Raw genomic sequence first — 212,984 nt, forward strand, 5'->3', positions numbered from 1 at the left:
TGTTGCTGGGCCTTGGTGCGGCAGCCGAGGACGACCTTGATAGCCGTCCGTCGCATCATGACGATGGTCACGAACATGACCATGATGATTTTGAAAGCTTTGTCGTGTCGCTTGATAATGTTGAGGATGCCGCAGCGCTTGAGAAGCGTTTGATTGACGTTGTGCGTCAGTTTGATGTGCTGCGGATCAAGGGGTTCCTTGATATTCCCGGCAAACCGATGCGCCAGGTCGTTCAGGGGGTTGGTGAACGGTTCCAGCGTTATTTCGACCGCCCGTGGGCGGCAACCGAGAAACGCCGGTCGGAACTGGTGGTGATTGGCCTGCATGGTCTGGATCGCAATGCTATCGAAGCGGCAATCAAGGCGTCCTGATTAGCGGCGCAGTCATGTTTGATGCTGAGATCATCCGGCTGCGCATGTGCAGGCCGGGTGATATCAGGGTCTTGATATCCGAGAAAAGAAACGGAAGTTCCCGATGCATTTACTTGCCGCCCAGCCGGGACTGGTCACCGATGGAAGCGAGGCCGTCGATTTGGGGCAAAGCCCGGGCGATGTCGTTATCCTGTCGGCGGCAGAGTCCGAGCTTGCCTGTCTCGCGGGTGCGCAGGCACGGCTGGATGCGGCGTTTGGCAAGGATGTCCCTTCCCTGCGATTGGCGAGCCTTTTGCAGCTGGGGCACAATATGTCGGTCGATCTTTATGTCGACGACGTTCTGGCAGAGGCCAAATTCATCATCGTGCGTATTCTGGGCGGGCGAGGATATTGGGAATACGGAATCGAACAGCTGGTCGAACTGGCCCGTCGCAACGATGTGCCGCTGGTACTGTTGCCCGGTGACGATCAACCCGATGCGGAACTTCTGTCCTTATCGACGGTTAAGGGCAGCACATATCAGAAAATCTGGCGTTACCTGATCGAAGGTGGGCCGGAAAATGCCGAACATTTACTTCGTCTTATATATGAAAAGTTAAACCCATCTGTCAGCTGGAACTGGAAACCGGCGGCACCCTTGGTCAAGGCCGGGTTGTACTGGCCGGGAAAAGTAACGGCAAATCTTGAAGAAATCGAACAAATTTGGAAACAAAATCAACCTATTGTTCCAATAATCTTCTACCGTGCGTTAATTCAGGCCGGTAATCTGGACGTAATTGATGCACTGGTTGAAGAACTTCAGACTAATAAACTAAACCCGTTGCCAATTTTTGTTGCCAGCCTGAAAGATCCGGTTGCTGCTGCCTTGGTCGAAGAATGGCTGGGGGCAACCAAAGCAGACCTGATCCTTAATACCACCGGTTTTTCCCTTGCGGTGCCGGGTATCGAACGCCAGAGCGGACCATTTGACGGCGTAGACGCACCGGTTTTTCAGGTTGTGTTGTCAGGCGGCGGTGAGGCGTCCTGGCGTGATGGTGTCAACGGGCTTGCGGCGCGCGATATTGCGATGAATGTCGCATTGCCGGAAGTAGATGGGCGTATCCTGTCGCGTGCAGTGTCATTCAAGGGATCGGCGGGCAAGGATGCCCTGACACAGATTGATCTGGTCAAATATATCCCGGTACGCGATCGTGTCGCCTTTGTAGCCGAACTTTCGGTCAATTGGGTCAAATTGCGCAAGACGGACGCCCCGCTGCGCAAAGTCGCGATGATCATGGCCAATTACCCCAACAAGGATGCGCGGCTTGGTAATGGTGTGGGGCTTGATACACCGGCCGGGATGATTGAAACCCTGCGTGCGATGAAGGATGCCGGGTACAGGATTGATGACCTGCCGGAAAATGGTGATGCACTGATTGCGGCGGTCAAGGCCGGGCCGACCAATGATTTCAAGTCGCTGGCTAATCGGACTGTTCGGGTGGTGATCCCGGTTGCCGATTATAAGGCGGCATTTTCCGTCCTGCCAGCGCGCATTCGCCAGCAGGTGACAGATGCCTGGGGTGATCCGGAAGGCGATCCGTTTTATCTGCCGGATCGGGCGGCGATTGCCCTTTCGATCCTGCCGATGGGCAATGTGATGGTCGGGTTGCAACCGGCACGCGGATACAATATTGATCCGCTTGAAAGCTATCACTCGCCCGATCTGGTGCCGCCCCATAACTATTTCGCGTTTTACATTTGGCTGCGTCATCATTTTGGGGCGCATGCGATCATTCATTTTGGTAAACATGGCAATATGGAATGGCTTCCGGGCAAGTCGCTGGCGCTGTCAGAAGAATGCTTTCCCGAGGCCGTGTTTGGCCCGACGCCGCATTTCTATCCCTTTATTGTCAATGATCCGGGCGAAGGCACGCAGGCCAAGCGACGTGCGCAGGCGGTGATCCTTGATCATTTAACACCGCCTTTGACGCGGGCGGAGAGTTACGGGCCGCTCAAGGATCTGGAGGCGCTGGTGGATGAATATTATGACGCGGCTGCGGTTGACCCAAGGCGACTGCTGATCCTGAAGCGCGACATTCTTGAGCTTGCCATCCGTATCGGCCTTGACCGCGATTGCGGCATTGAGCCGGACGAAGAGGAGGAAAGCGCGCTTGCCAAACTTGACAACTATCTGTGCGAGTTGAAGGAACTTCAGATCCGCGATGGTTTGCATATCTTTGGCAAAGCGCCGGAAGGCGATCTTTTGACCGATCTTTTGGTCGCATTGGCAAGATTGCCAAGGGGGGCGAGCGAGGGGCCGAAGGCATCGCTTCATCGTGCCCTTGCTGCCGATATTCTTGGTGATCCCGGTTTTGATCCGCTTGATTGCGCTTTTGCCGAGTTTTGGCCGGGCCTGAAGCCCGAAATCCTTGCGCGATATGATGTTGGTCCGTGGCGAACGACCGGTGATACGATGGAACGTATCGAGCTTCTGGCGCGCGATCTGGTGCGTGGCTTGGTCGCCGCCGATAGTGCATGGCAGCGAACAACCGAAGTTCTTTCCGATATCGAAACGTCTATTCGTCCGGCGGTTACGGCCTGTGGCGATGCCGAGATTGCCGGATTGCTGCGCGGTCTTGCGGGCAGGTTTGTCGAACCGGGGCCATCGGGTGCACCAACGCGCGGCCGCCCGGACGTCTTGCCGACCGGGCGGAATTTCTATTCGGTTGATACGCGGACGGTTCCGACCCCGGCGGCATGGCAATTGGGCTGGAAATCAGCCGAACTGTTGTTGGAACGGCATGTTCAGGATCACGGTGAATGGCCCGCGGCCCTTGGTCTTTCGGTTTGGGGCACCAGCAATATGCGCACCGGGGGCGATGATATTGCCCAGGCGCTTGCCCTGATGGGGGTACGGCCAACCTGGGACAGTGCATCGCGCAGGGTTACCGGGTTCGAGATTATGCCCGCATCCCTGTTGGGGCGTCCGCGCGTTGATGTGACGTTGCGCATATCGGGTTTCTTCCGCGATGCATTCCCCGGCTTGATTGACCTGTTTGACAGCGCGGTGCGTGCGGTGGCCGAACAGACGGAGGAGACTGCGGACATGAACCCGATTGCGGTTCGGGTTGCGGCAGAAACCGCTAAGCTTTGTGACGCCGGGGCAAATCCCGAGCAGGCACGGAAACAGGCGGCATTTCGCGTATTCGGCGCAAAACCTGGTGCCTATGGCGCGGGGTTGCAGGCGATGATCGACGAAGAACTTTGGGAAGACGAGGCCGATCTGGCGGATGCCTATCTGGCGTGGGGCAGTTATGCCTATGGCAACGGGGCAGAAGGCGAAGCGGCGCGTGATCTGTTTGAAACGCGGCTGTCGCGGGTCGATGCGATTGTTCATAATCAGGACAACCGCGAACATGATTTGCTGGATTCCGATGACTATTATCAGTTCGAAGGCGGAATGACATCAGCGGTTCGGCATCTGTCCGGCAGGCAGCCGACGGTCTATCACAGTGATCATTCCCGCCCGGAAAGCCCGAAAATCCGAACTTTGGAAGAAGAAATTGCTCGTGTTGTCCGGGCCCGCGTGGTTAATCCGAAATGGATCAAAGGTGTGATGCGCCATGGGTATAAGGGCGCATTTGAGATGGCGGCGACGGTGGATTACCTGTTTGCCTTTGCCGCGACGGCGCGGTGTGTCGCAGATCATCATTTTGATCTGGTTTATGATGCGTATCTTGGCGATACGGATGTGCGTGAATTCATCAGGGATCACAATCCCGATGCGCTTTGCGATATTCGCAACCGCCTTCGCGAGGCGATTGATCGTGGTCTTTGGCAGCCGCGCCGGAACTCCGTATCAGTCGATCTGATGGGGAACGGCACGGCATAACCGGGCCTTGGCCGTCATCGTGAATCACGAGAATTTTACCGTTGAAATGAATAGTCGGAACAAACCGGGGAGTTGAAACGTTTCGTTTTCGCACCATATCTCTTTTAACCAAGTGTTAATCAATTGGTTGAGGGACGGGGCACACCTATCGAGCCGATAACCGCAAAAGACGGATCGGCAACAGAGTTAGGAGGCCACTATGGAAAGAACGAAACACGTTCGTTTGCCTGACTATCTGCAGACCCCTCTGCCGGTTCATGCCGGACATGCAGACATTGTCGATTTCCTGCTTGCTGACGCCGACCTTCCTGACTGGTTACGCGCCGATTTGCACGGTCAGGGTCATGACCGCCCGGCCCGCGGTGCGATCCGTTCGGTTCTTGACCTGCGTGAACGGTTTAACGGTGTTCATGCACCGGTCAGTATCGAAGAATTTCGTGATGGCTTGGACGAACTGGCGCGCCATCTGCCGGGACCAGATCAAACAGCCATCGAAATCGATGCCAAGGTGCGGATTTACTGGCGTTATCTTCAAGGTGTCGAGCGTCAGATCTGGCGGGCAACCATTTCAAGGGTTCACGTGGCGTTAAATCATTTTCCCGTGGTTCGCGAATTGAAGTTACTGATTGCGGATGTTGTTACGACGCGCAACTGGCTTGAGCGTCGGCTTGAAGTGATCGAAAAAAGTTTCCAGAAACCGGTTCATGCCCCAAATGATGCTGTGCGCAAGGCATTGCTTCGCCTGCGTCAGATGTCACCGGGTGACCGTTTACAATTGTTCAACAAGGCACGGATGCGCCGCCCCGAATTGCGCAATACCGACATGCGCGAGCCTGATAAATGGGCCGATCTGGTGACGGGCGATCTTGGGTTGTCATCAGGTTGAAGTCTTAACAGACATGTCAGTGAACCGAACCCGGTGGGGTTCCGGGGGACCGCACCCGTTACGGGTGCAAGAGCGCGGCTGGAAACGGCCGCGCTTTCTTTTTGGATGGTTGTCTATAGCCTGTCAGACGGGCAAACTCGCAAGATTGATTTTCCAGGGGTATATGGATGCGCGCGTTTTTTGCCGTTGCAGGTTTGGTTTTGCAATTTGGTGCGGGGAGCGGCAGTGCGGCGGCGGATGACTGGCCAAAGGTCCCGAACGGGCCGTTGCATTGGCAGTTGCAGGGCGACATTGATATCGGCGGCAGTATCCGCGTAACCGATAGCGATCTGTTTGAAACGACGACCGATCAGGTGCAGGAATGGCGCGAAGCCGGTATTTTCCCGATCTGCTACATCAATGTTGGCGCGATCGAGGACTGGAACGACGATTATGCCCAATTCCCCAAAGACGTGATTGGCAACCCCTATTGGGGTTGGGAAGGCGAAAACTGGCTTGATATCAGCCGGTTCGAGCAATTCGCCCATATCATGGAGGCACGGTTTGACCTGTGTCGGGAAAAGGGTTTTCTGGGTGTCGAGCCGGATAATATCGATGCTTACGAAGCGGATGGGTCGAATAAAAAAACCGGGTTTGAACTGACACGTTCTGATCAGCTTCGTTATGTCGGATGGCTGATTGAGCAGGTGCATGCCCGCGGGCTTGCCATCGGGCAGAAGAATGCCGGCGAACTGGTTCCGGAACTGGTCGGCCGGATGGATTTTGCCCTGCTTGAATCATCCTTTCGGTTTGGCTTCATGGATGCGTTTTTACCTTATTCAAAGATGAAAAAGCCGGTTTTTGCGGTCGAATATGTCGAAGAAGGGACCGATCCGGACCGGTTCTGCCCTGAAGCCCGAAAATACGGTTTCCAGGGTATCGTCGCGCATCTTGAACTGGATCAGAAACCCGAAAACTGTCCTTGATCAGGGGCGCGCTTCACCGCATTGTTCCGACAGAAATGCAAAGGGATGAAGCAATGACCGACAACAACACGCCAGATACCGACCTGAATGCCCGCCATGATGAAAAAATGAAGAAGATCAAGGCCGCGCGCGACAAGATGATGGCGCAGAAGATCGACAAAAAGGGCCTGATCATCGTTCATACAGGCAAGGGCAAAGGCAAGTCGTCATCGGCATTTGGCATGGCGATGCGGTGTGTCGGACATGACATGAAAGTCGGCGTTGTGCAGTTCATCAAGGGTGGTTGGGAAACCGGCGAGGCAAAGCTTTTGAAGAAGTTTCCCGATCTTTGCGAATTTCACGCCATGGGCGCGGGCTTTACCTGGGAAACACAGAACCGGGCGCAGGATGTTGCACTGGCGCGTGAAGCCTGGAACAAGGCGCTTGAGATGATGCGCGACCCAAGCTTTGCCATGGTGATCCTTGACGAGATCAACATCGTTCTGCGCTATGATTTCCTGCCGCTTGATGATGTTCTGGCAGCGTTGGCGGATAAACTGCCCGACCAGCACGTTGTACTGACCGGCCGAAATGCGCCCGATACCCTGATCGAGGCGGCGGACCTTGTGACCGAGATGACCATGATCAAACATCCGTTCCGCGAACAGGGAATCAAGGCACAGATCGGTGTCGAGTTCTAATCTGCCGTTTCGGTGGATAGCCAGATACAGGAAAGTTTTGAAACCGGAATGAGTGTGCGCCCTGTTCCTGCTTTGATGTTGCAAGGTACCGGTTCGGATGTCGGCAAGTCCCTGCTGGTAGCCGGATTATGCCGTGCTTTTGCGCGGCGCGGGCTTCGTGTGCGTCCGTTCAAGCCGCAAAACATGTCCAACAATGCGGCCGTGACCGATGATGGCGGTGAAATTGGTCGGGCACAGGCGTTACAGGCGCGTGCATGCGGCATTCCGACATCGGTTCATATGAACCCGGTTCTGCTGAAACCGCAAAGTGACATCGGCGCACAGGTCGTGGTGCAGGGCAAGGTCCTGACCAGTGCGAAGGCGCGGGATTATTACCGGCTGAAACGCGATTTGCTGCCGCGTGTGACTGAAAGCTTCGATCTGGTGGCACAGGACGCCGATCTTGTGCTTGTCGAAGGTGCAGGATCACCGGCTGAGGTTAATCTGCGCGCGGCTGATATTGCCAATATGGGCTTTGCCGAGGCGGCAAGAATCCCGGTGGTGCTGGTGGGGGATATTGATCGGGGCGGGGTGATCGCATCAATTGTCGGTACGCATGCCCTGCTGTCCGAAGGGGACCGTCACTGGCTGCGTGGCTATATCATCAACAAGTTTCGCGGTGATGTCTCGCTGTTCGAGCCTGCCTTGCAGATCATCCGCGATCATACGGGACTTGAAAGTTACGGTATCGCAACATATTGGCAAGGGGCCAATCGCCTGCCTGCCGAGGATGGTGTCGCGCTTGAAAAAGCCGGACGTTATGTGCGGGCCGGTAAGGACGGAAAACTGATTAGGGTTGCAGTGCCGCATATGCCGCGGATTGCGAATTTTGATGACCTTGATCCGCTGGCGGCCGAGCCGGATGTCGAACTTCGGATCATTAAACCGGGCGAGGTTATTCCGGCCGATATCGACCTTGTACTGTTGCCTGGAAGCAAATCGACTACATCCGATCTTCGTTTCCTGAAAGAACAGGATTGGGATATCGACATTCTGGCGCATTACCGCCGGGGCGGTCATGTGATTGGTATTTGCGGCGGGTATCAGATGCTGGGGCGCATGGTCCATGATCCCGACGGGATCGAAGGTGAGGCGGGATCAGAAGCCGGGCTTGGATTGCTTGACGTTGAAACCGTGATGGGCGGTGACAAGACGCTGCGTCAAACCGCCGGGCTGGCGGAACTTGGCGGGGGTGCGGCCAATATTCCGGTCAGTGGCTATGAAATCCATATGGGCGAGACAGCCGGGCCGGATCGCGACCGAAGCTGGCTTTGTCTTGAAGGCGGGATAATGGACGGTGCGCAAAGTGCGGACGGGCGCGTTGCAGGCTGCTATTTGCATGGTCTGTTTGGCAGTGATGCGTTCCGGTCGGCCTATCTGGCGGGGCTCGCCGGGCGGTTGCGTGATGGCAGTACCGATTTCGAGGCAGGGATTGAAGCAGCGCTTGATGAACTGGCCGATCATGTCGAAGCGTGTCTTGATCTTGACGGGCTTTTGGCGTTGGCGCGAAGCCGGTCGGATTGAACGGATGACAAAAAGCGCAAGATTGGTACCGTTTGGCGCGACAAAGCCTTTACATTGGCGCATTTGCGTGGTTTGAGAGAATTTGAAATTCCGGTCCTGTAATGAATGGCGCACAGACGCCATATGGTATCAAACCGCCATATGCGGCCCGGTTTGCAAAACGTTCATCCTTGGTTGGGTATCTTCAATTCCATGCGTCAATTACATCATTTCTGGCTATCACCGTTTTCGCGCAAAGTGCGTCTGGTTCTGGCCGAGAAGAAGCTTGAATTCGAGCTTAAGGCAGAACCTGTCTGGGAGCGACGCGACGCGTTTCTGTCGCTGAACCCGGCGGGCGAAGTGCCTGTTCTGGAAGAAGAAGACGGCACGGTCCTGTGCGATTCAACCGTGATCTGCGAATATCTGGATGAAGTTTATGCCGACATCCCGCTTTTGGGAGCTGATGCCAAGGAACGTGCGGAAATCCGCCGCCTTGTCGCGTGGTTTGACGGCAAGTTCAACCGCGAGGTTACCGATCATCTGCTGGGCGAGAAGCTTTTGAAACGCTTCTTCTCGACAGGCACGCCGGATACCAAAATCCTGCGCGCCGGGCGCACCAATGCAGCCTATCATCTCGATTATATCGGATGGTTGTTTGAACGTCGAAACTGGCTGGCGGGTGAACATCTGACCATGGCCGATATTGCCGCAGCTGCCCAGATTTCCGTGATTGATTATATGGGTGATATCAACTGGTCAAAACATCCGCGTGCTAGGGATTGGTATATGCGGATCAAAAGCCGCCCTGCGATGCGCGACATTCTGGCGGACCGGCAGGCAAGCTTCCCTCCATCCCCGCATTATGCCGATCTGGATTTTGAATGACGGGTTCCTCGAAGGTCGACAGCTTTTATCCACAAGGTGGCCTTAACGCCGCCAGCTATGACCTTCGTGCCGAGCTTGATCGCAAATTATTCGAAGATCCGATCCCGTTTTATCGTGATATTGCCGTCAACATCGGTGGCCCGGTTCTTGAACTGGGCTGCGGGACAGGCTGGATTGCCGCCGCCATTCGTGAGGCCGGTATTGCGGTTGAGGGGCTTGATCTTTCCGATGCGATGCTGACACAGGCGCGCGCGAAATATCCCGACATGATTTGGCACAAGGGCGATATGTGCAACTTTGATCTGGGGCGGCAATTTGCCCTGATCATTATTCCGTTTCGCGGATTTCAGGAAATCACTGATGGCAATGATCAGCAGCGATGCCTTGCCGCGGTCTTTGCTCATTTGCGACCGGGCGGAATGCTGGTTCTTGATCTGATTGATCCGGATTTACGTTATTGTCTGCCGGAAGGTGACCCGGAAAGTGTTGAACTGCCGCTGTTTCCGATGCCAGATGGCGTTGGTGCGCCAGACAGCCGGTTGCGGATCACTGCGATGGAACGAACCAGCGATCCCCTGACCCAGCGGTTTGAAGAACATTGGCGGTTCGAGGAAATTGATCTTACGGGCAATGTCCTACGATGCGAGGATTGCTGGCATCATATGCGATGGGTTCATCGCAGTGAAATGCGGTTGATGTTGCAGATTTCAGGATTTGTTTCGATATCGGAATTTTCTGACTTCAAAGGTAATCCGCCGCGTTATGCCGCCAATCAGGTCTGGATGGTAAAACGGCCGGACTGATGTCCGGCCGTTTTATTTAAATCCTGCGCAACCTAATTCCCGGAGAACTTTTGGGCACCTGCCAACGCTTCCTGACGTTCGTTTTCGGGCAGGGGAACAAGGCCGTTATCAGCCAGCAGGCCTTCTTCGCCGATCACGGCGTCCGAGGTATAGGTTGCGACAAATGCACCCAGCGTGCGGACCAGTTGCTGATGATCGTCCTTTACATAAAGGTAAAGTGCACGTGATCCCGGATAGCTGCCATCCAGAATGGTGTCATAATCAGGTGCAACACCATTGATCGGAATGCCCTGCATGGCTTCACGGTTGCGATCAAGGTTATTGAAACCCATCACACCATAGGATTTTGGATCTTTTTCAAGTTTGCTGATCACCAGTCGATCATTTTCACCTGCCTCGATATAGGCACCATCTTCGCGGATGGTGCGGCAAAGCAGGCGGAAGCTTTCAGGATCGGTCGATTCGAGGCTTGCGATATCGCTGAATTCGGCACAGCCCTTATCCATCAGAAGCTGTCCCATCAGGTCGCGCGTGCCCGAAGTCGGCGGCGGGCCGTAAACGCGGATCGGAATGTCTGGCAGGTTGGCGTCGATATCGGACCATTTGACATGCGGGTTCGGAACGCTTGCCCCCTGAACCGGAACGGTGCGTGCCAGTGCCAGATAAAGCTGGCGGGCCGACAGCGTCATTGTCGGAGCCTTACGTGATCCCAACAGGACGATGCCGTCATAGCCGATTTTGATTTCGCTGATATTGCGCACCGAATTGGCGGCACAGATGGCGGTTTCCGAACCGGTTATCTGGCGCGATGCATCGACGATGTCGGGATATTCCGAACCGATTCCGCCGCAGAACAGTTTGAAACCACCGCCCGAGCCGGTGCTCTCAACCACCGGGGCCGGTTCACCGGTGGTCTTGCCGAAATATTCGGCGACCTTGGTGGTCAGCGGAAAGATCGTCGAAGAACCGACAATCCTGATCTGGTCGCGGGCCTGTGCCGTGCTGGCGGCAATCATCATCGTTACGGATGCGGCAATGGCGGTCGTGGCAATCAAACGACGCATGGGGTCCCCCGGCTGAAAATCTGGCGATATGGTCCCGAAACCGGCGGGCACATATCAAATGCGGATCAGAACCTATTCCGATCCGGTCTGAACATCCATCTTTTCTATATTCGCTCTTGCCGCATCAGCGACAGGGGTTCCGTTTGAATTTTCTATGACAGTTAGATAATCCTGACGCGCAAGATCGTTATTTTCGGCAATCCGATGCAGGTTTGCACGTTCGAAAAGCGCCTGAATATTGTTGGGGGATAGTTCCAGAGCGCGTTGAATATCGGTCATGGCGAGGTCGTAGGTTTCCAGCATACGCCATGCCGTGCCACGATAGATCAGGGCTTCGACATTGTCTGGATCAAGATCAAGCGCATTGTTCAGATCGTCGATCGAGTCCCAATACTGCCCGGCCATGCCCAGAACCATTGCCCGATCAACCCAAAGGGTTGGATCGTTTTTGACCATGTCCAAGGCACGTGATTGATCGCGCCAGGCAAACTCAAGATTGCCAGCCATCATCCAGCTTTGCCCGGCTTGTGCCAGAAGCCCGGCAACGACCTGTTGGGGGGATGTGCTTTCATCGGCAAGTGCATCAAGGCGGGTTGCGGCTTCTTCGTATTTTTCAAGCGCAATCAGCGCGACCGCGACACAATGCTTTGCCGGTTCCCCGCCACCCATATCGCGCCATGCAATGGCACTTTCAAACCCGTCTTCTGGTTTGAGGCGAGCGAGTTTCAGGCAGTCCTGATATTGCCTGGCGTCATCGGCACTCATATTTGTGCCTTGTGCCAAGGCCTGTCTTTGCGTGCCAAACGAAACCAGCATCATGCCAAACAGGGTCATCGCAACGAGTGATGATGCGCGCAAGGTTTTGCGTGCAAACAGTTCAGACATGGTAGGCCTTTCAGTTTGGCGTCAGTTTTAAAAGCGACGAGGCGTTGGCCAGCATACGGGTGTATTGCTCGTACCGACCAGAACCTGTTTATCAGGTCCGCATTGCAAATCATGAAAGCGGCAAGAAAATGATTGTGATTTCAAACTTTCCGCAACATGGTCCGGAAAGCTTTTGTCACGGTCGACCGGGGCCGATAGTGTTCCACGCTTAGAGATAGTCTCCCCGGCATATGGATTTGATAATGACCGAAAAGCTGTTTTGCTTCGGATTGGGATTTTCAACACGCCTTGTCACCAATCATCTGCGCGAGGAAGGCTGGAAAATAGCCGGTACCACGCGCAGTGTGGAAAAGGCTGACTCGTTACGCGCGCAGGGGATCGAGCCGCACATTTTTTCCGATGACGTGCCGGTGGCCGACATTCGCGACGTCCTGAAAGGTGTCACCCATGTCCTGATTTCGGCACCACCGGGGGGGAATGGTGATCCTGTTCTGGCCCATCATGCCGGTGATCTTGCCGCCCTGCCCAGGGGAACATGGATCGGATATCTGTCGACAACAGGTGTTTATGGCGACCGCGATGGTGCGACCGTTACCGAAGAAGACGACCTGATACCAAGTGGCAAACGTGGTCGCAGACGGGTGGCCGCAGAAAAGGCATGGTTCGATCTGGGGCAGCGTCATGGTCTTTGTGTGCAAAGTTTCCGATTGGCCGGGATTTACGGACCGGGACGTAATGCCCTGGAAACGGTTCGATCCGGACGGGCGCGGCGGGTTGTAAAGCCCGGACAGGTTTTTTCACGTATCCATGTCGAAGATATTGCACAGACGGTTCTGGCATCCATCAAACGTCCGAATGCCGGTGCAGCTTATAATGTGTGTGACGATGATGCCGCCCCGCCGCAGGATGTAATTGCTTATGCCTGTGGTTTGCTTGGCATGGATCCGCCGCCGGAGGAGGATTTCGAGACAGCCAATCTGAGCCCGATGGCTGCAAGCTTTTATGAAGATAACAAGAGGGTGGCCAATGACCGGATCAAGTCCGAGCTTGGTGTGAAGCTGCGTTTTGCCGACTACAAGGCGGGTTTACTGGCGCTACATGACGAAATATTGGCTAAAATCAACGGGGCCGGGACAGATACGCTTTAAAAGGGCATTGTTGACGCACCCTGCGGGTCGTATATAACCGCTTAGGAATTTTGATCGGGCCGATATCCGCATTTGGCCCTGATGGTACCCAGCGCCGGGTCGTGATGGCGGGATCATCGCGACATCATCGGCCGGCAAGGAGAGAGCAAGCATGGATCGTCGTATCGTAACCGTTTTTGGCGGCACCGGATTTGTCGGGCGTCATATCGTCAAGCGTTTGCTTGAGCGTGACTTTATCGTCCGCGTTCCGACCCGCAGCTTTGAGCGCGTCAAGAAACTGAAGCCGATGGGCTATCTTGGGCAGGTGGTTCCGGTACATTGCGATGTTCGCAATGAAGAGTCGATCAAAGGCGCGATCGAAGGCTCCGAAGCGGTGATCAACCTGCTGGGCATTCTGTATCAGCGAGGCAGCAGCAGCTTCATGAATATCCATGTCAAAGCCGCAAAACGTATTGCCGAAGAAGCCAAGGCCTGTGGTGTTAAAACCTTCCTGCACATGTCCGCCCTTGGCGTTGATAAGAATCCGCATGCGCTTTATGCGACTTCGAAACTGGCTGGTGAGAAGGCTGTTCGCGCAGCTTTCCCGGATGCAGTGATTTTCCGCCCGTCGGTTATTTTTGGTCCGGAAGATAATTTCCTGAACCAGTTTGCCACCATGGCGCGTTATTCCCCGGTTCTGCCGGTTATTGGTGCGCCGGGCCTGCCGAAGGTCGAACTCGATAAAGGCAAGGTCGACATGCTTGGCGATGGTGGTCCGAAATTCCAGCCGGTCTATGTAGCCGACGTAGCCGAAGCGTTCGTAACTGCACTGGTCGAGGGCAAATCTGCTGGCAAGACCTATGAGTTGGGTGGGCCGGAAGTATACAGCTTTATGGGACTTCTGCGCGATATGCTGCAGATGACCCGTCAACGCGCCATTCTGATGCCCGTACCGTTCTGGTTGGCATCGATCAAGGCGTTCTTCCTGCAATTCCTGCCTAAGCCGCTTTTGACCCCGGATCAGGTTCGGTTGCTTAAAATCGACAATGTCGTTTCCGAAGGTGCTGAAGGTTTTGCCGAACTTGGTATTACGCCCAACAGCGTTGAAGCGATTGCGCCGACCTATCTGAAACGTTTCTGCCCGCCGCGCAAAAGTGGTGAATTCCGCCGCTTTGTCTGATCGGATGTTGTTGCAGAAGTGATAAAAAAGCCCCGCCGATGGATTTCGGCGGGGCTTTTTCTTTGGGTCTAGGCTAACTAACCGGCGCGAACGCGGGCGACAAAGTTGTTCGCCTCGTCCTGAAGGCGATGTGCCTTTTGCAGAAGTTCTTCGGCCGTGTTGCGGGTCGAACCCGAGAGGTCCTGAACCGCTTCGGCGGCACGTGAAACATTAAGCATGTTTTCTGATACGTGACGTACACCATTGGCTGCTTCTTCGGAACCGCTGGCAATTTCGGCGGTGGCGGCACCCTGTTGGCGCATGGCGGCTGCGATTGAGCTTGAGATCGTATCGATTTCGCCAATAGTCTGGGCGATGGTCGAAATCATTTCGACGGCTTCGGTGCTGACCGCACGCATTTCATTGATCTGCTTGCCGATATCCTCGGTCGCGCGCTGTGTCTGGGATGCCAGGTTCTTGACCTCGTTTGCCACAACGGCAAAGCCCTTGCCTGCATCCCCGGCACGCGCGGCTTCGATGGTCGCGTTAAGAGCCAGAAGGTTGGTTTGATCGGCAATGGTCGTAATCAGCTCGATAACTTCGCCGATACGATCCGCGGTTTCGGACATCTGGCGAACAGTTTCATCAGATTTGCGGGCTTCGGAAACGGCAGAGCGGGAAACCTCCTCCGCCTTGGAAACCTGTCGTTCAATTTCTGCAATCGATGCAGACAGTTCTTCGGTCGCGGAAGAAACCGAACTGACATTCTGGGAGGCATTCTGGGATGCTTCGCTGACTTCGATGGCACGATGAACGTTGTCACCGGCATTCTGCGCCATGTTATCGGCGGCATCGCGCATATCGCCAACCTGTGAAAGTAATTCGGTGACAAGGCCGTTGACCGAGCTTTCAAAGCCGTTCGCCATTTCAAGCAAAGCCTCGCGACGCTGTTCTTCGGCACGGCGTTCGGCGGCCTTGTTTTCCTCGCGCAGTTTTTCGGCGTCGCGGGCATTTTCGCGGAAGGTTTCAACAGCGGCGGCCATATCGGCAATCTCGTCACTACCACGATCGGAAACCGGTGTTTCAAGATCGCCATTGGTCAGCCTACCCATCGCAGAACTTAACCCGATAAGGCGGGCCAGCAGGTTACGTTGCACATACAGCCAGATGATCAGGCCAGAAATGACGATTGCGGCCACGGCGACACCGATCATTGCCTTTTCTGCGGCGCTGATCGTGGTTGAAACATCGTGGTTTGCATCGTCGATCTTTGCGCGCATATCGCTCAGAAGACGGTCGGCTGTCGAACCGATTGCTTGCGATGTTGCAGTTGTTTTTGCCAGCAGTTCATCAAGCGATTTTTCATCCTCGATTTCCTTCTGGCGCAGGCTGAACAGGTTATTGCCGTTATTGGGATTAAGGCCGTTTGAAATTGCCGTGAAAGCGGTCTGAGCCTTTTCGCGTGGCGTATCGAGCGGGATTTCAGCGATGCTGCTTTCCATCTGGGTCAGGACGGGGCCGGACCAGAACTTGATGCGATCAAGGTCCTCCTGATTGGCAGCTGTTGCCGTCATGCGGGCCAGATCGGGGATTTTCAATGCTACGGCACGCAGTTCCGCCATATTCTGCGACGTCAGTGCATCTTCGTCGAGAAGCTTGTCGAGCATTTCAAATGCTTTGTCGGATTTTTCCGGATCGCCGACCAGCCCGTAAAGTTCGCCTGCATTATTGGTTAACTGCATGTTGGCATTGGTTGACAGTTCACGGGCAATCAGTTCAACGGCATTCGTCGATGTGACGACGTCGCCCAGCATGGCGTTATGAGCGCTGCGCGTGTTGAACAGACTACGCATGGTGTCCTGTAACAACCGGATATTGACGATCATTTCACCGGTCTGGCTGGAAAATTCGTTCAGAATCGTACCGTCAACGCCATGCATCGCCAATGTTGCGATCTGGTCGTTCATGACATTTTCGGTTTCATCAAGATTTGCGGTGGCAGCCGCGACCTGATCTTCGTTGCGCGCGCTGGCGACGGCGCGCGCCATGCTGATGACCGCGTCGCTGCGGGAATAAAGTTCCTGGCCGGAAATCAGGGCCGGGATAGCATCATTCGCAACGATTTTCTGCTGTTGTTCGGTAATTCTAAAAGAAAACACCGCCATAGCGGCGGCACATACGGCGAGCAAGGCAATTGGCACAATCGCCAACATCAACCTTCCGCGCAAACCAATTTTGCCGGTCATTACAGTTCCCACTCATGGAATTCAGGGTGTCGGCGGCTATTTTTGCCGTTCTCGACTGATAATTCTGGACCGCCCTGAAAGGTCCATAATTGGGATTAGGAATATCGCCGAAAATCAGACACTGGCAAGAGTGTTTCTGACTTTTTCAATTATTTCATATATGGCCTCAGCCTGTTCAACCGGTGCCGCACCGGGACGTTCTACCATGATGATCGGGATGTTCAGTTCGCGTGCCGCAAGAATCTTGGCCTCTGTAGCCGACCCGCCGCTGTTTTTACTGACAATCACATCAATTTCGTAGCGCTGCAAAAGTTCGATTTCGCCTTCGACGGTAAAGGGACCACGCGCGATCAGCCATTCACCGAATGCAAGGTTGAATGGATCCTTGGGGGACTCGACAGTCCGGACCAGGAGCCATGTTTTTTCCAGTCCTTCGAAATGGGCAAGATCCTTGCGCCCGCTTGCGATCAAGGCGCGTCTTCCGTGGTCGGGCAGGATTTGGGCTGCTTCTTGAAGGCTTCTGACCATGATCCAGCGGTCTTTATCCGTTTTTTGCCATGCAGATCGCTGAAACTGAATGCAGGGCGTTGCCACCGCGTGACAGGCTTGGGCAATGTGACTGGATATCTGGGTGGCATATGGGTGTGTTGCATCAATCACGAGATCGATTTTTTCCGAACCCAGACAGGATATGATGCCTTCGGCCCCGCCAAATCCGCCAATACGGACAGGGATGCCGTCTGGTAATCTTGGTGCGCTGGTGCGACCGGCAAGAGAAAGCTGCAGACGCACATCCGATCCGAATTCCTGCAACAGATCAGCAGCAATACGATTGGCATCCCCCGTACCGCCAAAAATAAGAATGTTTAGCGGTGTAGCTGTGCTTCGTGGGGGGATCATGTGTTGCGGGCCTGTTTTTGTTAATTTTAAAGGTTCGGGTTTGTCGCTTTGGCAGGAAGAAAGGCGTCAAAATCGCCATGTCCGGCACGGGCAACAATCCTGCCAGCGCGATCAACGACGACAATTTCGATGGCGGAGGCACCGTCTATTGTTGCGCGGGCAGCTTCAGCGGCCTGAAGGGCAATGGTTCGTGCTATGTCAACGTTTCGGGATGTGCAAAGTTCCAGAACCTGCTTGGCAGTATTGGCGCTGGCAATTTCGGATACGAGACCGGTATCACCTCCAAGCGCGGCAACGGTTTCAGCAAGTTTTTCGAAATCGACTTCGGATCGGCTGCTATGCAGGTCCATATGTCCCTGTGCCAGTTTTACCAGTTTGGCAAAGCCGCCTGAAATTGTGACAAATTCGACCGGATGGCGACGCAGATATTTCAGCATGCCGCCAACGAAATCACCCATATCGAGGATCGCCTCGTCCGGCAAACTGTAAAATTGCCGAATGGCAGCTTCGGACGTTTTGCCGGTGGCCCCGGCCACATGTCTGCGACCGGTGGCGCGCGCGACATCAATGCCGCGATGAATGGAATGGATCCATGCCGAACAGCTGAACGGGATCACAACGCCGGTGGTGCCCAATACGGAAAGCCCGCCAACAATTCCAAGCCGCGGGTTCCAGGTTTTCAGGGCGATCTCCTGCCCGCCGGGAATGGAAATTTCAATTTCGACATCGGCAGTTGCGTTAAACCGGTTTGCCAGTTCGACGATCTGCTGTGTCATCATTTCGCGCGGTTTGGGGTTGATCGCGGCTTCGCCAACCGGGATTGGCAGGCCGGGTTTCGTAATCATCCCGACACCGTCGCCCGCACGGAAAGTGATGCCTGAACCCTGTTGTCCATGTCGGATTGTTGCGATGATTTCCGCGCCATGGGTGACATCGGGGTCATCGCCGGCATCCTTGATCACGCTTGCCCGCGCCCAGCCTTCGCCTGTTTCAGCCTTGATCAGGCTAAAGGAGGGTGTTTCGCCTCGGGGAAGGGTGATGGTGACCGGATCGGGAAACTCACCAGAAAGCAGGGCTTGCCACGCCGCACGGGTTGCGGCGGTCGCACAGGCCCCCGTTGTCCATCCCTTGCGTAGTGGTCCGTCCGGCTTTCGGGTCATGCGGCAGGTGATCCCGGTTTATGGCTATGAATATCTGGGTTAACCATTATTATGGCTGCATGCTTTTTTGTCAGAGTTTCTCTATTAAACATTAAAATTAATGTGATATCAGATAAATAACGAGAAAAATACGGACTAATGTGTTGGACCTGACGCCCAGATGCTGTTTAACATATTCAAACGATCCGGTCCTGCACAGATGGACCAATTGCCCGAGAGATAAAGAATTCCGTAATGACGACACTTGGTCTTGATTTTCCGGTATTTGAGCCGGGTTGGGTTTGGCTGGTCGGCGCCGGACCGGGGGACCCCGGTTTGCTCACGCTCCATGCCGTCAATGCGATGCAACAGGCAGATATCGTTGTCTACGATGCGTTGGTAGATGACCGGATCCTCAATCTTTTGCGTTCTGATGCCAAGCGTGTTTATGCCGGTAAACGTGGTGGGCGCCCGTCCTCAAAGCAAACGGATATATCTCTGCAGCTTGTTGATTATGCCAAGCAGGGGTTGCGGGTCTTGCGTCTTAAGGGTGGTGACCCGTTCGTGTTTGGCCGCGGCGGTGAAGAAGGTCTGACGCTGGTTCAACATAATGTACCGTTCCGGGTTGTACCGGGTATTACGGCCGGTATTGCCGGTGCTGCTTATGCCGGGATTCCGACAACGCACCGTGATTGCAATTCATCGGTAACCTTTGTCACGGGCCATGGTTCGAGTGGCGAAATGCCTGATAACATCAATTGGGCTGCCCTTGCCAAAGGTGCACCTGTATTGGTGATGTATATGGCGATGAAGCATTTGCGCCGTATTTCATCGGAACTGATGGCCAATGGACGATCCGGTGACGAGCCGCTTGCGGTTATCAACCAGGCGACCACGCCCAATCAGGGTATTCTGATCTCAACACTTGCCAATGCGGCTGACGATGTCGAAAAAGCCGGTGTTGAACCACCTGCGGTCTGCATTCTGGGCAAGGTGGTTGATCTGCGTGACCGGTTGAACTGGCTTTCACCGCAGGATGACGTCAAAGCAGTGCGTCATGTGCCGTTCGAACAGGTCCTTGATCTCATTACTGTGCCGAGTGATCCGACAGCTTCGAATTGATCTATATCGTTGTTCCTATCCGGTCTGGGCGTCACAATCAGAACAACTGATTAATCCGGATGGATCATGGACGAACAACAGATACTGATCCGCATCATCGAAAGCGGCTGGGCACAATGCGCCACTGTCCTTCAGCAGGACAGCGGTGTTTTGGCGACGGCACTGATTGCGGGCCTTGTCGGCAGTGCCACCCACTGTGTCGGGATGTGCGGACCATTTGTGATTAGTCAGGTCACGTCGCGTATGGAAAAGCTGCCGCTTGAAAAAATGAGCGAGTTTCGCCGGCTGACCGGGGCCGCGCTTTTGCCATATCAGTTTGGCCGATTGACGACTTATACGCTGCTTGGCGTGATGGCGGGCTTTTTTGCTGACAGCATCACGGTGCTGACCAAAGTCTGGTGGTTGGGTCCTGTATTGCTTTTGTTTGCAGCGATGTTCTTTCTGGTTTTCGGGGTGATCGGTTTGGTTCCTCATCTTGCCGGACTGTTTTCAGACATGGCAGGAGGAAACACTACGGGTGCATGGTGGAACCGGATGGTTGGTGACCGCATCAAACCGTTATTTGGTGCACCGTTCGGCTGGCGGGGTTACCTGTTAGGCATGATGCTTGGGTTTATCCCATGTGGCCTGATTTATGGTGCGCTGGTTCTCGCGGCCGCAGGTGGCAACGCATTGACGGGCGGGTTTGTCATGGCGGTATTCGGGCTTGGCACTGTGCCGATGCTGTTTGCAACCGGTGTGATCGGCCAATATGCCACCAGACGGTTTCGTGCTTTTATGGCCCCGGTTGGGCGGGGGCTTATGGTCGTTAACGCTGTCATCCTTGCCGTGCTGGCATTTCATCAGATCGGATAATTTTGAGAATTCGCAATGACGTCATTGTGAGCCGTGGCACAGTTACGGGTCTTGCATGATCGTTTTGCGGATTTATAGTGCCCGCAAGACAGTGGCTTATTTATCCGGTTGATTGGCGCAGGCTCGTAATCCCGGAACAGAAGGACAGGTAACGGCGTGAGCAAGAAAACACTTGTGATCATTCTGGCGATTGCGCTGGTTCTCGGTATTGGTCTGACCTATCGATTGATGATGATGGGATCGGAAACGACGTCTTCCGGTTCGGGGGCTGCGGCAATCGGCGGGCCGTTTGAACTGGTTGACCAGAATGGCCAGACCCGCACTGAACAGGATTTCCGCGGGAAATACATGCTGATTTATTTCGGCTATACCTATTGCCCGGATGTGTGCCCGACCGAATTGCAGGTGATGGGCAATGCGCTTGATGCACTTGATCCAGAAATTGCCAATGAGGTAACGCCGGTTTTCATTTCGGTCGATCCGGAACGGGATACGGTTGACGCGATTGCGGCCTATGTTCCGCATTTTCACGAACGTATGGTTGGCCTGACCGGAACGCTTGAACAGACTACGGCCGCCGCAAAGACTTTCCGTGTGTATTACGCCAAGGCATATGCCGATGGGGAATCAAAGGATTCGGATGCCTATCTGATGGATCATTCATCTTTTGTGTATCTGATGGGACGTGATGGATCATTTATCCGTCACTTTAATTACGGAACAGCCCCGGAAGATATGGCCAAGGGCATTGCTGAGGTCATCAAAAAGAACGGATGATCCACCGTTTGTGTCGGGATCAGTTTGTGCGGCATTCAGGGAAGCCGGAATATGGAACTATCTGCAGCGCAGCTTCCGGGCCTGATAATTGCGGCACCCTCGTCAAATAGCGGCAAGACGGTTCTGACACTTGGTCTTTTGCGGGCTCTTGCCAATCGGGGTGTTCGTGTGGCGGCGGCAAAAACCGGACCGGACTATATCGACCCGGCATTTCAGGCCGCGGCGTGCCGAGAAAAATGTATCAATCTTGATCCCTGGGCGATGTCACGCGATCAGCTTGCTGCGCTTGCCCGGCGGCAGGCCGGGGACAAGTCCCTTCTTCTGTGCGAAGGTGTGATGGGCCTGTTTGACGGGGCGGCGGACGGTAGTGGATCGACTGCCGATCTTGCGGCGTTGATGAACTGGCCGGTTGTGCTGGTTATTGATGTCAAGGGGCAGTCCGTATCGGCTGCCGCGGTGATCGCCGGGTTTGCCAGTTTTCGCAAGGATGTGAAGATTGCGGCTGTGATCCTTAATCGGGTTGGCAGTGATCGGCACCGTGTGATGATCGAAACGGCGTGCCGCGAACATCTTCCGGAAATCCCTGTGATCGGGGCGGTCCGGCGCAGTGATGCGTTATCGCTGCCCGAACGGCATCTGGGCCTTGTGCAGGCAGGAGAACATGACGCGCTTGATACGTTTCTTGATCAGGCGGCCGAGATTATTGCCAAGGACGTGGACCTTGATCAGTTGATCGGCTTGGTAAACGGTCGGCAACTTGGGGTGGGGGCCGGTGATGTTTCTGATGCAGTCGTTGGTATCCCGCCATTGGGGCAGCATATTGCCATCGCGCGGGACACGGCCTTTGCCTTTGCCTACCCGCATCTTCTTGAAGACTGGCGCCGTCAGGGCGCGGAATTATCGTTCTTTTCCCCGCTAATGGATGAAGCCCCCAACAAGGGGGCTGATGCCGTCTATCTGCCCGGTGGTTATCCGGAACTGCATGGTGAACGATTGGCGAGAGCAGGGAATTTCAAAGCGACCCTTGCGGCGATGGCAGCCAAAAACGCCCCGATCTATGGTGAATGCGGTGGCTACATGGTGCTGGGCGAGGCACTGATTGATGCGTCAGGCCAACATCACGAGATGCTTGGGCTTCTGCCACTTGTCACGAGTTTTGCGGATCGCAAACTGCATTTGGGATATCGGACACTGGTTTTGTCCGAGGCGACAGCTTTGGGGGCGATTGGAACGATCTTGCGCGGGCATGAGTTTCACTATGCCTCGACGCTCAAAGCCGAAGGTACGCCCCTTGGTAAAATGGCCACAGCAACTGGTGATGATCTTGGCTGTGCCGGTTTGATGAAGGGAAGTGTTTTCGGCTCGTTCTTTCATCTGATCTGCCAGTAGCTTCGATTGGCGATCTTTGCGGTTTGGAAGTCCGCCATATGCTACAATCAAAAAATAATAAAATGGTGCCGGACGAGAGAGACGATGAGAGAGCCAACGCATGAAGCGGAAAACGCCCGGTTTTGGGAGTCCAAAACGCTGGAGCAGATGACGCCGCAGGAATGGGAAGCCCTTTGTGACGGTTGTGGCAAGTGCTGCCTGCACAAACTTCAGGACGAAGATACCGACTTTGTCTATTACACGTCGGTTGCCTGTCGGTTGCTGGATTGCGAAACCTGCAGCTGCAAGGATTATCCCAATCGAACGCAGCATGTCCCTGATTGTGTGCAACTTTCGCAGGAAAATGTCTCGACATTGTCCTGGATGCCATCAACATGTGCTTATCGTTTGATGGCTGAAGGAAAAGGGTTACCTGACTGGCACCCACTTATTACAGGGCGTTCAGATTCAACGATCTCGGCCGGAATGTCTATTAAGGGAATGGTGATCTCGGAGGATGACGCCCACCCTGATCTGACCCGGTATATTGTAAAGTGGCCCGCTTGAAGTTATAACCTAGAGTAGATGCATATATGCCAAAATAGGTGGTTGATTACTTCTTAAGTATAGGTATCCTGCAAACCGAACAATTGTGCAGCACAAGCGCAATTGTTCGGTTTGTTTTTATGTATGCCTATAAATGACCGGGTTTGCAGTTAGAAATCCGGACAGCACAAGGAAGATATCCGGATGGGTTTTGCGTCACTTTTCAAGAATGGCAGTTCGAACGAGGGGCAGCAGATTGTAAATGCGCTCAGCTTGTCGATGGCTGTCATCGAGTTTTCAATCGATGGTAAAATTCTGACTGCCAATGAGAACTTCCTTAAAACGATGGGGTTCTCGCTTGAGGAAATCGTCGGGAAGCATCATTCGATATTTGTTCCGCGTGAAATCAGCAATGGCGAAGAATACCGGAAATTCTGGGAACAGCTTCGCAACGGCAAATTTTCGTCAGGTGCCGTGCCGCGTGTGCGCAAAAATGGCGAGATGATCTGGCTTGAAGCGACTTACAACCCGATTTTCGACAAAGACGGAAAACCGACAAAAGTTGTTAAGTTTGCAACCGACATTACAGCGCGACGCATTGAACGTGCGGTCCTGCAAAGTGTATTTGATGCGATGGAAAAATCGCAGGCTGTGATCGAGTTTGACCTGAACGGAATTATCCTTAAGGCAAACAAGAATTTTCTCGATGCCATGGGATACAGACTTGATGAAATTGTCGGCAAGCATCACAGCATGTTTGTTGCGCCAGCATATCGAGACTCTGCCGAATATCGCTCGTTCTGGGAAACCCTGAAAACCGGGAGTTTTCACACTGGCCAATTCAAACGTGTCGGCAAGGGTGGCAAGGAAATCTGGATTGAAGCGTCCTATAATCCGGTGCTTGATCCGGTTGGAAAGCCTTTCAAGGTGATCAAGTTCGCAACAGACATTACCGAGCAAACCCGCCTGTTGCTTGAGCTTAAAACCATGATTGATCAGAACTTTACCGAGATCGATAGCAACATTGCAGCCTTGGGCAATTCGGCCAGTCAAAGTGTCAGCACGTCCGAGGAAACATCGCAAACGGTGCAGACTGTTGCGGCCAGTGCGGAGCAGATGGCGGCATCAATTGCAGAAATTTCTCGCAGCATGGCGCAGTCACGTGATGAAACAGAGCGCGCGTTTGATCAGACGATCAGTGCCAACAATTCTACTCAGCGAATGGCGGAAGTTGTCGAATCGATGGGCAGCATTGTTGAAGTCATTCAGAACATCGCCGGGCAGATCAATCTGTTGGCACTGAATGCGACAATCGAAAGCGCACGTGCAGGTGACGCTGGCAAGGGATTTGCCGTTGTTGCCAACGAAGTCAAGAATCTTGCCAATCAGGCAGCTCGTGCGACCGAGCAGATTTCCGATGAAATTTCAGGCATTCAGTCGATCTCGTCCGAGGTTGTCGGTGCTCTTGAAACCATTCGTCATTCGGTGGAAACGGTACGGGATAGTGTTACAAACATATCTTCGGCGGTAGAGGAACAGAGTGCGGTGACCGAAGGTGTTTCGGAAAACATGCGTCTGATGGCTGGCGCGGTCGATGGTCTTTCCCGGAACCTTGATAACATCAAGTCTACAACGGGAATGGTAGCCGACTCGGTCAGCCGGACGCGCAAGGCCGCGGAAGTTCTGGCGCGTTAAACGCCTGATTTCCTATACAGATGTATCGAACTTCAAGGTGGTCGGCACGTTCGGCCACCCTGTTTCGTTTGTATGGTGACGGTTTTGAGACTTTATGGCGAAAACAAATCTGAACAGCTTGCCTAATGTTTGCTGTCTCAGCAAAAATAGACATTCATTGCAAATGATCCGCAAACAACGCGGTGACGGGGAATGTCGAGTGAATATATGCGCATAGATGTTCTGGGTGTTGGCGAGGCATTTGATCCTGCCTTTGAAAACTCATCCGTTGTGGTGAGTGCAAGTGGCTATCGGTTGATGATTGACTGTGGGGCAACGGTGCCCGGATTGTTGATGCGCAAGTTTCCCGATCCGGATGCCATTGATGCGATTTATTTTACCCACATGCACCCTGATCACGTTTTCGGGCTGGTGCCGGTTATGCTGAACTGGCGCGATGACGGCCGATCAAAACCGATTCATATCATCGCGACACCGGCGGTACGCAATCATCTGGAAAAGATCATGGAGCTTGGCTTTGCCGGGCTTGGCAGTGCATGGCCGTTTGAAATTGTCTGGCATGCGGTGCCGGAAACCACGCAAGTTGGCCCGTTCGAAACCAAATTTGCCCGGTCCGATCACAGCGTTCAAAACCATGCAATTTTGCTGCGTTTCGAGAACAAGGGATTTGCCTATTCCGGCGATGGCAACGTGACTGCCGATACCACGGCACTTTTTACCGCTGCGGATCTGGTGTTTCAGGAAACATATTTGCCCAAGCATGACCCACGACATGCCGCACATTGCGATCTGGAAACTGTTCTGCAATTGGCATCTGATATGCCCGGATCACGTTTCTGGCTTTATCACATCAAACGTGATGCAAGGCGTGAGATCGTCGAACTTCTGCGTGACAATCCACAGGTGCGGGTTGCCGTACCCGGCGAAGTGATCGAAATCCGTTAGGTTGTGCTTGATGAAACCCAGCAAAAAGGCAGCCCATCGGCTGCCTTTTGATTTCCTCGATATCCTGATTGGATCGCGTTAGTGAACCGAACGCGGGTCCATGTCATGCTGGCGGATTGCCGCATGGGCGACGGCCTGGCTTTCGAACGAAGCGATATGGGTGCCATCGGCGGTAAATACCCCAAAGACCGTTTCGTTGCTTTCATCTTCAGGATTTTCCATCGCCCGCACATAGGCAAAATCGTGAATGCCAAGCATGGCAAAATCACCAGACGACAGCAGATTCAAATCCTGTTCTGCACCGTGGGCTTCTTTGGTGTCATGGTCTGAGATGCGATTGCTCATAAAACCACTCTCCTTGTTACGCCTTGCGGCTTTTATCTTCGACTGCGTCTGCGCCATTTTCAGCATCGACGGTCATATCTATGGTGCGTGACGAGACGGCTTTCTTCTTGGCAGAGTTGATCGCAATTTCACGTACCACCGGTTCGGGAACAGGCCGGTTCAAATCTACATGCAAAAGTCCGTTATCAAGATGGGCGCCAACAACTTCAATACCCTCGGCCAGTACGAATGAACGCTGGAACTGCCGGGATGCGATCCCGCGATGGATATAAATCCGGTTGCTTTCGTCTTCCTGATGCTTGCCACGAATGATCAGCTGGTTGTCTTCGGTGGTGACCGAAAGGTCATCTTCGGCAAATCCTGCGACTGCGACTGTAATGCGCAGATGATTTTCGCCGATTTGCTCGATGTTATAAGGGGGATAGCCTTCTGCCTTGGTTTTGGAAACCTGATCAAGAACACGTTCGATCTGGTCAAACCCCAATAGCAGCGGGCTGTTAAACATAGAAATTCGTGACATTGGCAGCACCTCCTCAGCAGAGCGAGTGTGATATCGACCAGACCCCACGCTTTTGGCGTTTCGGGCGTCTGAACATCTGACCCGACCCGTTCGGCATCAGACATATCTATCTAATCGAATAAATGTGGTTTTCTATCGCATAGTCAAGACCCGGATTGATACTGTAGCCGCGGAAACCTTGGGAATATGCGATATCAGACCTGTGTAATACGCAGATCATGACTGATCAGGGAAGATCATACAACGCGTTCCGGCAGTTCCGGCATATTTTCCAGCGCATAATAGGCCACGGTCTGATCCTTTCCACGTAACGCCACTTCATGCATTACTGCGTTTTCAGGGAGCGCAATCGGCCCGTGGTCAAAAATTGCTTTTGATATCACCAGTGGTACACCATGCTTTTTGGTCTGGCTTTCCAACCTTGCGGCCGTATTGATCGTATCACCGATGGCGCTGATATTTTCGCGGCCCGGAGGCCCCATCTCGCCGACAATTGCCTCGCCCATATGGATGCCGATACCGATACGTAGTGTATGGGGTAGCTCTGATTTCAGGTGTTCGTTCAGGTTTTCGATCCGGCGCAACATTCCCGCCGCACCATGAAGGGCGTCCCGGATCATGGTTTCAGTGTCATCTGTATCAAGACCGTAAAGTGCCATCAGTCCATCACCGGTAAACTGGGCATAAAGCCCGCCACTTTCACGCAGGGCTTCGGTCATTTCGGCGAAAAACTGGTTCAATATGAACAGAACATCGTAGGGCATTTTCTTTTCACCCAGACGTGTCGAATCCCGCAGATCAGTAAAAATCGAGACAACTTGGCGTTCGCTACCGGACAGGCCGCCGGGGCGTCTTCCATCCTGTGCCGTGGCGTTGGCCGGCAAAAGTGGGGCAACGGCGAGATCGTTTAACGGACGGATTTGACATGCCAGTCGCATGCCACGCGGGGCGTGGATACTCGCGAGTGCCGCAGCTTCGATCTTGCCGGGTGCGGCGAGTTGATCAATGCCCGATCCGCAATGAATGCGGCAGGTTGTGCAGCGCCCATGCCCGCCGCAAACAGATGCCATCTGCACACCTGCATCGCGAAGGGCTTCAAGTGCTGTCGCTCCGGGGGCCACGCGGATCATTTTACCATTGGGCATCGATAACATTGGCCCGCGTTTGATCCGATCAATGGTCTGGCGAATTTGCCGCACAACAAATGGCGCAAAGGCCAGTGCGATGGCGATTATAGTGCCCGGGAGAACCGCATTTTCATAGAATTTGATAGCCGCATCATTGACGTTGGCAGCATCAAGAACCCCAAAAACATATTTGCGGCCGCCTTCTTCGCTGCGGCGAATGATTTCAGCTGATGCCGCACCAAAACCGGCAAGCGCCAGTGTGGGGACAAGAACAGCGGTTGCACCCAGCGCACCGCGCCATCTCGGATAGAACGGTTTTAACCGCAGCCAGAAATGGATGCCGATACAGCCGTGTGTCCAGACAACAATCACGGCGATGGCATGCAGAATGCCCTGACTGGGAAGGAAAACCGCAAGATCAAGCAGTACTCGTTCAAATGCTGGATCGACATCAAATCCCAGTTCGATGATACGGGTCGCAATAATATGGCGGAATAACAGGAATGGAATGCAAAGGCCCAAAATCATTTGTGCCCATTCCGATTTGCGCAGGCGTAGGGACCGGCGGCTGGTCAGGCGGGCCGTGGCCAGCAGGAAATGGGTAATTGCCGCGGCCAGAAGCAGGATTTCCAACGGGGGAAATTGCCAGATTCCGGTTGTCAGTAAGTCGGCGGCTTCCATCGCTTCGGGCGATATGATGCCAGCAGCCTGATTGATCAGATGCATGAAGACATACGCAAAAAGCGTCAGGCCGGAATAGAGCCGCAAATTCTGGATCATGGCGTTCCGTATTATGGGCGGTTGATGCGCGAGAAACTCAGTATCCGACGCAATCATAAATAAATGGTGTTTTGGAGAAGTTCAAAGCTTTCAGGTTTGAAAAAATGCTGTGCGATCCGGTGAAATGCAAAACGGACCGCCCCTCTCGGTGACGGCCCGTTTAAAAAAAGATCAAGTCCGAGCGCTGGTTCAGGCGGCCTTTACGGCCCGTTTGCCGCGCAGGAATGTCAGCATCCATTTGGCGAACAGGGCGCTATCCGTGGTTTCGTCAAGCGACGCCGTTGCGTTTGAATGTACGTCTTCGGGTAGCAATGCATATCGCGCCTTCAGTAGGGCTTCTTCGTAAGGGCGTTGGAATTCGGGGTGCGGCTGAATGGATGCAGCGGTTTCACCATACTGAAGGGCGGCATAAGGGCAGAATTCAGAACTGGCCCAGACAGTGGCTCCTTCGGGAAGTTCGACAACCTGGTCCTGATGGAAGGCATTCAGTTTGAATTTTTCCGGTGCATTGCCCAGCCATGCCGGTGCCTGCTTGCCGGTAGTGTATTCATGAACGCCAATGCCCCAGCCATTGTCGGATTTAACGACCTTGCCGCCAAGAGCCGCCGCCAGAATCTGATGACCAAAACACACGCCGAAAACCGGAACCTGTGCTGTGACAATATCGCGCAGCAAGCCCTGCAGGCGAATCATCCAGGGTTCGTTTTCATAAACACCGTGCTTTGATCCGGTCACGATCCACGCATCGGCAGCATTCAGATTTTCGGGGAATTCATCCAGAAGAACAGTCCATGTCTGGAATGTCAGTTCTGGATCAAGCGGGCCGAGCATCGTTTCAAACATGTTCGGATAGCTTTTGAATTCATCGCGAAGTTCTTCCGGAACAAGACCGGTTTCAAGAATGCCGATTTTCATGCGGGGCCTTTGAAATCATGGTGTGATGCTGTTTTGCACATATGCCAGTGTTGTTGCAAAGACAAGCATGTTGCAGCGAGATTTCAGGCTTTCCAAGCTGGTGCGTGCGAAATTTGAATGCTAACAGATTGATTTTTCACAACATGGAAAACTGGACCGTATGGCAGGTCTGCAAAAGGTGCCTGACAGACCTGTCAAAGTTCTTTGTTATTTCCGTGTGAATGCGGTTTTGTCCAGTGTGGTCATCATCAGTTTGTGAGCGACCATTCCAGTGATCATTGCGATGACAAAAACGATTGTTTCTGTGTGCCCGAATGCAAGCGCGCTAATGGCGGGCCCCGGGCAATAACCGACCATTCCCCATCCGATGCCGAACAGGAGCCCGCCAATGACAAGGTTGTGATCAATGTTGCGACGTGTCGGAAGCTCTATCTTTCCGCCGCAAACCGCACTTTTACGTGATTGGGTAAATCGGAAAAAGGGAAACGCAACAACAAGGCCGCCCACCATGACAAAGGCAAGGCTGGGGTCCCAGTGGTCGGTTTGTATTGCAGCAATATCCAGAAATCCAAGGACCTTTTGCGGATCCGTCATCCCCGAAATCAGCAAGCCGGCCCCAAATAGCGCGCCACAGAGAACAGAAGCAAGGATACGCATTGTTTTAGCTCCCGATGACATGGCGAATGATATAGGTGCTGGTAACGCCTGCGCCCATGAAGCATAGCGTCGCAACCATTGATCTTGCGGAAAGGCGCGACAGGCCACAGATTCCATGCCCGCTGGTGCAACCGCTGCCAAGTCGTGTGCCAAACCCGACAATCAATCCGGCAATAATGATAACGGGCCAGGATGCGGTTACGATGCTTTGGGCGTTGAGAGATGAAATGGCCAGTATGACAGTTGGCGCAATGATCATGCTGGCAATGAAGGCAAGTTTTTCAATCCGATCAGATGTCGGCGTTTTGCTTGCAAGCATGCTTCCAAGGATGCCGCTAACGCCTGCAATTCGGCCATTGAGCAAAAAATAAAGGCCCGACGCCAGCCCGATCAGCGCACCACCCAGCAGCGCAGAATAAGGCGTAAAATTTTCCATTTCGTCTCCTAGGATAAGGCGATAACGAAATAACATAATATTAATATATTATGTTTAAATCAATTTATTCGGTGTGTTCGAAGGAAAGCTTGGTGCCATTCAGTTGCAATGCAGTCTGCTGCCGATTCCGAAGGAAGGCACCCTCATAAGATGATTTTGCGCTCCTGAAAGCAGTGAGACTGGTTAAGTATCTGATTAAAAATGATATTATCCATCTTGCCAAAGTCCCGGATTCAGAAGATACAGCGATGATCTGGTTTTGATGTTTCCGGTCATCCTGCCCGGGACCTTTTCGGATTTCTTCGCACATATGAGCAAAGATCGTTTGTTGGCCAGTCGGCGGCTTGATGTCGCGCTGGCGCTTGTCGGGCAAAATGATACCGAGGCTGCAATCGATGTGGCCCGGGCTGCAATTTCGGCTGATCCCGATTGGGAAGAAGCGCATTTTGTGCTGGGCGATATTTTCGAGCGCATGGGACAGCATGAAAATGCGATTGAGGCGTTTCGTCAGTGCCTTGCCCTCGATCCGGTTGACCGTATGGGCGCGGAAGTTCGACTGACATTGTTGGGCGCGGTTGCCATGCGCGATCGTCTGCCACCCGACTATGTAAGGGCGCTGTTTGACGACTACGCGCCGCGTTTTGAAATCTCGCTACGCGACCGATTGGCCTATCGTGGTCCGGAACTCCTGTTTGAAGCCATTCGGCCCTATTTGCCGGAATTGCTGCGTCCGCTGCGCGTGCTTGATCTTGGGTGTGGCACCGGTCTGGTTGCGGATGTATTTGCCGGGCATGTTGATGTGATTGACGGTGTCGATCTGTCACCGCGCATGATCAACCGCGCACGTGCCAAGGGGCTTTATCGTAATTTGATTGCTGCGGACATCACGGATTTGCCTGATGGCCTTGATCGCGACTATGGCCTGGTTGTTGCGGCCGATGTTCTGAACTATCTGGGTGATCTTGTCCCGGCATTGCGGGCCGCCCATGAGCGGCTTGTACCCGGCGGATTGATGGTCTTCACGCTTGAACATGGCGATACATTCCCGTTCGATCTTGGCCCGGGGCAAAGGTTCCGCCATCATGAACATGCAATTCATGACTGGTTGAAAGATTGCCTGTTCGAAGTTGTTGCCGATGCCACGGGGATTCTGCGGCAGGAAAAGGGAAACCCCGTTTCAGGTCGTATCATGGTGGTACGTGCAGGGGATGGAATGTCAAAATTGATTGGCGAGTTGGGTCGTCTTCCTGATCCTGATCGATCAATCGACAGAATTGTTCATTGAGTTTCGTTGATTATTCTCAGGGTTTCAGCTTTTCTGTTGTGTGTGTTGCCGGTCATGCAAATCCGGAGGCGGCTAGGAGTCTTTTAAAGCGATGTTTGCGAATTGGAGAAACTCACTTCAGGAATTTCTTGATTGGTTCCTTCGTAAGCGTGCGCATATCAGGTTCTTTTTCCCCAAGCTTTTTCTGCTTTTTGTTCTGATCAATCTGGTGTGCTATTGGTGGGCCCTGCTAACCACATATCCGCAACATCTGGCATCCTGGAAGGGGGACGAATATGTCCTTTTGGGTTTTCCGGTTGCGGTACTGGGGGCAATATTTGATGCGATGTCATTTTATGTGACTTTGGCAATCGTCCGCCGCGCGTTGGCATCACAAAGCAATGTGCGCTTTGTCAGCTATCTCAGCGTAGATGTTTTTATTGCTGTTCTCGCTACTTTCTGGGTCCTGTTTGCATTTGTGGCCTCTGGCTGGGTTGTCAGTATTGTGCTTGATCGTCCGGAAACATTGACGTACCGCACTGAGCTGTACGAAGGACGTTTCTGGAAAGCGGTTCTTAATCCGCTCGCACCGGACAATATTCGCAACATTTATTTTGGGATGATGATGGGGGCGTCTGCGCTTTTACCCACTCTTTATCACTTTGGGGTCGCAATTTATTCGATGTTTCGATGGATGGCCGGACACATGTTGGCGATCAGAGCGCGCTAGGGAATGTGGTTTCGATATTTGGCAGCCGCAATTTTCTGGGTATTGGCAGTGTTAATTGGGTTTTTGTCGCTTCAATCGGCTGACAGTATGCCTGATATACAGGTATGGGACAAAATCCAGCATTTGATTGCCTACTGCATGTTAACTGCTGCCGGATTGATCGCTTATCCTGTTCGTGTCTGGCGGGTTGTTATTGGCTGTCTGATTTATGGCATTTTCATCGAGATTGCCCAAGGATGGATACCAGGCCGGTTTGCTAGCATTGAGGATGGGCTGGCCAATTCAATCGGTATTGGGCTGGCTTTTGGAATTTTTTGTCTCCGGTCTGTTCGAGATCGATAAATTTCTTTCCGGAAACGACAAAACCCGTCGCTTTAGGCGACGGGTTTTGATGGTGGAGCCGATCAGGATCGAACTGACGACCTCTACAATGCCATTGTAGCGCTCTCCCAACTGAGCTACGGCCCCATTTTAGTCCGCGTCGCAACGAAATCCAGTGTTTCCGTCGCGGCGCGGGGGATATTTAGAAGGTTCGCCAAATCTTGGCAAGACCTATTTTCAAAAAATCCTAGCGGTCGTCTTCGTCGCTTTCGACATGTTCAAGGACTTCGCCAAGATCATCGTCATCTTCACCAAGATCAGACGCATCTTCAAGGATATCGTCATCGATATCGGTGTCGACATCATCGTCAAGATCGACGTCATCATCCAGGTCTTCGTCTTCTTCCGGCTTCGGCTTTGCAACCGCGGCTTTCTTGATTTTGGTCACCCCGTCGGGGGTTGCGCATTTGGGGCACACGACCGGCGTACGATTCAAATCATAGTATTTGGTACCGCAGGCTTGGCAGTGACGTTTCTTACCGCGTGCTGACATTACGGCAAACCCTCTTAAATACCGTTATCATCAAAGAATGGGTTGAAGGCCGAATTCACCTTCTTCTAGTTGGCCCAATTGCCATCTTGGGACGGGCTTGTCAAAAGGAAATTGTCCGATTTTATCACAAGCCTCCAAAAGGCGGGATTCTGCGCCACGCACCGCTATAAACTTCAAGCAAAATTTGGCTTCGATACTGGTGCGTCAAAAGCGCATATGATACGAGTTTGCCCCCGGTAATCGAACGTACGATTTGCGCCCGGAATTGCGGCAGCATCGAAGTGCGGTTCAATGACCGAAAAACCGATGATTTGATGGTCACAACAAGAATAGACAGGCAGGCCCGATGAGCTCTTCGCAGACCAAACGTCCGCTTCAATCACTGAAGTCCCGTGCGCTTAACGGCGATATCCGGGTTCCCGGTGACAAATCAATTTCCCATCGTTCCCTGATGTTTGGCAGCCTTGCCATTGGCGAGACGAAAATTACCGGCCTTCTCGAAGGTGAAGATGTTCTGGCGACTGCAGAAGCCATGCGCAAACTTGGTGCGACGGTGACCCGTGACGAAGACGGGACCTGGCATGTGACCGGTGTCGGCGTTGGCGCCTTGCGGGAGCCCGATAGCGTCATTGATATGGGTAATGCCGGAACCGGTATTCGTCTGATGGCCGGTATTGTTGCGACCCATCCGATCACCACCTTCTTTACCGGCGATGCATCGCTTTGCAAGCGTCCGATGGGCCGGGTTGCCGATCCGCTGGCGGAATTCGGCGCGCAATTCATCACGCGCGAACGCGGTCGTCCGCCTATGGCCGTCATCGGAACCGATGAGGCAAAACCGGTGACCTATACGCTTCCTATGGCATCCGCACAGGTCAAGTCCGCTGTGTTGCTGGCTGGACTGAATACTGCCGGAACGACCACCGTGATCGAGCCGAAACCATCGCGTGATCACACCGAACGCATGTTGCGCCATTTTGGTGTCGATGTTGATGTCAGCATCAATGATGACGGTGGGCGCACGGTCAGTCTGACCGGCCCGGTCGAAATGAAAGCAGCCGATATTGTGGTTCCTACAGATCCGAGCTCGGCAGCATTCCCGCTGGTAGCGGCTTTGATCAATCCGGAATCAAAAGTGACCATTCGCGACGTTTGTCTGAATCCGTTGCGGACCGGCCTGATTACGACCCTTATCGAAATGGGGGGTGACATTACGATCGCTAACGAACGTGAGGAAGCCGGTGAAACCATCGGTGATCTTGTCGTTAGCGGTAAAAATCGCCTGACCGGTATTGTCGTGCCAGCGGAACGTGCTCCGTCGATGATTGATGAATATCCGGTGCTGGCCGTTGCTGCCGCTTATGCACAGGGTGAAACCCGGATGTGCGGACTTGAAGAATTGCGGGTCAAGGAATCGGATCGTCTTGCCGCTGTGGCCGCGGGGCTCGCAGCAAACAAGGTCATTCACCGCATCGAAGGTGACGACCTGATTGTCACGGGTGGCGAGGTACCCGGAGGTGGTATGGTTGAAACCCATCTTGATCATCGTATCGCCATGTCCTTCCTTGTCCTCGGACTTGGGGCAAATGATCCGGTTGCGGTTGATGATGCCAACCCGATTGCGACCAGCTTCCCGAGTTTCGAGGCATTGATGCGCGAATTGGGGGCAAACCTTGCCCCGGCGGGTTCATGATCTGTTTCGTGACTGGTTTCCTTTATTCGTATTCCGGGGCTCGTAAAGCCTTTCTTGGCACACAAATATAAGTGACATCAAAACAGATAGGGGCGCCCGCGCATGATCATCGCGATTGACGGACCGGCAGCATCGGGAAAAGGCACTTTGGCACGTCGAGTCGCCGGGGCAATGGACTATGCCTATCTTGATACAGGGCTTTTGTACCGGGCGACGGGGGCAAAGGTTTTGGCGCTTGGGCTTGATCCCTCGGACGAGGATGTGGCGGTCGGGGTGGCCGAAAAACTCGGCGCCAACGATCTTGACGGCCAAGAACTTCGCAGTGAAGAAGTCGGAAATGCAGCATCAAAAGTTGCCGCGATTCCAAGGGTTCGTGCGGTGTTGCTCGATTTTCAGCGCAATCTTGCCAGCTGCCCGCCCGGTGGTAAACGGGGTGCCGTTCTTGATGGTCGCGACATCGGGACGGTTGTGTGTCCGGATGCTCCGATCAAGTTCTATCTGACGGCCAGTGTTGAAGAACGTGCAAACCGTCGGTTCAAACAGTTGCAGGAAAAAAATCCCGCTGCTATATACGAGCGCGTTCTCAAAGAGCTTGAAGAACGGGATGCTCGAGACAGTGCGCGGGATGTTGCGCCGCTCAAGATGGCATCGGACGCAATCCACATTGATACGGATCGTCTGAATGCTGATGCGGTGTTTAATGCAGTCATGGCGCATATTCGGACCCATATGGGTGAGAATGACTGACACACGGGCGTTTTAACCGTCAAGCGGCAGAACGATCTCAGGGGTAGCTACCCTAAGGTGAACGACATGTGCGTTCACCTTTTCGTCTATGGAAAACCGTTTGGTTTTCCGCGAACGGGATCGGGACATCGATTGGCAAAAACCCGCCACGATTTTGTGGCAAGACCATCGGATACAACCGATTGGCCGGAATAGTGACGATACACTCGAAAGGAAGTCTCTTTAATGACAACCGCTGAAGAAGCACAATTCTCCACCGGCGAAGATTTCGCCGCCCTGCTGGCCGAAAGCCTCGGTTCTGAAGACGAAGGCTTTATTGGCCGCGTGATGACCGGTACGGTCGTCAAAACCACCGACGACGATGCAATCGTCGATGTGGGTCTGAAGTCCGAAGGCCGCGTGCCGCTCAAAGAATTTGGCGCAGGCGACGTTAATATCGGCGATACCGTTGATGTTTATGTCGATCGCTATGAAAACAAAGATGGCCTAATCGTTCTGTCGCGTGAAAAAGCGCGTCGCGAAGAAGCCTGGGTCGAGCTTGAAAAACAGTTCAACGAAGGCAAACGCGTTGACGGTACCATCTTTGGTCGTGTTAAAGGCGGCTTCACTGTTGACCTGTCGGGCGCCGTGGCATTCCTGCCGGGCAGCCAGGTTGACATCCGTCCGGTTCGCGACGTTACCCCGCTGATGAACAATCCGCAGCCGTTCCAGATCCTGAAAATGGATCGTTCGCGCGGTAACATCGTGGTTTCGCGTCGTGCCGTTCTCGAAGAGACCCGTGCTGAACAGCGCGCCGAACTGATCCAGAACCTTCAGGAAGGTCAGGTTCTTGACGGCGTTGTCAAAAACATCACCGATTACGGCGCATTCGTCGATCTCGGCGGTGTTGACGGCCTGCTGCACGTCACCGACATCGCATGGAAGCGTATCAACCATCCGTCTGAAGCACTTCAGATCGGTCAGACCGTCAAGGTTCAGGTTATCCGCTTCAACAGCGAAACCCAGCGTATCTCGCTTGGCATGAAACAGCTTGAAGCTGATCCGTGGGAAGGTGTCGAAGCTAAATATCCGGTCGGTTCGAAATTCGAAGGCCGTGTCACCAACATCACCGATTACGGCGCATTCGTCGAACTCGAAGCTGGTGTCGAAGGTCTGGTCCACGTTTCCGAAATGTCCTGGACCAAGAAAAACATTCACCCGGGTAAAATCGTTTCGACCTCGCAGGAAGTCGAAGTCATGGTGCTCGACGTCGATGCACAGAAACGCCGTATCTCGCTTGGTCTCAAGCAGTGCACCTCGAATCCGTGGGATGCCTTCCTGGCTGCTCATCCGGTCGAGTCCGAGATCGAAGGCGAAGTCAAGAACATCACCGAATTCGGTCTGTTCATTGGCCTTCTGGGTGGTATCGACGGTATGGCTCACCTCTCGGACCTGTCATGGGACCGCGCTGGTGAAGAAGTCATCAAAGAATACAAAAAAGGTGACATCGTCAAAGCCAAGGTTCTTGACGTTGACGTCGAGAAAGAGCGTATCTCGCTTGGCATCAAACAGCTTTCAGGTGACCCGTTCAAAGAAGCCGTTACCGGCATCAAACGCGGTGAAACCGTAACCTGTGAAATCACCGAAGTTAACGACGGTGGTATCGAGGTTGCTGTTGGTGGCACCGATCTTAAAGGCTTCATCCGTAAGGCTGAACTCGCACGTGACCGTTCGGACCAGCGTCCGGAACGTTTCGCGGTTGGCGAGAAAGTCGATGCGCGTGTTACTACGATCGACGCCAAAACCCGTAAGGTTACCCTCTCGGTCAAAGCTCTCGAAGTTGCTGACGAGAAGAAAGCCATGGCGGATTACGGTTCGGCTGACAGCGGTGCATCGCTTGGCGATATCCTTGGCGAAGCACTTCGCAAGAAACAGGAAGGTGCCGAATAAGGCATTTGTTCCTGATCGGACAGGATCTGCTCTGGCAGATCACAAAGACGGGTCATGCGTTGCACGGCCCGTTTTTTTGTCGCTTTTGTCCAAAATTCCCGGTTTGGACGCGACTTTGCCGCTGCGATGTCATTTTTTAGCGAGAATTTTGATTTCAAACAGTTTTTGTCCTTGCCAAGCGAATGAAGAAAAACCATTTGAAAAGGCAGGTTTTTGAAGCTGTTAGTTCATTACTGAATACCGGGGCGCATTAAATGGCACTTGATGCCGATATCCTTCTTGATCGTCGACGTTTGAAAAAATCGATTTTCCGCTGGCGGGTGCTGGCGGTGGTCGCAATCATCATTGCCATCGTGGTGGCCTTTGCGCGCAGCGGTGCGGACGACGTGGTGTGGGGCAATATTGGCCCGCGCATTGTCGAGGTGAATATCGAAGGGGTGATTACCGAGGATCCCTACCTTCTTGATGCGCTGGAGCAGATTGAGGGAGACAGCGATGTCGCGGGTCTGATCGTCCATATCAACAGCCCTGGCGGTACGATGGTCGGTGGCGAGGCGCTTTTTGAGAGTCTGCGCAGGATTGGCGAAACCCGTCCGATCGTTGCCGAAATGGGAACTGTTGCCGCGTCTGGTGGTTACATGACGGCAATTGCCGCTGACCACATCATCGCACATCGCGGAACGGTGACCGGATCGATTGGTGTGATTTTCCAGTCGATGAACTTTACCGGCACATTGGAAAAACTGGGTGTAGAGCCGCTGACGGTTAAAAGTGGCCCGCTTAAAGCCGTTCCGAACCCGTTCGAACCGACGGATGATGCCGCGCGAACGGCTATGGAAAGCCTGATTTCAGACATGTTTGGCGTGTTTGTCGACATGGTTGCCGAACGACGCGGTATGGATACCGAAACCGTGCGTCAACTGGCCGATGGCCGGGTTTATACCGGCCAGCAGGCTGTTGCCAATGGCCTGATCGACGAGATTGGTGGTCGTCGCGAAGCTTTGCGCTGGCTGCAGGACGAAATGGGAGTATCGCCGGATGCGGCAGTCGTGCCGCTCGAAATTGATTATCCGGAAGACTCCATTATGACGGCATTGTTCGAAGGAAACATCGGAAAAATGCTGTCATCTGAGGGGCTTAAACTTGACGGTTTGCTGACTGTCTGGCAACCTGAGTGAAAGCGCCGACGTGACGTAATCTAACCTTTGGTTGATTGGATATCTGTCAGAACGAACAGGATGGGGCCTGAATATGACAAAATCAGAACTGATCGCCCGGCTGGCTGAGATGAACCCTCATCTGTATCAGCGCGATGTTGAGCGGATCGTGGCGACGATCTTTGACGAAATTACCGAAGCGCTGGCACGCGGGGATCGTGTCGAGCTGCGTGGTTTTGGCGCATTTTCCGTAAAGCAGCGTGATTCCCGGGTCGGACGCAATCCGCGTACCGGTGAAGCCGTACCTGTGGGCGAGAAAAAGGTTCCCTATTTCAAAACTGGCAAGCAGTTGCGCGAACGTCTTAACTGATCGCAGCCTGTTTGATCGGCTTGCTGTTGGCGTGTGAACTGCGCTAAACCGTTCTTGTGGAAATTCTGCAGGATGGTTGCAAATTCATTTGCACATGTTTCCGTTTGACCATATCGGGTCCATTCTCTGGTTTCAGCCGGTGCGTGGGCTATGACCCCTGCCTTTTTGCATGCCGGCACGAGGAGTTGAAATGCGCATTCTTTACTGGATCATCTCCATCCCGCTTGCGATCCTGATTGCGATTTTTGCCGTGTCGAACCGGGCGCTGGTGACGTTGTCATTGTGGCCCTTGCCTTATGAAATTGACATGCCGCTTTTCCTGCCGATCATGGCGGCATTGTTGATCGGGCTTGGTATCGGGTTGACGTATGAATGGTTCGTACATGGCAAACATCGCCGTGCCGTCAAGCGGATGGATAGCGAGCTGCGCCGACTGCGTCCGGATGAAACCGGCAGCGACATATCGAATGATCACAAGGTGATCAGCCAGCAAAAGGCATCCTGAGAGGAATCCTGCCAAAGGTTATGGCCAATTCGGGATTGGTATTTCAGGCGAAATCGGCTAAGTCATGCCCGGTCCGTCGCATCTTCGTGGGCCGACGATGAAATTCCAGCCCGCCGGAGGACACCATGACCGATAAGCTTGCCCCGCACGATCGCATTTTTTGCGCCATTGATACCACTGATCTTGCTCATGCAATTGATCTGGCTTCAAATCTGTCCGGGGTGATTGGCGGCGCGAAGCTTGGCAAGGAATTCTTTGCAGCCCACGGCCCGCAGGGTGTCCGTGAAGTCGCCAAGGCCGGATTGCCGATTTTTCTGGACGTCAAGTATCACGATATTCCCAACACGGTTGCCGGTGCCATCCGCGCGGTAACGCCCCTTGGTCTCAAGATCGTGAATGTTCATGCGACGGGAGGCTTTGAAATGATGAAGCGTGCCGGGGAAGCGGCACGTGAAACTGCTGACAAGGCGGGTGTCGATGCTCCGTGGGTGATTGCCGTAACGGTCCTGACCAGCCTTGATCAGGGTGATCTTGATGATGTCGGTCTGGCTGGACCGATCAGCGAGCGTGTCGTCAAACTTGCGGAACTGACCCAAAAGGCAGGTCTGGACGGAGTTGTGTGCTCCGCACAGGAAATTACCGCAGTACGTGCTGCCTGTGGACCGGATTTCAAATTGATCACCCCGGGTATTCGTCCGGCCTGGTCAAGTTCTGATGATCAAAAACGTATCGTCACACCGCGGGACGCCGTTGCGATGGGCACAGATGTGATGGTAATCGGGCGCCCGATTACCAAGGCCGACGATCCGGTTAAAGCTGCAAAACGTATCGTTGACGAACTTTTCTGATCCGGATTTATCCGTTTTGTTTTTCCGACAGGCCCGGTGTTCAACCGGGCCTGTTTCAGTTGTGACGGGATTGCATAGTTTTTATGCCAATTTTGCGATGGTGAAATTTGTGCGCTGCACGCAAAATTGAATCGTTTCAATTTTCGGTCGATTCAAACGTTTCGAAAATCTCCCGAAATCCTGTCGCCCGCCATTATCCCGCATTGGTGCCTGGCACCCTTGGACGTATCGATCATGACAACTGCTGTTGCCCGCACAGGTTTCTTTGAAAACCTTCCGATCCTTGCCCTCGCCCTTGCATCCTTCGGGATCGGGACGACCGAGTTTGTCATTATGGGCTTGTTGCCGGATGTGGCGGCCGATCTTGGTGTCAGCATTCCCGATGCCGGGTTGTTGGTAACCGGTTATGCGCTGGGTGTTACGTTTGGTGCGCCGTTCCTTGCGATTGCAACGTCCAAAATGGATCGTCGGCATGCTTTGATGATGCTCATCGCGATTTTCATCATTGGCAATTTCCTGTGCGCGATTGCACCGGATTACTGGCTTCTGATGGCGGCCCGCGTGGTTACTGCTTTCTGCCATGGGGCGTTTTTTGGTCTGGGTGCGGTGGTTGCAGCTAACCTGGTTGCACCGCATAAACGGGTTCAGGCCATTGCCCTGATGTTTTCGGGGCTTACTCTTGCCAATGTGCTTGGGGTTCCGTTTGGTACGGCTCTCGGTCAGGAACTGGGTTGGCGTTCGACTTTCTGGGCGGTTGTTGGGATCGGTATGGTTGCGGCTGTCGCGCTTTATTTCTGTTTGCCACGCAAGATCGCGGCGACGGGTGGCAGTTTGATGGCGGAAGCCCGTGCGCTGCTTAAAACCCAGGTTATATTTGCCATGCTGATCAGTGTTCTGGCCGCGGCCAGCATGTTCAGCGTGTTTACCTATATCACTCCGATGCTGCAGAATATCACCGGCATTTCAGCGCGACAGGTAACCTATGTGCTGTTGCTGTTCGGCGCAGGTTTGACGATTGGCAACTATATCGGTGGCCGTCTGGGTGATTGGCGCCTGATGCCCGCGATCATTGCGACGTTTGTTCTGCTGATTGCGATACTGGTCGTATTTGCTGAAACGATCACCAATGTGATCCCGGCTGTGGCAACGGTTTTTGTCTGGGGTGTGGTTTCCTTTGCACTGGTGTCCCCCCTTCAGATGCGGGTGGTCAACGAAGCGACCGATGCACCGAACCTTGCGTCGACCCTTAATCAGGGGGCATTCAATCTGGGTAATGCTGCGGGTGCCTGGTTTGGTGGTATCGCAATTACGCAGGGCGTTTCCTATCAGGATATCCCTTGGCTTGGCGCGGGAATTGCCGTGATCGCGTTGCTGTTTTCGATCTGGAGCCACCTGATTGACCGTCCTGACGAAGTCTTTATCGAGACGACTGCCAATGCCTGAATGAATTGAATGTCAAAAAACAAAGCCCGTCGGACAATGTCGCGGCGGGCTTTTTGCTGTTTGCTTGGGAATGGGGAAACCCGGTTTCTATCCGATCCAGACCCGCATTTGATCCCAATACTGGCTGATGGTGCTGCCATACTGATCGATGATCAGCTTTATCGAAATGGCAACCGAGGTAACAACCAGAAGCGGCCGCACCAGCCTTGCACCGACTTTCATCACCAGATGAGATCCGATCTGGGCCCCGATCAATGAGCCGACAGCCATGACAAGGCCGATCATCCAGACAACTTCGCCCCCTGCAATGAACATCACAAGCGATGCGAAATTTGATGTAAAGTTCAAAACCTTGGTGTGGGCTGTTGCCTTTGTCATGTTGAAACCAAGCAAAGCGACAAAAGCGATGGAAAAGAACGATCCGGTACCCGGTCCGAAAAAGCCATCGTAAAAGCCGATGCCAAAGCCTGCGGTAAAGGCAAAGACCGACTTGCTGATAACCTGATGCGCGTCAATATCGCCAACGCGTGGCGAGAAAAGAAAATAAAGCGCAATCAGGATCAACAGAGCCGGAAGGATTTTAAGCAGGATGCTGGCATCAAGCATCTGCACCAGCACGGTACCAAGTGCCGACCCTGCAAATGTCAGGACGATTGCCAATACCATATCGCGGGGATCGACATAGCCTTTGCGGATAAAGTTGATTGAAGATGTCAGGCTGCCAAAGCTGCCCTGCAGCTTGTTGGTCGCCAAGGCCTGTGCCGGTGTAATACCCGCCCAAAGCAGGGCCGGGATGGTAATCAATCCGCCGCCGCCGGCAATTGAATCAACCATGCCGGCGAACGCGGCGACCGCAAAAAGTATCAGTAAAAGATCAACGCCAAATTCCATTGACTGAAATCCTGTGGATGGCCCGTAAGGTGGGGCAGACGCGCCCGGTGGCAATAAGCGGCGCAATCATATGTACTTGGCGGTCATCGTCCATTGTTACTTTGTAATGGCGACAATGTTGTTTGGTGTGCCGGCTTGCCAATCAGCGGGCCGGGTTCTAGATATGTTTCTCCTTTCATTTTGCGAGTTTCCAGATGCCCGAATTACCTGAAGTCGAAACGGTGACACGCGGTTTGACGCCGGTGATGGAAGGGTTTGTCGTTGATCACGTTGTTCAGCGCCGCCCGAACCTGCGTTTTCCGTTTCCGGAAAACTTTGTGGGGCGGATGGCGGGACGTCGGATCAATCAGCTGACCCGTCGGGCGAAATATATTCTGGGCTATCTGGATGACGGGCAGGTTTTGCTGGTTCATTTGGGAATGTCCGGCCGCATGACGATCTTCGATGATCCTGCTGTGGGTGTTCCAGCTCCGGCAAAGCATGATCATGTCGATTTTGTCATGCAGGGGGGCGCTGTGGTTCGGTTTACTGATCCCCGCCGGTTTGGTGTTATCACCCTGATTGCGGCTGATGAGGTTGCAACCCACAAGATGCTGGCTGGCATCGGGCCGGAGCCATTGGGTAACAGTTTCAACGCCGCCGTCCTGGCCACAGGAATCGCCAGACGGGCAAGCCCGATCAAGACTGTGTTGCTTGATCAGCGACTGGTCGCAGGGCTTGGCAATATATATGTGTGCGAAGCATTGTTCCGGTCGGGCATCGCACCGGACCGTCTGGCCAAGGATTTGAAACAGGACGAGATCGAACGTCTTTATCGTGAAATCCGTTTGGTTCTTGAGGACGCGATTGCCGCCGGTGGGTCCAGCCTTAAAGATCATCGTCAGGCCAATGGCGAGCTGGGTTATTTCCAGCACAGCTTCCGGGTTTATGGTCGGGAAGGCGAAAGCTGCACCGCGGATGGCTGCGAAAGCGTCGTGGGCAGGATTGTTCAGGCTGGTCGATCAACCTTCTTCTGCCCTACTTGCCAGAAATAGGCGTTTTGCATTTCCTGTTGCCGGAAACGCGTGTGACAGAATTCGGATAATCCGGTGATTCTGTCGGGTCCGGTTGCGGCTTGGAAATAAAATCGGTAAAACAGTATCAAAATATGTCTTCGACCGAATCGGATCGCAAATGTAAGCGGATTGATTCCCGACAAAGGATTGCAGCATGTCTTACGAGAACATCATTGCCGAGGTTAAGGGCAATGTCGGCCTGATCACTCTTAATCGTCCCCAGGCTTTGAACGCGCTTTGTGCGGCATTGATCACCGACATCGGTGGGGCGCTTGATCAGTTCGAAAATGACGAAAACATTCGCGCCATCGTCATTACCGGATCGGAACGGGCCTTTGCGGCCGGGGCCGATATCAAGGAAATGGCCGATTATGATTATATGGATGTCTATAAGAGCGACTTCATCACCAAGGGCTGGACACGGGTGGCGAGCTGCCGCAAGCCGGTTATTGCCGCGGTAGCGGGCTTTGCGCTTGGCGGCGGTTGCGAGCTTGCGATGATGTGCGACATCATTCTTGCTGCGGATACGGCAAAGTTCGGTCAGCCGGAAATCACCATCGGAACCATTCCGGGTGCTGGTGGGACGCAGCGCCTTACGCGTGCCATTGGCAAATCCAAAGCAATGGAAATGTGCCTTACCGGTCGGATGATGGATGCTGAAGAAGCAGAACGCTCGGGACTCGTCGCACGAGTCGTCCCGGCCGACTCGCTTATGGAAGAAGCGATGAAACTGGCTGATAAAATTGCTTCTTTCTCTGGCCCGGTTCTGATGAAGGTGAAGGAGAGTGTCAGCAAGTCTTATGAAATGTCTCTGACCGAAGGTCTGATGTTTGAACGTCGCGAGTTCCATTCGACATTTGCGCTCGATGACCGGGCCGAGGGCATGAAAGCCTTTGCTGAAAAGAGAAAACCGGATTTCAAGCATCGCTGATTCGGGCTGGATCGTACCCCGATACCTGCGATGCATTGCTGCCTTGCAGTAGTAAAGAGTCGCAAACCGCGGAAATTCAGCGGGATTGAAGGTATCGGGGGTTGACGAGGGTTTCCGACGGAGCTATAAGCCGCGCTCCGAATTACGTAACATTTGTTTTAAGAGACAGGTTCGCAATGGCTCACCATAAATCGGCCAAGAAGCGCATTCGCCGCAACGCCGCACGTGCAGAAGTTAATGGTGCACGCATCGGTCGCATTCGTACCTTCGTTAAGAAGGTCGAGGCTGCGCTGAACGTTGGCGACAAAGATGCCGCTCTGGCTGCGCTGAAAGTTGCAGAGCCGGAAATGGCACGTGGCGCGCAGCTCGGCGTTCTGCACAAGAACACCGTCGCTCGCAAGGTCTCGCGTCTGACCGCTCGCGTCAAAGCGCTTTAATTTATCCCTTACGGGATGGCGAGTCGAAGGCCGTGCTTGTAGCACGGCCTTTTCGCTGCCCGGATTTCGTCGAATCACCTTTTGTTCCTTGGTTGCGGCATCGCAAAAAACCGCACAAACAAAGGACTGTTTTGGTGCCGAAATCCTTTTAACGTTCTGTTAAAGATCGCCTTGCCTGATGCGGATCGCATCAGTACAGTGTTTTGACTTCGCTGGCCGCGCAACGCGGCGAAAGACGAAGAACCAAAAAACAAAAGGCGCGAGTACGCTTCCAAGACTTGGTGGAAGACAGGCGTGTTGATCATGTTTGTGATCAACGCGGGCGAGTACTTTTTTGTCTTTCGCGTTTTGTTTGGTAGTGAAGATTGATTAAGCGGGGAAAGGTTCTAACAGTGCAGCACGCCGTTAGGGGAACGCAATCGGCACTCGGGGAGTCCAACGGGGGGATTCCGGGTGACCAGCAGGCGGCACTAGACGATCACGCGAAAGCGACATGGCAGATTGTTCGCGAAAAGCTTCGTTCGGAGTTTGGCGCGACAGCTTATCGCTATTGGCTTGATCCCGTCGCATTGATCGCGGTCGAAGCCGGTGTTGCGCGTCTTGGTGCGCCAACGCGTGCAATGCGTGACTGGGTAACTCAGCACTATCTGGATCGTATTCAGTCCTTCTGGCATTCCGAGGATGAGAACATCCATTTTGTCGAGATCGTTGTTGTTCAACCGGCGAATGGTAACGGTCAGAAAAGCCTGCCTTCTTCCTCCGCTTCGAATTCAGGTGCCCAGTCCGGGAATGGCAGTGCGCGTGGTCGCATCAGTGACGATGTCACACGACTGGATAAAGTCGCGAACGAGGTGACTGATGTCGAAGGTTCCAGTCCATCCTATGCGGGCAATGCAAAAGGTCTGGTTTCCGGCGGTCGCAAGGCAATTGGCACAATGTCCGATGACGGCATATCGGCCGCACTTGATCCGCGTTACACATTCGACAATTTCGTGATCGGCAAGCCGAACGAATTTGCCTATGCGGCAGCACGCCGCCTGGCCGAAGCCGAATCGGTGCCTTTCAACCCGCTGTTCCTTTATGGCGGTGTTGGCCTTGGTAAAACCCACCTTATGCATGCAATTGCGTGGCACATTCGCCGCACGCAGCCGCACCGCACGGTGATTTACCTGTCTGCCGAAAAATTTATGTACCGGTTCATCCGGGCTCTGCGTGACAAGAACACCGTTGATTTCAAAGATCAGTTCCGGTCTGTTGATGTGCTGATGGTCGATGATGTTCAGTTCATTTCCGGCAAGGACTCGACTCAGGAAGAATTCTTCCACACCTTCAATGCGCTGGTGGATCAGGGGCGTCAGATCATTGTATCCGCCGACAAATCACCTTCGGACCTTGAAGATATCGAGGAACGTTTGCGTTCGCGTCTTGGCTCAGGCCTTGTTGCTGATATTCATGCCACGACCTACGAGCTGCGTCTGGGCATCCTCGAATCGAAGGCGGAACGCCAGAATATCGAGCTGCCGCAGCGCGTGATGGAATTTCTGGCTCACAAGATCACCGCGAACGTGCGTGAACTCGAAGGTGCGCTGAACCGCGTCATTGCCCACGCACAGCTTGTCGGACGTGAAATCAGTCTCGAGATGGTTCAGGACGTGCTGCACGATGTTCTGCGTGCATCCGAACGCCGGGTTTCGATTGAGGAAATCCAGAAAAAAGTTGCCGAGCATTTCAATATCAAGGTGTCGGACATGCATTCCGCCCGTCGGGCCCGGGCCGTTGCCCGCCCGCGTCAGGTCGCGATGTATCTGTCCAAGCAATTGACGACGCATTCCCTGCCGGAAATCGGTCGCAAATTCGGTGGTCGTGACCACACGACCGTCATGCATGCCGTTCGCAAAATCGAAGAACTGCATGTGAGCGATCCTTCGCTGTCCGAGGATATCGACCTGCTGCGTCGCATGCTTGAAGGCTGATTGCGATTTCGAAAATAATTGGGCGGGTCACGGTTTGAAAACGGTGACCCGTTCTGATTCCGATCGGATTTTTACGGTGACCAACGGGCTGAAAATCAGGCACCGCGCGGGGTTCCGCCTTTTGCGTGCATTGGGTGGGAAAATATACAACGACTCGTTTTGTTTGCTTGGGTTTAAGCCGTAAAAATCCTTCGATTTCCCGACATGCATGTTATAATGCGCCTGCCTTGCCCGAAAGGGTGAAGCAAAAGCGACAAAATCGATTATAAATCAATTTGTTAAACCAATACTGACAGACGGATAGGACGGGCATGAAGCTGACCATTGAACGCGCGGCTCTGTTGAAATCTTTGACCCATGTTCAAAGTGTGGTCGAACGGCGCAATACCATTCCGATTCTGTCCAATATTTTGCTGCGGGCAGAGAATGATCAGCTGTCTTTGACTGCAACGGACATGGATCTTGAGGTGATTGAAACCACCACTGCAGAAGTCAGTGAAGCCGGTGCAACCACCACCCCCGCCCATACCCTTTACGAGATTGTCCGCAAGTTGCCGGAAGGCTCGCAGGTGCAAATCGCGCTTGAGCCGGGAGCAGGGCGTCTTACCCTGTCTGCTGGTCGTTCGAAATTCAATCTGGCGGTTCTTCCGGTTGATGACTTCCCGGTCATGTCCGGTGGTGAGCTTCCGGTCAGCTTTGGCCTTGCCGCGGCGGAACTTCGCGGTCTGATTGATCGTGCGGAATTTGCGATTTCGACCGAAGAGACCCGTTACTATCTGAATGGTATCTATTTCCATGCGACCGACGCAGAAGGAACCAAAATCCTGCGTGCTGTTGCAACTGATGGCCATCGTCTGGCTCGGGTCGAGGCACCGCTTCCCGATGGGGCGGAAAACATGCCCGGCGTTATTGTGCCGCGGAAAACCGTTGGCGAATTGCGCAAGCTGATCGAGGAAACCGGCGAAGCGGTAGACATCGCCATGTCCGACACCAAAATTCGCTTTGGTTTTGGCAAGGCAGTGCTGACCTCCAAGCTGATTGATGGCACCTTCCCGGATTACGAGCGTGTCATTCCGTCTGGCAATGACAAGACGCTTGATATCGAGTGCAAAGCCTTTGCCGATGCTGTTGATCGCGTTTCCGCTATTTCGATCGAAAAGTCGCGTGCGGTCAAAGTCGTCATGTCGGGGAATACCCTGACCCTTTCCGCGTCGAGCCCGGAACACGGAACCGCATCCGAGGAACTCGAAATCAACTATGATGCCGATGACATCGAAATCGGTTTCAATTCGCGTTATTTGCTCGATATCGCCAAGCAGGTAAAGGGCGACACCCTGAACCTTCTGATGTCGGACGGTTCATCACCAACCATTCTGCGTGATACCGATGATCTTTCGGCATTGTACGTTCTGATGCCGATGCGCGTCTGACGGTTAGCGCACTTTTGCTGTGGCTGTTCTTGCCCATAATCTTCCACCCCAAGACGGTACGTCCATGACGAACCGTCTTGCCGTTTCCCGTATACAACTGGGTGATTTTCGGTGTTACGAAAGTCTGCGCCTGTCGCTTGACGGGGCACCGGTGGTTTTGACCGGCCCGAACGGTGCAGGAAAGACCAATCTGCTTGAAGCGGTATCGCTTTTATCGCCGGGAAGCGGCTTAAGACGGGCCAAGCTGGGCGAGATATCGCGCAGGGTTCCCGGTGAAGACGAGGGGAACGTAAGAGCATGGGCCGTGTCGGCACAGCTGACCACGCCGGATGGGGACTATCAGGTCGGATCGGGCCTTGATCCTGCAGCTCTTGCGCAGGGGCGTGAAAAACGGGCTGTGCGTATTGATGGTGAAAACCAGCGCGGTCAGGCGTCGCTGGGGCGGGTTTGTGCCGCGGTTTGGCTGACGCCGCAAATGGATCGTCTGTTTCTGGATGGTCCGTCGGCGCGCCGACGTTTTCTGGATCGGCTGGTTTACGGCCTTGATCCCGAACATAGCAGCCGGGTAGCGGCCTATGAGCACAGCCTGCGCAGCCGGGCCAAGCTTTTGAAAGAAGGCAAAGGGGACGACAAATGGCTGGCCTCGATCGAAGACTCGATGGTTCGCCACGGGATTGCCGTTGCGGTTGCACGTGCTGAGTTGCTGGCAAAGCTTGGCCGCGCCGGAACAATGGTTGTTGGACCGTTTCCGGCGGCAAGACTTGCGCTTGCAGGGGATCTTGAAAACTGGCTGGAACAGCTACCGGCGATCGAGGTTGAAGACAGGATGCGGGCGGCATTGCGCGACGGACGGTCACGCGATGCCACTTATGGCGGGGCTTCCGTCGGGCCGCAGCGCAGTGATTTGCTGGTATGGCATGATGCCAAGAACCAGTCCGCAGATCAGTGTTCTACGGGCGAACAGAAGGCCCTGCTGCTATCGATGATTATGGCCAACACCCGCTTGCAAAGCAAAGCGCGCGGAGCTGGCCCATTGCTGTTGCTTGACGAGGTTGTGGCGCATCTGGATGCAGAACGCCGCAGCTACCTGTTTGATGAAATCGTGGCGCTTGGCGTCCAGGCCTGGATGACAGGTACGGACCGGGCGCTGTTTGAAGGTTTGGACGGACGTGCGCAATTCTTCCGCGTGGAAGATGCCACACTGACCGCTGAAACCACTCCGTGAATGCCGAGGTTGTGACGCTATGACCAACGAAACAGAAGCTCCGAAAACCGCCGAACAACAGGCGCAGGATTACGGTGCAGAATCGATCAAGGTTCTCAAGGGTCTTGAAGCGGTGCGTAAACGCCCGGGCATGTATATCGGTGATACCGATGACGGCAGCGGTTTGCATCACATGATCTATGAAGTCGTCGATAACGCGATTGACGAGGCGCTGGGCGGATATTGCGATACCGTCTGGGTACAGCTGAATGGCGATGGCTCGGCAACGATCCGCGATAACGGCCGTGGTATTCCGACTGACCTGCACAAGGAAGAAGGCGTTTCGGCGGCCGAAGTCATTATGACCCAGCTGCATGCCGGCGGTAAGTTTGACCAGAACTCCTACAAGGTTTCCGGTGGCCTGCACGGTGTGGGTGTGTCGGTTGTGAACGCGCTTTCAACCTTGTTGAAGCTGCGCATCTGGCGCAACGGCAAAGAGCATTACATGGAATTTTCCAGTGGCGATGCGATCAAGCCGCTGGAAATTGTCGGTGATGCGCCAATGACGGCAGAGGGCAAGCCGCTGACCGGGACTGAGGTTACCTTCTATCCCGATGCCGAAATCTTCACGATGACCGAGTTCAACCTGCCGACGCTTGAACATCGTCTGCGCGAACTGGCCTTCCTGAACTCTGGCGTGATCCTGACGTTGCGTGATGAACGCCATGGCGAACCGGTTGAAACCAAACTGCATTACGAAGGCGGTATTCGCGCCTTTGTGGAATATCTCGACCGTAACAAGGCTCCGCAGATCGAAGAACCTATTACGATCGTCGGCGAAAAAGACGGCATTACCGTCGAAGTTTCCCTGCAGTGGAATGATAGCTATCACGAAACCACGCTGTGCTTTACCAACAACATTCCGCAGCGTGACGGCGGAACGCACATGGCCGGTTTCCGTGCGGCACTGACCCGTCAGATCAATTCCTATGCGCAGGAAAGCGGGATCGTGAAGAAGGAAAAGGTCAGCCTTTCTGGGGATGATGCCCGCGAAGGTTTGACCTGTGTGATTTCGGTCAAGGTGCCGGATCCGAAATTCTCGTCCCAGACGAAGGACAAACTGGTTTCGTCCGAAGTCCGTCCGGTTGTCGAAAACATCGTGAACGACAGGCTTCAGCAGTGGCTGGAAGAGCATCCGCAGGATGCACGCAAAATCGTCACCAAAGTGGTCGAAGCCGCATCGGCACGCGAAGCTGCCCGCAAGGCACGTGAACTGACCCGCCGCAAAGGCGCGCTTGATATCTCGTCCCTGCCGGGCAAACTTGCCGATTGTCAGGAACGCGATGCGTCCAAAGCCGAACTGTTCATCGTGGAGGGTGATTCCGCAGGTGGATCAGCCAAACAGGGCCGCGAACGTGGTTTCCAGGCAATTCTGCCATTGCGTGGTAAAATCCTGAACGTTGAGCGTGCCCGTTTCGATAAAATGCTCTCAAGTCAGGAAATCGGCACACTGATTACCGCCCTTGGCACCGGTATCGGCCGTGACGATTTCAATATTGAAAAAACGCGCTACCACAAAATCATCATCATGACTGACGCCGACGTCGATGGTGCGCATATCCGGACCCTGCTTCTGACCTTCTTCTACCGTCAGATGCCGGAACTGGTTGAACGCGGATATCTCTATATCGCGCAACCGCCGCTTTATCGTGCCAAACGCGGTAACTCGGTCCAGTACCTCAAAGATGACCGCGAGATGGAACAATACCTGACCGCGCAGGGGACCGAAGATGCATTGCTGACGCTTAGTGGTGGTGTTCAGGTTGCCGGTCCGGATTTGGTCCGGATTGTCGAACTGGCGCGCAAGGCCAAGGGGCTGCTTGAGCCACTTTCGCTGAAACTGCCGATCTCGGTTCTTGAGCAGGCTGTTCTGGCGGGTGCCCTGAACCCGGCATTGCTTGACGATGATGCCAAACGTCAGGAAGCGGCAAATACGCTTGCCGGTCGTCTTGATCTTCTGTCGGAAGATTTTGATCGCGGCTGGAAGGGCGAAGCATCGCAGGATGAAATCGTCATGTGGCGTATGCTGCGCGGGGTTGAGGAACGCTATGTTATCGACGGCAATATTTTGCGTTCAGCCGAAAGTCGCGCGATTGCAGGTCTGCTTGGCGAGTTGCGCGAACTGTTTGAAACTGGTGCCGAATTCGGTGCCAAGGACAAGGTCTGGAAAATCAGTGGCCCGGTCGATCTGGTCAATGCGGTGATGGAATATGGCCGTCGCGGTATTTCGATCCAGCGTTATAAAGGTTTGGGTGAAATGAACCCGGATCAGCTCTGGGAAACCACCCTTGACCCGAATGTCCGCTCGCTCCTTCAGGTGCGTGTTGATCACGCGGACGAGGCAGAAGAAGTCTTCTCGACCCTGATGGGTGATGTCGTTGAGCCGCGTCGCGATTTTATTCAATCCAATGCGCTTAAAGTTGCCAATCTCGACGTATAAGTGGCATCAGGTGTGTGAATTGACTCATAAAATTAGAAACGCGACGCATAAATCTAGAATCTGTGACACATAAAATTAGAACGGGCAGAGCAAGTTCAAATGAATGCTATGAATTAGCTCTGCTCGTCTTTAATCGTTGAGATTTGTTGCATCTGGGCGTCTGGTTAAGTTAAAATCTCTCCAACAACACCCCCCCCACGCTTAGCCTGAAGTTCTTAGGAACTCAGTGATGCGCCTCTTGGGGGGTTATTTTTTGCCAAAATCGCGAGTTGTTGTAGGTTTTGCCTCTTTCGTGAAATTTATTCACGTCATTATGTGAGCCGAATATGGTGATTAATCGGCTCACGAGGGAGCATTGTGATGGGCAAATGGAACTGGCAGCACAGCGACTGGCCCAATTTCACGTGGGATAAGCAGCAGCTCCAGGCCCGCTTGCCTTCTGTTTATCATAAACAGGGATACGTGGCCGGATTGGTCAACTCGCAGAACGGCAGACGAGCCTTAATCACCAAAGCACTTACTGAGAACATTGTTGCTTCTTTTGCAATTGAGGGCGAGTACCTAAACGCAACTGAAGTATCCTATGAAATCGAGCGAGGGTTTGGCCGACCTTCCTCTTGCGATGAGGCCAAGAGTGTCGGGCTACTGGAGGGAAACGCCGCTGCTTTGATATCAACCGTTTTTGACGAGTCCTCTAAAGACCTTACTCTGCATCGATTGGGGATGTGGCAGCGCTGCATGTTCGAGAGGACCTACTCGCCAGCTCAAATCGGACAGCCTGCAACATGGCGAACTGAAGATATCAAGGTGGTTTCCGGTGGAACTGGTGACCGGAAGATTCATTTCGAAGCCCCTGATGCATCACGCATCGCAATCGAGATGGAAGCATTCCTTCATTGGTTTGCTTACAGTCGGGAAAGCAAAGAAATAGACCCGGTCTCGCGAGCTGCTTTGGCGCACCTGTGGTTCGTGACCGTGCATCCGTTCGATGACGGCAATGGTAGGAGCGCCCGCGCGGTTGCTGATTTGGCACTGTTTCAGTCAGACAAAAATGCTGTCTTGTACCCAATGGCGGCTTACATTTTAGCCGACCGAGAGAACTATTACCGAGTGTTGGAGCGAACTCAGTCTTCCGGTTTGGACATAACGGAATGGATGATCTGGTTTTTCAAAACTTTGGAAAATGCACTCGACGGGGCGTCAACGAGATTAAGCTGGAATATTGAAGCAAATAACCTCGTGGCAATGCAGCCAGAAAGCCGACTTTTGACGCAACAAGTCAGAATTCTTGTGATGCTACATGATGATGCGGATCAAAATGTCATAAGCGCATCACAATATGCTGCGATTAATAGCGTTAGTAAGGCGACAGCGACGCGCCACCTTACTGACCTGGTCGAGAAGGGCTATCTATGCGTTTGCGAAGGACGCGGTCGTTCGACGAAATACCGTTTGTCAGGCAAATAATTGATCAGGCATTAGACCATTCCAAAATCTGGTATGCCCTGACGCATGATTTCGCGAAGAGTTAGAGAATAACGAGAGGGCCGGGCGTCTCCTTTTGGGCGACGAACAATCTTCATTTCGCTGCCCGTTTCATCAAATTCGATGATCCCGACTTGATGAATGTCCAGAGCGTCAATCGCCGAATTAATTTCTTCTGATGGCCATCGGAACGAGCTGTTTCTGCAAAGCCATACGTGCCGGAAAAAGCTCGAGCGATAATCGATATCCGATAGCAGGTTCTGGAAAGCGAGTTTGTTGTTTCCGGGAGAGCCGGTCATGAACATGAAGCCGTCAACCAGCTGTAAGGCGCCATCCTCGCCACAGCGAATGCCAACAGCGTCAATGCTGACGAATTCGAAATCGTATCTTTTAAAATAGATACTGACATCGTCACCTCCATAAAGGAGCGATTTGTGCTCGTCGATCAGAGCAAGCGCGTCTTTTCTGTGAAGGGCGTCTTTGGGCATCAGGAACGTTGGAGCGGCTGATGAAGAGTATTTGCGGTTTGTTACTTCACTGAGGATTTCCTTGATGCGAACAACCGGGACCTTTTTGTCTCGCATCTCAGCCAAGAGATCGAGTGCAGCGTCTGGGTCTGCGCTGTGAATACGCGCGAACAATTCTGCAGTGTGAAAGTGACCCAGTACGTCAAACAGGGCATTTGGTTCGATTGCGCGCTGTCCGAGAATTTCTTGCAGTTTCATTTTTTCGCGATCTGCGATGGCATTTCCGCGGATGAGTGTTGAGCGCATCCGTTGCAATGCGTTGCGTGTGTATCGCGTTTTCTGAGCAAGCATTTCCCAGAAATGTTCTTTATTTGCAGAGTATTGTTTACCTGCTGGCGTTTTCTCGATCGCGTTAATGAGCATTGCAATATCCGTCCATGGAAGTCTGCGATCCCTGGCATTATCGAGTTTTGCAAGAAGTTCATCGAACGATTGTGTGCTCATTTTGATTCTTTTCCACGGTGTTGGAAGTTTCTTTCAATTACCCATAGCAGAATTTTTCGATTGTGCAAAGTTGATTTGAATCATAATATGCCACGAATCATAACGTGGATTGTGAATGATGTTTGATCCCCATGCACAAAGAAGCAGGAAGGTTGTCCGTCGGACAACGCATCGCGTTGTAGGTCGTTTTCCAAGCTTGAAATCCAGTCGGGTCGTCCACTGGGAGTCCCAGCTCGAGCGCGACATGATACGTTTGTTGGAGTTTGATCCGGCGGTGTTGTCATATCGGGAGCAACCAGAGCCTCTTACTTATTTCGATAGCGGAAAAAGGCGTAAATACACACCCGATTTTATCGCGCAGATGACGACTGGCGTAACTGTCTTTGAGGTGAAGCCTTACGAACAGTCCATAACAAGCCCCTTGAAAGAGAGACTTGTGGCATTCCGGGAGTACTACAGCGTGCAAGGCATAGATTTCCTGGTGATGACCGAGCGCGAAATCCGAAAAGAACCGCGACTTTCAAACATCACCAAACTCTTGCGGTATCAGCGCGAAATCGTGAATCCCGCCAGAAAGCAGGTTGTTATCAATCTCATTAATAGCGGTGTTCAGACCCTTGCGGGGTTGTTCGAACATTTGAAAGAGCATGGTGTTCCGTTCTCGCAGGTCTATGCACTCATTGCTCAAGGCATTCTTGGCGTCGATATTAATCAACCGATCGACAACGACAATACACCTGTCTGTTTGCGGAGGGCTTCATAATGGTTGCTGTTCGTATCGGTATGGGCACTGAGATTTCTGTTGGGGAAACGATCTACGCTGTTCGTCGCTGTCTAGAAGGGGATATTCTTCAGCTTGAGTCAGAAGACGATGGTCAATTGGTGAAAATCCCAAGACCTGAATTGGCGTCCTCCGTGGCTAACGGTGAAGCTTCCATCATCGTAGGTGATCGCAAGCGGCAGATACCTGAACGACAGGACCTCAGTGCCCTTCCTGAAAAAGATCGGGATGAACTTCGTCGCAGGCTTGTCTACGTAAAATTAGTTGAGAAGCCGAGGGTTGCAGAAAGTGGCGCTGCCTTGATGAAAACCAGCATAGAAATTGGTGCAGCGCAGCTCAACGACCTTAAACCGCCGTCAGTTGCAACTCTCTATAACTGGTGGAAACTTTACCGACAGGCTGGCGGCGACCCTGTCGCTTTGGTGCCGCAAACAAAGCGTCGCGGGAATCGACAACGGCGATTTTCTCCTGAGGTGCTTGAGATTCTTCAGAGCGTTATTAATGAGCGATTTCTGGTTACTTCTAGGCCTAGGCCGACAGATGTTTATTCCGCTGTTGTCGTCGAGATCGAAAGACTGAATGCATATCGACCATCGTTTGATCAACTCGCGGTTCCGACACTTAGAACTCTCTATCGCGAAATCGAGAAACTCGAGCCCTACACATACTTAAAGGGCCGATACGGGAAATACATTGCCGACAAGGAAACACGACACGTGGGAAAAGGTGCGTTCTCCTGTCGGCCGCTTGAGCGGGTTGAGATTGACCACACGTTGCTCGACATCATCGTCTATGATCCAGAACTAGGCATTCCTTTGGGGCGGCCAACACTCACATTGATCATTGACCATTTTTCACGGATGCCTTTGGGCTTTTATCTCGGCTTCGAAGCGCCAGGTTCAGCGAGTGTAATGATGGCGCTGCGCAATGCGATTGGAACCAAGGAATGGGTCAACGAGCGTTACCCTGACATTGAAGGCACATGGCCTTGTTATGGCGTGCCTGAGGTTCTTGTTACGGACAACGGGCCTGAATTCCATTCCAAAGACCTGGAAATCGCGTGTGCCCAACTGGGTATCACCATTCAGCATAACAAAGTGAAGTCGCCATGGACCAAAGGCGTTGTGGAGAGGATTTTTGGTGAGATCAACCGATCTCTGCTGTGTGATGCACCGGGCAAAACCTTTCACAACAAGGATGCACGCTCAGAGAATGATGCGGTTGGAGAGGCTAGCGTTCCTGTCGCGCTTCTTGAGCATGTCTTGTGTAAATGGATTGTGGAAATTCATGCCAAGAAGATGCACGAGGGTATACGAGCAATACCGCTTGAGAGATGGACTGAAGGTGTAGACGAGTTTCCTCCTCGGCTTATTTCCGATCAGGAGGACCTCAATGTTCTTCTTTCCTGCTTCAAGGAAGTTCGGAAAATTCACCCCAAAGGAATCGTCATAGAGGGCATTTGGTACAGCTCAAGAACGCTGACCGAGCTCCGCAACAGTTCTACCAAGGATTTTCAGGTAGATATGAAGTTTGACCCGACCAATATGGGCCGCATTCATGTCCGTGATCCCAGAACCAATACCTATTTCAATGTCCCGGCATTGGATCCCGAATACGCAGAAGGACTCGGGTTATGGCCGCACAAGATCTTTCGTAAATGCCTTCGAAAACTGGGATCGCGTCAGATCGACACCACTGAACTTGCGAAAGTTAAAGAATACATTCACGAGCTTATTCATGAAACGGCCAAGACCAAGAAGCGAAAACGCACAACGAATGCACGGATTGGACGTTTTCGTGAGTCTTCAAAACAAGCATCCACGAATGAAGATCGTATGGTCGAGCCGAACACCTCTTATGATATCTCATTTGACGCTGTGCCAACGGTCGAGGAGGAAGATTATCGCGACAACCTGGTCGAAGATGACGATTTTCTTGCTGACGGCATGCGACGTATTCAGGCGGTCGGAAAGGATGACGCATGAGTATTTCTGTAAACCCAGACAAGCTTGCTGGCATCAATCAGGTGATGGGTGATGTTCTGATCCGCCATCGTTCCTTCAAAACCGGTTTGGCACGGCTTGAGGAATGCATGCAGTCCTACACAGGCTATGGCGAGCCGGTTTGCATGCTTTTACACGGCCCCTCAGGGGGTGGGAAGTCAACGCTTGCAAAAGCTTTTCTCGTCGATAACCAGCCTGTCGAAACGCAGGATCGTAAACTGGTTCCGGTTCTGAGCGCCGTAATTCCCGTGCCGGCAACGATGAAGAACATGGCGTCCGAACTTCTCGATAAGCTTGGCGACCCTCTGTCAGATCGGGGCACACTTGAGCAAAGAACCAAGAGGCTTCGCAAGTTGCTCCGGGAGTGCGGTACGAAACTCATCATTCTTGATGAGTTTCAGCACTTTATCGATCGCAAGAGCGAGCGGGTTATCCTCGATGTTTCAGACTGGCTGAAGAACCTCATTTCCAACACATCGATCCCGGTGGCTTTGGTTGGGCTTCCGTATTCGAGAAATGTGCTGTCGGCAAATGAGCAACTGATGCGGCGTTTTAGTTATCAAACTGAACTCTCGCCATTTGATTGGAATGACAAGGCGGAGTGCGCAGAGTTTAACAGGATTCTTGACGCGGTTGATGGAAAGCTTGCAGAGACCCTGGGACGCAGAAGCGATTTGAAGGGCCAAGGTGTTCGCTGCCATGCTGCGACGAAAGGCCTGATTTCTCTTCTGATCAAGTTAATCCATGGCGCCGCATATGAAGCAGCCAAATGCAATGCTTCGTTGATAACCCGGCAGCATCTCGCCAAATCGTTCAGGGAGCGCCTTGTACCAGACAAAGCAGTTCTCAATCCGTTTCTCGATAGTTGGGACGGCCAAGCAATCGACCCACTTCCCGAGAGCAGGCATATGTCTGTGGCGGGATGCATCCCGTCGATTAGCGCGAGATCACGTTCTCAAAACGTCAACGAAGTCCTCTCAGCAAGGTGAGACACATGTCAGGTGATCAGTCACTATTGGTGCGTCCTAAGCCGGAAAAGGCTGAGAGCTTCCGAGGATATCTGCTCAGGGTTTCGACGGAAAATGGTTATCACAATGCAAACTGGATGCTGAGGCAGCTTGGTATTCATCCACGCACATATTTGCCGCGTGATGACATTACAAAGTTGGCAAGCGCGCTAAATCTCCAGGACCGCGAACTTTCAAATATGCAGAACCGAGTTGTGGCGCCTCGGTGGGTTCGTGTGGGGGCGCATGAAGTTCATATCTGTGCACAAGAAAGGCGTTCTTTTCGCTATTGTCCTGAATGCTTGAGCGAAGCTCCGTACCATCGTGCCGTGTGGGATCTCAAGCCTATGAGTGCCTGTCCAAAACACGGGACCTATCTGCTGGAGAGTTGCAGGAAATGTAATCGACGCGTTGGCTGGGCACGTGAAAACCTTCTGGAGTGCGCCTGTGGTGCGGATTTGAGGCCGTTTCGGCCGCGTTTCGCACCCGATAAGACAGTAGATTTCTGCAGGTTGCTAGAGAAGCGTTTCAACGGTCAGCCGGCAGACGAAAACTGTGCCTTGCACCCAGCATTTCAGAAGTTGAGTTTCACGGACCTTCTGAATCACACGATGTTCTTGGCGGCTTATATTTCCGGTCGCGGGCGTGGAACCGGCCGACAACTGTTTTACAATCTTACCGCAGATGCATTGCGCGAGGTATTTGATCGGGTTTCTGTGATTCTTGCTGATTGGCCGAACGGATTCCACCTGCTGCTCGATGAGGTGCGGCAATTCACTGAACAGGATGTTGGAAAGCATGTCGGGCTCGAGGCGGAATTTCGATCGCTCTACACCAATCTGTTTCGCAAGCAGCAGGAGGTTGAGCATCTGCATCTCATCCGGGCCGAATTTGCCAAATATATTGAAAGCAAATGGTTTGCTGGGTTTGTCGTGCCAACCAGTAAACGATTGTCTGATGAATGGTCCCAATATCAGTCGTTTGTCACGGTTGCGGAAGCGGCACGACGCCTTGGTATTCATCCAAGTATCCTGAGACGTGATATCGCCGAGGGGAGTTTGGCTGCAACCACAAGACAGATGCAAAGCAGATGCCTTCGCGTCGTAGAAGTCTCGGAGGTTGAGCGGTACCGAAACGCGCGCGAGAACCTGCTTGGAACCAATGACGCTCAGGAACTGTTGGGCATTTCAAAGCACCCACTCATGAAACTGGTGAATGCTGGCCTGATCAAATCCGTCAAGGGGCCGAAGGTTGATGGTTCACAGCACTGGGCATTCAAGAAACAGGACATCGATGAATTCATTGCATCTTTGGCAAAGCAAGCGACCTATCGTCAGTTCGCCGATGAGCCTGTGACTTTTGCTAAAGCAGTGCGTCGTTGTACCGCCAAAGGGCTTTGTATTGTTGACTTGGTTCAGGGTTTGCTCGGTGGCGAGTTGAAAGCGCTGAAGCGCTCGACAAAAGTGATCAATCTCAAAAATCTGTTCTTCAATGACGCAGACTTCCGAGCGTTTCTTTACAACGAAAAGCGGACGATCAAATGGGCCGTTACCATTCGTGAAGCTGCAAGGATGCTTGGGCTAAATGAAGAAGCAACACGTCATCTCGTGCATAAGGGGTTTCTTGAAACAACCTCTGTCCCGTTAGATGGGCGTCTTCGCAGACAGGTTTCATTGGATGCGATTGAGCGATTCAAGGCGACTTATGTCTCCGCTTCAAGCTTGGCAGCCCACAAGAATACTTCCGCAAGATCCGTCGTTGCCCAGCTACAAGAATTGGGAACCAGCCCTGTTACCGGGCCAGCTATTGATGGAAGCCGTCAATACTTCTTCAGACGATCCGCGACAGCATAGGATGCTAGCTTTAACGGATCGGTTGTGGACGGAGCCGGCGCGAATTGATTGACTCTTCTTCAGTATGCCCACAATCTGATGACTGTGACGCAACGACAGCAGTGGTTGCCTACTTTCCGAAGCCCGCGCATGTCGCGGGCTTTCGTGTTTTAGGGCCAATCTCCTTGCGCCATTTTTTTCATTGCCTATCGACGCAGCTTGTGTATCGCGAGACCTCCCTAGGTTAAAAAAGCTGTCAAAATTACACGCATTGATGCTTCCGCAATTTTCCGTCATTCTCTCGCAGAAAGAGTTGGTTCGGAGCGACCGAAATGGAAGCCGACATAATGACCGTTAAAGAAGTGGCTGAGTATCTCAAGATTAATGAGAAAACGGCCTACAGACTGGCGGCAGAAGGAAAGTTGCCTGGATTCAAAGTTGGCGGCTCGTGGAGATTCAGGCAAAGCGATCTCGTTGAGTGGATAGAAAGGAACAAAGGCGTGGAGAAGTATTGATGGGGATCGCTCGTCAGGATCTTACGAATTTCATATTTGAAATCGCGAACAAGCTTCGTGGACCATATCGGCCGCCGCAATACCGCAAGGTAATGTTGCCGATGACGGTTCTTCGTCGCCTCGACCTTGTTCTTCAACCCTCCAAAGACAATGTAATTGCGGAGTACGAGAGACTTCAGGCATCTGGCCTAGAGGGTGAAGCGCTGCACAAGGTTTTAGCTCGAAAAGCGAGTGGTGGAAGGCAACAGCCAATATACAATATCAGTCCGTTCACTTTCGAGAAGATGCTTGGTGACCCGCCCAATGTTGCGACCAACTTGGTATCATTCATCAATGGCTTCTCTCAGAATGTGCGGGATATTTTTGAGCGTTTTGAGTTCGAGGCTGAAATTGAAAAGCTCGACAAATCCAATCGCCTATTTCTCATTATCAAGGAATTTACAGACCCCAAGGTCAGGCTGCATCCGAACGACTTGGACAATGCAGATATGGGCGACGTTTTTGAGGAACTCGTAAGGCGCTTTAACGAGCAGGCCAACGAAGAGGCCGGGGACCACTTTACGCCTCGTGAAGTCATTCGACTGATGGCGGAGCTTGTCTACACAGAAGAAGAGGACGTTTATAAACCAGGGATCGTTCGGACCATTTATGACCCTACCTGCGGAACCGGTGGGATGCTTTCCGTCTCAGAAGACGTAATCAAAAAGAAAAATACCCAAGCTTACCTAGAACTTTTCGGTCAAGAATATAACGCTGAAAGTTGGGCCATATGCTGCTCTGATATGCTGATCAAAGATGAGGCGGTAGACAACATCGTCTATGATGACACTTTGACAGACGACGGACACAGCGAACGTAAATTCCACTATATGCTGGCCAATCCTCCGTTTGGAGTTGAGTGGAGGCCGCAAGAAGATTTTGTCAAAAAGGAACATGAAGCGCTTGGTTTTGCCGGACGATTCGGGCCGGGCCTCCCTACCATTCGGGATGGGGCCACACTGTTCCTGATGCACATGATGTCAAAGATGCATCCTGCACCAAGAGATGGTGGTGAAGGTTCAAAAATCGCGATCGTTTTCAACGGCTCCCCTTTATTCAATGGCGACCCGGGGCCAAGCGAGAGCAACATCCGGCGATGGATTATCGAGAACGACTGGCTTGATGCCATTGTGGCCTTGCCGGACCAGCTTTTCTACAACACAGGCATCCTTACCTATATCTGGCTGGTTTCAAACCGGAAGCCTGAGCACAGGCGCGGCAAGGTTCAGCTCGTCGATGCATCTCGTCATTTCGTCAAAATGACCAAGAGCAAAGGTGACAAGAGAAACCGAATTGCAGGCACCGAAGACGGGGACACGGAAAACCAGATCGCGGAGATCGTCCGTCTCTATGGAGATTACACGGACGGAGATTCATCACGCGTACTGGTCGATGGTAAGCATGAAGATCGGGTATGCAGCCGAATATTCGACAACAGGGACTTCGGCTATTTAAAGGTTACTGTTGAACGCCCACTAAGGCTTAACTTTCAGCTTTCCAAAGAACGCATCGAAAAAATCAAAGAAGAGACTGCATTTGCAAATCTGGCAAAATCAAAAAAGAAATTTGGCAGCGATGCTTACAAGGAAGAAGTGGCGGCCGGCGAAGAACGCCAGAAAGCAATTTTTGACGCGCTCAGTGCTTCGATATCAAATCAGCTGTTCAAGGATCGCGACGAATTCACCGAACACCTAGACGGTGTCCTTGGCGATCTAAAACCGAAAATTCCAGCAGCTCTGACTAAGGCGCTTGTCAGCGCGTTAAGCGAAAAAGATCCAACAGCCAATGAATGCTATATCGCTAAGCGAGGTGGTGAGCGGGTAAAAGAGCCTGATCCCGATTTGCGAGATATTGAGCTCGTCCCGTTACCCGATGATGTCAGCCTCCCCTTGCCGGTAGATTATGATCGGGATGCCGACAATTCGCGCCTGCTCACCCTCGTGCAGGATCACTGTGAAGACTATTTGGCACGTGAAGTGACGCCCTATGTTCCAGATGCCTGGATGGACCACTCCAAAACCAAAGTCGGCTATGAAATTCCCATCAATCGACATTTCTACGTCTATAAACCACCCCGCGAACTATCCGAAATCGAAGAGGATATCAAAAACCTCGAAAAGGATATTCTCGCGCAGTTGAACAAGGTCGTGTCATGACCGCGGGTAGCAGAGGCCAATCACTGGAGCTCTATTTTATCAACGGCAAGCCAGACGGGATGCTGACAGCTGAGGTGTTCAATTGGACAGGCCATGTCCTAATGACGCCGCGCACCCAAATATCTGAAGCCCTGAAACGCCCAGAGGCACAATTTACCGGCGTTTACCTCCTGTTTGGCGAGAACGATGGGAAACCTTGCGCCTACATTGGCGAAGGCGAAGATATGTCCTATCGCATTCGTTCTCATGAAGCGCGCAAGGATTGGTGGACCCAGGCGATCCTGGTCACGACCCAGGCCAACAGCCTTAACAAGGCACATATCCGTTATCTGGAAGCGCGCCTGATTGAAGAAGCCAGAAACATCGCGCGTGTTGGTCTGGATAATGGAACAGCCCCTACGCTTCCTTCCCTAAAAGAAGCCGAGCGCGCCAACATGGAGGGCTTCCTCGACTATCTCCTTATGGTCTTACCTGCCATTGGGATTGACGCATTTAAGCAGAACAAACGCCCTAAGCTTGCAGAAGCATCGAAGGAAGATATCACGTCGCCGATATTTGAACTTCACACCCGTAAACACGACCTCCGTGCCCGAGCGCTGATTGAAGATGGTGACTTTGTTGTTCTTGAAGGTTCCGAAGCAAGGCCAGAATGGGGTGGCAAGGGGTCCGAGCTTACATCTTACGCCAAGCTTCACGGCGAGCTGTTGGGCAGTGGTGTGCTGACGATTGCGGGCCCTAAAGCCAAGTTCACCCAGAATTTTGCTTTTGCCAGCCCCAGTGCGGCCGGCGCTGTCGTAAATGGTCGACCGACTAATGGCACCATCGAATGGAAGATCGAAGGCAGCAGCAAAACCTACAAGGATTGGGAAGCTGAAAGATTGGAGGCCTCGGAATGAGTTTAAGCGCCTCTAACAAAAGCACTTGGGAAACGAAGCGGCTAAGGTTCCTTGCTCGTATTAATAAATCCAGAATCCCAAAAGAACTAGAAGAGACTGACGAAGTTTCCTTTATTCCCATGCCTGCTGTTGGAGAGTATGGCGGCTTAGAGCTTTCGGAAACAAAGCCAATTGGAGATATTGGCGCCGGATACACGCCTTTTGTGGAAGACGATGTCTTAGTCGCCAAAATCACACCATGCTTTGAAAATGGCAAAGGGGCAGTAGCACGCGGCCTAATAAACCAAGCAGCATACGGCACCACTGAACTCCATGTTGTGAGCTGTGGCCCAGAACTTTTACCTGATTTTGCTTTCTATCTTTCTATAAGCGATCCGTTTAGGGGGTTTGGTGAAGGCAGTATGTATGGTGCTGGTGGTCAAAAGAGAGTGCCTGAGAGCTTTATCAAAGACTTCCTAGTATCCATCCCAACTTTGGAGCATCAAAAACGCATATTGAGTTTCTTAGAAACCAAACTCGGCGAGATCGACGACCTAATCGCGAAAAAGCAAGAAATGCTGAAGCTTCTTGCCGAGAAGCGGTCAGCCTTAATTACTCGCGCGGTTACCAAGGGTTTGAACCCTGATGCCCTCATGAAGTCAAGCGGATACGATTGGCTTGGCGACATACCCGGACATTGGGAGATAAAGCGCCTTCGGTTCATTGGACGACCTCAGAATGGCATAAACATTGGAGGTGAGTTCTTTGGAAAGGGGCATCCATTTGTGAGTTACAGCGATGTCTTCAATAATTTTGAGCTACCTAGCAACATTTCCGGTTTAGTTGAAAGTTCAGATGATGACCGCAAAAGATATTCAGTCCAAAGAGGGGATATTTTTTTCACCAGAACCTCGGAAACTATAGAAGAAATTGGAATGTCAGCGGTTAGTATGCGAACGATTCCAGACGCCACTTTTGCAGGGTTCTTGATCCGCGTTAGACCCTCTAGAAAAGTTCTACTCCCAAGCTTCGCAAAGTACTATTTCAGAAATACCAGTTTGAGGTTCTTTCTCGTCAAAGAAATGAACCTAGTTACACGCGCGTCTTTGGGACAGAACCTGTTAGGTAACTTGCCAGTAGTCATTCCCTCGTTGGCTGAGCAGGAACAAATCGTAGGATTTATTGAAACTGAAGCCACAACACTCGATGCTGTCACCTCAACCATTGAGTCGGCCATCCTGCATTTAATTGAATATCGATCATCTGTAATCAGTAAAGCTGTCACTGGTGAATTGGAGGTTGCCTAGATGCCCTTGAGCGCTGAAGGATATTTTGGGCATATCAAGGCCTGTTTGAACCAAGCATTTATTCAGGACCACGGGACAGGGGAATCTATAACCCTAAAGGAAAAAATAGACGGCCAATCTAAGCCATTGACCGTTTCTTTCCCTTTTCAAGGTGAAGCGTTTTCGATCAATCTTGATCTGAAGTCGACAAAGAAGGGTGAGGACCCAAGGCTCTTTAGGTTTCTTGATGACGAGGCTAAGCCGTGGGCAAAAAAATGCGACTTCGTTGTTTTTCATCGAATGCCTGTGGGTATATACGCGTACCTTATCGAATTCAAATCCAATGGAATTGATGGCGCGGGGATCAAAGCCCAATTGGATGCGAGCATCAATTGGCTGAAGTCTCTCAAACAAGTTGTCGCGCATTATTACGGCCACGAACGCGAACTTACTGTCCAAAAATTTGTATTTAGTTCGAATACAAATCCAAGGGCATATCTGGACTCGCATGGAAAATACCTGAAGGCCGATCCAACAATCAGGTTTTATCACTATGAGGCTTTGAAGGGTCTCTCGCTCGGCGAACTTGAAAACAATATGGCCGACGAGATTTAGGGGGCAAAATGTCAAAGCATAAAGAAATCAGATTTGAAGAAGCCATTGAAGAGTCCCTCCTTGCGGATGGCGGTTATTTCAAGGGCGATTCCGACAGCTTCGATCCTTTATTTGCGCTATACCCCCGCGACGTGATCAGTTTTGTTGAAGCAACCCAGGACAAGAAGTGGCAGGCGATCAAGGCCTTGCATGGGCCAAAGGCAGAGGATGCCTTGCTATCCGCACTCTCACGCGAGCTGGGCAGCAAAGGCGCTCTGACTGTTCTACGCAAAGGATTCAAGTGTTATGGAAAGACTTTCGATCTTGCCTATTTTGCACCCAACACAGGCATGAACCCGGAAGCCAAAGCGCTTTATGACAAGAACGAATTGAAGGTCACACGCCAGGTTCACTTCAGCGAAAAGACCCCCAACCAGACCCTGGACATGGTGTTGTCGTTGAATGGCCTCCCTGTTGTTACGCTAGAAATTAAAAACGCAATGACAGGTCAGACGGTCGATCATGCCATCAAGCAGTACAAGTTTGACCGCGACCCCAATGAACAAATCTTCAAATTCAAGGAGAGGGCATTAGTTCACTTTGCCGTGGACACGGATCAAGCCTTCATGACGACGCGGCTCTCTGGGGGCAAGACCTTCTTTCTTCCCTTCAACAAGGGGTATGAAAATCGGGCGGGTAATCCACCTCAGGATGGGGACTATAGGACATCGTATCTGTGGAAGGATATTTTGGCGCGCGATAGCCTAATGGATATCTTGGCACGCTTCCTTCATCTGCAGGTTCAGGAACGCCGGGTCGTCACCAAGAAAGGCATCAAGGTTGAAAAGCGGGAGACGATGATCTTCCCCCGCTTCCACCAGCTTGACGTTGTGCGAGAGCTTGTTTCTCATTCGAAGGCAAAGGGCTCCGGCCACAACTACCTCGTTCAACATTCTGCCGGATCGGGTAAGTCCAACTCGATTGCCTGGCTCGCTCATCGCCTCTCCAGCCTGCATGACGGTGCAGGGCAAGCAAAAGTCTTTAACTCGGTCATTGTGGTTACGGACAGACGCGTATTGGACCAGCAACTACAAGACACGATCTACCAGTTCGAGCATAAGCAGGGTGTGGTTCAGAAGATCGATAAAGATACGCGCCAGCTGACCAAAGCCTTATCGAGTGGTGTGCCCATCATTATCACCACCATACAGAAGTTTCCATTTATCGCTCAAGCTTTGGACACGATGTCGCAGAAGGGCGAGACGATTGATATTGATACCTCTAACAAACGATTTGCCGTGATTGTCGATGAGGCGCACTCCTCACAATCAGGCGAAACAGCCATGGAGTTGAGGAAAGTCCTTAATCGCTCAGGCATCGAAAACGCAATTGCATCCGAGTTTCTGGATGAGGAAGAAAACCTATCAGAAGAAGCCAAGAAAGAGTTGATTGCCGAGATGATGAAGCGTCCTCGGCAACCGAACCTGAGCTTTTTTGCCTTTACGGCAACACCGAAATTCAAGACTCAGGTAATCTTCAACGAACCCAATCCAAGGACGAACACAGCACCATTTCATACGTACTCAATGCGGCAAGCGATTGAGGAAAAATTCATCCTGGATGTCTTGGCGAATTATACGACATACAAAAGGTTCTTCGGCCTAGTTCAGCAAATGGAAGATGATCCAGAAGTGCCCAAGAGCAAAGCGGCCAAGGCCTTAAGTCGCTTTGTCTCCATGCACAGCTACGACATCTCCCAAAAAGTTGAGATCATCGTGGAGCATTTCCGGTCTTCTACGAAACATAAGATTGGCGGTAAGGCCAAAGCCATGGTGGTGACAGGCTCCCGAATTCATGCAGTTCGCTACAAACTGGCATTTGACAAATACATTCAGGAGAAGGGCTATGATGATGTGCGGTCCTTGGTGGCTTTCTCCGGCGATGTGAGCGACCCAGAATTGCCGGGCCACACCTTTACAGAGGTTGGCATGAACTCAGGCATCAAGGAGCGGGAGCTGCCGGAGAAGTTTGCTACTGATGAATTCAAGGTCTTGCTGGTGGCTGAAAAGTACCAGACGGGTTTTGATGAACCTCTTTTGCATACGATGTATGTGGACAAGCGCTTAGCTGGTGTTCAGACCGTTCAAACGCTCTCCAGACTAAACCGCATGACGTCCGGTAAAGAAGACACTTTTGTCCTCGATTTCGTTAATGAACCAGAAGAAATCTACAAAGCCTTCAAGCCTTACTACGAGGTTACGCCTCCAGGTGAGGCCACTGATCCGCACCAGCTTTACGACTTGCAGCACAAGATTGAAGAGTGGCGTCTCTTTGATCAGTCGGAGCTAAACGCCTTCTGCAATGTCTGGTTCCAAAAGCATGTGGAGACGGCTTCCGCAGATCATATGAAGCTGAATGCGATTATTGATCCGTGTGTTGAGCGCTTCAAAAAGCTCGATGACGAGCAACAGGAAAATTGCAAGTCACAGCTGGAGAGTTTCAGGCGGCTATATGCCTTTCTTGCCCAAGTCATTCCTTATCAGGATACCAGTTTGGAGAAGCTCTATGTCTTCGCACGTTTCCTGCTGAAAAAGCTGCCTCGGCGGGATGATGGCGGGGTCTTTGAGTTGGACGAGGAAGTTACTCTCCAATACTACCGCCTGCAAAAGATGAGCGAAGGCGCAATTGATCTTTCTGAAGGCGAAGCAGAGCCTCTTAAGGGGCCAACTGAAGTCGGAAGCCGTAAAGCCGAGGAAGAGCTAGTTCCCCTGTCCACCCTAATCGAACGCCTGAATGATCGATTTGGGACTGATTTCACTGAAGCCGACCGACTGTTCTTCGAACAGGTTGCCGAGGCCGCCACCCAGGATGCGACCCTGAAGGCCGCAGCTGAGGTTAACACGATTGAGAATTTTGCTCTCGTGTTCGACAAGATGCTTGAGGGCCTTTTCATCGAACGGATGGATGGGAACGAAGCAATTTTCGCGAAGCTGATCGCAGATAAAGACTTCCGGCGAATCGCCAATGAGCACCTTTTGAAGGATGTTTATGAGCGTCTATCGAAGGCTAGAGTCTGAGCCCAATTGTACCGGTTGAAATTGAGCTATGGATTCCCGATTTTATTCTTCAAACCACAATTGATGCGACTTCATGTTAATTTACCCACTCCAAAATAAATAATTGCATGAAAGATTACTTGGTCAGGCAGTCGTAATTGGCGTCAGGAACTAAGAATTTTAACATAAAAAGTTGGAATTTCTTTGTAGTTCTGTCCTCTCAAGGTGTTGATTTAAAGCATATTTTTAAGGTGTGAGAAATTTCCAATTAACTCTGTCAAGTTCATCGAATTTTATGTGTCAAAGGCGTTGCGGTTTCTAGGGGTTTAGCAAAAGTTGATTCCAGATTTGTGCGTCAATTCACAAGGTGCGCAATTCGTACAGGGCAGTCCATCGGGCTGCCCTGTTTGCGTTTGGATGAAGTACTTTCTTAATAGCTTGGCGCTTTACTGTACGTTGGCATAGTCAATCTGTTGATAAAAGCGGAACCGGGCGTGGCAGAAGAAGAGCAGGACGAACCGCAACGCGGCGGTGCAAACGCCGCCCATGCGGCGATGCAGGAAATTGCAGAACGTGAACTGCGCATCATCAGGCGCCGCCGTCGTCGGCGGCGTATGCTGATGATCGGTCTTTTCGCGTTGACCGGTTTTGCTGCGGTGATGGCGATTGTCCTGACAATCCAGTCCAATCTTGATTTCAGCCGCAACATGATCAGAAGCCCCGAAGTCCGGATCATGGGTTTTGACGGTGCGACGCTTGAAATTGTTCAGGGGCGCTATAGCCAGGACGTCTCGCTGACGACCATTCCCGAACGGATACAGAATGTGTTCGTCGCAGGTACTGATCCCGGTTTTTATGGGCATTTTGGTGTATCGGCCAGCGATTTCGTGCGTGTTTTCACAAGCAACGATATCCCCGGATCGACCATAACGATGCGGGTTGCGCGAAGCTTCTTTAAAACCCCTGAAGTCAGTGCAGGCCGTCATCTGCAGGAGCTTCTGGTCGCGCTCTGGCTTGAATTCAAGTTCAACAAGAAAACCATCCTGCGCAGTTATCTTGAGCGCAGTTATATGGGCCGCGGCATATTCGGGATCACGGCGGCATCACGCATCTGGTACGGAAGCCCTGCCGAGCGGATAACATTGCATCAGGCCGCCGTTCTGGCGGCTGCAATCAATGATCCGAAAAAGTTTGATCCCTTATACCACCCCAAGGATGCGGCCAATGCGGCCAACGAGATCCTTCTGAATATGGGGCGCTATAAATATATCGAACTTGATCGCGTATCCGCCCTTACCCTGGTGGAGCCTAAGCTGGATGTTCAGTACAAGGATGGCGTGGTTTCAAGCTATGTTGTCGACATGGTCATGGACGAAGTCGCTGCGCGCATCGGCTATACCAGTCGCGATATCGAAGTTATCACCAGCATAGATCTGACCATTCAGAGTCTGGCACAGGATGTTGTGCGTGAAGTTTCCAATCTGCGTCTAAGGCCCAAGGGGGTCGAACAGGCTGCACTGCTTTCCATGAGCCCGGACGGGCGTATTCGTGCGATTGTTGGTGGGGCGAATTACAGCCCGTTCCGTCCGAACCGCGCCTGGGATGTGCGCCATTTCCCCGGCCGAATGATCAAGATCGTGCCATATTATTACGCGCTGAACGAAAACAGCGATCCGGCCCAATGGGTGCGTGACAACCGTATGGCGGTGGGAGGCTGGCGTCCGGTTAATCCGGATCACGAATATCGTGGCCAGATTTCATTGCGCGAGGCATTCGTTCGCGACGTCAATACTGTTCCCGTCAATCTGGCCGATCAGTTCGGCTTGCTAAACGTCAAGGATTATGCCCGTGCCATAGGGGTTCAAAGTCCGCTATCAAACGATATCCGAACCGTTGTCGGGCTTGATCCGGTGTCCTTGGCAGACATTGCTTCAATTCATGCCTTGCCACAAAACTCGGGTAAACCGGTGCAACTCAGTCTGGTCAACCGTGTTGCCTTCGCTGGAACTGGCGAACTGGTCTATCAGCGGGTCGAACAAACCGTTGAAAAACGTCTGACTGACGAAGCCATTCAGGGGGCCTATACACTGTTTTCCAGTGTGACAGATCCGCAACTTCGTCTGGATCGACCGTTTGCGGGCTATGGTACGCAGGATACCGGGGCATCTGATGCATGGTTTACCGGTTTTACATCCGATCTGATAACGGTTGTCTGGGCCGGAAATGATGATAATAGCCGAATTCCTCAGATCCGCGGCGATGTAGAGCTTGCGTCTCTTTGGCGGTTATTTATGCTGGATGCACATGACGGTTTGCCTATTCGTTCGATGATTCGTGCCGCCTCGCAACGCCGACGTGAAAATGATGGCGTGACGGATATGTGGAAACACGACTTGTTGAATGAACAGCAGTAAAATTGCCGAAGAACCGGGGGATCGGGGTCTCCCGCAGACGTTGGGGCATAACCATATAAATTTCAGCCGAAATGGCTGAGTGGCGCGGTTTGAGGCCTTGTTCGCCTGTCTTCTGCCTGTCTGGCAGATACGTTGACAGATCAGGCGTTCACGGGCACAAACCGGCGTCCCTATATGATATCAAAGGTGCTTAGTGGCCCAAAGACCATTCAAAAGACAACAGACCGTACGCAAGGGTGCAACGACGCCGCGAAAACGCAAGAAACGCGTTAGCAGTTCGGGCAGTAGCGGCAGCAAGAAAAGCGGGTCGGGTATTTTAAGTAAAATCGGCGGGATGATACCCGGACCCGAGGCGATTGCGCGTTTTATTGTCATTATGGGTATTTGGGGACTTGTTATTGGTGGCGGGATCGTTGCCTATTACGGTTATGGACTACCGGAAAAGATAAGCTTCGAAGTTGCCAGCGAACGTAAACCATCCATCCGTGTGATCAGTGTGGATGGCGCCGTACTTGGGTCTTATGGTGATCGTTACGGCAGTCCGGTGGAGGTTTCCGATCTGCCCGATCATGTCGGGCAGGCTTTTGTATCCATTGAAGATCGTCGTTTTTATGATCACTTTGGTATCGATATTCTGGGGATTCTGCGTGCCAGCTGGGTTAATCTGACATCGGGGCGTATCGCCGAGGGCGGCAGCACGATTACCCAGCAGCTTGCAAAAAACCTGTTCCTGTCACCCGAACGCAATTTCGGGCGCAAGATCGAAGAAGTGCTTCTTGCATTGTGGCTGGAATTCAAATTTACCAAGCAACAGATCCTGTCGCTTTATCTGAACCGCATCTATTTCGGATCGGGGATGTACGGGATTGATGCCGCATCCCGACATTATTTCGGAACAGACCCGCGACGGCTTAATCTTTACGAAGCTGCGGTTCTGGCCGGTTTGCCAAAGGCACCAAGCCGTTACAACCCGCTGGTTGATCCCGAAGATTCCGCAAAACGTGCCAACGTCGTTCTTGACGCGATGGCATCAAACGGTGTCATCACTGCCGCACGTGCGGAACGTGCCAAGCAGCGCACCGTGCGCACCACGCGACAGGGCAAAAGTGGGCCGGGTGTCCGATATTTCACAGATTGGGTTCTTGATCGCGTTCGTGATTACATCGGCTATGTCGATCAGGACCTGACGATCCATACAACGCTTGATTCCCGTCTTCAGGAAATCGCGGAGCTCAACCTTGAACGTGCTTTGGCAAGTCCGGTTGCCCAGCAAAAACATGTCGGGCAGGCTGCACTTCTGGCGATGACGCCGGATGGCGCGGTGCGTGCGATGGTTGGCGGGCGTGACTATTTCGAAAGCCAGTATAACCGTGTGACCCAGGCCCGGCGGCAGCCCGGGTCGGTGTTCAAACTGTTTGTGTATCTGGCGGCACTGGACAAAGGCATCGGGTCGAATGACTGGATGCGTGATATGGCGATTTCGATCAATGGCTGGGAGCCGCGCAACTTTGATCGCAAGCATCATGGCACGATGTCAATCCGTGACGCGGTGGCAACCTCGAACAACTCGATTGCTGTTCAGGTCGCGATGGAAGTCGGATTGGATAATGTGATCAAAAAGGCCCACGATATGGGCGTTTCGTCCGAGCTTGGACGGGAACCCAGTCTGGCACTTGGTACCAGCGAGGTATCGATGCTTGATCTGACAGGTGCCTATGCAATCGTTGCCAATGGCGGTTTTTCCGTCTTCCCGCACGCAATTCGCAAAATTGTCGGTCAGGGTGGTGTGGTTCTGTTTGAACGCAGCGATGAGTTCCCTGTGCGTTTGATGAACCCGCTGCATGCCGGTGAGATGAACAATATGCTGTCTTCGGTGGTTGCCAAGGGCACAGGACGAAATGCGATCATTGATCGCCCTGCTGCGGGCAAGACCGGCACGACGTCGGATTCACGTGATGCATGGTTCATCGGTTATACCGCCGAACTGGTTGCAGGGGTCTGGATGGGGAACGACAACGGCAGCCCGATGGATGATGTTTCCGGCGGTGATCTGCCAGCCAAGCTTTGGCATGATTTCATGCTTCATGCACATCAGAACCTGCCAGTTCGTTCTCTTGGCAAGGCGGCACTTGCACGGTCGCAGAAAGTCGGCGAGGACGGCAGCTGGCGTGAATTTACATCCGGCTTCACAACCGGGAATACAAAGCAGTAACTGGCTTTGATGTCTTGATTGCAAATGTAATTTAGGCCGGTGCTGATGCATCGATCCGTTTGCGTTTCGCCCAAGAAAAAATGGCCGGTATCCTGGGGGATGAACCGGCCATCAAGTTTGCAGTTTGCATGGCTTCATCGGGGGAGACCGATGAAGCCGAGGGAGATCTCACCTGTCGAATATCGCGATGTGATCAAGGGTCAGGGGTGCAATCTTTCCCTTGCATCGGGTGAATATCCGCATGCACCGTTCAGGGCGGTACATCGGCGAGAGCATCAGGCCGCTACAGCCTGATCACTGAGCTTCTCGAGGAATTCGAGACATTCCTCGATCTGCGAAATTTCGATGAATTCGTTGGCCTTGTGGGCTTGTTTGATGCTGCCCGGGCCGCAGATGATGGACGGGATATTGCCCTGTTTTTCGAAAATCCCGCCTTCGGACCCATAGGAAACCTTGCCCGATACTTCGGGGATGATGTTGCGAACCAGCGCGAATGCCTCGGCATCCGTGCAATCGCCCATACCGGGATAGGAAAAGATTTCTTCCCACTCGAACCCGGTTTCTGCTTCCTTGGCTTTCATTTCGGCATCAAGGGTCGAAATGATCTTTTCTTTGATACCATCAAGAACGGCCTTGGCGTCATGTTCCGGCAGATGGCGAATTTCAAACGTGAATTCGCAGAAATCCGGGGTCACGTTGGTTGCCGTACCACCGCCGATGGTGGTGGTCAGCATGGTGCTGTGCGGGACCGTGAAGTCGTTATCAAACGGGCCGTTTTCCTCGAACTCGCGCGCAAGGTCGGAAATCATTGCAATGGCGCGTGCCGCATATTCGATGGCATTGACGTGACGTGGTGCGAAGGACGAATGCCCGGCTGTACCGGTAACCGATACCCGCATCGAAAACTTGCCTTTCTGCCCGTTGATGACCTTCATCTCGGTCGGTTCACCAATAACGGCAAGGCGTGGCGGGGTTTTAAGGGCGGCGAGATGATCAACCATCGAACCAACGCCAAGGCAACCGACTTCCTCGTCATAAGACAGGCAAAGATGGAATGGGATTGCCAGGTCGCGTTTGACCAGTTCGGGCACCATCGCCAGCGCGCAGGCAGAAAAGCCTTTCATATCGGCAGAACCGCGACCAAACAGTTTGCCGTCACGCTCGGTCAGTTCGAAGGCCGGGCTGATCCAGCTTTTTTCAAGGGCGGGTACAACATCTGTGTGTCCCGAAAGTGCAATACCGGGAACGTCTTTCGGGCCAATGGTCGCCAGAAGGTTTGCTTTTTCACCTGTCTCGTCATGAAACAGCGTGCTTTCAATGCCATATTGCGCCAGATAGTCGCGAACAAAATGGATCAGACCGAGATTCGAGTTCTTGCTGGTGGTGTCAAACGCCACAAGCTTGCCAAGCAGATCGATGGCATTATGCAGACGGGACATGTTGGGTTTGCTCATTTTTATCGCTTCTCGTTTCTCGGAATATTAGGCTGACTGTGCCGTATTTCGGGATTTCTCACGCCATTTCTGCCATTCGCGGCGAATGGTCAGGGCGATGAACAGAACGGTAAGGGCAAAGAACCCCCACGAAATCCATGACTGGAAAAAGACACCAAGATCACCGCGCGAAATCGCGAGCGAGCGGCGCATATTGTCTTCAAACATCGGCCCCAGAATGAAGGCGATCAGGAATGGTGCTGCCGGGATGTTGAGGATCATCATTGCAAAGCCCACAACGCCCATGACCAGAAGCACGGTGACGTCAAACGGGCTGGCACCGATGGAATAGATGCCAAACACGCAGAGAACCAGAATGCAGGGTAAAAGTAGCGTCTGTGGAATACGCGAAATTTTGGCAAAGGCTCCGGCGGTCAGTTTTCCGGCAACAAACAGGAAGACGGAACTGAACAGGATACCGATAAACAGCGAATAGACTTCGCCGATATTGTTCTGGAACAACAGCGGGCCTGGTGTCAGGCCGTGAATCATGAACGCGCCAAGCATGACACCCGTGATCACATCCCCCGGCACGCCAAGTGCCAGAAGCGGGATCATGGTCGCACCACAACAGCCGTTATTGGCGGACTCGGATGCAGCAACACCTTCGAGCTCACCTTCGCCGAACTTGTCACCGTTTTTCGATGTGCGGCGTGCTTCGCTATAGGAAAAGAAGGCGGCGGTCGACGGACCGATCCCCGGAATGGCACCAAGGACCACGCCGATAACACTGCCGCGCAGGATCGATTTCAGGCTGCCGCGGAATTCTGACATGGTCAGGCGGTTATCACCAAGCTTCATCGCCGCATTGTTGTCCTCGGGCCGGAAGACGATCATTTTTATCAGTTCGGGCAAGGCAAACAGGCCGATCAGGACCGGGACGACACCAAGACCCGATTTCATATCTTCGGTAACGGCAAAGCGGAACGAGCCATAGATATCTTCGCCGACGGTTGCCAAAAGCAAACCGATGCAGGCTGAAATGATACCCAGCAATAGCGAACGACCGGAAATGCTGGCAACAATCGTCAGCGAGAACGCCATCAGCATGAAATATTCTGGCGGACCGACCCGAAGCGCAAATAACGCAAGCGGCATCGCCAGGAAGAACAGCGAGATGTTCGAAACGAAGTCGCCGATGCAGCTTGAAACCAGCGCCATATTCAGCGCCTTGCCACCTTTTCCCTGCTGGGCCAGTGGATAACCGTCAAGAACGGTGCAGGCTGCGGATGCGGTACCTGGTGTCTTGATGAGGATCGCTGAAATTGATCCGCCATAGGTCGATCCCTTGTATAGGGCAACCAGCAGCAAAATGCTGGTGACAGGGGGCAGATAGAAGGTGAATGGCAGGGCAAGGGTCACGGCCATTGTACCGGTCATGCCCGGAATGGCACCGATGATCACACCACCCCAGATTCCCGCTGCCATGGCAATAAAGTTGGGCAGCGTTGCGACGGCTTCAAAGGCGTAAAGCAATTCGTTCCACATGAAGGGGCGCTTTCAAATCAGATCAGGGTCACGGAATCGGCGATATAGGTCGAAAACAGATGGCCTTCGGGGAAAGGCGTATGGGTGACTTCGGTGAAAACAAGATAAAGCAGGATCGGAAAGATAATGGACAATCCGATCATCCAGATTTTCCGACTGTAATTGCCGGTCATCAGGAACAGGTAGGCCAGAAGCAAAATGGTTGCAGGAACAAAACCGATTACCGGCATGCCATAGGTAAAGGCGGCAAATCCGATCAGGACGGCAACAAAGCGGGCAATCAGTTTACGGTTGCGGTTCAAGGTCTGACCAATGGTCGTGACACGCTTACCGCTGGCCAGCCGCATTTTGGGAATGGCAAAAATAATGGCAAGGATGCCCATGGCAAGCCCGACACCGGTAATCACGCGTGGCCACATATCAGGCGGCGGCGCAAAACCGGGGATGAAAGACGGAACCTTCACATAGATCGGGATCAGGACGAACAGGACAAAAGCAAAGAAGGCCGTTGCAACCAGTCCGGTATAAAAATCGCGATTTGGGGTCATGGTTCCGTCTCGCATTCAGATGTTTAGGGGATGGGGATTACTGAATGTAACCGAACTTCTTGGCCATGCCGTTATAGAGCTCGTACTGGCTCTTGACGAAGGCAGCCGGGTCTTGGTCACCAACGACCGAAACCGAACCGCGTTTTTTGGCAAGGTCAAGCCACTGTTCGTTGGTTGCAACGTTCGACAGAATGTCTTTCCACTTTGCAACAACGTCTTCCGGCAGATTTTTCGGGGCGAACAAGGCGCTCCAGCCGTCAACCTGACCGGCCAGGTTATAACCAAGTTCCTTGGCGGTCGGGACGTCCGGAAGCGCGTCCATGCGCTTGGGCGAATAAACCATCAGCGCCCGCATTTTACCGGCTTCGATATGGGGCATCAAAGAACCGGCTGCGATGGCGAGGAAGTCGACATGTCCACCGAGAAGGGCTGCGGCAAGGGCACTGCCGCCTTTGTATGGCACGAGGGTGGAGGCAGACAGCGGATCCAGATCAGCATCGGCAAGAAGAGCCTGAACCGTAAAGCCGTCAATCGCGGTGGGGCCGGATGCGGCATAGGTGGTTGCGCCATTGCTTGATTTGATTTTGGCAAGCAGGTCGTCGACGGTTTTGATGTCCGAGTTTGCGTTAACCGCAAGGATCATCGGGGTCGATTCCAGAATACCAAGGAAGGTGTAATCGTCCCAGCCAACCGGGCTATCGATATAAACGGCCGGGTAAAGTGCCATGCCGACGCGCGACAGCAGCAGAGTATAGCCATCCGGCTTCTGTTCGGTGACGTAACGCGCACCGTTCATTCCGCCATTGCCGGTTTTGTTCACAACAACGACCGGCTGTTCGTCGGTGTAGTTGCGCGCGGTTTCAGCCAGTGCGCGACCGGCCAGATCCGATGCACCGCCCGCGCCATAAGGCACGACAAGGGTGATGGCTTTTTCCGGGTAGTCAGCGGCCTGTGCGGTTGAAACCAGTGTTGTGGTTGCAAGAACTGCAGCCGCAAATGTCGCGGCCTTTTTGAGCTGTCGAAACATTTTCATGTCTCCCTGGATGGTTGGTGGCAGGATTGCCCGAGCACGTCGGTTTTTTATTTTGTATACATTTCATCGCAAACTATAACTCGTGACGCAAAAAATTAATTTCAGTATAACTAATTTACATACTGAAATTAATTTTGAGCCAGACAATGAATTTGCGCGAACTTGAAAGCTTCAATGCCTTTATGACCTATGGCTCCGTCACCAAGGCAGCACAGGCCATGAATATCAGTCAGCCCATGGTCAGCCGTTTGCTAAACAGTTTTGAAAAATCTGTCGGGTTCGCGTTGTTCAACCGCAAACGAAACCAGTTGTTGCCAACGACCGAGGCATTGCAGTTTCATACAACCGTCTTGCGGTCGCTTAATTCTCTGCGTGAAATCGAAACACAGGCGCGTGCCATTGCCAACGAGCAGCTTGGCAGTATCCGGATTGCGGCACAACCGATCTATGTTGACACCTATCTTCTTGATGTGGTGGCCAAGTTTAAGCGTGCTCACCCCAACGTTTCGGTCAGTATTGCCGATACCGGTCTTGAAGGTATGCTGGATATGGTCACAACCCGGCAATGTGATCTGGGTATCGGCATCACGCTTGATCTTCAGGATCCGAATATGGAAGTTATGCCGTTGGCGCAATGCCGGGCGGTGTGCCTGATGCCGCGCAATCATCGGCTGGCCGGTTTTGAAACCATCGATATCGATTTACTGCGTGGTGAAAGTTTTGTCGAACTCTCGATAGGATCGCCGCTCCGCACCAAGATCGACTACATTTTTCAGATTGCAGGCTGGCCGCGCAAAATTGCGGTCGAAGCCCGCACCATCCGAACCATTTCCCGGCTGGTTGAACGCAATGTCGGCATTGCGGTTATTGATCCGTTTGCGACTTTGCTGGTGGACGAGGAAAAGGTCGTTGCCCGTCCCCTGACCCCTGCAATCGAATGGGACGTTGCCGTGTTCCGGTCTTCAGGCGAACTCAGCGCGGTCGAACGCAGTTTTCTAAGCTTCCTGCGTGCGGAATTGCCCGACCTGCGCAAGGCGGGTTGTGTTTTGTGATGCGATTATGCCCGCTTGTCAAAAGCCAGCCGTGCGGCAAGTGCCAGAAATACGCAACCAGTAAAAATCTGAAACGCGCGTGCCAGACGGGCCGAACGCGACAGGAACTGGCCAAGCTTTCCGGCAAAACCACCAACCAGGCAATTGATAATCGTGCCGCCGATATTCAGGATCACACCAAGGATCAGAAACTGTGCCAGAACCGATCCACGTGCCGGATCGACGAACTGCGGAATAAAGGCCAACACGAAAACGATGATCTTTGGATTAAGCAGGTTAACCACGATGCCGTCGCGCCAGGCTTTCATGGCGGTTGCCGGTGCAGTTTTCGCCGGTTTTAAAACGCCGCTATCGTTGCGGAACGACTGAAACGCCAGCCACACCAGATAACCAATTCCCGCCCATCGCAGAATCTCGAGCGCCACCGGGTGGGCAGCGACCACTGCTGCCAGTCCGAGACCGGCAAGAAGAGTATGGATCATGGCACCTGTTGCGATCCCGAAACTGGCGGCCAGACCGGCCCGTGGTCCTGACTTGATACCCTGACCAAGGCAAAACAGCATGTCGTTGCCCGGTGTCATGTTCAGCGCCAGTGCGGTCGGAATGAAAATCAGCAGGGTTTCAACAGGGATCAGCATATCGGGACTCCGTTAGGATCAAGTACCTGCGCCATATCGATGCAGGGCTGAACCGTTCTTTTTTAGCCAGTGCTGCTGTTTTTTTGACGGACCATAAAGGTTTTCGACGACAGCCCAGAAACGCGCACTGTGGTTCAGTTCCTGAAGATGAGCAACTTCGTGGGCAACCACGTAATCCAGCACATCTTCAGGGGCCAGAACGAGTCGCCAGCTAAAAGACAGATTACCGTTGGATGAGCAACTGCCCCAGCGTGTGCGCGTATCTTTTAACGAAATACGGTTTACCTTTTTGCCGATCCGTTCGGCATAGGCATGGGCACGGGGGGAGATCTCAAGTTTGGCCTGTTTCTTCAGCCAATCAGAAACCCGACGATTGGTATGCTCGGGCAATCCCGAAACCCAGATCACACCTGCTTCGGCCCAGACGCCGCGCTTGGCGTCGGGAACGGTGCGTATGGCATGTTCGTTGCCCATGAACGGCACCCATGCGCCCGGAACGAACTGTACGCGTTCGGGCAGGCGGCTCATATGGGCAGTGACCCAGTCGCCATGCTGATACAGCATCGAGATCGCCGTTTTGCGCGATATGCCGTTCGGAACGACAATTTCAACACCGTCAAATGCCGGATCGATCCGCAATTTGAGTCGCGTCGCACGCGCACTCGGGCGCAAACGAACCGGCAGGGGGCCGATTTGCGGCAGATCGATTTCGGTTTCTTCGATATTTCGCAGCATTCAGGGTGAATTTTTCCAAAAGCGGGGTGGAATTTTCGTACTTTTTGCGCCTTTTTGGCCGGAAGGGCATCTTGCCCCTTGCCCGGCACTAGTGTTTTCCTATACTCCGCGCTCAAGGTCTAGGGGACTTTTGCAATGTATTTGTTGCAGCCCCGCAAGGGACGCTGGCCTGCATGTGCCGCGCCCCGGTTTACATCGGAAGAAGAAAGGCGTCACTCCAATGAGCGATCAGGTCAAAAAGGTGGTGCTTGCCTATTCAGGCGGGCTTGATACCTCCATCATCCTGAAATGGCTGCGCGAAGAATATAACTGCGAAGTCGTGACTTTCACCGCCGATCTCGGCCAGGGCGAGGAACTTGAACCCGCCCGCAAGAAAGCCGAGATGTTTGGCGTCAAACAGATTTTCATCGAAGATCTGCGCGAAGAATTCGTTCGCGACTATGTCTTCCCGATGTTCCGTGCGAACGCCCTTTATGAAGGTGTGTATCTGCTCGGCACTTCGATTGCGCGTCCTCTGATTGCCAAGCGCCAGATCGAAATCGCCGAAGAAGTCGGTGCCGACGCCGTTTCCCATGGCGCGACCGGCAAGGGCAACGATCAGGTCCGTTTTGAACTCGGCTATTATGCGCTTAAGCCGAACGTAAAGGTCATTGCACCGTGGCGTGAATGGAAACTGAATTCGCGTACCGCACTCCTGAACTTTGCGCGCGAACACCAGATTCCGATTTCGGCTGATAAACTCGGCGGGGACGAGCCCCCCTATTCAACCGATGCCAACCTTCTGCACATTTCCTATGAAGGCAAGGCGCTGGAAGATCCGTGGGTCAAGCCGAACGAACAGATGTTTGAACGCACCGTATCGCCGCAGAATGCACCCGATGCGATCACCACGATCGAAATCGAGTTCGAACAGGGTAACCCGGTTGCCGTGAATGGCGAACGTATGAGCCCGGCCACCCTTCTGACCAAGCTGAACGATGTTGCTGGCAAAAACGGCATCGGACGTCTTGATCTGGTCGAAAACCGTTATGTCGGTATGAAATCGCGCGGCGTTTATGAAACCCCGGGCGGTACCATCCTGTCGGTCGCGCATCGTGCGATGGAAAGCATCACGCTTGACCGTAACGCAGGTCACCTCAAGGACGAGTTGATGCCGCGTTATGCCGAGATGATCTATAACGGTTACTGGTGGTCGCCGGAACGTCAGGCCCTGCAGCGCCTGATCGACGAAACCCAGAAAACCGTCAACGGTATTGTCCGTCTTGACCTTTACAAGGGTAACGTCACGGTTACCGGCCGCAAGTCGCCGAACTCGATCTACTCCGAAGAGCATGTCACGTTCGAAGCCGACACCGTTTACAACCAGCGCGACGCAGAAGGCTTCATCAAGCTGAATGCTCTTCGCCTGCGTCTTGGTTTTGACCGCGACGGCGTGAAGTAAGTTTCACTGTCGTGATCCGTTACGAAACGAGGGGTGTTCATCACCCCTCGTTTTTGTTTTGAAGCTTGGTTATAAGCACCCGATGCAGCGTTATAAATGTACCGTCGAATATAATGGACGTCCCTATCACGGGTGGCAGTTCCAGGAAGAGGTGATCTCGGTCCAGCAGGTTTTTGAAACCGCACTGGAAAAGTTCATCGGCGAATTTGTGCGCGTATATGTATCTGGCCGTACCGATGCCGGGGTACATGCCTTTGGGCAGGTGGTGCATTTTGATCTGCCGCGCACTTATCCGGCGGATGCCGTGATGAATGCAATCAATCATCACCTCAAACCCGATCCGGTGGCTGTGATTGACTGTATTGAGGTCGATGAAAACTTCCATGCCCGGTTTTCATCCAAGAAACGGTACTACATGTATCGCATCATCAATCGTCGTGCGCCGCTGACCGTTGATGCCGGTCTTGCATGGGGCATTTTCAAACCGCTTGATATTGATGCGATGAACGAAGCCGCCGCCCACCTTATCGGCACGCATGATTTCACTACGTTTCGCGCCAGTGAATGTCAGGCCAAGAGTCCGGTGAAGACTCTGGAAAAGCTTGTCGTGACCCGGGGTGAACACGATCCGCTGGATATTCGTGTTTACACCGAAAGCCGGTCCTTCCTGCATCATCAGGTTCGCAATATGGTCGGTACTCTTGTTCTGGTCGGCAAGGGCAACTGGAAGCCGATTGACGTCAAAACAGCACTGGAAGCTTGCGATCGTAAGGCAGGCGGGCCAACGGCACCAGCCGATGGGCTTTATTTCGTCAAAGTCGATTACTGAGCATTCTGTTTTGAGTGAGTCCCGGATTTCTGGCAGTTTTGATCATTTTTTGCACAAATGTTCAGCTGTTTTGATTTTACATTCTTGAACTGCCAAATAAAGATCACCAGATTCCAAAGACATAAGTGCGATTATTAAATCGCTGTAGTGTTGAAGTCTGATCCAGCCTGACTATCGGTCAGGTTTTTGGGTTGTGGGCAGTTATTTGCATTGGTCCCATTGGGCTCGATGCATTGGGGTCAGGGGACGAATAATTATGTCCAGAAGTATTGTTTTCAAGGTTGCGCTGGCAGCCTTGATCATCCTCGTCAGCGGTATCTTTCTGCTTGGCGTGGTTATCATGCAGCGTATTGATCAGCAGGTAAGTGATACCAGCCTGGAATCGCAAAAGCTCAACCTGCGTGTTGCGGCCCTGTTGCTGCAGGATGCTTATCCGGATTTGAAGGTAACGATCGGTGCCGACGGCGAAACCACCAAGCTGGTCATGCCCGAAATTCCCGATCTGTCATCGCACAGTCTGATTGATCGTATCGGAACGGCAACCGGTCAGACGGCAACCGTGTTTTCCTGGGTGCCCGCGGAAAAGGACTTTATCCGCGTTTCCACCAACATCATCAAACCGGATGGCCAGCGCGCGGTCGGGACGATGCTTGGCAATGGCAGTGCGGCCTATGCGCCGACAACATCGGGGAAAACCTTCCGCGGTGAGGCTGTCATTCTTGGTACCGCCTATGTCACGCAATATACGCCGATCTTCAATCCGGCCGGCGATGTGATCGGCATTCTGTATGTCGGGATCAAAAAGGCCGAAGTTGCCGAGGTCGCATCGGCTATTGAGCTTCGCATTGCGATTGCCGGTATTATCGTTGCCCTGATTGCCGGTGTCCTGTTGGTGGTTCTGCTGCGCTGGCAGCTCGGTCCGCTTCATGTTTTGGGCAATACCATTGCCCGGTTTGTGGATCGCGATTTTTCTGGCGATGTTGCCTACACGGCGCGCAAGGATGAAATCGGTGTGATTGCTGATGGTCTTGTTCGCTGGAAAGAAACAGCAGGCCAGATCAAGGAAGCCGAGGAAGCCAGAATTTCGGCTGAAAAACGCAACGAGGATGAACGCGTTCAGCAGCGTAACCGCCTTGCGAAGGAGCTTGAGGAATCTGTCGGGCAGATCGTTTCCTCGGTCCGTCAGGCAACCGAGGGCATGATGCGCTCGACCCGTCAGATGCGGGATTCTGCCGATCATTCGGTTCGCCAAAGCAGCCATGTCAGCGAAGCGGCCAACGAGTCAGCCCGAAGCGTGCAGACTGTTGCCGCCGCAACCGAAGAACTTTCCGCATCGATTACCGGCATCGGAAACCAGGTCGACGAATCGACATCAATCGCTGATACCGCGGTGGGTGAAGCATCGCGGGCCAACGAAATGGTTAGCGGTCTTGCCGATGCAGCGGAACGGATCGGCGAAGTCGTTAGTCTGATTAACGACATTGCGGCCCAGACCAACCTGCTGGCACTAAACGCCACGATTGAGGCCGCCCGTGCCGGCGAAGCAGGCAAAGGCTTTGCCGTCGTTGCGCAGGAAGTCAAAAACCTTGCCAATCAGACAGCCAAGGCGACAGATGAAATCGCCCAGCAGATCGGGGCGATTCAAAGCGAAACCAAACTGACGGTCGAGGCCATCGAAAAAGTGACCCAGACCATCGCGACCATCAACGATATCACCAACGGTATTTCAGCATCTGTTTCCGAACAGAATGCTGCCGTCAGTGAGATCGCCAACAGTGCCGCGACCGCGTCGAGCGGTTCAAGCGAGGTTGTCAGCAATATCGAGGAAATCCATCAGGCTGCAAGCAGCAGCGGTGCTGCCGCAAGCGAGCTTGATACAAATGTCGGTGCCCTGTCAGGGCAGATCGAAACCCTTCACAGAACGGTCTCCGACTTCCTCAAACAGCTACGTGCCGGATAAGGCTTTGGGCTTCGGGTGAGTTTCGGCTCACCCGAAGAACCAATGCCACAGGAATGGCAGGGTCAGGGCGGTGGCCAGCGTATTTAACCCCATCGCCAATCCTGAAAACGCCCCGGCTGTTTCATTGACCTGAAACGCCCGTGCCGTTCCGATTCCGTGTGCGGCAACCCCCATGGCAAATCCGCGCGCCCGCCAGTCTTTCAATCGGGCCAAATTCATCACCATCGGGCCCAGTGTTGCCCCGACAATGCCGGTTGCGATCACGCAAACCGCAGTCAGGGCCGGGACACCACCAATTTCATCGGCAATACCCATAGCAACCGGTGTCGTGACCGATTTCGGTGCCAGGGAAGCCAGTGTTTCCGGGCTCGCGCCAAGGATCCAGGCCAGAACAACTGTGCTGACACTCGCAACCAGCGATCCGAACAGCACACCGAAAATAATCACCGGCAATGCCCGTTTCAATGTTTCCATCTGGCGAAACAGCGGTACGGCAAGTGCCACCGTCGCCGGACCCAAAAGGAAGTGCACGAACTGTGCCCCTTCGAAATAGGTCGCATAGGGGGTGCCGGTGCTTTCCAGCAGCAACGCAATCAACGCAATGGCGATGACCACCGGATTGCAAACCGGATTGCGGTCGGTTTTCTGATACAGCCAGAACCCGATGGAATAGGCGACAAGCGTAATGGTAAGGCCGGTTAATGGCTTGGTCGAAAGATAAACCCAAAGTTGCGTGATATCTGTCTCGCCCATTATTTTGCGTCCCCGTCGCCGATGGATGCCTTCGGTTTGGGAAGAAGTTTCGACATCAGAAGGGCGGTCAGAACCATCGCAAGCAGGGTGGAAAAGATCAGGGCGGCCGTAATCGGCAACCAGTCCCCACGCAGCCGGTCAAGCTGTGTCACCACACCGACACCGGCCGGAACGAACAGCAGCGAAAAATGGATAAGAAGGTTATCGGCGGCATCGGTCAGAACCTTGGGCGGGTGGCGTTTGACAATCAGCCCGATAAACAAAAGCCCAAGTCCGATCACAGGGCCGGGTACCGGCAGGTCAAACAGTTCCGATATCACCTCGCCAAACAGCTGGCAGACAAGGATCAGGGCAAACGCAGCAATCATGAGCAACCTCCTGACATTTATGTCTTTGGATTAGACATAATGACTTTGCGCCCGTTCGACTTTTATTAATAACGAAAAACGCCCGTGCGGAAATGGCACAGGCGTTTGAAGTCATTCGATATTTCAGGTGACGCTAAAGAATTTCCAGAACACTTTCCGGCGGTCGCCCAAGGGCGGCCTTGTGGCCGTTGACCACAATCGGGCGTTCAATCGCGCGCGGATGGGCACAAAGGGCCTCGATCAATGTGTCACCACGAAGATCGGCGATGCCTTCTTCTTTGGCTTCTTTCTTGCGCAGGATATCTTCCGGGGCCATGCCCAGCATGCCAAGAATTTCTTTTAATTCCTGTGGAGTGGGTGGTGTATCCAGATACTGGATCACATCGGGGGTAATTCCCTGTTCCTCGATCAATGCAAGGGTCTGGCGCGACTTGGAACAACGCGGATTGTGATAGATGCGGACCATCATATTCATGGTTCTCCTTCACGCAAAAGGCAGTCTGTATCGGTTCTTTTTAGGGGCTCAATCCCGATTGCACCAGCCCGTTGTTGTCTATCTCACCGTCATCCAGATCGCCATCGCGACCATCATGATGTTTTCTGTCAGTGAAATGAAACCAAGCGGAACATTGCTGTCCCCACCGACGCAGGCGCATTTGAGGTTGCGCTTATCTCGATATAAACCGCCTTGAACACCGATACAGCCCCGATTGTCCCGATGAAAAGGGCAACAGGAACGGCAAGCCACATAAGGGCGCCAAAAATCATAAGCACACCTGCCAGTGCCTCACCAAACGGGTAAATATAGGCATATCGTACCCACCGTTGCGCGAGCAGGTCATAACCCAGAAACATGTTCGAAAAGCTTTCCAGATCCCGAAGCTTCAGGATGGCAAGAATGCACATCGACGTCGCTATGAACCACTCAACCGCCCGAACCGTCAGGAAATCGCCAAATGCGGCCCAACTAAGGCCCAGCGCCATAAGTGCCGCCATGCCGAAAACGGCAATGACCGGCTGATAGGTAACCGAATTGCCATCATTTACCGGCTTGCCGAAATATTCCCGCAATTCGTCATGGCCGCCGATCCGATCTCCATCAATGAATGTCTGAGGGGTGGTTTCGACATTGTATTCTGCCTGAAAGTCGTCAGTTTCTTTCCGGGTGGTCAGCCAGTGATCATCGACGGCGTATCCTTCCCTTTTTAGAAGGTCGCGCGATTTCAGGCCGAACGGACAGATATGGTCGTCCATCACCATCCGGTAAAGCGTTGCCTTGTGTGTATGTGCGGTCATGACTTGATCTCTCTCGTCTTGCCCTTGGGTCTACGCTTTTATGGAACTTGTCGGGGTGACATTTGTTCCACGCAATGCGGAAACGCAGTCTTTCGGTGCCCGAAAAAACGCCCGCCCAGCAATCAGATGCCGTCAATCATGGATAACAGATCGTTCAGGTGATCCAGATCGCCATCAATGATCCGGGTGGCGGTGTCATAGCCAAATCCCTGCCGGGCAAGTGCGGCCAGATCCTTGTCGCGTTTTTCATCGCGCTGGTCAGGCCGACGAAATGGTCCAAGCCGACGGCGTCGGGCATAAGCCGCGGCGGCGGCAAGGTTGGGATCGGTACCCCGGATATCTTCATAGGCCGCCTGATCGGCTTCCTGTCTGAGGTCGGTGATGGTGTCATCAATCATGTGCGATGCAATGCCGCGTGCGTTCAGATCTGCGGCGATAACCCGCATGGCCTTGCCCTTGCGCAAAAGCGATCTGGCACGTCCCTTGGCATAGGTGGTGTCATTGATAAATCCGGCATTCTCGCAGGTGTTCAGAACGCTTTTCATCCATTCTTCGGCTTCCTGCGGATCGGTGCCGTATTCCGCGATCGAAAGCCTGATCTTACCGCGCATCAGTTTTTCAAGCCGGGCGCGTGACGCGGCAAAGCGTTCCAGATACCAGGTGGCATAATTCATCAGATAGTCGCGCGTTACCCGGCGCGGCTTTTTGGGTTCGCGCGGGTCGCGATCTTTGCCTTTGGCAGCACTTTTGCGGGAAAAACTGGCGTTACCGCCAAATTTTTCCGCCTTGCTGTCAGGCGCTAAATCACTGCGGTTTTCGTGTGATTCTTTCATTTCATCCAATGCTGATCAATACGCACCCTTGCACTTGATGCCCAACTCTCCCTATTTTACCGGCAATTGTCTGCATTTTTCCGAAGGATTTTTCATGAAAGAGCTAGCACCGCGTCAAATGGGCGCGATCAACTGGCTCGGTCTGTGGACGCTTTATGCCAAGGAAGTTCGACGTTTTCTGAACGTCCATCTGCAAACCATCGGAGCACCGGTGGTTACCAGCCTGTTATTCATGGCGGTCTTCCTTCTGGCACTCGGGCGCGCGGTCGAGACGGTAAACGGCGTTCCTTTCGCCACCTTCCTTGCCCCCGGTCTGGTCATGATGACCATGGCCCAGAATGCCTTTGCCAATACCTCAAGCTCGATCATCATCTCGAAGGTACAGGGCAATATTGTTGATGTTTTGATGCCGCCGCTTTCGGCCGGTGAAATGGTTGCCGGTTTTGCATTCGGTGCGGTGACGCGCGGGATTATGGTTGGTGTTGCCACCACCATTGTCATGGCGTTCTTTGTTGATGTCGGCATCCACAATATCTGGGCGATCCTGTATTTCGGGATTTCGGCGTCGCTGATGTTGTCGCTTCTGGGTATTGCCGGTGGTGTATGGTCCGAGAAATTCGACCATATCGCGGTTGTCACCAACTTTGTCATTACCCCGCTTTCTTTCCTGTCGGGCACATTCTATAGCGCCGAAAACCTGCCCGAAGCTGGCAAGGTACTGGTCCATTACAACCCGTTCTTCTACATGATTGACGGGTTCCGCTATGGTTTTACCGGGGTTTCGGACGGCACTGTGATGACCGGGGTTGTGGTGTTGGCCGTGGTCAATGTCCTGCTTTGGATTCTGTGCTATCGCATGATCAAAAGCGGCTACAAGCTTAAGGCCTGATCGCCAAAACAGTGCGGCTTTCAGCATTAAATTCCGTTTAAGAGCAGCATTCCGCATCGGATGCTGCTCTTTTTCATATCAGCCCTGTTCGTATACGGGGTTTTGCGTCGTTGACAGAGGTCAGGAATCTCTTGATACTCCGCGGCTTCCCGGTATTCTGCCGGAACTGACCTTCTGGTCAGGAATGATTTTTTACCCCTGATTGAGGAATGAAGAAGTGATTACTCCCGTCATGCCGACCTACGCGCGGGCCGATCTGGCCTTTGAGAAAGGTGAAGGACCTTATCTCTATGCGCAGGATGGCCGACGATTCCTCGATTTCGGGTCGGGTATTGCGGTGAATACCCTTGGCCACGCGCATCCGCATCTGGTCGAAGCCCTGACCGAACAGGCGAAAAAGGTTTGGCATACGTCGAACCTGTACCGGATTCCGGGGCAGGAAAAACTGGCGGCACGTCTGGTTGAAAATACCTTTGCCGACACGGTGTTCTTCTGTAACTCCGGGGCGGAGGCCAACGAGGCCGGCATCAAGATGCTGCGCCGCTACCAGTATGTCAGCGGTCACGCCGAAAAGAACCGGATTCTGGTGGCAACCAATGCCTTCCACGGTCGGACGCTTGGTACCCTGACCGCCGGTTATAGCGATAAATACCGCGAGGGCTTTGGCCCGATGCCTGATGGTTTTGATCGTGTGGCATTTGGCAATCTGAACGAATTGCGCGATGCGATCACGCCCGAGACCGCAGGTATTCTGGTCGAACCGATCCAGGGCGAAGGCGGTATCTGCAAGGCCCCCGAAGGTTACCTTGAAGGTCTGCGAAAAGCGGCTGACGAATTCGGCCTGCTTGTGATGTTTGACGAGGTCCAGACCGGCGTTGGCCGTACGGGCAAGCTTTATGCCTATGAATGGTCGGAGATGAAGCCCGATCTGATTTCATCGGCCAAGGGGCTTGGCGGTGGTTTCCCGGTTGGCGCGTTGCTGGCGACCGAACGCGCGGCACAGGCATTGCCTGCGGGGATGCATGGCACGACCTTTGGCGGCAATCCGCTTGCCATGGCAGCGGCCAATGCGGTTCTTGACGTCATCCTTAAACCCGGTTTCATGGACAATGTTCTTGCCATGAGCCAGTTGATCCGTGACGGCCTAGCGGCCATTGCCCGAAAACATCCGGGCTTTATCGCGGAAGTCCGTGGCATGGGCCTGCTTCTGGGTATGAAAACTGTGCCGACCAATGTTGATGTTGTCGCAAAACTGCGTGAACTGGGTCTTTTGACCGTTCCGGCGGGCGATAACGTGGTGCGTCTTTTGCCGCCGCTTAACATCACCAAAACCCATGTTGACGAGGCGCTGGCAGCAATCGATGCCGCCGCGGCAGCCTTGGCGCAATAAGGAAGACTGAAATGACTGATATCAGGCACTTTCTCGATCTCGACAAAATGTCGGCGGGAACGCTGAACGATATTCTTGAACTTGGATCTGTGGAAAAGGCAGGCAAGGCACCGTTTGGTGACAAGCCGCTTGCGGGCAAGACACTTGCCCTGATTTTTGAAAAACCATCGACCCGTACACGCGTGTCATTCGAAGTTGGTATGCGCCAGCTAGGCGGTGATGTTGTCATCCTTGATGCCGCAAGTTCGCAGCTGGGCCGTGGCGAAACCATTGCCGATACCGCACGCGTTCTGTCGCGCTTTGTCGATGCGATCATGATCCGTACGACGGACGAATTGAAACTGCTGGAATTGGCGAAATATGCCACCGTTCCGGTCATCAATGGCCTGACCGATCAAAGCCATCCCTGCCAGATCATGGCCGACCTTATGACCGTCAAGGAACACAAGGGACGCCTTGATGGGTTGAAATTCGCCTGGGTCGGCGATGGGAACAACGTTTCGGCATCCTTTATACATGCGTCGCCGAAATTCGGGTTCTCGCTTGATATGGCCTGTCCGGCGGGTTATCGCCCCAATCAGGGTCTGATCGAAACGGCCAATGCCGAGGGTGGCAAGGTCCGCATGACCGATATGGACAGCGCGCTGGACGGGGCCGACGTTATCGTTACCGATTGCTGGGTTTCGATGGGGGACGAGGACGCCGACGCCCGCATGGAAGCATTGGCCCCCTATCAGGTCAATTCCGCCGCAATGGCAAAGGCAAACAAGGATGCGATCTTCATGCATTGCCTGCCTGCCCATCGTAACGAAGAGGTTACCGACGATGTGATCGACGGGCCGCAATCGGTGGTGTTTGACGAGGCTGAAAACCGTCTGCATGCGCAGAAAGGGGTTCTGCTATACTGCTTTAATGGCTTGCCTTCCTGACGGTGCAGACTAAATAAGCATCAGAATTTCGGGGCGGACAGTGATGTTCGCCCCTTTGTTTTGGCGTGACATGGCTGGACAATGCGGTTCTGCTGTTGTTATACGCCCCGGAACACGTAAAAACGCGGAACCCGAAAATGCAGATCGCTGTCGATTTTTGTCAGCCCTTCACGCTGGATCATTCCAATATTCGTGGCCGTTTCGCACGGCTTGGCCCGACCGTGCAGACCATCATTGGTCAGCACAGCTATCCTGCGCTTGCAAATCATCTGCTGGGCGAGATTATCGGGCTTGCTGTTCTGCTGTCCTCGGCGCTGAAATATGAAGGCCTGTTTACCCTTCAGACCTCGTCTGACGGTCCAATTGGCATGATGGTTGTCGACGTCGATAGCGACGGCAACATTCGCGCCTGTGCGCGTGTTGACGAAGACCGCCTCAGCACCATGATTGCGGCCGAAGACGGTGGTGAAGATGCCCTGCGCGGACAGGTGCACAAGCTGATGGGGCATGGCCACATCGCCTTCACCGTCGATCAGGGCGGCGATCACGAACGCTATCAGGGTATTGTGTCGCTCGAAGGCAATACGCTTGCGGAATGTGCCGAGTCCTATTTCCGTCAGTCCGAACAGATCGAAGCTTCCTTCAAGCTTGAAGTCCATCAGGGCGAACAGGCCAATGACTGGTGGGTTGGTGGGCTGTTCCTGCAGCGTCTTCCGGCCAGTGCTTCGGGCGAAGCGGCAACCCCGGAAGACGCCGAAAAGATTACCGAGGACTGGAACCGATCCAAGATCCTGATGGCGAGTGCGACCGAAAACGAACTGGTCGATATTTCGCTTTCGGCGCATGACCTGATCTGGCGTCTGTTCCACGACGAAGAACCGCGCGTGTTTGATCAGACGGCGTTGCAGTTCAAATGCCGTTGTTCGCGTCAGAAAATCGAAGGTGCGCTTGTGTCCTATCCGCTTGAAGAACTTTTGGACATGCGCGAACCCGATAGCGGCGAAGTCGCGGTTTCCTGCCAGTTCTGCAACACGCGCTATGGCTTCAACGAGGCCGACCTGCGTGCGCTTAAATCCGGCGATGAAGCATAAGTTGCTGCATCGGCGCGGTTTTTGATTGTCACAGCCTTGCCTTAATCATCAAGCAACGTCACCATGCCCACACAAAGGTATGGTGGCGTTTTTATTTGAGGCAGGAGAAAGACTTGATGAAGGCATTGTCCATCAATGGAATGCGCGTGGCCCTGGCGGGTGCAGTTGTTGCCCTTCTGGCGGCCTGTACCAGCGCACCGGTGCAGACCTATCCCGATGTGACCTGGCGCCATCTCGACCCGATTGTATTTGCAGCCGGGCCGATTGAAAAAGTGGCGGCCTATCCGGCCGGGGGTGACAACAACCTTGAAGCCTATCTGCCGTTCAGCCTTGGCAAGATGGCGATGAACTGGCCCGATGACCGCATCCAGACGGCAGGCACCAGTGATATTCTGCGTTATAGCGTGACCGAGGCATCCATCACCTCAAACGCGCTTAAAACCACCAAGGGTTTTTCGGGCGTCTTTACCGATGATCAGTCCGAAAAGGTCGAAATGAAAGTTTCCGCCAAGCTTGAGGTTCTTGACCCGAATGGCACCCAGAAGGGTGAAGTTGCCGCAACCGCGGTTCGCACCCGGACCCTTGCAGAATCGATGTCCGTCGCCGAACGTGAAAAGGCTGTTTATGATGAAACCGCAACGCTCCTGATGGACCTTGATCGTGAACTCGAACGCCAGATCAATGCCAATTTCGGGCGTTTCCTGTTGCGCTAAGTTCCGGTATCCATATTGCTATACCAAAAGCCCGGCAGGGAAACTGCCGGGCTTTTGGTCACTAGCGGAACATCATTACCGGCACCTGACAGGACCGGACCATTTCGGTCGTCGTGCTGCCAATGATCAGGTTGCGGATGCGCGAATGGCCATAGGCGCCCATGACCAGAAGATCGATATTGTCGCTTTCGATACGGTTTTTAATCACGTCTTCGGGCTCACCGGCTTCGAAACCGGCCTCGACCTCGTAGCCCGCCTTGCGCAGAAGGGCTGCCGTGTCATCAAGCTTTTCCTGAAGGCTGTCAGTTGGTTTGCCAACGCACAGCAAAACGCATGGAAGCCCTGTAAAAAGCTTGCCACCCGCAATATGGCGTACCGCCTTCATCGCACTTTCACCACCATCAAACGCAATCAGGAACTTGCTGATCGGTTTGAACGCGCGCGATGCGACCAGAACCGGTTTGGTCGCAGACCGGACAACCCGTTCAAGATTTGATCCCAGATGCAGTTTGGCAAAATCGGCGGCCTCGCCCCGCTTGCCAATGATGATCAGGTCGGCATCGCCTTCAAACTCGCCAATTGCATCAATCAGATCGCCATGACGAAGCTTGGAGGTAACGGATGAAAGTCCAGCTTCTTCAAGGCCCGATTTGGCTTCTTCAAGCAACAGCCGCCCGCGTTTTAGCTCTAGCTTGGCCTTCTGTTCATCAAGGTCGGCCAGTTCCTGCAAAAGGGCGCTACGTGCACCAAGTTTCAGGTTACCACTAAGGTCGGCGGGTTCGGAGCCCACGCCGCGGCGACCCAACACATGCATCAGTTCAACCGATGCTTCGGTGCGTTTGGCTACCCAGCAGGTCAGGTCGCGAACGCTTTGCGAATAGCCCGATCCATCGATCAGTGCGATCAGATGTGTCATTGAACGTTCCCCTTAGTGGCCCATCAGGCGTTCAAGTGCGCCGGGCTTGTCGTGGATGGCCAGTTTATCAACAATTGTCTCGCTGGCTTCATTGAGACCGATCAACTCGACCTCGGCCCCCTCACGGCGGAATTTCAGTACGACCATGTCAAGAGCTGAAACGCTTGAGATGTCCCAGATATGAGCATGGCTGACATCAATGGTCACTTTATCAAGGGCTTCGCGGAAATCGAATGCCTTGGTGAAGTCTTCGACCGAGGCAAAGAAAATCTGCCCGCGCACTTCGTAGGTTCGCTGCGTGCCATCGGCTGAAAGCGTGCTGGTAACCCGGAAGATCTGCGCGATTTTCCATGCAAAGAATATCCCGGAAAGCAAAACACCGATCAGAACGCCAATCGCAAGGTTATGCGTGCCGACCACGGTCACAACAGTTGCCAGCATCACGATGGATGAACTGCGCGGATGTTCGCGCAGGTTCTTGATCGAGGACCAGCTGAATGTCCCGATTGATACCATGATCATGATCGCGACAAGTGCGGCCATCGGAATGATCGCCACCAGATCGCCCAGAACCACAATCAGGATCAGAAGGAAAATACCGGCAAGGAAGGTCGAAAGGCGGCACCGCCCGCCCGATTTCACATTGATTACCGACTGGCCGATCATCGCACAACCGGCCATGCCACCGATGAAACCGGTAAAGAAGTTGGCAATCCCCTGACCATAGCATTCGCGGATGCGGTTCGATGGTGTATCGGTCAGTTCGTCCACGATCTGTGCCGTCATCAGGCTTTCCAGAAGCCCGACTGCCGCCACCGCCGCCGAATAGGGCAGGATGATCAGGAAGGTATCAAGGTTCAGCGGCACATCAGGCAGGTAAATCGCCGGGAAGGCATCGGGCAATGCACCCATATCGCCGACCGTGCGTAGATCACCATCGATAAACAGGGACAGGATCGTCAGAACGATAATGCAGATCAATGGCGAGGGGACAATTTTCGTGATCCGCGGGAACAGGTAAATAATCGCAAGTCCGCCCGCGACCATCACATATGTCATGTAACTGACACCGGTCAGTTCCGGCAATTGCGCCATGAAAATCAGAATGGCGAGCGCGTTGACAAAGCCCGTCATCACCGATTTCGAGACAAACCGCATCAGGTTTCCAAGCCGAAGCGCCCCGGCCAGCATCTGGATCACCCCGGCAAGCACGGTTGCCGCCAGCAGGTAATCAAGTCCGTGATCGCGCACAAGCGATCCCATCAGCACGGCGGTTGCCGCGGTGGCAGCCGAAATCATGCCCGGCCGTCCACCAAAGATCGCGGTAATCACTGCAATCGAGAAGGATGCATAAAGCCCGACCTTGGGATCGACCCCGGCGATGATGGAAAACGCAATGGCTTCGGGGATCAGTGCAAGTGCCACCACAAGGCCCGAAAGCACATCACCACGGATATTGCCAAGCCATTCGGCCCGCAAACGCGGAAGGAAATCGGTATTCACAGAACTTCTCCGTATCAAACAGCCCAGTCTGTCCCCGGGGCTGGAGTGTCATCTGGCGGCATGAAAGCCGTCCCTAACGGTCAGTATTGCAATGCAGAAGGCTGTACCTATACCAATTTAAAATATGGCACAACCGCAGGGGGCGTGATCTTTGCCGGGCATTTTGTGCAAAACCCAGTCTGGAATGGAAAAACCCGCCGGAATAGCGGCGGGTTTTGTCCTGAAGTTCTGATCTCTGCGATTTAGGCAGATCAGACTATTTCCGGTTCTGGCGGTTTTCGATCAGATCATCAACCACGCCCGGATCGGCAAGGGTCGATGTATCGCCAAGCTGGTCATATTCGTTGGCGGCAATCTTGCGCAGGATACGGCGCATGATTTTGCCCGAACGGGTTTTCGGAAGACCCGGTGACCACTGGATATAATCGGGGCTGGCAATCGGGCCGATTTCCTTGCGCACCCACTGAACCAGTTCCTTGCGCAGTTCGTCGGTCTGTTCTTCACCGGCATTCAGCGTGACATAAGCATAGATGCCCTGTCCCTTGATATCGTGCGGTACGCCGACCACGGCGGCCTCCGCCACCTTGGCATGTGCGACCAGTGCACTTTCAACCTCGGCAGTGCCCATGCGATGACCCGAAACGTTGATCACGTCATCAACGCGGCCGGTGATCCAGTAATAACCATCTTCGTCCCGTCGTGCACCGTCGCCGGTGGTATAGACATTGGCGAATGTGCTGAAATAGGTCTGGATGAACCGTTCATGATCGCCATAAACCGTGCGCATCTGACCCGGCCAGCTATCCTTGATCACAAGGTTGCCATCGGTTGCGCCGGTCAGTTCCTTGCCTTCATTATCCAGAAGGGCCGGTTCAACACCAAAGAACGGCAAGGTTGCCGAACCCGGTTTAAGGTCGGTCGCCCCCGGAAGCGGCGTAATCAGGATGCCGCCGGTTTCGGTCTGCCACCAGGTATCGACAATCGGGCAATTCCGCTTGCCGACATGCTCGTGATACCATTCCCAGGCTTCGGGGTTGATCGGCTCGCCCACCGAGCCGAGGATGCGCAAGCTCGAAAGATCAGCTTTGTTCACAAAGCTTTCGCCTTCGCGCATCAGGGCACGGATCGCGGTCGGCGCGGTATAGAAGATATTGACCTTGTGCTTCTCGCACACCTGCCAGAAACGCGATGCATCCGGATAGCTTGGCACACCTTCAAACATCAGGGTCGTCGCCCCGTTTGCAAGCGGCCCGTAAACGATATAGCTGTGCCCGGTGACCCAGCCGACATCGGCCGTGCACCAGTAAATATCACCCTCGTGATAATCAAAGACATACTGATGGGTCATCGATGCGTAAACAAGGTAACCGCCCGACGTGTGCAGAACGCCCTTCGGCTTGCCGGTCGAACCCGAGGTATAGAGAACGAAAAGGGGGTCTTCGGCATTGACCTCGGTCGGCGGGCAATCAGGTGATGCTGCCTCGCAAACCTCGTGATACCAGACGTCGCGCGCATCATTCCATGCGATGTCCTTGCCGGTATGCTTGACGACAACAAGCTTTTCGACGGATTTGACACCCGGATGGGAAAGGGCTTCGTCCGCATTGCGTTTCAGAGGTACACCGCGCCCGCCACGAAGGCCTTCATCCGATGTGATGACAACCTTCGCACCGCAATCTTCAACGCGGCCCGCGAGGGCTTCGGGCGAAAACCCGCCAAACACGATGGAATGGATCGCACCGATGCGCGCGCAGGCCAGCATCGAAACCGCTGCGGCCGGGATCATCGGCAGGTAAATGACAACGCGGTCACCCTTGCCGACACCCATCGATTTCAGGGCATTGGCAAACCGGCAGACACGTTCATGCAAATCTTTGTAGGTGATATGTTCGGAAACGGACGGATCGTCGCCTTCGAAAATGATCGCGGTCTGGTCACCGCGCTTCGCCAGATGACGATCAAGGCAGTTGGCTGCAACATTCAGCGTGCCGTCTTCATACCACTTGATATAAAGGTCTTTGGCATCAAAGCTGACATTCTTGACCTTGGTAAACGGCTTGATCCAGTCGATGCGCTTGCCGTGTTCGCCCCAGAAGCCTTCGGGATCTTCGACCGACTGCTTGTACATGGCGTCGTATTTTGCCTTGTCGATCAGCGCGCCCTTCGCGATGTCGTCGGAGACGGGATAAACGTTCGCAGACATATGTGGCCTCTTGTTCGTTTCCTGTTGTCTGTACGCTCGTACCGGTCACCTGCCCGCTGAAAGGTCTTTGGGCCGGTACGATATTCTTGTGCGTGCCAGATGCCGATTTTTGCAGTTGCAATAACAGTTATTACAACCGGTGCAGGATAACCGAACGGGCGATGCAAGATCAGCCGGACGGCATGGCGTAAATCGGTTCCTGTCGCTTGCGCCCTATGCTAGTGCGCTGATGGATTTCAGGGAATACAACTTAAGACGGGGGGCAAAATGCACAGCAATTACCGCGATACAATCCTGATTTCCCTGTCTTGCGAGCGGTTTGATTATGGGATCACAGCCAAACCGTTCCGGTCGTCCTGTCTGGATGCCGAAAAAAGTGCACACCCTGAAATAGGTGATTGAAACATAGTGATATTATTGTGATCCCGCCAGTCACGATCTGGCGATTTGCCACGTTTCACACCGATACATCAATGCGGTTGCGTTCTGGATTTAATGGAACAAAACAGATACAAAGAAATCAGGTTATAACCAAACGGTGGGAATATGGATCCGATCTCTCTTGCAGCGGGCGCAATTGCGGCATTTGTCGTCGCACTGGTTTTCAGTGTGCTGATGGTCAAACGCACCAAAGAAGCCGCGATGGCCGAGGCAGAGTCGCGAACCGCCCTTCTGGCGGCGCAACTTGATCAGGCTGATGAAGCCCGTCGCGAACTGGTATCTGAACTGGCGACCACGCGTAACCGGCTTTCCGAAGAAGCCGAAAAACGCGCCATTGCCGAAACCAGACTGGAAAAAGAACGCGAAGCCACCACCGAAAAGCTCGCAATGCTTGATGATGCGCGGACCAAACTGCTTGATAGCTTCAAGGCATTGTCGTCTGACGCGCTTAAAGTCAACAATGACGAGTTCATGAAGCTGGCACGCGAAAATTTCTCGCGGATGCAGGAAGGGGCCAAAGGCGATCTGGAAAAACGCCAGCAGGCAATTGACGGGCTCGTCAAACCGATCCAGGAACGATTGCAGGCTTTCGATACCAAGGTCAACGAACTGGAAAATTCGCGCAAGGAAGCTTACGGCGAATTGCGCAATCAGGTCGGTCAACTGGTCGAATCGCAAACCCGTCTGTCCAAGGAAACCCAGACGCTTAGCTCCGCCCTGCGGTCAAGCTCGTCGGTATCTGGAAAATGGGGTGAACTGCAATTGCGCCGGATCGTTGAACTGGCCGGGATGCTCAAACATTGCGATTTCGAAGAGCAGGTGCATTTCAATACCGACGAAGGTGCGCAGAAGCCGGACATGGTCATTCATCTGCCGGGCGGCAAAAACATTGTTGTCGACGCCAAGGCCCCGACATCGGCCTATCTTGAGGCGATCGAGGAAAAGCACGACGATATCCGCCGCGAGGCCCTGATGGGCACCTATGTCACCAATGTGCGCAAGGTGATTTCGGACCTTTCGAAGAAATCCTATTGGAAATCAGTCGATTCTCCGGAATTTGTTGTTCTGTTCCTGCCCGGTGAAAGCTTCTTCTCGGCAGCACTTGAACGCGATCCACGCCTGATCGAAGACAGCTTCCGCGATGGCGTCATTCTGGCAACGCCGACGACCCTGCTCGGGCTTCTGAAGGCCGTGGCTTATGGCTGGCGTCAGGAAGCTCTTGCCGAAAATGCCCGTGATATCAGCGAAATCGGTCAGCAGCTTTTTGATCGTCTGGGGACCCTTGCCAAAAACTTTGCCTCTATGGGCAAGTCGCTTGAAAGCACGGTCAAAAACTACAACAAGACTCTTGGCACGCTTGAAGGCACGGTACTGGTGTCCGCCCGCAAGCTTAAGGAAAAGCATATCGTTGCCGATGATCGCGCCATCGAAGAACCGCTTCATGCCGAAACCCATGTCCGTGAAATCACCAAAACCGAATTGCTTGGGGCTCCTTCCGATTTATTGACGGGCGAAACCGGTGATGATGACGACGAAACGGCCCATACCGGTACCGATCATGGGTGAGTTGCGCGTTAATACAGGGCTGTTTGCTTGACTAACGTGCGACGAAACCTTATCTCGAAGCGCTGATTTCGCTATAATGCGATGAACGCATAGATTTCCAAACCCGGACAGAAGACACATGGCCCTGCGCGACATTCTCATTGTTCCCGATCCCCGCCTCAAGCAGGAATGCGAAGAGGTGGCCGAGGTGAATGACGAAATCCGTGAATTGCTCGATGACATGCTTGAAACCATGTATGCGGCACCGGGTATCGGACTTGCCGCGCCCCAGATCGGCGTGATGAAGCGCGTGGTTGTCATGGACGTTTCCGATGACAAGGAAAAGCCCCAGCCGCTGAAACTCGTGAACCCGGAAATCATCTGGGAGTCCGAGGATACATCGGTTTATCAGGAAGGCTGCCTGTCGATCCCGGAACAATATGCCGATGTCGAACGCCCTGCCGAAGTTGGCCTGCGCTATCTGGATGAAAACGGTAAGGAACACGAAATCGAGGCCGACGGCCTTCTCGCAACCTGCATCCAGCATGAACTTGATCACCTTGATGGCATCCTGTTCACCGATTATCTGAGTGCGCTTAAGCGCAACATGATCCTGAAAAAAGTGCAGAAGCTGCAAAAGACGAAAAAATCTGCCTGATTAGAAACGCATCACAGAATTCAGGGGCCGGATTTTCCGGCCCTTTTGTTTTGGAAATCTGACAAAGCGGGTACCCGCCTTTTAAGGCTTGGCTTGTCATTTGGCCAAGATAACGCCAAATTGCCGCCAATCACCTGATTGATGACGATAGGACGTGACCAATGACCAAGCTGCGCATTGCCTTTATGGGAACCCCGGATTTCGCCCTTGTGGCGTTAAAGCAACTGGTCGCAGCCGGTCATGATGTTGTCTGCGTCTATTCCCAGCCACCCCGTCCTGCCGGTCGCGGGCAAAAGGAAACGCCGACCCCGGTTCATGCATGGGCGCAAGAACAGGGTATCGAGGTCCGCACACCTGTTTCCCTGAAATCCGATGACGAGAAAAAGGCCTTTGCCGACCTTGATCTCGATGTTGCGGTGGTCGCGGCCTATGGCCTGATTCTGCCAAAGGCTATTCTCGATGCGCCGAAATATGGCTGTCTGAACATTCATGCGTCCCTTTTGCCGCGCTGGCGCGGTGCGGCCCCGATCCAGCGGGCCATTCTGGCCGGTGATGATAAAACCGGTGTGACCATCATGCAGATGGATGTCGGGCTTGATACAGGCGATATGTTGTTGGTTGGTGATATCCCGATCTCGTCCGAAACCTATGCCAATACGCTGCATGACGATCTTGCCGAGCTGGGTGGCAAAATGATTGTCGAGGCGCTTGAAAAGCTTCCGGGTGGCGGACTGAGCCCAATCAGACAGCCCGAAGACGGCGTGACCTATGCCGCTAAGCTTGAGAAATCCGAGGCCAAGCTTGATTTCACCGATGATGCCGCGGCACTTGAACGCAAAATCCGTGCTTTCACACCATGGCCAGGTGCCTATTTCGAATTCGGCAAGGAACGTATCAAGGTGCAGGCTGCCATCGTTACCGATCAATCCGGTCCGGCAGGCACCATCCTTGACGATCATCTGACGATTGCATGCGGTAGCGGCGCCCTGCGCCCGACCCGTATTCAACGGCCGGGCAAGGCAGTTATGGATACCGATGCTGTTTTGCGCGGCTATGACAAGCTTGCCAAGGGTGTGGTTTTGTAGGATTAAGTCCATGGAAATGGTATTCGACATTCGCAAAGCCACCAATCGGGATGGTGATCAGATCGCAACCCTGATTGCGGAGGTCTTTGCTGATTATCCCGGTTGCATCTTTGATCGTGCGGGCGAGTTTCCCGAACTTGATGCCATCGCTGATGATTTTAGTACTGATCACGGCTGTATCTGGGTGGTCGAGGGGCATGGACGTGTCCTGGGATGCCTTGGCATCAAATTCGATCCGGCACAAAAACAGGCCGAATTGCACAAGGTCTATCTGGATCGCGACACCCGTGGGAAGGGCATTGCCCAGCGCATGTTGAAAACCGCCCTTGATTGGCTGGAGCAAACCCATCCCGATTGCACCGATCTTGTCCTTTGGACCGACACACGGTTCGAAGCCGGGCATCGCTTTTATGAAAAATGCGGGTTCGCCCGAACCGGCGAAACCCGCACTCTTGATGATCTTAGCGCTTCGTCTGAATATTGCTTCAAAGCCCGTCCGGGCGATATCCGCTTTCGGATTGGCTAACCTATTCTGCGCCTAGCTTTGCTGCTCGGTTACCGGGGCTGCAATGGCCTTGGTTTCGGCAACGGCTTCGGGTTTGCGGACCGAACGCGCATCGCGCAGGCCAAGCTCCCATGGCGGGATGGGGGTGAATTTTTCGGCCAGGAAGTCCACAAAGGCACGGACCTTTGGTGACAGGTGGCGTTTGTGCGGATACACCGCCGAAATCCATGCCAGATCGTGAACATATTCCGTCAGAACCGGCGTCAGGCGACCTGCCCGGATATCTTCATGCACGAGGTACTCTGCCAGTCTCGCCATGCCAAGTCCGGCGACCACCGCTTCGTGCAATGCGTCGCCGTCATTGGCGGAAAAACTGCCCTGTGCACGGAATGAAACATGGCCTTCGGGCGTGTCGAAATGCCAGTCGTTAAAGCTTTCGCGCGATGACAGATGCAGACAGTCGTGGTTTTCAAGTTCCTGCGGCTTGCGAGGGATACCGTTCTTTTCCAGATATTCCGGCGATGCGACGATCATGCGGCGGTTGACCGCATATTTGCGTGCGATCAGGGATGAATCTTCAAGGGCGGACAGGCGAATCGCCAGATCGTAACCATCATTGACCAGATCGGTGAATTTATCATCCAGCGTCAATTCAATCCTTACATCGGGATAACGCGCCAGAAATTCCGGAATCAGCGGCACGACCTGATACTTGGTGAAGGCCACCGATGCGTTGATACGTAACGTTCCGCGCGGGGCCGCATAAAGCTGGGTCACGACTTCTTCGGCTTCTTCGATCTCGTTTAGGATCGTGCGTGCGCGCTCGTAAAAGGCACGGCCTTCTTCGGTCAGGCTAAGCTGGCGGGTGGTGCGCATCAAAAGACGCGCGCCAAGTCTGTCTTCAAGGCGCGAAATGTATTTTGAAACCGCCGAAGGTGACAGACGCATGGTCCGTGCAGCAGCTGAAAAGCTGCCTTCTTCAACGGCATGGACAAAGATTTCCATTTCTGCGGCGCGATCCATCGGCATGTTTCCTATTTATGACGCATATTCACAAGTAATGTGCATATTGAGGTAATTCTCTTCTGCCGTAAAGGAAATTAGATTGGGTTCATCAAACGCGACACGTTGTCGCAATGAACCAAATTCTCAAAGGAGGTCTGCCATGACCACTTATGCTGACATCACCAAGCTGAACATCAAAACCAGCGAGATTGAAGCTGGCGTGCGCAAAGGCCAACAGCTTCGCGCTGAATATATCGGCAGCCTGTTCCGCAGCCTGTTCAAAGGCTCTGACAAGTCGGCCGACATCAAGCATCCTGCTGGCACCGTTGGCGGTGCTGCCTAATTGACGACCTCGCGGTCGAGCGACGTTTGATCTTCCTCCCCAAACGACGCTCCCGCGATGGACTACCGCGTTTTTTCTAGCGTCTTCCTCCCTAGACGACGCTGTTTTCCCGACTGGCCCGGGCTCTTTTGAGCTCCGGGCCATTTTTTTGTCTCATCGCCGATCTTCGGCTTTGCAATCCCGCTGCCTCATTCGCCGGTTTGGCGTGCGACGCCGGGCGGGATATAAAATCCGGGCCGTTCCGACATCCAGGACAGCATTGACACAACCGCCATTGCGACGATGGTGATCCAAAGCGTCGTCGCGATATCGATATTGGCGGCAAACATCCAGCCATAGATCGCAGGTCCAATCGCAGATGCCAGAACCATGACCGCGGTCAATGTGCTGCGGACTGCGCCGATTTCACTAAGTGGCACCAGTTCCGGAATGATTGCCGTGCGCAATGTTGTGGCAAAGCCGGTGGTGACGCCCAGCATCCCCATATAAACAGGGATCATGACCGGTGTTTCAGTGATCGCCAGCAACGATACCGCCCCGATGGCCGGGATCAGGTGATAGGGGAACAGCTTTCGTGCAGTATGGCTGTCAATCAGCGGACCGCTACCAAACGCCCCGATCACCGATGTAATGGCAAAAACCGTAAAACCGGCGGCAAACCAGGCAAGGTCGATATCTTTGCTGGCTGAAATCGATCCCTGATGGAAAAACAGGGCGGTCATCACCAGCGGTGGGGCGGCAAGCATCGGCATGCAGAACCAGATATAGCGTGACCGGAACAGGCGTGGATGGCTGCTTGCGGGGGATGCGTCCTGATCGGCGCTGTGATCAGTACTAGCGGCTTTGCCATCCTTTTCCGTTTTGCCCGGTGCCTCGCGGAATTTTGCATTATCACGGATCAGCAGGATCGCAATCGGCATCAGGATCACCACGATAAAAACACCAGCCCCTGCATAGGTCGCCCGCCAGCCAAATCCGGCGATAAGTGCCAGCAGGGTTACCGGCATGATTGCCTCTGCCAACGGAAAGCCGAAGCTTGCAATGGCGAGGGCACGACCCCGGCTGCGATCAAAATAGCGCGCAATGCCGGTCATGCTGACATGGCTCATTAATCCCTGCCCGGCCAGACGCAGAATGAACAGGGCCCCGATCAGCATCCAGACCGATTGAGCCGAGGCAATCACAAGGCAGCCGATGGTCAGCAACACCATGGTCGCCAGGCTATAGCGCAGCATATCAATGCGGTCGATCAATCGCCCGATGAAAGGCAGGCACAACGCACTTGCGATGGTGATCCCGGCATAGATATTGGCAAACTCGGTTTCATTTATCGAAAGGCTGGCGCCAATGAACGGAACGAAAAGGGCTACCAGAAAGGTCTGACCGAATGACGAACCGAAACTGTGAAGCGCGCCAAAGGCCAGCGGGCGGGGTGCCTGACGCAAAAGGCTAAGGAATTGCATGGGGTTCAATCAATAGTATGAGGAATTATTTTCCGCCGATCTTATCGATCGAGGGTAATTGCGTCTACTGCCCGAATGCATAGGTATTATGTGCGCGCATAAAGTGAAAAAGCCCCCGCAAGGCAAATATTCTTGCGGGGGCTTTTGGATCAAGTATGCCGTTTTAATGGAGGATCAGGCGGCTATTTTGGCCGCCGGACCATCCGAATGACGGCCTTTCCACCAGTTCAGGCCCAGTATCGCCAGAATGACGACTGTCCCTGCGATCTCTGCCCGAAGGTCCGGATAGAAGATGCCAATGGTCGCCGGAACAATCAGAATGCGTGATACCAGATCAATCTTGGCAAACATGAAGCCTTCGAGTGCTGCGGCAAAGGCAGCTAGCGACAGGATCGCGGTAAAGCCGGTCCACAGCACAAGCGGCAGCGGGCCACCAGTGATGATTTCCGGATTGAACACCATGAAGGCCGGGATCAGATAGAGGCCCTTGGCAAATTTCCAGGCCTGCATACTGGTTTCCAATGGACTGGCCCCGGCTATCGCGGCCCCGGCAAAGCCGGCCAATGCAATGGGCGGGGTCACGTTACTGTCCTGGGAATACCAGAACACCACCAGATGCGCGATCAGCAACGGAATGCCGAACTCGTTGGACAGGGCCGGACCGACCAGAACGATCAGAACGATATAGGATGCCGTCACCGGCAGGCCCATACCAAGGATCAGACTGGCGAGCAGCACCAGAACCAGTGCAAGAACGATATTGCCACCCGAAAACGCGATCATCATCGACGAGAATTTCAGGCCAAGACCGGTCAGGCCAACAACGCCAACGATAATCCCGGCAACGGCACAGGCCATGCTGACGGCAACCGCGTTCTTTGCGCCGAGTTCAAGGGCAGCGATTGTAATCCTGACGCCATTGGCAAGTGCAGCCTTCAGTCGGTCATGGCTGGCCTTTTCACCGTTCTGTGGCGCGACGTAGAAGAACCAGATCGCGTAGCGCAGGGCGGCAACCGCAAGGACCGAAATAATCGCCCAGAAACCGACGCGCATCGGAGAAATGTTCAGCACCAGAAGGTAAATCAGAACGCCAAGCGGCAGGATGAATTGCCAGCCTTCTTTAAGTACCTGCTTCCAGTCCGGCAATTCTGAGACCGGCATGCCACGCATACCGTTCTTCAGCGCGACGATATGCACAAACAGATAAACCGTGCCGAGATACAGGATCGCCGGGAAGATCGAAATCATGACGATTTCGAGATACGGCACCTGGGTATATTCGGAAATCAGGAAGGCGCCCGCCCCCATGAGTGGCGGGGTGATTTGCCCGCCGGTCGATGCGGCTGCTTCGATCCCACCGGCCTGGGCGGGGCGATAGCCAAGGCGCTTCATCAGCGGAATGGTAAAGGCGCCTGTCGTGACAACGTTGGCAATGGCCGAACCGCTGATCGAACCCATTCCGGCCGAGGCCAGAACAGCGGCCTTTGCCGGACCACCAGCCTTTCTGCCGGTCGCGGCATAGGCCATGTCGATAAAGAATTTACCAGCACCGGTCACTTCAAGGAACGCACCAAACAGCACGAACATGAAGATATAGGTTGCTGCAACCCCCATCGGCAGGCCGTAAATACCCTCCTGTCCAAGGTAAAGCTGACCGACAAGGCGGTCTACATCAGCGCCCCGGTGGCTAAGAATACCGGGCAGCCATTCGCCAAGCCATGGCAGCGAACCGCGTGGACCCGAGAGCGCATAAATGATGGCAACGATGCCAATTACGGTCATGCCAAGGCCAACAGCACGGCGGCTGGCTTCGAGGACGGTAACGGTTGCGATGATGCCGACGATCAGATCGGTACTGGTCCAGAAGCCGGCACGGTTGAAAATCTCGTCCAGATAGAAGGACAGATAGAAACCGGTAACGAACGCACCGGCCAGAAATGCCAGATCGATGACCCAACCAAGGACGCCCCGTTTACGGTTCGATCCGAACGCCGGAAACATCAGAAAAGCCAGAAACATCACAAAGGCCAGATGGATCGAGCGCTGATAAAACAGGCCAAGCGGTTCGATACCCGCGCCATACATCTGGAACAGTGAAAGCGCAACCGCGACCACGGTGATCAGCCCCAGAACAATTTTGGGCTGGGCAACTGTGTCCTGCATGGACGGAAGAGGAGCCGGTTCAGTCATCAATTAAAATCCTTAATCCCCGGTATCAAGCCGTATGGTGACACGGGTATGTTCGGCCATTTTCGATAGATTGATCTCGTCATTTTCGGTGACGATGCGATGATTTACCGCGAGGCTGCCGACCCGAAGGACATAGGCATTTCCCGGCACGGCTTCATCAATGTCTTCAATCCAATAACCACCATTTTCCGCGCTGGTCAGTTTGCCGCGTCCCGGATAATGGCCCAGTCCTGCAGCAAAATCGGGCTGATAGGCGCGGTGCAGGACCATCTTGCCGTGATCGTCGACATAGCAATCGATCACACCATCGCCGGTGACTGAATGGTTCCAGTAAAGACACCACCCCCCCTGACGCCGGATGCCGGTTTCAGCCAGAATGCGACCATCCGCCCCGATAATTTCAAGGCGATCGGTTTTGTCGGTTTCTTCTTTGGCGGCGTCACCGGCATGACCGGAGGGTGCCAAAGCAAGGAGGAAAAGGGCGGCCAGAAACGGCCGCCCCCACATGGCAGAGATCATGGACGCAGGTGATCCAGGAATGGTGCACCAGCTTCTTCGTAATAACGAATTGCTCCCGGATGCATCACGATCGGGGTCGAGCCGACCGAGAAATCAACCGTGGTGTCATTTGCAGCCGGGTGAATGGCGATCAGTTCGTCAACCTTGTCAAACAGGGTCTTGGTAATCTGATAAGCCAGTTCCTCGTCCATGTCGGCATTGACGACCAGAACGTTCGGGGTGGAGATCGTCAGAACCGGTGCCTCGACACCTTCGTAGATGCCTTTACGCAGCGAGTAAGGTGCAAAGGTCGGCTCCGCGTCGATGGCGGCAGCAACTTCTTCCTCGGTCAGAGCGACCAGTTTGATGTCACGCGTGGTTGCGAGGTTGAGGATTGAGCTGGTGGGCGGGCCGACACTCCAGAAGCCCGCATCGATATCGCCGTCGCGGATTGCATCGGCGGTTTCGTTGAAGTTCAGGCGCTGTTCTTCGATGTCGTCATAGGTGATGCCGTTGGCTTCGAGCAGAACTTTTGCCGAAACTTCGGTTCCCGAACCCGGTGCACCAACAGAAACGCGTTTGCCTTTCAGATCGGCGAGGCTGGTGATACCACTGTCAGCAAGGGTCACGAGCTGGACTGCGTTCGGATAGATCGACGCAATTGCGCGGATATTGTCGAGTTTGCGGTCTTCGAATTTGCCGGTACCGTGATAAGCGGCATAAACGGTGTCAGCCAGACCGATGGCAAGGTCGCTGTCGCCACGTGCGATCAGGCCCATGTTTTCGACCGACGCGCCGGTAACTTCGGCAACGGCGTCATAGCCATCAATATATTTACCGATCAGTTCGGCAAGACCACCACCATACGGGTAGTAAACACCACCGGTACCGCCGGTCGCGATGGAAAGCTGGGTCTGGGCGAATGCCGGGGCACCGAACATCATCAGTGCTGCCGCTGCAGAAAGCAGATTCCGCAATTTCATACTTAGTCCTCCCTAGGATCAATGTTCACTGCATTGATAACAACAGAAACGGTCAATAATCGAATATTGGCAGTTATCTTTTGGTATCTCCTCAGTTGTTGGTCGTCTTACTTCTCTAACGAATATCGTGTCGGGGATGAAAATCCTGTCCGATCAGGTTGCAAAATACGGCACGCGCAAACACCTCGTGAAACAGCTTCACAAGGCAGATGTCAGAACCCTGACAGCACACGATGCTGGTATGATGCGATTGACCCGGATTTGGGCCGATCAAATGTCATGCAATGAAAGCATGCCTTCCCGGACATTGGTTATTCTCCCTGACGAAATATTTTTATTGTTTTGCCCTTCTGATTGGCAATTGTTGTGCCAACCCAAAGATGATTTTTTATCTTTATATATCAGGCAGATACAAATATATGCCCGATATTTTCGGCGGATTGTTGCCGATGGATGGTTTTCATGTCGGCGAAATCTTGCCGATTGACCCGTTTTGCAGCCATCGTAACATTTTATGGCCGCATGATAAATTACTGCTATTCGATATCGTCGCGACGGATATTCAGCTTCTTCATTTTTTCATTCAAAGTCCGGCGCGGGATGTCGAGTTCATCCATGACCGTTTTGACATTGCCGTTATGGCGGATCAGGGCATCACGAATTATGTGCTGCTCGAAATGGCGGAGCTGATCGGCCAGCGATCCGGTTTTATCGGATGCAGCAGATGCATCCATCGCAGCATTATTGCCAAACAACCTTGCCCAGCGTTCTTCGGGCATGCCGGTCAAAAGCACATAGCGTTCCGCCAGATTTTTAAGTTCGCGCACATTGCCGGACCATTCATGCCCCAAAAGACTGCCCCACAGACTTGCATGTGGTTTTTCATAAGGGCGATCAAAATTTTCAGCCGCGCGTTCGGCAAAGATATCGAAAAGTAACGGCAGGTCATCCTTACGCTGGCGGAGCGGTACGATTTCCAGTTCGAATGTGTTGATCCGAAACAGAAGGTCTTCGCGAAAACGCTTGTCGATAACGGCGGTGGGCAAATCTTCGTTGGTGGCACAGATCAGCCGGAAATTGACCTTTACCGGGGTGTTTGACCCAAGGCGCACGACTTCGCGCTGTTCGATGACACGCAGAAGCTTGGCCTGTAACGCTAGTGGCATGCTTGAAATTTCATCAAGAAACAGGGTGCCGCTATCGGCATGCTCGATCCAGCCGATCCGGCGGCTGGCAGCACCGGTGAAGGCTCCCTTTTCATGACCGAAAAGCTCGCTTTCGGCGGTACTTTCGGGAATTGCCGCGCAGTTAACGGCAACAAATCGCCGATCATTTCGGGTGCTGAGGTCATGAATGGCACGCGCGACCAGTTCCTTGCCGGTGCCGGTTTCTCCGGAAACCAGAACCGGGACTTCGGTCGGGGCGATATTGGCGATTTCGGCCTTGAGGGCACGCATCGGAGGGCTGTTGCCGATCAGGCGGCTGTCAAGCGTGCCCTGCTGGGCGATTTGTGAACGGAGCGTGCGATTTTCGATGACAAGTCTGCGTTTTTCAATCGCGCGCTCGAGGCTTTCGAGAATATCGGTTGGTTCAAACGGCTTTTCGACGAAATCATATGCCCCGCTTTTCATCGCCTCGACGGCCATCGGGACATCGCCATGACCGGTCATCAGGATCACCGGAATGTCGCGGTCGATCTCAAGAACCGATTTGGTAAAGGCAATGCCATCAAGTTTTGGCATTTTAACATCGGTCAGGATCACCCCGGCGAAATCGGGTGTGATATGTTCAAGTGCCGAAATCGCATCGGCATGGACACTGATGGTGTATCCGGACAAATCAAGCCATTGGGACAGGGAAAGGCGCAGGGCTTCTTCGTCATCAACGATGATTACCTGTGCCGTTTGCGGATTTGCATTGGCGGTATCGATTGTCGATTGCGGCATTACTTCTGCGTCCCCCGCATCAGTGGCAATTGTATTTCAAAGCAGGCTCCGCCGCCCGCACGGTTATAGGCACGGATGCTGCCGCCAAAGTCACGAACAATCCCGTAAGTCACCGAAAGCCCGAGCCCTACCCCTTGACCCGGATCCTTGGTGGTGAAGAACGGGTCGAACAGCAAGCCAAGGGTTTCCTCGCCAATGCCCGGACCGGTATCGGATATGCGAATGGTGGCCTGATCGCGTGTTCCTGACAGGTCGATGATGATCCGTTTTTTTGCCTTTGGATCCTTTTCATCAATGCTGGCCATCGCATCAAGCGCGTTGCGGATGATATTGACAAAAACCTGTTCGATCCGCACCAGATCGGCATGGACGATCAGATCGCCAGCAAAATCGGACTGTTCAAGCACGCAGCCCTCGTTATGCAACTGCGATGACAGCAGCTGTATCACATTATCAAGGGCGGCCCGGATATTGACGGGTTCAAGCACGCCAGTCGATTTGCGCGAGAAGGTTTTAAGTTGTCCGGTGATTGATCCCATGCGCTCGGTCAGGGAGGAAATCTGTTCGATATTGGGGCCGAGATTTTCGGATTTTCCGCGTTCAAGCATCAGTTTGGCGCTGGCGCAGAAGGTTCTGATCGCGGCAATTGGCTGATTGATTTCATGGGCAATTGCGGCCGACATCTGACCCAATGCCGCCAGTTTTCCGGCCTGAACCAGCTCGTCCTGTGTGCCGCGCAACTCGGCCTCTGTCTTGCGGCGTTCGGTTATTTCCTGTTCCAGGCGGGTGTTAAGTGCCTGAATGCGGGCAAATTCCATGGATTTGCGCTGTGACGCTAGTTTCAATTCACGTTCGCGCAAGAATAGGACAATCAGGATGATCAGGCCCGACCCGATCAGGGTGATCAGCATGACACTGGTGCGCCGTTCGGAAACATAATCCATCGGGGTCAGGTAAAACAGGTTCCATTCGCTGCCACTGATCGGTTTGACCTCAAACAGGAAACGTTCATTGCCGATTTCAAGCAAACCATCCTCGCCAGATGGATTTTCATCCATATTCAGGGGTAAAAGTTCCTGTCCGGAATATTGGCGATTGCGCAGAATCCGCTCGCGCTCCTGATCGGTTAGCGGGCGAATGGTCCGATATTTCCAGTCCCCGCGACTGGTCAGCATGATGACGCCGTCAGCGTCCGAGACGAAAACGGTTTCACCACCGTCCTGCCAGTTCCGCTCTAGTTCATCGAGTTCAAGTTTGACTGCGACCACGCCGACAATTTCACCGGATTTTGCAATCGGGTGGGAAATGAACAGGCCGGATCGCCCGGTGGTAACGCCGATCCCATAGAAAAAGCCTTCCTGCCCTGCAAAGGCTTCGGTGAAATAGGGGCGGAAACTGTAATTCTGGCCAACAAAACTGTCCGGGGTGTTCCAGTTGCTTGCCGCAACCGTGTTGCCGGACCTGTCGATGACATAAAGCGCGGCAGCACCCGAGCGCTGATTGACCTTTTGCAGATACTGGTTGGCTATATCCACAGTGCCATTGCCAGTAACGACATCGACGATTTCGTGATTGCGGGCCACGACATAAGGCAGATAGCGATACCGGTCGACAGCGGCGCGAAGTGTGCTTTCATAAAGTGCAAGACGGGCCTGGGCCGTTTGCTGCAACTGGCTGATGGCAAGGTTTCCGGTCGAATTGACGGCAAGCCAGACGACCAGACCGGCAATGACAATCCCCGCAAAACTCAGCGACGCGCGGCTATAGGTACTTAACCAGTAGAACAATCCTGCCTCCCGCGCGTTAGAGTGTGGTTCGTTGATCCGGCCAGGCGTTTTGATTGCCCTGTCGGGTGACGGGACTCCGGCTTCCTGTTCGGGTGCACGATAGTTATGTGGCATCGGGACGGGGAGTCAATAAAGACGCATGGCAATACCGGTATTGAATGTCGCTTTCCCATAGGGTGGAACGGCAGAAATCAGGTAGGGTCTTTGTATCGTACATGAACAAAGCCTCAAATATGCCTCAAGTGGTTATTTTTTCGCCACAATGGGATGTATTTTGTTACGCTTGTTTCAAATTTTAATCTGTCCAACTGACGAGGTTCAGGTGAGTAAGATCGCACTTGTTGATGACGACCGTAATATCCTGACATCGGTTTCGATGGCGCTTGAAGAAGAAGGCTATGAGGTCCAGACATATTCCGACGGGTCCGAGGCGCTGCATGCGTTGACCAAGGAAGAACCCGATCTTGCCGTGCTCGATATCAAGATGCCGCGCATGGATGGTTTGGAACTTCTGACCCATCTTCGCAAAAAGACCCAGATGCCGGTCATTTTCCTGACATCCAAGGACGACGAGGTCGACGAGCTGACCGGTCTGCGTCTTGGGGCGGATGACTATATTAAAAAGCCGTTCTCGCAGCGTTTGCTGATCGAACGTATCCGTACCTTGCTGCGCCGTGCCGAAATCATGCGCGCAGGCGGTGTTCGTCCGAGCGGTTCGGAAGATGTCATTCAGCGCGGGGAACTGGTACTTGATCCGTCGCGCCACATGTGCAGCTGGAAAGGCCAGCATGTGAACCTGACGGTCACGGAATTCCTTCTGATTCAGGCGCTGGCAAAACATCCGGGCCACGTGAAAAACCGTGATCAGCTGATTGATGCGGCATATGGCGAACATATTTATGTTGATGATCGTACCATCGACAGCCACATCAAGCGTCTGCGCAAGAAATTCCGCGAGACAGACAAGGAATTCAAGGAAATCGAAACCCTCTATGGTGTCGGTTACCGTTACCGCGATACGGCAACGGTTGCGGGTTGATAGCATAACACTCTTGTCGCAGTGCCGGGCCGGTTGGCCCGGCCAGAATTGCGGGTCTGAATGAGCGATTTACCTGCCTCGGCTGAACAGCAATCCGTGCCGCAACACGAAATCCGTGTCGCACGGATAGAGGAACGTCACGGTCTTTTTTCCCCGTTAACCTGGCGCATTCTGGCCGTTAATGCGCTGGCTCTTTTTGTACTTGTTGCGGGCATTCTTTATCTAGGCCGTTACAAGCAGGAACTGATCCATTCCGAACTTGAAGCCATGGCTGTACAGGCGGAAATGTATGCCGCCGCATTGTCGACATCGGCTGTCGGACAGGGGGATGACGCCACCAACCGTGTGAAGCTTGAAGTCGCGCGTGAAATGGTGCGCCGGCTGGTCGGGATTACCGGTGCCAGGGCGCGACTGTTCGGGGCGAATGGCCAGCTGATTGCGGATAGCCGGAATGTCCGGACATTTGGCACCGGCGCGGTTCAGGCAGAAGAACTTCCAGCGCCGGGTGAAGATGACAAGCTTGCGGAAATCATGCGCAAGCTGACCGAAGGCGTGCTTTCGATTTTCGAAGGCGAACAGCCGCTTCCGCTTTACGTTGATCCACCGGTTGCCAGTGCCAGTGATTATCCCGAAGTGCGCGCTGCCCTTGCCGGTTATTCGCGCGGGGTGGTCCGGGTCGATAGCCAGGGCCGTCGTGTACTTTCGGTTTCTGTACCCGTGCAGCGCTTCAAACAGGTTCTGGCATCAATCATGCTGACGAAGAATGGCGATGCAATCGAAAACGCCCTGCATGCGGTGCGGCTTGATATCCTGAAAATCTTTGTCTTTGCATTTGGTATCACGGTTCTGTTGTCGATCTATCTGGCCGGGGTGATTACCCGGCCGTTGAATCGGTTGGCACGTGCGGCCGAACGCGTCCGGCGAAGCAAGAACCGTCAGTTTACCATTCCCGATCTTTCGGATCGTCGCGATGAAATCGGCGATCTTTCGACGACGCTTCGCGATATGACCGAAACGCTTTGGGATCGTATGGATGCAATTGAACGCTTTGCCGCCGATGTTGCCCATGAAATCAAGAACCCGCTGACGTCGCTTCGCAGTGCGGTTGAAACCGCGACCCGCCTGAAAGACCCGGAACGCCAGCGCCGTCTGATGGAAATCATTGCCGAAGACGTGCAGCGCCTTGATCGACTGATCAGTGATATTTCCGATTATTCGCGTATGGATGCCGAATTGTCGCGCGCCGAGACCGAGGAGGTTGATCTGCGCGTGCTGTTGCAAACCCTGTGTGAGCTTTATAACGCTGACGCAGACGGTCCGCCGGTTAAGGCATCCGTTCCCGAAAACCTGATTGTGCCGGCCCTTGAAAGTCGGCTGGTGCAGGTGTTCCGCAATCTGATTTCAAACGCGATCACCTTTACCCCCGAAGGCGGGTCGGTGCGGGTGCGCGCATGGCGTGACAAGGATCAGGCTGTGGTCACGGTCGAGGATGACGGACCCGGCATTCCGCCCGGCAAGGAAGAAGCAATTTTCAATCGGTTCTATACCGAGCGTCCCTCGGGCGAGAAATTCGGTCAGCATTCCGGTCTGGGACTTTCAATTTCCAAACGGATTGCCGCAGCGCATAACGGTGACCTGACGGCGACAAACCGAATCCTCAACGGCGAGGTCAAAGGGGCGATCTTTACCCTGCGCCTGCCGCTTGAAGAAGGTGCATGAGTTCCCCGATTGGCAGTAATTTCTATCCGTGAGGATAGATATGCATGTTTCCGATTTGACAAGGCTGGATGACCCGCGCATCGTTTTGCCCGATATGACACAAATCCATGCAAATTGTGTCGCGCTTGGCCCTCATGCGATCCTTTTGCGCGGGCCATCTGGCAGCGGCAAATCCAACCTTGCTCTGCGGCTTGTCCGGGCTGGCGGGCGGCTTGTTTCCGATGACAGAACCGATCTTGTGGCGCATGAGGGCAAACTGATTGCCAGCGCGCCGATACAGATTGCACGATTGTGCGAAGTGCGCGGGATTGGTATCGTCCGCGGGCTTGCCCATCAGGCGGCAGGCGATGTGCGGGTTCTGTTTGATCTGGTGGCCGACCCGGCCGGGGTCGAACGGATGCCTGAACCCCGATCAGAAACGTTTTGTGGTATTTCGATTCCGTCCTGGAAAATCTGGCCATTCGATATGGCCGTCGAGGCCAAGATTGAAGTAGCCTTGGCTTTGGCAACAGGTGAGATGCAGCTCGAAACATGACCGATGCAGAAGCAATAGGCCCGAAACAAGAGGGTAATGGCACCGGCGACACTGCCGGGGATACGCGACTTGTGCTGGTGACCGGAGTTTCCGGTGCCGGTCGGACGACGTCGCTGAAAATCTTTGAGGATTTCGGCTTTGACGCGGTGGATAACCTGCCGCTGCGGTTGTTGCCCGCATTATTGAGCGGGGGGACGGACCTTGATCAGCCGTTGGCGATTGGCCTTGATATCCGGACACGCGATTTTGGTGTCGATCAGTTTGTCGACATTGTCAGCGATTTGCGCAAGCAGCCCGGTGTCAATCCGATGGTGGTTTTTGTCGACGCGGAAACCGGCATTTTGCAGCGCCGCTTTACGGAAAGCAGACGTCCTCATCCCTTGACCCATGACCGGCCACTTGTCGATGCGATTGAACATGAAAAACGCCTGATGGCGCCGATTGCCGCGACGGCGGACATGATTATCGATACCTCACGGCTTAAATCGGCCGAGCTTCGCAAGATCCTTCAGGACCAGTTTGCCATTGGCGAAAAGGATGCGATGGCGGTCTTTGTCAAAAGCTTTTCGTTCCGTCAGGGCGTGCCCGGTGAAGCCGATCTTGTTTTTGACGTTCGTTTTCTGCGCAACCCGCATTATGATCCCGAACTTCGTTTGCTGACCGGGCTTGATGACCGGGTTGGCGCCTATATCGAGAAGGATCAGGATTTCACCGGTTTCATGGATCGGTTAAAAGGCCTGATCGGCCCGGTTCTGCCGCGTTATGCGCAGGAAGGGAAAAGCTATCTGACTATCGCGATCGGCTGTACGGGCGGCCAGCATCGTTCCGTTTATATCGCACGCATGCTAAACGACTGGATTGCCGGTCTGGGATATGATGTTCATCTCAGCCATCGCGACAAGCCAGATGAACCAAAACCGGGGGAGTGAATTGATGGAGAAAACTGCATGATCGGGATGGTGCTCGTCACCCATGGCGATCTCGCGAAGGAATTCGTGTCGGCCTTGCAGCATGTTGTCGGTGAACAGGAAAATATCGCCGCCGTGTGCATCGGGCCGGACGACGATATGGAACAACGCCGTGCCGACATCCTTGCAAGTGTCGAGGCTGTCGATGATGGCAAGGGCGTTGTGCTGTTGACCGACATGTTTGGCGGGACCCCGTCGAACCTGGCGATTTCCATTATGGAACAGGCCAATGTCGAAGTAATCGCAGGGGTTAATTTACCTTTGTTGATCAAACTGGCTTCGGTGCGTATTGATGGCACGCTGGCCCAGACGGTTAATGCCGCGCAGGAAGCGGGCCGGAAATATATCAATGTGGCGTCGCGCCTGCTAAGCGGCGAGGAATAAACAACAAGAACAGAAGGTCGGGCGATCGGGGATGGCCCGGATCTTTTGAAAGTTTACCGACGGGGATTTAAGGTCGGGACTAAGGCGGGACAAATATGGCGCAGACGGAAAAGCGGATCGTAACAATAAGCAATCAACGTGGATTGCACGCGCGGGCGGCCGCAAAATTTGTTAAACTTGCCGGTGAATTCGAATCCCGGATCATGGTGCGCAATCGCGGCACCGAGGTTTCGGGCGTATCGATCATGGGGCTGATGATGCTTGCGGCATCGACCGGCACAGAAATCGAGATAGAGGCAGCCGGCCCCGATGCGAAAAAGGCGATAGATGCCCTTAACGAACTTGTCGATGCCAAGTTCCACGAAGAATAATACAAAGAATAAGTAGGATTTCCGCACGGACGGAAAGCGGGATTTCTGGAAACAACAAGAACGAGTTGGCAGCAAACCAGGCTTGCAAGTTCCACCAAAAGACCAGACCACAATTGATGACCAATCGACGACCGGCCGCCGGGTAATTAGCGGGCTTGGGGCATCGGGCGGGATTGTGATCGGCCGGGCTTTTGTCATGGACCGGCAATATGTCGATGTCAGTCGCGCGCGTATCGATGCGGCGGCCATCCCGACGGAAACCGAACGTTTGCATAAAGGCGTTTCGGAAAGCATTGAACAGCTTAAACGTCTGAAATCGCAATCAGCCAATGTTGGCGGGGCCGCGTCCGAGGAACTTGGTTTTCTGCTGGATGCCTATGTTCATATGTTGACCCAGTCGCGCCTTGTCCGCGGGGCCGAGGAACTGATCCGGACCCGCAACATGAATGCGGTGCACGCGGTCAGCGACGTTATTGACGCCATCGCCAGCCAGTTTTCGGGCATTGATGACCGATATATCGCCGCGCGCGCATCCGACATCCGCGAGGTCGGCCTGCGGCTGATGCGCTGCCTGATCGGTGAAACCGACAGGGCATTTGAAACCGCGCCAAAGGGTGCGATCCTGATTGCCGAAGAAGTCAGTCCGGCCGATATGGCCCGCCTTCAGCCCGGACAGCTTGCTGCCTTTGTCACCGCTCTTGGCGGGGCGGAGGGTCATACGGCAATTATGGCCCGGTCACTTGGCATCCCCGCCATTCTGGGAGCGGCCGACATCATTCGCGGGGTTTCGGGCGGTGATCTGATCATTGTCGATGGTGGCCGGGGTGAAGTGATCCTGCGTCCGACCGAGGACGACCTTTCCCATTATACCCAGCGCCGGGAAGACTGGCGGGCGGCGCGTGCTAAACTGGCCAGTCTGCGTGATGTGCCATCGGCGACCCGCGACGGGGTCGAAATTGACCTGCATGCCAATATCGAATTGCCCATCGAACTGTCGGCGGCACTGGAAAACGGGGCGACCGGCATCGGACTTCTGCGCAGCGAGTTCATGTTCATGAACAAGGACTATCTGCCGGACGAAGACGAACAATATGCCGAACTGGCCGATATCGTGACCCGGATGAATGGCAAGCCGGTGACGATCCGTACCCTTGATATAGGGGGTGAAAAGCTTGCGGTGTCATTGCAGGCAGAAATCGGGTCCGGGCCAAACCCGGCACTGGGATTGCGTGGCATTCGTTTGTCATTGCGTAAGCCCGAATTGCTGGAAGCCCAGATGGCCGCCATCCTGCGCGCGTCCCTGCATGGACCAATCCGGGTTCTGATCCCGATGGTGGTCAGCGTTCATGAAATGAGCCGGGCGCGTCAGATTTACGAAGCCGTTGCAAGGCGCCTGCGCAAGGAAGGTCATGCCATACCGGATGTTTTACCGCCATTGGGCGCGATGATCGAAATACCAGCAGCCGCACTGGCGATTGATGCCTTGGCGCGCGAAAGCGATTTCTTTGCCATCGGCACCAACGATCTGACGCAATATACACTGGCGATTGATCGTACCGACGATCAGGTGGCGGGGCTTTATGATCCGTTACATCCATCGGTTTTGCGCTTGATCCGTGATGTGATCAAATCATCGCGGGATCGCGACATCCCGATCAGTGTTTGCGGTGAAATGGCCGGTGACCCGCGATATACACCGCTTTTCCTTGGCTTCGGGCTGCGCAATCTTTCGATGTCCCCGGTCAGCCTTTTGCCGGTCAAGCAGCGCCTGCGCCGTCTTGATACGCGTAATACCGAACATCAGGCCGCGCGTGTGATGGAACAATGGGATTCTGCACGCATCGCCATGATGCTGGATGATTTCAACGATCTTGCCTGACCGGCGATCATAATACCTAATAAATCAATCGGTTATGAAATGGGTCCATACAGCATGGGCGCTGTGTATTTGCGTTTATTTTTCCGGCATTGAAAATTCATCGAAGAAAAGACTTGAAATCGATATAAAGAAATCTTTATATGTCTTCCATCGCGAACGGGCAAACCGTCGCACAGGAATTTTCGGGCGTATCTGCAAGATCCATGTGGTCGGCGGTTGCGCTGTTTTTGTTTGATTGGAGACGACATGTCGAACTTTACCGATTGCAAGGTCGCAGACATCTCGCTGGCCGCCTGGGGCCGCAAGGAAATCGCGATTGCCGAAACCGAGATGCCGGGCCTGATGGCGTTGCGCGAAGAATACGGTGCGGCCAAGCCGCTTGCCGGCGCGCGCATCGTCGGTTGCCTGCACATGACCATTCAGACTGCGGTTCTGATCGAAACCCTGACCGCGCTTGGTGCAGAAGTTCGCTGGTCGTCGTGCAACATCTTCTCGACCCAGGATCAGGCTGCGGCTGCGATCGCGGCAACCGGCGTTCCTGTGTTTGCCTGGAAGGGCGAGACCGAGGAAGAATTCTGGTGGTGCATCGAGCAGACCATCACCGGCCCGAACGGCTGGAAACCAAACCTGATCCTTGATGATGGCGGCGACGTCACCCAGCTGATCCACGACAAGTATCCGGAACTTCTTGAAGACATCAAAGGTCTTTCCGAAGAAACCACCACCGGTGTGCATCGCCTTTATGAAATGGCGAAAAAAGGTACGCTCAAGGTTCCGGCGATCAACGTCAATGACTCGGTCACCAAGTCGAAATTCGACAACCTGTATGGCTGCCGCGAATCGCTCGTTGATGGCATCAAACGCGCAACCGACGTCATGGTTGCCGGTAAGATCGGTGTGGTTGCCGGTTTTGGTGATGTTGGCAAAGGTTCGGCTGCATCGCTGCGCAGCCAGGGTGCACGTGTTCTTGTGACCGAAATCGATCCGATCTGTGCGCTTCAGGCCGCAATGGAAGGTTACGAAGTCACCACCATGGAAGATGCTGCACCGGTTGGCGACATCTTCGTCACCACCACGGGCAATATTGACATCATCACGCTCGATCATATGCGTGCGATGAAAGACCGCGCAATTGTTTGCAACATTGGTCACTTCGATTCCGAAATCCAGATCGGTTCGCTGCGTAACTACAAGTGGGACAACGTCAAGCCGCAGGTCGACGAAGTCGAATTCCCGGATGGCAAACGTCTGATCGTTCTGGCCGAAGGCCGCCTTGTGAACCTTGGTTGTGCAACCGGTCATCCGAGCTTCGTGATGTCGGCATCCTTCACCAACCAGGTGCTGGCCCAGATCGAACTGTGGAAAAACCACGCGAACTACGAAAACAAGGTTTATGTCCTGCCGAAACACCTGGACGAGAAAGTTGCAGCCCTGCATCTCGACCGTCTTGGCGTGAAACTGACCAAGCTTTCCAGCGAACAGGCCGAATATATCGGCGTTCCGCAGGCTGGTCCGTTCAAGCCGGATCATTACCGCTACTAAGCGCAAACGCGTTTGTCATCAAAGCCGGTCCGTTCACTCGGGCCGGCTTTTTTGTGTTTTGTGGCGTTCAGTTCGGGTAAGAAAAAAAGACCACAACAGGGAAACGAGCCATGCCCCAGCTTGAAATCGAATATTCCGCCAACTTGCCGATTACCGAGCAGCTTCGCAGTTTGGCAATCAGCCTGCATCGCGAAATTGCCAAGACCGCCGATGCCGATCCGGCCAGTTTCAAGACCAGGTTGTCGTCGCTTGAAAATGTTGTCATTGCCGATGGTGGACCAAAGCATGGCATGGTGCATCTTGACGTGCGTCTTCTGTCGGGGCGTTCGGACAACGTCAAATACGATGTCGGGGCTATTGCCCTTGAAACCCTGCGCGCGCATCTGGAAAATCTGGTTGGTGATTTCGATGTGCAATTCACCGTGGAAGTGCACGATCTGGATCGGGCCAACTACCACAAGCATGTGACATCGGCCTGATATCAGCTTGGCTGATTACATCAGAAGTGCTTCGTGGATCGGGTGATCGGGGCCGTAACGATCATTCATCAGTTTGATCAGCTCGCGCGAAAACTGTTTTCCCGCATCCAGCAATGACCGGAGTTCCGCATCACTGCGATCATTCGGGCCGACTTTTTCCAGTCGCTTGCGAACGTCGGGATCGCTCAGTTCGCGCAGAAACCGATCATAAAGTTCAAGTGCGGGAAGGCTTTTGTTACCAAAGACAGTCTGTACGCGCGTGATCGGCGGAAGCTGTAAAAGTTCCGATAGTTTGGCGCGTTTCCCAACATAATCCCGGCCAGCGGTTTCTGCGGCTGCGATAATACCACCGAAATAAAGCATCTTGCGCGAGAAGACGAGTTTCAGCCGTCTGGGGGCCCATGCCTTGCTGGCGTCGCCTTCGCGGGTTTTGATTTCGAAATCGACGCTGATGGTTCGGTAATACCGAATGACGTCATTGACCAGAAACCGCGCGATGGATTCCCGTGTAACCGTTTCGGTGACGTAGTTGGCAATCAGTTCGTCAAAGAAGGCCCGTTTGCCGACCTCATTATAAAGCCATTCACATTCCAGCAGGAACAAAAGGCGGCGTGTGGTGATCGAATTGGTGTCACCATCAAGTCCGATACGGTTCACCAGTTCCTCGGCCGGGACATAGGATGAAAACGGGCCGTTAACGGCTGCCTTTTTGGTGACCATGGAGCCGAGGATTTCGGAAACATCGCGGTGCGGAGCCAGATCACGATCAACTTCGCGGCCGATGATGAAGTAATCAAGGTCGGATTGTTCCGATGCCTCGTGCCGCCCGAACGAGCCGGTCACGACCACGCAAAAGGCGCTGCCATGCAGCTGATTGGCCAGCGCGCTGCGCATCTCGTCCAGCCGGGCGGCGGTGTAGGCCTGATTGCTTGCGATCGTATCTGGTAACAAGATTGAAGCGGTTCCGATTGAAGTCACTGATAAATCCAGTATCGACCTAAAGCCGAAAGATTAAAACCGGGTTTATGGCGAAAGGTAAGGAACCCCCGCCAAATGTGAGGACAGGCACATAATTGCCATCACTTGCCGATAAAACGGCCTCAAACGTGAATGACCATGATGCCATACATCATTCGTCGGGGCCGTTGGCCAAAATACTGTTCGCATATCTCCCCGATTGGAAATCACCTCAGATTACGGAGAAGTCCGATCAAAAATCTTTATCGCACTCTGCTTGCCGTTCCGCTTCTTGGCCTGATGGCAATGCCTGCCTATGCCCAATCGCCCGATACAACATCACCCGAGGTGATGAAGGATATGGCCCCGGATGCGTTACGCGAGGGGATCGAAAACCGCCATCCATCGGCCTACTACATCCTGGCGGCCAAACTGTTTAACGAGGGCGAACGCGATGACGCGGTATTCTGGTTCTATACCGGGCAGTTGCGCTATCGCACGCTTCTGGGCTGCAAACCCGATCTGGCTCCCGATCAGGACCCGGCCCTGTTTGCGTCGCTGAACGAAACAGTCGGCAGGCCGCTTAACGGTTATGCGTTTGGGGACGTCGATGAACTTGGCACCACGATTGAGGACGTGCTGGAATGGGATGCGGAACATCCCAATGGTTATGTCAGCAAGGCCGAGTGCGAGCAGATCCTCACCGCCGAGCGTGCCGGGCTTGGCGAGCTGCGCGAGATGATTACCGAAAAGGCAGATGAAATCCGCAAACAGCGTGAAGAAAACGGGTTGGAAAACCGGTAAATTTGCCTGTCCGTACCTGAAGAAAGCCCGGCTCGAATGCCGGGCTTTTCATTGGTGGCATTTGTTGACGTTCAGGCAGGTAACGCGATAGCCTCGGTGCCATATTATCCGGTCCTGGGTGATATTTGCCTTATGAATTCCGCTGAAAGACACCCCAATGGACATTGCCAACCTGCCATTCGGGACGACCGACTGGTCGTCGATCACGCCAACCGAACATTCCGGCGATACCGGTATGGCATACTGGAGGACACAGCAATTCGGTCCGATCCGGGTGCGCATGGTGACATATACGCCGGGCTATCTTGCCGATCACTGGTGCAGGAAGGGGCATATCCTGCTGTGTCTTGAAGGTGAATTGGTCACCGAACTGGAAGACGGGCGGGTTTTCACCCTTACACCGGGTATGAGTTATCAGGTGGCAGACAATGCGGAAGCCCATCGTTCATCAACAGAGCCGGGTGCAACATTGTTTGTCGTTGACTGACATTGAATATCTGGCGGCCCAGGTTTGTCATGGCCGCCAGATATTTTCAGGTCAAATATTGCCCGCAGTTGCCAGGTGGCGCTGGCGCCTGCGTATTTGCAGTATCAGTGCCAGCAACGTCACGAATACAAGGACGATGCCGTATCCTTCGGCTGTTCTGACAAGGCCGAAGACGGATACCATCCTGCCGGCCAGCAGTGCCGGAATACAGAATGACAGATAGGACATCACGTAAAACGCTGCCATCAGGCCACCGCGTTCGTGCGGCTGCGCGCGGGGCAATAGGGTTCTGACTGATCCAAGGAAGCTGGCACCAAAGCCAAAACCGGCCAGAAGTGACCCGGCTAGAAAAAGCCAAAGCATTCCCAATCCGATACCCGAAACCGATACTGCAATGCCCAGTGTCTGAATGAATGTTCCGGCAAGAAGGGCATCAGCCGGTTGTCTTTTTTGCGCAAACAGAACGGACACAGCACCCGACAACATCAGGCAGGCGACCGCAATTCCGCCGCTTAGAGATGGTGGAGCATTGGTTGCGCTGGCGATGACGGATGGCGCAAGCGACAGATAAAATCCACCCAGTGCCCATGCACTGCCATTTGCCGGGGCAATTTCCAGCATGGTTGATCGTGCCGCAGGGGGGACAAAAACCCGCGGTGTCAGGGACCTTAGAACGCCAGGTCGGCGTGCAGCGGTTTCGGGTAAGCCCCAAAGAAACAGGGCCAGCACAATCATCATCAGCATCAAACCGATATAGCTTAGATGCAGGGGCATAGGGGCATATTCAACCAGAACGCCGGCAATGACAGCACCGCTGGCAAGGCCAAGCAGGGGGGCGATGCTGTTGGTGATTGGCCCTTTGTGGTGGTCATTGTCAAAAAGTGCCGCGCCAAGGGCGGCAGTGGCAAGACCGGTGGCAAAGCCCTGTACCGCGCGTGCGATTAGCAGCATCGTAAGATTTTCCGCCGTGATAAAAAGGGTCATCGCCGCGATTTCAATTATCAGGGCGGCGAAAATAACCGGCTTGCGTCCGACAAAGTCGGAAGATGATCCGAAGACCAGAAGTGAAATCAGTAACGTCAGAACATAGATCGCAAAGACCAGTGTCAGCATGGTTGGTGAGAAATGCCAGTTCTGTTGATAAAGCTGATACATCGGCGTGGGGACCGATGACGCAGCGGTAAAGATGATAATGACAAAAGCCAGAAACCATCTGGCCGGTGCATTTGTCGGTGGTGACGACGGGGCGTGCATGGGAACGTCCTTAAAGCGAAATATTTGCGTTTAATGCAGTTTGCGTGAAATTCTCGCTTAACGCAAATTATTTGTGTTAAGGTCGGTTTCATGAAAGTCCATAAAGGCATACGCACTGGTGGCCGCAGTGCTCGCGTCCAGAAGGCAGTTCATGAAGCAGTTCATGAACTGTTATCGAGTCATGATCGCGAGGCTCTTACGGTGCCGATGATTGCACAGATGTCGGGTGTAACACCGTCAACGATTTACCGTCGCTGGGGTGATTTGCCATCCTTATTGGCGGATGCGGCACTGGATCGATTGCGCCCGGATGACGATCCGGTGGATACCGGGGCGCTTGCGACCGATCTTAAACAGTTCGCAGAAGCCTATCTTGATGAAACCGGTTCCGAGCTTGGCAAGACGATGCTTCGTGATGTTGTTGCATCCGGGGATAACGGCACGACGATGCGTTGCGCGGAAATCGCGCGGTGCCGACTGGCGGTGATTGTCGAACGCGCGCAAAAACGCGGACAATGGACCCCCAGTGTCGATCAGCTGGTTGACGGTATTATCGCACCCATGACCTATCGCATTCTGTTTGATCGGCAACCGCCAACCACGAAAGAACTTTTCGTCATGGTTGATCGATGCCTGATCCGTGAAAAAGCCGAAAAACCGAAAGACTGAAGGTTTCGGGAATTACCCCAGATACACCTGACTTGACGGATAGGAAATGCGCGGCGGAACACGACGGGCAAGGAAGAATCCCAGTGTCAGAGGGCCGACACGGCCAATGAACATGATCAGTTCGATCACAATCCGACCCATTGTATCAAGTTCCCCGGTTGTACCGCGTGACAGTCCGACCGTGCCAAAGGCGGACGTGACTTCAAATACCAGATTAAGAAAATCGCCGTCATGTGAAAGGGTGATCAGGAAGATTCCGGTCATGACGACGAAGATCGAAATCATGGTCAGGGCAAGCACCTTCATGACTTCTTCAAGCCCGATGCTTCGCCCGAAGGCATGCAGCTGGCTGTGGCGTTTGAAGAAGGCGATGGTTGCCAGAACCAGTACGATAAAGGTGGTAACCTTGATGCCGCCTGCAGTCGATGTGCTACCAGCCCCGATCACCATCAGAAGAATGAACATGAGCGCGGTGGTATCGTGCATGGATCCGATATCGACCGTATTGAACCCTGCGGTCCGGGTGGTCAGTCCCTGAAACCAGCTGATTTGCAGTTTGTCCAGCGGGTTTGAGAATGCGCCAAGGGTTGCCGGGTTATTCCATTCCAGTACGGCAAACATCAATACCGACCAGATCACCAGAACAAGCGTACCGCTCAGCATCAGCTTGCTGTGTAGTGACAGATGGCGCCAGCCGCGATGGATGAAAATATCGGATATCACGCTAAACCCGATCCCGCCGATAACAAGAAGGGCGGGGATTGTCAGGTTCAGGACCGGATTGGTTGCCCATTGACTGAGACTGTCTGGCATCAGGGCAAAGCCTGCATTGTTAAATGCTGAAACGGAATGGAATATCGAAAACCAGAGCCCCTTGGCCCAGCCAAAATCGGGGACGAAGACTAAAAGCAACAGGATCGCGCCGATCAGTTCACAGATCAGAACGACCAACAGGATGGTTTTGATCAGCCCACCCAAATGATGCAGCGAGGTCTGGTTCAAATCTTCGCGCAGGAAACTGTGATGGCGCAACCCGATCGGCAGACCAAGAACGGACAGAACAAGGGCGGCAAAGGTCATCAGGCCAAGCCCGCCAAGCTGGATCAGGATCAGGATGACCGCCTGCCCAAACAGGGTGAAGTTTGATCCGGTGTCGACCACGGCAAGTCCCGTGACGGTTACCGCTGATGTTGCGGTAAATAGCGCATCGGAAAAAGTGATGGCTTTGGTTAGCGACACAGGCAGGCAAAGAACCACGGCCCCGATCAGGATCAGCACAAGATACAGGATCGCCAGCAAAAGCGGTGGCGCGATCCTGATCGGTTTTCCGGGGCGGTTCGGAAAATAGAACTGCATGCCTCAGATGCCGTCGCTGAAATCGCGCAGATTCTGGCGACGGCCAAGGATCAGGACCTTGTCGTTTTCTTCAATCGTGACCGATCCGGTTTCGCAACCGATAAATTCCGATCCGCGCAAGATGCCAAGGCAGCGCAATTCATGCGATGCCTCCAGATCAAGGGATTCAACGGTTTGACCGATAAGGGATTCGGGTACCTGCAGATTGATGACATGCATGCCGTTGCCAAGGCTTAGATAATCACGCACGGCGGGGTTATGCAGTTTTTGGGCGATATGCTGGCCGATTTCCTGTTCCGGCAGGATGACCCGGTCAGGTTCCAGTTTGGTCAGGATCCGATGATGGGTTTTGTTGATGGCTTTGACCCAGACCGTTTTCACGCCAAGCATTTTGACATTCATGGTGCAAAGGATATTCGCCTCAAGGTCTTCGCCAATTGCGATCAGGGCAACGTCATACTTGTCGACCCCGGCTTCGCGGAGTGCTTCTTCATCACGGCCATCGGCAATGACGGCTTCAGAAAGAATACCGGATAGGGTGGATACGGATTTTTCGTCGATATCGATACCCATGACGTGATTGCCATTGCGCGCAAGATCGGTGGCGACCGTGCTGCCGACGGTTCCAAGTCCGATGATGACGAACGTCCTGTGATGCTTACGGGCCATATCGCTGGCTCCCTTGTAAATGGATTGCCCGATGCAGCAATTTTCGCCCGGTCAATTTCCGGACCGGATGGCATGCAAATCAGTCAAACAGGCTTGCTGCAGCAGCCTGTTGTGCCGGGTCTGTCAGATTGCCGACACGTCGCAGGAATGAGTTCTTTTCCTCGTAATAGCGTTTGCCGAGATCGGCAAAGCTTTTGACTTCGGCATCTGTGTTGATGTGAAACTCGCGTTTGGGGACCTGGGTCGCATTGTGGTCCAGAATTGCGGCAGCAGCACTGATTTCAGGGTCGACGACCTCGGCAACACCGTCAAGTTCGATCCGGTTTTTCAGGCTGAACAGGAACTTCTTGAAAGCCGGGTGGCGTTGCAGGAAGGCTTTTTCGGTCAGAAGAAAATCGTTGGCGGCAAAATCCGGCGCATTTTTCACAACAAATTCGCGGCACAGATGATCGGTGGCAAAGCACATCGGGCCGAAAATGAAATTGCGATAGATGTCTTCTTTAAGCTGCCAGAACTTATCAAGTCGTTTCAGGGCGTCTTCATCAAGCTTTACCGCCGCCTCAAGCAATAGGCGCGGATGGCAATGGACATAGTTCGGATGCACATAGGTCTTGGTGCGGCTGATGCCTTCGAGTGTGTCGATATTGACCGGACCCGACAGCAGGCTGGCATGCGGGTGGGTCGATTTTTTCGACAGAAGGGCAATGACCTCGTCCGGATCAACACCGTGTTTCACCAGTAAATGATTGACCGAAAGATCAAGCTGAACTTCGCCGGTGATGATCTTTTCGGTCAACTGGTGATGGTTCAGGTTGAACCGCCGGGCAAATTCCGGTTCCAGCGTATGGGAAAACGGGCCATGGCCGATATCGTGCAAAAGGGCAGCAGCCCCCAGAAGGTCGCGGTCGGCTTCCGAAAGGCCCATCAGGCGGCAATATTGCTGCGACAGCAGGGCAACACCAATGGTGTGGTCGTATCGGGAATGGCGGATATTGGCCGGGCGTCCGTTGGGATGAAAAAGGTAATCAATGGCACCAAGGAACGAAATTTCGCGCAGCCGTTCAAACGCGTGTGACGCGATCAGCTTTTTATGCAGCGGACGATCAAAGGCCGATGCGATCTGAGAACGTTTGAAATGATAATTATATTGCGGGGCGTCGCGAAACAGCAATTCCCATTCGGCAATGTCATCGGCACTGAAGTTGGTGTCGAACAGATCGCGGATTTCCGGTCCCGTCGGTTTGGCTGCGACAGACTCCTTTTGGGGCGCGGCCGGTCTGGCTGCCACGCGCGGCGCAAAAAGGTCTAGCTGCGGTTTGGGACTCATTTTTGAAATGACGAGATCGTTATAGCTGTTGTTTCGACAATAGCGCAGACATAGCCCGATTTGGGGTATATGTCATCGCGGTTTTTCCTGCGATCACGGGCGTTCGACCGGGTATTGGGAAAACGTCGTGAAACAGTGGTAAAAGCCAGACGTTTTCACCATAATAATAGCTCATAAACACAAACGGTTAACAACACGTGACACGGCCTGCATCCGATCATCGACGGGGGAAAGAACCAATTGGTTCCCGCAAAGGGGAATCAAACAGGTTTGGTTTGTCCAGACTGTGGCAGTGGGGATGCTATGGCCTGACGTCGCTTTTCATCGCAGCCGACCTGCATGCGCAGGAAAAGTTTCGTGTTGGCAATGCTGCTGATGCCGTACCCGATGCGGCGACGCAACCTGCTGGCACATCGATATTTGGCGGTCTCGCGGATCTGAGTGACCGGGACTGGCTTGTTGTCGGCCTGGCGGCGATTGGCGGTGCGGCGATTGCGGGGGGAATCGGATGGCGATTATCGTTGCGCATGCGCCGCCATCTTGAAGAGGCGGAAGACCACGAATCCGAACTTGCGGATTCAACCGAACAATTTACCCATCTGTTCTTTGCCGGGCCCGACCCGGTTTATTACTGGAGCCAGGCCGGTTTTGCCGAGGGTGCCAGCCCGTCACTTAAACGTGCGTTCCAGCTTGGCAAGGATGGGCGTTTTCCCGATGTGCTTGACCAGTTGCGTGATGATGACGCAAGAGCACTCAAGGAACGTGTCCGAAACCTGAAATCCACCCACGAACGGTTTGAGCTTTGGGTGACTGCGGTTGATGAACGCAAGTTCCACGTTACCGGGGCAATGGCCCGCAAGGACCGCAATTCGCCGGTTCTGGCCCATGCGTTGTGGTTCCGCGATGAAACCCGCCATACCCGCGAACGTGAAAGCCAGTTTGGTGATTTTACAGCCCTTAAGCACGAGGTTAGCGGACTAAGGCTTTTGATCGACAGTCTGCCTTTCCCGGTATGGCGGCGCGATGGCGATTTACGCCTGATTGATTGCAATGCGGCCTATGCGGCGGCGGTGGAGCTTCCGACAGTCAGTGATGCGCTTGCCAAACAGGCGGAGCTTGGCACGGGCGTGATCCCCGATCACGGCAAATCGCTTGCAGCATCGGCATTGCGCAACAGCGAAACCATGACACGCGATTATCACATTGTGATTAAGGGCGACCGCAAGCTTCTGCGAATCACCGAATGTCCGTCGCAAACGCCCGAAGACCTTGATGGTCTGATTGGCTTCGCGATTGATTGCACCGCAATCGAGGAACTGCAATCAGACCTGTCGCGCCATATTCGTGCCCATGCCGAAGTCCTGGAAAACCTTGGAACCGCTATTGCGATTTACGGCGGCGACAAGCGGCTTATTTTCTTTAACACCGCTTTCACCAAGCTTTGGGATATGGACGAGGACTGGCTATGGGCAGAACCGTCGCTTGACGATGTTCTACGTCGGATGCGCGATGAACGAAAATTGCCTGAAGTCACCGACTTTACGCAGTTCCGCAATATCGAAAACCAGCGCTTTACGGATCTTCTGAAACCCGAAGAAGACCTGATGCATCTGCCAAACGGCATGACGTTGCGGCGCTTTATTTCGCCTCACCCGTTTGGCGGGCTGATGTTCGCCTACGAGGATGTGACCGACAAGCTGGTCCTCGAAAGCAGTTACAACACGTTGATCGCAGTACAGCGCGAGACGCTTGAAAATCTGCATGAAGCGGTTGGCGTGATCAGCGGCGATGGAAGGCTGCGGCTTTATAACCATGGCTTTGCTGATGTCTGGGGGCTTGAAGACAGCTTCCTTTCGGGTGCGCCCCATATCAGCGAAGTGGTCGAGGAAGCGCGCGAATACTGGCATGATCGCGAAGACTGGGACAAATTCAAAAGCCGGATGGTTGCGCGTATCACCAATCATGAACCCATGAGCGGTCGTATCGAACGTGCCGATAACAGCATCATCGATTTTGCCATCGTGCCGCTACCTGACGGGGCGGTGATGATGTCCTATATCGATGTGACCGACACGATCCGCGTCGAACGGGCGTTGCGTGAACGCAACGAAGCCCTGCGGACCGCCGATCAGATGAAATCGGACTTCATTTCGACCGTATCGCGCGAACTGACCCGGCCGCTTGACCATATCAATGGCGAGGCAGATCGCCTTATCCCCCATTTGCAGGGCAATGTCGCGCAGTCGGTTGAGACGATCCGCGCCGAGGCACAAAGTATGCTGGCACTGGTGGATGACATGCGGGACCTTGCAACGCTGGGATCAGGGCAGGTCGCACTTGAACTTGATACGGTCGATCCAAGGCGGTTGTTGCGCTCGCTCGAGGCGCTGACGCGGGCGCGTCTGGCGGAGCTTAACGTTTCGCTACGCCTTTACTGTTCGCGCAATATCGGCTGGATGATTGCTGATGAGCGCCGTTTGAAGCAGGCATTGTTCATTCTTGTGACCAACGTGCTTCGTACCGCCCCCGAAGGCAGTGAGGTTTCCGTGGTTGCCCGTCGTCGGGGCGAGGATATCGATATCAGCATTTCACTGTCGGACGAGGCACCGCAACCGATGCTGTTTGAAGGATTGCGCGAGGGCGAATCGCCATCTGCGCGGCGTGCGCTTGGCATGGCAATGGTGCGCGCGGTGGTCGAAATCCACGGTGGCCGGGTCAAGGTCAGCCGGGATGGTCATGAAATTTCCTGTATCCTGCCCGCGGGCGAGGAAAGCGATCTGGAATGAAAAAAGGCGCCCCACCGGGCGCCTTTCGCATTCTGGATATACCAACAGTCATCAAACCCTGAACGGCACTTCCTTGCCGGCAATGAAGGCATCGATGTTATCAAGGGCTCTGAACCCCATGGCGTTGCGTGTTTCCACAGTTGCCGACCCCAGATGGGGCAACAGGAACGTATTGGGCAGATCGCGATAGGTCGGTTCGATATTCGGTTCTCCGGCAAAAACATCAAGCCCGGCGGCGGTCAGTTTGCCCGATTTGAGTGCCGCGATCAGATCCTTGTCATTGACGATATCACCGCGTGCCGTATTCACAATGATGGCCCCATCGGGCAGCCTGGCGATAAAATTGCGATTGACCATACCGCGTGTTTCCGGTGTTGACGGGCAATGCAGCGACAGGAAATCGCAATGGGGGAGCAGGTCATCAATGGATGGGTGATAGGTTGCGCCAAACTCCTGATCTTCGGGGAGCTGTCGGCGGTTGAAATAATGGACTTCCATATCAAAACCGCGTGCACGCTTGGCAACCGCCTGTCCGATCCGGCCCATGCCGATAATGCCCAGTTTCTTGCCGGTAACCTGCGTGCCCATCATATGCGTCGGGCGCCAGCTTGACCACGTGGCATTGCGGACCTCGGCCTCGCCTTCACTTGCACGGCGCGCGGCACCCAGAATAAGAAGCCACGCAATATCCGCCGTTGCATCGGTCAGAACCCCGGGGGTATTGCCGATCACGAAGCCGTTGGCCTTGGCTGCGGCCAGATCAATATGATCCGTACCGACGGAAAAGGTGGCAACAATGCCGACCTTTTGGGGCAGGGCTGCAAAAAAGGCCGCATCAATCGGGTCACCGACCGAAACCAGCGCGGCGTTCGCGTCCTTGCACAGGTCAAGGATCTGGTCGCGCGACAACGGGTCATCACCGTCCTGCATGCGCAGATCGTAACTTTCGCGTGCACGTTTTTCGACGGCATCCGGCAGACGTCTGGTGATGGCAAGTACCGGTTTCATTCTGATCTTTCTCCCTGAATTTTCTGGCTTATTTGCCGATTGTGTCAGAATAGCTGGCCAAGGGCGAGCCGAATGCCGATTGTCGTGATGGTCAATGACAGCAGGAAGTCTGCCGCCACAATCGCGCTTGCCGTCATCGTTGGAACCACAAGGGTCAGTTTTGCGATATAAACCCCGTAAATCAGCATTGCGATAACCGCGACAAGCACAAAGCCGCCCGCACCGAGCATCGGGAAGATTGCGCCCAGAAACAGCGCCAGCAAATAGACCCCCATTTGCAACACGCTTGACCAGTTATAAACGGTGATGAATGCGATGTAACGGTTCGACCGGTCGATCATCGGTGCGACATGCAGCATCAGCAGCGGAAAGGCGAACCATTTCATGACATAGGCGATGGTTTCCACCAGCATGTAACGACCGACCGGGAATTCATCGGGAACCGTGTCGAGATCATGCCAGCGCAAAAGCGCAAAGGCCGGAAAAACGATAAAGGCGGCAAGGAAAGAGCGCCAGAACGCCTCGATGGAATAGTCAAAGAAGGCAAGGCCTTTGGCATCGCCACGTGCAATACGCCAGGTTCCGTAAAGAGCGCGCAGGGTTTCAGTCGACATGGTCATGGGTGGCAGTCGTTTCAAACAAAATGGATCAGATAAAGGGGCGAAAGTTCGGAGCCGGGGCATGGCCACTTGGCCGGTTTGCAGCTTATCCCCGTTTGACCCTGCTTCACAAGACGGGTACGTGTCCGTCTGTTAACCGGCGCACTTTGATCCCGGAATTCAGGCAAAAGCAGGAAACAGACATGTCGGACAAACTTGCCGGATATTTGCCGCGTTTGTCATTCCTGCAGACGACGGAGCCCGGCTCGTTAACGTTGGCGCGTCTTTATCTTGAAATGGCAACCGCACTCGACAAATCCGAACGGATGATGGCCCTTTCCCTATTTGACGAGGCAGATCATCTGTTTGCCGCTCATCTGCAAACGGCACCGGATGCCGCGCGTGCCGGGCTGGCCCATAGCCTGAACAATCGGGCGGCGCTTGAAATTGATGGGCAACAATGGGCGGACGCGGTTGATGCCGCCCGACAGGCTGTTGAACTGCGTCGTGACCGGTTGGCGAATATGCCATCGGGCCAAAGCGAAGCCGCCCGCCTTGATCTTGGTTATTCGCAGGGCGCACTTGTTCTGGCATTGCGGGGTGCCGGGCGGTTCGGGATCGCACGGGAAACCTGCGCCGAGGCGCTTGGCAATCTTGCGATATTCGCCGGAAAGAAAAACCAGCAGGCATTTATCCTGCTGGCGAAACTGATCTGTCTTTATACCGAGCTTTGCAACAGAACCGACGAAAATCCCGATCCGGTTCTGTTGCTGCCGCTGGCGAAAGCCTTTTACGACAGCAATCAGACCGGATAATGCTTCCGACGTGACACTTAGCGGGTGCTTTTCACTGACCAGCTCAGATTGACTTCCTTACCGGCAGGAACCTCTATCGTCCAGACGATCAGGTCTGGCTGCGGTTTGGTATGTTTGTGATCTTCGCCGGTCACAACCCAGTCGGCCGGGACATTTTCGCGGATCGTGACGGTTTCGGTACGTTTGCCACCATTGGTGATCGACCATTCCATATTTGCCGTGATTTCATCGGGCATGTTCGGTCGTGCCTTGCGATCAAACGCCGTGACTTTACGGGTCCCTGAAATGTTGCTGGCATGACCAAGGCGAATGGTCGCCTTGCGCCCGACCGGGGTCAAAGACAGATTGTCTTCGCCAAGGAAGCCGGTCACGCCACTTTCAGATTGGCCAAATACACGTACCGTGCCAGCGGGCCACGGGCTTTTTTCGTCCGGCCCGCCATCATTCTCGATCTCGATTTCAAGGTCCGGGCGGCTAAATTCAGACACGTCGCTTTGACCAGCATAGTAAAGATTGGCGCTGCCGTTAAAAATCACCTTGCGGGTCGCGGGCAGGGCCTGGGATGCGATCAGCGGCATCATAACGACATCGCCATTGCGCATTGAAAGCCCATCAAACGGGCCGTAAACATGCAGGTTTTCCATGGTTTCACGATCCGGTGCACTCCCGCCCGGCGCGCTATCGGCCATGGCAGACATCATCATTTCACCGCGGGCCGCCTTCGCCATTGGTGTGTGCGTTACCCGGTTGGGATCCCCGGCAACCAGACGCAGTTGGGCATCGTTGATCGCGGTGCCGGTCTGGTTGGTGATGCGTGCCATTGCCGACAGGTTAAGGACATTCTGGGCACTGTCATATTGTCCGACATAGGCTGTTTGCCAGGAAACGCCACCCAGAAGATAGGCAAGCGAGATGTGATCAAGTGCGGCATCCGAGCCGATGGTGGCCTCTATTGCCGGGCTGGTGGCGAAGTTACCGGGCAGGTCGGAAATAATGATCTGTTCAACAGGAACCTGTTCGATACCATCAAGGGTGCGAACCAGTGCGCCACCGTCAATCGATAGCAACGTGCCTTCGACCAGTTCGTCATCCTTGCGCCGGATGGTAATGGTTTTGCCGACCTGATCCTGCAGCAGACGATACATCGTTGCCGGACCGTTCGCGGTATTGCGCAGCGAATGCCATACAAGGTTGGCATCTTTCTGCGCGCCCATCAGGAACGTGTCGTCCATGATGGTTTGCGGCAAATCTTCGATCCGAAGCGTTTTTACCCCCTTGGGGATCGTCCCGTTTCGTTGCTCGGCAATCATGCCAAGGTTGCCGGGGTAAACGGTCAACTGCATCTTGCTACGGTTTTCACCAGAAAGCGTGATGGTTTCTTCGGTTTTTTCGTCACCGGACTGTGCGGACGCCGGTTCGATGACCGGGCCAACAAAAAGGGCCGCGCTAAGAAGCGTGGCCATGGCAAAACGGTTGCGCATTTCTGATGACATCTCGAATCCCTTGTGTCGCTTGTTGCGTATTGTTCTTGAGCGAGCTTTACGCGAAAAAGTGGCAGGATCAAGGACGTATGAAGGTTTCGGAAGGACCATTCCCGCAAAAGGTCCTTCCCTGATCGGCTGGCGAAAAGTTATCCGCCCAGTGTCTGATGGTAGGAATAACTCGTATCGGGTAGCAGATGCTGGTAGGCGGCCTGACGGGATGTATCGATGATGATTGGTGCACGCAGATTGACCGACATGCTGGTCTCGCCACCGTCTTCCGGCTTGTGCAGAGTGACGATAAGCAAAACAGCACCTTCGTTCTTCTTGATACCATGAATGGTGAAAGCCTGTGCGAGATGCTCCGGCTTAATGCTGTTGCTTTCCATATTGTAGGGGGCAACGATAAAGGCCAGTTCCGGCTCTGTCAGGCTTTGCATCAGGATAAAGGTATTGTTGCTTTCGCCCGGAAAATTGGCGAGGGCAAAGACGTTGTGATCAGGAAAACCCTTGATTCCTGTCGGGAAATAAATGGCCTTATCCCACAAGAATTCCTTGTCTCCGAACAATGTGCGGATTGTAACAGAAGTCGGCACGCTGCCCGCTTCTGGTGACTGCGGTGTTGCGGAATCCGCCATACCGTCCTCCCTTATTCTGATGCTTTTACGAGTAAATGGCATTTTGGACCGGTTTCACCAGAATTCAAGGGGTTGGCATATCCCGACGGTCGAATTCTTCAAGTGGCTGATCGGGATTGAAAATGAACCGTGACCGGTTGACTGAAACCTTTTACCCGGATGGCATCCTGTTTTGCGAAGCTTCGCAGCAGGGCGGATCCTGCCGAAGATGTTTCTGACCGGAGTTTTCGCGCAAAACTGTCGCTGATGATGATGTCGGTATCAAGCGTTCTGGTCGCGCGTTCAAGACGGGCGGCCAGATTGACACTGGCACCGATGACTGCCGGTGTGACGGCTTCTCCTTCGCCTATATCGCCCACAACCGCCGGGCCGAAGTTAAGGCCGATACCGATCTGAAGTGGTGTGGTGCTGTCCGTCAGATCACTGTTTTGCCAGTCGCGGACATGGCAAACCATTGATTGGGCCGCGGATAATGCATTTGCCGCCGGGCAATCCATATCGTCAAATGCGCCAAAACTCGCCATGACCGCATCGCCGATATATTTTTCAACAATACCGCCATAAGCCCCGATTTGCGTCGTCATGATCTGGTGAAACTGGTTTAGCAATCGCATGACATCCTGCGGATCGCGTTTTTCCGCATAACCGGAAAAACCGATAATGTCGGCAAACAGGATAACGCATTCGCGCCTTGCACCGATCCGGATCGGCTCGTCACGATCTGCCAGTTGATCAGCAAGGGCAGCAGGGAAATAGCGGGCCAGATTGCCATGTGCACGTTCGGCGGCCGCAAACTGATTGATCAGAACCCGTAACCGCGAAACCATCACCGCACATGCCAGCGTAAAGACAACAACAATCACAACCTGCTCTGCCAAAGCAGAAATATCGATGAATTCGGGCAGATTATAGGTGGTAATGATTTCATCCTGGGTTGGCGCCCAGTCATCCCCGAAATGCTGCGAGATGATGACACCCGGGCGTGTCATCAACCAGACGATGCTCGTGCTCCAGGCAATGAACAGCCAGAAGCCGAACCAGATGATCAGGCGCGGCGAAAAGGTCATGATCACCAAGGCCATCATGATCATGGAAAACACCACGCCGCGATCGCGAACGACAAAGCTGTACATCCATGCCGGATGATCGGTTAGCGGGCTCAGAGGATCGGGAACCACCGATACATAAACGATCAGGACGGCATCAACGATGGCCAGAACATAAAGAAGCCAGCGCCAGCTTCTGCCCCTAAAAGCTACAAAAAGCTGGATCAGGACCCCGGGGATGAACCAGCCCAGAACTTCCAGAAGAGAATAGAGCTCGCCAGTCGGGGAATCCGGTTTGGAAAACAGCAGCAGGATAAAGGCGAGCATGCAGATGCGCAGAAACGCAACAAGTATCAGGCCACGCTGCTCTTCGCGGGCGACCAGCCGGTCAAACAGGGAACTGGGGGAAGGATCAGCTTTTGATTGCATCGGCGAGAAGGTTTTTCAGGCCGTCCCTGTCACGGATAACCAGACGGCCATCCCGGCGCGTGATCAGATCGCGTTTTTCAAGGTCACGCAGCTTTTTGTTTACCGCTTCGCGTGTTACGCCCAGCATAAGGCCAAGTTCCTGTTGCGAAAGCGGAAGCGCGATGCGGATTCCTTCCGGATCAGGACCGCCGTGACGTTCGGCCAGCCATAAAAGACGTTTGACCAGTCGCCCGGTCAGATCAAGGAAATTGGCATCTTCCAGAAGGTCGCTGACCCAGCGCAACCGCCGACACAGAAGTGCCGTGATATGGCGGCGCAACGGTGCTTCGCGATCAAAGATTTCAAAAAAATCGTCGCGTGAAATGAACAGAAGCCGTGTCGGACCAACGGCACGCGCGGTTGCGGTACGGGGTTCGCCATCCAGAAGGGCGATTTCGCCAAATACAGCGCCGGGTGCCAGTACGTTCAGAACAATTTCCTTGCCGGTATCTGAAACGGTTGAAATGCGGATTTTGCCGGCTTCGACAGCATACAGTCCGTCTGCCGGAGAACCCTTTTCAAACAGCAACTCCCCATCATCCATCCGCCGAACGCTTGCCTGGTTTGAAAGTTGGGCGAGCAGTTCGGGATCAAGGTCCTCGAACAGGAAACTGCCTGCAAGAATGCGTGAGGCAATTTTGGCCAGTTGGGGTGTTGCGGTACCGGTAACGCTGTTCACTGAATTCACTTTTGAAAAGGGCGTCGTTTCGATCATCGAATCGATGCGTTGCTAGGCCAAAGTAGCATGAAATACCGGCTGCATCGCAAGTGTTTTACAGCAAATTCCATTGCGAAGGCAGGGGGATGGCTGTGAATTAGGGTGAATTGATCATGCTTTTGCCATGGAAGATCGGATTGTTGGTCCCGATATCGAAATGTACAAAAGCGTTCAGGCGTCCAGGTCTTGGTGTGGTTCCGGTTTCGGGAGTTCAGGCGTCAACATGCTCTAATTTATACTGATTCTAGAATGTTTGACAAAATCTCCTATATTTTTTAAAGTCTCCCTATTCCGTAAAGGTCCGATGCAGAAGATCATGAATAATATCGGGCTGTCGGGATTGTTTTCATTCGGGAGGAAAAAATGAAATTCGTCTCCAAAAGTGCACTGCTGGGTGCTGTATCGCTCGCAGCTGCTTCTTTCGCCGCACCGGCACAGGCTGCGGACATCACTTTGAATTTTGCCCATGTTGATCCGGCGGAATGGACGACCTCGAAAAAAGGGGCTGCCACGCAGGTCTTCAAAAATATTGTCGAAGCTGAATCCGCAGGCCGCATCGCGGTCGAACTGTTTCCTGCCGGTTCGCTCGGCGGTGAAACCGATCTGATCCAGAATACCCAGGACGGTACATTGGCAATGTCGATGGTATCTGGCCCCTTTTCCCAGGTTTGCCCTGAGGCTGCCGTCCTTGATGTGCCCTACATGTTCCCGAATGCCAATGTGGCGTGGAAAGTTCTGGATGGGGACTTTGGCAAGGAACTGGCCGCACACTGCCTTGAAAAAACCGGACTCCGCACGCTGGCTTATGGCGAGACAGGCTTCCGCAACTTTACCAACTCCAAACGTGCCGTTGCCGAGCCGAAAGATATGGATGGGCTTAAAATCCGTGTGATGACCGTTCCGCTTTATGTGGAAATGGTCAAGGCACTGGGCGGTGACCCGACCCCGATTCCTTGGCCGGAAGTCCCGACCGCCCTGACCACTGGCACAGTTGACGGGCAGGAAAATCCGATCAGCGTGATCTATGCCAACAAATTCTACGAAATGCAGAAATATCTGACACTGGACCGTCACGTCTATGGCACGGATTTCATTCTGATCAACGAAGATATCTATAGCGGTCTGTCTGATGGTGATCAGGCGTTGCTGCGTCGAGCTGCCGGAATTGCCGCCAATGTTGGTCGTGCCATTCAGCAGTTCAATTCTGCCGAAGGTGTTGCCAAACTGGCTGAGGCGGGAATGGAAGTGACCACACCGACCGCCGAACAGCTTGCAGCTTTCCGTGATGCTGCTCAACCCGCTGTAATTGAATGGCTTTCGGGCGAAATTGATGCACAGTGGATCGACAAGCTGAAAACAGCCGTCAGCGACGCTGAAACCTCGATGTAACTGGCTTTGGCAGGCCGGGTGGGACACCGTCTCGTGGTTTTCCCTCCTTTGCCCCCGGCCTGTCCTTTTTCTCTGAATAACGTCTTGCCCACCGGGCAGCCGATTTTCCCGTGATCACCCTGGGGGTAACCATGCATCGAGCAGAGACAGCATTTCGCCATCTGCTTGCCGGACTTTCGGGGATCAGTATCCTCGTCGTTTTCGGCGTTGTTTTTGCCGGTAGTGTCAGCCGGTATGCCTTTTCTGCTCCGCTGCAATGGAGCGAGGAAGTTGCCAAATATGCCATGATTTATGGCTGCATGTTTGGCATCGCCTATGCCTATCTGCAGGACAGGCAAATCAACTTTACGCTTGTGACCGATCTTTTATCCAAGCAAATGCGTGCGCGGCTGACCGTTATCGTTGACGTGTCCACTTTTGTTCTTGGGGGAATACTTGCCTATGCCGGGCTGATTTTTGCGGGAAAACGCGGTGGCATTATAGCATCGGGTCTTGGCATCCCGATGTATTGGGCGCAGATCGCCATGACAGTTGGGGGTGCTTGTCTGGTTCTGGCAGCCCTGTTCCGACTGGCCCGCCTTATGAATAAGAATCGCCCGGAGTATGAAGCATGATCACAGGTTTTGGCCTTTTGGCACTGCTTGCGATTGGTGCACCGGTGGCCTTTGCCATCGCGCTGGCGATTGCGATTTACATCAGTGGTGCAACATTTGGCATTGATTTGCTGCCCCAGCGTATTTTTGCCGGGCTTGACAGCTTTACTATTTTGGCAATTCCGCTGTTTGTTCTTGCCGGTGAACTGATGAACGCCAGCGGGATCACCAACCGGGTTATCAATCTTGCCAACGCGTTGGTGGGGCATGCGAAAGCCGGTCTGGCACAGGTCAATATATGGTCGTCCGTGATTTTTGCAGGCCTCTCGGGGTCGGCGGTGGCCGATACATCCGCGTTGGGGCGTATTTTTATTCCCTCAATGGAAAAGGAAGGTTATCCGCGTGATTTTGCGGCATCGCTGACAGCGGCATCCTCGGTAATCGGTCCAATCATTCCGCCCAGTATTCCGGTGATCATCTATGCGCTGATTACCAGCAATGTATCCGTTCCTGCGCTGTTTCTGGCCGGGATCGTTCCGGGCATTCTTATTGCGATTGCGCTGTCGGTTTATGTCCGCATATTTGCGGGCAACTATGCCACGCCGCGTGACCGGATGAATATGCGCGAAAAACTGCGCGCGCTTTGGGATGGTCTGATCCCGATTTTCATGCCGGTCTTTGTGATTGGCTCGATCCTGGCAGGCATTGTCACTCCGACCGAAGCCGCAAGCTTTGCCGTGTTTTATGCGCTGGTTGTCGGGCTGTTCGTTTTCCGTGAACTCAAACCATCGGAACTGCCGGGCATTTTCGCCAATTCGATGCGCGATTCATCAAGCATCCTGATCATTATGGGATCGGTTGCGGCGGCAAACTGGTTCATGACCTTTGCGGGCATTCCGCAGGCTGTCAGTTCATTCGTTCTTGGCTATGTCGACAGCCCGGCGATGTTCCTGATCCTGATCAACATCATGCTGCTTGCTGTCGGGCTCGTGCTTGAAGGCATTGCCGCAATGCTGGTTCTGGTGCCGATCCTCCATCCGATAGCGATCAGCCTTGGTATTGATCCGACCCATTTCGGCATCGTCGTGATCTTTAACCTGATGATCGGTCTGATCACACCGCCGATGGGGCTTTGCCTGTTTGTTGCGGATGCCATCGCCAATGTCGGTATGGCCCGGATGATCAAATCAATCATGCCGCTGTTCCTCGTGGAACTGGCGGTTCTGATCCTGATCACCTTTGTGCCGCAGCTCGTCACCTTTATGCCCAACCTGTTCGGATTTTAGGATTTCGCCCCATGTTGAAACTCGGTCTTATCGGTAAAGGCATATCGCGTAGCCAATCGGCCAGACTGCATGTCCTGCTTGGCCGGATGTGCGGAATTGAAGTGACCTATGATTATCTCGACAGTGAAAAGATCGCCGATTTTGATCTGATCGGGCAGCTAACAGTCTGTGCCAAGGCCGGTTATGCCGGGGTGAATGTCACCCACCCCTACAAAACCGAAGCCCGCAAGCTGATCCAGCGCCGTAAACGTCTTCCCGAAGCCCTTGGTGCGGTGAATACGGTGGTGTTCCGCGAAGATGGCTGGCGCGGGGACAATACCGACTATGTCGGTTTCATGCGCGGCTATCGCGGGCAGTTTGGCGATCAGGCACCGGGGACGGTATTACAGATGGGGGCTGGTGGCGTTGGCCTTGCGGCTGCCTTCGGATTGCACGGGCTTGGCGCGGACCGCATCCTTATTCATGACAAGGATGCCGACCGCGGTCATGAACTGGTTGCGACCCTGAAGGCCGGCGGGGCCAACGTTGCCTTTATTGCGGAGGCCGATCTTTCCGATGCGATCCGCAATGCGGACGGCTTGATCAATTGCACCCCGGTCGGCATGAACCAGTATCCGGGCAGTCCGATTGATGCTGCTTTGCTGGGCGGACAGAAATGGGCGTTTGACGCGGTTTATACACCGGTTGAAACCGCGTTCCTTCATTCCGCGCAAAAGGCGGGGCTTTCTGTCATGACCGGCTTTGAACTGTTCTTTTTTCAGGGTATTGAAGCATTCGAGGTTTTCAGCGGTGCGCAGATCGACGGTGATGCTGCCCGGATCGAATATTTCAATGCCTATCCCGAGGCATTGACGGGGTAAGGGGAAAGTCCATGAGCAGCACAGTTGCCGAGACAGTTTATAACGAAATTCGCGATGACATCCTGTATGGCGAACTCCAGCCGGGCGTGAAGCTGAAGCTTGATGCGCTGCGTGACCGTTATAATGCCGGCGTCAATACGCTCCGCGAAGTGCTGAACCGTCTTGTCGCGTCGGGATTTGTTTTTGTCGAAGGCCAGAAAGGTTTTCGGGTTGTCGAAACATCGCCCTCGAATTTCAAGGAACTGACCGCGATGCGGTTGCTGCTTGAAACAGATGGGCTTGGGAAATCTATCGATGCCGGGGATGTCGAGTGGGAGGGCCGCGTTGCCGCCGCCCATCACAAACTTTCGGCGATCGAAAAACGAATGCTGACCGAGGATAGCCGTGAACTGACCGTCCGCTGGAGCCAGTATGATCGCGAATTTCATCAGGCACTGATTTCGGCCTGCGGATCAGATCTGCATATGCGGATGCATCGCGAAATCTTTGACCAGTTCCGCCGCTATGTGGTGATCGAACTGAAAACGCATGGTTTCCGTGCCGAAGACATCATCGATGAACATCGCAGCATCTGTGATCTGGCGCTGGCGCGCGACAAGAATGCCGCGCTGGCAAAACTGACCGACCACATTGAAACCTATCGGCGCCGTTCGCAGGACTGATCGCATGATCTTGCCGGGTGGTTTCCGCCCGGACATCCTTCCGAACCTGTGCGCCATGATGCCCACGACCATCCCGGAGGGATAAAATGCTGACTTCCATCGCGACCGTATCGCTATCGGGCGATCTTCAGGAAAAACTTGATGCCATTGCTGCCGCTGGCTTCGACGGGGTCGAGATTTTTGAAAATGATCTGCTGACCTTTGATGGCTCCCCCGAAGATGTCGGCAAGACCATCCGAGACCTTGGTCTGAAACTGGTAACATTCCAGCCGTTCCGCGATTTTGAAGGCATGCCCGAACCCCAGCGCACCCGGGCCTTTGAGCGTGCGGAACGCAAGTTCGACCTGATGGAAGAACTGGGTACCGATCTTTTGATGGTATGTTCGAACGTATCGCCGCATTCGCTGGGCGGGCTTGACCGTGCGGCAAAGGATCTGGCCGAACTTGGCGACCGCGCGGCCAAGCGCGGGCTTCGCATCGCATTCGAAGCCCTGTCCTGGGGCAAGCATATCAGTGATTATCGAGATAGTTGGGAAGTGGTGCGGCGGGCCAATCACCCCAATGTCGGTCTGGTGCTTGATACCTTCCATATCATGGCACGCAAGGTACCGCTTGATGCGATTGCATCGATCCCCGGCGACAGGATTTTTCTTGTGCAGGTTGCCGATGCACCGATCCTCGAAATGGACCCGTTATCCTGGAGCCGCCATTTCAGGTGTTTCCCCGGACAGGGCGATTTTCCGCTCGATGACTTCATGCGCAATCTGGCGCAAACCGGGTATGACGGGCCGCTATCACTTGAAATCTTCAATGACCAGTTCCGGTCAAGCTCGACCAAAAACGTTGCCAAGGATGGCTTGCGTTCGCTGATTTATCTGGGGGATGGCATTGATGGTGTAAAAGTTGGGGAAAAGGCGGTTGCCCTGCCGCCAAAGGCGCATGCCCGCAATGTCGAGTTTGTTGAATTCGCGGTCGAAGAAGAAAACGCCGAAAAACTTGCCGCCCTGTTTGTCGGGCTTGGCTTTGAAAAACGCGGCAGCCACAAATCCAAGGCCGTCACATGGTGGAAGCAGGGCAATATCAATCTTGTCATCAATTGTGACAAGGATGGCTTTGCGCATTCCTATAACATCGTGCATGGCCCGTCGGTTTGTGCGGTGGGGCTTAAGGTTGATGACGCAAATGCATCGCTTAAACGCGCACAATCGTTGCTGGCGTCGCCCTTTACCCAGCCGGTGGGGGCGGGCGAGATCGAAATGCCCGCCATTCGCGGTGTGGGCGGCAGTCTGGTTTATTTCCTTGATGATCAAAGCGAACTGGCGCGCATCTGGGATGTCGAGTTCGAAGCATCGAAAACTGCCGACAAACCGGCAAATGACGCCAGCCTGAAGGCTGTTGATCATGTGTCCTATTCGATGCAGTACGAGGAAATGCTGACCTGGGTGCTGTATTTCACGTCGATCTTTGACCTTGGCAAAATGCCAACAGTGGATGTGCCCGATCCCGGTGGTCTGGTGCAAAGTCAGGTGGTTCAGGGTGATGATGGCGGGGTGCGGCTGATCCTGAACGGATCGCAAAGCCCCCATACCCAGCATTCACAATTCCTAAGCGAATTCTTTGGAAGCGGCGTCCAGCATATCGCACTTTCAAGTGGCGATATTTTTGCCAGTGTTGATTTTTGCCGGAAAAATGGTGTTGAAGTTCTGCCAATACCGGAAAATTACTATGATGACATCGAGGCGCGCTTTGGGCTTGATCCCGATCTTCTGGATCGACTGAAAGCTGCCAACATCCTTTATGATCGTGATGATGACGGCGAGTATTTTCAGGTCTATACCAAGACCTTCGCCAACCGGTTCTTCTTTGAACTGGTCGAACGTCGCGACTATCGCGGGTTTGGCGCGGCCAATGCACCGATCCGGCTGGCATCGCAAACCCGTATGAACCGGCGCAGTCAGACGTCGAAATAACGAACTATTTCAGGGGATAAGGAAACCATGAGCGTTTCGGAAATTCTTGTCATTAACGGCCCGAACCTTAACCTTCTGGGGCAGCGTCAGCCGGAAATCTACGGCTATGACACTTTGGCAAGTATCGCGGATAAATGCGCATCCCTTGCCGAGACGCTGGAGGTTTCTGTCCGGTTTGAACAGTCAAGTCACGAAGGCAGCATTGTCGATTTCATCCATGATGCACGGCAAAAATCGGCTGCGATCATCATCAATGCCGGGGCCTATACCCATACATCGGCCGCCATCCATGACGCGCTGAAAACATTCGACGGATATATCATCGAGCTGCATATCTCCAATCCGCATGCCCGTGAAGAATTCCGCCATCACAGCTGGATCAGCCCGGTTGCCAATGCCGTGATGGCAGGTGCCGGTGCCTATGGCTATGAACTGGCAACACGTCTGGCTGCGGAAAAAATTTCTCAGACCAAATAGGGTGATGGTACCCGGGTCCGAAACAACAAAGGCAGCATTGAATGCTGCCTCGGACTGCTGATCCGATCTGATCATCATTCCCGCAAAGCCTGCCCCCGTGAAAGCGGGGCGGCAATCCCGTCTCCTGCAACAGGGCATGGATTCCGGGTCTGCGCTCTGCTCCGCCCGGAATGACGATTTTGATCAATCGCCAAAGCCAACCCCGTCAGCCAACCACGGGCCGCTGACAAAGCCCTCCCAACCAGATCGTCATTCCCGCGACGGCGGGAATCCAGTCTCTTTCAACGGGGCATGGATTCCGGGTCTGCGCTGCGCTTCGCCCGGAATGACGGTTTTGGTCAATCGCCAAACCAATCCCGCCAGCCAACCAACCCCTCTGCCCCCGGCATCGCCAAACGCCACCGACCGGACGGACCACGTCCCGGACGGCCCCCGCTGCCCCGAATGACGCTCGCTCTCGGTTGCCCCAAAACGCACCTCACCCCAAGGGCCACAGCGTTGCCGAATGGCAGGCACACAAATCCCGCCATCGATGACCGGCCTTTCGGCATGTCCGACGCACCATCGGCCCGCTGACAACCGATCCTGCCAGCCGCTCCCCGCCAGCCACCCAGGCAACCCGGCCAGCCGATCCCGTGCCGATCCAATCCGGGCGCAATTCGGGCCCGCTGATTCTCGGCATTGTCACGCTTCACTGACCGGACTGGCCCCGAACTGGACCCGGACTGGACTGAGCTGGACCTAACCAGCTTCACCTCGCCCCGGCTATCCCAGCCCCGAACAAACACCCTTGCCCCAGGGACACATCTCTCCCGTCATGATATACACCCGTTTTCGTAAATATCGCATGGCCTCACGGCCCGGACGCACCACCGCCGTAATGACTTTTCCATGCGCCAGTGATGCTCCTTTGGCGACGCCGCCCCCGCCATTTCATCCCGTCAGATCGCTGCCCTGTCATCGTCTCATTCCTGTTTTGCCGCCCGAAACGCAAAAACCCGCAAAAGCGGATCACGCTTTGCGGGTTTTGTCTCTGGACCTATTTGTCCTGTTGACTTTATCTTTATGCCACAACCAAAAGAACAAATCAAGAACTTTTTTCAAAAAAGCCGGAAAAAGTTCCCGGTCGATGCTCTGCGTGACCGAAAAGGCATATTTATCAACATCCTGAGGCAGCATTGAATGCTGCCTTTCTGTTTTCATGAACGGTTTGCGATCAAACTGCGCTGCGTGATCGAAGGGCTGCGGCCAGCGTGCCGTCATCAAGGTAATCAAGTTCGCCGCCAACCGGGACCCCGTGCGCCAGGCGTGTAACCTTGACCCCGGTTTCGATCAGGCGTTCGGTAATGTAATGTGCGGTGGTCTGGCCATCGACCGTGGCATTGGTGGCAAGGATTACTTCCGTCACAGCCTCGTCACGTGCCCGTTCAATCAGTTGATCGATGCGCAAATCATCTGGCCCGACCCCATCAAGCGGCGACAATGTCCCACCCAGAACATGATATTGCCCCTTGAACGCCCCGGCACGTTCCAGCGCCCAAAGATCCTGAACTTCCTCGACCACGCAAATCGCATCGTGGGTGCGATTGCGATCAGCACAAATATGGCACGGATCGACAACATCAATATTGCCGCAAATGCCGCAATTGGTCATGGCATTCGCGGTTTCTTCCAGTGCGTGGGACAACGGGATCATCAGGGTTTCGGGCTTTTTGAGCATCTGCAAAACCGCACGCCGTGCTGACCGCGGGCCAAGCCCCGGTAGGCGTGACAGAAGCTTGATCAGATTTTCGATTTCCCGTCCGTTCATGATGGTCCCGTCTTGCGGTTGATCTTTTGATTGGTGTCTCTGGTAGCTTGTATCAAAAACAAAGGGCGGCGCAATGCCACCCTTTGATTTATGCGGCATGACCGCAATTTGATATTGGTTTTGCCGATCAGAACGGAAGTTTGAAACCTTCGGGCAGGTTGAGCCCGCCGGTGACGTCCTTCATCTTGTCCTGGACGGCGGCTTCGACCTTGACCTTGGCATCGTTATAGGCGGCAACGATCAGATCTTCGAGAACTTCGGTGTCCTCGGGATCGACGATGCTTTTGTCGAGTTTCAGGCCACGCATCTCGCCCTTACCGTTCAGCATGACCTTGACCATGCCCGCCCCGGACTGGCCTTCGATTTCAAGTGCCACAAGTCCTTCCTGCATTTCCTGCATTTTGGACTGCATTTGCTGGGCCTGTTTCAGCATCCCTGCAAGGTTCTTCATAGCTCGTCGTCTCCTTCGAGATAAAACGCATCATCGTAAACGGAACCGCTGTCATCCTGCTCGCCCTCGGTTTCTTCCTGTCCCGGTGGCAGATGGACGGCAACGATTTTTGCCTTGGGTAACCCATCAAGGATCGCCTTGACCAGCGGATCAAGCGATGCATCCGCCTTGCGCTGCTCAAGGTCCTCAAGTTCCTGTTCCTTAAGCGTCGGCGCACCTTCTTCGCGTTCCGAAACGCTGACCATCCAGCGATGACCGGTCAGATTGTTCAGGGTCTTGATCAACTGGCTTGCCAAATCCGCACGCGCGCCGCGCGCAGGACGATATTCAATGCGGCCCGGTTCATATTTCACCAGATGCATATAATTTTTAAGCTGGATCGCAAGCGCTGTTGTTTCGCGCTCTTTCGACAGCAATTCGGCAACTTCGGCAAAGGTTTCGGGCAGCTTGGCATAAGCCTGCTGCGGGGCCTGTTCGGGCTCGCCCAGTGGATCGGGACGCGCATGGGCAACCGCGGCACCGCCGCCATTAACCACCTGCATGCGCGGACCCGGTCCGCCACCACCATTGCCACCACCCCCGCCTTGCGGGGCATTGCTGGATTTATTCAGATCACTGCGCAGTTTCTTGATCAGATCGCCCGGGGGCGGCATTTCGGCGGCATAAGCCAGCCGGATCAGGATCATTTCGGCGGCCTGGATCGGGCTTGGCGCGATACGTGTTTCTTCCAGCCCTTTAAGCAGCATCTGCCATGCGCGGGTCAGCTGCGGCATGGCAAGCTTGGCGGCGATTTCCTTGCCGCGATCGCGTTCGATCTGCGACACGCCGGGATCATTTGCCGCCTCGGGCGACAGCTTCACCCGTGTTAGCCAATGGGTCAGGTCAAGCATATCCTGCAACATCACCGCCGGATCGCCGCCTAGCGCATATTGCGCACCCAGCAATTCCAGTGCTTCGTTGATCTCGCCCTTCATGGTCTGATCAAACAGATCAAAAATCCGCGACCTGTCGGACAGGCCCAGCATATCGCGGACCTGCTGGGTCGTGACTTTGCCTGCACCATGCGAAATCGCCTGATCCAGAAGGCTCATGCCGTCGCGAACCGATCCATCGGCAGCACGCGCAATCAGGGCAAGCGCCTCGTCCTCGATATCAGCATGTTCAAGGTCGGCGATGCGTTTGTAATGGGCGGCCAGTTCGTCGGTTTGAACCCGGCGCAAATCAAAACGCTGGCAACGCGATAGGACCGTAATCGGAATTTTGCGGATTTCGGTGGTCGCAAAGATGAATTTCACATGCTCCGGCGGTTCTTCCAGCGTTTTCAAAAGCGCGTTAAACGCACTTTTCGACAGCATGTGCACTTCGTCGATGATGTAAATCTTGTAGCGGGCCGATGTCGGGCGATAACGAACGCCTTCGATCAGTTCGCGAATATCGTCAACACCGGTACGTGACGCGGCATCCATTTCCAGAACGTCGACATGACGGTCTTCGGCAATCGCGCGGCAATGTTCGCAAACACCGCATGGCTCGATGGTGGCATTGCCTTTGCCATCCGGCCCGATGCAGTTCAGCGCGCGCGCAATGATACGGGCGGTCGTGGTTTTACCGATCCCGCGCACCCCGGTCAGAACAAAGGCATGCGCCAGACGACCGCTTTCAAGCGCGTTCGACAGCGTCTTGACCATCGGCCCGTGACCGATCAGCTCGTCAAAGGTTTTCGGGCGATATTTGCGGGCAAGAACCTGATATTCGCTTTTGGGCGCTTCTTCGGCCTTTGCGGCAGGCGCAGAGACGGGTGCCGCCGCGGCGGGTTCCTGTTCCATATCAAGCTCTGGCGCCTCAGCCTCGGGCGTTTCTGGTGCTGACGTTTCGGTGCTGTCGATCTGATCCGTCATTCATCCGGTCCGGCATGTTTCAATGTGCTTTGGTTTTAGCAGCTTCGTCCCCGCATGGGAAAGACCAAGTGGGAAATTTCCCACACAAAATTCCATGGCAGGCAGGATGCTGCAAAGCATGGCGGAAACGTGTGATTTTGGGGGATGCAAAGGGTGAGAGACTGAACCGCGACCCGGAAAAACTCGTTACGGCTGCTACCTTCCGGTCCTGACCGGGTTGGCGAGCGGTCCGTCCACGGCCAGCCTCTCGCCCCCTATATCGCGCAAGGAACCATAAAACGCAAGGCCCGGCTTTGATTTTTTCATAAATCGCGTGATCGTGGCTTTGATGGCGGGTTTGGTCGGGTTAATGTCGGTGCCCGTCACTTGAATATGCTGATCCGCCATGTCGAATACCGGGACTCGGTCCCGCTTCTGGCGGCACCAAACAAGGAATTGCCCCGAAATGGACAGGCTGTTTTACGAAGCAACCGATCTGGATCGCGATGCCCGGTTGCGCACCCGGGAAAACTGGCGTGAACTGCTGCTGGCCGAGGAAAGCGTTAAAATTCTGATCTGCCATGCTGGCGACCCTTTGTTTGCGTGGCCCGAAGACATGAACGAGCACGAGCTTGTTGTCGTCGGAGGTCCCGCCTTGCCGTATCTTGATCTTGAAATCGAACGGGCAAATTGGATCTATATCGGTCGACATGGCGGAGAGGCCGTCATCGCGATTGATATCGCGCCAATCATTTCTGATCGCGATGATGCCATTCGTCGATTGGGTGGCGGGTTTGGCGATATGCGTAGCCGTATGGCAGCTCTTTCCGAAGACGAGGCCGCCCTTGCGGCCCAGGCCCGCGCCATTTTCAACTGGCATCAGAAACATCAGTTTTGCGGTGTATGCGGGCATCCCAATCAGGTGATGGAAGCCGGTTACCGCCTGCAATGCAGTAACCCGGAGTGCGGTACCCCACATTTTCCGCGGACTGATCCGGCGGTAATCATGCTGATCCATCACAATGACCATGTCTTGCTGGCACGTTCCCCGCAATTCCTCCCCGGTACCGTTTCCGTGCTTGCCGGGTTTGTCGAACCGGGTGAAACGCTTGAACAGGCCGTTGCGCGCGAAGTCTTCGAAGAAGTCGGGATACGCATCAAACGTGCACGCTATATTGCATCTCAACCATGGCCTTTCCCCGGATCCTTGATGCTTGGGTTTATCGCCGAGGCAGAAACGACCGACATCGTCATTGATGAAAAGGAAATTGAATTCGCGATGTGGGTGCATCGCGACGAGGTTGCCGCCCTGCCGGAAAAAGGCGTCAATCTTCCCCGTCCCATTTCTATTGCGCGCTACCTTCTGGAAAACTGGTGCGAAGGACGCATATAGAGAAGTATTCACCGTACTGTGATGGTTTGGAATGCCGTTGCATCTCGGTCAATAAACGGGTGGGAGAAAGGATAAGTCTTCGGATGAAGCAAATGTTTCGGTGGTTTGGCAATCTGATGGGATCGGCATGCTTGGCGATTGCCTTTTCAGCAGATGCCAAAGCAAAGGATCCGATAAATGTCAGGGTAGGCAGCTATGAATATGGCGTTGTCTATTTTTATGACGGCGATCAACCAGCCGGATTTGCGCCCGAACTGATCGCGGCTCTGAACGCGATCCAATCAACCTATTTTTTTCAACTTGTCGAAACATCCTCGCGCCGTCGATACAGAGATCTGGCTGCGGGCATGTTCGATATGGTTCTGCTCGAAAGTTCCGATTGGGAATGGGACGATCAGAATGTTGTGTTTTCCGATCCAATCGTGACGGAACATGACCTGTATGTCGCACGGAGAAGGGACATTCCCGGGCCAAGCTGGTTCGACGAGGTAACCTCGCGCAATATTCTGTGCGTGCTGGGTTTCCATTATGGATTTTCCGGCTTCAATTCCAACCCGGATTATCTTCGCGACAATTTCAATGTTTCGCTGCTTTACAACGAACAGCAGGTACTGGAAGAATTGCTGTCTGGTTCTGGCGATGTTGGTATCGTTTCCGCAGGATTTCTTGCCCGAACCTTTCAGGCGCAGCCTGAACTCGCTGAACAGGTATTCATCGGGCCAAAACCCGATTCAAGCTATGATCTGGTTTCTGTGATGTCAGAAAAATCGGTGATCCCGGTCAACGAGTTCAATGACCTGATTCGCGTTCTGCACACCAGTGGAAATATTGCGAAGAACTGGCGCGAATTGCATCAGAACCTTTCCAAACCGTGATCTTTCCGCGGTGAATTTCATGATATTCAGTCTAGCGGCGGAATACGCGCGATAACGTTGCGACGCAGACTTTCAGGTCGTTCGCGCCATGGGACGATACCGTCATTTGTCCCGGCATAGCGACGGCCGAGTTCGCAAAGATCGTCGATCATGCCGGTATCAAGATTGCCATAAACATATCCCCATTTACCCGGCCCGCTAAGCGCAACTGAGCAGCCCGATTTGCAATTGGTCAGGCATTCGACGGCTCTGATATCAAATGGCATATCTTGCTTGGCACAGCTTTCGACCATTTTATCAAACAGCTCCCGGCCATGACGGGGATCGGTAGCTCCTTCGGCCGAGGAAGCAGTGCAGGTCGTGCAGATATTCAGGCGCGCTTTGGTAGTCATGGCATCCAGTAAGGTTAAGGTGGTCACGGGACGCGCATCCAAACAGTTTGCCCGTTGTCCGGTCAAGTCATCTTGTTATGCCTAACGATCCTGAAGGCCTCTCCCTTCCATAATGCGCGGCACACATTTCTCGATTCGGGATGTGCGCGTGGCCGATTGTTTGGCACCGGAAAAATGAAGGTTGTATCCCCGTTGCCGACCCGGTGTCAGTGCATTGAAAGCACGTTCTAGATCTGGATTTTCGACAAATTTTTTCAGAAGCTCTGCCGGAAGTTCAAGCTTGTTCTTTTCGCTGAACTCGATCTTGAGTCCCGATTTCTCTACGGCGATTGCTGCCTTTATGTAGGCCTTCAGAATGTTTTCTTTGGCAGTTATTTCTGGAACCGAAGCGAAATGAATGCGGCGCATGGCCTGCGAATTTTCGCCCGGTTTGGCAAGGATACCCTCTGGATCATCCATCAGTGCACCCTTGAAAAATCCAAGCGCACAATCATCCTTCATCCCGTAAATCATCAGGATATTGCTACCCTCGAACGTGTAGCAAAGGTTGCCCCATTTGACATCTTCGGTCAGTCCACATTCAAGAATGATTGATCTTAGCGCTTTGCGTTCTTCGTGCCACTTCTCCTGCGCCAGAAGCGCATCGACCTTTGCTGCCAAACTCGTCATTTATTGAAACTCCGGCGACCCTTTTTTCTCTATCCCCTATTCAATCAGCCGGTTGCGCGGATGGTCAAGTTATCATCATTGATATATTCGCTCACAAAACTCTGGATCGTTGCGGCAAGCTGCCGATCCACAAGCGGATGCGACGCATCCGACAGCATCAGGGCTACCCCGACCGCGGGTAATGGCGGGAAACCGTCGCGACTTTCAAGAATCTGAAACTCATCCGTGACACTTGCCGCGGCAAGTGCTGCTACGCCAAGTCCGTCACGCACCAGATGCAGTAACGATGCCGCCTGTCTGGTCGTTGCAAACAGGGTAAAAGGACGATCCGCCTTTGAAATGGCATCAATCGCCCAAGCATGGAATTTGCAATCTTCGGCAGGCAGAACAAGCGATAGTGGGTTCGCCAGATGTTGTCTGTGGATCGGCGACGAAACCCAGACACCGGGTTCATGGCGCAGGAAATATCCCTCTTCGCCTTTTTCTGATCGGCTGATGATGGATATATCAAGTTCGCCCTGATCAAGCATCCGGTGGAGCAATATCGTCGGATTGACGGAAATAAAGAATTTGGCATCGGGATAGGTCTTGCGTATGGCGCGCAGTACCACCGGCAGGATTTTCTGGGTGTAATCGTCCGGGCATCCGATCCGGATCGGACGGCTGCTATCCTGCCCGCGCATCTTTCCCATGGCCTCGTCCTGCAGAGACAGCATACGCCTTGCATATCCGACAAAAGTGATGCCATCGGCCGTCAATAGAACATTGCGGCCTTCCCGTTCAAACAGTGTATTGCCAACAATATCTTCCAGTCGTTTCATCTGCATGGAAAAGGCCGACGGGGTGCGACCTATTCGGTCTGCCGCACGATTGAAACTGCCGCATTCGGCAAACGCAACAAAACTTCGAAGCAGATCGGAATCCATGAAACATCCTTTGATCAGAAATAATGATCAATAAATTTGAACTGTCTGGTCAAAACTATTCGATTGTTTGCCAGTCGACCAGCGCCAATTATCTGCGCTGGCCGGCCATTGCTGTTTGCAAGTGCCAAAGGAATATCGAAATGATCCTTCATGATTTTTTACCTTCGGGAAATGGTTACAAAATCCGTTTGCTGTTAACCCTTCTCGGCAAACCGTTTGATCTGGTCGAGCATGACATCACCAAGGGTGAAACCCGCACGCCCGAATTTCTGTCGCGGATCAATGCCAATGGCAAAATCCCGGCGCTGGAATTCGACAATGGTCGGGTTCTGGCCGAAAGCAATGCGATTCTGATCCACCTTGCCGAAGGAACGCCCTATTTGCCGACCGATGCGTGGGAACGTACCGAGGTCATGCAATGGCTGTTCTTTGAACAATATGATCACGAACCGACAATTGCCGTTTTGCGGTCATGGGTCGGGATCAAGGGCATGCCCGAACATGCCGATATTCTCGTGCCGATGAAGCGTGCAGGTGCGAAAAAGGCGCTTGATCTAATGGAAAAACGCCTGTCGGGGCATAACTGGCTGGTGGGGGATGCGTTGACCATCGCCGATATATCCCTTTACGCCTACACCCACGTTGCCGAAGAGGGGGATATCGATCTGTCGATCTATCCGGGCATCCTTGCATGGCTTGACCGAATTGCGGCCCTGCCGGGATATATTCCGATTACGTGGAAGCCCTGATTCCATCCGTGGAATTAAAAAACAGCCGCCCCATCATCGGAAGGCATATTGGCGTATCCTGATCGGGGCGGCTGCAAGAACCGATGCGCGATCCAGGTAGCGCATCGGCGAAAAGAAAAAGATGGTTAGGTGTCCCTATGCCGACCTTAAAATCCGGTCGGGCAATAACGGATCAGTTGCGGCGGCTGAATGGCGGGCCTGAAAATTGTTGAAAGCGGCATTGATATTCGGGACTGCTGCCAGAATTTCCGGTCCGCCGGGCATTGCTTTCAGATACTGGATCATCGGCATGATCAGCATATCGGGAATGGTAAAGCGCGGACCGAACAACCAGCCATCGGCATAATGCGGATCAAGTACCTTTAGGTCGCCGGCAATCAGGTCGCCAATGCGGCTCATGCGTGTGGCAAAGCCCGGATCGTTGCGCTGTTCTTCATCGGCAAAGACCATCGGGATGACAAATTGCCGCAGGATATGCGGATCAAGCCGCGTAAGCGCGACACTGATCCATTGTTCCATATGCGCGACCTTGTCATGACGCACGGGGCGTAACAGCGGTCCGTCAAAGGCATCGTCAATATATCGGCAGATCGCGGCTGTTTCGTACAGTACCAGACTGTCATGTACCAAAACCGGTATCTTGCCAAACGGGTTGAAACGCAGCAATTCGGGCGTAGGGGATGAGCCGGGGGTTTGAATGCCCTTGGTGCGAAACGCGAACGAAATCTCTTTCTCGATACAGGCAATCTGGACAGTGCGCGACAGGCTGCTGCGCGGCATGCCGTAAATAATCACCTCGGACATCGCAAAATCCTTTGCATCTGTGATACGCGCATGAAACCAAAACAGGGCTTTGACGCGCGAAACTTGCCAACAGGATTGCGGACCACATAATATGTTCAAGAACATATTATAAAAATGTGCGAGCCTTGTTTCCAGCCACACCAATTGGAGCCAAAGCATGCCTTACAGTCCGGACCACAAGCCAAAGACGCGGCAAAAAATCATCCGCTCGGCGGCCAAGCTTTTCAAAACGGTCGGCTATGAAAATGTTACCATTGATCAGGTGATGGCTGATGCCGGGCTCACGCGCGGCGGGTTTTATGCCCATTTCAAAAACAAGGAAGACCTGTTTGTCGCTACCGTCGAAAGCGGCATTGATCTTCTTGGCGAACCGGTCCTGTCGCGTTTGCGCAAGGCCGAAAAATTCGGACTTGATTGGACCACTACCTTTGCGGAGCTTTATCTGTCCAATCAGCATCTGCATCACCCCGGAAAGGGGTGTGCATTACCAACACTCTCAACCGAAGTTGCCCGTTCGGGCGAACGTGCACAGAAGGCTTTTTCCAAGGTTATTCGCGGGGCATGCGGCAAGCTTGCCGCGAAACTGGCCCTTGAGGAACGGGGCATGGCACCGATGACCCGCGAAGAAGCCAATGCCTGGTTTGAAAGTCCGCCACTTGATGAAATCGGTAAGGAACACCGCATCAATGCAACCGCGATGCTCTCAATGATGGTAGGTGCGATGGTGCTTGGCCGGGCTGTTGATGACGAAACGGCCGAGCTGATCCTGAACTCCGTGCGAAAAACCGTGCCACGGCTCAAATCACCACAAGAAAGCGTGGGGAATGCTGCGCGCCAATCCGCTGAAAGCCCTATCTAACGATCGATCAGCCGATTAGCGTTTCATCGCAAGTGGGGCAATCTGGCCTTGGCGTTGGGCGATCATTTTTTGTTCCGCGATTGCGCCGGCTTCGTCGGTCAGAAAGGTGAAAATTCCGAACCGGCGGCCTTGGGTCACCGGCATTGCTTCATGCAGCAGCGAACAGGAAAAGATCACGGCACCTCCGGCAGGTGGTGCATAAAGGCTGCGGCCATATTCCGGAAACCGGACCTGCCCGCCTTCATATGTGATCGGGTTCAGGTTTAGTGATACGGCAAATCGCCGATGAGCTGTAAACGCAGTGCGGTTATCCCGATGGCGGCCAAAATGGCCCTGATCGGCTGCGTCATAACACCCGATGCGCAGGGCTTCCATGCTGGCCGTTCTGAACTGGAAGGCCTTGAATAGTTCCGGAATGACGCGCGTAACGATACGGGTTTTGACTTTCTCGAACAGCATTTCATCCAAAAGGACAACATCGTTGCGTTTCTTGATATCGGATTTTGCCGTGCTGCTGTTTGCTGCCCCTTGGGACACGCCGTCCGCCCGTTTTTCCCCGGCCTCCCAATAGGTGATCAGGGCATCGCAGAGTTCGGGCTCCAAAATGTCATGCAGCAACATCACCGGCGCCTGACGATTGACCACATCGGATTTACTTGCGGCGTGAATTGCCTTGCAAACGTCAATGCCGTCATCAACATCCGCAAACGATGCATTGAACACCAGCCGATGATTTGGATCGATCAGAAGCATTGAGGAACCAGTAACGCCAAACAGCTTTTTGACCGCGTTTTCCGCGTCATAAAGCTCCGTTGCTTTGGCGTTTGATTTCGCGGCTTTCCTAGGGCTTTTCTTGCCACCGATGATCAGAAAAGTCAGAGTTTCGCAACCCGTGACCTGATTGAGAAACCGGTCGATTTCCTGCCATGTTTCCTTGGTCGGTTTGTCATCTAGCAGCCAAAGCGCAAGTGTGTTTCCCGCGATCAGCTGATCCGTCAGGTCGGTCGGTTGTCCAGCGGTGTCGGGTAGGACGATTTTCGGGACAATGTCACCTTTGGCAATCCGAATTGAACTGGTTGCTGCCTTTGGTGTTTCTGACATTTCCCTGATCCCCCGATCCGTTTAAATCTGTCCGGCCTTTATCAGACTTTCACAAAGTACCCTGAAAGAATATCGGCGTAAATCACGACCAGTTTTTCAATGTCTTCGACCATGGCATGCTCATCGACCTTGTGCATGCTTTGACCTACCAGACCGAATTCCGCGACTTCGCAATATTTGTGGATAAAGCGGGCATCCGATGTGCCGCCCGTGGTGCTCATATCCGGTCGATGGCCCGTGACCTTTTCCGAGGCATCGGAAATCAGGGCTGCAAGCTTGCCGGGCTCGGATACAAACGCCTCGCCGGAAATCTTGACTTTAAGGTCATGGGCACCGGCATGTGCGGCACAGGTTTCACGGATCCATTTTTCCAGATCGACACCCTGATGCAGGTCGTTGAAACGGATATTAAATGCGGCACTGACCTTCGACGGCACTACGTTGGTCGCGGGATTTCCGGCATCAATGGTAGTGACTTCCAGATTGCTTGGCTGGAAATGCGGAGTGCCTTTATCGAGTTCGTGCGTGGTAAGGGCATTAAGGACCTTTAACATGCGTGGTACAGGATTATCGGCCAGATGCGGATAGGCAACATGCCCCTGTGCGCCATAGATCGTCAGCCAGCCGGTAATGGAACCGCGGCGACCGACTTTCATCATCTCGCCCAGATATGTTGGATTGGTCGGTTCCCCCAGAAGGCAGACATCAAGTTTCTCGCCATGTTTGTCACACCAGTCGAGAAGCTTGATCGTGCCGTTCACCGCATCGGCTTCTTCGTCGCCGGTAATCAGGAAGCTGATGCTCTCGTCAAAATCGGGATGGGCTGCCAAAAAGGCATCAACGGATTCAACGAAACAGGCAATATTGGTTTTCATATCAACCGCGCCGCGTCCAAACAGACGGCCATCCCTGATTTCGCCACCAAATGGATCAACCGTCCAGGCCGCGACATCGCCCGCCGGAACCACATCAGTATGTCCGGCAAAACAGAAATTGCGCCCTTTGGTTCCCAGCCGGGCATAAAGGTTGTCGATGCTATCCCAGCCGTCTTCGTGAAATACTTTGCGTTTGCACTCAAAGCCGCGTGCTTCAAGGGCAGCCTGCAACACATCAAGGGCACCGGCATCCGCAGGCGTGACGGACGGGCAGCGGATCAGGGACTGGGCAAGGTCAAGGGCGGCGGACATTTGATATTCTCTTGGCTTCGTGATGATGGACGAGGATTTGCATCCCATTATCAATGTTTCACTGGAAACATTTGACGAGCAAAAAAGGAGCGAAACGGTTTTCCGCCTCGCCCCTTATAAATCATTGGCAAATCGGGTGACAGAAATCAGTCACGCAGCAATTCGTTGATCGAGGTTTTCGAACGGGTTTTTTCATCAACTCGTTTGATGATGACCGCGCAATACAGGCTTGGCCCCGGCTTGCCATCGGGCAACGCTTTGCCCGGAATGCTGCCCGGAACCACAACCGAATAGGCCGGGACACGGCCGACAAAGGTTTCGCCGGTGGTGCGGTCAATGATCTTGGTCGATGCACCGATAAACACACCCATCGAAATCACGGCACCTTCTTCGACGATCACACCTTCAACGATTTCCGAACGCGCCCCGATAAAGGCGTTGTCTTCGATAATGACCGGACCGGCCTGCAGGGGTTCAAGGACGCCACCGATACCTGCACCACCAGACAGGTGAACGTTTTTACCGATCTGTGCGCAGGAGCCGACGGTTGCCCAGGTATCAACCATGACGCCGGTATCAACGTAGGCACCAAGGTTCACAAAGCTCGGCATCAGGACGGTGCCCGGTGCGACATAGGCCGAACGGCGCACGATGCTGCCCGGTACGGCGCGGAAACCGGCATTTTTGAATTCGGCCTCGCCCCACCCTTCAAATTTCGACGGGACCTTGTCCCACCAGTTGGTGTTTTCGCCGGGGCCGCCGGAAATGGTGGTCATGTCATTGAGACGGAAGGACAGAAGAACCGCCTTCTTAGCCCACTGATTGACAACCCACTTGCCATCGGTTTTTTCAGCAACACGCAGTTTACCGCTATCAAGTGCGGCAAGCGTCTGGTCGACGGCCTTGCGGATTTCACCCTGGGTGGCAGAGCTGATTTCGTCGCGGTTTTCCCAAGCGACGTTGATCACGCCTTCAAGTTCTGTTCTGTCCATTTTCAGAAGTCCTTGCGGTCAGCTTTAATTTCATGTCGGGCGGAGAATGGTCAAAGCCTGTAGTGAAGTCAACTCCGCCAGTTTACTTAGGGGTTCCCTGATCCTGACCCGCGAAAGAATTACCCGATCATGAGGCCGAGCTCAATCTTGGAACCATGACAAATTCGCTCGCGAACGGTTTTATACCGGACTGATGGCCAGTTTGCGCAAGAAATGCACCAGATTGTCGGTTTGGTGATCAATCCGGGGGTCATCGCTTTCGGCCTGCGCCCATTCCTCGTCCGTGTGGACCCAGACGGTGGTCATGCCCATATCCTTGGCCGGAAGCAGGTTTTTGGCCATGTCTTCGAAATAGATCGCGCGTGCCGGATCAATCGCATCACGCGCAAGAAGCCGATCATAGGGCTGGCGTTCAGGCTTGGGGATATAGTCGGCATCAACGATGTCAAAGATGGTTTCAAAATGGCTGGCAATGCCAAGGCGGTCCATCACCCGTTCAGCATGTCCACGTGATGCATTGGTGAAAATCACCTTGCGGCAGGGCAGTGCATTCAACGCTGCTGCCAGCTCCGGCGCAGGATCGACCACTGACAGATCAATATTGTGAACCTTGTTCAGGTAGTCCGCGGGATCAATATCATGTTCGGTCATCAGACCACGCAGCGTTGTGCCATAGCGATGAAAGTAGCTTTTCTGGATGACATAGGCCTCGTCCGCCGGAAGGTGCAATGTGTCGCGCACATACTGGCCGATCAGATTGGATACCTGCGAAAACAGGTCACATGCCGACGGATAAAGCGTGTTGTCGAGATCAAAGATCAGGACATTGTCGGGCGCAATGCGCGGCATGGCGGTGGCAGCAGAAACGATCGGCGACATGTTGAATCAATCCGGTTGTGTGCAGTGGCGACGAGAATTCAGACGGTGGTCATTACGCTTTTGGCTGTTCTTTCTTATGGGATTACAGCCGGTTTGCAAAGGCACGGCGACGTATTTTGCAGTGCATCATTGTAGGCATGCGGTTTTTGCAATCATTTCAGGCTCGAATAATTCGGGTTTGGGGTTTAAAAAGCCCCGCCCGAACAAAGATATAATCAATCTGCGTTCGGAACGTGACGGTGCCAAGGGCGATGTTCCGGTTTACGGAAGCATGATGCACCCGGAAATATGTTCGCCAGGTTCGAAATCTGCTGGTGCTGTAAAGGCGTTATTAAGGGTGCCATGCAGATGATAGGCGAATTCGTCTTTGCGGATGATGTGACTTCCTGAATTGGGGGCAGGAAGGCGCAAGGATTTCGAGGCAGCTCAAGAGGACCCTTTGGAAAAGCTTCTCAAAAGTCGCACGACGGAACTGCGCAACGAACGAAACCGCTTCGCAGCACTTGCGTTTGTGTGGGGGGATCTTCTGCTTGAACTGGATGACGATCTGAGGATCGTGTTCGCATCCGGTGCGGCAGATGGAATGATTGGCCGTTCGGCAGCCGATCTCGAAGGCCATACCTTACAGTCCGTGCTGGCCCCGCAATTTAGACCGCTGGTTCAGGAAATGTTGTATGTGGCGCGCCGTCGTGGCCGGATGGACAACATCCAGGTGCGGTTTATTCGCCCGGACGAACAGCTAAGCGCTCCGGTTTCCATGAGCGGTTATTTCCTTCCTGATCTTGGCGATCATTTTTTTGTCGCCCTGCGCGTTGCGATCAACACATTGCCTCATGATGTGGCGCGATCGATCAAGCGCGATGATGCAACCGGCCTGATGGACGAGGAAAGCCTTTCCCGGGTGGTGACCGAACGTCTTATGGCGCAACGCGAAACCGGTGCAGAACATAAATTTACCCTGATGACGCTGAATGCGTTTGATCCATTGTGCAAACGCATGGAGCAAATCGAACGTGATGAAATGCTGGCCAGTATAGGTGCGTTTCTGCGTGCGCACTCCGTTGCCGGGGATACCGCGGGTCGCCTGAATGGCAATCAGTTTGGCATGTTACACAGGCCGGACGTGCCGGTTGGCGAACTTGAAAACCGGATTGCCGACTGTGCACGGGATGCCGATCCGTCGGGCAAGGGTGTGGATATTTCGACATCTGTTACCGATTTCACCGCCGAGATGATCCCGCCGGGCGATCTGGCGCGTGGCGTGCTTTATTCCATCCGCCGGTTCTGCGACCGGCAGGAGCACGGATTCACATTTTCCCGCCTGATCGGACAGGCCCCCAATCTGGTAAATGACACATTCTCGGCCATGCGCGATTTCGGAATGCGGGTCGATCGGCTGAAATTCGATGCGGTTTATCAGCCGATCGTGCGATTGCCATCTGCGGAAATTCACCATTTTGAGGTTCTTGCACGTTTTTATGATGACGAAGGCAAGCTGATTCCGACGGATCGTCTGATCACTTTTGCCGAACAGGTCAATATGATCCACAGGCTGGATCTGGCTATGATGCGCCGGACGCTGAAATGGATACGCAATCAGCTGGACGAGGGTATTGATGCCCGCGTTGCGGTTAACGTCTCGGGCCACAGTATTGAAAATCCGGATTTCTGCCGGTCGGTAATTGCTCTTTTTGAACGCAACCGCGATACGATGGGGCAGTTGATGATCGAGATCACCGAAACGGCTGAAATCACCGACATCGATACGGCTTCGACCTGGATCACACGTTTTCGGGATTTCGGCGTTGAGATTTGTCTGGATGATTTCGGTACCGGGGCATCGAATTTCCGGTATCTGAGTGCGCTCGATGTCGATTATGTCAAGATCGACGGGGAATCAATCCGCCAGTCCCTGAAATCATCCAAAGGTCGTGCGTTCATGAAGTCGCTGGTTGATCTGTGTCATGAACTGAAGGTCGAAGTGGTGGCGGAAATGATCGAAACCGATGCCATGCGTGAAATGGTGACAAAGGTCGGTTTCGACTATGCGCAAGGGTATCTTTTTGGCAAACCTGAAAAGGATATCACGCTTTACTGGCGCAATATTCACGATCCCAAGCGCCATTAGAATCAACCCGATAGTCACTGCAAAGGTCGCCACAACGGCGGCCTTTTTTAATGTCGGAAACGCAAATAATTTCGCTTGGGAAACGCTGAAAACAGTCATTTTGGGGCAGGTTTCGGCAAGTGCGGAAAAAAAACGCCAAATGCATCGCCAGTTTTGCCGCTTGTCTGCGTGGATATGGATACCGGCCCGTTTTGGTCGGTTGGCAGGTATGTCAGTTCCATTCTTCCATATAGGAGATCCAGAAAATGGCGAGCATTAACACCAATATGTCGGCGACACTGGCAGTGTCGAACCTGAACAAGACCACTGACGAGATGACTTCTGTTCTGACGGCAATGTCGAGCGGCAAGTCGATCAACTCTGCATCGGATGATGCTGCGGGTCTTGCCGTTTATACTGCGATGTCTGTTGACTACGCCGCTTGGGAACAGGCTGGTGATAACGCCGAAGTCGCAACGGCCATTCTTGAAACCGCTGACGGCGGTCTTTCGGAAATCGGCGATATTCTTGAACGTATGTATGAACTGGCATCCGAAGCATCTTCGGGTTCGGTGACAGATACGGAACGTGCCTACCTTGACGCGGAATATCAGGAACTGGTTGCACAGGTTGATTCTATCGTCAACTCGACGACCTATTTCGATACTTCACTGCTGGACGGCACCTATAACGAGAACTTCACCGTTTCGGCCGATTCAAGTGTTGCTGCAATTGCCGTTGACCTGTCTGCACAGGCCTATGACGCAGCAAGCCTTGGCCTGGCCGGTGATTTGACGTCCTCGACCAATGCAGCGACCGAGCTGACGGCAATCGAGGCGGCTGTTACGACCGTTTCTTCTGGCCGCGCAACGGTCGGTGCGCTGATGTCGCGGTTTGATTATGCGTCCGGCAACATCGAAACCGCACAGACAAACCTTGAAGCCGCAATGAGCGTCTATATGGATGCCGATATCGCGGAACTGAGTGCTGAACAGACGGAACTTGGTGTGAAGATGGATTCTGCCATCCAGGCTCTGTCGGTTTCCAACGAAAATCTCGAGAAGCTCTCGCGTTTGCTGAGCTAACTCGGCGTGGGGTCATCCGGTTTTAGAGCCGCCGGGTGGCCCTGTTCTGTTTCGTGTCGCATGAAAGGAAGGGCAGGATGTCGACCGTCAATTCGTCTACTTCGTCGAGCTACGTATCCTCGTCCTATGTTTCGGGGCTGACGGACCTTGATACGGCCCAACTGGTTGAAGACGCCTATAATGTAAAGATGGAAGTCGCCGACACCATCGAGGCAGAGGTTGATGAGCTTGAACTTGAAATTGCGGCGTTTGAAGATCTGCAGGACTTGCTGGAAGCGCTGGAAGATGCTGCCGAGGCGCTGACGGCATCGGCCGAGCTTGAAAGCCTGCGCGACGATGTCTGGGTCGGGAAATCGGCCTATCTGTCATCGTCGGATGCCAACACCACTGCATCGGATGTGCTGGGTGTTCTGGTAGACGATGAGGCTGCTGTTGGCAGTTATACGATTGAAATCAAACAGATGGCGACTGCTCACAAATTGGGCGGCGACACCTATGCCGATGCGTCGGCGTCGGCAGGCCTTTCAGGTACCCTCAGTCTTGTGGCCGGGGATGATTATACTGCGACGGATATCGAGATATCCGGTGACATGTCGCTTGACGATATTGCGGATGCCATCAATGACCAGAGCAGTGCAACCGGTGTACGCGCCAGTGTGCTTCAGATATCCGACGATGAATATATGTTGGTGCTATCGGCCATTGATACCGGGCAGGAGATCACCTTTGATACAGACGGAGCCGATACCACGATTGCAGCATCGCTGGGTCTGATTAATGCCGATGGCAGTTATGCCAACGAACTGGTAGCAGCCGATCAGGCGATCTTTTCCGTCGATGGGGTCGAGGTAACGCGCAGCAGCAACACGGTTGATGACGTGATTGATGGTGTCACGCTTTATCTGTATGCCGAGGAAGCAGGCACGGAAATCACGCTTGAAATCGATGAGGATGCGAGTTCGGTCTATGATGCGATCGAGGCTTTTGTTACCGCATATAACGAACTGCGCAGCTTCGTAATCACCAATCAGGCCTATGAGGCCGGTGAAGGAGCGAGCGAGGATGCGGTCCTGTTTGGCGATTCACTTTTAAGTTCTGTTGTTTCGTCGGTTTATGACGCGCTGTCCTTTACCGATGACAGCGACACATATGCGTCCCTGTCATCGATCGGCATCACCTTTGATGAAAGCAACTATCTGGTTATTGATTCCGAGACACTTGAAGATGCGCTGGTTTCGAATTTTGACGAGGTTGCCGATCTGTTTTCACTGTCGACCGATACCGGTTCGGGCAACCTGCTGGTGTCAGAAGCCGATGGTACCTATACCGGCACCTTTACCATCGATATTGCGGTTGATGCCGACGGCAATATCACGTCGGCCAGTGTCGGCGGTGATTCCAGTCTGTTCACCATCAGCGGCAACAATATCATCGGGGCTCAAGGGTCGGTCTATGAAGGTGTCGAGCTGTATTTCGGCGGGGACAGTTCCGAAAGTGTCGATGTTACGATTTCCAGCGGACTTGCCAATGAAATGGTCAATGCGCTCGACAAATATACCAACAGTTCGGATGGCCTGATTTCCGCCCGGATCGATCGGCTCGAAGAACAGACATCCGATCTTGAGGATGAAATCGACGAGGTAACAACCGCTGCCGAGGCTTATGCCGAAGATCTGACAGAACGCTACTCGGCGCTGGAAACCAAGATGTATCAGCTTCAGCTGCTGCGCGAACAACTTGAAGCCTTGTGGGGTGATGATGAATAAACATTCGCAGACGACTGCACAGCAGGCCTATCGTTTTGCCGGTGCAAGCGCACAATACAACAATGCATTGCGTACAACGTCACCGGTTGCAATGATGGTGATCGCCATCACCCGTACGCGCCAGCATCTGCGGGCGGCCAAACAATACCGTGAAGAAAAACATTTCGATCTTGAACGTCAGGAAAAGGCAATTGCGGTCAATCGATTGCGAGCATTGCAGGCAGTTGTCGCGCCGAAGTCGGCACCGGAATTATCCCGTGATCTGTATGCATTCTATGCACGGATGATAAAACTTCTGGCTCGAAACGGGCGGAAAACACCGCTTGAGGAACGTTATGAAATAGTCGACCGGAACCTCGAAGCACTGGCAAAACAGTGGGAAAGTTTCAAATCGGTCAATCCGCAGTCCGTCGGGCCACAACAGGTTCGCGGGACCCGTCATATCGTGGAACAGGTGTTGTGAGGGGCAGTTGAGTGTAGGCATCCGTCGCGAAATGACATCGGGATCGCAAGCCTCCGAGGCGGCAAAGCAGACGGCTGCCCTGTCGGAACTTGCTGATCAGGACCTTGTGGCCCTGATGGTTCGGAGCGACAAGCGCGCCTATCGCGTGCTTGTTGAACGATACTATCGTGGGATCATCGGGATCGCGCGGCGCATGGGGCTGACCGCTGGCGATGCAGAGGACGCGGCACAGGATGTTTTTGTCCGGGTCTGGCTGCACCGGGAAAAATGGCGTCCTGAGGGTGCCAGTTTCAAAACCTGGCTGTATCGGGTTGCGGTTAACCGGGTAATCGACCTGAAACGCAAACCGCAATTCGTGGACGGCAGCGATCTTGAAAGCATGCCGGATGATGCGATGTCACCGGTTGAACAATTGGCACAACATCAGGAATTCAAACGGCTTCGAAGTGCGATCAAGCTGCTGTCAGAGCAACAACAAATTGCCATCAATCTGTTTTATGACCGCGAGCTGTCGAACCAAGAAGCGGCCGCGATTATGAGTGTTTCCGTCAATGCGATGGAATCACTATTAAAAAGGGCACGAAAGCGACTGCGTGAAGAGTTGAAAGCGATGGGATAGATCGTTAACTTCAGTTGCGTTCGAACAGGTAGGTTCGTCCTAGAAAAAAGCGGTGTGCTGTGAAGATCGAGAAATTTGAAGAATTGCTGGATCAGTACGGATGGGACATATCGTCCTGGCCCGAGCCGCTTCGCCATGAGGCCAACATTTTCGTTGCCCGGAATGACGAAGCAGCAGAATTGCTCCGGTCCCTGAAATCTGTTGAAGATTTTCTGGCTGATGATCCGTTGCCGATGGGCAAGCATCGCGCTATTGATGATATATTCGCGGCAATTGAGGCCGAAGAAATTGCAACCGAACCACGGCGCCACGACGCCAAAAGCGATGTCTTTTCCTTTAGCGACGAACGTCCCGGACATAGTGCCGAGCCGCAAATGGCAGAGCACGGGGACGATCCCGCTCCACAACGACGGACATATCCATCCGAAAGGGCGCCAAATCCGGTGAGCGGTATGGCCGGACCGACAGACCCGATACGAGCAAAATCAGGTATCCGGGTCAAGTCATCGCGGGCATTGCTGCGCTATTCCGCGACCTTTGCATCAGCCTGCGGGATGGTGCTGTGTGTGATGTTCGGTTTTGTTGTCGGCGTTGTGTTTACGTCGGAACAGGCAATTCAGACTGACGTCCAGGCAACCGAAATGCCGATGGTGCAGGCGTTGGAAAATCACGTTTTTGACGAGGCGTCGCAAGGCATGGGAATTGGTTTGAATGGCGATAACACACAAAAGGGGCGGGAATGATGGTTTTTGATGATCGTCGCAAACCGAATGCCACCCGAAAGTTTTTGTGGGCCTCGCTTGCGCTGAACCTGTTCCTGATCGGGACGATTGCCGGAAGTATTGCCGCAGGCAGCACGATCCTTCACAGTTTTCTTGGAGCTCCGCCACCGATGCCGGGGCAAGATAATGACCGACCACCAGGTGTTCGTATGCTTGCCGATGTGCGCGAAAAGCTCAGTCCTGACGGGCAGGCAGTTTTTGATGCCGAGTTCGCGCCCGTGATAAAGGATTTGGTGAAGCGCCGCGACGATCTGAAAAAATTCAGGGAATTGCGCGAGGTTTTGTTGCGTGACGACGCAACGGACGCCGAGATTCGCGACGTCTTTGGCAGAATGAAAAACGGTATCGGTGATGATATCGGTCGTATCCTGAATCATATGGCCAATGTCGCGGTCCGCTTGTCGCCCGAAGATCGGGCTGAATTGGCGTTGCATCGTCCGGGACCGCCGCGGCCACCGCGATAACATCGACGTCAACTGAACGGCGTGTGATTACAAGGGAGTGCTTGGGCACTCCCTTTTTGTTTTTGGATTTATTATTCAAAAAAAATGAATTTGCTGCGCCAGTTTTTCCGTCGTCCAGCGTGAAACGAACATAGACCCGATCAATGTTCGCTTTATGGAGGCGGTGATGAGTTACCTCAGCGGCCTGACATACGATAACCTGACGGCTTCGACGACGTCATCGTCAAGCACATCGACCTCGTCGAGTACGAGCGAAAGCTCGACCTACGAAACCTATATGACGCTGATGCTGACGACACTTCAGAATCAGGATCCGACCGATCCCGAAGATGTGTCGGAGATGACCACGCAGCTGGCAACCTTCGAGCAGCTCGAACTGGCTGAACAGAATAATGCTTTGCTGTCCGATCTTTCGGAATCGCTTCTGACCTTGCAGGGCGTGATCGATAACAGTGCGGCGCAGTCCTATCTTGGTACCGATATTGTCGCAGTCGGGGACACCGCGCCGCTCGAAGATGGCGAGGCCGAATGGTATTTCGTTCTTGATGATGATGCATCGAATGTCAGCATCGAAATCACCGATGAAGATGGAAATGTCGTCTATGAGACGACAGTGACCGGTGCCGAGGGGGCGAATAATTTCACCTGGGACGGGACGACTGGTGGCGGTAGCACGCTGACGTCGGGCACCTATACCCTGTCGGTCGAGGCGACCGATGCGGATGGAAATTCCGTTGATTCCGAAACTCTGATGACCGGTGTGGTGTCGGCAATCGACCTGACCGGCGATGAAGCCGTGCTGTATGTCAACGGGGTCGATGTTTCGATCTCGGGCGTTCAGGGCACGCAAACAGTTTCCTGAAGTGAAGGATCAAGGTCATGAGCTTAAGCAGTGCACTGAATTCCGCCGTTCTGGGGCTGAATGCGCAATCAACATCGCTTGGTGTGATTTCGGGCAATATCAGCAACAGCGAGACTGTCGGTTATAAGGACAGTTCGACATCCTTCTCGTCACTGGTAACGACCCCCGGTTCGACATCGACCGGCTATTCGAACGGTGTGACGACATCGACCCAGACTAATATCAGCTCGCAAGGACTGATTCAGGCAGATGATACAGCGACCAGTCTGGCGATTTCGGGTGATGGTTTTTTTGTCGTGACCGATGCCAATGGCGACGTCTACTATACGCGCGCCGGCGATTTCGATACGGATTCCGAAGGAAACCTGGTCAACAGTTCGGGCTATTACCTCATGGGTTATGCCCTGGATGATGATGGCAATCCGGCAAGTGGAACTGTCCCGACAAGTACGTCGGCTTTGACCACCATCAATCTTGAAGAGCTGACCGGTACGGCCGAAGCCACGACTGAAGTTTCGATGGTCGCCAATCTTCCGGCAGATGCGGCCGTTGGCGATGTATTTTCCGTCGATGTCGAGGTTTTTGATAGTCTCGGAACCAGTCATACGGTGACTTACACTTATGAGAAGACCGCAGCGAACGAATGGGAACTGACCTATTCTGATCCGGTTCTGACATCGGACGGGACGACGGTTACCGGTACGTCATCGGGTGGACCGTTGACTATTACCTTTGACGGTGACGGCAATCTGTCGGCGATCACGGATGCCGGTAACACCGATGTAACGGACAGCGCTACATTGACCATCACCGGCTGGACCACGGGTGCCAATGACAGCACGATTGTTTCCGATCTCGGAACGGCGGGCGACGATGACGGCTTGCAGCAGTTTGCTTCGGACGAGGAAGATGGCGACATGACGCTGTATTCTGTCGGTCAGAACGGTTCAAACTACAGCGAGATCGCCGAGATATCGATCTCGGACGACGGAGTTGTTTCGGTCACCTATGAGAATGGTGAAAGCGAACCGGTTTATCAGATCGTACTGGCGGACTTTGCGAATGCGGATGGTCTGACTGCCTATAGCGACACCGTTTACAAGGAAAGCAACACATCGGGAAGCTACGTGCTGAAAACCCCGGGTGACGGCGGGACCGGGACGCTTGCGGATTATTCGCTGGAAAGTTCAACGGTCGATACCACCAGCCAGTTTTCCAAAATGATCATCGCACAGCAGGCCTATTCGGCGGCGGCACAGGTCGTTTCAACGACCAGCGATATGTATGACACGCTCATTTCGGCAGTGAACTAAGTCGTGATGCAAGGGGAATTGAGGTTATGACAGCAATGGCTTTGGCACTTCCAAACGATAGCGACGCCGTCACGCAGATCATTGCGCGTCTCGAAGAACTTCTCGATGTCGAATGGCGGATCCTTGAACAGGGTCAGTATGACCTTTTGCCTGATATCACGGCGGAAAAGACTCTGCTGGAAGATGCACTGAAGTCCGAACTGCGTGCCCAGAAACAGATTGATCCGGAAAATCCGCTTGCTGGCCAGATCATCAATTTTGAGTTGGTGCGTAGTCTTCGCAATAAGCTTGATCGCAATAATATCCGCCTTATGGCCAAGCGTGATGCCTGCCTGAAACGTATTCGTGCCGGTTGGGCTGCAACGGCAGGTGATCAGGCAACTTCATATGACCGCGATGGTGATCTGCATGGCAAATCGACACGCGCCATTCTGAATTTGAAGATGTAACTGCACTTTTGACAACTGACAGGTCAGAAAAATGTCGATCCGTGCTGCCCAATCTGCTGCGTTCAGCGCATTGCAATCAAGTCAGACCGGGATTGCCGTATCTTCGAACAACATCGCAAATGCGTCGGTCGAAGGATACACAACCAAGTCGACCAGTCTGGCCAGCAATGTCAGCGGCGGATCGGCTGTGGGCGTTTCGGTCACTTCGGTGGGATCAAGCGTTGACAGTTATCTGATCAAAGCGATTAACGAAGCCGCGTCGGAAAGTGGATATGCATCCGTGTTTGCCGACCCGCTTGAAATCGTTTCAAGCAATTTCGGATCAGTTGGCGATGATGACGCGATATCGACCCTGATTACCGATCTTGAAACATCAATTGCGTCCCTTGCCGCCAGTGCGGACAGCCAGTCGGCCAAGTCGCTGGTTCTGACCGACGCGGAACAGATCGCAAGCGAGCTTAACAGCCTTTCAGCCAGTGTGCAGGATCAGCGGGCGGCAGCCGATCAGTCGATCGAGGATACGATTGATCAGATCAATTCGCTTCTGAATGAAATTCAGTCCTATAACGAGCAATTGACCGGAACGGATGGAACGACACTGGCTTCCAGTGAACTTGAAGATGCACGTGCGGTTGCCATTCAGGAACTGTCCGAATTGGTTGACGTGACCTATTACACCAGTTCGTCAAACCAGACGCAGGTCTATATCGGTGGCACGCTTGTCGTCGGAAGCCAGGTGCAGGAACTTGAATATAATGCCGTCGGTACGGTCAATGCCGATACAGTATTTGGTGACATTACGGTGAACGGCAAGTCGATCTCGGATGATATCAGCGGTGGTGAGCTGGGTGGGCTGATCGATTTGCGCGACGAAACCCTGCCGGGCATTCAGGACGAGCTTGATGCGTTGGCCGTGACCCTGATGGACAGCATCAATGCCGTCACCAATCTCGGCACGTCCTATCCCGGCCCGACCGAGCTGACATCAAGCGAGACAACGGCATTGACGGATGCCTTTTCGGGAACGGGTACCGTGCGGTTAGTGGCGACGGACGAGGATGGCAACGCGACTGAAATCCTTGATATTGATCTGACGACGGTGACGACGGTTCAGGATCTGGTCGATCAGATCAATGCATCTGCCAACATGACGGCGACGGTAAATGCCGATGGCACGTTAACGATTGCCAGTTCCGGCGATGATTACGGTGTTTCGATTATCAATATGGATGCCGAGGTTGGGGCAGATGCGCAGGGTTTTTCCGACTATTTCGGTCTGAACGACATGCTCACCGGAACCGGAGCTGACGATATTTCGGTCAATGCCGCATGGCTTGCCGATTCCAGTCTGGTGCCAACCGGATCGGGATCGGATGACGCTGCTTTGGCCGTTGGCGACAGTGTGATTTCGTCGGGAAGCTCGGATGTGGCCGAGGCGCTGGCGAATGTTTTTGATACGAATGTCAGTTTCGATGCGGCCGGAAACCTTGGCAGTACCAAAACAACGCTGTCAGATTACGCATCGGAAATACTGTCTGATGTTGCTCAACAGTCATCAAGTGCCGAAACCAAAGCCAGTGTCGCCAGCACGTCCTATAGCGATCTGGTTGAAAGTTTTTCCAATCAGTATGGCGTCAATACCGACGAAGAGGCCCTGACAATGGCCAATCTTGAAAGTGCCTATGAAGCGGCTGCCGCGATCCTCGAAATCACGCAATCGCTGATGGACACCTTGCTTGAAGCTGTCCGGTAAAGGGTAAAGAACATGAGAGTTTCGACAGCCGCCATGCAGCAGAACCTGCTGAACCAGATGCGAAGTGTTCAGTCACAACTTGCCGACGCGACCAGACAATCCAGTTCGGGAATGAAATCGGATTCCTATTCTGGCGTTTCGGATAATTCCTATGTGATCAGCACGCTGAGTGCTGAAATATCGGAATCGTCGGCTTACGCCGATCTGGCCGAGCAGATTCAGAGCCGTGTCGAAATGTATTATTCGACACTGAACGATATGGTCGATTTGTTAAGCGACATGCTGGCCGATATCTCGGGCGCACTTAGCACTGGCAGCACGGATGTTGCAGGGATCAACGAGTCTGCGTCGGCGGCACTTTCCACCATGGCATCTTTGCTTAATACCCAATATGAAGATCGCTACCTGTTTGCCGGGTCGGCCACAAATACGGCCCCGGTTTCTGTCGATGTGGCTGATTACCCGGCCATGACAACGCCCAGTACAGCCGATACCAGCTATTATTCCGGCAATAGTGATATTGCATCGGCCAAGGTCGCGGATGGCACCATCATCGAATATGGCCTTACCGCCGATCAGGAACCGTTCGAGCAGGCATTGCGGGCGTTGAACCTGACAGCTTATGCATCATCCGATCCGATTGATGAAGCCGCCCTGTCCGAGGCAATGGCCTTGATTGAGGACGCGGTCGAGGGAATTGCAGATCTTCAGACCCAAGTCTCTTTGACCCAGGATGAGCTTGAGGCGATTGTCGACATGCATACCGACTTCCAACTGACCGCCGAGGGTATCGTGACCGACCTTTCCGAAGTCGACCTGGCTGAGGCCATGGTGAATCTTGAAACCCTGTCAGTACAGCTTGAGGCATCCTATTCGGTGGCCGGTCAAATCGTTGATATGTCGCTGTTTGAGTATTTGCGTTAGGGAACAAATAAACGCAACGCACTTACTTGCTTCTTTCTGGTTCGATATCGTCCTTTCCAAGGGCAGAAATTCCGTATTTTTCAAGAATGTCGTCATAAACGCCGTTTTTGCGCAGCACAGAAATCCCGTGGTTGAGGCGTTCCACCAGAAACCCGGCATTGTCAGCCTTGCGCGAGATGCACGAATAATATGGACTGTTTGTCAGGTCATGATAAGCCAGATTTACGTTTTGTGCGTATTCCTGATTATAGGTACGAATGACATCATCCATCGGGGCCTTGAAATTATAGATTGCGTCAAGTCGACGAGATAGCAGAAGCCCCAGCAGTGCACGTTCGCTATTGGCGGAAATGATATCGATATCAAGTCCAAGTCCTCGTGCACGACTTTCAAGCGCGTAGCCCGAAACAACACCGATGGTGAGTTGCTTGGCATCTGTAAGGTCTTTTACCCCGTCCAAGGCTGCTTCGTTCATCGCAAACAGGCCGATATGTTCTCGACCAAGCTCATTAGAATACAGAAAAGCGGTTTCGCGTTCAGGAACATAGCTGCAGGAACATAAACCGTCGGCATCCCCTCGTTCTGCTAACAGATAAGCGCGCTTCCAAGGATAAAACGGGGTATTCACAGCGATATGACTGACGGCAAAGGCCGCACGAAGAATTTCGACATCATATCCCGGCATCATCGGTCGGTCGGCGATTTTTGACGGTGGAAACGGGTTGCACATCATCGTGACATTCTGACGCGGAGCCTGTGCTTGCAGGATCGTATTGTCCGCTGCGACGGGCGAACTGCCGGTGATGAGAGCAGCATGTAAAACCAGAATAGCTGCCAGACTATGGAACAGTCGCCAGACCAGTGCAGGTGTCACGGTTTGATCTTTTCCCGAGCATTTTTCTTAATCACGACGCCTGAGCCATTCCGCTGTGACCGGATTTCGCGATAACTATACACGGAACAGATATGGCTGACATGGTCAATCCGCGCTGGTATTGCAGTCAAACAAAAAAGGCCGGTGCATGCACCGGCCTTTTGATCGATTTTCAGTCGCCTTATTCGGCGGCTTTGACTTCGGCATTGCTGCGGATTGCAGCATCGCGAACATCGCTGTCGACATGTTCTTCGAACTTAGTGAAGTTCTTTTCGAACAGGCTGGTCAGGTTTGCGGCGGCCTTGTCATAGGCAGCCTTGTCCGACCAGCTGTCGCGAGGGTTCAGGACTTCAGCAGGGATATCACCACAGGCGGTTGGATATGCCAGACCGAAATACGGATCGGTCGCGAAGTCGGCATTTTCGAGTTCGCCATTGAGTGCCGCGTTCAGAAGACCGCGGGTATATGCGATCTTCATGCGCGAACCAACGCCATAGCCACCACCGGACCAGCCGGTATTAACCAGCCAGCAATTTGCCTGATGTTTTTCCATCAGTTCGCCAAGCAACTTGGCATAAACCGATGGATGACGTGGCATGAACGGCGCACCAAAGCATGCAGAGAATGCCGCAGTCGGTTCTTTGACACCTTTTTCGGTGCCAGCAACCTTTGCGGTATAACCCGACAGGAAATGATACATCGCTTGTGCCGAGGTCAGCTTGGCGATCGGCGGCAGAACGCCAAACGCATCACAGGTCAGCATGATGATGTTTTTCGGATGGCCGCCACGACCGTTCTCCGATGCATTCGGGATGAATTCGATCGGATAGCTGGAACGCGTGTTTTCGGTGTGACGTGCATCGTCGAGGTCAAGCTCGCGCGACTGCTTGTTCATCACAACGTTTTCCAGAACCGTTCCGAAGGTTTCGGTTGTGGCATAGATTTCCGGTTCGGCTTCTTTCGAAAGCTTGATTACCTTGGCGTAACAGCCGCCTTCGAAGTTGAAGACGCCGTCTTCGCCCCAGCCATGTTCATCGTCACCAATGAGCGTACGGGATGCGTCGGCCGACAGGGTGGTTTTACCGGTGCCCGACAGGCCAAAGAAGATCGCGGTGTCGCCGTCCTTGCCCATATTGGCCGAACAATGCATCGGCATAACGCCCTTGGCCGGTAGAATATGGTTAAGAACGGAGAAGATCGATTTCTTCATTTCGCCAGCATACCAGGTGCCGCCGATAATGACCATTTTGCGCTCGAAGGAAACAACGACGAATACTTCGGAACGGGTACCATCGACTTCCGGATCAGCCTGCAGGCCCGGGGCATGCAGAACGGTGAATTCCGGAGAAAAATCGCGCAGTTCTTCCTTTGCGGGCTGGATGAACATGTTGCGAGCGAACAGGTTGTGCCAAGCATTTTCGTTGATCACGCGAACCGGCAGGCGGAAACGCGGATCTGAACCGGCATAGCAGTCCTGAACAAACAGTTCGGTACCCTGGAAGTAAGCGCGCACTTTCTGGTACAGGCGCTCGAATACTTCCGGGCTGACCGGGCGGTTAACGTCGCCCCAGTCGATGTCGTTCTTGGTGCCTTCCTCTTCGACGATGAAACGGTCCTGCGGGGAACGGCCGGTATGTTCACCGGTCAGCGCAACAAATGCGCCACCCTTGGCAATTTTGCCTTCCTGACGACGGATTGCATGTTCGTAGAGGCCGGCAGCGTCCAAATTCCAGTGAACGGCGCCAAGATTTTTGAGGCCATGGGTTTCAAGGCCTACACGGCTGACAACGGGTCCTGATTGCAGCACGGATCTCTCCTGGTGGGAATTGAGTCTGGGGGTTAATAGTCAATTCTACACAATCGGCATGTGGGATGGCCGGTTGCGTCGCGACATATTGTTACAAAGGTGTCTTAAAAGCAACCTGTCCTTTGGCTCAATACCAAGGAAAACGTAGACGTTTTTGCGTTTGCGAAAAGTCACCTTTCGAAAGTGACAATTAAATCTTCGTTGCCCAAATCAGGTCATTTGACCGCGCGCTTTTTTACACATTTCGACCAGAATATCGCGCGCATCGCCCGGACTGCGAATTGTTTTGGTGAAATCGACGCGCAAAGGACGGGAATCGGCAGAATTGCATTCCAAATCCATTCCATCACAGTCAATCGCCACCATTTTCCACGAGTCATTTCTGTTCTGACCGGTGAAATGTTCGACAATGTCGGCTATGGCATCGGCATGGTCGGTATTCATATGTTCGATCACGTGGTCATGGCCCGTGATCAGCGACTGACAACCGTCGACAATGAACTGGTCGCCTTTCACTCGTCGCTGTTTGCCAAAACCGCCGACCCAGTAAACGGCTTCGACCGTGACATGATAAAAGCCGAAATCGGCGAAATCGGCATATTGGGCGGCATCGGGATGGTATTGCAGATAGCGCTGCCGGGTTTCGAGTGTGTGATCGGCAACTGTTCGGCCAAAGATCGTCAGTCTGGCGTTATCCGAATTGATCCTCTCGCTTTGTCTGGGATCGATATTACCGTCAGTAAACAGCAGGGACATTCGCGGATCACTTTGCAAATGACGGGTATGATCCGCCAGATCGGAAATCAGCAGGATGGGGCTGCCATCAATATGGGCGGCAGGAACGACCATTGATGTTACCGGCCATCCATCGCCAACCTGTTTGTGATCGCAGGCGGTTGTGGCCATGACTGCATGTGCGGCACGTCGTGTCATACGCCGGAGTTCTGCTGCGGCATTTCCGTTGTGCTGTGCAATGTCCGACATGCAGTGTGTCCCCTTGATGAACAGGGTTTTTATTTGGGGTTGGTTGTCGCCGTCCGCAATGTTTGGTCTGCCTTGATTACAGGTTGCCATTTCCGGTCGTGATGAGCGGTGCGGTCGTGGTGGAAAGACGACGTTTGCGGATGGTTTCCAGCACCCGTTTTTTACTGCCGTCGCTCATGCCCATCCATGCACCAATTTCGTCGCTCGTACGAAAGCATCCGGTGCAGTAGCCAGCGGCGGGGTCAAGAACGCAAACGCCAATACAGGGGGATTTGACAGGCATGATTTTCCAAATCTGGTAACGAGATTGATTGTGTGCATAGAAAACACAAAGCCCGCCAGGATCAAGAGGGTAATAATCCGGCGGGCTTTAGTAATGTGTGGTAATTTCGGGACGTGAACGTCCTAGAGGCGGTCAAACCAATTGCGGACCTGCCGGTCGGCCTCTTCGCGTTTAACGCCGTAGGCTTCCTGAACCAGCCCAACCAGTTTTTCCTGCTGGCCTTCAATCTGATCAAGGTCATCATCGGTGAGACGGCCCCACTCGCGTTTGACGTGACCACGCATCTGTTTCCAGCGGCCTTCGATTTGGTCCCAATTCATCAGGTATTCTCCTGTTTCTTTCGGGTTGTTTGCTCGTTTGGTTCGGAAATTTTATTTGCGTGCCGATGACATGCTTCTCTTCCGGCTGTTTGGTCATAAAACGGTTCGGAGTGTTTTTTGTTCCAAGATACCCGAATTGCTTCCTCTGCCAGGACAGGGTTGCGGCCCGCTGACTTGCCATATTCGCCTGTCAGGGGTATAGCCGAGCCAGTTTTTTCATTGGAGTGTGTGTGAGCGCACCATCGGCGTGCAGCACGGAGGACAATATGCGCGGATATTTCGGGATCGGGATCGAGGGGGCCAGCAAGCCTTTTAACGTGGGCACGCTTTTTCGTTCCGCTCATGCGTTTGGTGCCAGCTTTGCCTTTACTGTTGATGCGGATTTCCGTGATGAACGGGCCAATGTGGCCGACACATCACGTGCATCCGAGCAGATGCCCTACTACCACTTCCCCGATCACGATCATCTGTTTCTGCCTGATGGGTGCCGGATGGTTGGTGTTGAGCTGACACCGGATGCAATTGAACTACCAAGTTTCAAGCATCCGTCGCGCGCGGCTTATATCCTTGGTCCGGAACGTGGCAACCTGTCACAGGAAATGCAGGATCAGTGTGATTTCATCATCAAAATTCCGATGAGCTTCTGCGTGAATGTCGCGATCGCCGCCAATATTGTCATGTATGACCGGCTGATCAGCCTTGGCCGTTTTGCCCCGCGCCCGGTTCGTGCCGGTGCCCCGACCGAACCAAAACCGGAAGCCTTTTATGGCGGCTGGATTTCGCGCACGCGTGACAAACGCAAAGCCGATCCTGAAAAGTTCCGTCAAGCCCCGCCGCCGGATTACAGCGTGATAGACGGAACGCTGGATGACGACGATTAAGGTATGAAAATGAAGCAACGGCCGCGAGGGAGGAGCGCGGCCGTTGCGGTTTCCTGACCCGGTTTCATCGACAGGGGGAGGTCGATGGCAGGGGGCATGGGTCAGGCAATCGGGTTCACTATGTCGTTTCAGGCAACCATTATCGCCGTTTCATCTCGCTCATCCCCGTCATCAGCGTCGGAAATTTCGGCCTTTTCAGGGAAAATTCCGAGCGGATTGCGCAGCAGGTTGGCAATCATTCGCATCCCGACATCACCCTGCAGGGTCAGCAGGCTTTCGGGATGGAACTGTACCGCGCTGATCGGAAGGCTTTGATGGCGTATACCCATCACCACACCGTCATTGCTGCGCGCGGTGACTTTAAGATCAGTCGGCAGGCTTGCCAGATCGGCAAATAGCGAATGATAGCGACCGACGACAATTTCATCGGGCAGGCCTTCAAACAGCGGATCAGACGGGTCCAGTTTCACCTTAGACGGTTTGCCATGCATCGGTGTGTCGAGTTGACCAAGTGATCCCCCGAAAAATTCGACAATTCCCTGTAAACCAAGGCAAACACCAAAGACCGGAAGCCCAGCGGCAAGGGCACGCTCGATGCTTTGGCGAAGCCCGTAATCATCGGGGCGTCCCGGCCCCGGGGACAGGAACACCAGATCGGGTTTGAAATCGTCAAACGCCTCATCGGGGAAACCGGGGCGCAGGGTCAGGGTTTCTGCACCGGTTGCACGGATATAGCTGGCAAGGTTTTGAACAAAACTGTCTTCGTGGTCGATCAGAAGCACGCGTTTACCAACGCCCGAAATGGTCGGATCAATGGTGGCTTCGTCTTTGGCATCGCGGGTGACGGCATCAATCATGGCCGATGCCTTCAAGACGGTTTCGGCTTCTTCTGCGGCAGATTCACTATCAAACAGCAATGTTGCACCCGCGCGAACTTCGGCGACACCCTGTTTGAGGCGCACGGTGCGCAATGTAAGGCCGGTATTCAGATCGCCATTGCACAGAACCGCGCCAATGGCCCCGCCATACCATGCACGCGGACTGCGTTCGACGGTTTCAATATGCTTCATGGCGGCCCGTTTGGGGGCACCGGTTACGGTAACCGCCCAGCAATGTGTCAGGAAAGCATCAAGTGCATCAAAGCCTTCGCGAAGGCGGCCTTCGACGTGATCGACCGTGTGGATCAGGCGGGAATACATTTCGATCTGGCGACGGCCAAGAATACGGATGCTTTCGGGTTTGCAGACGCGTGCCTTGTCGTTGCGATCAACATCGGTGCACATTGTTAGTTCGGATTCTTCCTTGGCCGAATTCAGAAGGGTACGGATATTTTCCGCATCTTCAATCGCGTCGCGACCGCGCGCGATGGTCCCCGAAATCGGGCAGGTTTCAATACGCTGACCGGTAACGCGGACATACATTTCCGGCGATGCGCCGATCAGGTGTTCACCGTCCCCCAGATTGATCAGAAAACCATAGGGTGCGGGATTGCGGCGTTTAAGGCGGCGGAAGATTTCCGATGGGGCCGTTTTGCATTCGGTCCGGAACACACGGCTTGGCACGACTTCAAACAGCTCTCCGCGGGCAAATCGTGGCTTGGTTTCATCGACGACGGCGGCGTATTCGCCGTCTTTCATGTCGTTTTCGACGATGCCGTTTGCACCATGTGATGGTGGGTGATCTTGGGCAATGCGGTCGAGCCCGACGGTGCTGTGGCCATCTGGCGCAATGAATTCATATTCAAAAAGGGTGGCGACCTTGGATGCGTGGTCGACCGTGATCATTTGGTCGGGCAGGTAAAGATGGACGTCTTTATGATCGCTGCTGCGGTCCTGAGTTAGTGATACCTGCTCAAAATGAAGAGCGATGTCGTAGCCAAAGGCACCGTATAGGCCCAAACGCTCCTCGCCTTTGTGGGCAAACAGATCGCGAATGGCCCGGACAACAGAAAACAGGCTGGGCTGTTGACTGCGTTCTTCTTCGGGGAACCATGCAGCCGCTTTGCCGACATAGCCGTAAAGTCCGTCATCGCCCCTGGTCAGGCCTTCGATATGGGCATGACCTGTAAGGGCATGTTCAATCATGGGCAAAAGCACCCGGCCGCGATCATTGAGTACACGGATCGCAAAGCCGCGTTCGCGTCCGGTAATTTCCAGCGGTGGTTTGGCAAAGCCCATGTCCCAGCGCGAGTAACGACCCGGAAACTCGTAGCTGGACGACAGCAAAACACCCTTGGTTCGATCAAGCGCGTCGATCAGGCTTTCAGTGGCATTTTCATAGGTGATTTCTGTCTGGCGGCGAATGACGGCGATGCCGCCATCGGTGGTATATCGATATTCGCTACTGATTTCAGAAGTCGGGCTGGTCACGTCAAATACTCCGTTTGCGGGGCGCTGCCGCAGGAGCAATGTGACTTTTCAGCAAGTAGGGAGAAGGTCTGAAAACACAAAGCCGCCTGCGAAGATCAGGCGGCCGGTTGTTTCAGGGCATGATAATTGGCCGCCCGCTTATGCGGACCACCACCAACGATTGGAAATAAGGATCGGGTTCATGCCGTGTGTTTTCATGCGTCAAACTATGATCAGCGATCCGGCGGGCGTCAAGCATTTTGATCAGATGATCATTCGCCCGGTTCGGAAACCTCAAAACGCAGCGGTTTGTGGCAATGTGGGCAGGACAAAAGATCGTCTTCGTGATCGTGATGAATGTCGCGGATATCGGAAATGATTGACTGGGCTTGCTCATCACTGATGCCAAGTTCGTCCTGATGGGATCGCAACCTTCTTCGCACGGCCTCGGTCAGGCGTTTTCCCGAAAGCTGATGGGCGGCTTGTTGGCGATATGCATCTTCGCGGCGGCGCAGTTCACTGGAAAAGGCCGATGCCAGAATACCGGCGGGCACCGCGACGATGCCGATACCCGTCAGTGAAATCAGACTTGCGATGACTTTGCCCAATGCTGTGATCGGTACGACATCACCGTAACCGACGGTGGCAAGTGTGATGACGCTCCAGTAAAGGGCACTGGGCAGGTTGCCAAATGCGTCAGGTTGGGCTTCGTGTTCCGCAAGATAGATGGCGCCTGCACTGAAAACCAGCATGCAGGCCAACGCTGCGCTTGCGGCACCAAAGATACCCATCTGCTGACGAAACACCATTAGCATCAGCTCAAGCCCGGTGGAGTAACGGGTGAATTTCAAAAGCCGAAGCAGACGGACAATGCGGATGAACCGGAGATCAATCGACGTGAAAAACAGCAAGAAGACTGGCAGGATTGCGATCAGATCAACCATTGCCATCGGTCGCAGCATATAGCGTAACCGGCCCCATTTTCCGGAAAATTCCGGGTTGTCGGGTGCGGACCAGACACGCAAGCCGTATTCGATGGTGAAAATGGTGGTGCAGATCAGTTCGATGACCAGAAACAGGACGAAAAACTGTTCAGCCAGTTCATGAACGGTGTCGAGAATGACACAGACAACATTGATCACGATCAGGGAAGCAAGGATCAGATGTATGGTCAATGACAGCCGCGATTGGCGATCAACCCCATGCAGCAAATTCTGAACCTTTGATCGAAGCGTTCTTTCCATTTGACCCCATATGCTACCGGGGCCAGAAAGACTGCCCGCAATCGCTCGATGATTGCCGGTATCGCTTCAGAAATGGTTAAAGAAGATGCTGATCTGGAGCCGCAGGGCGTTAGTAACCCTTTGCCGCACGAATGAAATCGGCAATTTTGCGCGCGTCTTTCACGCCTTTGGTTTTTTCAACACCAGACGATACATCGACCCACGGGGCACCGGATATACGGACCGCGTCGGTGACATTGTCAGGATCAAGTCCACCGGCCAGCATCCAGTTGCTTTTGAAGCTGCGCCCGGTAAGAAGACTCCAGTCAAAACTAACGGCATTGCCTCCGGGCAAGTTGCTGTCTTTGGGCGGTTTGGCATCAAAAAGCAGGAAATCGGCGACGCCATCGAAGTTTGCCGCAGCAGCATCAATATCATCGGATGTGCTTACCGAAACGGCTTTCATGACGCGCAAACCGAATTTTTCTTTTACTTCCGCAACCCGTTCCGGGCTTTCCTTGCCATGCATCTGGATCATATCAAGGCGACCGGCCTTGATCGCATTTTCAAGGGCCTCGTCACCGGCTTCAACAAACAGGCCGACTTTAAGGATGCTGTCAGGGACACGCTCGGTCAGCGTGGTGGCACCGTTAAGTGATATGTGCCTCGGGCTTGGCGGGAAAAAGACATAACCCAACGCATCAGCACCGGCACTCATCGCGGCCATTGCGGCGTCTTCGCTGTTGATTCCACAGATTTTGACCATGCAGCTCATCGGGGTGTCCTGTCTTGTAGCCAATTCAAACTTCCGTCCAAGTCATTTGGTCCTAGCAGAAAGTGATGTGGACCAACAGGATATTTACGAATTTGCGTGGCTTTACACTGGCGAGATGGCGGTTGCTGCGCTATTTTCCCGGCCATGAGCAAGCACACAGGCCCAGCCGGGGGCGAAAACGGCGAAAAGACAACCCATTTTGGTTTCCGGGACGTTCCCGAAAGCCAGAAGGCATCCATGGTGCGCGAGGTTTTCGATACTGTCGCGTCCAAATATGACTTGATGAACGATCTGATGAGCGGCGGTATTCACCGCTTGTGGAAAGATACGTTCATCAACGAGCTGAAGCCGCGTCCGGGTATGAAGCTGCTTGACGTTGCCGGTGGTACCGGGGACATCGCGTTCCGTTTTCTGAAAAACGGCGGTGGTTCGGTAACCGTATGTGACATCAACTATGAAATGCTGCATGTCGGTCGCGATCGCGCGGTGGATCACGGGTTGCTGAAAAACATCAACTGGACTGTTGGCGATGCTCAGAAATTGCCGCTGCCCGATCATTCGGTCGATGCCTATACGATTGCCTTTGGCATTCGCAACGTGACGCGGATTACCGAAGCGCTTTCCGAAGCCTATCGTGTGCTGCGTCCGGGCGGAAAGTTCCAGTGTCTTGAATTTTCCAAGGTGGTGGTGCCGGGGTTCGATAAACTTTACGACACATACTCGTTCAAACTTCTGCCTGAAATCGGACGCTTTATTGCTGGAAACCGTGAAGCCTATCAGTATCTTGCTGAGAGTATTCGCCAGTTTCCCGATCAGGAAACTTTTGCATCCATGATCCGTGATGCCGGGTTCGAGCGGGTGAAATATCGCAATCTTTCGGGTGGTATTGCCGCGATCCATTCCGGCTGGCGGGTGTAAAGGTGGCGACTGAATGATACGGTTCGTTCGCAACAGCTTTCGCTTGCTTGGAATGGCGCGGACTTTGGCGCGCTACGATGCGCTATTCCCGCTTGCCCTTGTTCCGGGTGGCAAGGTTCTGGCGTTTTTTGCCCGCCTGACCGCTCCGTTTTCGAGACGGTCGGATTTGCGGCCGGGGCGGCGGCTGGCCCGCGCGCTTGAAGAATTGGGACCTGCTTTCATCAAGCTTGGTCAGACACTGGCGACGCGTGCCGATCTGATCGGGGATGATGTCGCGGCCGATTTATCAAGCCTGCAGGATCGCCTGCCACCATTCTCGGCCAAGATTGCCAAGCGGATCATTACCGAACAGCTTGACGGGCCGTTTGAAACCCTTTTTTCCGAATTTGACGATACGCCAGTTGCCGCCGCATCCATTGCGCAGGTGCATTTTGCAACCACGTCTGATGGGCGCGAAGTTGCGGTCAAGGTGCTGCGTCCGGATATCAAGGCCCGATTTGCGCGTGATCTGGATCTGTTTTACTGGGTATCGGAAATTGTCGAACTGACCCAACCGCGCTTGCGCCGTTTGAAGCCGGTTGAAACCATCAAGACGCTGGAAGACAGCGTGCATCTTGAAATGGATTTGCGGTTTGAAGCGTCGGCGGCCTCCGAATTCCGCGATAATTTCGAGTCTGATCCAACCTATTACGTGCCGCAGATCGACTGGGAACGCACAGCCGAGCATGTCATGACCATGGAACGGGTCAAGGGTGTGCGTATCGATAATGTCGAGGCGCTGGACCGGATGGGGGTTGATCGCTCCGCCCTTTTGGCCAAGGCGGCCGGCGCATTTTTCCAACAGGTTTTCCGTGACGGTTTCTTCCATGCCGACATGCATCCGGGCAACCTGTTTGTCGACGAAGCTGGCAAGGTCAGCATCGTTGATTTCGGGATTATGGGACGTGTTGACCGTCAGACGCGGCTTTACCTTGCAGAAATGCTTCTGGGTTTCCTGACGCGTGATTATCGACGTGTCGCCGAGGTTCATTTTGAAGCTGGATATGTGCCTCGCAACCAGTCGCTTGAAAACTTTCAGCAGGCTTGCCGTTCTATCGGGGAGCCGATCCTTGGCAAGGAACTCGCGGATATTTCGGTCGGGCGTTTGCTGGGGCAGCTTTTCCAGATTACCGAAACCTTCGGGATGGAAACCCAGCCGCAGCTTCTGATGCTTCAGAAAACCATGATCGTTGCCGAAGGGCTTTCGCGCATTTTAAGCCCGAACGAGAATATGTGGGAATTGTCGCGTCCGTTGATCGAGGAATGGATGCGCGAAAACCTCGGCCCGGAAGCCAAGATCGCCGAAGCCACCCGACAGGCCGGAACAATGTTGCGCCGGTTGCCCCGTGTTCTTGAGGCCGCCGAACAGGCATCAGCGGTATTTACCGATCAGGGATTGCGTCTGCATCCCGATACCGTTGCCGCGATGCGGGGCCGGTCTAACGGGCAACGCAGTTCCGGCGGTATCTCGAAACAGTCAGTATTGCTTTGGGTGGCGATTGCGGCGCTGGCCGTTGCGCTGTTCGTGAAATAGAGATCGGTCATGAGCGAAATTGAAATCAGTTGTGACCGCGCCCGGCTTGATCTTGAATACTGCTATGATTTCATTGCCAATTCCTATTGGTCACGAGGGAGGTCGCGTGGCGAGTTTGATCGGTCTGTTGAAATGTCGGTGCCGGTTGGCGCCTATTGTGATGGACGGCAGGTTGGCTTTGCCCGTGTCGTGACCGACTTCATCGCAGTTGCTTATATCGCTGATGTGTTTGTTGACCCCGATTACCGTCGTCGCGGAATTGCATCCATGATGCTTGATGCCCTGCATGGTCATCCCGATATTGCGCGGGTCAAACGTTGGATGCTGGCGACGCATGATATGCAGCCGGTTTATCGCCAGCATGGATATGAGGAGCTGAATGAAACGATCATGATGCGGCTTGATGCCGAATCCGATGATCGGGAACCTTTGCTCTAGGCGCGATTAAACCCGACATTCTAAAAAAACGCCGCCTCGGTCAGACCGGGCGGCGTTTTTGATTTTGGCAAGTTCGCAATCAGCTGGTGCGGACTTCATCAAGAAAGTTGCCGACTTCGCTGCGCAGCGTTCCTGATTGGGCACCAAGTTTTTCGGACGCATCAAGCACCTGACGCGCGGCATTACCGGTCTGGCGAGCCGCGGACTGCATTTCGCGAATGTGGCTGGTGACTTCCTGCGTGCTCTGTACCGCCTGCTGGACGGAGTTCGAGATTTCAGAAGTTGCCTGCCCCTGTTCCTGAACGGCCGCCGCAACCTCGGATGCGATTTCGTTCAGATTTGCGATGATGCTTGTAATCCCGTCAATCGCACCGACAGCTTCCTGTGTCGATCCCTGAATGCCTGAAATCTGGGCCGAAATATCCTCCGTTGCACGTGCGGTCTGATTGGCAAGGTTTTTGACCTCGTTGGCGACCACGGCAAAGCCCTTGCCCGCATCACCGGCGCGTGCTGCCTCGATCGTGGCGTTCAGTGCCAGAAGGTTGGTCTGTTCTGCGATGGCCTGAATGATCTGCACCACTTCACCAACTTTCTGTGCCGAAACATCAAGCCCCTGAACCATTTCATTGACCCGGTTGGCCTCGGTGCTGGCATTGGCGGTGATGTTCGATGTGTCATTCACGCGTGCGCTGATGTCACGGATTGAGACGGAAAGCTGTTCGGCGGCACTGGCCACCGTTTCGACGCTGTGATTGGCCTGTTCGACAGCGGCCACAACAGCCTGTGAACCGGCTTCGTTCTGGTGGACGGCGGCGACCATGGTCTGTGCGACCTGTTGCATTTCGCTTGATGCCCCGGATACACCGTCGACAACACCCATCACGGTTTGTTCAAAACGTCCGGCCAGGCCATTCATGGCTTCACGGCGTTTGGCCTCGGCACGTTCGCGTTCCTGTTCACGTTCGCGATCCAGTTGTGCAACGCGGTTTGCGTTTTCCTTGAAGACTTCGACCGAAGCGGCCATCTGGCCGATTTCATCGGTGCGATGAACGCCCGGAATGTGAATGTCACGATTGCCATCCGCAAGCGCAGCCATGGCGCCATTGATTTTAACAAGTGGGGTAATAATCTGATTGCGCAGGACAAACCAGGTGCTGCCCAGCAGGACGACAAGAATTGCAGCAGCAAGAGCCAGCTGGATGATGACGGCCTGTTTTACCTCGGCATTGACGCGTTCAAGGCTCCATGCGGTCAGCAGCATGCCACGATACTGATCTTCGTCTCGCCGCTTGGAATATTTGGTGATTGGCGCGGCAACAATGACGGCGTCGCCGGAGATGAAGCTGACGACTTCCTTGTTTTCAAGCCGTTCCAGATAGGGCTCGGCAAGTGCAGCCAGATCGTGTTCGGGAAGGTTTTCCGATTGATAGGTCGCAATCGGTTCTCCATCCGGATTGGCAGCAATCAGGGTTGCCAGCTGCGAGCCTTCCTTGTCAGTGATCTTGCGGAATTCTTTTTCGACCGAGTTGCCGTCCATGGCAATAAAGCCCGGTTGCACGGCGGTCGACAGCATTTCGGTTTTTTCGACCGACTCATTATACATGATTTCGATCATCGCGTTGCGTTGCGAAACCGTCTGGATCGTCATCATTGCGCCAAAGCCGATAATCAGCAAGGCAACCACAACCAGAATGACTTTGCGTCCGACAGAGCCGCCGGATCGTTTGGTTTCGGCCATTTAAGGTCTCCCGTCCTTTGAAGCCTGATGATATTTGTTCCCTCGTTACCTGATCGATGACCCGCGATCATTTCAAAGCGTCGCAGCTTGCTCGAACAGGTTGGTGCCGTCTTTTTGGCGTTCCGAATTACGGCCCCGGAAATTTGCCAAACCGACGGTCATTTATTGTTTTGGTTCCCTGTGTAACACCACAGGGACTGGGTAGTATTTTAACGCCTTTCTTCAGTCCCTCGTAAAAAGCTACTTCAAAGCGCGACATAACCGAAATAATTAAAATCGACTTGTTTGAAATTGTCCGAAACTCACTAAATGCGATAAAATCATCCGGTATTGTTCTTGTTTTTAGAAAATAATGCTATTCGCATGTCCGGTGATTTTTGCGGCGCGAATCGTCTGGCGATGACAACCGGCCAACGGGCGAGTACATATGGAAATGGTCGTCTGCCTTTTTGACATTGTATGATCCGGCGATTGCAGTTTTACGGGACGGGGGAGCCGAATGGCGAAGTCCAGAACCATGAACAAGCCGCGTGCGGCCAAAAAAACCAAAAAAGCGATAGCCAGTGGTTCTGCAAAAAGTCGTGCGCAACAAGCTTCGGCGGATAGTGTGCCGGGCTTTGCTGTTCCCAAGCCTGAAACTCCAGAATTGCCACAGACAAAAAACGACGCAGTCAAAAAAGTGGCTAATCAATTCCCCGGGGCACCCGCAATCGCCGGACGCTCGGGCAAATCGGAAATGTTCACCCGTGCACTTGATGCCCATCAGTCTGGCAGGATTGAAGAAGCAATTTCGCTTTATGGTACGGTTCTCAGGCAAAACGTTGATCAGCCCGATGTCTGGAATAACCTTGGTGTCGCGCTTAGGCGCAGTAAACGGCTTGATGCCGCACTTGTCGCCTATCGCAGGGCGGCGGAACTGCGCCCCGGCAATGCGGGGCTTTGGTCAAATATGGGTAACTGCCTGCGTGAAATGATGCGGTTCGATGAGGCCGCGGCGGCTCATGACAAGGCGCTGGAACTTGATGCATCAATCAAATCGCATCCGTTCAATGCTGGCTTGGTTTATCGCGATACCAACCGGTTCGAGCAGGCTATCAAACATTTTGATGCGGCTTTGGCCATTGATCCCGATTATGTCGATGCAAACTGGGACAAGGCACTGGCACTTTTGGCAACAGGCCAGTACGAAACGGGTTGGGCCGGATATGAAACGCGCCGCAAGCTTGCCGATAATCCGATCCGCCCGCTTGAATCTGTTCCGGAATGGGATGGAAAGGCCGATTTACGCGGCAAAAGACTGCTGCTGCGTGCTGAGCAGGGCTTTGGCGATATGATCCAGTTTGCCCGTTTTGTCCCATTGGTAGGGAAGAAGGCCGCGCATATCATTCTTGAATGCAGATCGGAATTGATCCCGGTGATGCGCACGATTGCCGGTGTCGGAACGATTGTTGAAAAGGGGGCGAAATTGCCCCCCTTTGATCTGCATGTCCCGCTCCTTAGCCTGCCGCATGTCATGAAAATCAGCGAAGCGGAACTGCATCGGGTCTCTGCCGAACCCTATCTGAGCGCGCCGAAAGGCAAGCAGGCACGATTAAGCCCGCCATCGGGTACAGTGCTTAAGGTTGGGCTGATATGGGCAGGCAAGCTTAATCCGCGTGACCGATCCTGCCCGCTTGAACTGCTGATGCCGCTTATGGCGCAGAAAGGGGCAAGTTTTTACAGTTTTCAGGTCGATGAGCGGCGGGGCGACATAGCCAGACTTGGCGCCAATGCCCTGATTACCGACATGGGTGAACATATTCATGATTTCGGTGACAGTGCCGCGTTGATGAAGGCGATGGATCTGGTCATTACAATCGATAGTGCGCCTGCCCATCTTGCCGGGGCACTTGGTGTGCCGGTCTGGATGTTGCAGCTTTATACGACAGACTGGCGGTGGATGGTCGGGCGGACCGACAGTCCGTGGTATCCGACAATGCGTATTTATCGGCAGGAAGCACCGGGGGATTGGGCTGTCCCGATTGCAAAGCTGGGCGCTGATTTTGCCAATCTGCTTAAGGCGCGGCTGGGAGCGGCGGTATAGTTAAGACAATTGGCGGCTAAATTTTGGTCAACACCCGGTGAACGTCTGATCAATTCTTTAAACAGGAATAGTCCCGGCCCTTGTCTTTAGCGATGACTCAGCGTAGGAAAGCGCCTTAAATTTACGAAGAATATCGACCGCTGTTCGATCTTTCCCATGATTGGGGCTGATAGTCAGCAGGCGATCCGTTTTTTGCGCAGGAGAAAGCTTGTGAGCGAAGCTGCTTATAACAAAGGTTTCCCGGTTTCCTGGGAACAGATGCATCGCGACGCACGTGCATTGGCGTGGCGTCTGCTGGAAAAAGGTCCGTATAAGGGCATTATCGCGATTACCCGTGGGGGGCTGGTTCCGGCTGCTATTATTGCACGTGAACTTGATATCCGTCTGATTGATACGGTTTGCATTCGCAGTTACTCTGACAAGACGCGCGGCGATCTTGAATGGCTTAAAGGGATCGAAGGTGATGGCACGGACATGCTGATCATTGATGATCTGGTCGATACCGGCAAAACCGCGAAGGCCGTACGTGAAAAGCTGCCAAAGGCACATTTCGCGACAGTCTATGCCAAGCCGCTTGGTCGCGAGATTGTCGACAGCTTTGTGACCGAGGTTTCCCAGGATACCTGGATTTATTTCCCGTGGGATATGGAACTCTCGGTTAACGCGCCGATATCCGAGCGCGTTCGCTAATCGGTCTTGAATATCTTATCGTATCTTTCTCAAGGCCTGTTGGACCGAAAAGGAGGACACGATGCAAAATCAAAATTGCCCGGCTCGCTATCGTCAACCGTCATTAACGGTCCGATGGGCCGGGCATTTCTGTTTTTGGCTTGGGTTCTGCGCCCTTGCGATTACGGGCATATCGGCCCCTGTCATCGCACAAGAGCTACCTGCACAAACGCAAAAAGCCATGTCACTTTTGCGGCCTGAAAGCGGTTATCGGCTTGAATTGTTTGCCCCGGTAAATAATGCGCGTTCTATCGCGGTTGCCCCGGAACTGAAGGGCATTTTCGTCGGAACGCGTGGTCCCAATCTTTATTTCGTGCGTGATGCAGATGGGGATGGCAAGGGCGAGGAGGTCAATCTGATTGCTGATGACTTCAAGATGGCCAATGGCATTGCCTATAAGCCCGGTACCTTGTTTGTAGCCGATCAGCACCGGGTTGTGTCCTACGACCTTTCAAATTTTGATGGAAGTGCTTTGGGGCGCCCGCGCATCCTGTTTACCAACCTGCCTGACAAGCGCCATCATGGTTGGCGTTACGTCGCACTTTCGCCGGATCAAAGCCGTCTGTTTATTGCCGTTGGCGCGCCGTGCAATATCTGCAGGGTCAGCGGGCTTGAAGGGACGATCATTTCCATGCCGATCAGTGGCGGGGCACCGAAAATCTATGCCAGCGGCATCCGTAATTCGGTCGGGCTGACCTTTCATCCCGACACCGGTGATTTGTGGTTTACCGATAATGGCGGAGATAACCTTGGCGATGATGTTCCGCGCGAAGAGTTAAACCATGCACCCACCGAGGGGCTGTTTTACGGTTATCCGTGGTATGCAGGAAACGATACGCGATCCCCGCAGTTTTCCAATGAAACGCCCCCGGCTGAAGTCACCTTTCCGGCCTTTACCTTTAACGCGCACAATGCCGCGTTGGGGCTGACCTTTGATGATGGTGATGCGCTTGTGGCGTTACACGGATCATGGAACCGGACGATCCCGGATGGTTACAAGGTTGTCCGGGTAGAGTTTCGCAATGGTGAACCTGTGGCAACCAATCCTTTCCTGGATGGTTTCCTGCGTAGCAACGGGGAAGTTGTTGGTCGTCCGGTGGACGTAAAGCATTATATTGATGGATCGATACTGGTGTCCGATGACCACGCCAGCGCGGTCTGGCGACTGGTTCCGGCGGACGGTTAGGTCATCCAAAATAAATGAACCCGGTATCGGGGACGGGCTTGCACCGACCTCGAAACCGGGCTATAAAACCGCCGCTTCGCGGGTGTAGTTCAATGGTAGAACGGCAGCTTCCCAAGCTGCATACGAGGGTTCGATTCCCTTCACCCGCTCCAAGCTTTCCCAAAATAATTTGATGCCAGACCGCTGTTTAGGTACAGGACGGATTTCTCATTGAAACCGTTCGATCAGTTTGGCTTATTTTTCTATCGGTGCGTAAGAAAGGTCCTGTTTGCGGGCTTGCTCGTCGCTGCACAGAAGTTTTGCCTTATCCGCAATAAGGTTCTCATAGCGGGGGTCCAGAGTACCGATATAGTGCTCATTCCCAACGGGCGCGAAAAGGCAGCGACCGCTTTCACCATCAAGCCGGTTGCCAGCCCGCCATTCGGATGGCGGGATCATATCGCCGCCATGAATACCGATCCCGGCATTTTCGGCTTCTTCCGAAAGACCGTCATAACGATGGGAATATCCTTCGATCGGAAGGGCTTCACCGTCACTGACCATGGCAGCAGCCACATCGCGTTCACCAATACCGCATTCGACAATCGGGAAATCATCCTCTTTGCCGGAATGTTCCTGATCGCCGGGCCAGCAGCGCACGGTAAAGGGAGCCATGGCGAAATATTTGCGAAGCTGCATGGCTGATGACATACCGCAGTCCCAAAAATTGCCATTGTGCAGGCATTGCTGACCAAGTTCGGGAGCATCAATGCCGGCGATGTCTGCAACGACACCATCAATCATGATCGTATCGCCATCAATAACCAGAACATCCCGGCCCTGTGCCTCTAACGCCTTTTGTTCGCCATGTGACGGGGTATCGTCAGCAGCATGAACCGCTTTGTCCTGCATATAGATCGCAAGTGCAAATGCGACGGGAATGGCGAGCAGAAGGATAAAACGAAAACAGCGTCTCAAAGCAACCTCGATGGTTTGGTGATTGGACCCAAGTGATGCAATCAAGATACAGAATGACATGAATGGCTTGCGCAAGAACAGTCGAAAACAACGGCAAAATAATGTCCTGAAATCCCGGGAAATGTGCGGCTTTGACTCCGTTCGCCCCGACACGTCTGCGATAACAGGATGCAATCGTTGTCAATTGGCTGTACAAGCGGATTTCCCGAGTTAGGCATGGACATCGTTCTTGTTTCGACTGCAGCCCATCTTTTTCGTCGTAGGCATAATGGTCATTATCATCGGTGTTTCGATGATGATCCCGGCTGCTGTCGACCTTTATTATGGTAATCCCGACTGGAAGATCTTCGCACAGGCGTCAATGACCAGTATCGGTCTTGGGGGCATGGCCTGCCTTGCCTGCCGGTCGGAAATCGGTCCGCGTGTTAATGCACGTCAGGGCTATGTTCTGACGGTGTTTTCCTGGGTTGCAGTCAGTCTTACCGGTGCCCTTCCTCTTTGGTTCTCGTCCCTTGATATCAGCTTTTGCGATGCGGTTTTTGAAACTGTTTCGGGGCTGACCACGACCGGCTCTACGGTTCTTTCGGGGCTTGATGACATGCCGCCGGGACTTCTGCTGTGGCGGTCTATCCTGCAGTGGTTGGGCGGGATCGGGATTATTGTGACAGCACTTGCGCTGCTGCCGATGATGAGGGTCGGCGGGATGCAGCTTTTCCAGATGGAAAGTTCGGATCGTTCAGAAAAGCTGAGCCCCCGCATTCGCGATATGTGCCTGCAGATCGTGGTGATTTATGTCGGTCTTAGTGTCATCTGTATGGTTCTGTACCGGATTTTCGGCATGACCTGGTTTGATGCGATAAATCATGGCATGTCGACATTGGCGACCGGTGGATATTCAACGTCCGATCTGTCATTTGCCAAATTCGATTCTAGTCTGGCACTGCACTGGGTTGGTATCATTTTCATGTTCGCAGGTGCTTTGCCGTTTACCGCTTATGCCGTGCTGGTGCGCAAACGCGATATTCGCGCGATAGCAAATAATCAGCAAATTCGGATTTTCCTGCTGATCATTGCGGTTTTCACCGGCCTTTTGACCCTGCGTCTGATGCATATTTCCGATGACGGGTTTTTCAGATCGCTGACCATGGCAGCGTTCAACCTTGTTTCGGTGATTACCACGACGGGTTACGCGTCGGGGGACTATCTGCAGTGGGGCCCGGCCGCGATCATGCTGTTCTTCTTTGCGACCTTTATAGGCGGGTGTTCCGGCTCGACCGCGGGCGGATTCAAGATGTTCCGGCTTTATGTGGTGTTTACCGGGCTTAAAGCACATTTCATGCGGCTTCGTAGTCCGTCGGCGGTGATTGTAAGCCGGATCGACAAACATGAGATCACGTCCGACATCTATAATGCAGTAACGGTCTATGTCTTCCTGTTGACGATCAGCTATATCGCGATCAGTGTCGCACTGGCTTTGACCGGCCTTGATCTGGTGACCTCGATGAGTGCGGCGGCAACGGCACTTGCCAATGTGGGCCCGGGTCTTGGCCCGATTATTGGTCCTGCGGGCAATTTCCAGTCGCTGCCCGATGCCGCGAAATGGATTCTTGATGTTGCGATGGTGCTTGGCCGGCTGGAGTTTGAAACGCTTCTGGTGCTTCTGTTGCCAGCGTTCTGGCGCGATTGAGTATTAAAGTAGAATGGCTGGGGTGTGGCGGTTATCATCGACAAGGCCCAGATTCTAACTAAACTGGGCGGCGGCTTGCCGGAAACCTGCCAAAGGGCAAAAATTCGCGCAAAATCCCGAGGGAAATGCATGGAACAACTCGTTTCGGGGCGCGTTTGAGTTCCAAGATTGCCGTGCAAGCGTGCGATGCAGCAAGCTACATTTGCCAACGCAAAAGAAATCCTTATAATGCGCGGCCCGCGGGCAATCGCGTAAGTCGAAAACGACAACAATTTTTATACGAGGTTAGACAATTATTATGAGTGCCGAAAATCTCCATGTCGGTGTGATCGGCGCAACCGGTGCGGTTGGCGTCGAGCTGATCAATGTTATGTTTGATCGCAACTTCCCTGTGGGTGAACTTACCCTGTTCGCGTCCGAGCGTTCGGCAGGCAAGACCGTGGAGACTAAGTACGGCACTAAGACCATCGCACTGTTTTCGGTTGAAGAAGCCAAACAGTGCGACATTGTCTTCCTTGCAGTTTCCGGTGATTTCGCCAAGGAATTTGCTCCGCAGATTGCCGAGGGCGCGCTGGTGATCGACAACTCTTCGGCATTCCGTCTGAATGACGATGTGCCGTTGATCGTGCCGGAAATCAATGGTGACCTTGCCAAGACCGCCAAGCTGATTGCCAACCCGAATTGCACCACTGCGATTGCAGCTGTGGCGCTGTGGCCGTTGCATAAGGCATTCGGCCTGAAAAAGGTCATCGTTTCGACCTATCAGGCAGCATCGGGTGCCGGTCAGCCAGGTATGAACGAGCTGCGTGAAGGCTTGGCGGCGGGTCTTGAAGGCAAACCTGTTCCTGCCGAGGTTTTTGCTCATCCGCTGGCGTTCAACGTCATCCCGCATATCGATAGCTTCCAGGAAAACGGTTACACCCGCGAGGAGATGAAAGTCACCTGGGAAACTCGCAAGATATTTGGCGAACCGGACCTGCCAGTATCCTGCACGGCCGTGCGTATCCCGACTGAGCGGACCCATTCCGAAGCGATTGTCGTGGAGACCGAAAAGGTTGTTACCCCGGCGGCTGCACGTGAAGCGCTGGCCAATGCCAAGGGTGTGAAGCTGGTAGACGATCCGGCGAACAATGTTTATCCGATGCCGATCAATGCGACGAAACAGTATGACGTCGAAGTCGGCCGTATCCGTTCCAACCTGATTTTTGGTGATCATGGTCTGGAACTGTTTGTTGCCGGTGACCAGTTGCTTAAAGGTGCGGCGTTGAACGCGGTCCAGATCGCAGAAGCCTATATCGCGGATTAAACGATATAACGGATTTAAATGAAAACGGCCCCGATTTCGGGGCCGTTTTCATTTGTGTGACGAGGCCAGTCAGGCGACTGAAATATGGTCGCGGCCGGCATTTTTGGCAGTATAAAGCGCGTTATCAACACGAGTTATAAGTGTTTCAAACTCTTCACCGTCTCGATATTCGGTGATACCTGCACTAACCGTGACCAGAATGTTATCTCGCCCGAAGCGTACCGGATGTTCGCGGATCGCGTCGGAAATTTCCCGTGCTTTCGTCATTGCTTCCTGGCGACTAAGGCCGGGCAGAAGCAGGATGAATTCGTCACCCCCCCAGCGGCACAAAGTATCGGATTCACGGGAATGACGGCGAATGGTGGTGGCAACTTCCTTAAGCGTTGCGTCGCCGCCAGGATGGCCAAAGGTGTCATTAACTTCCTTGAACTCGTCAAGATCGATACAGACAACGCCTAAAGGTTCCGCACGCCGTTTGCAGGATTTGGCCACACCTTCAAACACAAGATCAAAGACCTGCCGGTTGCATGCGCCGGTCAGCTTGTCACGTGATGCCAGTTCTTCCAGGCGGTTTTGATAGTTCCGGATCGTCAGATAAGCCGCAATACCGACAATCGCGGTAATCAGAAGCGAGACAGCGATATTGATCAGGAAGGTGGTTTCGATCTTCTGGTCACCGATGTGTTCTTTCTGTTCCACCAGCAGCAACCAGCCGAATTCCGGAACAAGGCGACTGTTTACGAAATAGGTTTCACCATGGTCTTCGTAAGTAATGGAGTATCCCGGAGAAGTCAGAATCTGGGTAGCATGGGCGCGAATTCCGTCCCGGTCGTGCAGTGTTTCAGATGTCCCGAAGCCGCTGCCGTGCAGGGTGATCCGCCCTTCCAGATCAACGAAGTAAATCGTTCGGCCATAACGTTTCTGATAGGTCTCGATCAGGCGGGTAACGGAGTTCACGGATAAGCCAACACCGGTGATGCCGATGACATTGCCGTCATAGTCGCGGACCTGATAATTCACGAAAACCGCCAGACGTGATCGATCCGCGGTGTCATGATCGACATTGATTTCATAGGGCTTTTGATCGTCGCGTGCCTGAAAATACCAGAAATCGGCCGGATCATCTTCGGATACCTGCTTGATCACACCGGTCGGGTGATAATAGTTCCGGGTCTTGTCCGAGATGAAATAGGACGTGACAGTATCATATCGCATCTGGATTTCACCGAGATAGCGGATGATTTGTTCCGGATCATTTTCCCCGGCGAGCGTCCAGTCCCGGACAAAAGTATCCTGTGCCATCAATGATGAAATAAAGATCGGTTGCAGCAGATCACGCTGGATCTCGGAATAGATATTGTCGCTTGTCAGCGGTAGTGTGCTCTCAGCAATTTGCTGTTCCAGTGATTGCCGGGCGACGTAAAAACTTACGAAACTCGTGGTCAGAAAGCCGACAACCAGCAAAATGCACAAAACGATAGCGAAATAGATTTTCTTTCCAGGCACGGAAAGCCCCCAAGGTAGCTCTAGGGCAACGTCATTCGTTGCAAGTTATTGTTATTCAGAGAATTTTACTGTCCCTGAGTATAACTTATTCGAAAATTCGCATGTTTTCTATCGGCCATTTTGTCGATTGCGTTCATTACTTTCTTAGGTGGTAATGCATATCAAAAAATAAACCACCAGTCATTACGACGGGTGGTTTGTTGGTGTCAGATATTTTTTGCCAGCCTCTTATCGGCGGAAGACAACCGTTTTATTCCCGTTACGGAAAACGCGATGTTCGCAATGCATTTGGATCGCGCGCGAGAAAACGACAGATTCGATATCTCGCCCGATTTCAACCATATCCTCGGCCGTCATCGTGTGATCGACATGTTCGATGGCTTGATGAATGATCGGACCCTCATCCAGGTCTGCGGTGACATAATGGGCAGTTGCCCCGATCAGTTTCACGCCGCGTGAATGCGCCTGATGATAGGGTTTTGCCCCCTTGAAGCTGGGCAGGAACGAATGGTGTATATTGATGCAGCGTCCTTCGAGCGAACGGCACAGATCCGTTGACAGAACCTGCATATAGCGCGCCAGACCGACCAGATCGGCGTCGTGCTCGTCAATGATGTCCAGAAGTTTTGCTTCCTGACTTGCCTTGGTTTCCTTGTTTACCGGCAGATGGTAATACGGAATACCGTACCATTCGACGATGCCGCGCATGTCTTCGTGGTTGGAAACAATAGCCGGGATTTCGATATGCACATTGTTCGAAGCAACCCGGTGCAGCAGATCGTTCAGGCAGTGGCCAAACTTTGACACCATCAGCAACACTTTTGGCTTCCGATGGAAATCATGAAGTTCCCATTGCATTGTGAATTTATCGGCAAGGCTGGCGAATTTATCGGCAAACTCGACCTTCGTGCGCAAGGCGCGGCCCGCATCGAATTTCACGCGCATGAAAAAGCGGTTGCTTTGCGGATCGCCGAACTGCTCCAGCTTGTTGACGAACGCGCCTTCCTCGGCAAGGAAGCTGGTGACACTGGCGACGATCCCGAATGTATCCGGGCACGTAATCGTCAGAATAAAAGTTTTGGCGAGTTCGGACATTTCCGCTGAATCTTTCGGTTTTGAATTTTGTTCTGCAAGCGATATAGCGGCCTTGGCAAGTCATGCCAACCCGGAATTGGCAGCAAACAAGCTATGCCAAGGCTGATAGGCGCAATTCGCATAGCTGCATGATTGCGGGCATGAAATCATAATCGGCGCAGGAACCATATGTTTAAAAGCTGGACATTGGCGGGGCATGTGCCAAGAATTCCGCTTCGTTTGACGGAAGAAGATGTAACGCGGCCGGTTTTTCGGTTATGCAAGGCAGAATGTCAGAGATAATTGCGAACACATGTGATGCCCGGTTCACAAAGACCGGGGGCAAAACATGGTGCGGGGCTGTTCATTGATCGATTTTCGTCCAATCCTTTTTATTATCGGCATTCTGCTATGCACCCTGTCGGTCGGGATGTTTATCCCGGCTCTTGTGGATCTTTATTACGGGCAGCGGGATTGGCTGGTATTTTCGGCGGCATCGGCAGTATCGCTTTTCATTGGCGGTGCATTGGTGATGATGAACCGGACCGACAATCTTAAAATTACATCGCGTCAGGCTTTTATTCTGACAACCGCAAGCTGGCTTGTTCTGACCGCAGTTTCGGCACTGCCATTTGCGTTTTCCGACCTCGATATGAGCTATACCGACGCTTTTTTTGAAGCCATGTCGGGGATTTCGACCACGGGCTCAACCGTGATTGTCGGGCTTGATACGGCCCCGCCCGGGATTTTGTTGTGGCGGGCACTTTTGCAGTGGCTTGGCGGGATCGGGATTATTGTTATGGCGATTGCGGTCATGCCGATGCTGCGTGTCGGCGGGATGCAGCTTTTCCGTATGGAAAACTCCGATAAGTCGGACAAGGCATTTCCGCGTGCCACCCAGATCGCTGTAGGTATCGCAAGCCTTTATTTGGGTTTCACCGTTATCTGGGCCATCTTGTTGTGGTGGGCGGGTATGCCGGGATTTGATGCAATTGCGCACGCAATGACGACAATTGCCACAGGCGGTTTCTCTACCAAGGATGCGTCGGTCGGGCACTTTGATAACCCCGCTATCGATGTAATTATCACGCTGGGTATGGCTGCTGGTGCGTTGCCCTTCATTCTTTATCTGCAAACCTTGCGGGGGAAGGCGTCTGCGTTGTTTGTGGATGGGCAGGTCCGCTGGTTCGTGGTAATTGCTGGCTCCATCATTCTGGGGCTTAGCATCTGGCATTCGGAAACAAATAATGTCGCGTTTCTGGATGCGCTTCGATACACGTCCTTTAACATTGTATCGGTAATGACCGGCACCGGTTACGCCACCACGGATTACGGGCTTTGGGGACCGTTTGCTGTGACAGTGTTTTTCTTTGTGATGTTCGTGGGGGGCTGTGCCGGATCGACGACCTGCGGGGTTAAAATCTTCCGCCTTCAGGTTCTTTATGAAATCGCTAAAATCCAGCTCTCACACATGCTCCGCCCGCATGGTGTTTTCATTGCCTACTATAACCGCAAACCGCTTTCCGAAGACGTCACGGAATCGGTGCTGAGCTTCTTTTTCCTTTTCGTGTTCTGCTTTGTGGTTCTGGCTGCTGCCCTTGGTGCAATGGGGCTTGATTTCATCACGGCAGTCTCAAGTGCCGGCACGGCCATCGCGAATGTCGGCCCCGGACTTGGTCCGATTGTGGGGCCGTCGGGGAATTTCGCGACGTTGCCGGACGGGGCGAAGTGGCTGATGTCGATCGGTATGCTGATCGGGCGTCTGGAAGTCTTCACCGTTCTGGTGCTGCTTTTCCCAGCCTTCTGGCGCGACTGAGTTTTCAATTTTCCAGTCTCTAATGATGCCCCGCTTTGATGCGGGGTTTTCTTTTTGTTTTCCTCTGTCGGCGGACTGTCAAATAAGCAGTGGTTTGTCTCATTGACAATTTAGGACAATTGACCTAATGAAGTAGGTCAATTGTCCTAATCGGGTTTCAGGTACTCACAATAGGGACGAAAAGGAATGGCTGTGGAACAAGGTACGCGGGATCGGATTGTCGAGGCTGCCGATCAGCTGTTTTATCAACAGGGGTTCGAGCCGACCTCCTTTGCCGATATCGCGGGGAAAGTCGGCATATCGCGCGGTAATTTCTATTATCATTTCAAAACCAAGGACGAGATCCTTGATGCCGTGATCAATCTGCGTTTGAGCAATACCGAACAGATGCTCGATCATTGGGAGGCAGAGGGAGAAGACCCGGCCGCCCGTATCCGAAGCTTCATCCATATTCTGATCGTCAACGGGGAAAAAATCCGGCGTTACGGTTGCCCGGTCGGCACACTTTCTGCCGAACTGGCAAAACTTGGCCATGCTGCACAAAGCGATGCTGCAGGACTTTTCACCCTTTTCCGCATCTGGTTGTGTCGCCAGTTCGAGCGACTTGGCTGTGCGGAGAGATCTGATGATCTGGCGATGCATTTGCTCGCCCTAAGCCAGGGTGTTGCGGCTCTTGCCAATGCCTTTGGGGATGAGAAATTCGTGCGGCAGGAAGTCAATCAAATGTGCGATTGGCTGGATGCCCAGATTGGTTCGAACCGCACCTGAAACGGGAAAATATTACGCAAGCCATTCGGAGAATCTCAATGTTCACTATTTTACTGACGTTTTCGGACAACCGGGCAAAGGCACCGCAATTCATGGAGGACCATAAACAATGGATCAGCCAGGGATTTGACGATGGTGTGTTTCTGGTTGTCGGAAGCCTTCAACCAAATCTCGGTGGTGGAATTCTTGCCCATAACACAACGTATGAGGAACTGACGAGGCGTGTAAACGCAGACCCATTTGTTGCCGAAAAGGTTGTTAAGGCCGAAATCATTGAAATCACTCCTGCCAGAACGGATGTGCGCTTGGAGTTCCTGATGGCGTGACATTTTCAGGAATGACTAAAGGGGGCGAAGATGGGGACCACAACGATCAGCGCAGACGGTAAAACACGTTGCAAATGGTGTGATGCAGCACCGGAATTTGATGCTTACCACGATAGGGAATGGGGCTTTCCGGTTGGTGATGATCGACGGTTGTTTGAAAAAATCTGTCTGGAAGGCTTTCAGTCAGGGCTCAGCTGGCGCACCATTCTGGCCAAGCGGGAAAATTTCCGGGCGGCATTTGATGATTTCGATTTTAATAGCGTCGCGAAATTCACAACATCTGATGTTGAACGGTTATTGCAGGATAGCGGTATCATTCGCCATCGCGGCAAAATCGAAGCTGTCATCAATAACGCTAACCGTGCCTGCGAAATGGTGGTAGCAGAAGGATCGCTTGCGGCCTATTTCTGGCGGTTCGAGCCACAGGGACAGCCTGTTGAACGACCACAAACGGCATCTATGTCCGATACGTCGGTGGCGATTTCCAAAGATTTGAAAAAGCGCGGTTGGAAATTTGTCGGTCCAACCACCGTTTATGCCTTCATGCAGGCGATGGGATTGATCAACGATCACGCAGAAGGGTGCTTTATGCGACCGGTAATCGATGCGGCGCGCAGGGAATTTGAAAGACCATGATTCTGGGGAAGGTGGCGATGCCAGACCTTGGGTCAGGAGCGGATCGGGGATCGGGATATCGGTCCAGCATCGCCTTAAGCCAAGAATGCCAAATCAGAGTCATTCGGTAAAATCGAATGTTAATTTAAATTCGATAGATAAAATCTATTTATTGCGCATTTGCCTTCAGGCCATAACCGGCAAGGTCACGCAAAATATCGCACCGTCCGGTCCGGTGGCGCTAAGGCGAAGGTCCCCCTTGTGGGCAAGGATAAGTTCGCGCGCAATGGCCAGACCAAGACCGGTGCCGCCTTTTCTGCCAGTGGCGGCGAAGGGAACAAACAGATTTTTGATCGCCTTTTCAGGCAGACCGGGGCCGTTATCAATGATCTGGATTTCTACGAATGCGTCCGTATTATCCGCAGCTGCGATTGATGCCTGTTTGATAGTAACTTTGGTTGCACCGGCATCCAGCGGGTTGCGGATAAGGTTGCTGAAAGCGCGGAAAAGCTGATCGTAATCGGCTTCAATCATCAACTCGGCCGGCAGGTCAATCTGGATTTTGGCTTTGCACGGTTCCTTGATCGCATCAGGGTTTTCTGGCGTCAGAAGATTTTCACCGCCATTTTGCAGCAATATCTGGTCGCGAATTTCCTCGATCAATTCGATCAGGGTAAAGCGGGCGATATCAAGTGTTGGCGGGGCCTCGCGGGCAAAGGACAGGGTTTGTTCACTGATATAAACCGCACGCTCCATCGACGATAACAGGCGCGGAACAACAGCGCGGACTTCCTGATCCTCGCTTTGGGCCAGTTTTTCGGTCATCAGCATCGATGTTGCCAGTGCATTTCGAAGATCATGACTGATCTTTGTTGCCGCAGTTCCAAGGGCTGCGAGACGGCGTCGCTGATTTAACATCGCCTGCAGATCATGTTGCATGTTGGCAAGTTCGTGTCTTGCAATGCCAATTTCATCGTCGCGGTCATCCGGCACGATGACCGATCCCTGATCTTGCGGATTTTCGCGAAAACGGATCATGTCACTGGTCAATGTCCGCATTGGCCGGACCAGAAGCCGGTTCAGTGCAAAGTAAACCAGACCGGCGGTGAAGAACGAAATCACCAGTGACAGTCCCATCACCCGCCAGCCGAAATTGCGCATGTCATGGGCCAGTCCCTCTTCATGAACCAGTATTTCTATTTCGAAATCCGGTGCCATGGAGGGCATGCCGACGACGCGTAACATCCGGTCATGTGGTTGAGTCAGGGTTGAAAGACCATCGTACAAAGCCATCGGGATGGAAAAGGTCGTCAGATCGACGTCGTAATCCACTTTGGCGGGCATATCGTCGCGTTGAAGCAACAGCTTGCGATCATCGCGGCGTAAAATAACGGCCTCTATCCCGGCATTGGAAAGCAATTCCTTCTCCAGATCGTCAGGAATCATCTGATCGGGAGTCGCTTCCAGCGCCAGGGCGGCAAGATAGCCGGAATCAAGATGGGCCTTGAGCCAGTCAACCCGATAGCGCGCGACCGACGGTGCAAAGACGAAAATCTCTGCCAGCATGACAAAGCCGACAGTCAGCACCAGCAAACGTGCCGACAGTGATTTGGCCCATGGGGGCAGTTTGAGATGAGGGCGTTCCATAACGAATGTTAGCCAGAGACCGGGAAAAATGTACAGCGTTTCAGAAGCTTGCTCGGGTGCCGCTGCCTTAGCCAAGCTTCAGAAGGAAACGGACAATCTTTCGGGTTCTGTCGTTAAACAGGCTGGGCGTATACCACGCCCCGGCAACGCGTTTGGATAGTTCGCCAAGTGTTGGATAGGGGGCAATCATCCCTGCGATGGCACCGATCTTCATTTTCTTTGATACTGCCAGCGACCAAAGCCCGATTAGTTCCCCGGCCTGATGGCCGACAATGCCCGCGCCAAGGATTTTTCCCTTTGGGGTGGTGACGACCTTGATAAAGCCCTTGGTTCGGGCTTCGGCCCTCGCGCGGTCATTTTCGGCATAGTCCCAGGTCACGATCCGGATCGCATCGCCGAACTTTTCGCGCGCAGCCGTTTCGTTCAGGCCGACTTGTGCCAGTTCCGGGCTGGTATATGTCACCCAGGGAACCGCGCTGTGATCAATTTTGGCAGGCAACCGGAACAATGCATTGCGGATAACAATACCGGCGTCATAACCGGCCATATGGGTAAATTGCAGGCCGCCGGTAACATCGCCAATGGCAAATATCTTCCGGTTGCTTGTGCGCAGGCGGTTGTCTACCTCGATCCCGCGTGGGCTGTACGTGACGTCAGCTTCATCCAGGCCAAGATTGTCGACCGTTGGCTTGCGTCCGGTGGCAACCAGAAGGTGACTGCCTTCAATCGTGATTTCTGTGCCATCGCGTTCGATCATGACGCGAATCTGGTCATCATGGGGTTCGATCCGCTTGGTTTTGACCTTTTCATAAAGGCTTATGTCCGCCGTCTCGATCTCGTCGCGGATGACGGCAACCAGATCGGGATCGTCTTTCGGAAGGATCGTGAACATTTCGATCAAGGTAACCTTTGCACCAAGTTCGCGATATGCCTGTGCCATTTCAAGGCCGATCGGGCCGCCGCCGATGATGATCAGGTGATCCGGGCAGGTACGGTTTTCAAAGATGGTTTCGTTGGTAAAGAACGGAACATCGGCAATGCCGTCAATCGGTGGTACAGAAGCACGCGAACCGGTGGCAATGACAAACCGTTTTGCCTGCACGCATTTGCCATCGGCGATCACTTCCCCGGGGCCGGTGAACCGGGCTTCTGCCTGAATGACAGTACAGCCAAGCTTTTCAAACCGTTCAACCGAATCATGGGGGGCTATATCGGCGATGACCGAATGCACATGATCCATGACATGCGCAAAGTTGGCCAAAACCGGACCGGTAGTGATGCCAAACTGCGATGCCGCCCGTGCGCTACTTGCGGCATGGCTTGCGGCGAGCAGGGCCTTTGACGGGATACAACCGCTATTCAGGCAGTCACCACCCATTTTGCCCTTTTCAATCAGGACAACTCTTGCGCCCATTTGCACCGCCCCTGCGGCAACGGAAAGCCCGCCGGAACCGGCACCGATCACACAGATGTCGGTTTTGATCACTTCATTCATCAGGTGTTTGTCCCGCCATTGCGGTTACGGAATTTCTTATAGATCACCGGAACAAGTGCCAGAATGGCAAGGCCGATGATCGGGGTCAAAATCCTGGGTTCAAAGATAACACCAAGATCGGGTGTCTTTCCCTGATCAAACAGGGCCCCAAGGCCATCCCCGATGGAAACATAAACGAATGTCCCCGGAATAATGCCAATCGCGGTTCCCATAACAAAGGAACGAAACTTCACGCCTAGCAAAGCCGGAACGAGATTGACCAGCCAGAAGGGAAACAGAGGCACAAGACGCAGAACCATCAGGTAGCTGAAGGCGTTCTCGGCAAAACCGGCTTCCATTTTGCGGATGGCGTTGCCGGCCTTCGCATGCATCAAATCATAAAATGCGTAACGTGCTGCCAGATAAACCACCGTTGCGCCAATGGTGGCGGCGATGACGACATAGGTCGTCCCGAACCACGCGCCAAAAAGGAAACCGCCAACAATGGTCAGCAACGACCCGACCGGAAGTGACAGGGCAACGGCAATGGCATAGGACGCCATAAAGGCGACAACACTCAAAACAGGATTCTCAGCGACGAAAGCCTGAAGGGTTTCGCGATTTTCGCGCAGGGTTTCAAACGATAGATAATCGACAACACCACTTGCCCACGCCAGTACCAGCCCGGCAATCAGGATCAAAACCGGCAACAGTTTACGCCACGACGAAGTTCGGGCCGTTTTTGCCTGACTTTTATCGGTGGTATCGTGGGAATGCTGGTCTGCCGTCATTGTTTGTGTCTTGGCCATTGATTCTATTGTCTTTACGGCATTCGCATCAGAAGCCGTTTCCAAAGGATTACATGTCTTGGTCGAACATTAGAGGGAAAAAACGCGGAGGGCTCATGAACTGCTTTCAACATTGCGTGAAGGTCCAGAGAGCATATGCACGGAGGAGCCAAAGGGTATCTGGTCAAAGCAGGCGAAAGCGCGGTGCTTGACGCCGGGTAAAGCAGATCGTATCGTCACGTCCATCGTGGGATTTGTCGACCGGCTTGCGGCCACGTAAAAAATCGCTAAAGAGGGTAACCGTGGCTTCGGCCCTGACCCATCATGCCGGTCAGGGTTTTTTTGTGTCCGGCGAATGCCAATATGACCGGGCATATAGGAGCGATACGATGACGACCGATAAAAAGGCTTCCGACAAATGGCGTGCCGCCACCCGTTCTGTTCGAGGCGGTACGGCGCGCAGCGGTTTTAATGAAACCTCCGAAGCCATCTTTATGAATTCCGGCTATGTCTACGATACAGCCGCCGAGGCCGAAGCATCCTTTGATGGCACCGGCCCGGAACGTTTTGTTTATTCCCGCTTTGCCAACCCCACTGTGGCGATGTTCGAAGAACGTCTGGCGCTGCTTGAAGGCGCGTCTTATTGCCGTGGGACGGCATCGGGCATGTCGGCCGTCTGGAATGCGCTTATTGCCTGTACCAAGGCCGGTGGTCGTGTCGTAGGATCACGGGCACTTTTCGGATCCTGCGAATTTATCCTGACAACCCTATTGCCGCGTTTTGGTGTTGAAACCGAATTGGTTGACGGTACCGATCATGCTGCATGGGAAAAGGCACTGTCCAAACCGGCTGATGCGGTCTTTATCGAAACCCCGTCGAACCCGACCCTTGAAGTTATCGATATCGCCTTTGTCGCTGATCTGGCGCATAAGGCCGGGGCGAAGGTGGTTGTCGACAACGTATTTGCGACGCCGATCCTGCAAAAGCCGATTGAACTGGGCGCGGACATTGTTGTCTATTCCGCGACCAAGCATATCGATGGTCAGGGGCGCTGTCTTGGTGGTGCGATCCTGTTTAATGACAAGGAATGGCACGATAATCACCTGACGACTTTCCTGCGTCACACTGGCCCCAGCATGAGTCCGTTCAACGCATGGGTTCTCCTGAAGGGGCTCGAGACACTTGGTCTGCGTGTCGATCAGCATATCCGCAACGCAACAGCTCTTGCCGGGTTCCTTTCGGAACAGCCGCAGGTATCGCGCGTTATCTATCCAGGGCTCGAAAGCCATCCGCAGCACGAGTTGGCCATGAAACAGATGTCCGGACGTGGCGGTGGATTGATCGCGATTGAGCTCGCTGGCGGCAAATCGGCTGCTTTTTCGTTGCTTGATAACCTGCAGCTTATTGATATTTCGAACAATCTTGGTGATGCCAAAAGTCTTGCAACCCACCCGTGGACCACGACTCATCAGCGTGTTCCGGCTGAAGACAAGATCACGATGGGGATCACCGAGGGCATGCTGCGTCTTTCGGTCGGGCTTGAGGACATCGACGATCTCAAGGAAGATCTGACCGCGGCATTGCGCGTATAAGACACAGCAGATTCGGCAAAATGCCTAAATCAGGCGGTCCGTACTCTGCGCGGGTCGCCTTTTCTTTTGCGGATCGAATGTGATGGGGATTTTAATTTGATGACAGACATCTGGCACTTGGAACCCGGACTGTCTAAATAAAAGCCGAGCAACGCCGTAACAGCGCAACGCCCTTGGCAGAAGGACCGCATAAAGATTGGCCTGGAGTTTTGCATGTATTCATCCGTTACCCGCGACATTAAAGTATCCGTGCAACCGGTGTTCCTTGATGAACAATCGGACCCGGACAGTCATCGCTATGTCTGGGCCTATAGGGTTGTCATCGAAAATCAGGGCCCGAAAACCGTACAGCTTTTAAACCGTTACTGGCGCATTACCGATTCCCGTGGTTCGACACAGGAAGTACGCGGATCGGGGGTGGTCGGCGAACAGCCGGTTCTGGCCAGTGGCGAAAGTTTCAATTACACAAGCGGCGCGCCATTGGCGACGCCAAGCGGTTTTATGGTTGGTACCTATGAAATGACTGATATGGATGGAAACCGGTTTGATATTGAAATTCCGGCATTTTCGCTCGACAGTCCGCATAGCCAACGCACCGTTAATTAAATGAACTGACAGAATTCAGGGTCGGGAGCACATGACCCACAGGACAGAGTTATAAAGAGGAAACCATATGTGCAGCGAAACCAGCGTCGCTAAACGCCCGTCGCGTGAAGAAGCAGAAGAAGCCGTTCGTACACTGCTTCGTTGGGCAGGCGACGATCCCGACCGCGAAGGTCTGCGCGGAACACCAGACCGTGTCGTGCGATCCTACGGCGAGTTCTTCGCAGGCTATCAACAGGACCCGGCGGACATTCTGCGCCGCACCTTCGAGGAGACCGACGGTTACGACGAAATGGTCGTGTTGCGCGATATCCGGGTCGAGTCCTATTGTGAACATCACATGGTGCCAATTATCGGCGTGGCCCATGTTGCGTACCTGCCGCGCCGCCGTGTTGTCGGTATTTCCAAGCTTGCCCGCGTGGTCGAGGTTTATGCCAAGCGTTTGCAGATTCAGGAAAAAATGACGGCACAGGTCGCCAACACCATTCAGGAAGAACTTGATCCGCTTGGTGTTGCGGTTGTGATTGATGCGAACCATCAATGCATGAGCACACGCGGCATTCACAAGACCGGTGTGTCGATGGTGACCAGCCGCATGCTTGGTGCATTTCGCGATGATCCGATCACACGGCGCGAGTTTTTTGCGATGATCGGCCGCTAGGTTTTTCGATTTTAATGAATATAAGGCCGCCTTCCGGGGCGGCCTTTGTCATATTCAGGCTTCCCATCTGCCTAGTCGGCACGGAACTGCTGATGGCAGGATTTGCAAGTTTGCAGAACGTTACGGAATGCATCGTCAAACTGGCTGGTGTCGTTGCTACCCGATGCGGCATCTTTGGCGGCAATCGTTTTCAGCATGTCGGCATTTATGGCAAGTTCATCTGACAGTCGGGAAAACGCGTCCCATTTCTCCCAGATTTCAGGCGACGCCTCGGATGGCGCGGTGGTGCTACCGGTCGGGAACAGTTCGGTAAAGGCCGAGCCTGCATGGCTGCTGATTTTCATGGCAGCCAGTTCGACCTTCGCCGGGTCATAGGGGGTTTCCCCCTTTAACATCGGCACCATCATCTTGACCTGCTTGCCCATGACTTCCATGCCATCCATCCGTTCCTTTACGACACCTTTTGCACCTTCATGTGCAACAGCAGCAATGCTGATCGCGGTGGCAAAAACTGTTGCGACAACTAGTATTCCGGTTCTCATAAGCTTCGTTTCTTTTTGTGTTTGAATACGGGTTTGAGGCCTCATACCCCAAAACGTGTCAAAATGCGATCCACAGACCCGACATAGGATCCACCAAAAAGACGAACATGCACCAAAAGTGGATAAAGATTGTAAAGATCGCGGCGTTCTTCAAAGAATCCCGGCTGGATCGGGAAAATTTGCCCATACCGGTCAAAGAATGCAGGTGTCAGATCACCAAACAATGTACCGAAGGCAAGTTCAATCTCGCGGTCTCCATAATAAATCGCCGGATCAACAAGTCCTGCAATTTTACCTTTATGACACAGAATATTCCCGCCCCACAAATCGCCATGCAACAAGGACGGGGCATCACCTGACGGCAGAAGATCAGCAAGTTTTGCCGCAAGTGTTTCGATCCGGGAAAAAAGAGTGGTGGGTAACCGCCCGTACCTGGTCGCCTGATCTGCCATATAAAGCAGTCGGTGATCGCGAAAAAACTCGACCCAGCTATTTGTCGGATGATTGGGCTGATCAAGGCCGCCAATCAGGGTGTTGAACGACAACCCGAATTGTTTTTGTGTAACCTTATGCTGTTCGGCCAGCAGATTAGCCAGATCACGCTGGACCTGGCCGTTCACGTGGCCATCATTTTCGATGAAATCCATGATCAGCAACGTGGGATCGGCATGTAAAACTGCGGGGCAGGGGATGGGGGAATGCGAACCGAAATAGGCCAGCATGACCCCTTCAATCGCAAGGTTGGCCTCGCCCCCCTGCTTGACCACCACTTTTCGGCCATCTTGCAGTTCCATCTGACTGACATCGGCGACACAACCCCCATGAAGCGGGCGGGATGCGACAACCTCACTACCGGTAAGTTCGGCAATCTTCTGCGTTACCGGATGTAATGCCATCAATCAGATTCCGTGCTTTTCCCGAATATGGGCCAAAAGGGCTTTTGATGTTTCCTCGATCATATCAAAAACCGAAACAAAGCCGTTTGTTCCACCATAGTAGGGATCGGGAACGCTTTGGCCTTTGCGATCCGGATGATGATCAAGAAACAGTGAAAGTTTTTGGTTATGCTGGACTGGTGATTGCCGTTGCATATCGGCCAGATGCCCGTTATCCATCGCCAGAATATAGTCAAAATCTCTGTAATCAGCCGGACTGATTTTGCGGGATCTTATTGGGGATAAATCATATCCGCGGCTTGCGGCCATCTCCCGTGATCTTGAATCCGCCTGTTCGCCAACATGATATCCCGACAGGCCACAGCTATCGACTTCGATATGTGAACCAAGCCCCGCCTTGCTGACCATGGTCCTGAAAACGCCGTCGGCGGTGGGTGAACGACAGATATTTCCGGTACAGACAAACAGAACCTTGATCACGATATGGCTTTCAGTTGCAAAGAGAATACCAACAGAGTCGCACACTCATCCCGATCTGTGCAACGGAATGCGATGGAACCATTCGAAATCATTATGTCAGGGCGCAAAAGTGATCAATGTAACAGCTTCGTGACATTTTCAGCGGTAAGCTGACAGCCAAGTCATATGTTTGTATGATCGCGCCAAATAGTAATTTCCAAATGTGACGGGTAATGCAGGAATTCGTATCGTTCGGTTTGCATGTTGCGCTAATCCGGCAACTGGCCTGGTTGCCGAAGGGCTATGATCTGGTATCCGATGGCACCGTCATCACCAGTTCGCGCCTGCGCAGCATCCTGCTTTCGCTCGAAGAAACCAACGGTCCTGCCGTGCTGGTTCGTCTCGGGCGTCATCTTGCCCTTAAAGAACAGCAGCCGGTTCTGACCATGCTGCGTCAGGGAACGACACCCGAACTGATCGCCGATCGCTGGCATCGTCTCGAAGGATATTCCCACGCCCGTAGCCGGACAGATTATCAAGCGACCGGCAAATCACTGACATTGCATCGCGGCGCTGTGCGCGGGCAGCCCCCGGCACGGGTTGAAAACCTTCTGTTGCACGGGTTCATGGTTGGTTTGCTCGAAGCGGTTGGTGTGGAAAATGTCAGCAGTGCGATCCTGCCAAGCCACGGCCCAGCCATTTCGGTGATCCGGAACGGGAAGCTGGTCAAGAAACTCGATTTTGCTGGACGCGCTTTACGCTTCCGCATCAGTTGGCAAAGCTATGTTGCCATCTCATCAGGCTATCCGTTCATGGCCAATATGCCCGGAACGGCCCCGACTGTCGGGAACAGTCGACCTGTCGTGCAAAAGCTGTGCGCGGTGCTGGAACATGATATCGGGCGCAGTTGGACGATTGATGATGTCGCCACTGCGCTGGATACATCAGGCCGAACCTTGCAACGTCGATTGCAACAGGCCAACAGCCGGTTTTCCGATCTGCTTCGTCTCGTCCGGGTCCGGGAGGCCTGCCGACTGCTGAATGGTACAAGCCTGACCGTGGGCGAGATCGGCTTTTGGTGCGGCTTCACCGACAATGCCCATTTCAGTCGTGATTTCCGTCGTTTGGTGGGAATGCCGCCTTCTGTTTATCGCGAAGCAAGTCTTGGTCATGCGGGCCTGACGCGGGCCTGATGGGCGTGATTGAAAAGCCGTGCCAATTGACCGGTCGCAATTCGTTGGGTATCAGCACGGGCATATATACCCTGATGAAAATGCGGTGATGCCAGGCACGCCGTGACACTGCGAGGCGATCCATGACCGATACATCCGCAAACGATCAGTATGCAGGCTTCCTGCCGCCATTCTTCCGGGATCGCCCGGATGCGGAAGACGTGATGATCCGGACCTGGCAGGTTGGTGATCCGCTTGGCAATCACGATATGCCCGAAATACCGGCATCGCTTGCCCTGTTCTTTGATCTGATTGCACCTGCGGCTGAGCGGGGTGGTTCAAACGGGTTCGCCCATTTATGGCTTGATCGTCATCCGCATGAACGGCCCGGCTGGCGGCTATCTATTGCCCATGTCGGTTCTGTGGATGAACTTGATGGTGCCATTGCAAAACCTCTTGCCCGGCTGGCTGCTTCGGTGACAATGTCTCTGATCGAAACCGAAAGCTGGCACATGACCCGCCCGCTCTGGCGCAAGCGTGCCGAACCGGTTCGGCTGACTTTCTGGGGGGCATTTGGCAGGCATGCGCGTAGCCTGATCGGTCATCGGGATGCGTCCGGTTTTTATCAGCCGGTGGGCGCAGGACTTCGTTCCGACCATGTGCTTGCTGCCTTGCCCTTGCTTGAAGATATGCTGGGTGATCCATTTCTGCGTGGCGGGATGGGCTTTGAAGACGCGCTTCGTATTGGCATATCGCTTGGACGGGCTCATTTGCTCGAAAGCTGGATCGAAGCCGGTGGATCGGAAAAGGAACCCTATTTCAGACCGATGCAAATCTGGCATCAGGTTTGGCTTGCCAATGCGCTGATCGATCCGGCGGTGGCCACTCTTGCGATGCCGGGTCTGCCGCCGATGCCGGCCCTTGATTTTGATCGCAAGGCAACTCCGGACACGCGGCGCGCTGCGCTTGATGATCTTTCTGGTTGGCTGACGGCGGTTTTTTTCAATGATGCCAATCCAGCTCTTCGCAATGCGTTCATTACCGGGGTGCAAAATGCGGTCTGGCTTGATCCCGATTTGCAGCAATATGTTCAGCCGCAGCAACGTGATGAAATCCTGCAAGGCTTGATGCCCTATTGCCGCTGGTTCCTTGCGATGGCGCTTTATAACCATCTCGGCAATCTTGCGGCGGGAACCGCGCGCGAGGATCACATCGCATTTTACGCAACCCTTGTCGAAGCCCTGCCGGAACTCTCGCCCTTGGGCGATCTTGCGACCCAGCGCGATATCGAACAGCATATCATCCGTATCGACGCAGCACGCGCGGCTTCCGCACTCGATACACTTGTCGTGCCATTTTGCGATCTGCTGATGCCGCAGCTTAAACTCGATGCCGTGCGTTCGTAGCACTGTATTCATCCAGAAGACCAAAACAGAAGGTCCGCCGGATAACCGCGCGGACCTTCTGTTTTGGTAATGATGTGCCCGTTTATTGCTGATAGGCCCGTATCGGACGGCCCGATACAATCGCAAACCGGATCGCAAGGCCGCTAACCGCGACAAGACTTGCAATCACAATGCCCCAGAACAGCCCAGCAACGCCAAGTCTGGCGACAAAGGTCAGATAATAACCAGCCGGAATCATCACACATATATATGACACCAGATGCAGGATCGTCGGGACCCATTTATCCCCCGCGCCACGCAGGGCGCTGATGGCGGCATTCTGCCCGCCATCGGTCGGGAAAATGATCGGCATCAGGATCAGAACACCCGCAGTCG

Annotated in this window: 194 protein-coding genes, 2 tRNA genes, 1 other RNA gene, 1 pseudogene and 1 riboswitch (2 of these 199 only partly in view); of the genes and pseudogenes, 119 read left to right on the forward strand and 79 right to left on the reverse strand. The window is 53.6% G+C overall.

The window, feature by feature from the left end:
• From cobW to R1T41_RS08370, 8 genes are all read left to right on the forward strand, one after another.
• Positions 1-371, forward strand: the 3' portion of a protein-coding gene (cobW, locus tag R1T41_RS08335; RefSeq protein ID WP_062960231.1) for a cobalamin biosynthesis protein CobW. It extends 670 nt beyond the left edge of the window; only the last 371 of its 1,041 coding nucleotides appear in the window; its start codon lies beyond the left edge, outside the window; it ends in the stop codon at positions 369-371.
• A 103-nt stretch (positions 372-474) separates the two neighbouring features.
• The gene (cobN, locus tag R1T41_RS08340) at positions 475-4,242 is read left to right on the forward strand and encodes a cobaltochelatase subunit CobN (RefSeq protein ID WP_317341202.1); all 3,768 of its coding nucleotides are present in this window, start codon (positions 475-477) and stop codon (positions 4,240-4,242) included.
• Positions 4,243-4,441: 199 nt separating this feature from the next.
• The gene (locus tag R1T41_RS08345; protein ID WP_317341204.1) at positions 4,442-5,128 is read left to right on the forward strand and encodes a hypothetical protein; all 687 of its coding nucleotides are present in this window, start codon (positions 4,442-4,444) and stop codon (positions 5,126-5,128) included.
• A gap of 167 nt (positions 5,129-5,295) precedes the next feature.
• Positions 5,296-6,093 carry an endo alpha-1,4 polygalactosaminidase gene (locus tag R1T41_RS08350; protein WP_317341206.1) on the forward strand — a complete coding sequence of 266 codons (798 nt, stop codon included), beginning with the start codon at positions 5,296-5,298 and terminating at the stop codon, positions 6,091-6,093.
• A 53-nt stretch (positions 6,094-6,146) separates the two neighbouring features.
• The gene (gene cobO, locus R1T41_RS08355; RefSeq protein WP_062949813.1) at positions 6,147-6,773 is read left to right on the forward strand and encodes a cob(I)yrinic acid a,c-diamide adenosyltransferase; all 627 of its coding nucleotides are present in this window, start codon (positions 6,147-6,149) and stop codon (positions 6,771-6,773) included.
• 48 nt (positions 6,774-6,821) lie between these two features.
• The gene (locus R1T41_RS08360; RefSeq protein ID WP_317341208.1) at positions 6,822-8,336 is read left to right on the forward strand and encodes a cobyric acid synthase; all 1,515 of its coding nucleotides are present in this window, start codon (positions 6,822-6,824) and stop codon (positions 8,334-8,336) included.
• A gap of 192 nt (positions 8,337-8,528) precedes the next feature.
• A complete protein-coding gene (locus R1T41_RS08365) occupies positions 8,529-9,200 on the forward strand; it encodes a glutathione S-transferase family protein (protein WP_317341210.1) in 672 nt (223 codons plus the stop codon).
• Entirely contained in the window at positions 9,197-10,003 is an 807-nt protein-coding gene (locus R1T41_RS08370; RefSeq protein ID WP_317341212.1) for a class I SAM-dependent methyltransferase, read from the forward strand. Before R1T41_RS08365 ends, R1T41_RS08370 begins: the two co-directional genes overlap by 4 nt.
• A gap of 32 nt (positions 10,004-10,035) precedes the next feature.
• Here the strand turns inward: R1T41_RS08370 and R1T41_RS08375 are convergent, their stop codons facing one another.
• Together R1T41_RS08375 and R1T41_RS08380 are read right to left on the reverse strand one after the other, a co-directional pair.
• On the reverse strand, positions 10,036-11,067 hold the full coding sequence (locus R1T41_RS08375; RefSeq protein WP_062949807.1) for a substrate-binding domain-containing protein: 1,032 nt from the start codon (positions 11,065-11,067) through the stop codon (positions 10,036-10,038).
• 72 nt (positions 11,068-11,139) lie between these two features.
• The gene (locus R1T41_RS08380; RefSeq protein ID WP_062949805.1) at positions 11,140-11,952 is read right to left on the reverse strand and encodes a tetratricopeptide repeat protein; all 813 of its coding nucleotides are present in this window, start codon (positions 11,950-11,952) and stop codon (positions 11,140-11,142) included.
• A 242-nt stretch (positions 11,953-12,194) separates the two neighbouring features.
• On the opposite strand from R1T41_RS08380, the gene R1T41_RS08385 reads away from it, so the two are divergent.
• Together R1T41_RS08385 and R1T41_RS08390 are read left to right on the forward strand one after the other, a co-directional pair.
• Positions 12,195-13,100: an SDR family oxidoreductase gene (locus R1T41_RS08385; protein ID WP_317341215.1), complete on the forward strand. Its 906-nt coding sequence runs from the start codon at positions 12,195-12,197 to the stop codon at positions 13,098-13,100.
• A gap of 151 nt (positions 13,101-13,251) precedes the next feature.
• Complete coding sequence (locus tag R1T41_RS08390; RefSeq protein WP_317341217.1) at positions 13,252-14,259, forward strand: complex I NDUFA9 subunit family protein; 1,008 nt, start codon at positions 13,252-13,254, stop codon at positions 14,257-14,259.
• A 77-nt stretch (positions 14,260-14,336) separates the two neighbouring features.
• On the opposite strand, the gene R1T41_RS08395 is transcribed toward R1T41_RS08390, so the two are convergent.
• The 3 genes from R1T41_RS08395 to R1T41_RS08405 form a co-directional block, all read right to left on the reverse strand.
• Positions 14,337-16,484, reverse strand: coding sequence for a methyl-accepting chemotaxis protein (locus tag R1T41_RS08395; RefSeq protein ID WP_317341219.1), 2,148 nt, complete (start codon positions 16,482-16,484; stop codon positions 14,337-14,339).
• A gap of 114 nt (positions 16,485-16,598) precedes the next feature.
• Positions 16,599-17,384 (reverse strand): cobalt-precorrin-6A reductase, encoded by a 786-nt coding sequence (locus tag R1T41_RS08400; protein ID WP_317341221.1) that lies wholly within the window; start codon positions 17,382-17,384, stop codon positions 16,599-16,601.
• Between the two features lie 26 nt (positions 17,385-17,410).
• Positions 17,411-18,544 carry a cobalt-precorrin-5B (C(1))-methyltransferase gene (locus tag R1T41_RS08405; protein WP_317341223.1) on the reverse strand — a complete coding sequence of 378 codons (1,134 nt, stop codon included), beginning with the start codon at positions 18,542-18,544 and terminating at the stop codon, positions 17,411-17,413.
• A gap of 234 nt (positions 18,545-18,778) precedes the next feature.
• On the opposite strand from R1T41_RS08405, the gene cobA reads away from it, so the two are divergent.
• The 7 genes from cobA (at position 18,779) to R1T41_RS08440 (ending at position 25,831) form a co-directional block, all read left to right on the forward strand.
• Positions 18,779-19,645, forward strand: coding sequence for a uroporphyrinogen-III C-methyltransferase (gene cobA / locus R1T41_RS08410; protein WP_317341225.1), 867 nt, complete (start codon positions 18,779-18,781; stop codon positions 19,643-19,645).
• Positions 19,646-19,711: 66 nt separating this feature from the next.
• Positions 19,712-20,500: a sulfite exporter TauE/SafE family protein gene (locus R1T41_RS08415; RefSeq protein WP_317341227.1), complete on the forward strand. Its 789-nt coding sequence runs from the start codon at positions 19,712-19,714 to the stop codon at positions 20,498-20,500.
• Positions 20,501-20,656: 156 nt separating this feature from the next.
• The gene (locus R1T41_RS08420; protein ID WP_062949789.1) at positions 20,657-21,277 is read left to right on the forward strand and encodes an SCO family protein; all 621 of its coding nucleotides are present in this window, start codon (positions 20,657-20,659) and stop codon (positions 21,275-21,277) included.
• A 51-nt stretch (positions 21,278-21,328) separates the two neighbouring features.
• The gene (locus R1T41_RS08425; protein ID WP_317341230.1) at positions 21,329-22,666 is read left to right on the forward strand and encodes a cobyrinate a,c-diamide synthase; all 1,338 of its coding nucleotides are present in this window, start codon (positions 21,329-21,331) and stop codon (positions 22,664-22,666) included.
• An 84-nt stretch (positions 22,667-22,750) separates the two neighbouring features.
• Positions 22,751-23,212, forward strand: a complete 462-nt coding sequence (locus tag R1T41_RS08430; RefSeq protein ID WP_297014306.1) for a YcgN family cysteine cluster protein — start codon at positions 22,751-22,753, stop codon at positions 23,210-23,212.
• Positions 23,213-23,395: 183 nt separating this feature from the next.
• Positions 23,396-24,886, forward strand: coding sequence for a PAS domain S-box protein (locus R1T41_RS08435; protein ID WP_297014307.1), 1,491 nt, complete (start codon positions 23,396-23,398; stop codon positions 24,884-24,886).
• Positions 24,887-25,078: 192 nt separating this feature from the next.
• Complete coding sequence (locus R1T41_RS08440) at positions 25,079-25,831, forward strand: MBL fold metallo-hydrolase (RefSeq protein WP_231886987.1); 753 nt, start codon at positions 25,079-25,081, stop codon at positions 25,829-25,831.
• Between the two features lie 78 nt (positions 25,832-25,909).
• Here R1T41_RS08440 and R1T41_RS08445 read toward each other — a convergent pair whose 3' ends face one another.
• The 6 genes from R1T41_RS08445 to R1T41_RS08470 form a co-directional block, all read right to left on the reverse strand.
• A complete protein-coding gene (locus tag R1T41_RS08445; protein ID WP_062949779.1) occupies positions 25,910-26,176 on the reverse strand; it encodes a DUF1150 family protein in 267 nt (88 codons plus the stop codon).
• A gap of 16 nt (positions 26,177-26,192) precedes the next feature.
• The gene (locus R1T41_RS08450) at positions 26,193-26,696 is read right to left on the reverse strand and encodes an Hsp20 family protein (RefSeq protein WP_062949777.1); all 504 of its coding nucleotides are present in this window, start codon (positions 26,694-26,696) and stop codon (positions 26,193-26,195) included.
• A 236-nt stretch (positions 26,697-26,932) separates the two neighbouring features.
• Positions 26,933-28,603 carry an adenylate/guanylate cyclase domain-containing protein gene (locus R1T41_RS08455; RefSeq protein WP_062960216.1) on the reverse strand — a complete coding sequence of 557 codons (1,671 nt, stop codon included), beginning with the start codon at positions 28,601-28,603 and terminating at the stop codon, positions 26,933-26,935.
• 189 nt (positions 28,604-28,792) lie between these two features.
• Complete coding sequence (locus tag R1T41_RS08460) at positions 28,793-29,518, reverse strand: glutamine amidotransferase-related protein (RefSeq protein WP_317341234.1); 726 nt, start codon at positions 29,516-29,518, stop codon at positions 28,793-28,795.
• 207 nt (positions 29,519-29,725) lie between these two features.
• Positions 29,726-30,250, reverse strand: coding sequence for a YeeE/YedE family protein (locus R1T41_RS08465; RefSeq protein WP_317341235.1), 525 nt, complete (start codon positions 30,248-30,250; stop codon positions 29,726-29,728).
• On the reverse strand, positions 30,180-30,611 hold the full coding sequence (locus R1T41_RS08470) for a YeeE/YedE family protein (RefSeq protein ID WP_297014309.1): 432 nt from the start codon (positions 30,609-30,611) through the stop codon (positions 30,180-30,182). Before R1T41_RS08470 ends, R1T41_RS08465 begins: the two co-directional genes overlap by 71 nt.
• 310 nt (positions 30,612-30,921) lie before the next feature.
• Here R1T41_RS08470 and R1T41_RS08475 point away from each other — a divergent pair, with 310 nt between their 5' ends.
• From R1T41_RS08475 to R1T41_RS08485, 3 genes are all read left to right on the forward strand, one after another.
• A complete protein-coding gene (locus R1T41_RS08475; RefSeq protein ID WP_317341236.1) occupies positions 30,922-31,896 on the forward strand; it encodes a methyltransferase domain-containing protein in 975 nt (324 codons plus the stop codon).
• 91 nt (positions 31,897-31,987) lie between these two features.
• Positions 31,988-32,605, forward strand: a complete 618-nt coding sequence (locus R1T41_RS08480) for a hypothetical protein (protein WP_317341237.1) — start codon at positions 31,988-31,990, stop codon at positions 32,603-32,605.
• Between the two features lie 18 nt (positions 32,606-32,623).
• Entirely contained in the window at positions 32,624-32,947 is a 324-nt protein-coding gene (locus R1T41_RS08485; protein ID WP_317341238.1) for a VanZ family protein, read from the forward strand.
• A gap of 50 nt (positions 32,948-32,997) precedes the next feature.
• On the opposite strand, the gene R1T41_RS08490 is transcribed toward R1T41_RS08485, so the two are convergent.
• Together R1T41_RS08490 and R1T41_RS08495 are read right to left on the reverse strand one after the other, a co-directional pair.
• Positions 32,998-33,073: transfer RNA gene (locus R1T41_RS08490), tRNA-Ala, on the reverse strand.
• 100 nt (positions 33,074-33,173) lie between these two features.
• Positions 33,174-33,479: an FYDLN acid domain-containing protein gene (locus R1T41_RS08495; RefSeq protein WP_007088347.1), complete on the reverse strand. Its 306-nt coding sequence runs from the start codon at positions 33,477-33,479 to the stop codon at positions 33,174-33,176.
• A 346-nt stretch (positions 33,480-33,825) separates the two neighbouring features.
• Between R1T41_RS08495 and aroA the strand changes: the two genes are divergently transcribed.
• The 8 genes from aroA to R1T41_RS08535 all read left to right on the forward strand — a co-directional run bounded on the left by aroA (position 33,826) and on the right by R1T41_RS08535 (position 42,171).
• Positions 33,826-35,172 carry a 3-phosphoshikimate 1-carboxyvinyltransferase gene (gene aroA, locus R1T41_RS08500; RefSeq protein ID WP_317341239.1) on the forward strand — a complete coding sequence of 449 codons (1,347 nt, stop codon included), beginning with the start codon at positions 33,826-33,828 and terminating at the stop codon, positions 35,170-35,172.
• A 102-nt stretch (positions 35,173-35,274) separates the two neighbouring features.
• Positions 35,275-35,919 carry a (d)CMP kinase gene (gene cmk / locus R1T41_RS08505; protein WP_317341240.1) on the forward strand — a complete coding sequence of 215 codons (645 nt, stop codon included), beginning with the start codon at positions 35,275-35,277 and terminating at the stop codon, positions 35,917-35,919.
• A gap of 225 nt (positions 35,920-36,144) precedes the next feature.
• A complete protein-coding gene (gene rpsA / locus R1T41_RS08510; RefSeq protein ID WP_062949759.1) occupies positions 36,145-37,848 on the forward strand; it encodes a 30S ribosomal protein S1 in 1,704 nt (567 codons plus the stop codon).
• Between the two features lie 254 nt (positions 37,849-38,102).
• Entirely contained in the window at positions 38,103-39,026 is a 924-nt protein-coding gene (gene sppA / locus R1T41_RS08515) for a signal peptide peptidase SppA (RefSeq protein ID WP_317341241.1), read from the forward strand.
• Positions 39,027-39,099: 73 nt separating this feature from the next.
• Positions 39,100-39,375, forward strand: a complete 276-nt coding sequence (gene ihfB / locus R1T41_RS08520) for an integration host factor subunit beta (protein ID WP_007088342.1) — start codon at positions 39,100-39,102, stop codon at positions 39,373-39,375.
• Positions 39,376-39,565: 190 nt separating this feature from the next.
• Complete coding sequence (locus tag R1T41_RS08525) at positions 39,566-39,880, forward strand: LapA family protein (protein ID WP_317341242.1); 315 nt, start codon at positions 39,566-39,568, stop codon at positions 39,878-39,880.
• A 125-nt stretch (positions 39,881-40,005) separates the two neighbouring features.
• Positions 40,006-40,728 (forward strand): orotidine-5'-phosphate decarboxylase, encoded by a 723-nt coding sequence (gene pyrF / locus R1T41_RS08530; RefSeq protein ID WP_317341245.1) that lies wholly within the window; start codon positions 40,006-40,008, stop codon positions 40,726-40,728.
• A 234-nt stretch (positions 40,729-40,962) separates the two neighbouring features.
• Entirely contained in the window at positions 40,963-42,171 is a 1,209-nt protein-coding gene (locus tag R1T41_RS08535; RefSeq protein ID WP_317341247.1) for an MFS transporter, read from the forward strand.
• Positions 42,172-42,258: 87 nt separating this feature from the next.
• Here the strand turns inward: R1T41_RS08535 and R1T41_RS08540 are convergent, their stop codons facing one another.
• Positions 42,259-43,062 (reverse strand): TSUP family transporter, encoded by an 804-nt coding sequence (locus R1T41_RS08540; protein ID WP_317341249.1) that lies wholly within the window; start codon positions 43,060-43,062, stop codon positions 42,259-42,261.
• Positions 43,063-43,256: 194 nt separating this feature from the next.
• Between R1T41_RS08540 and mutM the strand changes: the two genes are divergently transcribed.
• The 8 genes from mutM to R1T41_RS08580 all read left to right on the forward strand — a co-directional run bounded on the left by mutM (position 43,257) and on the right by R1T41_RS08580 (position 54,059).
• Positions 43,257-44,096 (forward strand): bifunctional DNA-formamidopyrimidine glycosylase/DNA-(apurinic or apyrimidinic site) lyase, encoded by an 840-nt coding sequence (gene mutM / locus R1T41_RS08545; protein ID WP_317341251.1) that lies wholly within the window; start codon positions 43,257-43,259, stop codon positions 44,094-44,096.
• Positions 44,097-44,271: 175 nt separating this feature from the next.
• Complete coding sequence (locus R1T41_RS08550; RefSeq protein ID WP_317341253.1) at positions 44,272-45,048, forward strand: enoyl-CoA hydratase; 777 nt, start codon at positions 44,272-44,274, stop codon at positions 45,046-45,048.
• Between the two features lie 176 nt (positions 45,049-45,224).
• Complete coding sequence (gene rpsT / locus R1T41_RS08555; RefSeq protein WP_062949743.1) at positions 45,225-45,485, forward strand: 30S ribosomal protein S20; 261 nt, start codon at positions 45,225-45,227, stop codon at positions 45,483-45,485.
• Between the two features lie 392 nt (positions 45,486-45,877).
• Positions 45,878-47,458 carry a chromosomal replication initiator protein DnaA gene (dnaA, locus tag R1T41_RS08560; protein WP_317341255.1) on the forward strand — a complete coding sequence of 527 codons (1,581 nt, stop codon included), beginning with the start codon at positions 45,878-45,880 and terminating at the stop codon, positions 47,456-47,458.
• A gap of 311 nt (positions 47,459-47,769) precedes the next feature.
• Positions 47,770-48,888, forward strand: a complete 1,119-nt coding sequence (gene dnaN, locus R1T41_RS08565; protein ID WP_062949740.1) for a DNA polymerase III subunit beta — start codon at positions 47,770-47,772, stop codon at positions 48,886-48,888.
• A 64-nt stretch (positions 48,889-48,952) separates the two neighbouring features.
• On the forward strand, positions 48,953-50,113 hold the full coding sequence (gene recF, locus R1T41_RS08570) for a DNA replication/repair protein RecF (RefSeq protein WP_062960206.1): 1,161 nt from the start codon (positions 48,953-48,955) through the stop codon (positions 50,111-50,113).
• Positions 50,114-50,132: 19 nt separating this feature from the next.
• Positions 50,133-52,592, forward strand: coding sequence for a DNA topoisomerase (ATP-hydrolyzing) subunit B (gyrB, locus tag R1T41_RS08575; protein WP_317341256.1), 2,460 nt, complete (start codon positions 50,133-50,135; stop codon positions 52,590-52,592).
• A gap of 360 nt (positions 52,593-52,952) precedes the next feature.
• On the forward strand, positions 52,953-54,059 hold the full coding sequence (locus R1T41_RS08580; protein WP_317341257.1) for a Fic family protein: 1,107 nt from the start codon (positions 52,953-52,955) through the stop codon (positions 54,057-54,059).
• Positions 54,060-54,070: 11 nt separating this feature from the next.
• Here the strand turns inward: R1T41_RS08580 and R1T41_RS08585 are convergent, their stop codons facing one another.
• Positions 54,071-55,048, reverse strand: a complete 978-nt coding sequence (locus R1T41_RS08585; protein ID WP_317341258.1) for a hypothetical protein — start codon at positions 55,046-55,048, stop codon at positions 54,071-54,073.
• Positions 55,049-55,163: 115 nt separating this feature from the next.
• On the opposite strand from R1T41_RS08585, the gene R1T41_RS08590 reads away from it, so the two are divergent.
• The 12 genes from R1T41_RS08590 to R1T41_RS08645 all read left to right on the forward strand — a co-directional run bounded on the left by R1T41_RS08590 (position 55,164) and on the right by R1T41_RS08645 (position 73,818).
• On the forward strand, positions 55,164-55,811 hold the full coding sequence (locus tag R1T41_RS08590) for a TnsA endonuclease N-terminal domain-containing protein (RefSeq protein WP_317341259.1): 648 nt from the start codon (positions 55,164-55,166) through the stop codon (positions 55,809-55,811).
• The gene (locus R1T41_RS08595) at positions 55,811-57,814 is read left to right on the forward strand and encodes a Mu transposase C-terminal domain-containing protein (RefSeq protein WP_317341260.1); all 2,004 of its coding nucleotides are present in this window, start codon (positions 55,811-55,813) and stop codon (positions 57,812-57,814) included. Before R1T41_RS08590 ends, R1T41_RS08595 begins: the two co-directional genes overlap by 1 nt.
• The gene (locus R1T41_RS08600) at positions 57,811-58,821 is read left to right on the forward strand and encodes a TniB family NTP-binding protein (protein WP_317341261.1); all 1,011 of its coding nucleotides are present in this window, start codon (positions 57,811-57,813) and stop codon (positions 58,819-58,821) included. The genes R1T41_RS08595 and R1T41_RS08600 overlap by 4 nt, the downstream gene beginning before the upstream one ends.
• A 5-nt stretch (positions 58,822-58,826) precedes the next feature.
• Positions 58,827-60,692, forward strand: coding sequence for a helix-turn-helix domain-containing protein (locus R1T41_RS08605; RefSeq protein ID WP_317341262.1), 1,866 nt, complete (start codon positions 58,827-58,829; stop codon positions 60,690-60,692).
• A gap of 311 nt (positions 60,693-61,003) precedes the next feature.
• Complete coding sequence (locus R1T41_RS08610; RefSeq protein ID WP_317341264.1) at positions 61,004-61,186, forward strand: helix-turn-helix domain-containing protein; 183 nt, start codon at positions 61,004-61,006, stop codon at positions 61,184-61,186.
• Positions 61,186-63,381, forward strand: coding sequence for a class I SAM-dependent DNA methyltransferase (locus tag R1T41_RS08615; protein ID WP_317341266.1), 2,196 nt, complete (start codon positions 61,186-61,188; stop codon positions 63,379-63,381). The genes R1T41_RS08610 and R1T41_RS08615 overlap by 1 nt, the downstream gene beginning before the upstream one ends.
• Positions 63,378-64,277, forward strand: coding sequence for a GIY-YIG nuclease family protein (locus tag R1T41_RS08620; protein ID WP_317341268.1), 900 nt, complete (start codon positions 63,378-63,380; stop codon positions 64,275-64,277). The genes R1T41_RS08615 and R1T41_RS08620 overlap by 4 nt, the downstream gene beginning before the upstream one ends.
• Positions 64,274-65,563, forward strand: a complete 1,290-nt coding sequence (locus R1T41_RS08625; RefSeq protein ID WP_317341270.1) for a restriction endonuclease subunit S — start codon at positions 64,274-64,276, stop codon at positions 65,561-65,563. Before R1T41_RS08620 ends, R1T41_RS08625 begins: the two co-directional genes overlap by 4 nt.
• On the forward strand, positions 65,564-66,157 hold the full coding sequence (locus R1T41_RS08630) for a hypothetical protein (RefSeq protein WP_317341272.1): 594 nt from the start codon (positions 65,564-65,566) through the stop codon (positions 66,155-66,157).
• An 8-nt stretch (positions 66,158-66,165) separates the two neighbouring features.
• Positions 66,166-69,213 (forward strand): type I restriction endonuclease subunit R, encoded by a 3,048-nt coding sequence (locus R1T41_RS08635; RefSeq protein WP_317341274.1) that lies wholly within the window; start codon positions 66,166-66,168, stop codon positions 69,211-69,213.
• A gap of 473 nt (positions 69,214-69,686) precedes the next feature.
• The gene (locus tag R1T41_RS08640) at positions 69,687-71,606 is read left to right on the forward strand and encodes a transglycosylase domain-containing protein (protein ID WP_317341275.1); all 1,920 of its coding nucleotides are present in this window, start codon (positions 69,687-69,689) and stop codon (positions 71,604-71,606) included.
• Between the two features lie 334 nt (positions 71,607-71,940).
• A complete protein-coding gene (locus R1T41_RS08645) occupies positions 71,941-73,818 on the forward strand; it encodes a transglycosylase domain-containing protein (RefSeq protein ID WP_247741976.1) in 1,878 nt (625 codons plus the stop codon).
• Between the two features lie 275 nt (positions 73,819-74,093).
• Here the strand turns inward: R1T41_RS08645 and argE are convergent, their stop codons facing one another.
• From argE to R1T41_RS08665, 4 genes are read right to left on the reverse strand one after another with little or no spacing between them, the layout of a single operon-like run.
• A complete protein-coding gene (gene argE, locus R1T41_RS08650; RefSeq protein ID WP_097053299.1) occupies positions 74,094-75,272 on the reverse strand; it encodes an acetylornithine deacetylase in 1,179 nt (392 codons plus the stop codon).
• Positions 75,273-75,299: 27 nt separating this feature from the next.
• The gene (locus tag R1T41_RS08655) at positions 75,300-76,799 is read right to left on the reverse strand and encodes a tripartite tricarboxylate transporter permease (protein ID WP_062949731.1); all 1,500 of its coding nucleotides are present in this window, start codon (positions 76,797-76,799) and stop codon (positions 75,300-75,302) included.
• A 17-nt stretch (positions 76,800-76,816) separates the two neighbouring features.
• Positions 76,817-77,347: a tripartite tricarboxylate transporter TctB family protein gene (locus tag R1T41_RS08660; protein WP_317341277.1), complete on the reverse strand. Its 531-nt coding sequence runs from the start codon at positions 77,345-77,347 to the stop codon at positions 76,817-76,819.
• A gap of 37 nt (positions 77,348-77,384) precedes the next feature.
• Positions 77,385-78,374, reverse strand: coding sequence for a tripartite tricarboxylate transporter substrate binding protein (locus tag R1T41_RS08665; protein ID WP_317341278.1), 990 nt, complete (start codon positions 78,372-78,374; stop codon positions 77,385-77,387).
• A 152-nt stretch (positions 78,375-78,526) separates the two neighbouring features.
• Here R1T41_RS08665 and R1T41_RS08670 point away from each other — a divergent pair, with 152 nt between their 5' ends.
• Positions 78,527-79,432, forward strand: a complete 906-nt coding sequence (locus R1T41_RS08670) for a LysR family transcriptional regulator (protein WP_317341279.1) — start codon at positions 78,527-78,529, stop codon at positions 79,430-79,432.
• Between the two features lie 5 nt (positions 79,433-79,437).
• On the opposite strand, the gene R1T41_RS08675 is transcribed toward R1T41_RS08670, so the two are convergent.
• Positions 79,438-80,070, reverse strand: coding sequence for a LysE family translocator (locus tag R1T41_RS08675; RefSeq protein WP_114109142.1), 633 nt, complete (start codon positions 80,068-80,070; stop codon positions 79,438-79,440).
• A gap of 18 nt (positions 80,071-80,088) precedes the next feature.
• A complete protein-coding gene (locus tag R1T41_RS08680) occupies positions 80,089-80,805 on the reverse strand; it encodes a M48 family metallopeptidase (RefSeq protein ID WP_097053294.1) in 717 nt (238 codons plus the stop codon).
• Between the two features lie 220 nt (positions 80,806-81,025).
• On the opposite strand from R1T41_RS08680, the gene R1T41_RS08685 reads away from it, so the two are divergent.
• The 3 genes from R1T41_RS08685 to R1T41_RS08695 all read left to right on the forward strand — a co-directional run bounded on the left by R1T41_RS08685 (position 81,026) and on the right by R1T41_RS08695 (position 85,035).
• Positions 81,026-82,246 carry an argininosuccinate synthase gene (locus R1T41_RS08685; RefSeq protein ID WP_062949720.1) on the forward strand — a complete coding sequence of 407 codons (1,221 nt, stop codon included), beginning with the start codon at positions 81,026-81,028 and terminating at the stop codon, positions 82,244-82,246.
• 82 nt (positions 82,247-82,328) lie between these two features.
• On the forward strand, positions 82,329-83,075 hold the full coding sequence (truA, locus tag R1T41_RS08690) for a tRNA pseudouridine(38-40) synthase TruA (RefSeq protein ID WP_317341281.1): 747 nt from the start codon (positions 82,329-82,331) through the stop codon (positions 83,073-83,075).
• 256 nt (positions 83,076-83,331) lie between these two features.
• Positions 83,332-85,035 (forward strand): methyl-accepting chemotaxis protein, encoded by a 1,704-nt coding sequence (locus R1T41_RS08695; protein ID WP_062949718.1) that lies wholly within the window; start codon positions 83,332-83,334, stop codon positions 85,033-85,035.
• A 27-nt stretch (positions 85,036-85,062) separates the two neighbouring features.
• Here R1T41_RS08695 and R1T41_RS08700 read toward each other — a convergent pair whose 3' ends face one another.
• From R1T41_RS08700 to R1T41_RS08720, 5 genes and pseudogenes are all read right to left on the reverse strand, one after another.
• Positions 85,063-85,788, reverse strand: a complete 726-nt coding sequence (locus R1T41_RS08700) for an LrgB family protein (RefSeq protein ID WP_062949716.1) — start codon at positions 85,786-85,788, stop codon at positions 85,063-85,065.
• A complete protein-coding gene (locus R1T41_RS08705) occupies positions 85,788-86,156 on the reverse strand; it encodes a CidA/LrgA family protein (RefSeq protein WP_062949714.1) in 369 nt (122 codons plus the stop codon). Before R1T41_RS08705 ends, R1T41_RS08700 begins: the two co-directional genes overlap by 1 nt.
• Positions 86,157-86,289: 133 nt before the next feature.
• Complete coding sequence (gene arsC, locus R1T41_RS08710) at positions 86,290-86,631, reverse strand: arsenate reductase (glutaredoxin) (RefSeq protein ID WP_062949712.1); 342 nt, start codon at positions 86,629-86,631, stop codon at positions 86,290-86,292.
• Positions 86,632-86,709: 78 nt separating this feature from the next.
• Positions 86,710-87,452 (reverse strand): annotated as a pseudogene (locus tag R1T41_RS08715) (MauE/DoxX family redox-associated membrane protein).
• 122 nt (positions 87,453-87,574) lie between these two features.
• Positions 87,575-88,285 (reverse strand): regulatory protein RecX, encoded by a 711-nt coding sequence (locus tag R1T41_RS08720; protein WP_317341283.1) that lies wholly within the window; start codon positions 88,283-88,285, stop codon positions 87,575-87,577.
• 94 nt (positions 88,286-88,379) lie between these two features.
• On the opposite strand from R1T41_RS08720, the gene R1T41_RS08725 reads away from it, so the two are divergent.
• The 5 genes from R1T41_RS08725 (at position 88,380) to R1T41_RS08745 (ending at position 93,297) form a co-directional block, all read left to right on the forward strand.
• Positions 88,380-89,174: an ABC transporter permease gene (locus R1T41_RS08725; RefSeq protein WP_317341284.1), complete on the forward strand. Its 795-nt coding sequence runs from the start codon at positions 88,380-88,382 to the stop codon at positions 89,172-89,174.
• Between the two features lie 232 nt (positions 89,175-89,406).
• Positions 89,407-90,564: an aspartate aminotransferase family protein gene (locus tag R1T41_RS08730; protein ID WP_114109138.1), complete on the forward strand. Its 1,158-nt coding sequence runs from the start codon at positions 89,407-89,409 to the stop codon at positions 90,562-90,564.
• 11 nt (positions 90,565-90,575) lie between these two features.
• Positions 90,576-91,493 carry an ornithine carbamoyltransferase gene (gene argF / locus R1T41_RS08735; RefSeq protein ID WP_317341285.1) on the forward strand — a complete coding sequence of 306 codons (918 nt, stop codon included), beginning with the start codon at positions 90,576-90,578 and terminating at the stop codon, positions 91,491-91,493.
• Positions 91,494-91,630: 137 nt separating this feature from the next.
• Entirely contained in the window at positions 91,631-92,584 is a 954-nt protein-coding gene (locus R1T41_RS08740; protein WP_085646137.1) for an Hsp33 family molecular chaperone HslO, read from the forward strand.
• A gap of 116 nt (positions 92,585-92,700) precedes the next feature.
• Positions 92,701-93,297 carry a hypothetical protein gene (locus tag R1T41_RS08745; RefSeq protein ID WP_062949700.1) on the forward strand — a complete coding sequence of 199 codons (597 nt, stop codon included), beginning with the start codon at positions 92,701-92,703 and terminating at the stop codon, positions 93,295-93,297.
• A 61-nt stretch (positions 93,298-93,358) separates the two neighbouring features.
• Here R1T41_RS08745 and R1T41_RS08750 read toward each other — a convergent pair whose 3' ends face one another.
• The 3 genes from R1T41_RS08750 to acs form a co-directional block, all read right to left on the reverse strand.
• Positions 93,359-94,213: a universal stress protein gene (locus tag R1T41_RS08750; RefSeq protein WP_317341286.1), complete on the reverse strand. Its 855-nt coding sequence runs from the start codon at positions 94,211-94,213 to the stop codon at positions 93,359-93,361.
• Between the two features lie 12 nt (positions 94,214-94,225).
• Positions 94,226-95,716, reverse strand: a complete 1,491-nt coding sequence (locus R1T41_RS08755; protein ID WP_062949696.1) for a SulP family inorganic anion transporter — start codon at positions 95,714-95,716, stop codon at positions 94,226-94,228.
• A 256-nt stretch (positions 95,717-95,972) separates the two neighbouring features.
• Entirely contained in the window at positions 95,973-97,919 is a 1,947-nt protein-coding gene (gene acs / locus R1T41_RS08760) for an acetate--CoA ligase (RefSeq protein ID WP_317341287.1), read from the reverse strand.
• 546 nt (positions 97,920-98,465) lie between these two features.
• On the opposite strand from acs, the gene rmuC reads away from it, so the two are divergent.
• From rmuC to R1T41_RS08780, 4 genes are all read left to right on the forward strand, one after another.
• A complete protein-coding gene (gene rmuC, locus R1T41_RS08765; protein WP_317341288.1) occupies positions 98,466-99,926 on the forward strand; it encodes a DNA recombination protein RmuC in 1,461 nt (486 codons plus the stop codon).
• 118 nt (positions 99,927-100,044) lie between these two features.
• Positions 100,045-100,563, forward strand: coding sequence for a peptide deformylase (gene def / locus R1T41_RS08770; RefSeq protein ID WP_037989353.1), 519 nt, complete (start codon positions 100,045-100,047; stop codon positions 100,561-100,563).
• Between the two features lie 161 nt (positions 100,564-100,724).
• Positions 100,725-101,648 (forward strand): methionyl-tRNA formyltransferase, encoded by a 924-nt coding sequence (gene fmt, locus R1T41_RS08775; protein WP_317341289.1) that lies wholly within the window; start codon positions 100,725-100,727, stop codon positions 101,646-101,648.
• Between the two features lie 10 nt (positions 101,649-101,658).
• The gene (locus R1T41_RS08780) at positions 101,659-102,174 is read left to right on the forward strand and encodes a GNAT family N-acetyltransferase (RefSeq protein ID WP_317341290.1); all 516 of its coding nucleotides are present in this window, start codon (positions 101,659-101,661) and stop codon (positions 102,172-102,174) included.
• Positions 102,175-102,186: 12 nt separating this feature from the next.
• On the opposite strand, the gene R1T41_RS08785 is transcribed toward R1T41_RS08780, so the two are convergent.
• Positions 102,187-103,176: a LysR family transcriptional regulator gene (locus R1T41_RS08785; protein ID WP_114109128.1), complete on the reverse strand. Its 990-nt coding sequence runs from the start codon at positions 103,174-103,176 to the stop codon at positions 102,187-102,189.
• Between the two features lie 142 nt (positions 103,177-103,318).
• Here R1T41_RS08785 and R1T41_RS08790 point away from each other — a divergent pair, with 142 nt between their 5' ends.
• Positions 103,319-103,501, forward strand: a complete 183-nt coding sequence (locus tag R1T41_RS08790; protein WP_007088277.1) for a hypothetical protein — start codon at positions 103,319-103,321, stop codon at positions 103,499-103,501.
• Between the two features lie 188 nt (positions 103,502-103,689).
• Here the strand turns inward: R1T41_RS08790 and R1T41_RS08795 are convergent, their stop codons facing one another.
• From R1T41_RS08795 to R1T41_RS08810, 4 genes are all read right to left on the reverse strand, one after another.
• Positions 103,690-104,964, reverse strand: a complete 1,275-nt coding sequence (locus R1T41_RS08795) for an MFS transporter (RefSeq protein ID WP_317341291.1) — start codon at positions 104,962-104,964, stop codon at positions 103,690-103,692.
• Positions 104,965-105,138: 174 nt separating this feature from the next.
• The gene (locus R1T41_RS08800) at positions 105,139-107,154 is read right to left on the reverse strand and encodes a TRAP transporter permease (RefSeq protein WP_062960183.1); all 2,016 of its coding nucleotides are present in this window, start codon (positions 107,152-107,154) and stop codon (positions 105,139-105,141) included.
• Between the two features lie 12 nt (positions 107,155-107,166).
• Positions 107,167-107,673 carry a DUF1850 domain-containing protein gene (locus tag R1T41_RS08805; protein WP_317341292.1) on the reverse strand — a complete coding sequence of 169 codons (507 nt, stop codon included), beginning with the start codon at positions 107,671-107,673 and terminating at the stop codon, positions 107,167-107,169.
• On the reverse strand, positions 107,670-108,635 hold the full coding sequence (locus tag R1T41_RS08810) for a TAXI family TRAP transporter solute-binding subunit (RefSeq protein ID WP_062949678.1): 966 nt from the start codon (positions 108,633-108,635) through the stop codon (positions 107,670-107,672). Before R1T41_RS08810 ends, R1T41_RS08805 begins: the two co-directional genes overlap by 4 nt.
• 136 nt (positions 108,636-108,771) lie before the next feature.
• Between R1T41_RS08810 and R1T41_RS08815 the strand changes: the two genes are divergently transcribed.
• Positions 108,772-109,122, forward strand: a complete 351-nt coding sequence (locus R1T41_RS08815; RefSeq protein ID WP_317341293.1) for a hypothetical protein — start codon at positions 108,772-108,774, stop codon at positions 109,120-109,122.
• Positions 109,123-109,171: 49 nt separating this feature from the next.
• On the opposite strand, the gene R1T41_RS08820 is transcribed toward R1T41_RS08815, so the two are convergent.
• On the reverse strand, positions 109,172-110,581 hold the full coding sequence (locus R1T41_RS08820) for a sigma-54 dependent transcriptional regulator (RefSeq protein ID WP_317341294.1): 1,410 nt from the start codon (positions 110,579-110,581) through the stop codon (positions 109,172-109,174).
• Positions 110,581-112,368: a cache domain-containing protein gene (locus tag R1T41_RS08825; RefSeq protein WP_317341295.1), complete on the reverse strand. Its 1,788-nt coding sequence runs from the start codon at positions 112,366-112,368 to the stop codon at positions 110,581-110,583. Before R1T41_RS08825 ends, R1T41_RS08820 begins: the two co-directional genes overlap by 1 nt.
• Before the next feature lie 322 nt (positions 112,369-112,690).
• On the opposite strand from R1T41_RS08825, the gene R1T41_RS08830 reads away from it, so the two are divergent.
• The 9 genes from R1T41_RS08830 to R1T41_RS08870 all read left to right on the forward strand — a co-directional run bounded on the left by R1T41_RS08830 (position 112,691) and on the right by R1T41_RS08870 (position 121,284).
• Positions 112,691-113,407 (forward strand): response regulator transcription factor, encoded by a 717-nt coding sequence (locus R1T41_RS08830; protein WP_082824671.1) that lies wholly within the window; start codon positions 112,691-112,693, stop codon positions 113,405-113,407.
• Positions 113,408-113,467: 60 nt separating this feature from the next.
• Complete coding sequence (locus R1T41_RS08835) at positions 113,468-115,126, forward strand: stimulus-sensing domain-containing protein (RefSeq protein WP_062949672.1); 1,659 nt, start codon at positions 113,468-113,470, stop codon at positions 115,124-115,126.
• Positions 115,127-115,166: 40 nt separating this feature from the next.
• On the forward strand, positions 115,167-115,661 hold the full coding sequence (locus tag R1T41_RS08840; protein ID WP_062949670.1) for an HPr kinase/phosphorylase: 495 nt from the start codon (positions 115,167-115,169) through the stop codon (positions 115,659-115,661).
• The gene (gene rapZ, locus R1T41_RS08845) at positions 115,658-116,590 is read left to right on the forward strand and encodes an RNase adapter RapZ (protein WP_317341296.1); all 933 of its coding nucleotides are present in this window, start codon (positions 115,658-115,660) and stop codon (positions 116,588-116,590) included. The genes R1T41_RS08840 and rapZ overlap by 4 nt, the downstream gene beginning before the upstream one ends.
• Before the next feature lie 18 nt (positions 116,591-116,608).
• Positions 116,609-117,013, forward strand: a complete 405-nt coding sequence (locus tag R1T41_RS08850) for a PTS sugar transporter subunit IIA (RefSeq protein WP_007088266.1) — start codon at positions 116,609-116,611, stop codon at positions 117,011-117,013.
• Between the two features lie 95 nt (positions 117,014-117,108).
• Positions 117,109-117,384 carry an HPr family phosphocarrier protein gene (locus R1T41_RS08855; RefSeq protein ID WP_062949666.1) on the forward strand — a complete coding sequence of 92 codons (276 nt, stop codon included), beginning with the start codon at positions 117,109-117,111 and terminating at the stop codon, positions 117,382-117,384.
• 82 nt (positions 117,385-117,466) lie between these two features.
• On the forward strand, positions 117,467-119,263 hold the full coding sequence (gene ptsP, locus R1T41_RS08860; protein ID WP_062949664.1) for a phosphoenolpyruvate--protein phosphotransferase: 1,797 nt from the start codon (positions 117,467-117,469) through the stop codon (positions 119,261-119,263).
• A gap of 246 nt (positions 119,264-119,509) precedes the next feature.
• On the forward strand, positions 119,510-120,805 hold the full coding sequence (gene ahcY / locus R1T41_RS08865; protein ID WP_062949660.1) for an adenosylhomocysteinase: 1,296 nt from the start codon (positions 119,510-119,512) through the stop codon (positions 120,803-120,805).
• 110 nt (positions 120,806-120,915) lie between these two features.
• Positions 120,916-121,284 (forward strand): 5-carboxymethyl-2-hydroxymuconate isomerase, encoded by a 369-nt coding sequence (locus R1T41_RS08870; protein WP_317341297.1) that lies wholly within the window; start codon positions 120,916-120,918, stop codon positions 121,282-121,284.
• 15 nt (positions 121,285-121,299) lie between these two features.
• Here the strand turns inward: R1T41_RS08870 and R1T41_RS08875 are convergent, their stop codons facing one another.
• Positions 121,300-122,235 (reverse strand): DUF294 nucleotidyltransferase-like domain-containing protein, encoded by a 936-nt coding sequence (locus tag R1T41_RS08875; RefSeq protein WP_317341298.1) that lies wholly within the window; start codon positions 122,233-122,235, stop codon positions 121,300-121,302.
• Positions 122,236-122,394: 159 nt separating this feature from the next.
• Here R1T41_RS08875 and R1T41_RS08880 point away from each other — a divergent pair, with 159 nt between their 5' ends.
• Together R1T41_RS08880 and R1T41_RS08885 are read left to right on the forward strand one after the other, a co-directional pair.
• A complete protein-coding gene (locus tag R1T41_RS08880; protein ID WP_062949654.1) occupies positions 122,395-123,045 on the forward strand; it encodes a hypothetical protein in 651 nt (216 codons plus the stop codon).
• A gap of 157 nt (positions 123,046-123,202) precedes the next feature.
• A complete protein-coding gene (locus tag R1T41_RS08885) occupies positions 123,203-123,532 on the forward strand; it encodes a DHCW motif cupin fold protein (RefSeq protein ID WP_317341299.1) in 330 nt (109 codons plus the stop codon).
• 51 nt (positions 123,533-123,583) lie between these two features.
• On the opposite strand, the gene R1T41_RS08890 is transcribed toward R1T41_RS08885, so the two are convergent.
• Positions 123,584-124,786 (reverse strand): MFS transporter, encoded by a 1,203-nt coding sequence (locus R1T41_RS08890; protein WP_317341301.1) that lies wholly within the window; start codon positions 124,784-124,786, stop codon positions 123,584-123,586.
• Positions 124,787-124,876: 90 nt separating this feature from the next.
• On the opposite strand from R1T41_RS08890, the gene R1T41_RS08895 reads away from it, so the two are divergent.
• On the forward strand, positions 124,877-125,455 hold the full coding sequence (locus tag R1T41_RS08895; protein ID WP_062949648.1) for a TetR/AcrR family transcriptional regulator: 579 nt from the start codon (positions 124,877-124,879) through the stop codon (positions 125,453-125,455).
• A 12-nt stretch (positions 125,456-125,467) separates the two neighbouring features.
• On the opposite strand, the gene R1T41_RS08900 is transcribed toward R1T41_RS08895, so the two are convergent.
• The 3 genes from R1T41_RS08900 to R1T41_RS08910 form a co-directional block, all read right to left on the reverse strand.
• On the reverse strand, positions 125,468-126,811 hold the full coding sequence (locus R1T41_RS08900; protein ID WP_297009807.1) for a TrkH family potassium uptake protein: 1,344 nt from the start codon (positions 126,809-126,811) through the stop codon (positions 125,468-125,470).
• A 3-nt stretch (positions 126,812-126,814) separates the two neighbouring features.
• A complete protein-coding gene (locus R1T41_RS08905; protein ID WP_317341302.1) occupies positions 126,815-127,480 on the reverse strand; it encodes a TrkA family potassium uptake protein in 666 nt (221 codons plus the stop codon).
• A 79-nt stretch (positions 127,481-127,559) separates the two neighbouring features.
• The gene (locus R1T41_RS08910; RefSeq protein WP_062949644.1) at positions 127,560-128,807 is read right to left on the reverse strand and encodes an HD domain-containing protein; all 1,248 of its coding nucleotides are present in this window, start codon (positions 128,805-128,807) and stop codon (positions 127,560-127,562) included.
• Positions 128,808-129,082: 275 nt separating this feature from the next.
• On the opposite strand from R1T41_RS08910, the gene R1T41_RS08915 reads away from it, so the two are divergent.
• Entirely contained in the window at positions 129,083-131,593 is a 2,511-nt protein-coding gene (locus tag R1T41_RS08915; RefSeq protein ID WP_062950487.1) for a PAS domain-containing sensor histidine kinase, read from the forward strand.
• A 51-nt stretch (positions 131,594-131,644) separates the two neighbouring features.
• Here the strand turns inward: R1T41_RS08915 and R1T41_RS08920 are convergent, their stop codons facing one another.
• Positions 131,645-132,601, reverse strand: a complete 957-nt coding sequence (locus tag R1T41_RS08920; protein WP_317341304.1) for a D-glycerate dehydrogenase — start codon at positions 132,599-132,601, stop codon at positions 131,645-131,647.
• 44 nt (positions 132,602-132,645) lie between these two features.
• Positions 132,646-133,221, reverse strand: a complete 576-nt coding sequence (locus R1T41_RS08925) for a hypothetical protein (RefSeq protein WP_062949642.1) — start codon at positions 133,219-133,221, stop codon at positions 132,646-132,648.
• A 182-nt stretch (positions 133,222-133,403) separates the two neighbouring features.
• Here R1T41_RS08925 and R1T41_RS08930 point away from each other — a divergent pair, with 182 nt between their 5' ends.
• Positions 133,404-134,015 carry a hypothetical protein gene (locus R1T41_RS08930; protein ID WP_317341305.1) on the forward strand — a complete coding sequence of 204 codons (612 nt, stop codon included), beginning with the start codon at positions 133,404-133,406 and terminating at the stop codon, positions 134,013-134,015.
• A 17-nt stretch (positions 134,016-134,032) separates the two neighbouring features.
• Here R1T41_RS08930 and R1T41_RS08935 read toward each other — a convergent pair whose 3' ends face one another.
• The 4 genes from R1T41_RS08935 to R1T41_RS08950 all read right to left on the reverse strand — a co-directional run bounded on the left by R1T41_RS08935 (position 134,033) and on the right by R1T41_RS08950 (position 138,327).
• Complete coding sequence (locus R1T41_RS08935; protein ID WP_317341306.1) at positions 134,033-135,508, reverse strand: DUF4139 domain-containing protein; 1,476 nt, start codon at positions 135,506-135,508, stop codon at positions 134,033-134,035.
• 137 nt (positions 135,509-135,645) lie between these two features.
• Complete coding sequence (gene fliW, locus R1T41_RS08940) at positions 135,646-136,134, reverse strand: flagellar assembly protein FliW (protein ID WP_317341307.1); 489 nt, start codon at positions 136,132-136,134, stop codon at positions 135,646-135,648.
• A 98-nt stretch (positions 136,135-136,232) separates the two neighbouring features.
• Positions 136,233-137,609: an adenylate/guanylate cyclase domain-containing protein gene (locus R1T41_RS08945; RefSeq protein WP_297203988.1), complete on the reverse strand. Its 1,377-nt coding sequence runs from the start codon at positions 137,607-137,609 to the stop codon at positions 136,233-136,235.
• A complete protein-coding gene (locus tag R1T41_RS08950; RefSeq protein ID WP_062950486.1) occupies positions 137,593-138,327 on the reverse strand; it encodes a Crp/Fnr family transcriptional regulator in 735 nt (244 codons plus the stop codon). Before R1T41_RS08950 ends, R1T41_RS08945 begins: the two co-directional genes overlap by 17 nt.
• A 402-nt stretch (positions 138,328-138,729) precedes the next feature.
• Here R1T41_RS08950 and R1T41_RS08955 point away from each other — a divergent pair, with 402 nt between their 5' ends.
• From R1T41_RS08955 to R1T41_RS08985, 7 genes are all read left to right on the forward strand, one after another.
• Positions 138,730-139,755, forward strand: coding sequence for a DctP family TRAP transporter solute-binding subunit (locus tag R1T41_RS08955; RefSeq protein ID WP_062949630.1), 1,026 nt, complete (start codon positions 138,730-138,732; stop codon positions 139,753-139,755).
• 131 nt (positions 139,756-139,886) lie between these two features.
• Positions 139,887-140,369 carry a TRAP transporter small permease gene (locus R1T41_RS08960; RefSeq protein WP_317341308.1) on the forward strand — a complete coding sequence of 161 codons (483 nt, stop codon included), beginning with the start codon at positions 139,887-139,889 and terminating at the stop codon, positions 140,367-140,369.
• The gene (locus R1T41_RS08965; RefSeq protein WP_317341310.1) at positions 140,366-141,634 is read left to right on the forward strand and encodes a TRAP transporter large permease; all 1,269 of its coding nucleotides are present in this window, start codon (positions 140,366-140,368) and stop codon (positions 141,632-141,634) included. The genes R1T41_RS08960 and R1T41_RS08965 overlap by 4 nt, the downstream gene beginning before the upstream one ends.
• Before the next feature lie 11 nt (positions 141,635-141,645).
• Positions 141,646-142,494 carry a shikimate dehydrogenase family protein gene (locus tag R1T41_RS08970; protein WP_114109113.1) on the forward strand — a complete coding sequence of 283 codons (849 nt, stop codon included), beginning with the start codon at positions 141,646-141,648 and terminating at the stop codon, positions 142,492-142,494.
• Between the two features lie 11 nt (positions 142,495-142,505).
• Positions 142,506-143,156, forward strand: coding sequence for a GntR family transcriptional regulator (locus tag R1T41_RS08975; RefSeq protein ID WP_062949622.1), 651 nt, complete (start codon positions 142,506-142,508; stop codon positions 143,154-143,156).
• Between the two features lie 86 nt (positions 143,157-143,242).
• Positions 143,243-145,126, forward strand: coding sequence for a bifunctional sugar phosphate isomerase/epimerase/4-hydroxyphenylpyruvate dioxygenase family protein (locus tag R1T41_RS08980; protein WP_317341311.1), 1,884 nt, complete (start codon positions 143,243-143,245; stop codon positions 145,124-145,126).
• Between the two features lie 27 nt (positions 145,127-145,153).
• Complete coding sequence (locus tag R1T41_RS08985; RefSeq protein WP_317341312.1) at positions 145,154-145,603, forward strand: type II 3-dehydroquinate dehydratase; 450 nt, start codon at positions 145,154-145,156, stop codon at positions 145,601-145,603.
• Positions 145,604-146,614: 1,011 nt separating this feature from the next.
• On the opposite strand, the gene R1T41_RS08990 is transcribed toward R1T41_RS08985, so the two are convergent.
• The 5 genes from R1T41_RS08990 to ffs form a co-directional block, all read right to left on the reverse strand.
• Positions 146,615-146,866 carry a hypothetical protein gene (locus R1T41_RS08990; RefSeq protein ID WP_317341313.1) on the reverse strand — a complete coding sequence of 84 codons (252 nt, stop codon included), beginning with the start codon at positions 146,864-146,866 and terminating at the stop codon, positions 146,615-146,617.
• On the reverse strand, positions 146,820-147,413 hold the full coding sequence (gene recR, locus R1T41_RS08995) for a recombination mediator RecR (RefSeq protein WP_071239383.1): 594 nt from the start codon (positions 147,411-147,413) through the stop codon (positions 146,820-146,822). The genes R1T41_RS08990 and recR overlap by 47 nt, the downstream gene beginning before the upstream one ends.
• 127 nt (positions 147,414-147,540) lie before the next feature.
• Entirely contained in the window at positions 147,541-147,864 is a 324-nt protein-coding gene (locus R1T41_RS09000) for a YbaB/EbfC family nucleoid-associated protein (RefSeq protein WP_007091823.1), read from the reverse strand.
• Positions 147,861-149,762: a DNA polymerase III subunit gamma/tau gene (locus R1T41_RS09005; protein WP_317341314.1), complete on the reverse strand. Its 1,902-nt coding sequence runs from the start codon at positions 149,760-149,762 to the stop codon at positions 147,861-147,863. The genes R1T41_RS09000 and R1T41_RS09005 overlap by 4 nt, the downstream gene beginning before the upstream one ends.
• A gap of 153 nt (positions 149,763-149,915) precedes the next feature.
• An RNA gene (ffs, locus tag R1T41_RS09010) (signal recognition particle sRNA small type) lies at positions 149,916-150,010 on the reverse strand.
• Positions 150,011-150,207: 197 nt separating this feature from the next.
• Between ffs and nudC the strand changes: the two genes are divergently transcribed.
• A complete protein-coding gene (gene nudC, locus R1T41_RS09015; RefSeq protein ID WP_062952258.1) occupies positions 150,208-151,134 on the forward strand; it encodes an NAD(+) diphosphatase in 927 nt (308 codons plus the stop codon).
• A gap of 83 nt (positions 151,135-151,217) precedes the next feature.
• Positions 151,218-152,009: an ABC transporter substrate-binding protein gene (locus R1T41_RS09020; RefSeq protein ID WP_317341315.1), complete on the forward strand. Its 792-nt coding sequence runs from the start codon at positions 151,218-151,220 to the stop codon at positions 152,007-152,009.
• 26 nt (positions 152,010-152,035) lie between these two features.
• Here the strand turns inward: R1T41_RS09020 and R1T41_RS09025 are convergent, their stop codons facing one another.
• Genes R1T41_RS09025 through R1T41_RS09035 form a run of 3 tightly spaced genes read right to left on the reverse strand, consistent with a single transcriptional unit; the run spans position 152,036 to position 153,996 of the window.
• Complete coding sequence (locus R1T41_RS09025) at positions 152,036-152,428, reverse strand: DUF1636 domain-containing protein (protein WP_317341316.1); 393 nt, start codon at positions 152,426-152,428, stop codon at positions 152,036-152,038.
• Positions 152,429-152,482: 54 nt separating this feature from the next.
• Positions 152,483-153,070 (reverse strand): YdeI/OmpD-associated family protein, encoded by a 588-nt coding sequence (locus tag R1T41_RS09030; protein WP_209220948.1) that lies wholly within the window; start codon positions 153,068-153,070, stop codon positions 152,483-152,485.
• 44 nt (positions 153,071-153,114) lie between these two features.
• A complete protein-coding gene (locus R1T41_RS09035) occupies positions 153,115-153,996 on the reverse strand; it encodes a LysR family transcriptional regulator (RefSeq protein WP_297013301.1) in 882 nt (293 codons plus the stop codon).
• Between the two features lie 140 nt (positions 153,997-154,136).
• Here R1T41_RS09035 and R1T41_RS09040 point away from each other — a divergent pair, with 140 nt between their 5' ends.
• Positions 154,137-154,745, forward strand: a complete 609-nt coding sequence (locus R1T41_RS09040; RefSeq protein ID WP_317341318.1) for a glutathione S-transferase family protein — start codon at positions 154,137-154,139, stop codon at positions 154,743-154,745.
• A gap of 135 nt (positions 154,746-154,880) precedes the next feature.
• On the opposite strand, the gene R1T41_RS09045 is transcribed toward R1T41_RS09040, so the two are convergent.
• Positions 154,881-155,549, reverse strand: coding sequence for a glutathione S-transferase family protein (locus R1T41_RS09045; protein ID WP_317341319.1), 669 nt, complete (start codon positions 155,547-155,549; stop codon positions 154,881-154,883).
• 157 nt (positions 155,550-155,706) lie between these two features.
• On the opposite strand from R1T41_RS09045, the gene R1T41_RS09050 reads away from it, so the two are divergent.
• Positions 155,707-156,408 carry a TetR/AcrR family transcriptional regulator gene (locus tag R1T41_RS09050; protein WP_317341320.1) on the forward strand — a complete coding sequence of 234 codons (702 nt, stop codon included), beginning with the start codon at positions 155,707-155,709 and terminating at the stop codon, positions 156,406-156,408.
• A 15-nt stretch (positions 156,409-156,423) separates the two neighbouring features.
• Here the strand turns inward: R1T41_RS09050 and R1T41_RS09055 are convergent, their stop codons facing one another.
• The 4 genes from R1T41_RS09055 to R1T41_RS09070 form a co-directional block, all read right to left on the reverse strand.
• A complete protein-coding gene (locus R1T41_RS09055; RefSeq protein ID WP_317341321.1) occupies positions 156,424-157,509 on the reverse strand; it encodes a 2OG-Fe(II) oxygenase family protein in 1,086 nt (361 codons plus the stop codon).
• Between the two features lie 41 nt (positions 157,510-157,550).
• A complete protein-coding gene (dapE, locus tag R1T41_RS09060) occupies positions 157,551-158,696 on the reverse strand; it encodes a succinyl-diaminopimelate desuccinylase (protein WP_317341322.1) in 1,146 nt (381 codons plus the stop codon).
• 146 nt (positions 158,697-158,842) lie between these two features.
• On the reverse strand, positions 158,843-159,688 hold the full coding sequence (dapD, locus tag R1T41_RS09065; RefSeq protein WP_297013316.1) for a 2,3,4,5-tetrahydropyridine-2,6-dicarboxylate N-succinyltransferase: 846 nt from the start codon (positions 159,686-159,688) through the stop codon (positions 158,843-158,845).
• 180 nt (positions 159,689-159,868) lie between these two features.
• Entirely contained in the window at positions 159,869-160,567 is a 699-nt protein-coding gene (locus R1T41_RS09070) for a pyrimidine 5'-nucleotidase (RefSeq protein WP_317341323.1), read from the reverse strand.
• A 439-nt stretch (positions 160,568-161,006) separates the two neighbouring features.
• On the opposite strand from R1T41_RS09070, the gene R1T41_RS09075 reads away from it, so the two are divergent.
• The 12 genes from R1T41_RS09075 (at position 161,007) to R1T41_RS09130 (ending at position 173,154) form a co-directional block, all read left to right on the forward strand.
• Positions 161,007-162,695: an EAL domain-containing protein gene (locus tag R1T41_RS09075; protein WP_062952249.1), complete on the forward strand. Its 1,689-nt coding sequence runs from the start codon at positions 161,007-161,009 to the stop codon at positions 162,693-162,695.
• A gap of 245 nt (positions 162,696-162,940) precedes the next feature.
• Positions 162,941-163,759 carry a flagellin gene (locus tag R1T41_RS09080; protein ID WP_062952248.1) on the forward strand — a complete coding sequence of 273 codons (819 nt, stop codon included), beginning with the start codon at positions 162,941-162,943 and terminating at the stop codon, positions 163,757-163,759.
• Positions 163,760-163,836: 77 nt separating this feature from the next.
• Positions 163,837-165,525 carry a flagellar filament capping protein FliD gene (fliD, locus tag R1T41_RS09085; RefSeq protein WP_317341324.1) on the forward strand — a complete coding sequence of 563 codons (1,689 nt, stop codon included), beginning with the start codon at positions 163,837-163,839 and terminating at the stop codon, positions 165,523-165,525.
• Complete coding sequence (locus R1T41_RS09090; protein WP_317341325.1) at positions 165,515-165,988, forward strand: flagellar protein FliS; 474 nt, start codon at positions 165,515-165,517, stop codon at positions 165,986-165,988. Before fliD ends, R1T41_RS09090 begins: the two co-directional genes overlap by 11 nt.
• 7 nt (positions 165,989-165,995) lie before the next feature.
• Positions 165,996-166,607 carry a sigma-70 family RNA polymerase sigma factor gene (locus tag R1T41_RS09095; protein ID WP_317341326.1) on the forward strand — a complete coding sequence of 204 codons (612 nt, stop codon included), beginning with the start codon at positions 165,996-165,998 and terminating at the stop codon, positions 166,605-166,607.
• A 59-nt stretch (positions 166,608-166,666) separates the two neighbouring features.
• The gene (locus tag R1T41_RS09100; RefSeq protein ID WP_317341327.1) at positions 166,667-167,350 is read left to right on the forward strand and encodes a hypothetical protein; all 684 of its coding nucleotides are present in this window, start codon (positions 166,667-166,669) and stop codon (positions 167,348-167,350) included.
• Positions 167,347-167,853 (forward strand): hypothetical protein, encoded by a 507-nt coding sequence (locus R1T41_RS09105; RefSeq protein ID WP_317341328.1) that lies wholly within the window; start codon positions 167,347-167,349, stop codon positions 167,851-167,853. Before R1T41_RS09100 ends, R1T41_RS09105 begins: the two co-directional genes overlap by 4 nt.
• A gap of 166 nt (positions 167,854-168,019) precedes the next feature.
• Positions 168,020-168,715, forward strand: a complete 696-nt coding sequence (locus R1T41_RS09110) for a flagellar hook assembly protein FlgD (RefSeq protein ID WP_181850519.1) — start codon at positions 168,020-168,022, stop codon at positions 168,713-168,715.
• 17 nt (positions 168,716-168,732) lie between these two features.
• A complete protein-coding gene (flgE, locus tag R1T41_RS09115) occupies positions 168,733-170,028 on the forward strand; it encodes a flagellar hook protein FlgE (RefSeq protein ID WP_317341329.1) in 1,296 nt (431 codons plus the stop codon).
• A 26-nt stretch (positions 170,029-170,054) separates the two neighbouring features.
• Positions 170,055-170,477, forward strand: a complete 423-nt coding sequence (locus R1T41_RS09120; RefSeq protein WP_062952240.1) for a hypothetical protein — start codon at positions 170,055-170,057, stop codon at positions 170,475-170,477.
• 31 nt (positions 170,478-170,508) lie between these two features.
• Positions 170,509-172,230 (forward strand): flagellar hook-associated protein FlgK, encoded by a 1,722-nt coding sequence (gene flgK / locus R1T41_RS09125; RefSeq protein WP_317341330.1) that lies wholly within the window; start codon positions 170,509-170,511, stop codon positions 172,228-172,230.
• A gap of 12 nt (positions 172,231-172,242) precedes the next feature.
• Entirely contained in the window at positions 172,243-173,154 is a 912-nt protein-coding gene (locus R1T41_RS09130; RefSeq protein WP_317341331.1) for a flagellin, read from the forward strand.
• A gap of 22 nt (positions 173,155-173,176) precedes the next feature.
• On the opposite strand, the gene R1T41_RS09135 is transcribed toward R1T41_RS09130, so the two are convergent.
• The 5 genes from R1T41_RS09135 to R1T41_RS09155 all read right to left on the reverse strand — a co-directional run bounded on the left by R1T41_RS09135 (position 173,177) and on the right by R1T41_RS09155 (position 177,422).
• Positions 173,177-174,028 carry a substrate-binding periplasmic protein gene (locus R1T41_RS09135; RefSeq protein ID WP_317341332.1) on the reverse strand — a complete coding sequence of 284 codons (852 nt, stop codon included), beginning with the start codon at positions 174,026-174,028 and terminating at the stop codon, positions 173,177-173,179.
• A gap of 181 nt (positions 174,029-174,209) precedes the next feature.
• Positions 174,210-175,835 (reverse strand): phosphoenolpyruvate carboxykinase, encoded by a 1,626-nt coding sequence (locus tag R1T41_RS09140; protein ID WP_317341333.1) that lies wholly within the window; start codon positions 175,833-175,835, stop codon positions 174,210-174,212.
• A 210-nt stretch (positions 175,836-176,045) separates the two neighbouring features.
• Positions 176,046-176,819, reverse strand: a complete 774-nt coding sequence (locus tag R1T41_RS09145; protein WP_317341334.1) for a HugZ family protein — start codon at positions 176,817-176,819, stop codon at positions 176,046-176,048.
• A 76-nt stretch (positions 176,820-176,895) separates the two neighbouring features.
• Entirely contained in the window at positions 176,896-177,102 is a 207-nt protein-coding gene (locus R1T41_RS09150; protein ID WP_317341335.1) for a DUF1289 domain-containing protein, read from the reverse strand.
• Positions 177,103-177,224: 122 nt separating this feature from the next.
• Complete coding sequence (locus tag R1T41_RS09155) at positions 177,225-177,422, reverse strand: CsbD family protein (RefSeq protein WP_062952233.1); 198 nt, start codon at positions 177,420-177,422, stop codon at positions 177,225-177,227.
• Between the two features lie 266 nt (positions 177,423-177,688).
• Between R1T41_RS09155 and R1T41_RS09160 the strand changes: the two genes are divergently transcribed.
• The gene (locus tag R1T41_RS09160; protein ID WP_062952232.1) at positions 177,689-178,303 is read left to right on the forward strand and encodes an RNA methyltransferase; all 615 of its coding nucleotides are present in this window, start codon (positions 177,689-177,691) and stop codon (positions 178,301-178,303) included.
• A gap of 128 nt (positions 178,304-178,431) precedes the next feature.
• On the opposite strand, the gene R1T41_RS09165 is transcribed toward R1T41_RS09160, so the two are convergent.
• The 3 genes from R1T41_RS09165 to R1T41_RS09175 form a co-directional block, all read right to left on the reverse strand.
• A complete protein-coding gene (locus R1T41_RS09165) occupies positions 178,432-180,672 on the reverse strand; it encodes an anthranilate synthase component I (RefSeq protein WP_317341336.1) in 2,241 nt (746 codons plus the stop codon).
• Positions 180,673-180,923: 251 nt separating this feature from the next.
• Complete coding sequence (locus tag R1T41_RS09170; RefSeq protein ID WP_114109094.1) at positions 180,924-181,895, reverse strand: ion transporter; 972 nt, start codon at positions 181,893-181,895, stop codon at positions 180,924-180,926.
• A gap of 109 nt (positions 181,896-182,004) precedes the next feature.
• Complete coding sequence (locus R1T41_RS09175; RefSeq protein ID WP_317341337.1) at positions 182,005-182,673, reverse strand: phosphoribosylanthranilate isomerase; 669 nt, start codon at positions 182,671-182,673, stop codon at positions 182,005-182,007.
• A 120-nt stretch (positions 182,674-182,793) separates the two neighbouring features.
• Between R1T41_RS09175 and ubiE the strand changes: the two genes are divergently transcribed.
• From ubiE to R1T41_RS09190, 3 genes are read left to right on the forward strand one after another with little or no spacing between them, the layout of a single operon-like run.
• Positions 182,794-183,567: a bifunctional demethylmenaquinone methyltransferase/2-methoxy-6-polyprenyl-1,4-benzoquinol methylase UbiE gene (gene ubiE, locus R1T41_RS09180; RefSeq protein WP_062952228.1), complete on the forward strand. Its 774-nt coding sequence runs from the start codon at positions 182,794-182,796 to the stop codon at positions 183,565-183,567.
• A gap of 13 nt (positions 183,568-183,580) precedes the next feature.
• Complete coding sequence (gene ubiB, locus R1T41_RS09185) at positions 183,581-185,140, forward strand: 2-polyprenylphenol 6-hydroxylase (protein WP_097053229.1); 1,560 nt, start codon at positions 183,581-183,583, stop codon at positions 185,138-185,140.
• 9 nt (positions 185,141-185,149) lie between these two features.
• Entirely contained in the window at positions 185,150-185,578 is a 429-nt protein-coding gene (locus R1T41_RS09190) for a GNAT family N-acetyltransferase (RefSeq protein WP_317341338.1), read from the forward strand.
• Between the two features lie 79 nt (positions 185,579-185,657).
• Here R1T41_RS09190 and R1T41_RS09195 read toward each other — a convergent pair whose 3' ends face one another.
• Positions 185,658-187,316 (reverse strand): HAMP domain-containing methyl-accepting chemotaxis protein, encoded by a 1,659-nt coding sequence (locus R1T41_RS09195; RefSeq protein ID WP_317341339.1) that lies wholly within the window; start codon positions 187,314-187,316, stop codon positions 185,658-185,660.
• 736 nt (positions 187,317-188,052) lie between these two features.
• Here R1T41_RS09195 and R1T41_RS09200 point away from each other — a divergent pair.
• The 4 genes from R1T41_RS09200 to R1T41_RS09215 all read left to right on the forward strand — a co-directional run bounded on the left by R1T41_RS09200 (position 188,053) and on the right by R1T41_RS09215 (position 191,466).
• Positions 188,053-189,399: a tetratricopeptide repeat-containing glycosyltransferase family protein gene (locus R1T41_RS09200; protein ID WP_317341340.1), complete on the forward strand. Its 1,347-nt coding sequence runs from the start codon at positions 188,053-188,055 to the stop codon at positions 189,397-189,399.
• 210 nt (positions 189,400-189,609) lie between these two features.
• Positions 189,610-190,089, forward strand: coding sequence for a xanthine phosphoribosyltransferase (gpt, locus tag R1T41_RS09205; RefSeq protein ID WP_062952220.1), 480 nt, complete (start codon positions 189,610-189,612; stop codon positions 190,087-190,089).
• A gap of 220 nt (positions 190,090-190,309) precedes the next feature.
• Positions 190,310-191,314 carry a PQQ-dependent sugar dehydrogenase gene (locus R1T41_RS09210; RefSeq protein WP_317341341.1) on the forward strand — a complete coding sequence of 335 codons (1,005 nt, stop codon included), beginning with the start codon at positions 190,310-190,312 and terminating at the stop codon, positions 191,312-191,314.
• A gap of 78 nt (positions 191,315-191,392) precedes the next feature.
• Positions 191,393-191,466: transfer RNA gene (locus R1T41_RS09215), tRNA-Gly, on the forward strand.
• An 82-nt stretch (positions 191,467-191,548) separates the two neighbouring features.
• On the opposite strand, the gene R1T41_RS09220 is transcribed toward R1T41_RS09215, so the two are convergent.
• On the reverse strand, positions 191,549-192,331 hold the full coding sequence (locus tag R1T41_RS09220; protein ID WP_317341342.1) for a thermonuclease family protein: 783 nt from the start codon (positions 192,329-192,331) through the stop codon (positions 191,549-191,551).
• Between the two features lie 208 nt (positions 192,332-192,539).
• Here R1T41_RS09220 and R1T41_RS09225 point away from each other — a divergent pair, with 208 nt between their 5' ends.
• Both R1T41_RS09225 and R1T41_RS09230 read left to right on the forward strand, forming a co-directional pair.
• Positions 192,540-193,958 carry a TrkH family potassium uptake protein gene (locus tag R1T41_RS09225; RefSeq protein ID WP_062952217.1) on the forward strand — a complete coding sequence of 473 codons (1,419 nt, stop codon included), beginning with the start codon at positions 192,540-192,542 and terminating at the stop codon, positions 193,956-193,958.
• A 298-nt stretch (positions 193,959-194,256) separates the two neighbouring features.
• Positions 194,257-195,264 (forward strand): aspartate-semialdehyde dehydrogenase, encoded by a 1,008-nt coding sequence (locus R1T41_RS09230; RefSeq protein WP_062952216.1) that lies wholly within the window; start codon positions 194,257-194,259, stop codon positions 195,262-195,264.
• A 69-nt stretch (positions 195,265-195,333) separates the two neighbouring features.
• On the opposite strand, the gene R1T41_RS09235 is transcribed toward R1T41_RS09230, so the two are convergent.
• Both R1T41_RS09235 and purU read right to left on the reverse strand, forming a co-directional pair.
• Positions 195,334-196,770, reverse strand: a complete 1,437-nt coding sequence (locus tag R1T41_RS09235) for a sensor domain-containing diguanylate cyclase (protein ID WP_062960139.1) — start codon at positions 196,768-196,770, stop codon at positions 195,334-195,336.
• A 228-nt stretch (positions 196,771-196,998) separates the two neighbouring features.
• Positions 196,999-197,865 carry a formyltetrahydrofolate deformylase gene (purU, locus tag R1T41_RS09240; RefSeq protein ID WP_317341344.1) on the reverse strand — a complete coding sequence of 289 codons (867 nt, stop codon included), beginning with the start codon at positions 197,863-197,865 and terminating at the stop codon, positions 196,999-197,001.
• A 346-nt stretch (positions 197,866-198,211) separates the two neighbouring features.
• Between purU and R1T41_RS09245 the strand changes: the two genes are divergently transcribed.
• The 4 genes from R1T41_RS09245 (at position 198,212) to R1T41_RS09260 (ending at position 201,390) form a co-directional block, all read left to right on the forward strand.
• Entirely contained in the window at positions 198,212-199,660 is a 1,449-nt protein-coding gene (locus R1T41_RS09245; protein ID WP_082832781.1) for a TrkH family potassium uptake protein, read from the forward strand.
• 186 nt (positions 199,661-199,846) lie between these two features.
• A complete protein-coding gene (locus R1T41_RS09250) occupies positions 199,847-200,428 on the forward strand; it encodes a TetR/AcrR family transcriptional regulator (RefSeq protein WP_317341346.1) in 582 nt (193 codons plus the stop codon).
• A gap of 38 nt (positions 200,429-200,466) precedes the next feature.
• Entirely contained in the window at positions 200,467-200,754 is a 288-nt protein-coding gene (locus tag R1T41_RS09255; protein WP_317341347.1) for a hypothetical protein, read from the forward strand.
• A 30-nt stretch (positions 200,755-200,784) separates the two neighbouring features.
• Positions 200,785-201,390, forward strand: a complete 606-nt coding sequence (locus R1T41_RS09260) for a DNA-3-methyladenine glycosylase I (RefSeq protein ID WP_317341348.1) — start codon at positions 200,785-200,787, stop codon at positions 201,388-201,390.
• 165 nt (positions 201,391-201,555) lie between these two features.
• On the opposite strand, the gene R1T41_RS09265 is transcribed toward R1T41_RS09260, so the two are convergent.
• From R1T41_RS09265 to R1T41_RS09275, 3 genes are all read right to left on the reverse strand, one after another.
• Positions 201,556-203,016, reverse strand: a complete 1,461-nt coding sequence (locus tag R1T41_RS09265) for a HAMP domain-containing sensor histidine kinase (protein WP_317341350.1) — start codon at positions 203,014-203,016, stop codon at positions 201,556-201,558.
• Positions 203,017-203,083: 67 nt separating this feature from the next.
• A complete protein-coding gene (locus tag R1T41_RS09270) occupies positions 203,084-204,511 on the reverse strand; it encodes a dihydrolipoyl dehydrogenase family protein (RefSeq protein ID WP_317341351.1) in 1,428 nt (475 codons plus the stop codon).
• Positions 204,511-205,281 (reverse strand): TVP38/TMEM64 family protein, encoded by a 771-nt coding sequence (locus R1T41_RS09275; protein WP_297013392.1) that lies wholly within the window; start codon positions 205,279-205,281, stop codon positions 204,511-204,513. The genes R1T41_RS09270 and R1T41_RS09275 overlap by 1 nt, the downstream gene beginning before the upstream one ends.
• A gap of 234 nt (positions 205,282-205,515) precedes the next feature.
• Positions 205,516-205,590, forward strand: a riboswitch (SAM riboswitch).
• A 77-nt stretch (positions 205,591-205,667) separates the two neighbouring features.
• Between R1T41_RS09275 and metZ the strand changes: the two genes are divergently transcribed.
• The 3 genes from metZ (at position 205,668) to folE (ending at position 208,134) form a co-directional block, all read left to right on the forward strand.
• Positions 205,668-206,870, forward strand: coding sequence for an O-succinylhomoserine sulfhydrylase (metZ, locus tag R1T41_RS09280; RefSeq protein ID WP_097053216.1), 1,203 nt, complete (start codon positions 205,668-205,670; stop codon positions 206,868-206,870).
• Between the two features lie 213 nt (positions 206,871-207,083).
• A complete protein-coding gene (gene apaG / locus R1T41_RS09285) occupies positions 207,084-207,476 on the forward strand; it encodes a Co2+/Mg2+ efflux protein ApaG (protein WP_062952207.1) in 393 nt (130 codons plus the stop codon).
• 67 nt (positions 207,477-207,543) lie between these two features.
• The gene (gene folE / locus R1T41_RS09290; RefSeq protein WP_062952206.1) at positions 207,544-208,134 is read left to right on the forward strand and encodes a GTP cyclohydrolase I FolE; all 591 of its coding nucleotides are present in this window, start codon (positions 207,544-207,546) and stop codon (positions 208,132-208,134) included.
• A gap of 71 nt (positions 208,135-208,205) precedes the next feature.
• Here the strand turns inward: folE and R1T41_RS09295 are convergent, their stop codons facing one another.
• From R1T41_RS09295 to R1T41_RS09305, 3 genes are read right to left on the reverse strand one after another with little or no spacing between them, the layout of a single operon-like run.
• Positions 208,206-208,676, reverse strand: a complete 471-nt coding sequence (locus R1T41_RS09295) for a cytochrome c (RefSeq protein ID WP_317341352.1) — start codon at positions 208,674-208,676, stop codon at positions 208,206-208,208.
• A gap of 41 nt (positions 208,677-208,717) precedes the next feature.
• Positions 208,718-209,572 (reverse strand): fructosamine kinase family protein, encoded by an 855-nt coding sequence (locus tag R1T41_RS09300; protein WP_317341353.1) that lies wholly within the window; start codon positions 209,570-209,572, stop codon positions 208,718-208,720.
• A 3-nt stretch (positions 209,573-209,575) separates the two neighbouring features.
• Entirely contained in the window at positions 209,576-210,097 is a 522-nt protein-coding gene (locus R1T41_RS09305; protein WP_317341355.1) for a low molecular weight protein-tyrosine-phosphatase, read from the reverse strand.
• Between the two features lie 167 nt (positions 210,098-210,264).
• On the opposite strand from R1T41_RS09305, the gene R1T41_RS09310 reads away from it, so the two are divergent.
• The gene (locus tag R1T41_RS09310) at positions 210,265-211,224 is read left to right on the forward strand and encodes an AraC family transcriptional regulator (RefSeq protein WP_317341357.1); all 960 of its coding nucleotides are present in this window, start codon (positions 210,265-210,267) and stop codon (positions 211,222-211,224) included.
• Between the two features lie 122 nt (positions 211,225-211,346).
• Positions 211,347-212,609: a hypothetical protein gene (locus R1T41_RS09315; protein ID WP_317341359.1), complete on the forward strand. Its 1,263-nt coding sequence runs from the start codon at positions 211,347-211,349 to the stop codon at positions 212,607-212,609.
• 82 nt (positions 212,610-212,691) lie between these two features.
• On the opposite strand, the gene R1T41_RS09320 is transcribed toward R1T41_RS09315, so the two are convergent.
• A protein-coding gene (locus R1T41_RS09320) for an MATE family efflux transporter (RefSeq protein WP_317341360.1) crosses the window boundary here: on the reverse strand, positions 212,692-212,984 show its 3' portion. Its footprint extends 1,144 nt past the window's final position; only the last 293 of its 1,437 coding nucleotides appear in the window; its start codon lies off the right edge, out of view — the gene reads right to left on this strand; its stop codon occupies positions 212,692-212,694.

This window comes from Thalassospira lucentensis (genome assembly GCF_032921865.1).
GTDB lineage: Bacteria > Pseudomonadota > Alphaproteobacteria > Rhodospirillales > Thalassospiraceae > Thalassospira > Thalassospira lucentensis_A.

What these genes read in the sequence shown, in the direction of transcription:
- cobN (WP_317341202.1), top strand. Translation starts at nt 475, where the DNA reads ATGCATTTACTTGCCGCCCAGCCGGGACTGGTCACCGATGGAAGCGAG.
- R1T41_RS08345 (WP_317341204.1), top strand. Translation starts at nt 4,442, where the DNA reads ATGGAAAGAACGAAACACGTTCGTTTGCCTGACTATCTGCAGACCCCT.
- R1T41_RS08350 (WP_317341206.1), top strand. Translation starts at nt 5,296, where the DNA reads ATGCGCGCGTTTTTTGCCGTTGCAGGTTTGGTTTTGCAATTTGGTGCG.
- cobO (WP_062949813.1), top strand. Translation starts at nt 6,147, where the DNA reads ATGACCGACAACAACACGCCAGATACCGACCTGAATGCCCGCCATGAT.
- R1T41_RS08360 (WP_317341208.1), top strand. Translation starts at nt 6,822, where the DNA reads ATGAGTGTGCGCCCTGTTCCTGCTTTGATGTTGCAAGGTACCGGTTCG.
- R1T41_RS08365 (WP_317341210.1), top strand. Translation starts at nt 8,529, where the DNA reads ATGCGTCAATTACATCATTTCTGGCTATCACCGTTTTCGCGCAAAGTG.
- R1T41_RS08370 (WP_317341212.1), top strand. Translation starts at nt 9,197, where the DNA reads ATGACGGGTTCCTCGAAGGTCGACAGCTTTTATCCACAAGGTGGCCTT.
- R1T41_RS08375 (WP_062949807.1), bottom strand. Translation starts at nt 11,067, where the DNA reads ATGCGTCGTTTGATTGCCACGACCGCCATTGCCGCATCCGTAACGATG.
- R1T41_RS08380 (WP_062949805.1), bottom strand. Translation starts at nt 11,952, where the DNA reads ATGTCTGAACTGTTTGCACGCAAAACCTTGCGCGCATCATCACTCGTT.
- R1T41_RS08385 (WP_317341215.1), top strand. Translation starts at nt 12,195, where the DNA reads ATGACCGAAAAGCTGTTTTGCTTCGGATTGGGATTTTCAACACGCCTT.
- R1T41_RS08390 (WP_317341217.1), top strand. Translation starts at nt 13,252, where the DNA reads ATGGATCGTCGTATCGTAACCGTTTTTGGCGGCACCGGATTTGTCGGG.
- R1T41_RS08395 (WP_317341219.1), bottom strand. Translation starts at nt 16,484, where the DNA reads ATGACCGGCAAAATTGGTTTGCGCGGAAGGTTGATGTTGGCGATTGTG.
- R1T41_RS08400 (WP_317341221.1), bottom strand. Translation starts at nt 17,384, where the DNA reads ATGATCCCCCCACGAAGCACAGCTACACCGCTAAACATTCTTATTTTT.
- R1T41_RS08405 (WP_317341223.1), bottom strand. Translation starts at nt 18,544, where the DNA reads ATGACCCGAAAGCCGGACGGACCACTACGCAAGGGATGGACAACGGGG.
- cobA (WP_317341225.1), top strand. Translation starts at nt 18,779, where the DNA reads ATGACGACACTTGGTCTTGATTTTCCGGTATTTGAGCCGGGTTGGGTT.
- R1T41_RS08415 (WP_317341227.1), top strand. Translation starts at nt 19,712, where the DNA reads ATGGACGAACAACAGATACTGATCCGCATCATCGAAAGCGGCTGGGCA.
- R1T41_RS08425 (WP_317341230.1), top strand. Translation starts at nt 21,329, where the DNA reads ATGGAACTATCTGCAGCGCAGCTTCCGGGCCTGATAATTGCGGCACCC.
- R1T41_RS08430 (WP_297014306.1), top strand. Translation starts at nt 22,751, where the DNA reads ATGAGAGAGCCAACGCATGAAGCGGAAAACGCCCGGTTTTGGGAGTCC.
- R1T41_RS08435 (WP_297014307.1), top strand. Translation starts at nt 23,396, where the DNA reads ATGGGTTTTGCGTCACTTTTCAAGAATGGCAGTTCGAACGAGGGGCAG.
- R1T41_RS08440 (WP_231886987.1), top strand. Translation starts at nt 25,079, where the DNA reads ATGTCGAGTGAATATATGCGCATAGATGTTCTGGGTGTTGGCGAGGCA.
- R1T41_RS08445 (WP_062949779.1), bottom strand. Translation starts at nt 26,176, where the DNA reads ATGAGCAATCGCATCTCAGACCATGACACCAAAGAAGCCCACGGTGCA.
- R1T41_RS08450 (WP_062949777.1), bottom strand. Translation starts at nt 26,696, where the DNA reads ATGTCACGAATTTCTATGTTTAACAGCCCGCTGCTATTGGGGTTTGAC.
- R1T41_RS08455 (WP_062960216.1), bottom strand. Translation starts at nt 28,603, where the DNA reads ATGATCCAGAATTTGCGGCTCTATTCCGGCCTGACGCTTTTTGCGTAT.
- R1T41_RS08460 (WP_317341234.1), bottom strand. Translation starts at nt 29,518, where the DNA reads ATGAAAATCGGCATTCTTGAAACCGGTCTTGTTCCGGAAGAACTTCGC.
- R1T41_RS08470 (WP_297014309.1), bottom strand. Translation starts at nt 30,611, where the DNA reads ATGGAAAATTTTACGCCTTATTCTGCGCTGCTGGGTGGTGCGCTGATC.
- R1T41_RS08475 (WP_317341236.1), top strand. Translation starts at nt 30,922, where the DNA reads ATGAGCAAAGATCGTTTGTTGGCCAGTCGGCGGCTTGATGTCGCGCTG.
- R1T41_RS08480 (WP_317341237.1), top strand. Translation starts at nt 31,988, where the DNA reads ATGTTTGCGAATTGGAGAAACTCACTTCAGGAATTTCTTGATTGGTTC.
- R1T41_RS08495 (WP_007088347.1), bottom strand. Translation starts at nt 33,479, where the DNA reads ATGTCAGCACGCGGTAAGAAACGTCACTGCCAAGCCTGCGGTACCAAA.
- aroA (WP_317341239.1), top strand. Translation starts at nt 33,826, where the DNA reads ATGAGCTCTTCGCAGACCAAACGTCCGCTTCAATCACTGAAGTCCCGT.
- cmk (WP_317341240.1), top strand. Translation starts at nt 35,275, where the DNA reads ATGATCATCGCGATTGACGGACCGGCAGCATCGGGAAAAGGCACTTTG.
- rpsA (WP_062949759.1), top strand. Translation starts at nt 36,145, where the DNA reads ATGACAACCGCTGAAGAAGCACAATTCTCCACCGGCGAAGATTTCGCC.
- sppA (WP_317341241.1), top strand. Translation starts at nt 38,103, where the DNA reads ATGGCACTTGATGCCGATATCCTTCTTGATCGTCGACGTTTGAAAAAA.
- ihfB (WP_007088342.1), top strand. Translation starts at nt 39,100, where the DNA reads ATGACAAAATCAGAACTGATCGCCCGGCTGGCTGAGATGAACCCTCAT.
- R1T41_RS08525 (WP_317341242.1), top strand. Translation starts at nt 39,566, where the DNA reads ATGCGCATTCTTTACTGGATCATCTCCATCCCGCTTGCGATCCTGATT.
- pyrF (WP_317341245.1), top strand. Translation starts at nt 40,006, where the DNA reads ATGACCGATAAGCTTGCCCCGCACGATCGCATTTTTTGCGCCATTGAT.
- R1T41_RS08535 (WP_317341247.1), top strand. Translation starts at nt 40,963, where the DNA reads ATGACAACTGCTGTTGCCCGCACAGGTTTCTTTGAAAACCTTCCGATC.
- R1T41_RS08540 (WP_317341249.1), bottom strand. Translation starts at nt 43,062, where the DNA reads ATGGAATTTGGCGTTGATCTTTTACTGATACTTTTTGCGGTCGCCGCG.
- mutM (WP_317341251.1), top strand. Translation starts at nt 43,257, where the DNA reads ATGCCCGAATTACCTGAAGTCGAAACGGTGACACGCGGTTTGACGCCG.
- R1T41_RS08550 (WP_317341253.1), top strand. Translation starts at nt 44,272, where the DNA reads ATGTCTTACGAGAACATCATTGCCGAGGTTAAGGGCAATGTCGGCCTG.
- rpsT (WP_062949743.1), top strand. Translation starts at nt 45,225, where the DNA reads ATGGCTCACCATAAATCGGCCAAGAAGCGCATTCGCCGCAACGCCGCA.
- dnaN (WP_062949740.1), top strand. Translation starts at nt 47,770, where the DNA reads ATGAAGCTGACCATTGAACGCGCGGCTCTGTTGAAATCTTTGACCCAT.
- recF (WP_062960206.1), top strand. Translation starts at nt 48,953, where the DNA reads ATGACGAACCGTCTTGCCGTTTCCCGTATACAACTGGGTGATTTTCGG.
- gyrB (WP_317341256.1), top strand. Translation starts at nt 50,133, where the DNA reads ATGACCAACGAAACAGAAGCTCCGAAAACCGCCGAACAACAGGCGCAG.
- R1T41_RS08580 (WP_317341257.1), top strand. Translation starts at nt 52,953, where the DNA reads ATGGGCAAATGGAACTGGCAGCACAGCGACTGGCCCAATTTCACGTGG.
- R1T41_RS08585 (WP_317341258.1), bottom strand. Translation starts at nt 55,048, where the DNA reads ATGAGCACACAATCGTTCGATGAACTTCTTGCAAAACTCGATAATGCC.
- R1T41_RS08590 (WP_317341259.1), top strand. Translation starts at nt 55,164, where the DNA reads ATGATGTTTGATCCCCATGCACAAAGAAGCAGGAAGGTTGTCCGTCGG.
- R1T41_RS08595 (WP_317341260.1), top strand. Translation starts at nt 55,811, where the DNA reads ATGGTTGCTGTTCGTATCGGTATGGGCACTGAGATTTCTGTTGGGGAA.
- R1T41_RS08600 (WP_317341261.1), top strand. Translation starts at nt 57,811, where the DNA reads ATGAGTATTTCTGTAAACCCAGACAAGCTTGCTGGCATCAATCAGGTG.
- R1T41_RS08605 (WP_317341262.1), top strand. Translation starts at nt 58,827, where the DNA reads ATGTCAGGTGATCAGTCACTATTGGTGCGTCCTAAGCCGGAAAAGGCT.
- R1T41_RS08610 (WP_317341264.1), top strand. Translation starts at nt 61,004, where the DNA reads ATGGAAGCCGACATAATGACCGTTAAAGAAGTGGCTGAGTATCTCAAG.
- R1T41_RS08615 (WP_317341266.1), top strand. Translation starts at nt 61,186, where the DNA reads ATGGGGATCGCTCGTCAGGATCTTACGAATTTCATATTTGAAATCGCG.
- R1T41_RS08620 (WP_317341268.1), top strand. Translation starts at nt 63,378, where the DNA reads ATGACCGCGGGTAGCAGAGGCCAATCACTGGAGCTCTATTTTATCAAC.
- R1T41_RS08625 (WP_317341270.1), top strand. Translation starts at nt 64,274, where the DNA reads ATGAGTTTAAGCGCCTCTAACAAAAGCACTTGGGAAACGAAGCGGCTA.
- R1T41_RS08630 (WP_317341272.1), top strand. Translation starts at nt 65,564, where the DNA reads ATGCCCTTGAGCGCTGAAGGATATTTTGGGCATATCAAGGCCTGTTTG.
- R1T41_RS08635 (WP_317341274.1), top strand. Translation starts at nt 66,166, where the DNA reads ATGTCAAAGCATAAAGAAATCAGATTTGAAGAAGCCATTGAAGAGTCC.
- R1T41_RS08645 (WP_247741976.1), top strand. Translation starts at nt 71,941, where the DNA reads ATGATACCCGGACCCGAGGCGATTGCGCGTTTTATTGTCATTATGGGT.
- argE (WP_097053299.1), bottom strand. Translation starts at nt 75,272, where the DNA reads ATGAGCAAACCCAACATGTCCCGTCTGCATAATGCCATCGATCTGCTT.
- R1T41_RS08655 (WP_062949731.1), bottom strand. Translation starts at nt 76,799, where the DNA reads ATGTGGAACGAATTGCTTTACGCCTTTGAAGCCGTCGCAACGCTGCCC.
- R1T41_RS08660 (WP_317341277.1), bottom strand. Translation starts at nt 77,347, where the DNA reads ATGACCCCAAATCGCGATTTTTATACCGGACTGGTTGCAACGGCCTTC.
- R1T41_RS08665 (WP_317341278.1), bottom strand. Translation starts at nt 78,374, where the DNA reads ATGTTTCGACAGCTCAAAAAGGCCGCGACATTTGCGGCTGCAGTTCTT.
- R1T41_RS08670 (WP_317341279.1), top strand. Translation starts at nt 78,527, where the DNA reads ATGAATTTGCGCGAACTTGAAAGCTTCAATGCCTTTATGACCTATGGC.
- R1T41_RS08675 (WP_114109142.1), bottom strand. Translation starts at nt 80,070, where the DNA reads ATGCTGATCCCTGTTGAAACCCTGCTGATTTTCATTCCGACCGCACTG.
- R1T41_RS08680 (WP_097053294.1), bottom strand. Translation starts at nt 80,805, where the DNA reads ATGCTGCGAAATATCGAAGAAACCGAAATCGATCTGCCGCAAATCGGC.
- R1T41_RS08685 (WP_062949720.1), top strand. Translation starts at nt 81,026, where the DNA reads ATGAGCGATCAGGTCAAAAAGGTGGTGCTTGCCTATTCAGGCGGGCTT.
- truA (WP_317341281.1), top strand. Translation starts at nt 82,329, where the DNA reads ATGCAGCGTTATAAATGTACCGTCGAATATAATGGACGTCCCTATCAC.
- R1T41_RS08695 (WP_062949718.1), top strand. Translation starts at nt 83,332, where the DNA reads ATGTCCAGAAGTATTGTTTTCAAGGTTGCGCTGGCAGCCTTGATCATC.
- R1T41_RS08700 (WP_062949716.1), bottom strand. Translation starts at nt 85,788, where the DNA reads ATGGGCGAGACAGATATCACGCAACTTTGGGTTTATCTTTCGACCAAG.
- R1T41_RS08705 (WP_062949714.1), bottom strand. Translation starts at nt 86,156, where the DNA reads ATGATTGCTGCGTTTGCCCTGATCCTTGTCTGCCAGCTGTTTGGCGAG.
- arsC (WP_062949712.1), bottom strand. Translation starts at nt 86,631, where the DNA reads ATGAATATGATGGTCCGCATCTATCACAATCCGCGTTGTTCCAAGTCG.
- R1T41_RS08720 (WP_317341283.1), bottom strand. Translation starts at nt 88,285, where the DNA reads ATGAAAGAATCACACGAAAACCGCAGTGATTTAGCGCCTGACAGCAAG.
- R1T41_RS08725 (WP_317341284.1), top strand. Translation starts at nt 88,380, where the DNA reads ATGAAAGAGCTAGCACCGCGTCAAATGGGCGCGATCAACTGGCTCGGT.
- R1T41_RS08730 (WP_114109138.1), top strand. Translation starts at nt 89,407, where the DNA reads ATGCCGACCTACGCGCGGGCCGATCTGGCCTTTGAGAAAGGTGAAGGA.
- argF (WP_317341285.1), top strand. Translation starts at nt 90,576, where the DNA reads ATGACTGATATCAGGCACTTTCTCGATCTCGACAAAATGTCGGCGGGA.
- R1T41_RS08740 (WP_085646137.1), top strand. Translation starts at nt 91,631, where the DNA reads ATGCAGATCGCTGTCGATTTTTGTCAGCCCTTCACGCTGGATCATTCC.
- R1T41_RS08745 (WP_062949700.1), top strand. Translation starts at nt 92,701, where the DNA reads ATGAAGGCATTGTCCATCAATGGAATGCGCGTGGCCCTGGCGGGTGCA.
- R1T41_RS08750 (WP_317341286.1), bottom strand. Translation starts at nt 94,213, where the DNA reads ATGACACATCTGATCGCACTGATCGATGGATCGGGCTATTCGCAAAGC.
- acs (WP_317341287.1), bottom strand. Translation starts at nt 97,919, where the DNA reads ATGTCTGCGAACGTTTATCCCGTCTCCGACGACATCGCGAAGGGCGCG.
- rmuC (WP_317341288.1), top strand. Translation starts at nt 98,466, where the DNA reads ATGGATCCGATCTCTCTTGCAGCGGGCGCAATTGCGGCATTTGTCGTC.
- def (WP_037989353.1), top strand. Translation starts at nt 100,045, where the DNA reads ATGGCCCTGCGCGACATTCTCATTGTTCCCGATCCCCGCCTCAAGCAG.
- fmt (WP_317341289.1), top strand. Translation starts at nt 100,725, where the DNA reads ATGACCAAGCTGCGCATTGCCTTTATGGGAACCCCGGATTTCGCCCTT.
- R1T41_RS08780 (WP_317341290.1), top strand. Translation starts at nt 101,659, where the DNA reads ATGGAAATGGTATTCGACATTCGCAAAGCCACCAATCGGGATGGTGAT.
- R1T41_RS08785 (WP_114109128.1), bottom strand. Translation starts at nt 103,176, where the DNA reads ATGGATCGCGCCGCAGAAATGGAAATCTTTGTCCATGCCGTTGAAGAA.
- R1T41_RS08790 (WP_007088277.1), top strand. Translation starts at nt 103,319, where the DNA reads ATGACCACTTATGCTGACATCACCAAGCTGAACATCAAAACCAGCGAG.
- R1T41_RS08795 (WP_317341291.1), bottom strand. Translation starts at nt 104,964, where the DNA reads ATGCAATTCCTTAGCCTTTTGCGTCAGGCACCCCGCCCGCTGGCCTTT.
- R1T41_RS08800 (WP_062960183.1), bottom strand. Translation starts at nt 107,154, where the DNA reads ATGACTGAACCGGCTCCTCTTCCGTCCATGCAGGACACAGTTGCCCAG.
- R1T41_RS08805 (WP_317341292.1), bottom strand. Translation starts at nt 107,673, where the DNA reads ATGATCTCTGCCATGTGGGGGCGGCCGTTTCTGGCCGCCCTTTTCCTC.
- R1T41_RS08810 (WP_062949678.1), bottom strand. Translation starts at nt 108,635, where the DNA reads ATGAAATTGCGGAATCTGCTTTCTGCAGCGGCAGCACTGATGATGTTC.
- R1T41_RS08815 (WP_317341293.1), top strand. Translation starts at nt 108,772, where the DNA reads ATGAAAATCCTGTCCGATCAGGTTGCAAAATACGGCACGCGCAAACAC.
- R1T41_RS08820 (WP_317341294.1), bottom strand. Translation starts at nt 110,581, where the DNA reads ATGCCGCAATCGACAATCGATACCGCCAATGCAAATCCGCAAACGGCA.
- R1T41_RS08835 (WP_062949672.1), top strand. Translation starts at nt 113,468, where the DNA reads ATGAGCGATTTACCTGCCTCGGCTGAACAGCAATCCGTGCCGCAACAC.
- R1T41_RS08840 (WP_062949670.1), top strand. Translation starts at nt 115,167, where the DNA reads ATGCATGTTTCCGATTTGACAAGGCTGGATGACCCGCGCATCGTTTTG.
- rapZ (WP_317341296.1), top strand. Translation starts at nt 115,658, where the DNA reads ATGACCGATGCAGAAGCAATAGGCCCGAAACAAGAGGGTAATGGCACC.
- R1T41_RS08850 (WP_007088266.1), top strand. Translation starts at nt 116,609, where the DNA reads ATGATCGGGATGGTGCTCGTCACCCATGGCGATCTCGCGAAGGAATTC.
- R1T41_RS08855 (WP_062949666.1), top strand. Translation starts at nt 117,109, where the DNA reads ATGGCGCAGACGGAAAAGCGGATCGTAACAATAAGCAATCAACGTGGA.
- ahcY (WP_062949660.1), top strand. Translation starts at nt 119,510, where the DNA reads ATGTCGAACTTTACCGATTGCAAGGTCGCAGACATCTCGCTGGCCGCC.
- R1T41_RS08870 (WP_317341297.1), top strand. Translation starts at nt 120,916, where the DNA reads ATGCCCCAGCTTGAAATCGAATATTCCGCCAACTTGCCGATTACCGAG.
- R1T41_RS08880 (WP_062949654.1), top strand. Translation starts at nt 122,395, where the DNA reads ATGACCATGATGCCATACATCATTCGTCGGGGCCGTTGGCCAAAATAC.
- R1T41_RS08885 (WP_317341299.1), top strand. Translation starts at nt 123,203, where the DNA reads ATGGACATTGCCAACCTGCCATTCGGGACGACCGACTGGTCGTCGATC.
- R1T41_RS08890 (WP_317341301.1), bottom strand. Translation starts at nt 124,786, where the DNA reads ATGCACGCCCCGTCGTCACCACCGACAAATGCACCGGCCAGATGGTTT.
- R1T41_RS08895 (WP_062949648.1), top strand. Translation starts at nt 124,877, where the DNA reads ATGAAAGTCCATAAAGGCATACGCACTGGTGGCCGCAGTGCTCGCGTC.
- R1T41_RS08900 (WP_297009807.1), bottom strand. Translation starts at nt 126,811, where the DNA reads ATGCAGTTCTATTTTCCGAACCGCCCCGGAAAACCGATCAGGATCGCG.
- R1T41_RS08905 (WP_317341302.1), bottom strand. Translation starts at nt 127,480, where the DNA reads ATGGCCCGTAAGCATCACAGGACGTTCGTCATCATCGGACTTGGAACC.
- R1T41_RS08910 (WP_062949644.1), bottom strand. Translation starts at nt 128,807, where the DNA reads ATGAGTCCCAAACCGCAGCTAGACCTTTTTGCGCCGCGCGTGGCAGCC.
- R1T41_RS08920 (WP_317341304.1), bottom strand. Translation starts at nt 132,601, where the DNA reads ATGAAACCGGTACTTGCCATCACCAGACGTCTGCCGGATGCCGTCGAA.
- R1T41_RS08925 (WP_062949642.1), bottom strand. Translation starts at nt 133,221, where the DNA reads ATGACCATGTCGACTGAAACCCTGCGCGCTCTTTACGGAACCTGGCGT.
- R1T41_RS08930 (WP_317341305.1), top strand. Translation starts at nt 133,404, where the DNA reads ATGTCGGACAAACTTGCCGGATATTTGCCGCGTTTGTCATTCCTGCAG.
- R1T41_RS08935 (WP_317341306.1), bottom strand. Translation starts at nt 135,508, where the DNA reads ATGTCATCAGAAATGCGCAACCGTTTTGCCATGGCCACGCTTCTTAGC.
- fliW (WP_317341307.1), bottom strand. Translation starts at nt 136,134, where the DNA reads ATGGCGGATTCCGCAACACCGCAGTCACCAGAAGCGGGCAGCGTGCCG.
- R1T41_RS08945 (WP_297203988.1), bottom strand. Translation starts at nt 137,609, where the DNA reads ATGCAATCAAAAGCTGATCCTTCCCCCAGTTCCCTGTTTGACCGGCTG.
- R1T41_RS08955 (WP_062949630.1), top strand. Translation starts at nt 138,730, where the DNA reads ATGAAATTCGTCTCCAAAAGTGCACTGCTGGGTGCTGTATCGCTCGCA.
- R1T41_RS08960 (WP_317341308.1), top strand. Translation starts at nt 139,887, where the DNA reads ATGCATCGAGCAGAGACAGCATTTCGCCATCTGCTTGCCGGACTTTCG.
- R1T41_RS08965 (WP_317341310.1), top strand. Translation starts at nt 140,366, where the DNA reads ATGATCACAGGTTTTGGCCTTTTGGCACTGCTTGCGATTGGTGCACCG.
- R1T41_RS08970 (WP_114109113.1), top strand. Translation starts at nt 141,646, where the DNA reads ATGTTGAAACTCGGTCTTATCGGTAAAGGCATATCGCGTAGCCAATCG.
- R1T41_RS08975 (WP_062949622.1), top strand. Translation starts at nt 142,506, where the DNA reads ATGAGCAGCACAGTTGCCGAGACAGTTTATAACGAAATTCGCGATGAC.
- R1T41_RS08980 (WP_317341311.1), top strand. Translation starts at nt 143,243, where the DNA reads ATGCTGACTTCCATCGCGACCGTATCGCTATCGGGCGATCTTCAGGAA.
- R1T41_RS08985 (WP_317341312.1), top strand. Translation starts at nt 145,154, where the DNA reads ATGAGCGTTTCGGAAATTCTTGTCATTAACGGCCCGAACCTTAACCTT.
- R1T41_RS08990 (WP_317341313.1), bottom strand. Translation starts at nt 146,866, where the DNA reads ATGACGGCACGCTGGCCGCAGCCCTTCGATCACGCAGCGCAGTTTGAT.
- recR (WP_071239383.1), bottom strand. Translation starts at nt 147,413, where the DNA reads ATGAACGGACGGGAAATCGAAAATCTGATCAAGCTTCTGTCACGCCTA.
- R1T41_RS09000 (WP_007091823.1), bottom strand. Translation starts at nt 147,864, where the DNA reads ATGAAGAACCTTGCAGGGATGCTGAAACAGGCCCAGCAAATGCAGTCC.
- R1T41_RS09005 (WP_317341314.1), bottom strand. Translation starts at nt 149,762, where the DNA reads ATGACGGATCAGATCGACAGCACCGAAACGTCAGCACCAGAAACGCCC.
- nudC (WP_062952258.1), top strand. Translation starts at nt 150,208, where the DNA reads ATGGACAGGCTGTTTTACGAAGCAACCGATCTGGATCGCGATGCCCGG.
- R1T41_RS09020 (WP_317341315.1), top strand. Translation starts at nt 151,218, where the DNA reads ATGAAGCAAATGTTTCGGTGGTTTGGCAATCTGATGGGATCGGCATGC.
- R1T41_RS09030 (WP_209220948.1), bottom strand. Translation starts at nt 153,070, where the DNA reads ATGACGAGTTTGGCAGCAAAGGTCGATGCGCTTCTGGCGCAGGAGAAG.
- R1T41_RS09035 (WP_297013301.1), bottom strand. Translation starts at nt 153,996, where the DNA reads ATGGATTCCGATCTGCTTCGAAGTTTTGTTGCGTTTGCCGAATGCGGC.
- R1T41_RS09040 (WP_317341318.1), top strand. Translation starts at nt 154,137, where the DNA reads ATGATCCTTCATGATTTTTTACCTTCGGGAAATGGTTACAAAATCCGT.
- R1T41_RS09045 (WP_317341319.1), bottom strand. Translation starts at nt 155,549, where the DNA reads ATGTCCGAGGTGATTATTTACGGCATGCCGCGCAGCAGCCTGTCGCGC.
- R1T41_RS09050 (WP_317341320.1), top strand. Translation starts at nt 155,707, where the DNA reads ATGCCTTACAGTCCGGACCACAAGCCAAAGACGCGGCAAAAAATCATC.
- R1T41_RS09055 (WP_317341321.1), bottom strand. Translation starts at nt 157,509, where the DNA reads ATGTCAGAAACACCAAAGGCAGCAACCAGTTCAATTCGGATTGCCAAA.
- dapE (WP_317341322.1), bottom strand. Translation starts at nt 158,696, where the DNA reads ATGTCCGCCGCCCTTGACCTTGCCCAGTCCCTGATCCGCTGCCCGTCC.
- dapD (WP_297013316.1), bottom strand. Translation starts at nt 159,688, where the DNA reads ATGGACAGAACAGAACTTGAAGGCGTGATCAACGTCGCTTGGGAAAAC.
- R1T41_RS09070 (WP_317341323.1), bottom strand. Translation starts at nt 160,567, where the DNA reads ATGTCGCCGATCGTTTCTGCTGCCACCGCCATGCCGCGCATTGCGCCC.
- R1T41_RS09080 (WP_062952248.1), top strand. Translation starts at nt 162,941, where the DNA reads ATGGCGAGCATTAACACCAATATGTCGGCGACACTGGCAGTGTCGAAC.
- fliD (WP_317341324.1), top strand. Translation starts at nt 163,837, where the DNA reads ATGTCGACCGTCAATTCGTCTACTTCGTCGAGCTACGTATCCTCGTCC.
- R1T41_RS09090 (WP_317341325.1), top strand. Translation starts at nt 165,515, where the DNA reads ATGATGAATAAACATTCGCAGACGACTGCACAGCAGGCCTATCGTTTT.
- R1T41_RS09105 (WP_317341328.1), top strand. Translation starts at nt 167,347, where the DNA reads ATGATGGTTTTTGATGATCGTCGCAAACCGAATGCCACCCGAAAGTTT.
- R1T41_RS09110 (WP_181850519.1), top strand. Translation starts at nt 168,020, where the DNA reads ATGAGTTACCTCAGCGGCCTGACATACGATAACCTGACGGCTTCGACG.
- flgE (WP_317341329.1), top strand. Translation starts at nt 168,733, where the DNA reads ATGAGCTTAAGCAGTGCACTGAATTCCGCCGTTCTGGGGCTGAATGCG.
- R1T41_RS09120 (WP_062952240.1), top strand. Translation starts at nt 170,055, where the DNA reads ATGACAGCAATGGCTTTGGCACTTCCAAACGATAGCGACGCCGTCACG.
- flgK (WP_317341330.1), top strand. Translation starts at nt 170,509, where the DNA reads ATGTCGATCCGTGCTGCCCAATCTGCTGCGTTCAGCGCATTGCAATCA.
- R1T41_RS09130 (WP_317341331.1), top strand. Translation starts at nt 172,243, where the DNA reads ATGAGAGTTTCGACAGCCGCCATGCAGCAGAACCTGCTGAACCAGATG.
- R1T41_RS09145 (WP_317341334.1), bottom strand. Translation starts at nt 176,819, where the DNA reads ATGTCGGACATTGCACAGCACAACGGAAATGCCGCAGCAGAACTCCGG.
- R1T41_RS09150 (WP_317341335.1), bottom strand. Translation starts at nt 177,102, where the DNA reads ATGCCTGTCAAATCCCCCTGTATTGGCGTTTGCGTTCTTGACCCCGCC.
- R1T41_RS09155 (WP_062952233.1), bottom strand. Translation starts at nt 177,422, where the DNA reads ATGAATTGGGACCAAATCGAAGGCCGCTGGAAACAGATGCGTGGTCAC.
- R1T41_RS09160 (WP_062952232.1), top strand. Translation starts at nt 177,689, where the DNA reads ATGCGCGGATATTTCGGGATCGGGATCGAGGGGGCCAGCAAGCCTTTT.
- R1T41_RS09170 (WP_114109094.1), bottom strand. Translation starts at nt 181,895, where the DNA reads ATGGAAAGAACGCTTCGATCAAAGGTTCAGAATTTGCTGCATGGGGTT.
- ubiE (WP_062952228.1), top strand. Translation starts at nt 182,794, where the DNA reads ATGAGCAAGCACACAGGCCCAGCCGGGGGCGAAAACGGCGAAAAGACA.
- ubiB (WP_097053229.1), top strand. Translation starts at nt 183,581, where the DNA reads ATGATACGGTTCGTTCGCAACAGCTTTCGCTTGCTTGGAATGGCGCGG.
- R1T41_RS09190 (WP_317341338.1), top strand. Translation starts at nt 185,150, where the DNA reads ATGAGCGAAATTGAAATCAGTTGTGACCGCGCCCGGCTTGATCTTGAA.
- R1T41_RS09195 (WP_317341339.1), bottom strand. Translation starts at nt 187,316, where the DNA reads ATGGCCGAAACCAAACGATCCGGCGGCTCTGTCGGACGCAAAGTCATT.
- R1T41_RS09200 (WP_317341340.1), top strand. Translation starts at nt 188,053, where the DNA reads ATGTTCACCCGTGCACTTGATGCCCATCAGTCTGGCAGGATTGAAGAA.
- R1T41_RS09210 (WP_317341341.1), top strand. Translation starts at nt 190,310, where the DNA reads ATGTCACTTTTGCGGCCTGAAAGCGGTTATCGGCTTGAATTGTTTGCC.
- R1T41_RS09220 (WP_317341342.1), bottom strand. Translation starts at nt 192,331, where the DNA reads ATGTCATTCTGTATCTTGATTGCATCACTTGGGTCCAATCACCAAACC.
- R1T41_RS09225 (WP_062952217.1), top strand. Translation starts at nt 192,540, where the DNA reads ATGGTCATTATCATCGGTGTTTCGATGATGATCCCGGCTGCTGTCGAC.
- R1T41_RS09230 (WP_062952216.1), top strand. Translation starts at nt 194,257, where the DNA reads ATGAGTGCCGAAAATCTCCATGTCGGTGTGATCGGCGCAACCGGTGCG.
- purU (WP_317341344.1), bottom strand. Translation starts at nt 197,865, where the DNA reads ATGTCCGAACTCGCCAAAACTTTTATTCTGACGATTACGTGCCCGGAT.
- R1T41_RS09250 (WP_317341346.1), top strand. Translation starts at nt 199,847, where the DNA reads ATGGCTGTGGAACAAGGTACGCGGGATCGGATTGTCGAGGCTGCCGAT.
- R1T41_RS09255 (WP_317341347.1), top strand. Translation starts at nt 200,467, where the DNA reads ATGTTCACTATTTTACTGACGTTTTCGGACAACCGGGCAAAGGCACCG.
- R1T41_RS09260 (WP_317341348.1), top strand. Translation starts at nt 200,785, where the DNA reads ATGGGGACCACAACGATCAGCGCAGACGGTAAAACACGTTGCAAATGG.
- R1T41_RS09265 (WP_317341350.1), bottom strand. Translation starts at nt 203,016, where the DNA reads ATGGAACGCCCTCATCTCAAACTGCCCCCATGGGCCAAATCACTGTCG.
- R1T41_RS09270 (WP_317341351.1), bottom strand. Translation starts at nt 204,511, where the DNA reads ATGAATGAAGTGATCAAAACCGACATCTGTGTGATCGGTGCCGGTTCC.
- R1T41_RS09275 (WP_297013392.1), bottom strand. Translation starts at nt 205,281, where the DNA reads ATGACGGCAGACCAGCATTCCCACGATACCACCGATAAAAGTCAGGCA.
- metZ (WP_097053216.1), top strand. Translation starts at nt 205,668, where the DNA reads ATGACGACCGATAAAAAGGCTTCCGACAAATGGCGTGCCGCCACCCGT.
- apaG (WP_062952207.1), top strand. Translation starts at nt 207,084, where the DNA reads ATGTATTCATCCGTTACCCGCGACATTAAAGTATCCGTGCAACCGGTG.
- folE (WP_062952206.1), top strand. Translation starts at nt 207,544, where the DNA reads ATGTGCAGCGAAACCAGCGTCGCTAAACGCCCGTCGCGTGAAGAAGCA.
- R1T41_RS09295 (WP_317341352.1), bottom strand. Translation starts at nt 208,676, where the DNA reads ATGAGAACCGGAATACTAGTTGTCGCAACAGTTTTTGCCACCGCGATC.
- R1T41_RS09300 (WP_317341353.1), bottom strand. Translation starts at nt 209,572, where the DNA reads ATGGCATTACATCCGGTAACGCAGAAGATTGCCGAACTTACCGGTAGT.
- R1T41_RS09310 (WP_317341357.1), top strand. Translation starts at nt 210,265, where the DNA reads ATGCAGGAATTCGTATCGTTCGGTTTGCATGTTGCGCTAATCCGGCAA.
- R1T41_RS09315 (WP_317341359.1), top strand. Translation starts at nt 211,347, where the DNA reads ATGACCGATACATCCGCAAACGATCAGTATGCAGGCTTCCTGCCGCCA.